The sequence below is a fragment of the Roseateles hydrophilus genome, assembly GCF_026712245.1.
Lineage (GTDB): Bacteria > Pseudomonadota > Gammaproteobacteria > Burkholderiales > Burkholderiaceae_C > Pelomonas > Pelomonas hydrophilus.
In genome coordinates this window covers 282,391-508,260 of sequence record NZ_JAPPUY010000001.1, presented here as the reverse complement: position 1 = coordinate 508,260, position 225,870 = coordinate 282,391, and the positions used below count along the sequence as shown (strand labels likewise).

201 protein-coding genes, 6 tRNA genes and 1 pseudogene (2 of these 208 cut by a window edge) are annotated in these 225,870 nt (G+C 69.3%); 123 read left to right on the top strand and 85 right to left on the bottom strand.

Translation table 11 applies throughout. The annotated features are described in order from the left end of the window. Positions 1-601, bottom strand: partial view of a patatin-like phospholipase family protein gene (locus NYO99_RS02275; protein WP_268165478.1) — the 5' portion only. The gene continues 320 nt to the left of window position 1, outside the view; 601 of the gene's 921 nt are visible here — the first part of the coding sequence; it begins with the start codon at positions 599-601; its stop codon lies beyond the left edge, outside the window. Positions 602-651: 50 nt separating this feature from the next. Next, positions 652-1,077, bottom strand: coding sequence for an Lrp/AsnC family transcriptional regulator (locus NYO99_RS02270; RefSeq protein ID WP_268165477.1), 426 nt, complete (start codon positions 1,075-1,077; stop codon positions 652-654). Positions 1,078-1,202: 125 nt separating this feature from the next. On the opposite strand from NYO99_RS02270, the gene NYO99_RS02265 reads away from it, so the two are divergent. Beyond that, the gene (locus tag NYO99_RS02265) at positions 1,203-2,240 is read left to right on the top strand and encodes an ornithine cyclodeaminase (RefSeq protein WP_268165476.1); all 1,038 of its coding nucleotides are present in this window, start codon (positions 1,203-1,205) and stop codon (positions 2,238-2,240) included. 17 nt (positions 2,241-2,257) lie between these two features. Here NYO99_RS02265 and NYO99_RS02260 read toward each other — a convergent pair whose 3' ends face one another. Then, on the bottom strand, positions 2,258-5,182 hold the full coding sequence (locus NYO99_RS02260) for an HD domain-containing phosphohydrolase (RefSeq protein WP_268165475.1): 2,925 nt from the start codon (positions 5,180-5,182) through the stop codon (positions 2,258-2,260). 149 nt (positions 5,183-5,331) lie between these two features. On the opposite strand from NYO99_RS02260, the gene ybiB reads away from it, so the two are divergent. From ybiB to NYO99_RS02210, 10 genes are all read left to right on the top strand, one after another. Continuing rightward, positions 5,332-6,255: a DNA-binding protein YbiB gene (ybiB, locus tag NYO99_RS02255; RefSeq protein WP_268165474.1), complete on the top strand. Its 924-nt coding sequence runs from the start codon at positions 5,332-5,334 to the stop codon at positions 6,253-6,255. 83 nt (positions 6,256-6,338) lie between these two features. Then, positions 6,339-7,325 (top strand): sulfite exporter TauE/SafE family protein, encoded by a 987-nt coding sequence (locus NYO99_RS02250; protein WP_268165473.1) that lies wholly within the window; start codon positions 6,339-6,341, stop codon positions 7,323-7,325. Positions 7,326-7,337: 12 nt separating this feature from the next. Further along, positions 7,338-9,053 (top strand): nitrite/sulfite reductase, encoded by a 1,716-nt coding sequence (locus NYO99_RS02245; RefSeq protein ID WP_268165472.1) that lies wholly within the window; start codon positions 7,338-7,340, stop codon positions 9,051-9,053. After that, positions 9,050-9,544 (top strand): DUF934 domain-containing protein, encoded by a 495-nt coding sequence (locus NYO99_RS02240; RefSeq protein ID WP_268165471.1) that lies wholly within the window; start codon positions 9,050-9,052, stop codon positions 9,542-9,544. Before NYO99_RS02245 ends, NYO99_RS02240 begins: the two co-directional genes overlap by 4 nt. Beyond that, positions 9,541-10,296, top strand: a complete 756-nt coding sequence (locus tag NYO99_RS02235) for a phosphoadenylyl-sulfate reductase (protein WP_268165470.1) — start codon at positions 9,541-9,543, stop codon at positions 10,294-10,296. Before NYO99_RS02240 ends, NYO99_RS02235 begins: the two co-directional genes overlap by 4 nt. Then, a complete protein-coding gene (gene cysD, locus NYO99_RS02230; protein ID WP_268165469.1) occupies positions 10,293-11,258 on the top strand; it encodes a sulfate adenylyltransferase subunit CysD in 966 nt (321 codons plus the stop codon). Before NYO99_RS02235 ends, cysD begins: the two co-directional genes overlap by 4 nt. Then, a complete protein-coding gene (locus tag NYO99_RS02225) occupies positions 11,258-12,547 on the top strand; it encodes a sulfate adenylyltransferase subunit 1 (protein WP_268165468.1) in 1,290 nt (429 codons plus the stop codon). Before cysD ends, NYO99_RS02225 begins: the two co-directional genes overlap by 1 nt. A 5-nt stretch (positions 12,548-12,552) precedes the next feature. Then, positions 12,553-13,308: a uroporphyrinogen-III C-methyltransferase gene (cobA, locus tag NYO99_RS02220; RefSeq protein WP_268165467.1), complete on the top strand. Its 756-nt coding sequence runs from the start codon at positions 12,553-12,555 to the stop codon at positions 13,306-13,308. After that, positions 13,305-13,628 (top strand): ferredoxin FdxA, encoded by a 324-nt coding sequence (gene fdxA, locus NYO99_RS02215; protein ID WP_268165466.1) that lies wholly within the window; start codon positions 13,305-13,307, stop codon positions 13,626-13,628. The genes cobA and fdxA overlap by 4 nt, the downstream gene beginning before the upstream one ends. Positions 13,629-13,650: 22 nt before the next feature. Then, entirely contained in the window at positions 13,651-14,706 is a 1,056-nt protein-coding gene (locus tag NYO99_RS02210) for an NAD(P)/FAD-dependent oxidoreductase (protein WP_268165465.1), read from the top strand. Positions 14,707-14,734: 28 nt separating this feature from the next. Here the strand turns inward: NYO99_RS02210 and NYO99_RS02205 are convergent, their stop codons facing one another. Continuing rightward, positions 14,735-19,633 (bottom strand): C39 family peptidase, encoded by a 4,899-nt coding sequence (locus NYO99_RS02205; protein ID WP_268165464.1) that lies wholly within the window; start codon positions 19,631-19,633, stop codon positions 14,735-14,737. 307 nt (positions 19,634-19,940) lie between these two features. Here NYO99_RS02205 and NYO99_RS02200 point away from each other — a divergent pair, with 307 nt between their 5' ends. From NYO99_RS02200 to NYO99_RS02185, 4 genes are all read left to right on the top strand, one after another. Beyond that, positions 19,941-22,076: a TonB-dependent siderophore receptor gene (locus NYO99_RS02200; RefSeq protein WP_268165463.1), complete on the top strand. Its 2,136-nt coding sequence runs from the start codon at positions 19,941-19,943 to the stop codon at positions 22,074-22,076. A gap of 36 nt (positions 22,077-22,112) precedes the next feature. Beyond that, a tRNA-Asn gene (locus tag NYO99_RS02195) sits at positions 22,113-22,188 on the top strand. Between the two features lie 65 nt (positions 22,189-22,253). Next, positions 22,254-22,329 (top strand) — tRNA-Asn (locus NYO99_RS02190). 64 nt (positions 22,330-22,393) lie between these two features. Then, a complete protein-coding gene (locus NYO99_RS02185; RefSeq protein WP_268165462.1) occupies positions 22,394-22,735 on the top strand; it encodes a zinc ribbon domain-containing protein YjdM in 342 nt (113 codons plus the stop codon). A gap of 11 nt (positions 22,736-22,746) precedes the next feature. Here NYO99_RS02185 and NYO99_RS02180 read toward each other — a convergent pair whose 3' ends face one another. Further along, positions 22,747-23,565, bottom strand: a complete 819-nt coding sequence (locus tag NYO99_RS02180; RefSeq protein WP_268165461.1) for an HDOD domain-containing protein — start codon at positions 23,563-23,565, stop codon at positions 22,747-22,749. Positions 23,566-23,690: 125 nt separating this feature from the next. Between NYO99_RS02180 and NYO99_RS02175 the strand changes: the two genes are divergently transcribed. The 12 genes and pseudogenes from NYO99_RS02175 (at position 23,691) to NYO99_RS02120 (ending at position 36,771) form a co-directional block, all read left to right on the top strand. Then, positions 23,691-25,007 carry a leucine-rich repeat-containing protein kinase family protein gene (locus tag NYO99_RS02175; protein WP_268165460.1) on the top strand — a complete coding sequence of 439 codons (1,317 nt, stop codon included), beginning with the start codon at positions 23,691-23,693 and terminating at the stop codon, positions 25,005-25,007. Between the two features lie 26 nt (positions 25,008-25,033). Next, positions 25,034-26,200 (top strand): MlaE family ABC transporter permease, encoded by a 1,167-nt coding sequence (locus tag NYO99_RS02170; protein WP_268165459.1) that lies wholly within the window; start codon positions 25,034-25,036, stop codon positions 26,198-26,200. Beyond that, positions 26,197-26,961: pseudogene (locus tag NYO99_RS02165) on the top strand (ABC transporter ATP-binding protein); the annotation flags it as partial. The gene NYO99_RS02170 and the pseudogene NYO99_RS02165, both read left to right, overlap by 4 nt. A 219-nt stretch (positions 26,962-27,180) precedes the next feature. Further along, on the top strand, positions 27,181-28,149 hold the full coding sequence (locus NYO99_RS02160) for an MlaD family protein (protein WP_268165457.1): 969 nt from the start codon (positions 27,181-27,183) through the stop codon (positions 28,147-28,149). After that, the gene (locus NYO99_RS02155) at positions 28,146-28,742 is read left to right on the top strand and encodes an ABC-type transport auxiliary lipoprotein family protein (RefSeq protein ID WP_268165456.1); all 597 of its coding nucleotides are present in this window, start codon (positions 28,146-28,148) and stop codon (positions 28,740-28,742) included. The genes NYO99_RS02160 and NYO99_RS02155 overlap by 4 nt, the downstream gene beginning before the upstream one ends. Before the next feature lie 86 nt (positions 28,743-28,828). Continuing rightward, entirely contained in the window at positions 28,829-29,785 is a 957-nt protein-coding gene (locus NYO99_RS02150) for a sugar kinase (protein ID WP_268165455.1), read from the top strand. Continuing rightward, a complete protein-coding gene (locus NYO99_RS02145; RefSeq protein ID WP_268165454.1) occupies positions 29,785-31,131 on the top strand; it encodes a pectate lyase family protein in 1,347 nt (448 codons plus the stop codon). Before NYO99_RS02150 ends, NYO99_RS02145 begins: the two co-directional genes overlap by 1 nt. Beyond that, complete coding sequence (locus NYO99_RS02140; RefSeq protein WP_268165453.1) at positions 31,128-32,729, top strand: family 43 glycosylhydrolase; 1,602 nt, start codon at positions 31,128-31,130, stop codon at positions 32,727-32,729. The genes NYO99_RS02145 and NYO99_RS02140 overlap by 4 nt, the downstream gene beginning before the upstream one ends. 10 nt (positions 32,730-32,739) lie before the next feature. Continuing rightward, positions 32,740-33,699 (top strand): TRAP transporter substrate-binding protein, encoded by a 960-nt coding sequence (locus NYO99_RS02135; protein ID WP_268165452.1) that lies wholly within the window; start codon positions 32,740-32,742, stop codon positions 33,697-33,699. Continuing rightward, positions 33,699-34,193, top strand: a complete 495-nt coding sequence (locus tag NYO99_RS02130) for a TRAP transporter small permease (RefSeq protein WP_268165451.1) — start codon at positions 33,699-33,701, stop codon at positions 34,191-34,193. The genes NYO99_RS02135 and NYO99_RS02130 overlap by 1 nt, the downstream gene beginning before the upstream one ends. A gap of 188 nt (positions 34,194-34,381) precedes the next feature. Next, a complete protein-coding gene (locus NYO99_RS02125; RefSeq protein WP_268165450.1) occupies positions 34,382-35,686 on the top strand; it encodes a TRAP transporter large permease in 1,305 nt (434 codons plus the stop codon). Next, complete coding sequence (locus NYO99_RS02120; RefSeq protein ID WP_268165449.1) at positions 35,671-36,771, top strand: dienelactone hydrolase family protein; 1,101 nt, start codon at positions 35,671-35,673, stop codon at positions 36,769-36,771. The genes NYO99_RS02125 and NYO99_RS02120 overlap by 16 nt, the downstream gene beginning before the upstream one ends. Here NYO99_RS02120 and NYO99_RS02115 read toward each other — a convergent pair. The 9 genes from NYO99_RS02115 to NYO99_RS02075 all read right to left on the bottom strand — a co-directional run bounded on the left by NYO99_RS02115 (position 36,759) and on the right by NYO99_RS02075 (position 54,343). Continuing rightward, complete coding sequence (locus tag NYO99_RS02115; RefSeq protein WP_268165448.1) at positions 36,759-39,554, bottom strand: PAS domain-containing sensor histidine kinase; 2,796 nt, start codon at positions 39,552-39,554, stop codon at positions 36,759-36,761. The two genes, NYO99_RS02120 and NYO99_RS02115, sit on opposite strands and share 13 nt — an antisense overlap. Further along, positions 39,529-40,632, bottom strand: a complete 1,104-nt coding sequence (locus tag NYO99_RS02110; RefSeq protein ID WP_268165447.1) for an ABC transporter substrate-binding protein — start codon at positions 40,630-40,632, stop codon at positions 39,529-39,531. The genes NYO99_RS02115 and NYO99_RS02110 overlap by 26 nt, the downstream gene beginning before the upstream one ends. Beyond that, positions 40,629-42,866: a putative bifunctional diguanylate cyclase/phosphodiesterase gene (locus NYO99_RS02105; protein ID WP_268165446.1), complete on the bottom strand. Its 2,238-nt coding sequence runs from the start codon at positions 42,864-42,866 to the stop codon at positions 40,629-40,631. Before NYO99_RS02105 ends, NYO99_RS02110 begins: the two co-directional genes overlap by 4 nt. A 97-nt stretch (positions 42,867-42,963) precedes the next feature. Next, positions 42,964-43,728 carry a rhamnogalacturonan acetylesterase gene (locus tag NYO99_RS02100; RefSeq protein WP_268165444.1) on the bottom strand — a complete coding sequence of 255 codons (765 nt, stop codon included), beginning with the start codon at positions 43,726-43,728 and terminating at the stop codon, positions 42,964-42,966. 8 nt (positions 43,729-43,736) lie between these two features. Continuing rightward, complete coding sequence (locus tag NYO99_RS02095) at positions 43,737-45,044, bottom strand: pectate lyase family protein (protein ID WP_268165443.1); 1,308 nt, start codon at positions 45,042-45,044, stop codon at positions 43,737-43,739. Between the two features lie 8 nt (positions 45,045-45,052). After that, the gene (locus NYO99_RS02090) at positions 45,053-47,947 is read right to left on the bottom strand and encodes a TonB-dependent receptor plug domain-containing protein (RefSeq protein ID WP_268165442.1); all 2,895 of its coding nucleotides are present in this window, start codon (positions 47,945-47,947) and stop codon (positions 45,053-45,055) included. 40 nt (positions 47,948-47,987) lie between these two features. Then, positions 47,988-50,789: a pectinesterase family protein gene (locus NYO99_RS02085; protein ID WP_268165441.1), complete on the bottom strand. Its 2,802-nt coding sequence runs from the start codon at positions 50,787-50,789 to the stop codon at positions 47,988-47,990. 37 nt (positions 50,790-50,826) lie between these two features. Further along, positions 50,827-51,396, bottom strand: a complete 570-nt coding sequence (locus NYO99_RS02080; RefSeq protein WP_268165440.1) for a PEP-CTERM sorting domain-containing protein — start codon at positions 51,394-51,396, stop codon at positions 50,827-50,829. Between the two features lie 10 nt (positions 51,397-51,406). Beyond that, the gene (locus tag NYO99_RS02075) at positions 51,407-54,343 is read right to left on the bottom strand and encodes a TonB-dependent receptor (RefSeq protein WP_268165439.1); all 2,937 of its coding nucleotides are present in this window, start codon (positions 54,341-54,343) and stop codon (positions 51,407-51,409) included. A 440-nt stretch (positions 54,344-54,783) separates the two neighbouring features. Between NYO99_RS02075 and kduD the strand changes: the two genes are divergently transcribed. From kduD to NYO99_RS02030, 9 genes are all read left to right on the top strand, one after another. Then, complete coding sequence (gene kduD, locus NYO99_RS02070; protein ID WP_268165438.1) at positions 54,784-55,545, top strand: 2-dehydro-3-deoxy-D-gluconate 5-dehydrogenase KduD; 762 nt, start codon at positions 54,784-54,786, stop codon at positions 55,543-55,545. 170 nt (positions 55,546-55,715) lie between these two features. Beyond that, positions 55,716-56,885 carry an oligogalacturonate lyase family protein gene (locus tag NYO99_RS02065; protein WP_268165437.1) on the top strand — a complete coding sequence of 390 codons (1,170 nt, stop codon included), beginning with the start codon at positions 55,716-55,718 and terminating at the stop codon, positions 56,883-56,885. Beyond that, a complete protein-coding gene (locus NYO99_RS02060; RefSeq protein WP_268165436.1) occupies positions 56,882-57,976 on the top strand; it encodes a pectinesterase family protein in 1,095 nt (364 codons plus the stop codon). The genes NYO99_RS02065 and NYO99_RS02060 overlap by 4 nt, the downstream gene beginning before the upstream one ends. Beyond that, on the top strand, positions 57,973-59,202 hold the full coding sequence (locus NYO99_RS02055; protein WP_268165435.1) for a pectate lyase family protein: 1,230 nt from the start codon (positions 57,973-57,975) through the stop codon (positions 59,200-59,202). The genes NYO99_RS02060 and NYO99_RS02055 overlap by 4 nt, the downstream gene beginning before the upstream one ends. A 51-nt stretch (positions 59,203-59,253) precedes the next feature. Further along, positions 59,254-60,060, top strand: coding sequence for a DNA-binding transcriptional regulator KdgR (gene kdgR, locus NYO99_RS02050; protein WP_268165434.1), 807 nt, complete (start codon positions 59,254-59,256; stop codon positions 60,058-60,060). Between the two features lie 114 nt (positions 60,061-60,174). Then, positions 60,175-61,194 carry an NADP-dependent oxidoreductase gene (locus NYO99_RS02045; protein ID WP_268165433.1) on the top strand — a complete coding sequence of 340 codons (1,020 nt, stop codon included), beginning with the start codon at positions 60,175-60,177 and terminating at the stop codon, positions 61,192-61,194. Then, positions 61,194-61,643 carry a GNAT family N-acetyltransferase gene (locus tag NYO99_RS02040; protein ID WP_326494815.1) on the top strand — a complete coding sequence of 150 codons (450 nt, stop codon included), beginning with the start codon at positions 61,194-61,196 and terminating at the stop codon, positions 61,641-61,643. Before NYO99_RS02045 ends, NYO99_RS02040 begins: the two co-directional genes overlap by 1 nt. Then, a complete protein-coding gene (locus NYO99_RS02035) occupies positions 61,640-62,527 on the top strand; it encodes an SDR family oxidoreductase (protein WP_268165432.1) in 888 nt (295 codons plus the stop codon). The genes NYO99_RS02040 and NYO99_RS02035 overlap by 4 nt, the downstream gene beginning before the upstream one ends. 19 nt (positions 62,528-62,546) lie before the next feature. Further along, positions 62,547-63,797, top strand: a complete 1,251-nt coding sequence (locus NYO99_RS02030; RefSeq protein ID WP_268165431.1) for a TIGR03862 family flavoprotein — start codon at positions 62,547-62,549, stop codon at positions 63,795-63,797. Here NYO99_RS02030 and NYO99_RS02025 read toward each other — a convergent pair. Next, a complete protein-coding gene (locus NYO99_RS02025; RefSeq protein WP_268165430.1) occupies positions 63,788-64,297 on the bottom strand; it encodes a GAF domain-containing protein in 510 nt (169 codons plus the stop codon). The two genes, NYO99_RS02030 and NYO99_RS02025, sit on opposite strands and share 10 nt — an antisense overlap. Positions 64,298-64,417: 120 nt before the next feature. On the opposite strand from NYO99_RS02025, the gene NYO99_RS02020 reads away from it, so the two are divergent. The 13 genes from NYO99_RS02020 to NYO99_RS01960 all read left to right on the top strand — a co-directional run bounded on the left by NYO99_RS02020 (position 64,418) and on the right by NYO99_RS01960 (position 79,081). Next, positions 64,418-66,745 carry a Tex family protein gene (locus tag NYO99_RS02020; RefSeq protein ID WP_268165429.1) on the top strand — a complete coding sequence of 776 codons (2,328 nt, stop codon included), beginning with the start codon at positions 64,418-64,420 and terminating at the stop codon, positions 66,743-66,745. Between the two features lie 151 nt (positions 66,746-66,896). Then, on the top strand, positions 66,897-69,143 hold the full coding sequence (locus tag NYO99_RS02015) for a TonB-dependent receptor plug domain-containing protein (protein ID WP_268165428.1): 2,247 nt from the start codon (positions 66,897-66,899) through the stop codon (positions 69,141-69,143). 61 nt (positions 69,144-69,204) lie between these two features. After that, complete coding sequence (locus NYO99_RS02010) at positions 69,205-70,302, top strand: patatin-like phospholipase family protein (RefSeq protein ID WP_268165427.1); 1,098 nt, start codon at positions 69,205-69,207, stop codon at positions 70,300-70,302. A gap of 179 nt (positions 70,303-70,481) precedes the next feature. Beyond that, positions 70,482-72,389 (top strand): threonine--tRNA ligase, encoded by a 1,908-nt coding sequence (thrS, locus tag NYO99_RS02005; RefSeq protein WP_268165426.1) that lies wholly within the window; start codon positions 70,482-70,484, stop codon positions 72,387-72,389. A gap of 71 nt (positions 72,390-72,460) precedes the next feature. Then, on the top strand, positions 72,461-73,006 hold the full coding sequence (infC, locus tag NYO99_RS02000; RefSeq protein WP_268166444.1) for a translation initiation factor IF-3: 546 nt from the start codon (positions 72,461-72,463) through the stop codon (positions 73,004-73,006). A gap of 119 nt (positions 73,007-73,125) precedes the next feature. Beyond that, positions 73,126-73,329 (top strand): 50S ribosomal protein L35, encoded by a 204-nt coding sequence (gene rpmI, locus NYO99_RS01995; protein WP_028601240.1) that lies wholly within the window; start codon positions 73,126-73,128, stop codon positions 73,327-73,329. Positions 73,330-73,355: 26 nt separating this feature from the next. Further along, on the top strand, positions 73,356-73,712 hold the full coding sequence (gene rplT / locus NYO99_RS01990) for a 50S ribosomal protein L20 (protein WP_025564000.1): 357 nt from the start codon (positions 73,356-73,358) through the stop codon (positions 73,710-73,712). Between the two features lie 87 nt (positions 73,713-73,799). Continuing rightward, a complete protein-coding gene (pheS, locus tag NYO99_RS01985; protein ID WP_268165425.1) occupies positions 73,800-74,843 on the top strand; it encodes a phenylalanine--tRNA ligase subunit alpha in 1,044 nt (347 codons plus the stop codon). Positions 74,844-74,861: 18 nt separating this feature from the next. Continuing rightward, complete coding sequence (gene pheT, locus NYO99_RS01980; RefSeq protein WP_268165424.1) at positions 74,862-77,303, top strand: phenylalanine--tRNA ligase subunit beta; 2,442 nt, start codon at positions 74,862-74,864, stop codon at positions 77,301-77,303. An 11-nt stretch (positions 77,304-77,314) separates the two neighbouring features. Continuing rightward, positions 77,315-77,683 (top strand): integration host factor subunit alpha, encoded by a 369-nt coding sequence (locus NYO99_RS01975; RefSeq protein ID WP_268165423.1) that lies wholly within the window; start codon positions 77,315-77,317, stop codon positions 77,681-77,683. A gap of 35 nt (positions 77,684-77,718) precedes the next feature. Further along, entirely contained in the window at positions 77,719-78,237 is a 519-nt protein-coding gene (locus NYO99_RS01970; RefSeq protein ID WP_268165422.1) for a MerR family transcriptional regulator, read from the top strand. Positions 78,238-78,270: 33 nt separating this feature from the next. Next, positions 78,271-78,347: transfer RNA gene (locus NYO99_RS01965), tRNA-Pro, on the top strand. Positions 78,348-78,928: 581 nt separating this feature from the next. Next, positions 78,929-79,081 (top strand): hypothetical protein, encoded by a 153-nt coding sequence (locus NYO99_RS01960; RefSeq protein ID WP_268165421.1) that lies wholly within the window; start codon positions 78,929-78,931, stop codon positions 79,079-79,081. A gap of 193 nt (positions 79,082-79,274) precedes the next feature. On the opposite strand, the gene NYO99_RS01955 is transcribed toward NYO99_RS01960, so the two are convergent. The 15 genes from NYO99_RS01955 to NYO99_RS01885 form a co-directional block, all read right to left on the bottom strand. Further along, positions 79,275-79,350: transfer RNA gene (locus NYO99_RS01955), tRNA-Lys, on the bottom strand. Positions 79,351-79,420: 70 nt separating this feature from the next. Then, positions 79,421-79,496 (bottom strand) — tRNA-Lys (locus NYO99_RS01950). A 71-nt stretch (positions 79,497-79,567) separates the two neighbouring features. Next, positions 79,568-80,377, bottom strand: a complete 810-nt coding sequence (locus NYO99_RS01945) for a tRNA threonylcarbamoyladenosine dehydratase (protein WP_268165420.1) — start codon at positions 80,375-80,377, stop codon at positions 79,568-79,570. Next, positions 80,374-81,162: a tol-pal system protein YbgF gene (ybgF, locus tag NYO99_RS01940; protein WP_268165419.1), complete on the bottom strand. Its 789-nt coding sequence runs from the start codon at positions 81,160-81,162 to the stop codon at positions 80,374-80,376. Before ybgF ends, NYO99_RS01945 begins: the two co-directional genes overlap by 4 nt. After that, entirely contained in the window at positions 81,162-81,698 is a 537-nt protein-coding gene (gene pal / locus NYO99_RS01935) for a peptidoglycan-associated lipoprotein Pal (protein WP_268165418.1), read from the bottom strand. Before pal ends, ybgF begins: the two co-directional genes overlap by 1 nt. A 97-nt stretch (positions 81,699-81,795) precedes the next feature. Beyond that, positions 81,796-83,073, bottom strand: coding sequence for a Tol-Pal system beta propeller repeat protein TolB (tolB, locus tag NYO99_RS01930; protein WP_268165417.1), 1,278 nt, complete (start codon positions 83,071-83,073; stop codon positions 81,796-81,798). A gap of 68 nt (positions 83,074-83,141) precedes the next feature. Further along, positions 83,142-84,626 carry a ribonuclease G gene (gene rng / locus NYO99_RS01925; RefSeq protein ID WP_268165416.1) on the bottom strand — a complete coding sequence of 495 codons (1,485 nt, stop codon included), beginning with the start codon at positions 84,624-84,626 and terminating at the stop codon, positions 83,142-83,144. A gap of 48 nt (positions 84,627-84,674) precedes the next feature. Beyond that, a complete protein-coding gene (locus tag NYO99_RS01920) occupies positions 84,675-85,280 on the bottom strand; it encodes a Maf family protein (RefSeq protein WP_268165415.1) in 606 nt (201 codons plus the stop codon). Beyond that, on the bottom strand, positions 85,277-85,744 hold the full coding sequence (gene rlmH, locus NYO99_RS01915) for a 23S rRNA (pseudouridine(1915)-N(3))-methyltransferase RlmH (protein ID WP_268165414.1): 468 nt from the start codon (positions 85,742-85,744) through the stop codon (positions 85,277-85,279). The genes NYO99_RS01920 and rlmH overlap by 4 nt, the downstream gene beginning before the upstream one ends. Next, complete coding sequence (gene rsfS, locus NYO99_RS01910; protein WP_268165413.1) at positions 85,744-86,472, bottom strand: ribosome silencing factor; 729 nt, start codon at positions 86,470-86,472, stop codon at positions 85,744-85,746. Before rsfS ends, rlmH begins: the two co-directional genes overlap by 1 nt. Beyond that, positions 86,473-87,060, bottom strand: a complete 588-nt coding sequence (gene nadD, locus NYO99_RS01905) for a nicotinate (nicotinamide) nucleotide adenylyltransferase (protein ID WP_268165412.1) — start codon at positions 87,058-87,060, stop codon at positions 86,473-86,475. Further along, complete coding sequence (hemF, locus tag NYO99_RS01900) at positions 87,057-87,992, bottom strand: oxygen-dependent coproporphyrinogen oxidase (protein WP_268165411.1); 936 nt, start codon at positions 87,990-87,992, stop codon at positions 87,057-87,059. The genes nadD and hemF overlap by 4 nt, the downstream gene beginning before the upstream one ends. After that, the gene (locus NYO99_RS01895) at positions 87,989-88,609 is read right to left on the bottom strand and encodes a 1-acyl-sn-glycerol-3-phosphate acyltransferase (protein ID WP_268165410.1); all 621 of its coding nucleotides are present in this window, start codon (positions 88,607-88,609) and stop codon (positions 87,989-87,991) included. The genes hemF and NYO99_RS01895 overlap by 4 nt, the downstream gene beginning before the upstream one ends. Further along, positions 88,606-89,892, bottom strand: a complete 1,287-nt coding sequence (gene purD, locus NYO99_RS01890) for a phosphoribosylamine--glycine ligase (protein ID WP_268165409.1) — start codon at positions 89,890-89,892, stop codon at positions 88,606-88,608. Before purD ends, NYO99_RS01895 begins: the two co-directional genes overlap by 4 nt. After that, positions 89,892-90,614, bottom strand: coding sequence for a YebC/PmpR family DNA-binding transcriptional regulator (locus NYO99_RS01885; protein ID WP_268165408.1), 723 nt, complete (start codon positions 90,612-90,614; stop codon positions 89,892-89,894). The genes purD and NYO99_RS01885 overlap by 1 nt, the downstream gene beginning before the upstream one ends. 77 nt (positions 90,615-90,691) lie before the next feature. On the opposite strand from NYO99_RS01885, the gene NYO99_RS01880 reads away from it, so the two are divergent. From NYO99_RS01880 to NYO99_RS01865, 4 genes are all read left to right on the top strand, one after another. Then, the gene (locus NYO99_RS01880; RefSeq protein ID WP_268165407.1) at positions 90,692-92,260 is read left to right on the top strand and encodes a helicase HerA-like domain-containing protein; all 1,569 of its coding nucleotides are present in this window, start codon (positions 90,692-90,694) and stop codon (positions 92,258-92,260) included. Between the two features lie 80 nt (positions 92,261-92,340). Continuing rightward, complete coding sequence (locus NYO99_RS01875) at positions 92,341-93,417, top strand: sensor histidine kinase (RefSeq protein ID WP_268165406.1); 1,077 nt, start codon at positions 92,341-92,343, stop codon at positions 93,415-93,417. Then, the gene (locus NYO99_RS01870) at positions 93,414-94,202 is read left to right on the top strand and encodes a LytR/AlgR family response regulator transcription factor (protein WP_268165405.1); all 789 of its coding nucleotides are present in this window, start codon (positions 93,414-93,416) and stop codon (positions 94,200-94,202) included. The genes NYO99_RS01875 and NYO99_RS01870 overlap by 4 nt, the downstream gene beginning before the upstream one ends. Positions 94,203-94,274: 72 nt before the next feature. Continuing rightward, positions 94,275-96,038, top strand: coding sequence for a glutamine--tRNA ligase/YqeY domain fusion protein (locus tag NYO99_RS01865; protein ID WP_268165404.1), 1,764 nt, complete (start codon positions 94,275-94,277; stop codon positions 96,036-96,038). Positions 96,039-96,050: 12 nt separating this feature from the next. Here NYO99_RS01865 and NYO99_RS01860 read toward each other — a convergent pair whose 3' ends face one another. The 3 genes from NYO99_RS01860 to dbpA form a co-directional block, all read right to left on the bottom strand. Beyond that, the gene (locus NYO99_RS01860; RefSeq protein ID WP_268165403.1) at positions 96,051-96,263 is read right to left on the bottom strand and encodes a hypothetical protein; all 213 of its coding nucleotides are present in this window, start codon (positions 96,261-96,263) and stop codon (positions 96,051-96,053) included. Positions 96,264-96,379: 116 nt separating this feature from the next. Then, on the bottom strand, positions 96,380-97,267 hold the full coding sequence (locus tag NYO99_RS01855) for a type 2 periplasmic-binding domain-containing protein (RefSeq protein WP_268165401.1): 888 nt from the start codon (positions 97,265-97,267) through the stop codon (positions 96,380-96,382). A gap of 76 nt (positions 97,268-97,343) precedes the next feature. Beyond that, the gene (gene dbpA / locus NYO99_RS01850; RefSeq protein WP_268165400.1) at positions 97,344-98,744 is read right to left on the bottom strand and encodes an ATP-dependent RNA helicase DbpA; all 1,401 of its coding nucleotides are present in this window, start codon (positions 98,742-98,744) and stop codon (positions 97,344-97,346) included. Positions 98,745-98,873: 129 nt separating this feature from the next. On the opposite strand from dbpA, the gene NYO99_RS01845 reads away from it, so the two are divergent. Continuing rightward, positions 98,874-99,395, top strand: a complete 522-nt coding sequence (locus NYO99_RS01845) for a hypothetical protein (RefSeq protein WP_268165399.1) — start codon at positions 98,874-98,876, stop codon at positions 99,393-99,395. A gap of 9 nt (positions 99,396-99,404) precedes the next feature. On the opposite strand, the gene NYO99_RS01840 is transcribed toward NYO99_RS01845, so the two are convergent. From NYO99_RS01840 to NYO99_RS01825, 4 genes are read right to left on the bottom strand one after another with little or no spacing between them, the layout of a single operon-like run. Beyond that, the gene (locus tag NYO99_RS01840) at positions 99,405-99,749 is read right to left on the bottom strand and encodes a translation initiation factor Sui1 (RefSeq protein ID WP_268165398.1); all 345 of its coding nucleotides are present in this window, start codon (positions 99,747-99,749) and stop codon (positions 99,405-99,407) included. Further along, positions 99,746-101,971: a S9 family peptidase gene (locus NYO99_RS01835; RefSeq protein WP_268165397.1), complete on the bottom strand. Its 2,226-nt coding sequence runs from the start codon at positions 101,969-101,971 to the stop codon at positions 99,746-99,748. The genes NYO99_RS01840 and NYO99_RS01835 overlap by 4 nt, the downstream gene beginning before the upstream one ends. A gap of 10 nt (positions 101,972-101,981) precedes the next feature. Further along, the gene (locus tag NYO99_RS01830) at positions 101,982-102,917 is read right to left on the bottom strand and encodes a tRNA dihydrouridine synthase (RefSeq protein ID WP_268166442.1); all 936 of its coding nucleotides are present in this window, start codon (positions 102,915-102,917) and stop codon (positions 101,982-101,984) included. A 14-nt stretch (positions 102,918-102,931) separates the two neighbouring features. Then, positions 102,932-103,447, bottom strand: a complete 516-nt coding sequence (locus NYO99_RS01825; RefSeq protein ID WP_268165396.1) for a M48 metallopeptidase family protein — start codon at positions 103,445-103,447, stop codon at positions 102,932-102,934. Here NYO99_RS01825 and NYO99_RS01820 point away from each other — a divergent pair. From NYO99_RS01820 to NYO99_RS01810, 3 genes are all read left to right on the top strand, one after another. Further along, positions 103,441-103,722, top strand: a complete 282-nt coding sequence (locus tag NYO99_RS01820; RefSeq protein ID WP_268165395.1) for a 2Fe-2S iron-sulfur cluster-binding protein — start codon at positions 103,441-103,443, stop codon at positions 103,720-103,722. The two genes, NYO99_RS01825 and NYO99_RS01820, sit on opposite strands and share 7 nt — an antisense overlap. 288 nt (positions 103,723-104,010) lie before the next feature. Beyond that, the gene (locus tag NYO99_RS01815; RefSeq protein WP_268165394.1) at positions 104,011-104,601 is read left to right on the top strand and encodes a lysophospholipid acyltransferase family protein; all 591 of its coding nucleotides are present in this window, start codon (positions 104,011-104,013) and stop codon (positions 104,599-104,601) included. Next, entirely contained in the window at positions 104,598-104,843 is a 246-nt protein-coding gene (locus NYO99_RS01810; protein ID WP_268165393.1) for a VF530 family protein, read from the top strand. The genes NYO99_RS01815 and NYO99_RS01810 overlap by 4 nt, the downstream gene beginning before the upstream one ends. Positions 104,844-105,046: 203 nt before the next feature. Here the strand turns inward: NYO99_RS01810 and minE are convergent, their stop codons facing one another. Genes minE through minC form a run of 3 tightly spaced genes read right to left on the bottom strand, consistent with a single transcriptional unit; the run spans position 105,047 to position 106,993 of the window. Further along, complete coding sequence (gene minE, locus NYO99_RS01805; RefSeq protein ID WP_268165392.1) at positions 105,047-105,304, bottom strand: cell division topological specificity factor MinE; 258 nt, start codon at positions 105,302-105,304, stop codon at positions 105,047-105,049. An 11-nt stretch (positions 105,305-105,315) separates the two neighbouring features. Beyond that, positions 105,316-106,134, bottom strand: a complete 819-nt coding sequence (minD, locus tag NYO99_RS01800; protein WP_268165391.1) for a septum site-determining protein MinD — start codon at positions 106,132-106,134, stop codon at positions 105,316-105,318. Between the two features lie 34 nt (positions 106,135-106,168). Then, complete coding sequence (gene minC, locus NYO99_RS01795; protein ID WP_268165390.1) at positions 106,169-106,993, bottom strand: septum site-determining protein MinC; 825 nt, start codon at positions 106,991-106,993, stop codon at positions 106,169-106,171. A gap of 590 nt (positions 106,994-107,583) precedes the next feature. Between minC and NYO99_RS01790 the strand changes: the two genes are divergently transcribed. Genes NYO99_RS01790 through NYO99_RS01770 form a run of 5 tightly spaced genes read left to right on the top strand, consistent with a single transcriptional unit; the run spans position 107,584 to position 111,736 of the window. After that, entirely contained in the window at positions 107,584-107,766 is a 183-nt protein-coding gene (locus NYO99_RS01790; RefSeq protein ID WP_268165389.1) for a hypothetical protein, read from the top strand. A 42-nt stretch (positions 107,767-107,808) separates the two neighbouring features. Further along, positions 107,809-109,854 carry a methionine--tRNA ligase gene (gene metG / locus NYO99_RS01785; protein ID WP_268165388.1) on the top strand — a complete coding sequence of 682 codons (2,046 nt, stop codon included), beginning with the start codon at positions 107,809-107,811 and terminating at the stop codon, positions 109,852-109,854. A 31-nt stretch (positions 109,855-109,885) separates the two neighbouring features. Next, the gene (locus NYO99_RS01780) at positions 109,886-110,620 is read left to right on the top strand and encodes a YoaK family protein (protein WP_268165387.1); all 735 of its coding nucleotides are present in this window, start codon (positions 109,886-109,888) and stop codon (positions 110,618-110,620) included. A gap of 29 nt (positions 110,621-110,649) precedes the next feature. Further along, positions 110,650-110,850, top strand: coding sequence for a DUF3460 family protein (locus tag NYO99_RS01775; RefSeq protein WP_268165386.1), 201 nt, complete (start codon positions 110,650-110,652; stop codon positions 110,848-110,850). A 43-nt stretch (positions 110,851-110,893) separates the two neighbouring features. Then, complete coding sequence (locus NYO99_RS01770; RefSeq protein ID WP_268165385.1) at positions 110,894-111,736, top strand: segregation and condensation protein A; 843 nt, start codon at positions 110,894-110,896, stop codon at positions 111,734-111,736. 10 nt (positions 111,737-111,746) lie between these two features. Here the strand turns inward: NYO99_RS01770 and NYO99_RS01765 are convergent, their stop codons facing one another. Both NYO99_RS01765 and NYO99_RS01760 read right to left on the bottom strand, forming a co-directional pair. Beyond that, entirely contained in the window at positions 111,747-112,652 is a 906-nt protein-coding gene (locus NYO99_RS01765) for a DUF808 domain-containing protein (RefSeq protein WP_268165384.1), read from the bottom strand. 55 nt (positions 112,653-112,707) lie between these two features. Further along, complete coding sequence (locus NYO99_RS01760) at positions 112,708-113,163, bottom strand: MaoC family dehydratase (RefSeq protein ID WP_268165383.1); 456 nt, start codon at positions 113,161-113,163, stop codon at positions 112,708-112,710. A gap of 45 nt (positions 113,164-113,208) precedes the next feature. On the opposite strand from NYO99_RS01760, the gene kefF reads away from it, so the two are divergent. Genes kefF through NYO99_RS01740 form a run of 4 tightly spaced genes read left to right on the top strand, consistent with a single transcriptional unit; the run spans position 113,209 to position 116,977 of the window. Further along, positions 113,209-113,862: a glutathione-regulated potassium-efflux system oxidoreductase KefF gene (kefF, locus tag NYO99_RS01755; RefSeq protein WP_268165382.1), complete on the top strand. Its 654-nt coding sequence runs from the start codon at positions 113,209-113,211 to the stop codon at positions 113,860-113,862. Next, the gene (gene kefC, locus NYO99_RS01750; protein WP_268165381.1) at positions 113,859-115,700 is read left to right on the top strand and encodes a glutathione-regulated potassium-efflux system protein KefC; all 1,842 of its coding nucleotides are present in this window, start codon (positions 113,859-113,861) and stop codon (positions 115,698-115,700) included. The genes kefF and kefC overlap by 4 nt, the downstream gene beginning before the upstream one ends. Then, the gene (locus NYO99_RS01745; protein ID WP_268165380.1) at positions 115,697-116,524 is read left to right on the top strand and encodes an SIR2 family NAD-dependent protein deacylase; all 828 of its coding nucleotides are present in this window, start codon (positions 115,697-115,699) and stop codon (positions 116,522-116,524) included. The genes kefC and NYO99_RS01745 overlap by 4 nt, the downstream gene beginning before the upstream one ends. 21 nt (positions 116,525-116,545) lie before the next feature. Then, the gene (locus NYO99_RS01740; RefSeq protein ID WP_268165379.1) at positions 116,546-116,977 is read left to right on the top strand and encodes a DUF1841 family protein; all 432 of its coding nucleotides are present in this window, start codon (positions 116,546-116,548) and stop codon (positions 116,975-116,977) included. Between the two features lie 48 nt (positions 116,978-117,025). Here NYO99_RS01740 and NYO99_RS01735 read toward each other — a convergent pair whose 3' ends face one another. The 3 genes from NYO99_RS01735 to flgA all read right to left on the bottom strand — a co-directional run bounded on the left by NYO99_RS01735 (position 117,026) and on the right by flgA (position 118,593). After that, positions 117,026-117,415: a hypothetical protein gene (locus NYO99_RS01735; RefSeq protein ID WP_268165378.1), complete on the bottom strand. Its 390-nt coding sequence runs from the start codon at positions 117,413-117,415 to the stop codon at positions 117,026-117,028. 4 nt (positions 117,416-117,419) lie between these two features. Beyond that, positions 117,420-117,755 carry a flagellar biosynthesis anti-sigma factor FlgM gene (gene flgM / locus NYO99_RS01730; RefSeq protein ID WP_268165377.1) on the bottom strand — a complete coding sequence of 112 codons (336 nt, stop codon included), beginning with the start codon at positions 117,753-117,755 and terminating at the stop codon, positions 117,420-117,422. Between the two features lie 139 nt (positions 117,756-117,894). Then, a complete protein-coding gene (gene flgA / locus NYO99_RS01725; protein WP_268165376.1) occupies positions 117,895-118,593 on the bottom strand; it encodes a flagellar basal body P-ring formation chaperone FlgA in 699 nt (232 codons plus the stop codon). Between the two features lie 144 nt (positions 118,594-118,737). Here flgA and flgB point away from each other — a divergent pair, with 144 nt between their 5' ends. The 7 genes from flgB to NYO99_RS01690 are packed head-to-tail and all read left to right on the top strand — an operon-like array spanning position 118,738 to position 123,805. After that, positions 118,738-119,151 carry a flagellar basal body rod protein FlgB gene (gene flgB / locus NYO99_RS01720; protein ID WP_268165375.1) on the top strand — a complete coding sequence of 138 codons (414 nt, stop codon included), beginning with the start codon at positions 118,738-118,740 and terminating at the stop codon, positions 119,149-119,151. A 17-nt stretch (positions 119,152-119,168) separates the two neighbouring features. Then, positions 119,169-119,585 carry a flagellar basal body rod protein FlgC gene (flgC, locus tag NYO99_RS01715; RefSeq protein ID WP_268165374.1) on the top strand — a complete coding sequence of 139 codons (417 nt, stop codon included), beginning with the start codon at positions 119,169-119,171 and terminating at the stop codon, positions 119,583-119,585. A 16-nt stretch (positions 119,586-119,601) separates the two neighbouring features. Beyond that, positions 119,602-120,243 (top strand): flagellar hook assembly protein FlgD, encoded by a 642-nt coding sequence (locus NYO99_RS01710; RefSeq protein WP_268165373.1) that lies wholly within the window; start codon positions 119,602-119,604, stop codon positions 120,241-120,243. Between the two features lie 42 nt (positions 120,244-120,285). Continuing rightward, on the top strand, positions 120,286-121,584 hold the full coding sequence (flgE, locus tag NYO99_RS01705) for a flagellar hook protein FlgE (RefSeq protein WP_268165372.1): 1,299 nt from the start codon (positions 120,286-120,288) through the stop codon (positions 121,582-121,584). Positions 121,585-121,603: 19 nt separating this feature from the next. Next, positions 121,604-122,335, top strand: coding sequence for a flagellar basal-body rod protein FlgF (flgF, locus tag NYO99_RS01700; protein WP_268165371.1), 732 nt, complete (start codon positions 121,604-121,606; stop codon positions 122,333-122,335). Positions 122,336-122,337: 2 nt separating this feature from the next. Next, positions 122,338-123,120, top strand: a complete 783-nt coding sequence (gene flgG, locus NYO99_RS01695; protein ID WP_268165370.1) for a flagellar basal-body rod protein FlgG — start codon at positions 122,338-122,340, stop codon at positions 123,118-123,120. Between the two features lie 10 nt (positions 123,121-123,130). Further along, positions 123,131-123,805, top strand: a complete 675-nt coding sequence (locus NYO99_RS01690; RefSeq protein ID WP_268165369.1) for a flagellar basal body L-ring protein FlgH — start codon at positions 123,131-123,133, stop codon at positions 123,803-123,805. 41 nt (positions 123,806-123,846) lie between these two features. Here NYO99_RS01690 and NYO99_RS01685 read toward each other — a convergent pair whose 3' ends face one another. The 8 genes from NYO99_RS01685 to NYO99_RS01650 form a co-directional block, all read right to left on the bottom strand. Next, positions 123,847-124,875 carry a hypothetical protein gene (locus tag NYO99_RS01685; protein WP_268165368.1) on the bottom strand — a complete coding sequence of 343 codons (1,029 nt, stop codon included), beginning with the start codon at positions 124,873-124,875 and terminating at the stop codon, positions 123,847-123,849. A 41-nt stretch (positions 124,876-124,916) separates the two neighbouring features. Continuing rightward, positions 124,917-125,732, bottom strand: a complete 816-nt coding sequence (locus NYO99_RS01680) for a PEP-CTERM sorting domain-containing protein (protein ID WP_268165367.1) — start codon at positions 125,730-125,732, stop codon at positions 124,917-124,919. 34 nt (positions 125,733-125,766) lie between these two features. Continuing rightward, positions 125,767-127,662, bottom strand: a complete 1,896-nt coding sequence (locus NYO99_RS01675; protein WP_268165366.1) for a bifunctional metallophosphatase/5'-nucleotidase — start codon at positions 127,660-127,662, stop codon at positions 125,767-125,769. 260 nt (positions 127,663-127,922) lie between these two features. Next, positions 127,923-129,179 (bottom strand): amidohydrolase, encoded by a 1,257-nt coding sequence (locus NYO99_RS01670; protein WP_268165365.1) that lies wholly within the window; start codon positions 129,177-129,179, stop codon positions 127,923-127,925. A 36-nt stretch (positions 129,180-129,215) separates the two neighbouring features. After that, entirely contained in the window at positions 129,216-130,550 is a 1,335-nt protein-coding gene (locus NYO99_RS01665; RefSeq protein WP_268165364.1) for a hypothetical protein, read from the bottom strand. A 7-nt stretch (positions 130,551-130,557) separates the two neighbouring features. Then, the gene (locus NYO99_RS01660; protein ID WP_268165363.1) at positions 130,558-131,907 is read right to left on the bottom strand and encodes a hypothetical protein; all 1,350 of its coding nucleotides are present in this window, start codon (positions 131,905-131,907) and stop codon (positions 130,558-130,560) included. Continuing rightward, positions 131,904-132,746: an ABC transporter ATP-binding protein gene (locus tag NYO99_RS01655; protein ID WP_268165362.1), complete on the bottom strand. Its 843-nt coding sequence runs from the start codon at positions 132,744-132,746 to the stop codon at positions 131,904-131,906. The genes NYO99_RS01660 and NYO99_RS01655 overlap by 4 nt, the downstream gene beginning before the upstream one ends. Beyond that, the gene (locus NYO99_RS01650; RefSeq protein WP_268165361.1) at positions 132,743-133,144 is read right to left on the bottom strand and encodes a GntR family transcriptional regulator; all 402 of its coding nucleotides are present in this window, start codon (positions 133,142-133,144) and stop codon (positions 132,743-132,745) included. The genes NYO99_RS01655 and NYO99_RS01650 overlap by 4 nt, the downstream gene beginning before the upstream one ends. A 131-nt stretch (positions 133,145-133,275) precedes the next feature. Between NYO99_RS01650 and NYO99_RS01645 the strand changes: the two genes are divergently transcribed. The 7 genes from NYO99_RS01645 (at position 133,276) to NYO99_RS01615 (ending at position 142,995) form a co-directional block, all read left to right on the top strand. Continuing rightward, entirely contained in the window at positions 133,276-134,376 is a 1,101-nt protein-coding gene (locus NYO99_RS01645; protein ID WP_268165360.1) for a flagellar basal body P-ring protein FlgI, read from the top strand. Then, positions 134,376-135,248, top strand: a complete 873-nt coding sequence (flgJ, locus tag NYO99_RS01640) for a flagellar assembly peptidoglycan hydrolase FlgJ (RefSeq protein ID WP_268165359.1) — start codon at positions 134,376-134,378, stop codon at positions 135,246-135,248. The genes NYO99_RS01645 and flgJ overlap by 1 nt, the downstream gene beginning before the upstream one ends. Positions 135,249-135,261: 13 nt before the next feature. After that, the gene (gene flgK, locus NYO99_RS01635; RefSeq protein ID WP_268165358.1) at positions 135,262-137,244 is read left to right on the top strand and encodes a flagellar hook-associated protein FlgK; all 1,983 of its coding nucleotides are present in this window, start codon (positions 135,262-135,264) and stop codon (positions 137,242-137,244) included. A 13-nt stretch (positions 137,245-137,257) separates the two neighbouring features. Continuing rightward, the gene (flgL, locus tag NYO99_RS01630) at positions 137,258-138,559 is read left to right on the top strand and encodes a flagellar hook-associated protein FlgL (protein ID WP_268165357.1); all 1,302 of its coding nucleotides are present in this window, start codon (positions 137,258-137,260) and stop codon (positions 138,557-138,559) included. A 141-nt stretch (positions 138,560-138,700) separates the two neighbouring features. After that, complete coding sequence (locus NYO99_RS01625) at positions 138,701-139,882, top strand: EAL and HDOD domain-containing protein (protein ID WP_268165356.1); 1,182 nt, start codon at positions 138,701-138,703, stop codon at positions 139,880-139,882. A gap of 44 nt (positions 139,883-139,926) precedes the next feature. Next, positions 139,927-142,368 (top strand): PAS domain-containing sensor histidine kinase, encoded by a 2,442-nt coding sequence (locus NYO99_RS01620; RefSeq protein WP_268165355.1) that lies wholly within the window; start codon positions 139,927-139,929, stop codon positions 142,366-142,368. Positions 142,369-142,377: 9 nt separating this feature from the next. Then, on the top strand, positions 142,378-142,995 hold the full coding sequence (locus tag NYO99_RS01615; protein ID WP_268165354.1) for a response regulator: 618 nt from the start codon (positions 142,378-142,380) through the stop codon (positions 142,993-142,995). 1 nt (position 142,996) lies between these two features. Here the strand turns inward: NYO99_RS01615 and NYO99_RS01610 are convergent, their stop codons facing one another. Next, a complete protein-coding gene (locus NYO99_RS01610; RefSeq protein WP_268165353.1) occupies positions 142,997-144,337 on the bottom strand; it encodes a sensor histidine kinase in 1,341 nt (446 codons plus the stop codon). A gap of 144 nt (positions 144,338-144,481) precedes the next feature. Between NYO99_RS01610 and NYO99_RS01605 the strand changes: the two genes are divergently transcribed. Genes NYO99_RS01605 through NYO99_RS01595 form a run of 3 tightly spaced genes read left to right on the top strand, consistent with a single transcriptional unit; the run spans position 144,482 to position 148,988 of the window. Further along, positions 144,482-144,850, top strand: coding sequence for an Hpt domain-containing protein (locus NYO99_RS01605; RefSeq protein ID WP_268165352.1), 369 nt, complete (start codon positions 144,482-144,484; stop codon positions 144,848-144,850). 7 nt (positions 144,851-144,857) lie between these two features. After that, positions 144,858-147,077 (top strand): putative bifunctional diguanylate cyclase/phosphodiesterase, encoded by a 2,220-nt coding sequence (locus NYO99_RS01600; protein ID WP_268165351.1) that lies wholly within the window; start codon positions 144,858-144,860, stop codon positions 147,075-147,077. Positions 147,078-147,137: 60 nt separating this feature from the next. Next, entirely contained in the window at positions 147,138-148,988 is a 1,851-nt protein-coding gene (locus NYO99_RS01595; RefSeq protein WP_268165350.1) for a GGDEF domain-containing protein, read from the top strand. Positions 148,989-149,023: 35 nt separating this feature from the next. Here the strand turns inward: NYO99_RS01595 and NYO99_RS01590 are convergent, their stop codons facing one another. From NYO99_RS01590 to NYO99_RS01535, 12 genes are all read right to left on the bottom strand, one after another. Then, positions 149,024-150,370: a methyl-accepting chemotaxis protein gene (locus NYO99_RS01590; RefSeq protein ID WP_268165349.1), complete on the bottom strand. Its 1,347-nt coding sequence runs from the start codon at positions 150,368-150,370 to the stop codon at positions 149,024-149,026. A gap of 55 nt (positions 150,371-150,425) precedes the next feature. Then, positions 150,426-151,139: an RNA polymerase sigma factor FliA gene (locus NYO99_RS01585; RefSeq protein WP_268165348.1), complete on the bottom strand. Its 714-nt coding sequence runs from the start codon at positions 151,137-151,139 to the stop codon at positions 150,426-150,428. Between the two features lie 101 nt (positions 151,140-151,240). Beyond that, positions 151,241-152,020: a flagellar biosynthesis protein gene (locus tag NYO99_RS01580; RefSeq protein ID WP_268165347.1), complete on the bottom strand. Its 780-nt coding sequence runs from the start codon at positions 152,018-152,020 to the stop codon at positions 151,241-151,243. 17 nt (positions 152,021-152,037) lie between these two features. Continuing rightward, complete coding sequence (gene flhF, locus NYO99_RS01575) at positions 152,038-153,660, bottom strand: flagellar biosynthesis GTPase FlhF (protein ID WP_268165346.1); 1,623 nt, start codon at positions 153,658-153,660, stop codon at positions 152,038-152,040. A gap of 79 nt (positions 153,661-153,739) precedes the next feature. Then, entirely contained in the window at positions 153,740-155,830 is a 2,091-nt protein-coding gene (flhA, locus tag NYO99_RS01570; protein WP_268165345.1) for a flagellar biosynthesis protein FlhA, read from the bottom strand. 101 nt (positions 155,831-155,931) lie between these two features. Continuing rightward, on the bottom strand, positions 155,932-157,101 hold the full coding sequence (flhB, locus tag NYO99_RS01565; protein ID WP_268165344.1) for a flagellar biosynthesis protein FlhB: 1,170 nt from the start codon (positions 157,099-157,101) through the stop codon (positions 155,932-155,934). Positions 157,102-157,263: 162 nt separating this feature from the next. Then, positions 157,264-157,899, bottom strand: a complete 636-nt coding sequence (locus tag NYO99_RS01560) for a protein phosphatase CheZ (RefSeq protein ID WP_268165343.1) — start codon at positions 157,897-157,899, stop codon at positions 157,264-157,266. Between the two features lie 26 nt (positions 157,900-157,925). After that, the gene (gene cheY, locus NYO99_RS01555) at positions 157,926-158,318 is read right to left on the bottom strand and encodes a chemotaxis response regulator CheY (protein WP_119043331.1); all 393 of its coding nucleotides are present in this window, start codon (positions 158,316-158,318) and stop codon (positions 157,926-157,928) included. A 55-nt stretch (positions 158,319-158,373) separates the two neighbouring features. Beyond that, positions 158,374-159,348: a flagellar motor protein MotB gene (gene motB, locus NYO99_RS01550; RefSeq protein WP_268165342.1), complete on the bottom strand. Its 975-nt coding sequence runs from the start codon at positions 159,346-159,348 to the stop codon at positions 158,374-158,376. Positions 159,349-159,434: 86 nt separating this feature from the next. Beyond that, on the bottom strand, positions 159,435-160,292 hold the full coding sequence (gene motA, locus NYO99_RS01545; protein WP_268165341.1) for a flagellar motor stator protein MotA: 858 nt from the start codon (positions 160,290-160,292) through the stop codon (positions 159,435-159,437). Between the two features lie 89 nt (positions 160,293-160,381). Then, positions 160,382-161,161 (bottom strand): class I SAM-dependent methyltransferase, encoded by a 780-nt coding sequence (locus NYO99_RS01540; RefSeq protein ID WP_268166441.1) that lies wholly within the window; start codon positions 161,159-161,161, stop codon positions 160,382-160,384. After that, positions 161,158-162,216, bottom strand: a complete 1,059-nt coding sequence (locus NYO99_RS01535) for a glycosyltransferase family 2 protein (RefSeq protein WP_268165340.1) — start codon at positions 162,214-162,216, stop codon at positions 161,158-161,160. Before NYO99_RS01535 ends, NYO99_RS01540 begins: the two co-directional genes overlap by 4 nt. A 131-nt stretch (positions 162,217-162,347) precedes the next feature. Between NYO99_RS01535 and NYO99_RS01530 the strand changes: the two genes are divergently transcribed. Genes NYO99_RS01530 through NYO99_RS01520 form a run of 3 tightly spaced genes read left to right on the top strand, consistent with a single transcriptional unit; the run spans position 162,348 to position 165,213 of the window. Beyond that, a complete protein-coding gene (locus NYO99_RS01530; protein ID WP_268165339.1) occupies positions 162,348-162,989 on the top strand; it encodes a glycosyltransferase family 32 protein in 642 nt (213 codons plus the stop codon). Beyond that, positions 162,986-163,657: a class I SAM-dependent methyltransferase gene (locus tag NYO99_RS01525; protein ID WP_268165338.1), complete on the top strand. Its 672-nt coding sequence runs from the start codon at positions 162,986-162,988 to the stop codon at positions 163,655-163,657. Before NYO99_RS01530 ends, NYO99_RS01525 begins: the two co-directional genes overlap by 4 nt. Beyond that, positions 163,654-165,213 carry an O-linked N-acetylglucosamine transferase, SPINDLY family protein gene (locus NYO99_RS01520; protein WP_268165337.1) on the top strand — a complete coding sequence of 520 codons (1,560 nt, stop codon included), beginning with the start codon at positions 163,654-163,656 and terminating at the stop codon, positions 165,211-165,213. Before NYO99_RS01525 ends, NYO99_RS01520 begins: the two co-directional genes overlap by 4 nt. Here the strand turns inward: NYO99_RS01520 and flhC are convergent, their stop codons facing one another. From flhC to NYO99_RS01505, 3 genes are all read right to left on the bottom strand, one after another. Continuing rightward, a complete protein-coding gene (gene flhC / locus NYO99_RS01515) occupies positions 165,214-165,750 on the bottom strand; it encodes a flagellar transcriptional regulator FlhC (RefSeq protein WP_268165336.1) in 537 nt (178 codons plus the stop codon). Positions 165,751-165,826: 76 nt separating this feature from the next. Further along, positions 165,827-166,147: a flagellar transcriptional regulator FlhD gene (gene flhD, locus NYO99_RS01510; protein ID WP_088482043.1), complete on the bottom strand. Its 321-nt coding sequence runs from the start codon at positions 166,145-166,147 to the stop codon at positions 165,827-165,829. Positions 166,148-166,390: 243 nt separating this feature from the next. Beyond that, positions 166,391-166,855, bottom strand: coding sequence for a hypothetical protein (locus NYO99_RS01505; protein WP_268165335.1), 465 nt, complete (start codon positions 166,853-166,855; stop codon positions 166,391-166,393). Positions 166,856-167,292: 437 nt separating this feature from the next. Between NYO99_RS01505 and NYO99_RS01500 the strand changes: the two genes are divergently transcribed. From NYO99_RS01500 to NYO99_RS01455, 10 genes are all read left to right on the top strand, one after another. Continuing rightward, the gene (locus NYO99_RS01500) at positions 167,293-168,159 is read left to right on the top strand and encodes a flagellin N-terminal helical domain-containing protein (protein WP_268165334.1); all 867 of its coding nucleotides are present in this window, start codon (positions 167,293-167,295) and stop codon (positions 168,157-168,159) included. 233 nt (positions 168,160-168,392) lie between these two features. After that, a complete protein-coding gene (locus NYO99_RS01495) occupies positions 168,393-169,265 on the top strand; it encodes a flagellin N-terminal helical domain-containing protein (RefSeq protein WP_268165333.1) in 873 nt (290 codons plus the stop codon). A 245-nt stretch (positions 169,266-169,510) separates the two neighbouring features. Continuing rightward, positions 169,511-170,497 carry a flagellin N-terminal helical domain-containing protein gene (locus NYO99_RS01490; RefSeq protein ID WP_268165332.1) on the top strand — a complete coding sequence of 329 codons (987 nt, stop codon included), beginning with the start codon at positions 169,511-169,513 and terminating at the stop codon, positions 170,495-170,497. Between the two features lie 89 nt (positions 170,498-170,586). Then, on the top strand, positions 170,587-172,023 hold the full coding sequence (fliD, locus tag NYO99_RS01485) for a flagellar filament capping protein FliD (RefSeq protein ID WP_268165331.1): 1,437 nt from the start codon (positions 170,587-170,589) through the stop codon (positions 172,021-172,023). Between the two features lie 172 nt (positions 172,024-172,195). Further along, on the top strand, positions 172,196-172,630 hold the full coding sequence (gene fliS / locus NYO99_RS01480) for a flagellar export chaperone FliS (protein WP_268165330.1): 435 nt from the start codon (positions 172,196-172,198) through the stop codon (positions 172,628-172,630). A 32-nt stretch (positions 172,631-172,662) separates the two neighbouring features. Beyond that, entirely contained in the window at positions 172,663-172,962 is a 300-nt protein-coding gene (locus NYO99_RS01475; RefSeq protein ID WP_268165329.1) for a flagellar protein FliT, read from the top strand. An 84-nt stretch (positions 172,963-173,046) separates the two neighbouring features. Further along, a complete protein-coding gene (locus NYO99_RS01470; protein WP_268165328.1) occupies positions 173,047-173,778 on the top strand; it encodes a flagellar brake protein in 732 nt (243 codons plus the stop codon). Then, positions 173,775-174,284, top strand: coding sequence for a pilus assembly FimT family protein (locus tag NYO99_RS01465; RefSeq protein ID WP_268165327.1), 510 nt, complete (start codon positions 173,775-173,777; stop codon positions 174,282-174,284). The genes NYO99_RS01470 and NYO99_RS01465 overlap by 4 nt, the downstream gene beginning before the upstream one ends. A 62-nt stretch (positions 174,285-174,346) precedes the next feature. Then, positions 174,347-175,585: a hypothetical protein gene (locus NYO99_RS01460; RefSeq protein ID WP_268165326.1), complete on the top strand. Its 1,239-nt coding sequence runs from the start codon at positions 174,347-174,349 to the stop codon at positions 175,583-175,585. A gap of 5 nt (positions 175,586-175,590) precedes the next feature. Next, positions 175,591-176,733: a substrate-binding periplasmic protein gene (locus NYO99_RS01455; RefSeq protein ID WP_268165325.1), complete on the top strand. Its 1,143-nt coding sequence runs from the start codon at positions 175,591-175,593 to the stop codon at positions 176,731-176,733. Positions 176,734-176,750: 17 nt separating this feature from the next. Here NYO99_RS01455 and fliE read toward each other — a convergent pair whose 3' ends face one another. Then, positions 176,751-177,077 carry a flagellar hook-basal body complex protein FliE gene (gene fliE, locus NYO99_RS01450; RefSeq protein WP_268165324.1) on the bottom strand — a complete coding sequence of 109 codons (327 nt, stop codon included), beginning with the start codon at positions 177,075-177,077 and terminating at the stop codon, positions 176,751-176,753. A 153-nt stretch (positions 177,078-177,230) separates the two neighbouring features. Here fliE and fliF point away from each other — a divergent pair, with 153 nt between their 5' ends. From fliF to fliR, 13 genes are all read left to right on the top strand, one after another. Continuing rightward, a complete protein-coding gene (gene fliF, locus NYO99_RS01445) occupies positions 177,231-178,937 on the top strand; it encodes a flagellar basal-body MS-ring/collar protein FliF (RefSeq protein ID WP_268165323.1) in 1,707 nt (568 codons plus the stop codon). Between the two features lie 134 nt (positions 178,938-179,071). Further along, entirely contained in the window at positions 179,072-180,067 is a 996-nt protein-coding gene (fliG, locus tag NYO99_RS01440) for a flagellar motor switch protein FliG (RefSeq protein ID WP_268165322.1), read from the top strand. Positions 180,068-180,235: 168 nt separating this feature from the next. Continuing rightward, on the top strand, positions 180,236-181,012 hold the full coding sequence (locus NYO99_RS01435) for a FliH/SctL family protein (RefSeq protein WP_268165321.1): 777 nt from the start codon (positions 180,236-180,238) through the stop codon (positions 181,010-181,012). Continuing rightward, positions 181,009-182,436, top strand: a complete 1,428-nt coding sequence (fliI, locus tag NYO99_RS01430; RefSeq protein ID WP_268165320.1) for a flagellar protein export ATPase FliI — start codon at positions 181,009-181,011, stop codon at positions 182,434-182,436. Before NYO99_RS01435 ends, fliI begins: the two co-directional genes overlap by 4 nt. A 73-nt stretch (positions 182,437-182,509) precedes the next feature. Next, positions 182,510-182,965: a flagellar export protein FliJ gene (gene fliJ / locus NYO99_RS01425; RefSeq protein WP_268165319.1), complete on the top strand. Its 456-nt coding sequence runs from the start codon at positions 182,510-182,512 to the stop codon at positions 182,963-182,965. A gap of 4 nt (positions 182,966-182,969) precedes the next feature. Continuing rightward, a complete protein-coding gene (locus NYO99_RS01420; RefSeq protein WP_268165318.1) occupies positions 182,970-184,175 on the top strand; it encodes a flagellar hook-length control protein FliK in 1,206 nt (401 codons plus the stop codon). A 156-nt stretch (positions 184,176-184,331) separates the two neighbouring features. After that, positions 184,332-184,931 carry a flagellar basal body-associated FliL family protein gene (locus tag NYO99_RS01415; protein ID WP_268165317.1) on the top strand — a complete coding sequence of 200 codons (600 nt, stop codon included), beginning with the start codon at positions 184,332-184,334 and terminating at the stop codon, positions 184,929-184,931. Between the two features lie 91 nt (positions 184,932-185,022). Beyond that, entirely contained in the window at positions 185,023-186,027 is a 1,005-nt protein-coding gene (gene fliM / locus NYO99_RS01410) for a flagellar motor switch protein FliM (protein WP_268165316.1), read from the top strand. Further along, positions 186,017-186,463, top strand: a complete 447-nt coding sequence (gene fliN / locus NYO99_RS01405; RefSeq protein ID WP_268165315.1) for a flagellar motor switch protein FliN — start codon at positions 186,017-186,019, stop codon at positions 186,461-186,463. Before fliM ends, fliN begins: the two co-directional genes overlap by 11 nt. A 189-nt stretch (positions 186,464-186,652) precedes the next feature. Then, the gene (locus NYO99_RS01400; protein ID WP_268165314.1) at positions 186,653-186,976 is read left to right on the top strand and encodes a FliO/MopB family protein; all 324 of its coding nucleotides are present in this window, start codon (positions 186,653-186,655) and stop codon (positions 186,974-186,976) included. After that, positions 186,966-187,718: a flagellar type III secretion system pore protein FliP gene (gene fliP / locus NYO99_RS01395; protein WP_268165313.1), complete on the top strand. Its 753-nt coding sequence runs from the start codon at positions 186,966-186,968 to the stop codon at positions 187,716-187,718. Before NYO99_RS01400 ends, fliP begins: the two co-directional genes overlap by 11 nt. Before the next feature lie 31 nt (positions 187,719-187,749). Then, complete coding sequence (gene fliQ / locus NYO99_RS01390; protein ID WP_268165312.1) at positions 187,750-188,019, top strand: flagellar biosynthesis protein FliQ; 270 nt, start codon at positions 187,750-187,752, stop codon at positions 188,017-188,019. A 12-nt stretch (positions 188,020-188,031) separates the two neighbouring features. Continuing rightward, positions 188,032-188,796: a flagellar biosynthetic protein FliR gene (gene fliR, locus NYO99_RS01385; protein WP_268165311.1), complete on the top strand. Its 765-nt coding sequence runs from the start codon at positions 188,032-188,034 to the stop codon at positions 188,794-188,796. 27 nt (positions 188,797-188,823) lie between these two features. Here the strand turns inward: fliR and NYO99_RS01380 are convergent, their stop codons facing one another. The 6 genes from NYO99_RS01380 to NYO99_RS01355 all read right to left on the bottom strand — a co-directional run bounded on the left by NYO99_RS01380 (position 188,824) and on the right by NYO99_RS01355 (position 195,205). Beyond that, a complete protein-coding gene (locus NYO99_RS01380; RefSeq protein WP_268165310.1) occupies positions 188,824-190,140 on the bottom strand; it encodes an ABC transporter permease in 1,317 nt (438 codons plus the stop codon). Positions 190,141-190,142: 2 nt separating this feature from the next. Then, on the bottom strand, positions 190,143-191,312 hold the full coding sequence (locus tag NYO99_RS01375) for an ABC transporter permease (protein ID WP_268165309.1): 1,170 nt from the start codon (positions 191,310-191,312) through the stop codon (positions 190,143-190,145). Between the two features lie 15 nt (positions 191,313-191,327). Then, entirely contained in the window at positions 191,328-192,026 is a 699-nt protein-coding gene (locus NYO99_RS01370; RefSeq protein ID WP_268165308.1) for an ABC transporter ATP-binding protein, read from the bottom strand. Then, entirely contained in the window at positions 192,023-193,204 is a 1,182-nt protein-coding gene (locus NYO99_RS01365) for an efflux RND transporter periplasmic adaptor subunit (RefSeq protein WP_268165307.1), read from the bottom strand. Before NYO99_RS01365 ends, NYO99_RS01370 begins: the two co-directional genes overlap by 4 nt. 199 nt (positions 193,205-193,403) lie before the next feature. Beyond that, positions 193,404-194,051, bottom strand: coding sequence for a response regulator (locus tag NYO99_RS01360; RefSeq protein WP_268165306.1), 648 nt, complete (start codon positions 194,049-194,051; stop codon positions 193,404-193,406). Next, positions 194,048-195,205 carry a hybrid sensor histidine kinase/response regulator gene (locus NYO99_RS01355; RefSeq protein ID WP_268165305.1) on the bottom strand — a complete coding sequence of 386 codons (1,158 nt, stop codon included), beginning with the start codon at positions 195,203-195,205 and terminating at the stop codon, positions 194,048-194,050. The genes NYO99_RS01360 and NYO99_RS01355 overlap by 4 nt, the downstream gene beginning before the upstream one ends. Before the next feature lie 196 nt (positions 195,206-195,401). On the opposite strand from NYO99_RS01355, the gene NYO99_RS01350 reads away from it, so the two are divergent. The 5 genes from NYO99_RS01350 (at position 195,402) to NYO99_RS01330 (ending at position 201,229) form a co-directional block, all read left to right on the top strand. Beyond that, on the top strand, positions 195,402-195,869 hold the full coding sequence (locus NYO99_RS01350) for a hypothetical protein (RefSeq protein WP_268165304.1): 468 nt from the start codon (positions 195,402-195,404) through the stop codon (positions 195,867-195,869). A gap of 40 nt (positions 195,870-195,909) precedes the next feature. Continuing rightward, positions 195,910-196,272: a response regulator gene (locus NYO99_RS01345; protein ID WP_268165303.1), complete on the top strand. Its 363-nt coding sequence runs from the start codon at positions 195,910-195,912 to the stop codon at positions 196,270-196,272. 25 nt (positions 196,273-196,297) lie between these two features. Further along, the gene (locus tag NYO99_RS01340; protein ID WP_268165302.1) at positions 196,298-198,445 is read left to right on the top strand and encodes a chemotaxis protein CheA; all 2,148 of its coding nucleotides are present in this window, start codon (positions 196,298-196,300) and stop codon (positions 198,443-198,445) included. A 29-nt stretch (positions 198,446-198,474) separates the two neighbouring features. After that, the gene (locus NYO99_RS01335) at positions 198,475-199,002 is read left to right on the top strand and encodes a chemotaxis protein CheW (RefSeq protein ID WP_268165301.1); all 528 of its coding nucleotides are present in this window, start codon (positions 198,475-198,477) and stop codon (positions 199,000-199,002) included. Between the two features lie 94 nt (positions 199,003-199,096). Then, positions 199,097-201,229: a methyl-accepting chemotaxis protein gene (locus tag NYO99_RS01330; RefSeq protein WP_268165300.1), complete on the top strand. Its 2,133-nt coding sequence runs from the start codon at positions 199,097-199,099 to the stop codon at positions 201,227-201,229. A 75-nt stretch (positions 201,230-201,304) separates the two neighbouring features. On the opposite strand, the gene alaS is transcribed toward NYO99_RS01330, so the two are convergent. Then, positions 201,305-203,929, bottom strand: coding sequence for an alanine--tRNA ligase (alaS, locus tag NYO99_RS01325; RefSeq protein ID WP_268165299.1), 2,625 nt, complete (start codon positions 203,927-203,929; stop codon positions 201,305-201,307). A gap of 107 nt (positions 203,930-204,036) precedes the next feature. On the opposite strand from alaS, the gene NYO99_RS01320 reads away from it, so the two are divergent. Continuing rightward, a complete protein-coding gene (locus tag NYO99_RS01320; RefSeq protein WP_268165298.1) occupies positions 204,037-205,521 on the top strand; it encodes an NAD-dependent succinate-semialdehyde dehydrogenase in 1,485 nt (494 codons plus the stop codon). Positions 205,522-205,623: 102 nt separating this feature from the next. Here NYO99_RS01320 and NYO99_RS01315 read toward each other — a convergent pair whose 3' ends face one another. Beyond that, positions 205,624-208,074: a TonB-dependent receptor gene (locus NYO99_RS01315; protein ID WP_268165296.1), complete on the bottom strand. Its 2,451-nt coding sequence runs from the start codon at positions 208,072-208,074 to the stop codon at positions 205,624-205,626. 407 nt (positions 208,075-208,481) lie between these two features. On the opposite strand from NYO99_RS01315, the gene NYO99_RS01310 reads away from it, so the two are divergent. The 3 genes from NYO99_RS01310 to NYO99_RS01300 all read left to right on the top strand — a co-directional run bounded on the left by NYO99_RS01310 (position 208,482) and on the right by NYO99_RS01300 (position 213,839). Continuing rightward, positions 208,482-210,149, top strand: coding sequence for a bifunctional metallophosphatase/5'-nucleotidase (locus NYO99_RS01310; RefSeq protein WP_268165295.1), 1,668 nt, complete (start codon positions 208,482-208,484; stop codon positions 210,147-210,149). Positions 210,150-210,288: 139 nt separating this feature from the next. After that, a complete protein-coding gene (locus tag NYO99_RS01305; RefSeq protein ID WP_326494814.1) occupies positions 210,289-212,904 on the top strand; it encodes a response regulator in 2,616 nt (871 codons plus the stop codon). Continuing rightward, positions 212,901-213,839 (top strand): diguanylate cyclase, encoded by a 939-nt coding sequence (locus NYO99_RS01300; RefSeq protein ID WP_326494813.1) that lies wholly within the window; start codon positions 212,901-212,903, stop codon positions 213,837-213,839. Before NYO99_RS01305 ends, NYO99_RS01300 begins: the two co-directional genes overlap by 4 nt. Before the next feature lie 69 nt (positions 213,840-213,908). Here the strand turns inward: NYO99_RS01300 and NYO99_RS01295 are convergent. Further along, a tRNA-Gly gene (locus NYO99_RS01295) sits at positions 213,909-213,982 on the bottom strand. 81 nt (positions 213,983-214,063) lie between these two features. Between NYO99_RS01295 and NYO99_RS01290 the strand changes: the two genes are divergently transcribed. From NYO99_RS01290 to rpoH, 4 genes are all read left to right on the top strand, one after another. Continuing rightward, on the top strand, positions 214,064-216,631 hold the full coding sequence (locus NYO99_RS01290) for an ABC transporter permease (RefSeq protein ID WP_268165293.1): 2,568 nt from the start codon (positions 214,064-214,066) through the stop codon (positions 216,629-216,631). Then, on the top strand, positions 216,628-219,774 hold the full coding sequence (locus tag NYO99_RS01285) for a PAS domain S-box protein (RefSeq protein WP_268165292.1): 3,147 nt from the start codon (positions 216,628-216,630) through the stop codon (positions 219,772-219,774). The genes NYO99_RS01290 and NYO99_RS01285 overlap by 4 nt, the downstream gene beginning before the upstream one ends. A 31-nt stretch (positions 219,775-219,805) precedes the next feature. Then, positions 219,806-220,309, top strand: coding sequence for a chemotaxis protein CheW (locus NYO99_RS01280; protein ID WP_268165291.1), 504 nt, complete (start codon positions 219,806-219,808; stop codon positions 220,307-220,309). Between the two features lie 145 nt (positions 220,310-220,454). Then, on the top strand, positions 220,455-221,372 hold the full coding sequence (gene rpoH / locus NYO99_RS01275; RefSeq protein ID WP_268165290.1) for an RNA polymerase sigma factor RpoH: 918 nt from the start codon (positions 220,455-220,457) through the stop codon (positions 221,370-221,372). Between the two features lie 59 nt (positions 221,373-221,431). On the opposite strand, the gene NYO99_RS01270 is transcribed toward rpoH, so the two are convergent. The 5 genes from NYO99_RS01270 to NYO99_RS01250 form a co-directional block, all read right to left on the bottom strand. Then, positions 221,432-222,037: an SCO family protein gene (locus NYO99_RS01270; protein WP_268165289.1), complete on the bottom strand. Its 606-nt coding sequence runs from the start codon at positions 222,035-222,037 to the stop codon at positions 221,432-221,434. After that, entirely contained in the window at positions 222,034-222,939 is a 906-nt protein-coding gene (gene cyoE, locus NYO99_RS01265; protein WP_268165288.1) for a heme o synthase, read from the bottom strand. The genes NYO99_RS01270 and cyoE overlap by 4 nt, the downstream gene beginning before the upstream one ends. Before the next feature lie 3 nt (positions 222,940-222,942). Next, positions 222,943-224,040, bottom strand: a complete 1,098-nt coding sequence (locus NYO99_RS01260; protein ID WP_268165287.1) for a COX15/CtaA family protein — start codon at positions 224,038-224,040, stop codon at positions 222,943-222,945. Continuing rightward, entirely contained in the window at positions 224,037-224,615 is a 579-nt protein-coding gene (locus tag NYO99_RS01255; RefSeq protein WP_268165286.1) for an SCO family protein, read from the bottom strand. The genes NYO99_RS01260 and NYO99_RS01255 overlap by 4 nt, the downstream gene beginning before the upstream one ends. A gap of 70 nt (positions 224,616-224,685) precedes the next feature. Further along, positions 224,686-225,387 carry an SURF1 family protein gene (locus NYO99_RS01250; RefSeq protein ID WP_268166439.1) on the bottom strand — a complete coding sequence of 234 codons (702 nt, stop codon included), beginning with the start codon at positions 225,385-225,387 and terminating at the stop codon, positions 224,686-224,688. Between the two features lie 36 nt (positions 225,388-225,423). On the opposite strand from NYO99_RS01250, the gene NYO99_RS01245 reads away from it, so the two are divergent. After that, complete coding sequence (locus tag NYO99_RS01245; protein WP_268165285.1) at positions 225,424-225,645, top strand: DUF2909 domain-containing protein; 222 nt, start codon at positions 225,424-225,426, stop codon at positions 225,643-225,645. Positions 225,646-225,710: 65 nt separating this feature from the next. Here NYO99_RS01245 and NYO99_RS01240 read toward each other — a convergent pair whose 3' ends face one another. Next, positions 225,711-225,870, bottom strand: the 3' end of a protein-coding gene (locus NYO99_RS01240) for a cytochrome c oxidase subunit 3 (protein ID WP_268165284.1). It continues 725 nt past the right edge of the window; only the last 160 of its 885 coding nucleotides appear in the window; the start codon falls outside the window, past its right edge; it ends in the stop codon at positions 225,711-225,713.

Genomic DNA, 225,870 nt, shown 5'->3' with positions numbered 1-225,870 from the left:
CGTCCACGTACTCACGCTGGCCGATCTTGACCGGCTGGAACACCGCGGGCACGGCACTGGACGCGCGCACCGCGGTGCCCGTGTCGCCGCTGCGAAACAGCACGGCCGAGCCGTCGCCCAGGTCGGTCGCGACGATGCCCAGCGGCAGCGCCATCTGCTCGATGCCCTTGCCGCCGGTCTTGTCACGGATGAAGCGTGCCAGCGCTTCGCCACGGATCAGGCCGCGCAGCGGGAAGGACCAGTCGGTGATGGCGCCCTCGTCCATGCCCTCGGCCAGCGTCTGCATCTCCCTGCCGGTCTTGCCGGACGCATAGAGCGCCGCGACCAGGCTGCCGGCCGACGTGCCGGCCACCAAGTCGACCTTGATGCCGGCCTCCTCGAGCACCTGGATGACACCGATGTGCGCGAAGCCGCGCGCCGCACCGCCGCCCAGCGCCAGGCCCAGGCGGGGCGGCTTGGGCGCGGGCTTGATGACGGGTGGAGGCTCCACGGGGGGTGGCACGACGACCGGCTGCTGCGGTGTCAGCACGGGCACGGAACAGGCGGCAAGCGCCGCGAGCAGGGCCGCGAGGCTGGCGCGGCGGATCAGGACAGGGATCATGGTCAGGACAGCAGAGAGCGGCGGCACGATAACCGAGCTGGGTTTCCAGCTCAGCCGAGCTTGTAGCTCTGCAGATGGATGGAGGTTTCGGTGCCGGCAATGCCCTTGATGAGGCGCACGCGCTCCAGCACGTCGGCCAGCTCCTGCAGGCTGGCGCTGCGGATCTCGGCCAGCAAATCCCAGCGGCCATTGGTGTCGAACAGGCCGGTGATGCCGGGCTCGCCCAGCAGCATCGCGACCACCTCGCGCGTGCGGTTGCCCTCGACGGTGATGCTCATCCACGCGGTGATCTGGTCGGGCACCGAGTCGGGCCGCAGCCGCACCGTGTAGCCGGTGATGACGCCACTGTCCTCCAGCCGCGCGATGCGGTTGGTGACCGTGCCGCGCGACACCTTGAGCTTGGCCGCCAGCGTCGCGACGCTGGCACGGGCATCGGCGCGCAGCAGCGCCAGCAGTTGCTGATCCAGGGCATCCATTTTGTGCAAATCGGCAATTTCTACTGCCATTTTGCCAATAACCAATGCATTCCTTGTCAGGAATTGCGCTTCTGTTTGGCGAGGTGCGTCGGAAGAATCGCCATCAACCACTTCAGGAGACCTCCATGACCACACTGCTGACCACCCAGGACATCGCCCGCATCGTGCAGCGCGTCGGCCTGCCCGATTTACTGCGCCGCCTCGTCGGCTACCTGGAGGCCGACTACCTGCGCTGGGCCGAGTTCGACAAGACGCCCCGCGTCGCTGCCCATTCGGCCGACGGCGTCATCGAGCTGATGCCCATCGCCGATGCCAGCCTGTACACCTTCAAGTACGTCAACGGTCACCCCAAAAACCACCGCGTCGGCCTGCCGACGGTGATGGCTTTCGGCGTGCTCGCTGACGTGGCCACCGGCGCGCCGGTGCTGCTGTCCGAGCTGACGCTGACGACGGCGATGCGCACCGCGGCCACCTCCGTCATGGTGGCCAAGCGCCTGGCCCGGCCCGACAGCCGCGTGATGGCGCTGATCGGCAACGGCGCGCAGAGCGAGTTCCAGGCGCTGGCCTTCCACCACCTGCTGGGCATCCGCGAGCTGCGCCTGTTCGACATCGACACCGCCGCCACCGCGCGCCTGGTGCGCCACCTGCAAGGCACGCCGGGCCTGACGCTGACGGTCTGCGCCTCCACCGCCGAGGCCGTGCGCGGCGCCGACATCGTCACCACCGTGACCGCCGACAAAACCAACGCGACCATCCTGACGCCGGACATGATCGAGCCCGGCATGCACATCAACGGCGTGGGTGGCGACTGCCCCGGCAAGACCGAACTGCACCGCGGCGTGCTGGAGATGGCGCGGGTGATCTGCGAGTTCGAGCCGCAGAGCCGCATCGAGGGCGACATGCAGCAGATGCCGGCCGACTTCCCCGTCACCGAGTTCTGGCGCGTGCTGGCCGGCGACGCACCGGGCCGCGAGGCGCCCGAGCAGGTCACCGTGTTCGACTCGGTGGGCTTCGCGCTGGAGGACTTCTCGGCGCTGCGCCTGCTGCGCGACGTCAGCACCCAGCTGGGGCTGGGCGCGCCGCTGGACCTGATCCCGCAGATGGCCGACCCCAAGAACCTGTTCGGCGAGTTACAGCTGCACGGCCAGCGCCAGGCGGCCTGAGCGCCTGCGCCCGCGCCTCAGGGCAGGTAGGCGCTGACGTCGTCCAGGTCCACCAGCTCGGCAGGCATGAATCGCGCGGCAAACGCCAGGCACACGCCCGAGCGCAGGAACAGCGCGAACAGCTCGCCGTCCAGGTGGCCCTCGGCCACCATCGCACGCATCAGGCCCAGCGCCTCGGACAGGCGCTTGCCGGGCTTGTAGGGGCGGTCATCGGCGGTCAGCGCCTCAAAAACATCGGCGATGGCCATCATGCGCGCCTGCGGGCTCATCGCCGCGCCGGTCAGGCCGCGCGGGTAGCCACGGCCGTCCATGCGCTCGTGGTGGGCACCGGCGATCTCCGGCACGGCTTTCAATGGGCCGGTGAAGGGCAGCGACTCCAGCATGCGGATGGTCTGCATGATGTGCTCGTTGATCTTGTAGCGCTCCTCGTCGCTGAGCGTGCCGCGCGACACCGACAGGTTGTGCAGCTCGCCGCGGTTGTACAGCTGCTCCGGCTGGGCCAGCGTGAAACCCCAGCGGTTGCCGCTGTCCAGCCGCTCGGCCGCCGGACGCGGCACAAGGTGTTCGGGCCGGTCCTGCAGCAGCCGCTCAGACACCGGCAGCGTCGGCCGCGCGCGCGGCAGCCGTGCTGCCTCAGCGATGGACAGGCCCAGGCCATCGTCCAGCGTGCGCTGCCAACGCCGTGCGGCGATCTCGCGCAGCCGCGCCAACGCCTCGGGCGCCAGGCCTTCGCCGCCCTGATTGCAGGCGGCAACAAAGGCGTAGTCGTCATCCAGCGCTGCCTGGGCCGGTGCCGCAGCCGCCTGCGCCCGTGCGCTGCCGGCTTCGCCCAGTTCCGCCTGCAGCCGCTCGATCAGCGCATCACGCTTGAGCACCTCGAAGCGCATGCGCACCTCGTGGATGCGGTTGTAGATGGTCTCCAGCTTGGTGGCCTTGTCGACCACGTACTCCGGCGTCGTGACCTTGCCGCAGTCGTGCAGCCAGGACGCGATGTGCAGCGCCTCCCACTGCCCCTCATCCATCGCGAAGCCCGCAAACGGCCCGTCGGTCGCGTCGCAGGCGGCGCGGGCCAGCATCTTGGTCAGCTCGGGCACGCGCTGGCAATGGGCGCCGGTGTAGGGGCTCTTGGCGTCGATGGCGCCAGCCACCAGTTCGATGAAGCTTTGCAGCAGCACCTTGCGCGAGCGCAGCAGCTGCTGGTTGTCCAGCGCCACGGCTGCGGTGCCCGAAAGCGCCCGCACAAACGCCACGCGCGCGGCGCCCAGCGGCTGCAGCGGCCCGTCGGCGGGCGGGGCGAAGCTCAGCGTCAGCGTGCCGATGGTCTCGTGGCTGCGGTTCTTCAATGGCAGCGACAGCAGCCGCAGGCGCGACACGCCCAGGCTGGCGAACAGGTCGCCGTAGGCCGCCAGGTGGGCGGGGTCGTCCCAGCCCAGGTCCACCTCGACGGCGTCGTCGGCGCGCACCGCCTGCACCGGCGCACCCGGGCTGTCGGCCGCATTCAGCGCCCAGCTGCGGCCGGCGCCCGGGCGCGGCTCACCGCGCAGCCACACCGCCGCCGGCTCCAGTTCGGCGCCATCCTCGCTGAGCAGGTGAACGGCGCCGCCGCTGGCACCCGTCACGGCGATGGTCTCGCGCAGGATGAGGTCCAGCAGCCGGTCGAAGTCGCGCTCCGCGCTCAGCGCACCGCTGATGTCGAGAAAGCGCCGCAGCGAATGCTTCATCGCCGTCATCGCCACGGCCAGCCGGTCCACCTCGCGGATGCGGCTGCGCGCCGGGTCGGGGCCGTCGAAATCAAAGTGCTCGATGGCCTCCGCCTGCCGCGCCAGCAGCCGCAGCGGCCGCGACACGCGATCCGCCAGCAGGTGCACCACCGGCAGCAACAACAGCATCAGCGCCAGCGAGATGTAGAAGCCATGGCGGCGGCTCTCGATCTGGTGGGCCTGCAGCTCATCGCGCGGCGCGGCCATCAGCAGCACCAGCGGCGCGCCCGCCGCCGAGCTGCTGGCCAAGGGCAGCGCATGGCTGACCCACTCGCGGCCGTCCACCGTCTCCACCGCCGCCAGCCGCCCCTGGGCGTCACGCCGCTCCCACAGCGCACGCATCAGCGGCGAGCCGGCCTCCTTCACCTGCGGCAGGCGCCGGCTCTCAGCCAGGCCCGGCCGGTGCCGTGCCTGCGCCAGCACCTCGCCGCCTGGCGTCGCGATGAGCAGCTCGGCCGACGGGCTGATCTGCGGCTTTTCCAGCATCTCGGCCAAGGCCTGCAAGCTGACGTCCGCGCCGATGACCGTGTCCCCCTGCGCCTGCGCCAGCGTGACCCCGGGCTCGCCGGTCGTGAAGAACAGGTAGGGCGCTGACTGCACGACCTGGCCCGCCGGGGCCTGACGTGCCAGCGCAAACCACGGCCGCGTGCGCGGGTCGAAGTCGTACTCCAGCCGTTGCACCGCCTGCAGTTCACGCAGCTGGCCGTCATAGAACCGGTAGTGGCCACGCACGCCGGAGGCCTCACGCAGCACCGTCTGCAGCGCGAACTCGGCCTCGGACGGCGCATCCATGCGCCGGCGCGTGGCCGCGTCACCCAACCGGCGCAACAGCAGGAAGCTGCCCTGCACCGTGCCGGCATAGACGGCCGAGACAGCCGCATTGCCGCGCAGCGCTGCCGCCAGCTCGGGCAACACCTGCGGCAGGTCCGCCTCGGCGCCCGCGCGGCCCAGCGGCCCGGCCGCCAGCAGCGCCACGCTGACCCGCGCCGGGCGCAGCTCGGCCTCCACCACGCCCGCCGCCTCGCGCGCGATGCGTCGCGCTGCCGCGCCGGCCTGCTGCAGCATCAACGCATCGCTGCGCGAGGCCTCGTACAGCATCAGCACGCCATAAACCAACACCACCAGGCCCACCATCAGCGTGCTGAGCGTGATGTAGAGCGTCTTGGGCTTCATCGGCTTCATGGGCCGCGAGTATCGGCGGCCGTGCTAGCGCGTCGAATGAACGGCGTGCGCACTTGATGCGGCGCAAACGCCACGGGAGCGCTTGTCGCACGGCAGCGACGCGCCGGCACGCATAACCCCGGCCCTGGGGCCTTCCTACACTCCAGGCCATGGACTACGCCCCGTTGATCAAGGAAATCGGCCGCGGCTCGCGCGGCGCACGCGACCTGACCCGAGACCAGGCCGAGCAGCTGTTCGGCGCGATGCTGGACGGCCGCGTGCCCGAGCTGGAACTGGGCGCCATCCTCATCGCGATGCGCGTGAAAGGCGAGAGCGCCGACGAGCTGGCGGGCTTCCTGGCGGCGCAGCAGGCCCGCACCGCTGCGATGACAGCACCCCCGGGCCCGCGCACCGTGCTGCTACCCAGCTTCAACGGCGCACGCAAGCAGGCCAACCTGATGCCGCTGGTGGCGCTGCTGCTGGCGCGCGAGGGCGTGCCGGTGTTGATCTTCGGCCGGCATGATTTCGACAGCCGCGTCAGCCCCTTCGAACTGCTGGACGCGCTGGACCTGCCCCCCAGCCCCTCGCTCGGCCATGCCGAAGCCCGCCTGGCCGCCGAGCGACTGGCCGTGCTGCCTTTGCAGCTGCTCAACCCTGGCTTGAACAATTTGATGGCCTTGCGCCCGCGCCTGGGCCTGCGCAACAGCGCGCACAGCCTGGCCAAGCTGCTGGACCCCTTCCCCACCGGCCGCGGCGTGCGGGTGGCCGCCGTCACGCACCCCGAGTACCTGGACAGCATGGCCGCCACGCTGCCCGCGCTGACTGCCGATGGCGGCCGCGCGCTGCTGATGCGCGCCAGCGAGGGCGAGGCCTACGCCCACCTGCGCCGCAAGGCGCACCTGATCGGCTTCCAGGACGGCGCCAGCGCGCCGCTGCACCCGGCCGACACGACCGACCTCGACTGGCCGCTGTCGGCCGCCTGCGCGCCCGCCACCAACGCCGCGCTGATCCGCGCGATGCTCACGGGCACCGAGCCGGTGCCGCCGCGCATCGCCGAGCAGGTCGCCGCACTGAAGCTGCTGGCCACGAACTGAGCTTGCTTATTCAGCCTGGGCATATAGCCCCAAGAAGAATGTCGTTCGCCTGCTGAGCAAGCTTGCCTAGAGTCGCGGCCTCGATGAAAGTCCGCGACCTCGACCTCAGCAACAACCCCATCAACGCCGAGCATGCCGAACTGGGCCTGCCGCCGCTGGAGAACGCCGTCACCCATGCCAACGACCCGGGCCACCCGGTGCTGCGGGTGGCGATGTGGTCGGTCGTCGGCCTGCTGATGGCGCTGTCCATCGCGCTGGCCTCGCGGCTGTTCACGCAGCCGGCCGGCAGCGTGGGCGGCCTGCAACTGGTGGCCAACGCGCTGTCCAGCACCGAGTTCTGGGCCGCCGTCGCCGTGGGCCTGCTGGCCCAGACCGTGGACGGCGCGCTGGGCATGGCCTACGGCATCACCAGCACCTCCTTCCTGCTGGCCACCGGCAGCAGCCCGGCGGTGGCCAGCGCCTCGGTGCACATCGCCGAGGTGTTCACCACCGGCGTGTCCGGCCTGGCGCACCTGAAGCTGGGCAACGTCAACCGCAACCTGTTCCTGCGCCTGCTGGTGCCGGGCATGCTGGGCGCGGCATCGGGGGCATGGGTACTGTCCAGCATCGATGGCTCGGTCATCAAGCCCTTCGTGTCGGCCTACCTGCTGCTGATGGGGCTGTACGTGATCAGCAAGATCTTTCGCAAGATCCGCCCGCGCGGCGGCGAGCCGCGCCACGTGGCCAAACTGGGCCTGTTCGGCGGCTTCGTGGACGCCGTGGGCGGCGGCGGCTGGGGCCCGGTGGTCACCACCACGCTGGTGGGCACGGGCCATGACCCGCGCACCACCATCGGCTCCGTCAACCTCGCCGAGTTCTTCCTGACCTTCATCAGCGCCGGCGTGTTCGCGCTGCTGATTGGCGACGAAAATCCCTGGGTGACCGTGGCCGGCCTGGTGCTGGGCGGCCTGTTCGCCGCCCCGATTGCCGCGCTGCTGACCAAGCGCCTGCACACCAAAGCGCTGCTGGCGCTGGTGGGCAGCACCATCGTGTTGGTCAGCGCCTTCAACATCTACCGTTCCCTGGCGTGAATCTCTGACTCCATGTATCAGTACACCGACTTCGACCGCCGCTTCGTCCGCGCCCGCGCCGCGCAATACCGCGACCAGCTGGAGCGCCACTTCGCCGGCCAACTCAGCGGCGACGATTTCCGCGCGCTGCGCCTGCAAAACGGCTGGTACATCCAGCGCCATGCGCCCATGCTGCGCGTGGCCGTGCCCTACGGCGAGCTGAGCAGCCGCCAGCTGCGCCAGCTGGCGCGCATCGCCCGCGAGTACGACCGCCAGCCCGACGGCCCGTTTGCCGGCCAGGGCGGCTACGGCCACTTCACGACGCGCCAGAACCTGCAATACAACTGGATTCCGCTGGACAAGAGCGCCGACGTGATGGACCTGCTGGCCGAGGTCGACATGCACGGCATCCAGACCAGCGGCAACTGCATCCGCAACATCACCAGCGATGCGCTGGTGGGCATCGCCCAGGACGAAATCGTTGATGCCCGCCCCTATGCCGAAGTGCTGCGCCAGTGGAGCACGCTGCACCCCGAGTTCGCGCACCTGCCGCGCAAGTTCAAGATCGCCGTCTCGGGCGCTGCCGAAGACCGCGCCGCCATCGGCTGGCATGACATCGGCCTGCAGCTGAAGAAGAACGCGGCCGGCGAGGTCGGCTTCCAGGTCTTCGTCGGCGGCGGCATGGGCCGCACGCCCATCCCGGGCGTGGAGATCAACGCCTTCGTGCCGTGGCAGCACATCCTCGTCTACATCGAGGCCATCGTGCGCTGCTACAACCTGGCCGGCCGCCGCGACAACCTCTACAAGGCCCGCATCAAGATCCTCGTCAAGGCCGAGGGGCAGAAGTTCTTCGACGCGGTGAACGCCGAGTACGCGCGCATCCTGGCCGACGACAGCGGCGGCCACGAGCACATCATTCCGCAGGCCGAGCTGGACCGCGTGGCCGCCTGCTTCGTCGACCCGGCCGGCGTCGTCGCCACCGCCGAGCCGACACTGGACACCAGCGACCCGGCCTTCAAGCGCTGGCTGGACCGCAACGTGCAGGGCCACCGCGTGGCCGGCTACCGCGCCGTCACGCTGAGCCTCAAGCGCGTGGGCATCGCCCCGGGCGACACCAGCGCCGACGTGATGGACACGGCGGCCGCGCTGGCCGAGCAGTTCAGCCACGGCGAGCTGCGCGTGTCGCACCGCCAGAACCTGGTGCTGCCCTGGGTCAAGGCCAGCGACCTGCCCGCGCTGTTCCAGGCCGCCCGCGCCGCCGGCTTCGCGACGCCCAACGCCCGCCTGCTGACCGACCAGATCGCCTGCCCCGGCGGCGACTTCTGCGCGCTGGCCAACGCCCGCTCGCTGCCGCTGGCCGCCGAGATCGCCGAGCGTTACCAGGACATCGACGAGCTCGAAGACCTCGGCGAGATCGACCTGCACATCAGCGGCTGCATCAACAGCTGCGGCCACCACCACAGCGGCCACATCGGCATCCTCGGCGTCGACAAGGACGGCACCGAGTGGTACCAGCTGACGCTGGGCGGCGGCGACGGCTCGACGCTGGCCGGCGGGACGGTGGCCGGCAAGGTCATCGGCCCGAGCTTCGCGGCCGACGAGATTGCCGATGCCATCGACGCCGTCATCGAGACCTTCAAGCGCGAACGTTTGGCCGGTGAACACTTCATCGACGCGGTGAAGCGCCTGGGGCTCGACCCGTTCAAGACTGCGGCCAACGCCGTGCGTGTTTCGACTGCAAAAGCATGAAGTTCATCAACGCCTCCACCTGCCCCTGGCAGCACGCCGTCGGCGAAGACGGCCCCAAGCCCGATCCCGATCCGGCGCCCCACCGACTGCTGAGCCTGGAGCAATGGCATGCCGTGCGCGCCCACTGGCCGCACGACGTGCCGGTCGCCATCGAGTTCCCGAACGATGCCGACATCACGCAGCTGCAGCCCGACCTCGGCCGCATCGCGCTGGTGGTGCTGGAGTTCCCGAAGTGGACCGACGGCCGCGCCTACAGCCAGGCCCGCATCCTGCGCAGCCGCTTCAAGTTCCAAGGCGCCATCCGCGCCCGCGGCGAAGTGCTGGTGGACATGATGCAGCTGCTGGCCCGCACCGGCTTTGACGAAGTCATCATGCGTGGCGACCAATCGCAGGCCGCGGCGCAGAAGGCGCTGGACCTGTTCGCGCCGGTCGGCTTCTACCAGGGCGACGTGGCCGAGACGCGCCCGTGGTTCCAGCGGAGCGCGGCGTGAGCGACGTCAGCACCCTGCCCTGGGCCGCCGCGCCCGCGGCGGGCAACGCCATAGGCCTCTACGCCAAGTGGACGCCAGCACTCGACGCCAAGATCGAAGCTGCGCAGAAGCACCTGCGCGACGCCTGCGCCACGCATGGCGACGGCCTCGTGCAGAGCAGCAGCCTGGGCGTGGAAGACATGGTCATCACCGACCTGATCGCCCGCGCCGGCCTCAGCGTGCACATCTCCACGCTGGACACCGGCAAGCTGCATGCCGAGACGCTGGGCCTGCTACCGCAGATCAAGAGCCGGTACGGCTTCGACGTCGAAGTGTTCACGCCTGTCGCCGAGGCCGTCATCCAGTTCGTCACCCGCGAGGGCGACGACGCGATGTACAAGAGCATCGAGCTGCGCAAGGCCTGCTGCGGCGTGCGCAAGATGGAGCCGCTGGGACGCATGCTGAAGGGCCGCACGGCCTGGATCACCGGGCTGCGCCGTGAGCAGTCGGGCGCACGCGGCGATGTCGCCTTCGATGAAGACGACGGCAACAACCGCCGCAAGATCAGCCCCATCGCCGACTGGACCTGGGCCGAGGTCTGGGCCTACGTCGAGAAGTACGCCGTCCCCTACAACCCGCTGCATGACCAGTTCATGCCCAGCATCGGCTGCGCGCCCTGCACGCGCGCCATCGCCGTCGGCGAGGACTTCCGCGCCGGCCGCTGGTGGTGGGAAGACTCATCCAAGGAATGCGGCCTGCACGCCAAATCATGAATGCTGCTGTGAAACCCGAACAACTCATTGCCGACGTCGACCACGCGCACCTGGATGCGCTGGAAGAAGAGGCCATCTTCATCCTGCGCGAGGTGGCTGCGAGCTTCGAGCGCCCCGCCCTGCTGTTCTCCGGCGGCAAGGACAGCTGCGTCGTTCTGCGCCTGGCCGAGAAGGCCTTCAAGATGAAGAACGCCGCGCATCCGAGCGGCTACTCGGGCCAGCTGCCCTTCCCGATGGTGCACATCGACACGGGGCACAACTTCCCCGAGGTCATCACCTTCCGTGACCAGCGCGTCGCCGACATGGGTGAGCGCCTGATCGTCGGCCACCTCGAAGACAGCATGGCCAAGGGCACCATCCGCCTCGCCCACCCGCTGGAAAGCCGCAACGGCCACCAGACGGTGACGCTGCTGGAGACCATCGAGGAGCACAAGTTCGACGCGCTCATCGGCGGCGCCCGCCGCGACGAGGAGAAGGCGCGCGCCAAGGAGCGCATCTTCAGCCACCGCGACAGCTTCGGCCAATGGCAGCCCAAGGAGCAGCGCCCCGAGCTGTGGACGCTGTTCAACACGCGCATCCGCCCGGGCGAGCACTTCCGCTGCTTCCCCATCAGCAACTGGACCGAGCTGGACGTGTGGCTCTACATCGCCCGCGAGAACATCCCGCTGCCGCCGATGTACTACGCGCACGAACGCCAGGTCATCCGCCGCAAGGGCCTGCTGGTGCCGCTGACCGACGTGACGCCGCCCGAGGCCGGCGAGACCGTCGAGACCGTCCAGGTGCGCTTCCGCACCGTGGGCGACATGACCTGCACCTGCCCGGTCGAGAGCCCCGCCGCAAATGCGAGCGAGGTCGTGGCCGAGACGCTGACCGTCACCGTCAGCGAACGCGGCGCCACGCGCATGGACGACCGCACGAGTGAAGCTTCCATGGAGAAGCGCAAGAAGGAAGGGTATTTCTGATGAAGGCCTTGCGATTCCTCACCGCGGGCTCCGTCGACGACGGCAAGTCCACACTGATCGGCCGCCTGCTGTTCGACGGCCAGGCCATCCTGGCCGACCAGCTCGACACACTCGAGCGCCGCGCCGCCGGCCGGCCCATCGACCTGAGCCTGCTGACCGACGGCCTGGAAGCCGAGCGCGAGCAAGGCATCACCATCGACGTGGCCTACCGCTACTTCGCCACCAAGACGCGCAAGTTCATCATTGCCGACGCGCCCGGCCATGAGCAGTACACGCGCAACATGGTCACGGCCGCGGCCGGCAGCGACGCCGCCGTCGTGCTGGTAGACATCACCAAGCTCGACCTGACGCAGGACGACGTGCCGCTGCTGCCGCAGACGCGCCGCCACTCGCTGCTGGCCCAGCTGCTGCGCGTGCCCAGCATCGTGTTCGCCGTCAACAAGATCGATGCATTGGACGACCCGGGCGCCGGCTTCGCCAAGGTCAAGGCCGCGCTGGACAAATTCGCTGCCGCCGCCGGCCTGAACGTGGCGGCCACGGTGCCCGTCAGCGCGCTGCGCGGCGACAACGTGACCCAGCCGCTGGACGCGCCCTGGTGGAACGGCGAGAGCCTGCTGCAGGTGCTGGAGCGCCTGCCCACGCTGAGCGAGCGCGCCGACGCGCCGCTGTCCCTGCCCGTGCAGTACGTGCAGAAGGACGCCTACCAGTCCAATGGCACCGGCGTTCAGCCGCGCGTGCTGTGGGGCCGTATCGCCCACGGCGCCGTGAAGGCGGGCGACACCATCGAGGTGCTGCCGTCCAAGCAGACCGCCGTCGTCGCCGAAGTGCGGCTGGCCGGCGAGACCGTCGCCAGCGCCGAAGCCGGTGACTCCGCCGGCCTGGTGCTGGACCGCCAACTGGACGTGAGCCGCGGCGACTGGATCGTCACGCCCGGCTCGGCCACGCAGACCAAGACCTTCCCGGCCACGCTGGCCTGGCTGGACACCGAAGCCGCAAAGCCCGGCCGCAAGTACTGGGTGCGCCACGGCAACCGCTGGGTGCAGGCGCGCATCTCGGCGATCGACTCCGTGCTGGACATCCACACGTTGACGCCGCAGGACGCGCACGAGCTGCCCGTCAACACCATCGGCCGCGTGCAGATGGAAGTGCAGCACGAGCTGCCCGTCGAGCCCTTCGTGGACAACCGCGTCGGCGGCGCGCTGATCGTCGTCGACCCGGCCAGCCACCGAACCAGCGGCGCGCTGCTCGTGGACGTGCAGCCGGCGGCGGCCGCCGAAGAAGACTGGTGACGGCCGTGAGCGCCGCGACGGGCCGGGTGATCTTCGTCAGTGCCGGCCCCGGCGCGGCGGACCTCATCACGGTGCGCGGCGCTCGTGCGCTGGCCACTGCCGACATCGTGCTGGCTGACGCACTGGCCGATCCGGCACTGCAGGATCTCGCCCCCCACGCGAGCTGGATCGATGTCGGCAAGCGCGGCTTCGAGCACTCGGCCAAGCAGGCCGAGATCAATGCGGTGCTGGTGCAGGCCGCCCGCGAGCACGCTGTCGTCGTGCGCCTCAAGGGCGGCGACGCCAGCGTCTTCGGCCGCCTGGAAGAAGAACTGCAGGCGCTGGCCACGGCCGGCATCGCCAGCGAAGTCATCCCCGGCGTCACCGCCGCCTCGGCCGCAGCCGCGCTGACGCAGCGCCCGCTGACCCGCCGCGGCCGCGGCCGCAATGTCAGCCTCACCACCGCCATGACGGCCGAGGGCGAGCTGCGCGCGGCGCTGTCGGCTGACACCGAGGTCTTCTACATGGCGGGCCGCCAGCTCGACACGTTGGGCCCCAAGCTGCAGGCCGCCGGCTGGCCGGCCGACACGCCTGCGCTGGTGGTCAGCCGGGCCGGCTGCGCCGACGCCTTGAGCAGCGAACACCGGCTGCGCGACCTCGCCGACGCAGCCGCCCTGCACGGCGGCCGCCCCGCCGTTCTCATCGTCGGCACCGGCGCCCTGCCGGCGTCCAATAAAATCGACGTTTCGCCCGAAACACTTACCCCTCTGAGCCGCTCATGACCCACGTCGTCACCGAAGCCTGCATCCGCTGCAAATACACCGACTGCGTCGACGTCTGCCCGGTCGACTGCTTCCGCGAAGGCCCGAACTTCCTGACCATCGACCCGGACGAATGCATCGACTGCGCCGTCTGCATCCCCGAGTGCCCGGTCAACGCGATCATGCCGGAGGAGGATGTGCCGGGAGATCAGGTCCACATGATCAAGCTCAACGCCGACCTGGCCAAGAACTGGCCCAGCATCACCAAGCGCAAGCCCGCCCTGCCCGATGCCGACGAGTGGAAGGACAAGACGGGCAAGCTGGCCGAACTGATCCGCTGACGCCCGGCGTCCACGCCCCGGCATGGCCGCCGCCGACGACACCCGCCCCGTGACCGACACCGACGCCCTCATCATCGGCGCCGGCCCGGTGGGGCTGTTCCAGGTGTTCGAGCTGGGGCTGCTGGGCATCTCGGCCCAGGTGGTGGACGCGCTGCCGCATGTCGGCGGTCAGTGCGCCGAGCTGTACGCCGACAAGCCCATCTACGACGTGCCCGGCCTGCCGGTGTGCAGCGGGCGCGAGCTGGTGGAGCGGCTGCAACAGCAGATCCGCCCCTTCGCGCCCGGCCTGCACCTGGGCCAGGAGGTGTGTGCGCTGCGCCGCGAGCCCGATGGCCGGCTGCGCGCCGAGACCTCGGCCGGCCAGGTGTTCCTGGCCAAGACGGTGTTCATCGCCGCCGGCGTGGGGGCCTTTCAGCCGCGCAGGCTTCGGCTGGAAGGCGCTGACGCGCTGGAGGGGCGGCAGCTGCACTACAGCACCGACACCCTGCCCGACGCGCCCGGCGAGCCGCTGCTCATCCTGGGCGGCGAGGAGCCGGCCGTGCAGGCTGCCGTTGACATGGCCGAAGCACGCCCCGTCACGCTGCTGCATCGCCGTGACGCCTTTAAGGCACCGGCCGCGCTGCTGGCGCGGCTGGCGGCGCTGCGCGAGCAGGGCCGCGTGCGCGTCATCGCCGGCCAGCCGTTGGCACTGCACCTGCAGGGCGACCGGCTCGCCGGCCTGGACGTGCTCGACGCCGACGGCCACACCCAGGCCCTGCCCGCGACGCAGTTGCTGGCCCGGCTGGGCCTGAGCCCGCGCCTGGGGCCCATCGCCGACTGGGGGCTGGCCATGGAACGCAAGCTGCTGACCGTGGACACCGCGCGCTTCGAGACTTCCGAGCCCGGCATCCATGCGGTGGGCGACATCAACACCTACCCCGGCAAGCGCAAACTGCTGCTGTGCGGCTTCCACGAGGCCACGCTGGCCGCCTTCGCGGCGGCCGAGCGCGTGTTCCCGGGGCAGCCCATCCACCTGCAATACACCACCACCAGCCCCAAGCTGCACGAGCGGCTGGGCGTCACGCCCGCCGTCGACTGACGGGCGGGCGGGCGAGCTTCAGGCTCACTCAGGCCAACAGGGTGCCGACCCAGCGCGGCAGGCCCGACGCATGGCGCACCAGCGCCAGCCGCTTCAGCTCCCGGTGCACGGCCTCGGCCTGGCTGGGGCCACCGGCCCGGGCCGCCTGGCGCAACGCGGCCATGCTGTCGCGGCCCTGGGCCAGCGCGAGGTAGGCGCGCAACGTCGCCAGCGGCGCCGCCATCCAGCTGTCGGGTTGCCACTCATGGCAGCGCTTCAACGCGGCGGCCAGGCCTTCCGGCGCCGGCTCGCGCGCCAGCAGCACCAGCTCCCACAGGCGCAGGTCCTCGTTGTACGGCGAGCGCGCCAGGCCGGCGGCCACCACCTCGGCCAGCGCGTCCCAGCGCCGCAGCACGCCCAGCGACCCCGCCAGGTTGCCGATGGCGTACAGCGGCGGCCGCTCGCGCTGACGCCAGTCGCGCAGCCAGTGCGCCACCGCCCCATGCGCCTCCATCGACGCCAGCACATAGCTGGCCTCGCCCCAGGCATCGTCGTCGGCCCGCAGCGCGGGCTCGAAGCGCCAGATCAGCGCACGCACGCAAAAGCGCGAGTCCGTGTCCTTCAGCCAGCGCAGCAGCGCCCGCAGCAGGTGCGGCCCCTGCGCACGCGCTTGCCAGCGCCACCCTTGCTGCAAGGCCCACCAGAAGCTGCGCTGCTCCTGCCGCACCAGCCAGTCCAGCGCCACGCCGACCGGCCCGCCGCCACCAGCCACATGAGGCCGTTGCAGCGCGCGCAGCTCGGCACCCCAACCGGCCTCGTGGCAGGCCGCCAGCGCTTCGCCGCAGCGTTCGATCTCGAACTCCTGCTGCGCGAACAGGCGCTCCAGCCAGACGCGCGCATGGGCCAGGTTGCCGGCACGTGCGGCCAGCTCGATGCCGTCGCACGCCGTGGCCACCGTCGGGCGGTGAGGCCACAGCGTCTGCAGCGCCGGCTCGGCCTGTGCCGGCGCGCCCGCCTCCCGCGCCGCCTGCACCAGCTGGCGCGCCGCGAAGGCATAGCCGGGCGACAGGCTCAGCGCCTGCTGCAGCGGCGCGAGCGCCTCCTGCCAGCGCTCGCTCTTGACGAGCGCATGGCCGACATAGGCATGCGAGCGTGCCGACAGCGGCGCGATCACCAGCAGCTCCTGCGCGGCGCGCAGGTAGCCGGCATGGTCGTCACGGCTGTCCAGCCAGTCAGCCTGCTGCACGCACAGGTCCTCGTCGCGCGGCGCCTCCTCGCGCAGGGCGGCAATCCGGGTCAGCGCCTGGGCGTGGTCACCGCGCTCCCAGGGCAGGCGCGCCTCCCACAGGCGCAGCGACAGCGGCGCAGGTGCCGGCCACGGCAGCTCGCCCAGCGCGGCCTCGATGTCATCCAGCCGCCCCAGCCGCAGCAGGCGCTCGAAACGGGCCTCCCAGACTGCCTCGGCACGCGGCTCCAGCGCCAGCGCCCGCGCGGCGGCCTGCAGGGCCTCCTCGTCGTCGCGTCCCCGCGTGGCCTGCACCGCCCAGGCATCGGCATCGCCCGGCCGGCTGCGCACGACCTCGGCGATCAGCGCGTCGAAGTCGGCGAGCCGCTCGCGCCGCTCGCAGACGCGGCGGGCCAGCGCCCACACCCAGCTGACACGCGGGCTCTGCAGCAGCGATCGACGCGCCAGCGCCAGTGCCTCGTCGTCCTGGCCCATCTGCTCGCGCACCCAGCCCAGCAGCGCGATCAGGTCGGCGTCGTCCCAGCCCGAGGCGTCGCTCAGGGCCTGCTCCAGCACCGTGCACGCGGCGGCCCAGTCACGGCCATGGTCGCCCAGCAGGTCCACCTGCAGACGCACGGCCTGGTTCCAGCCGGGCGACAGCGCCAGCGCCGCCGCACAGGCGGCCTTGGCCTCTGCGGGGCGATGCGCCTGCTGCAACGCGAGCGCATGCTCCAGGTGCACACGCGGCAGCTGTGGGAAGCGCTCGCAGGCCTGCCCCAGCAGCACCAGCGCGGCATCGGTGCGCTGCAGCTGCTGCAGTTGCCGCGCCACCGCGACGGGCGCCTGCCACAGGCCCGGCCATTGGGCCGACAGCGCCTCCAGCAGCGCAAGCATCTCCTCGGCTGACCAGCCCACGCCGGCCTCGCGCTGGAAGCTCAGCAGGCCGTCGCCCAGCAGGGGCTGGCGGCGCAACTCGGCCGCGAGGAAATCCGCCGCCTCGCGGGCCTGCTGCGGGGCGGGCGCGGCCAGCAGCCGCTCCATGGCGATGTCGAACTCCACATCCCGGCGCAGGCAGGCGTGCAGGTGCGGCAAGGCCGCGGCATAGCCGTCGCGCCGCAGGTGGCAATAGGCCAGCACGCTGTGGCTGACCGCCAGCTCCGGCGCCAGCGCGGCGGCCGCCTCGGCCAGGGCCACCGCCTCGTCCAGCCGCTGCTGGCGCGAGGCCTGCACGGCGCGCTCCCGCTGCAGCCAGGCCAGGCCCGGGTGATGGGCATGCATGCGCGCCAGCTGCGCGTTGATGGCGTCGGGCTGGTCGGGCAAGGCGTCGTAGAGCAGGCGCTGCAGGCCCACGTGCGCCGGGTGGGCGTCCGTCAGCGGGCGCCATTCGGCCAGGGCCTGCTCGTGGCCGCGCAGCCGCCGCAGCAGCCGCAGCAGCAGCCGGTGGTGGGCCAGCTGCAGCGGCTCCAGCGCGACGGCCTCGCGCACGGCCGACAGCGCCGCCTCGAATTCGCCGCGCGCCTCCAGCAGCAGCGCGCGCACACGCAGCAAGGCCGGCGCATGGGCCTGCACGCAGCCGTCGAGCAGGGTGGCCACCTCGTCGAGCCGGTGCTGGCGCAGGCGCCGCTCGGCCAGGTGCAGGCGCAGCGCGGTGTCGTCGGGGCGCTGCCGCAGCGCGGCGTCCAGCACCGCGTCGGCTTCGTGGCCGGCCTGCAGCGTGTCGAGCTCCTCGGCGAGCGTGATGGCCGGGCCGCTGGCGCGCTCGCCCCACACGGCCACACGCTCTCGCAGCCAGGCCAGGCCCTGCGCGGCATCGCCAGCGACGCGGCAGCCGCGGGCGTAGGCGCTGGCGGCCCATTCCTGCGTTGGCTGCAGCGTGCTGGCCCAGCGCAGCGGCTGCAGGGCCGCCCCCGCGCCGTCCTGCTGCCAGAGCCGGTCGGCCAGCTCGCTCCAGGCCCGCGCGCTGCAGCCGTCGCGGCGCAGCGCTTGGCGCACCACCGCCAGCGCTTGCGGCAGGCAGCGCGAATCCTGCGCCAGCTGCGCCGCCCAGCGGCACAGCGTCAGCGTGTCGGGCCGCCCCTGCGCCACCAGAGCCTGCAGATGCGCCTGCGCAGCGGCCTGGCCCCGCACCTCGGACAAGCTGGTCAGCCGGCTCAGCTGCAGTCCTGCATCGTCCGGATAGCGCGCCAGCAAGGCCTCGGTGGCCTGCAGGATGCGCGGCTCGTCGCCGTCGTAGATCGCCAGAGAGCGCTGCGCGCGCAGCAGGCAGTCGCCGACGGCATCAACGGTTTGCAGGCGGGCCAGTGCCTGCAGCGCCGCCTCGCGGTCATGCACCTGCAGCGCGGCCTGCACCGCATGGGCCTCGTCCCAGGCTTCGGCTTCGGCCAGCGCGATGCCGGCCAGGCGCGGCAGGGCTTCGGGCGGCAGCAGCAACATGGCCCGCGGGCCGCTGGCCTGCTGGGCATCGAGCAGCTGCTCGGCCTCGTACTCGGCATGCATCGGCAGGCTGGGATCGCGGATCAGCAGCGTGCGGCGCAGGCGGTCATAGCCCACGACCGCCTGCAGGTGGCCGCTGCCCACCGACTGGGTGGCCAGCGAGAACGGCAAGCCGGCGTCCAGCAGGGCGCAGGCGCTGTCCCAGTTCAGCTTGAACTCGCGCGCGATGAAGCCCTGCTCGACGGCCCAGGCCCGCTCCGACGCGGCCGGCGTGCCGTCGTAGCAGATGGCCTGGGCCACCTCGAGATGGTTGGCCTCTCGGCCCCAGAAGTTGGCCAGCGCGGTCAGCGTGGCGGGCGCGCAGGTCATCCAGTGCTGCCTCACCATGGGCACCTGCAGCAGCACCCGGTGCGGCTGCGCGTCGGGCGCGGCCAGGCGCTGCGCCAGCTGCGGGTAGAAGCCAGTGCCCGGCACCTGCAGGGCCTGCTCGCGCGCCTCGGGCAGGCGCCCGAGGTGCAGCAGCGCATCGGCGCGGCGCGCGGCGATCAGCCCGGCCCAGCGCGACCCGGCACGCGGCATGCCGCGTGCCACGGCGTCCAGCAGCGCCAGCGCCTCGGCGTGTCGCTGCTCGTCGGCCGCCATGCCGTGCAACTGCCAGGCCACGCTGCCGTTGCCGGTCTCGGCCAGCGCGGTCTGCAGCAGTGCAAAGGCCTCGTCGCGCCGCTGCATCTGCCACAGCAGCTGCGCCACCTGCTGCAGCGCCGTGCGGTAGCCGGGGCGCAGGCGCAGCGCCTCGCGGCCGGCGTCCAGCGCGGCCTCCGGTCGGTCCAGCCGCGCCAGCATGTAGCTGTGCTCCACCCAGAGCCAGGGGTCACCCGCGTCCAGCGCCAAGGCCTCGCGATGTGCCGCCAGCGCCGCGCTGCTGTCGCGCAGGTCAGCCAGCCACAGCCCGTGCAGCGACAGGCGCTCGGCACGCACGGCGGGCGTGGCCGCTGCCGGCACCGGCCCGGCCTCGGCCGCGCGCCAGTACGCGTAGGCACCACGGTTGCCAAGCACGACGCGCAGCAGCCCGGTCTGGGCTGCCGCATGGGTCGGGTGGCGACGCCCGATGCGCAGCGCCAGCGCATCACCGCCGCGGTCGTCCCCCAGGTGGCGCAGCGCACGCGCCGCGACCAGCTGTGCCGACACGTCGGCGCTGTCGCGCAGCGTGTCCAGCCAGGGGTTCACCTGCAGCGCCATGCCGCGGTCCAGCCAGGCGTCGATGTCTTGTAGACCGGGAGCCGACGCCACGCTCCCCTCCCTGTCTCTTGTCATTGCGAGGCATCGTAGTGGCGGGCCGTTTAAACTGTGGCCCGCTGCGGCTGGAGGAAACCCCAGGCGCGGCTCTCGCTAGGGGTGTTGGCTTCGGCCGACTGAGACAGTCCCTTTGAACCTGACTGGAAGCGCGGCAACGCGCTTCAGGGCCCTCCGGAAACGGGGGCTCGAGGTAATCCTCGCGCAGGGAAGCAGCCGAACTACGGTCCTCCTCCGTTCTCCGTCTCCAGGAGGCGCGGCCGTCTACCGGGTTTGCCGACCTGCCATCGCTTTTTGCATCCCGATGGCACAACCAACATTCTCCCGTCTCGCCGCCGCTGCCGCGCTGCTGAGCTCGCAACTTGCCCTGGCCCAGACGCTGCCCACAGTCAGCGTCAGCGGCCGCGCCACCGAAGCCGCCCCCACGCTCGCCGGCTTCGACACGCCGCCGGCGCGGCTGCCCATGCAGGCGCTGAGCCTGTCGGCCGAACGCCTGGAAGACCTGGGCATCCGCCAGCTGGCCGGCATCACCAAGCTCGACGCCTCGGTGTCCGACGCCTACAACGCCGTGGGCTACTGGTCGCAGCTCAAGGTGCGCGGTTTCGACCTGGACAACCGCTTCAACCTGCGCCGCGACGGCCTGCCCATCAACGGCGAGACCGCGCTGTCGCTGGCCAACAAGGCCGCCGTCGAGGTGCTCAAGGGCAGCTCGGGCATGCAGGCCGGCACCAGCTCGCCGGCCGGCCTGGTCAACCTGGCAGTCAAGCGCCCGCTGGCGGAGGACGCCACCGTGCTGATGCTCGGCGCGATCCAGGGCGGCACCGTGGAAGCCAGCCTGGACCACTCGCAACGCGCCGGTGCCAGCCGCGAGTTCGGCCTGCGACTGAACCTCGCCGCCGCACGCCTGGACCCGCAACTGCGCAACGGCCAGGGACGCTCGCACACCGCGGCGCTGGCCACCGACTGGCGCGTCAGCGCCGACACGCTGGTGGAAGCCGAGATCGAGCTCAACCGCCAAAGCCAGCCCAGCCAGGATGGCTTCAGCCTGCTGGGCAACACGCTGCCCGACGCCGGCCGCATCGACCCCGAGCTCAACCTCAACAACCAGCCGTGGACACTGCCGGTTGTCTTCAGCAACACGCACGCGTCGCTGCGCGTGCAACACAAGCTCGGCCAGGGCTGGCAGGCGCGCGTGCACGCCGGCCTGCAGCGTCTGCGCAGCGACGACCGCAATGCCTTCGCGTTCGGCCTGGACTGCAATGAAACCAGCGACTTTGCCGGCGCCTTCTACTGTGACCGCTTCGGCCCCGACGGCCGCTTCGACCTCTACGACTACCGCAGCGAGAACGAGCGGCGCGACACGAGCGCGCTGGACATCTCCGCCAGCGGCCCGCTGCAGCTGGCCGGCCTGCGGCATGACCTGACCCTGGGCGGGCTGACCAGCCAGTTCAAGAGCCGCTTCCAGCGTCAGGCCTACAACTTCACCGGCGTGGGCAACATCGGCGGCGCCGTGGTGACCGCACCCAAGCCCGAGCTGACCAGCGAAAACACCAACCGCGACGAGCGCAGCACCGAGTTCTACGTGCGAGACCGCGTGGCACTGACGGCCGACACCACGGCCTGGCTGGGCCTGCGCCACACACGGCTGCAGCGCGAGAGCGTGCGCACCGACGGCTCACGCGCGACCGACTACGCGCAGAGCGTCACGACGCCGTGGGTCGCGCTCAGCCACGCCATCGCGGCCGACTGGCTGGTCTATGCCAGCTGGGGCGAGGGCGTGGAGAGCGAGGTCGTCCCCAACCGCAGCCGCTACGTCAAGCCCGGCCAGGCCCTGCCCGCGCTCAAGAGCCGCCAGACCGAGCTGGGCCTGAAGACCGGCACGCAGCGCGTCGAGGGCGCACTGACCGTGTTCGACATCCGCCGCCCGCTGTGGCGCGACATCGGCAGCTGCGACGTCGCACTGAGCTGCGAGCGCCGCTCCGACGGCGCCGCGCGGCACCGCGGCGTCGAAGCCAGCGCCGACCTGAAGTGGCAAGGCGGCGGCGTGTTCGCCAGCGCCACCCGCCTGCGCGCGCGCCGCGAGCACAGCCTCGAGGCCAGCCTCAACGGCCTGGTGCCGCCCAACGTGCCGCAAACCACGCTCAAGGCCCAGCTGCGCCAGGACCTGCTGCCCGGCCTGCAGGCGCACCTGGGACTGCAGCACGAAGGCCAGCGCTTCGCGACGCCCGCCAACGGCATCACCGTGCCGGCCTGGACGGTCGCCGATGCCGGCCTGCGCTACACGCAGCTGCAGGGCAATCAGACCTGGATCTGGCGCGCCGCCGTCGACAACCTGACCAACCGCCGCGCCTGGCGCGAAGCCCCGTGGCAGTTCGACCACAGCTACCTCTACCCGCTCGCGCCACGAACTTTCCGAGCAAGTTTGGAGATCAAGCTCTGAAACTGAAAAAATTCCTGCTATAGTCATGGGCTCTGTTCCTCGATAGCTCAGTCGGTAGAGCGCCGGACTGTTAATCCGTAGGTCCCTGGTTCGAGCCCAGGTCGGGGAGCCACAGAAATCCGTCGAAAGACGACAAGACGCATGACGCAACCGCTTGTCATGCCTACATAGAACTTTTCCTCGATAGCTCAGTCGGTAGAGCGCCGGACTGTTAATCCGTAGGTCCCTGGTTCGAGCCCAGGTCGGGGAGCCAAATCAAAGCCTCACATGCGAAAGCCTGTGGGGCTTTTTCTTTAGCCGCACGTCTGAAAGCCGCCATGAGCACCCTGCCCGTCTGCCCCCAGTGCCAAGCCGACTACACCTACGAGGACGGCGCGATGCTGGTGTGCCCGTCCTGCGGGCATGAGTGGTCGGCGCAGGCCGCCGCGCCCGTGGCCGAGGAAGTGCGCGTCATCAAGGACGCCGTCGGCAACGTGCTGCGGGACGGCGACACCGTCACCGTCATCAAGGACCTGAAGGTCAAGGGCTCGTCGCTGGTGGTGAAGGTCGGCACCAAGGTCAAGAACATCCGCCTGACCGACGGCGATCACGACATCGACTGCAAGATCGACGGCGTCGGCGCCATGGGCCTGAAGTCGGAGTTCGTGAAGAAGGCCTGACGCCGGCCCCGTCAGGAGAAGTCGCGCGCCTCGTCAATCGGCGTCCAGGCAATGATCTGGCCGTCGCACAGGCGCTGCGGATCGGTCAGGCCCACGGCCTGGGCAGCCTCATGCGGGAAGGTGTCCAGCATCGCATCGCCGTCGATGTCCAGTTCATGCGCACGCGCGCTCCAGCTCGACAGGTAGAGCAGGCTGGAGAAGCCGACGTCCTTGCCCCCGGTGGGATCGCATTGATAGCGCAGCGCTTCGACGATCTCGGCCGGGAAGTGCCAGCGGGACGCAAACGCCGAGCCCACCTCCGGATAGGCGTAACCCAGATCTGCCAACTCGGCCTCGTAGCGCCTGTCGTCGCTCGGAAACGCCGGTTGCAGGCAGGGGCGCTCGGGCATCGCCATCTTGAGGATGAGGTCGCCCACGCCGTGCAACAAGCCTGCCGTGAACGCGGCACCGGTGTCGAGCTTGAACTCGGCTGCCAGGGACTGCGCGATCTTGGCGACGTCCAGGCTGTGTCGCCAGAACTCGGCCAGGTCCACGCCGGGCACGCCCTTGAACGCGCCGCCCACCGCCGCCGCCTGCACCAGCTGGCGCGTGGCGCGCAGGCCCAGCAGCGCAGTGGCAGCCTCCACGGTAGCCACCCCGCCACCCGCGCTGTACCGCGCCGAGTTCACCAGCCGCAGGATGCGCACGGTCAGCCCGACCTCGCAGGACATCAGCTCGTTGACGCGCCGCAGATCCGGCTCGTCGCGCTGCAGTTCAGCGAGGATCTGCTGCACCGCTTCGGGCAAGGACGGAATCCAGGCATCGGTCGCAAGAAGTTCGTTCAGTTGCACGGTGCACCTCCTAGCTATGCACGCATGCTAATGGGCTTCTTGCAGCGCAGCCGCACCGCGGGCACCGCAACGGCTAGAGTGCACGACTTTTTGACGGGCGCGGGCCACATCCGCGCCGCCGTGCCATGGACTCCCTCGACCAGCTGCGCGCCGGCGCCCTGAACGGCGCACAACGGCTGACCCTGCGCGCCGGCCTGCGCGAACTGCCCCGCGAGGTCTTCTCGCTGGCCGACTCGCTGGAGGTGTTGGACCTCTCCGGCAATGCGCTGCAAGACCTGCCAGACGACCTGCACCGCCTGCACCGGCTGCGCGTGCTGTTCTGCTCTGACAACCGCTTCACGCGGCTGCCCGAAGCGCTGGGCCGCTGCGAGCAGCTGGAGATGGTGGGCTTCAAGGCCAACCAGATCACCGAGGTGCCAGCCGCCGCACTGCCCGCGCGCCTGCGCTGGCTGACGCTGACCGACAACCGCATCGCCGCGCTGCCCGAGGCGCTGGGCCAGCGGCCGCGGCTGCAGAAGCTGATGCTGGCCGGCAACCGGCTGACGCACCTGCCCGCCAGCCTCGCGGCCTGCGCGCAGCTGGCGTTGCTGCGCATCTCCGCCAACCGGCTGGAGTCCCTGCCCGACGCGCTGCTCACGCTGCCTCGCCTGGCCTGGCTGGCACATGGCGGCAACCCCTTCAGCGCCGCCGCCGAGCAGCAGGCCCGCGATGACGCGGCCCTGCCCCGGGTGCGCTGGCCAGCGCTGCAGCTGCAGGCCCTGCTGGGCGAGGGGGCATCGGGCCACATTCACCGCGCACTACAACCAGACGGCCAGGCCGTGGCGCTCAAGGTGTTCAAGGGCGCGGTCACCAGCGACGGCCTGCCCGCCACCGAACTGGCGGCCTGCCTGCAGGCCGGCGCGCACCCGCAGCTCATCCCGGCGCTGGCCCGTCTGAGCGAACACCCGCAAGGCGCAGACGGCCTGCTGATGCCGCTCATCCCGCCGGTCTTCCGCACGCTGGCCGCGCCGCCGAGCCTGGCCTCCTGCACGCGGGATGTCTACGACACCGCGCTGCGTTTCACACCGGCGGCCGCACTGCGGCTGGCCGCCGGCATGGCCGACGCGCTGGCGCACCTGCATGCCCGCGGCCTGACGCATGGCGACTTCTACGCCCACAACATGCTGCATGACGGCATGGGCGAGGGCCGGCTGGGCGACTTCGGCGCGGCGTCCTTCCTGGCCAGCGTGCCGCCCGCCCAGGCGCAGCGGCTGAAGGCGCTGGACGTGCGCGCCCTGGGCTGCCTGCTGGAGGAACTGGCGGCCTGCTGCGGCGAGCACGGCGCCGTGCGCGACACGCTGGCGGCCTGGGCGGCCGACTGCCTCGCCGCTGACGTCGACCAGCGGCCCGCTGCAGCCGCGGTGGCCCAGGCGCTGCAACACCTGACCCCACCGCCGCACTGAGCGCGCGACGCGCTATCGTTGCAGCCATGCACGATGTCGCTCCGCTGGAACGACCCGACCCGTCCGTCGACGGGCCGGCGGGGGCCATGGATGCCGAGCCGCAGCTGCTGCCCGGCGGCACCCGCGAATGGCAGGTGCGCGGTGACTGGACGCTGATGGCGCTGCGCGGCCGGCATGAGGAGTTCCGCCAACGCATCGCCCACGCGGCAAGAGACAGCGACGGCCCCGTGCTGTGGGACTTGCGTGCGCTGCGCCGGCTCGACACGGCCGGCGCGCTGACGCTGTGGCAGGGTTGGGGCGGCAAGCCGCCGGCCCGGCTGCTGTGGCAGCCCGAGCATGTGACGCTGTTCGCGCAGTTCATGCAGCCCGAGGCGCTCGCCGCGCCGCCGCGGCGCCAGCGCCCGGGCCTGCGCAACGCGCTGCCGGGGCTGCGGGCGCTCTCGGCCCACGCCGTCGACCTGCTCGCGCTGGTGGGGCGGCTGCTGCTGGATGCGGGCCAGCTGCTGCGCCATCCCTTGCGCATCGGCTGGCGGGAGATCTCGGCCAACGTCTACCGCACCGGCGCGCAGGCCCTGCCCATCACGGCGCTGGTGGGCTTCCTCGTCGGCCTCACGCTGTCCTACCTGATCTCGCGCCAGCTCAAGACCTATGGCGCCGACATCTTCGTCGTCAACATCCTCGGCCTGGCCGTGCTGCGCGAGCTGGGGCCGCTGCTGGCGGCCATCATCGTGGCGGGCCGCTCGGGCTCGGCGATGACGGCGCAGATCGGGGTCATGCGTGTCACGCAGGAGCTGGATGCGCTGTCGGTGATGGGCATCTCGCACACGGTGCGGCTGGTGGCGCCCAAGGTGGTGGCGCTGGCGGTGTCGCTGCCGCTGGTGGCGCTGTGGACGAGCGCGCTGATGCTGCTGGGCGGCATGGCGGCAGCGAGTGCGCAGTTGCGGCTGGACCCGGCGCAATTCCTGCACACGCTGCCCGGCGTGGTGGAGCCCGTGAACCTGTGGCTGGGCTGGGTCAAGTCGGTGCTGTTCGGCGGGCTGATCGCGCTGCTGGCCTGCCACTTCGGCCTGCGCGTGAAGCCCAACACCGAGAGCCTGGGGCAGAGCGTCACGCAGTCGGTGGTGACGGCGATCACGATGGTCATCGTCGTGGACGCGATCTTCGCGGTGCTCTTCTCGGACGTGGGCCTGTGAGTGCCGACACCGTCATCGAGGTCGACAACCTGACGACGGCCTTTGCCGGCCACGTCATCCACCGCCACCTCAACCTCACGGTGCACCGCGGCGAGGTGCTGGCGCTGATCGGTGGCTCGGGCTCCGGCAAGACCACGCTGCTGCGCCTGCTGCTGGGGCTGGAGGTGCCGCAGGCGGGCAGCATCCGCATCTTCGGCCACCCGCTGGGCCGCTGCGCCGTGCAGGACCTGGAGCGCGTGCGCCACCGCTGGGGCGTGCTGTTCCAGCATGGCGCGCTGTTCTCGGCGCTCAGCGTGTTCGACAACATCGCGCTGCCGCTGCGCGAGCTCAAGAGCGTGCCGGCCGACATGGTGCGACCACTGGTGATGCTCAAGCTGGCGCAGGTGGGCCTGCGGCCGCAGGACGCGCACAAGGCGCCGTCCGAGCTGTCGGGCGGCATGGTCAAGCGCGCGTCGCTGGCCCGGGCGCTGATCCTGGACCCGCAGCTGCTGTTCCTGGACGAGCCCACCGCCGGGCTGGATCCGGACAGCGCCAAGCAGTTCGTCAAGCTGCTGCGCCGGCTGCGCCAGGAGCTGGGGCTGACCGTCGTCATGGTGACGCACGACGTGGACACGCTGTTCGCCGTGGCCGACCGCGTGGCCGTGCTGGCCGAGCAGCGCATCCTGGCCTGCGGGCCACTGGCCGAGGTCGCGCGTCTGCCCCACCCTTTCGTGCGCAATTTCTTCCTGGGCCATGCCGAGCGCTGCGCCGAGGAAGACGTCAAGCGCTTCCGCCTCAGCCTGGACGACACCAGCGACGATGGCGGCACGGATGGCCAGCCCCTCGCCCAGGCTGGCCCCGCTGAACGCGGGCCCTCCTGGCCGGTCCCCCGGGGGGACGACGCTGCTGGCCGGATCAACCAGCCCGCAGCGCCAGACGGGCCGGCTTGGGAGCGGCCCGGCGCTCGGCCCGAGTCCATGAACGGCTGACTGCAACACACCATGGAAAACAAAGCCCACGCCCTGGCCGCCGGCCTGTTCCTGCTGCTGCTGGGCCTGGCCCTGGCCGCCAGCGTCGCCTGGTTCCAGGGCGACCGCACCGAGCGTACGCACTACACCGTCGTGTCGCGCAGCGGCGTGCCGGGCCTGAACCTGAAGGCGCCCGTCAAGCTGCGCGGCGTGGAGGTGGGCTGGGTGGAGCGCATCGCTTTCGACCCGCGGGACCCGCGTCAGATCCTCGTCGACATTGCAGTGGACGCGGCCGCGCCGGTGTCCGCCACGACACACGCGCAACTGGGGCTGCAGGGCGTGACGGGCCTGTCCTTCATCAGCCTGGACGAGGCCGACGTGCAGGCACCGCTGCGACGCGCCGCGCCCGGCGCGCGCATCGCGCTGCAGCCCACGCTGCTGGACCGGCTGGCCGAGAACGGCCCGGTGCTGCTGGCCGGCTTTGCCGAGACGGCCGCACGGCTCAACCAGCTGCTCAGCGACGACAACCAGGCCCAGCTGCACCGCTCGCTGGCGCAACTGGCCCAGGCCGCGGGCGACACGAGCCGGCTGATGAGCACGCTGCAGCCCGCCGCACGCGAGCTGCCGGGGCTGCTGCGCAACGCCGACACCACGGCCGCGCGCGCCAGCGCCGCGCTGCAGGAGATCGAGCACCTGGCCGCCAGCAGCCGCGCACTCGCGCAAGACCTGCAGGCCCGCGTCGCCACGCTGGACCGGCTGGATGCGGCCGCCCGGCAGGTGCAGGCCACCAGCCGCCACCTGGAGCTGGCGCTGGTGGGCGACACGCCGGTGCGCGACCAGCCCCTGGTGAACGACCTCGCCGCGGCCGGCCGCAGCGTGGCGCGCACCGCGCAGCAGTTAGGCGACCAGCCGCAGAGCCTGCTGTTCGGGCGCGGCACGCCGCCGCCTGGGCCGGGCGAGCCCGGGTTCGCCCCCAAGCCCCAGACCGCGGAGGCCCGATGAAACGCCCTGCCCGGCCGCTGCTGCCGGCCCTGCTCTTTGCGCTGACCGCCGCCGGCTGCGCCTTCACGCCATCGGCCCCGCCGCGCGTGGCCTTCGACCTGGGCCCGGCACCCGCTGCTGCCTCGGCCGGCGGCGGGCCGCTGGCCTGGCGCATCGCGGACGTCACCGCACCGCCCTGGCTGGCCAGCGACGCCATGGTCTACCGGCTGAACTACCTGCAGGCCCAGCAGCCGGCCCACTACCGAGACAGCCATTGGCGCGCGCCACCGCCCGCCCTGCTGGCGCAGCGCCTGCGCCAGCAGCTGGCGCCCGTGCCGCGCTGCGCCGGCCGCCCCGCGGCGCTGTTGAGCGTGCACCTGGACGAGTTCGAGCAGCGCTTCACCAGCCCGATGCACAGCGAGGTGCTGCTGCAGGTGCAGGCCACGCTGTGGCCCGAGGGCAGCGGCACGCCATTGCAGCAGCGCTGGCAGCTGGCCCGCCCGGCAGCCCCCGATGCCCCGGGCGGCGCACGGGCGCTCGCCCAGGCTGTGGACGACTGGCTGCCGCAGCTGCAGGCCTGGCTGGCCGAGGGGGCATGCCGCTCGTCTCCTTGAGCGTTACCCGCCGCCGGGGTAAACCAGAGGGCAGGGAATGAACCGGTTACGCTATCTTATTGAACCGCTGTTTCATTTTCCGAATCGTGAATCTCTTTCCCTCGACCTCGACGCGGCCCGTCTCTCTGGCCGCGCTGGGCGAATGCATGCTGGAGCTGCAGGGCCCCGCCTTCGGCAACCTGCGGCAAACCTTTGGCGGCGACACGCTGAACACCGCCGTCTACCTGGCGCGCTGCGGCGGCGCCAACCTGCGGGTGCACTACGCCACGGCGCTGGGTGACGACTCGCTGAGCGCTGGCATGCTGCAGCGCTGGCAGGCCGAGGGTGTGCTGACCGGCCTGGTGCAGCGGCTGCCGGGCCGCGTGCCGGGGCTGTACCTGATCGAGCTGGACGAGGGCGGCGAGCGCCGCTTTCACTACTGGCGCGGCCAGGCCGCCGCGCGCTCCTTCTTTGACGCCGCCACCACCGCGCTGGAAGAGCAGGCCGATGCGCTGGACGCGCTCTACCTGTCGGGCATCAGCCTGGCCATCCTGCCGCAGGCCGGCCGCGAGCGCGTGCTCGCGCTGATGGCCCACATGCGTGCGGCCGGCAAGCTGGTGGCCTTCGACAACAACTACCGCCCGCGACTGTGGGACTCGGTGGCCGATGCACGCTACTGGTATGGCCGCGCGTTCGCGACAGCATCCGTCGCCCTCATCACCGCCGACGACCACCAGGCCCTGCACGGCCTGCCCGACCTGGCCGCCGCCGTCAGCGCCGCGCAGGCCTTGCCGGTGCCGGAGATCGCCATCAAACGCGGCGGCCTGCCGGCCATCGTGGGCGGCGACGGGCAGTGGCAGGAAGTCGCGACCGAGACGGTGCCGCGCGTGGTCGACACCACGGCGGCCGGCGACTCCTTCGCCGCCGGCTACCTGAGCCGCCGCTTGGCCGGCGCCACGCAGGCAGAGGCTGCCGCCTTCGGCAACCGGCTGGCCGCGCGGGTGATCCAGCATCCGGGCGCGCTGATCCCGCGCGACGTGATGCAAGACCTGATGGCCGGCTGATGCGCGCCGCCCGGACGCTGACGCTGCTGCTGGCGCTGGCCTTGTCCACTGGCCTGTGCCAGGCCCAGGCCCAGGCGCAGGGCACGGCCGCCCTGCACCCGGCCAGCTTCGTGCACACCGGCTGGGCGCAGACCACCGGCGGCCAGGGCGGCAAGATCCTGCGCGTGACCACGCTGGCCGCCGACGGCCCCGGCAGCCTGAAGGCCGCGCTGGACACGCCGGGCCCGCGCATCGTCGTGTTCGAGGTGGGCGGCGTCATCGACATGGGCGGCGCCAGCTACACGCTGCGCGAAGGCCGCGTCACCATCGCCGGCCAGACAGCGCCCGACCCCGGCATCACGCTGGTGCGCGGCGAGCTGAACCTCGCGGCCGCCGACGTCATCCTGCAGCACCTGAGCATCCGCCCCGGCGCCTATGGCCGGCCCAAGCGCAGTGGCCGCGACCACGACGGCATCACCACGTCCGAAGGCGCACGCCGCATCATCGTGGACCACTGCAGCTTCTCATGGGCGACCGACGAGAACCTCTCCGTCGGCGGCCCGCGCTTCAAGGGCGCCACGCCCGACGCCTGGCGAGACACCACCTCGCACGCCATTACCTACAGCCACAACCTCATCTACGAGGGCCTGGGCGAGTCGGTGCACGGCAAGGGCGAGCACAGCAAGGGCACGCTGATCCACGACAACGCCAACCGCATCCTGCTGCTGGGCAACATCTACGCATCCAACCGCGAGCGCAACGCGCTGTTCAAGGGCGGCGCCTGGGGCGCGATGGTCAACAACCTGATCTACAACCCCGGCTCGCGCGCGGTGCACTACAACCTCATCGCGCACGAGTGGCTGGATCAGCCCTACCAGACCGGCCAGCTCACGCTGGTAGGCAACGTCTACCGCGCCGGCCCCGGCACGGCCGAGCGGCTGCCGCTGTTCACGCTGGGCGGCGTGGGCGATGTGCAGCTGTACGAGCAGGACAACCTGGCGCTGGACCGCCAGGGCCAGCCCCTGCCGCTGACCGGCCGCTACACCGCCAGCAGCGCGCAGATCATCGCGGTGCGCGAGCCCTATCTGCCTGCCGGCCTGAGCTGGGTGTCGCCACGCGAGCTGGAGCGGCTGCTGCCGCTGTACGCCGGCTCGCGGCCGTGGGCGCGCGACCCGCTGGACTTCAAGCAGCTGTCCGACATCGCCGAGGACCGCGGCACGCTGATCGACGACGAAACCCAGAACAACCCCGACGGTCTGCCCAAGCGCCGCGCCACGCAGCGCGCCTTCGTCGAGGCCGACTGGCAGCTCGCCGACATGTCGCCCAAGGCCGGCTGGGCCTCGCTGTTCAAGCCGGGGGCGCGATGACGCTGCAGCGCCGTGACTTGCTGGCGCTGCTGGCGGCTTCACCGGGCCTGGCCGCTGCGGACTGCAGCGACGCGCCGGGCCTGCCCTACCTGCCGCCCTGCCAACCCTGGCCGCAAGGTCTGGAGGGTCAACGCAAGGCCGACCTGGGTGACGGCCGCTACCTGAACCCGGTGCTGGCCGGCGACCGGCCCGACCCGTCGGTGCTGAAGGATGGCGACGACTACTACCTCACCCACTCCAGCTTCGAGGCCCTGCCCGGGCTGCTGATCTGGCACTCGCGCGACCTCGTCAACTGGCGCCCCCTCGCGAATGCGCTGCTGGAGCCCGTGGGCAGCGTGTGGGCGCCCGACCTGTGCAAACACAACGGCCGCTACTACCTCTACCTGCCCGTCAAGGCGCAGCCCAACGACATCCTCGTCACCTGGGCGGACCGCATCGAGGGCCCGTGGTCCAGGCCGCAGCCGCTGGGCCTGCACAAGCACATCGATCCCACACATGTGGTGGGCGAGGACGGCCAGCGCTGGCTGTTCCTGAGCGGCGGTGACCGCGTCAAGCTCAGCGCCGACGGCCTGCGCGTGGCGGGCGCCGTCGAGCATGTCTACGACCCCTGGCGCTACCCCGAGGACTGGGACGTCGAGGCCTTCTCGCCCGAGGGCCCCAAGATGCTGTTCCACGGCGGCTGGTGGCACATGGTGCTGGCTGTCGGCGGCACGGCCGGGCCGCCCACCGGGCACATGGTCATCGCCGCGCGCAGCCGCAGCCTGGACGGCCCCTGGGAACAGGCGCCGCACAACCCGCTGATGCGCACGCGTTCGTCGCGCGAGCGCTGGTGGTCGCGCGGCCACGGCAGCCTCGTCCAGGGCCCGCAGGGCGACTGGTGGATGCTGTATCACGGCTACGAGAACAGCTTCCACACACTGGGCCGGCAAACGCTGCTGGCGCCCGCGCGCTTCAGCGCCGACGGCTGGTTCCATGTCGACGCGGACGACGGGCGGCCGCTGGCCAAGCCGCGTGGCGGCCGCGCCGTGCCGCACGGCATGCCGCTGTCGGACGACTTTGCCGGCAGCACGCTCAAGACCCATTGGCAGTTCCTGAGCGGCGGCGCGGGCCAGATGGCGCGCGTGCGCGTGGCCGACGGCCAGCTGCACCTGCGCGCCACCGGCAAGGACCCCGGCGACAGCCCGCCGCTGGGCTTCATCCAGGGCGATCCGGCCTTCGAAGTCGAGCTCGACGCGGACTTCGACGAGGGCGTGCAGATCGGCCTGATGATGTTCTACGGCCCGCGCCTGTATGCCGGCATGGGCGCCCACGCCAAGGGCTACCGGCTGCTGCGCTACGGCCAGGACCTGCGCGCCGCCGCCCGGCCCGCCGGCATCGAGCGCCGCCTGCAGCTGAAGCTGAAGTGCGTGCGCCATGTGCTCACCCTCTACAGCCGTCTCGATGCGAGCCAGCCCTGGGCCAAGTTCCCGGTGCAAATGGACGTGAGCGGCTATCACCACAACGTGGCCGGCGGTTTTGCCAGCCTGCGCCCGGCGCTCTATGCCGCCGGCCAGGGCACCGCCCGTTTTTCGAATCTGCGCTACCGCGCACTCGGCTAAGGAGACAACCATGACCAAGACCCTCACCCTGCTGTCGGCGGCGCTGCTCGCTTCCAGCGCCAGCGCGCTGGAACTGAAATCCGCCGACGTGCACAACAGCGACGACTACCCCACCGTGGCCGCCGTCAAGCACCTGGGCCAGGTGCTGGCCAAGAGCAGCGGCGGCGCGCTGACCGTGAAGGTCTTCAACAAGGGCGCGCTCGGCAGCGAGAAGGAGACCATCGATCAGGTCAAGCTCGGCGCGCTGGCGATGACGCGCGTGAACCTGGGCCCGCTGTCGGCCATGTGCCCCAAGACGCTGGTGCCGGCCCTGCCCTTCCTGTTCCGCGACACGGCCCACATGCGCAAGGCCTACGACGGCGCGCCCGGCGAAGAGATCCTCAAAGCCTGCGAGCACCAGGGCCTGGTGGGCCTGGCGCTGTACGACTCGGGCGCCCGCTCGGTCTATGCGCGCAAGCCCATCAAGACGCTGGCCGACATGAAGGGCCTGAAGATCCGCGTGCAGCAGACCGACCTGTGGGTGGCCGCCATGCAGGCCCTGGGCGCCAACCCGTCGCCCATGCCCATCGGCGAGGTCTACACCGGCCTCAAGACCAACCTCATCGACGCGGCCGAGAACAACATCCCCAGCTACGAGGGCTTCCGTCACTTCGAGGCGGCCAAGTTCTACAGCCGCACCGAGCACTCCATGACGCCCGACGCGCTGTTCATCAGCAAGCGCGTGTGGGACAAGCTCAAGCCCGAACAGCAGGCCCAGCTGCGCGCCGCCGCCAAGGCCTCGGTGCAGGTGCAGCGCGAGAAGTGGGATGCACAGGAAGCCAAGGCGCTGGCCGCCGTGAAGGCTGGCGGCGCGCAGATCGTCGACGCCGAGCGCGAGCCGCTGCGCCAGGCCGTGCAGCCCGTCATCGCCAAGTTCGTCAACACGCCAGACCTGCAGAAGCTCGTCAAGGCGATTCAAGACATCAAGTGATGACGGCGTACACGACGCTCTGCGCGGCGCTGTCGCGCTGGTCGCTGCGCACGGCCGTGCTGGGCCTGGTGCTGCTGGTGGCCTGCGTCCAGTGGCAGGTGCTGGGCCGCTACGTGATGAACGATTCACCCACGTGGACCGAGCCGGTGGCGCTGCTGCTGGTGCTCTACATCACCTCGCTCGCGGTGGCCGTGGGCGTGCGCGATGCGGGCCACCTGGGCATGGAGTCGCTGGTGGCGCTGCTGCCGCGCGGCGCGCAGCGCGTGGCCGAGGCACTGATCCACCTGTGCGTCATCACCTTCGCCGTGCTGATGGCCTCAGCCGGCTGGGAATGGATGACGCTGAAATGGGCCGAGCCCAAGCCGCTGCTGGGCGTGCCCGAGGGGCTGGACTACCTGCCGCTGGTCATTGCCGGCGGGCTCATCGTGCTGTTCTGCATCGAACACCTGATCGCGCTGTGGCGCAACGAAGAAGTGAAAGAGGCGGGGGTCTGAGATGAACCCAGCCCCTCGCCCGGTCTTGCGCCGGCTGAACGCCGGCAAGCCCGGCCGGTCCCCCTGGGGGACGGCGATGCTTGCCGGATTGACCGGCAAGCACATCGCCAGGCGGGCCGGCTTGGGAGCGGCCCGGCGCTCGGCCCGCACGAGTCGCGGGCACTGTGAAAGCGAAATGGACAACTGAGATGGACAACCTAGAACTCTGGGTCATGTGTGGCAGCTTCGTGCTGCTGCTGCTGTTGGGCGTGCCCGTCGCCTTCTCTATCGGGCTGGCCTCCGTCGCCACGGTGCTGGCCGCCGATCTGCCCATGGCCATCGTCTTCCAGAAGATGGTGGGCGGCATGCAGATCTTCTCGTTCCTCGCGATCCCGTTCTTCATCTTCGCGGGCGAGCTCATGCTGCATGGCGGCATCGCCGAGCGCATCGTCACCTTCGCCAACCGGCTGGTGGGCCATGTGCGCGGCGGCCTGGGGATGAGCAATGTGGTGGGCTGCACGCTGTTCGGCGGCGTCGCCGGCTCGCCGCTGGCCGACGTCTCGGCGATGGGCTCGGTGATGATTCCGCTGATGAAGCGCGAGGGCTACGGCGCCGACTACGCGGTCAACGTGACCACGCACTCGGCCCTGGTCGGCGCGCTGATGCCGACCTCGCACAACCTCATCATCTACGTGCTGGCCACGGCCGGCATCGCGGCAGTGAGCGTGTTCAACCTCATCCTGGCCGCGCTGCTGCCGGCGCTGCTGCTCACCATCGCCAACCTCGTGGCCGCCTACACCGTGGCCGTCAAGCGCGGCTACCCGACGCATGGCGCCTTCCCTGGCTGGGCGCTGGTGTTCTCGGCCTTCGTCGCGGCGCTGCCGGGGCTGATGGTCATCGTCATCATCCTGGGCGGCATCCTGAGCGGCGTGTTCACCGCCACCGAGTCGGCCGCCACGGCCGTGTGCTGGGCGCTGATCGTCACCGGCCTGGTCTACCGCACGCTCAGCTGGCAGGGCTTCCTGGCCGCCTGCGCCAAGGCCTGCAAGACCACCGGCGTGGTGCTGCTGCTGATCGGCATCTCGGCCGCGTTCGGCTACTTCCTGGCGCTGTACGAGGTGCCGCAGAAGACCGGCGAGTGGCTGGAGCAGATGAGCGGCAACCAGGCCTGGCTGATCTTCCTGTGGGTCAACGTGCTGCTGTTCCTGCTGGGCACCTTCCTGGACATGGCGGCCACCATCCTGATCTGCACGCCCATCTTCCTGCCCATCTGCATGAAGGCCGGCATGGACCCGACGCAGTTTGGCGTCGTCATGCTGCTGAACTGCGCGCTGGGCCTGAACACGCCGCCCGTGGGCAGCACGCAGTTCGTCGGCTGCGCGATCGGCGGCGTCAGCGTGGGCGAGGTGATGCGCTCCATCGCCCCGTTCTACGGCGCGCTGCTGGTCACGCTGCTGGCGGCCACCTACATCCCGGCGCTGTCGCTGGCGCTGCCGGCATGGGTGGCGGGCTGAGACGTCGCGCGCTGCTGGCAGCCGGCCTGACGCCGGCGCTGGCGCTGGCCGACGGCCTGGACGACACGCTCGCCGCACTGCAGCGGCGCTGGCAGCCGCGCCAGGTGTGGCGGCCCGAGTCGGGCTGGCGGGCCCCGGCGCTGGCCACGGCACGCCGCCTCATGCTGCGGCCCGGCGACGACGGCAGTGGCTTCGCCACCGAGGTGCTGGCCGAACAGGCCCGCGACGGCCACACCGCCCGCCAGCTGACGCTGCGCGGCGCGCTCGGCGACCGCGTGCCGGCGCTGTACCTGCGCCCGGCCGGCCCCGGCCCGCACCCGGCCGTGCTGCTGCTGCACGACCACGGCGCGCGCTTCGACATCGGCAAGGAAAAGCTGATCCGCCCGCTCGGCGACAGCCGCGCGGCCATGCAGTGGGCCGAGCGCTACTTCGGCAGCCAGTTCATCGGCGACACGCTGGTGCAGGCCGGCTTCGCCGTGCTGGCCATCGACGCGCTGGGCTGGGGCGAGCGCAGCCGCCCGGGCTTCAAACGCGACGACCAGCAGGCGCTGGCCAACCACCTGCTGCAGCTGGGCCAGCACTGGGCCGGCGTCATCGCCAGCGACGACCTGCGCGCCCACCGCTGGCTGCGCGAGCAGCCCGAGGTGGACGCACAGCGCGTGGCCGTGCTGGGCTTCTCGATGGGCGCTTTCCGGGCCTGGCAGCTGGCTGCCGTCTGCGACGAGGTGTCCGCCTGCGTCGCCGCGCACTGGATGTGCACCCGTGAGGGCCTGCTGCGGCCGGGCGAGCACACGCTGGTGGGGCAGTCGTCCTTCAGCATGGCCCACCCGGGCCTGGCCGCCGAGCTGGACCACCCGGACGTGGCCGCGCTCATCGCGCCACGCCCGCTGCTGCTGTTCGGCTCACCGCAGGACAAGCTGTTCCCGTGGGATGCCACGCAGGCCGCCTGGGAGCGCCTGGGCCGCGCCTGGCGCGGCAGCGCGGCGTTCAGCACGCACGTGAGCCCCGGCGGCCATCACTTCGGCGTGGACTTGCAGCAGCACAGCGCCCGCTGGCTGCGCGCTGCCGGCACTCAGAGCGGCTGAGGCCGGGTGCTGGGCGGCGCCGGCAGCGGCGCCATGACCGGCAGCGTCAGCGTGAAGCGCGTGCCGCGGCCGGGCACACTGTCCACGTCGATCTGCCCGCCCAGCTGCCCCACCACCAGGCCGTGGACGATGTGCAGGCCCAGGCCGGTGCCACCGCGGCCCATGCGCGTGGTGAAGAAGGGGTCGAAGATGCGGCCCAGCGCGTCGGCCTCGATGCCCACGCCATCGTCCTGCACCCACATGCGCAGCTGCTCCGGCCCCAGGCGCTCGCAGCCTACGACGATGCGCCCCTCGTCGCGCCCCTCGAAGGCATGCAGCAACGCGTTGTTGATCAGGTTGGTCAACACCTGGCCCAGCGGGCCGGGGTAGCTCTCCATCCAGGCCTCGGGGTCGCCCAGCTCGACCTCGATGCGGTAGGGCATGCGGCGCAGCGACGGGGTCAGCGTCAGCACGATCTCGTCCACCAGCTCGCGGACCATGAAGGTGCGGCGCTGTGAGGTGGTCTGGTCCACGGCCACCTGCTTGAAGCTGGTGATCAGCTCGGCCGCGCGCCCCAGGTTGCGGATGCCGATGGCCGAGCCGTGTGCCACCTGGGTCAGGAACTCCTCCAGCGTGGAGCGCCGCAAGCCGGCCGCCATGCCGGCGCGGAAACGCACCACCTGGTCCTGCAGCGTGGACACCGCCATCAGGCCGTTGCCGATGGGCGTGTTCAGCTCATGGGCCACGCCCGCCACCAGGCGGCCCAGCGCCGACAGCTTCTCCGCCTGCACCAGCTGCTGCTGGGTCAGCTGCAGCTCGGCGAGGCGACGCTCCAGCTCGTCGTTCACGCGGCCCAGCTCGGCGGTGCGCTTGGCGACGCGGGCGTCCAGCTCCGCGTTGAGCATGCGGATCTCGTCCGCCGACCGCCGCGCATCCGTGATGTCCTCGGCCGAGATCAACGCCAGGCGCTGCTCGCCGATTTCCAGCACCTGCGCCACGATGTGGATCAGCCGCGTGCGGCCATCGCCGTCCAGCAGCTCCGCCTCCAGGTCGGCACGCCGCTCCGGACTGTTCAGCATGGCGACGAAGCGGTCACGCACCGCCAGGTCCTTCCACAGCCCCACCTCCCGGCCGTTCTTGCCCAGCGCCTGCGCGCGGTCGCGCCGCATGATGACCTCCCAGGCGCGATTGACGGCCAGCAGCGCGAAGTTGTCGTTCATGTCCGACACCGACAGCGCCGCCGGTGACGACTCGAAGATGGCCTCCAGCTTGCGCTCGCTCTCGCGCAGCGCCGTCTCGGCCTCGATGCGCTCGGTCACGTCGATGTCGATGCAGGCGAAGATCTTGCCGCCGTCGTCGGCCGGGATGGCAAACACCACGCAATTGGCCACCACCTCACGGCCGCTCTTGTGGCGCAGCGAGAAGTCTGCCGGCCCGAACGGTTGGCCGGTGCGGTCCACCTCAGCCAGCACATCCAGGAACACGCCCGCCTGCCCCTTGTCCGCAAACATCAGCGAGCGCTCCAGCACGCAGGTGCCCATGGCCTCCTCGCGGCTGAAGCCATAGATGGCCTCGGACGCCGCGTTCCAGTAGACGACGCGTCCATCCACCGAGTACCACTGGATGGCCACCGACGGCACCAGCTCGATGACGGCATTCAAGCGATCCGCCGTGTGCTGCAGCTGCACCTGGCGCTGCTCCAGGCTGAGCGCCATGCGGTCCAGGTCGGACAGCAGCGCGCTGATCTCGCGCACCTGACGCCGCCGCGGCCGGCGTACGCCGAAGTTGCCCTGCGCCAGCTCATGCGCCGTGGCCGCCGCCTCGGCCAGCGGCCTGGCCATGCGCGCCGCCGAGAACGGCGCGACCAGCAGGGCCACGGCCAGCGCCACGCAAAAGCCCGCGAACACCATCCACACCGTGGCCCGGTAGGACTCATGGGCCATGCCGCCGTCGGCAATGGTCTGGATGACCCAGCCCAGCCGCGGCACCTGCACCGCGCCCACCAGCAAGCGCCGCCCGTCTTCGGCCGCGATCGATTCCGGCAGCGGCTGCCGCTGCAGCACCGCCTTGAACACCGCTGACGTGCGGAAATCATCGAAGGCCCAGCCAAAGCCGTCGCGCTGGCTGGCGCCCAGGAAATGCCCCGCACCGTCGACCACCAGCAGGCCGAGATCGGCCTCTGCGCCATCGCCCAGCAGGATGCGCAGCAGGCGCTGCGGTGACAGCTCGAAGATGGCGATGCGGTCGCCGAAGCGCAGGCCCATGGCGACGGCACGGGTGCCACTGAGCACGGAGAGGTACTCGTCCGTCCACACCACGGCCTGCGCGGCAGCGTCGCCTGCGGCGCGCGCCCGCAACGCGCGCACAAAGGCGCTGCGGCCCAGATCCAGGCCCACCAGCGACGAGGCCAGCGCTTCGTTGCCTGAAGGCAGTCCCAAGGCCTCCACGCGGTCGTTGGCGGCCAGCAGGTACACCGCGTCGAACAAGTCGCCCTCGCGGGCGAAGCGGTTGGCCAGCGCGGGCAGCTCCGCCGCCTGCGCCGTTGCGGCGGCGCCCACAAGGTGGCGTGGCGCCAGTTCGACGGCCGTCAGGAAATGGCCCAACTGCAACGACGCCGCCTGCGCGCGCGTCTGCAGCTCAGCGCGCGTGTTGCGTTCGATCTGCGGCAGCCGGTACGCGAGGATGGTGCCGCCCACCAGCACGAAGATGACCGTGACGGTGAGCACCAGCGTGCCTGCCAGCCACGCCCGCACGCCCAGGCCGCGCGCGGCCAGCGCCTCAAGCGACGACTTGAAACCGGCCATGGATCACTTCAGCAACACGCAGCTTGCGCCGGGAGTCACCGTAGGCGTCAAAGCGCCAGGACTCCTGCAAGCCCACATAAGGCCCGCCTTCCAGCAAGGCCCGCTTCAAGGCGGCCGCACCGGCGCCGGCACGGGCCAACGCCTGGGCGACGGCCTGCACCGCGTCGTACGCGCTCACCGATGCATAGCCGGGAGACTCGGAAAAGCGCTCGCGGTAGCGCGACGCGAAAGCCAGGTAGGCCGGGGAGCGATCGTCGCGGTCGAAATACTGCGGCGTGCGCACGCCTTCGACGCTCGCGCCGCCGAGTTGGATCAGTGACTCGGTGCCGCCCCAGCTGGAAGTGCTCCAGCGCACCCCGCTCAGCCCGCCGTTGCGCAGGGCTTGGACCAGGCGCGCGGTGTCCACGGCGCTGCAGACCAGGAGCACATGGTCCGGCCGGGCCGCCAACACCGCCGACGCGGCCTGCAGGTAGCTCGCGTCATCGCCAGCGCGCATCGTCGCCTGGAGCACCACCGTCATGCCCAGGCGGCCAGCCACGTCCGCATAGCGGCGCGCCCAGTCTGCGGAGTAGGCCTGGTTGCTCAGGTCCAGCACGACGGCCACACGCCGCGCGCCACGGCGGTGGTCGTCGCGCACCTGCACGGCCACAAAGTCGCCGATGCTCGGGCACACGCGCAGGAAGAAGTCGTCCTTGCCGCTGAGCAGCGTTGTCGTGGCCGACGGGCTGACAGTGACCAGCGATGCCGCGTTGACGTCGGCCAGGATGGCCTCGGCCATACCGCTGGTGGCAGGCCCGACCAGCGCAACCACACCCTCCCCCACCAGCCGCCGTACGGCTTGGCGTGCGGTATCGGCGTCCTGCACGTCGTCGGCCACATGCAGCGCCAGCGGCCGCCCGGCCACGCCGCCAGCGGCGTTGATGTCGTCCACCGCGAGCCGGGCGCCGTGGTAGGCCGCCGCGCCCAGGTCGGCCGTGCGGCCGGTGATGCCGGCCAGCAAACCGAGCGGCCACGGTGGCGGCGGGCTGCAAGCCGCCAGCCACGGCAACGCCGCGAGCACGGCGTCGCGGCGCCTCATGCGGCCGGTCCGCCGGGCTGGGCTTGCAGCCAGGCCTGCAGCTCGGCGAGCGGCATGGGCCGGGCCCGCAGGTAGCCCTGGCCCTCGTCGCAGCCCAGCAGGGCCAGTGCCTGGGCCTGCTCGGGCGTCTCTATGCCCTCGGCCAGCACGCGCATGTTCAGGTGATGGCCGATGGAGACCATCAGCTCCGCGATGCGGTTGCTGCGGCCATCGCCACGCAGGCCGCGCGTGAACGAGCGGTCGATCTTGACCCGGTCCACCGGCATGCGATCCAGGTAGCTCAGCGACGAGTAGCCCGTGCCGAAGTCATCGATGGCCAGCGACACGCCCAGAGCCTTGAGCGCATGCAGGGTGTCGAGCAGTTGCGCCTCGCCCGTGACGGCGAGCGACTCGGTGATCTCCAGCTCCAGCACCTGTGCCGGCAGGCCGCTGTCGGCCAGCGCCTGGCGCACCGTGCCGACGAAATCACCGGCCTGAAGTTGCAGCACCGACACGTTGACGCCCATGCGCAACTCGCCCCAGCCGGCCTCGCGCAGCGTCAGCAGCGCCTGCAGCGCCGTACGCAACACCCACTCGCCGGTCTCGACGATGAGGCCGGCGCTCTCGATGACCGGGATGAAGCGATCCGGCGGCACCATGGTGCCGCTGGCGTCGCGCCAGCGCAGCAGTGCTTCCACACCGCAGATGCGGCCGCTGGCGATGTCCCATTGCGGCTGGAAGGCCAGCGACAGCTGCTCGCGCGTGGGCGCGTCGGCAAAGGCCTGCAGCAGCTGCATGCGGGCGCGCGCATTGGCTTCGTAATCGGCATCAAACCAGGCCATGCCGCCCCGGCCCTGGTCTTTGGCGCGCTTGAGCGCGAGCGACGCCTGCTGCAGCGCCTGGGCCGGCAGCGTCGCCGCGCCAAAGAGCTGCACCAGACCGATGCCGGCCGTGATGCGCAGCGGCTCCTGCCCGACCTGGAAGGACTCGCGGCACAGCTCGCCCAGATCCGGCCCATCGGCCGGCAGGCCGTCCGTCAGCAGCGCCAGCTGGTCGGGGCCTGTGCGCGCCAGGAAGGCCTGCTCACCCACCAGCGCGCGCACGCGCGCCGCGAAGGCCTGCAGCAGTTGGTCGCCACAATCGTCGCCGAACATGTCGTTGATGCCGGCGAAGCCATCAATATCGAGCAGCGCCAGCACAGCCGCTCTGTCAGGCAGGCGCCGGGCCAGTTCCTCCAGCAGCGCGGTGCGGTTGGGCAGGCCCAGCAGCGGGTCGAAATAGGCCAGCAGCCGCAGGTGCTCGCTGAGCACGACGGTGGACGCGCTGAGATCGAGGTTGCGGCACAGCACCTCCATCAGCTGCAGCGACACATTGGCCACCGGTTTCTGCGCCCGCGCCACCACCACCAGCCCGCGGTCGCCCGGCAGTCCGATCCAGGCGGCCAGCGAATTGGTTTCCATGCAGATGCCACGGCTGGCCGCGCACTGCCACACCCGCGCGGCGCACCAGGCGTCGCCCAGCGTTGCCAACGTGGCCGCTGCGGCTGCCTCGGGCGGGCCGGCCAACAGGCGCAGATCCGCCGGCAGCTCGCCCGGCGGCACCTCGAACACATGGGCCAGCACCGGCACGCCCAGCGGCTGCTCCAGCCCGGCCACCAGGCCGCGCGCGAAGTGCACCAGATCGGGCAGGCTGGACAGCCGGCTCGTCAGGTCCAGCGTGCCCTGCAGGAAGTGGCGCTGCGTCAGGCCCTGGTGCAGCTGGTCGTAGGCGCGGATGGCGGTGAACAGCGCGACGAAGAGCTTGGCACGCGTCAGCTCGCTCTTGGTGCGGTAGTCGTTGATGTCGTAGGCCGCGACCGTGCGCTCGTCGGGCGCGAAGCCGGGTTGTCCGGTGCGCAGGATGATGCGTGTGTCCTGCAGCCCCAGACGGCCACGGATCTCCTCGATGACATCCAGCCCGGCGGACACGGTCTCCATGACCACGTCGAGCAGGATGACCGCCACCTGGGTTTCACGCTGCAGCACGGCCAGCGACTCCGCCGCCGAATACGCATGCAGCAGTCGCAGCGGGCGGCCGAGGATCTCGACGTCGCGCAGTGCGAACGTGGTGCTCTCGTGAACCTCGGGGTCGTCGTCAACGATGAGCACCGTCCACGGCGAGACGGCCCGGCTTTCGCCAGCATCCGACTCCGGCATGAACTCGATCTCCGGCTCATCGCCGGCTGGTGTCGTTTGCAATCCGTCGCCCGAGTGCATGCACCATCGTATCCCGACAAATGACGGCCAAGCTGACGCGGGGATAAGCCGCGCAGTCGCCGGCAGCGTGCGAAATTCCGCACGCGGGCCGAGTCGCTCAGGGCTGCAGTGTGCGGGCGGTGGCCAGCTCGGGCCGCAGCGGCAGCAGGCCGTCCAGCACCTGTCCGGAGAACAGCGTGGCGCCCTTGGGGCCGAGGTGGGTGCGGTCGAACCGCGGCGGTGCCTCGGCCAAGGTATCGGCCGCGGCCTGGCCCATCGCGGCCACGGCGGCGTGGCTGATGGCGTTCAGATCCAGCACCGGCACGCCATGCTCGGCACCCACCTTCAGGATGGCCTCGGCCCAGGGGCGCAGGTCGTTGGGCAGCTCGCCGGCCTTGAAGGTGCGGCGGGTCAACGGCGTCAGCAGCACCACATCGCCGCCGGCAGCCTTCACGTCCTTCACATAGCCGGCCATGTTGGGGCCGAACTCGGTGGCCAGGTCGGTCGAGCGGCCGGGCTTGCCGGGCTGGTCGTTGTGGCCGAACTGGATCAGCACCAAGGTCTTCTGCCGCGCTGCACCAGCAGCCTGGCCTTCGTTCAGCAGGGCCATCACGGTGTTCCACAGCCCCTCGGCGCGGAAGCTCATGCTGGATCGCCCGCCCCGCGCCAGGTTGATGCAGGCCACCTGCTGCAGCCGTGCGCAGAGCGCGTTGCCGTAGCCACTGCGCGGCGCCATCGTGGAGTCGCCGACCAGGATGACGCGCGGGCCGGTGGCGACGTTGGCGGTGGTTTCGGCCGCCTTGGGCGCCGAGGTGGCGGGCGCAGGCTGGGCTGAGGCGGCAGCCGTCAGCAGCGCGAGCAGGGAGGGGAGCAGGAGTTTCATCGCGGGGGTCAGCGTTGGGCGAGACCGGGCCAGCCGGCCTTGGGGCTCATGTCGTCGAGGTTCCAGTCGTCGGGCTTGAACGCACGCCGGGTCGGCGCGTGGCGCGGGTAGCCCAGCGCGTTCTCGACTTCCGAGTCGATCAGCTTGCCGCGGCCCTGGGCCAGATCGGCCAGCAGCTTGGCATCCAGCGGGTCGCGGGCCCAGGGGCGTGCGCCGACCAGGGGCGGCAGCTCGCGCGCCAGGTCGGCCGCCGGGCGGATGGCCAGGCCAGCGGGCAGCTCGGGCTGCGGCAGCACGATGAGCTTGCCCGTCGTCTGCGCGTTGTTGCCCAGCAGCGGCACGGGCCGGCCCTGGGTGTCGTGCGCAAGGTTGTCGGTCATGTGCAGCGCCAGGTCGCCCTGGCCCAGCATCGTGAAGAAGGCCGTGCCGGGCACGGTGCTGGGGCCGTGGCGCAGCGCGTTGCCCACCAGCGTCAGGCGGCCGACCTGCCAGGGCTGGCCGGTCCACTCATGCGCCAGCAGGTTGTAGTGCACTGCGCGGTCGCCCGGGTTGAAGATGAGGTTGTTGACCATCGCGCCCTGCGCACCGCCCTTGAACAGCGCATTGCGCTGGCGGTTGGACGCGTAGACGTTGCCGTACAGCAGCACGCCGCTGGTGTTGTCGTGGATGAGGCTGCCCTTGCTGTGCTCACCCTTCTCGTGCACCGAATGGCCCAGGCCCTCGTACAGCAGGTTGTGGCTGTAGGTGATGCGATGCGAGGTGGCACGGCGCCAGTCCTCGGGCGTGGCGCCCTCGAAGCGCGGACCGCTGGCGGAGAGGTTCTCGTCCGTGGCCCAGGAGAAGCTGCAGTGGTCGACGATGACGTCGCGTGCGCCGCCCAGCGCGGAGATGCCGTCCTGGTCGCCGCCGCCCTTCTTGGGCCGGCCGAACTCGCCCGGGCGGAAGCTCAGGTGCTGGATGACGACATCGTGCGTCGCGATGGTCGTCTCGGCCTTGATGATGTGGATGCCCGGGTCGGGCGCGGTCTGGCCGGCCAGCGTCAGGTAGGGCTGCGTGATCTTCAGGGGCTGGCCGCCCATGTCGATCACGCCGCCCACCTCGAACACGACGATGCGCGGGCCGCTGGCCTCGATGGCGGCCTTCAGGCTGCCCGGGCCGTCGGCGGCTAGCGTCGTCACCTTGATGATGCGGCCGCCTCGGCCGCCCTCGGTCTGCGTCCAGCCCTTGTGGGCAATGCCGGCCGCGTGAACGGGCGGCGCCATCGGGGCCGACAGCGCCAGCACGAGCCCGGCCAGGGCCAGCATCTTGAACGTCATCGCGATCCTCAGAAGAACGTGTACTCGGCCGTGACGCGGTAGGCACGGCCCAGCACGTCGGCATTGCTGGTCAGGTAGCCGTTGTAGCCGGTGTTGGCCGTCAGCACGGGGTTCACGTTGGTGACGTTGTTGACGCCCACGCTCAGCTTCAGGTTCTTGATGCCCGAGTAGCTGGCGCTGAGGTTGTACTGCTTGTAGGCCTTCACATCGGTGTAGGTGGACGTGCCGCGCGGGGTCAGGTCGGTCAGGCCGCTGCTGTAGCGCTGCGAAAGCTGCGTGGACCAGTGGCCCAGGCGCCAGGCCACCGCGCCGGTGTGCTTCCAGCGGTAGACGATCTGCTGTGTGGTCGCCAGGCCGGCGTTGGGGCCCACGTAGCGGGCGTCGCCGGTCAGGATGCCGACGTTGTCCAGCATCACGCCGCCCTTCTCCACCGACAGCGCGTACTTGTCGTAGTAGGTGCCGTCGAGCTTGAAGTTGAACGTGCCCCAGCCGTTGGTGCGCAGCTGGTAGGTGGCGGCGATGTCCAGGCCGCGCATGTTCATGTCACCGCGGTTGGCCTGGCTGGTCAGGATGTAGTTGATGGTGCCGTCGGCCTTGCGAATGATGTTGGCGGCGTACTTGGCCGGCTGCTGCTGCACCTCGGACAAGGTCAGCGCGCCCAGCACATCGCTGAGCTTGATGCTCCAGTAGTCCACCGTCACCAGCAGGCCGCGCACCGGCTCGAACGCGCCGCCGATGGCCCAGCCCTTGGACTTCTCGGGCTTGAGGTGGCTGTTGTCGGGCGACTTGGTCCAGTAGTCGGTCATCACGTCGCAGACCTGGGCGTAGGTGAAGCCCGACACCGGCGTGCCGGAGGCCGAGATCAGCGGCGTGGCGCTGGGGCACAGCGTCGGATCGTCCATGCGCACCTGGCGCACTTCGGGCGTCGGGTTCTGAATGTCCATGATGGACGGCGCCCGGAAGCCCGTGTTCGCCGATGCACGCAGCATCAGCTCGGTCGTCGGCTGGTAGCGCACCGACAGCTTGGGGTTGACCGTGGTGGTCTTGAGGTCACTGTAGGTGTCGGAGCGCACGGCGCCGTTGACGCTCCACTGCTTGGTCAGCGGTGCGTCCAGCTCGATGACGGCGGACTTGATGTCGCGGTGCAGCTTGGCGGCCACGCCGGTCGGGTTCTCACCGACGATGTCGTCCTTGACGACGACGCCAGCACTGCTGATGTTGTAGTTGCCGTTGGCCAGCTTGCCCACGTAGTCCAGCGGCGCGGCGTGCACCTTGGCCTCGTCGCGGCGCAGCTCGCCCGTCACGGCCAGCACCAGCGGGCCACCCTGGAGCTGCATCAGCTCGCGCGTGAACGTCGCATCGACGGCCTTGTTGTAGGCCTCGTTCTTGCGGTAGACGTAGTCGCGCAGCTCGATGCTCTTGAGGTACTCCAGGCCGGCGGCGTCCTGCGGGCCGAAGGGGTTCAGCGTGCCGTTGGTGAAGCCCTCCTGCGCCTTGCTGTACAGGATGTAGCCGCCGCCCGTGGCGGTGTTGCGCTGCGAGTGGCCGTAGTTCAGGCCCACGCGGTAGTCCCAGTTCCACACCGAGCCTTCGGCGCTGAGCACCAGGCGGTCGTTGATCTGCTCGTCATTGCGGTAGGCCGGGCCCAGCTCGCCCGGGCCCCACTGGAAGTAGACCAGCCGGTTGTTCATGTTCAGCGGGCTGACGGTACCGGGCGTCTTGGTCGCATCGATGAACATGGCCGGCGAGTTGCTGCCGGTGTTGCTGCCCACCACGTTGACCAGCGGCGTGATGCCCTTGCCGGGATAGAACTTGCTGGTGGACGGGATGGTGTAGTACGTGAACGGCTCGTTGGACGAGCTGTTGGCCTGCATGCCGCGGTACTTCTCGACCGTGAACGCCGAGTGCAGCAGCTCCAGGCTGACACGGTGGCCCTGGCCCACGTTCAGGCTGGCCTTGCCGAACAGGTTGGTGATCTTGCTGCCGTCGCTGATGGCGGTGAAGAAGTTGGGGTCGCGGTAGCAGCCGGCGTTGCCATAGGTGGCCGGCGTGGCGACGCTGCCGGCGCCCAGCGTGGGCAGCGAGTACGGCGCCACGCAGCCGGTGGCGAAGCTGGAGTTGTAGTTGCTGTTCGCGGTGGCGCTGAAGCCGTAGTTCGCGATCGGGCTCTGGTTCTTGTTGCTGGGCGCCACGAGCAGGCCCAGCTGGTTCAGCGCCGAGCCGTCGTACAGCTCGGGGCGGTCGCCCTGCATCAGGGCCGACTTGGTCTGGTGATCCAGCGAGCCGTAGACGTTCCAGCCGTCGGCGGCCAGGTCGCCAAAGCCGGCAATCGCCGCCACAGACTTGGTCTGGCCCGGGCTGTTGCGCTCGGGGGCGTTGAAGTCCAGCTTCAGCTTGGCGCCCTTGAACGTGTCCTTCATGACGAAGTTCTGCACGCCGCCGATGGCGTCGGAGCCGTAGATGGACGAGGCGCCGTCGCGCAGCGTCTCGGCGCGATCCAGCGCCATGCGCGGGATGACGTTGACCGAGACGTACTGGTCCTGCAGCGGCTCGTTGGCCAGGCGGCGGCCGTTGAGCAGCGTCAGCGTGCGCATCGGGCCCAGGCCGCGCAGGTTCAGCACCGGGCCGGCCGCGCCGGAGTTGAAGCCCAGCGACTGCGACTGCGGCAGCTCCAGCAGCAGGTCCTTGAGCTCGGTGTGGCCGCGTGCCTCCAGCTCCTCGGGCTTGTTGACCGACACCGGCAGCGCCGTCTCACCGGCCAGCCGCTTGATGGACGAGCCGGTCACCTGGATGCGCTCCATGGTGACGGGGGCGGCAGTCTCCTGCGCCTGGGCGGCGCCGGTCAGCGCAAGGGCGGCCGCAGCGCACAGCGTGAGCCGGCTGGGAAGGCGGGCGTGGGTCATGGTTCGGTTCTCCTGGTGTCGTGTTGTTGTGGGGCCCCGTTCAGGGCGCCGGCACCCAGCCGCCGGGCGAGCCGGTGGCGATGGTGGATTTGCGGAAGATGTCGGCCCGGCTGGTCAGGCCGGCCGTGCTGTCCAGCGTCTTGGCCAGCTGCACGGTGGCGGGCACGCCGCCCACGGTGACCGTGGCCAGGCCCAGGCGGGCGCTGGTGTTCAGCGGGTTGCCATCCAGATCGCGGCTGCCCGACTCGCGCCAGCCGGCGGCGTCGGTGGCGCCGCCGTTGGCGGTACCGGCCCAGGGCGGCGGGTTGGAGCTGCAGGCGCCCTGCCCCGTGCCGGTCTTGCTCGTGCCGGTGCCGCTGCACCAGCCGATGGGCAGGATGTGCGGGCCGATGCGGCTGTTGATGAAGGCGATGTTGTCGACGTAGGCGGTGCTGCTGGTGCCGCCGCTGCGTGCCAGGTAGGCCGCGGTGACACCCGGGCCGGCCGTGAGCTGGCTGTTCAGGAACACGAAGCCCGTGTCACCGGCCGTGGCGCGCGCCTGCAGGATGTAGCCGGGCGAGCTGCTGGACGCGTCCAGCACGCTGCGGATCTCGCAGTCCTCGAACAGCGCGGCCATCACGTTGCCCCAGATGAAGTCCACGTTGCCGGCCACCAGCGAGTTGTAGACCCACACATAGCCCTTGAGCTGCAGCGTGTCCTGCTCGGAGATGAAGTTCATCTCGCGCGCCACCATGCGGTGCGCAGCCGCCGTGGTGCTGGTGTTGAAGTAGATCGCCTCGGCCTGGTTGTCGTAGAGGGACGCGCGGGCATGCGGGTTGACGAGCGTGAAGTTGCGCAGCGTGAACAGGTCGGCGTTCTCGACCAGCAGCACCGAGCGCCCGCCGCCGAGCACGCGGTGACCCGCGACGCGGCCGGTGCTCAGCGCCGTGCCGGCCGCAGCGGTGCTGGCGCCGCTGCCGCTGTTCAGCGACTCGAAGTTCAACCGCCCCACCTGCACGCCGTCGCGGCTCTCGCCCACGAGGCTGAGGTTGGCGACGTTGCGCAGCATCAGCAGCTCGGGGTAGAGGCCGTTGCGGATGCTGATGGTCTTGGGCGTGGCCACCGTGTTGCAGCTGCTGGCTGGGCTGCCGGTGGAGCACCAGGCCATGATCCAGTTCAGCGCGCCCTGCACGCTGCGGAAGTCGGCCGTCGTGCCGTCGTCATCCACGGTGACGCTGGTCTTGCTGGCCGGCGCGCTGCGCGTGGTGAAGCTCCAGCTCAGGCCCGCGAACGGCGAGTTGTTGATGCTGCCGCTGAAGGCAGCCGCATCCACGCTGACCGTGTAGGCGGTGTCAAAAGCCAGGCGGTTGCTGCGCAGCCGGATGACGGCCTGATTGCCAAGCACGCTGACCGGCCGGTACCAGACGAAGCGCGCCCGCGCCGCGTTCTCGGGCATGGCGCCCAGCGCCAGCGCGTCGATCTCGAGGTTGGTGCGGGGGATGACGGTCTGGGTGTCGGTGGACGACGGTGCGGTGGACAGGTCCAGCCGGTCCACCACCACGCCGTCGCTCGCGCGGCGCACGGTGATGGCGCCGTTGCCGGTCAGCACGGGTGCGGCATCGAAGGCGATGGCCAGCGGCGTGTCGATGTGCACACCGGTCGCGTTGCGCGCCGGCTCAACGCTACCGGGCACCACGCCCACGCCGCCGGTGCCGCTGATCTGGGTGCTGATCTTGCCGGCACCAGCACGCGCCAGCGCATTGGCCTTGACCAGCGCCGCCGGCCGCGCAGTGAAGGCATAGGGCACGCTCCAGCCCACGTTGGCCGACACGGCGCAGGCGCCCAGGGGCGCACCGTTGAGCGTGGAGCCGGCGTCGGCAAAACTGCTGGCGGCGTCGGGGTTGAGCGTCTGCACGACCGCGGCGCAGCCCGGCGCCGCGCCGGTGATGGCGTGCACGTTGGCATGCGAGATCACGCGCGCACCGGTGCCGATGCCCACGCTGTAGCTGTGCGCATAGACCGGGGCGGTCTTGCTGCCCACGTGGTAGTTGTTCAGCAGGTGCACCTGGCCGTAGCGCACGCGCGGCGCGCGCTGCGCGACGTTGGTGAACACGTTGTTGGCGATGGTGACCTTGAGGCGGCCGATGTCCGCCGTGTAGCTATCGGAGTGGCCGATCAGCATGGTTTTGTCGTGCCGGTCGATGACGTTGTGGCTGACCGTCACGTAGTTGGCACCACGCGTGATATCGATCGCACCGTCGTGGCACTGGCGCGGCTTGCCGTTCTCAATGGGCAACTGGTCGTCGGTGATCGGCGCGTCGGTGATGGTGTTGCGGTCGATCCAGACGCGCTCGGCACCCTGCACCGAGATGGCGTCGTAGGCTGCGTTCCAGCTGCCGGTGCTGCCGTCGGTCGGGTCCCACACGGGCGCCACGTCGCAAGGTGCCATGATGGCCAGGTTGCGCACGATGACGTTGGCCACGCCGATGATTTCGATGCGGCCGTTGGCCAGGCCCGCACCCGGGCCGGCGCCGATCAGCGTTGTGTTGGATGGCAGGCGCACACCGGCGCGCTGGTCCTGGTCGGCGCGGCTGGCAAAGGGCTGGCCTTCGCTCATGTCGATGCGGCCCACGACCTTGACGATCTTGGGCAGCGTGCCGCCGTTGGCCAGCGCGGTCAGCAGTTGCTGGCGGTTGGTGACGGTGTAGATCTGGCTCAGGCTGGCGGTCGAACCGCCGGTGGTGCCGCCGCCCAGGGCGGCAAAGCCATCGGCCGGCGCGACCTCGCGCGCCGGGTCAACCTGGGAAAACGCAGGCAAAGGCAGGGCCAGCAGCGCGCTCAGCGCCGCAAGGTGCAGCTTCATACGGTCTCCTGAAAAAGGAGGGAGAAGACGGGGGTGCTTACCGGTGCGACCGGCGGCGCAGCGCGAGGCCGAGCAGGCCCAGGGCCAGCAGGGCCGCGGGTGCAGGCTCGGGCACGGGCGCCAGGGCCAGCTGGGCATCGACGTAGGCGAAGTTCGTGTCGATGCGGGCATCCGTCAGCGTCAGGCGGACGGACTGCGGGCTCAGCAGCTCGAACTGCAGACTGCCCGACAGCAGCGGCGTGAGCGCGCTGAGGGTGGGCAGCGCCAGGCGCAGCGTGGCGTCGGCGAAGCTGAGCTCGACGGTGTGGGTGCCCAGCAGGCCGGTGCCGGTGTTGTCCCACAGGCGCAGCCGCCCGTCGCTGTTGATGTCCAGCGCGAGGCTGGCATCCGCAGCGATGAACTCCATGCTGTCCAGGCCGTCGACGAGATCGAGCACCGCCGTGGTGTTGCTGCCGGCCTCGGGCTGGTAGCCGAGATCGGCGCCCAGCAGGCCGGCGGCGGCACCGTCCAGCGTGCCGGTGACGGGCGTGCCCGGCACCAGCACGGCGGCAGACGCCGCCGACGCCATCAGCAGCCCGGCTGCCGCAAGCAGTGAAAGGCGCTTCATGGCAGCCCTCTCAGAACTTGTAGCGACCGCCGATGATGAACTCGCGACCGGTGTAGTTGTTCACCACCACGTTGTCCATCGCGCGCGAGATGAACTGGTCGTTGGGCTGGTTGGTCAGGTTGGTGGCCTCGAACGTGACCTCCAGCTGCTTGTTGATCTTGTAGCCCATCGACAGGTCGACGTTGAACGTCTTGTTCTTGCCCGCGACGTCCTGGTTGTTGCCGGCCGGCACGGCCGTCAGGAAAGCCGCACGTGCCGAGGTGGACACGCGGCCGCTGAAGGTGCCGTCGTCGTAGTAGATCGACGCGTTCCAGGAGCGCGGCGACAGGTTGACCAGGTCTTCCGTGACGGTGGAGGCGCCCACCGCGGTGGTCGACAGCACATAGGCCATCTTGGACTTGACCTGCGTGTAGTTGGCCAGCACGCCGAAGTTCTTGCCCCAGCCCGGCAGGAAGCTGAAGGGCTGCTGCACGTTGATCTCGAAGCCGCTGAGCTTCCCGCCCGGGGTGTTGACGGGCGCGCTGAAGCGGAAGACCTCGTCACCCGTGAAGTTGCTGGGCAGCAGCGACATGGGCAGGCCGCTGTCCTTGTAGGGCGCGTCGTAGCCCTTGGTCAGCACGTAGCTCTTGATGTCCTTCTGGAACAGACCCAGGCCGATGAAGGCGTTCTTGGCGTGGTACCACTCGAGGCTGGCGTCCACGGTGGTGGCGCGGAACGGGTCCAGCGCGGGGTTGCCGCCGGTGTAGGTCAGCGTGCCGGTGGTGGACAGCGTGCCGCCGGGGTTCAGGCTCTGCAGCGGCGGGCGCGACATGACCTTGGCCACGGCCGCGCGGGCCACCAGGTCCTTCGCCAGGTTGACCGACACGTTGGCCGAGGGCAGCCAGTCGTTGTACTGGCGCTCGGCCGTCACGAGGCTGCCGCCGCCCGTGGCGAGGTAGCCGTTGGCAACGATGGCCGTCTTGACGTGGCGCACGCCGGCGTTGCCGCGCACGGGCATGCCGGCCAGGCGGGTCTCGAAATCGGCCATGAACCAGGCGCCGGTGTCGGTCTCGGTGATGGCCCGGTTGCCGCCGCGGGCATTGCCGTTGGTGATGGAGGTCAGGCGGTAGTCGCCGGGTCCGCCGGCCGCGCCGGTCTTCAGGCAGTTGCAGTAGATGTCGTACAGCGCGGCGATGGCGTCCAGGTTCGGAATGACCCAGGAGGTGACCGAGCCGGCCGGCAGGTTCTGGCCCTTGCCGAAGCCTTCCACGCGCGTCACCAGCGCGTTGGGCAGCGCGTTGGCGGGCAGCGTGTTCATGGTTTCCACCGTGCGCCGGAAGTCGTAGCTGGTGAAGCTGAAGCGCTTGTAGCTGACGCCGCCCTTGAGCGTCAGGCCATCCATCGCATCCCAGGCCAGGTCGAAGGTGGCGACGTCCTGCTTGTTGGTCACGCCGTTGGGGCGGATGCGCACTTCACTGGGCGTGAAGTTGGTGATGCTGCTGGAGCCCACCGGCACGCCGCGGATCTGCAGTGCGCCGCTCGCGTCGTTGGGGTTCAGGTTGCCGTAGGTGATCAGCGGCGCGCGGTCGTTGCCGCGGGCGTCGAACACATAGCCGTCCACGTTGGGCGCATCCAGCGTCGTCGTGGTCTGGATGGGGTTGTTGAAGCGCGACTGGGCCGTGCCCAGGCGCACGGTGGCCTTGAGCGTGTCGCCGATGTCCTGCTCCACCGTCAGCGTGGGCTGGGTGAACTCGGTGCTGAGCTTGTCAAAGCGCGATTCGGAGCGGATGTCCACGCCATTGAACTTGCCGTAGACCATCTGGCCGGCGGCGTTGTATTCGGCGGCCAGCACGCTGGTCTGCTGCTTGCCACCCGCGGACAGGTTGCGGCTGAAGGAGATGGCCTGCAGGAAGTCTTCCTGGCGCGTCGCATCCAGCTTGGAATACATCATGTCGGCCGTCACCAGCGTGGTGTCCGACAGGCGCACCTGCACCGAGCCGGTCAAGCCCAGGCGGGACTGGTCATGCGTCAGGCGGCCGTAGCGCGGCAGGCGCGGGTGGAAGTTGGTGGCCAGCGAGGCGGCGTTGTAGGCAGCGACGTTCTCGGGCGTGTTGGGCAGGCGGGTGGCCGTGGTGGACGCGCCGCATTGATTGGCAGGCGTGGCCGGCGTGGTCGGGTTCACCGGGCTGGCCGGCGTCACGCCCACCGGCGAGCACCAGCCGCCGCTGGACGGGCCGTTGTCCCAGCGCACCGTGCTGAAGCCCTCTTCGTAGACCTCACGCTTGGAGTAGGCGCCCGAGAACAGCACGCCGATCTTCTTGTCGGCAAAGGTGTTGGAGATCAGGAACGAAGTCTTGGGCGTGGTCTTGCCGCGCAGCTCGTTGTAGGTGCCCTTCACGGACACGGCCGCCACGAAACCCTTCATGTCGAAGGGGCGCGCCGTCTGCAGGTCCACCGTAGCGCCCAGCGAGCCCTCGTCCACATCGGCCGAGCTGCTCTTGCGCACGGTCAGCGAGCTGAACAGGTCGGCCGCGAAGACGTTGAAGTCGAAGGCGCGGGTGCGGTTGGCACCGCCCGAGCTGTCGGTGCCGCCGGTCGTGGCCAGCGCCTCGATGCCGTTGATGCGGGTGCGGGTGAAGTCACCGCCCAGGCCGCGCACCGTGATGTTGCGGCCCTCACCGGCATCGCGGTCGATCACCACGCCGGGGATGCGCTGCAGCGACTCGGCCAGGTTGGTGTCGGGGAACTTGCCCATGTCCTCGGCCTTGACGACATCGACGATGCCCTTCTCCTGCCGCTTGGCGTTCAGCGCGCTCTCCAGCGAGGCGCGGATGCCGGTGACGGTGACGGTTTCCAGCTGCGCGGCGGGCGCGGCCGCCTGCTGCGCCCAGGCGGGCGCGACGACGAAGGCGGCGGCCAGCGCCACAGGGCTGAGGGCCAGACGGCGGGACGGACGGAATGCGGGCATGAGGGTCTCCTGGTGCATGGCCTCCTAGCGCGACAGGCGCTGGCGGCTCGGGGTCTTGAATGGGGGCGCGGGCCCGGGCGCACGCAGGGCACCCGTCGGTTCTGATCGCCGGCTCCGCAGCAGTGCGGGCACCGGTTTTGCCGCAGCCCCAGGGGCCGCAGCGACGCAAACAGGCCGGCTTGATCGCTGGCTTGTGGACGATGATAGGGTGAAGATGTCAAAATCGGAACAGTGGTTCACTAAATAGAAACCATGATTCCGTGGCGCTGCTCCGACGGTCTAAGCTTCGAACGGCAAAAGATCTGGAACTGCGTTTCAATTCCAAATCTCCTTCACGGCACTCGCCGGACAGGTGGCCCGCCCACCACGCCGCAAGGCATGCCCCGGCCCGCCACCCTTCATCGACGCAACTGGTGCCCCGCGCGCCTCGGACAACAACAATGGTTCTTCAACACTTCAACCTGGCCGGCAAGACGGCCATCGTCACCGGCTGCAACACGGGCCTGGGCCAGGGCATGGCCGTCGCGCTCGCGCAGGCGGGCGCCGATGTCGTGGGCGTCAACGTGTCCGAGCCTGACGAAACCAAGGCCGCCGTCGAGGCCCTGGGCCGCAAGTTCCTGGACCTGCGCGCCAACCTGGGCGACATCAGCTGCATCCCCGACCTGGTGGCCCAGGCCAAGGCACTGAACGGCGAGGTGCACATCCTTGTCAACAACGCCGGCATCATCCGCCGCGAGGACGCCATCAAGTTCTCCGAGGCTGACTGGGATGACGTGATGGACCTGAACCTGAAGTCGGTCTTCTTCCTGTCTCAGGCCGTGGCCAAGGTCTTCATCGCCCAGGGCAAGGGCGGCAAGATCATCAACATCGCGTCGATGCTGAGCTTCCAGGGTGGCATCCGCGTGCCGTCCTACACCGCCAGCAAGAGCGGCGTCATGGGCATCACGCGCCTGATGGCCAACGAATGGGCCGCACACGGCATCAACGTGAACGCCATCGCCCCGGGCTACATGGCCACCAACAACACGGCCCAGCTGCGCGCCGACGAGAACCGCAACGCCGCCATCCTGGAGCGCATCCCCGCCGGCCGCTGGGGCAAGCCCGAGGACCTGGCCGGCCCGGTCGTGTTCCTGTCGTCGCCCGCGTCGGACTACGTCAACGGCTACACCATCGCCGTGGACGGTGGTTGGCTCGCACGGTAAAACGCCCCTCGCCTGGTCTCGCGCCGCTGGACGCGGGCGAGCCCAGGCGATCCCCCGAGGGGACGGCGATGCTTGCGGCCTTGAGCCGCTCGCACATCGCCAGACGGGCCGGCTTGGCAGCGGCCCGGCGCTCGGCCCGCGGGCCCTAACGCATCACCGAGGCTCACGACATGAAAGCCACCGAACGCAAGTTTGAATTCCTCACCCGTGTGGACCCCGACACCGGCGCCCGCGTCACGCGGCTGACGCCGCCCGAGGTCACCTGCCATCGCAATTACTTCTATCAGAAGTGCTTCACGAGCGACGGCCGCAAGCTGGTGTTCGGCGGCGAGTTCGGCCCCAACCCCAGCCCCAACTGGAACTACCACCTGCTGGACCTGGACACGCAGCGCTGCATCCAGCTGACCGATGGCGCCGGCGAGAACACCTTCGGCGGCTTCCTGAGCCCCGATGACAAGTCCCTGTACTTCGTGCGCGCCACGCGCCAGTTCATCCGCCTGGACCTGGCCACGCTGAAGGAGGAAGTCCTCTACGTCGTGCCGGACGGCTGGGTGGGCTACGGCACCTGGGTCCCCAACAGCGCCTGCACCAAGATCGTCGGCATCGAGATCGCCGCCAGCGACTGGTTCCCGCTGAGCACCTGGCAGAAGTTCAACGAGATGTTCCACAAGCAGCCGCTGTGCCGGCTGTTCAGTGTGGACCTGGCCACCGGCCAGCGCACCGTCATCCTGGAGCAGCGCGGCTGGCTGGGCCATCCGCAGTACCGCCCGTTCGACGACAACACCGTTGCCTACTGCCACGAAGGCCCGCACGACCTCATCGACGCGCGCATGTGGTTCATCAACGAGGACGGCACCAAGCGCCGCTGCGGCAAGGAGCACCTCGACGGCGAGAGCTGCACCCACGAGTTCTGGGTGCCGGACGGCAGCGCCATGATCTATGTGTCATACAACCACAGCTCGCCCGAGCGCTGGATCTGCAGCCTGGACCCGGTCACGCTGGAGAACAAGGTGCTCACCGCCATGCCTCAGTGCTCTCACCTGATGAGCAACCACGACGGCACGCTCATCGTCGGGGACGGCTGCGGCAAGGTCAGCAACGACAGCACGGCCAGCAACGAGATGCTGACCGGCGACCCCTACCTGCACGTCTTCGACCTCAAGGCCGGCACCACGCGCAAGCTCGCCCGCCACGACAGCGGCTGGGGCGTCTACAAGGACGACCGCCAGGTCACGCACCCCCACCCCAGCTTCACACCCGACGAGAAGCAGGTGCTGTTCAGCTGCGACAAGGAGCGCGAGAACGGCGTGGAGCCGGCGCTCTACCTGGTGGACCTGTGAGGCTGCTGCCCGCCCTGGCCTTCGTCGTGCTGGCCGGCGCCAGCCAGGCGCAGACACGCCCGCAGCTGAGCGCCGAGCAGGCCGCCCAGCACACGGTGGCCGCCTACCTCGGCGACTGGACGCCCGCGCCGCTGGCCGACCTCGGCGCCGCCGCGCCCGACCTCACGGTCCGGCCGGGCGAGTCCGTGCAGGCCGCCATCGACAAAGTACCCGCAGCCGGCCAGGGCACCGGCAAGCGCTGGGTCATCCACATCCAGCCCGGCACCTACCGCGGCCCGCTCTGCATCAAGGACAAGGCCCCGCTCGCGCTGGTCGGCAGCGCGATCGACGCGGCCGCCGTCGTGCTGGTGGACAACCGCTTCTCCGGCAAGCCGAAGGGCGAGACCGAGCCCGCCCACCCCTGCTGGCCCGAGCTCGGCAAAACCACCATCGGCACCAGCGGCAGCACCAGTGTGCTGGTGCAAAGCGATGACGTGCAGCTGCTGCACCTGACCATCGCCAACGACGCCATGGACGGCGTGCGCCGTGGCGAGGCCTACCCGCCCGGCGTGGGCGAGAGCGGCGGCGCGCAGGCCGTCGCGCTGACGCTGATGGGCGACCGCCTGCAGCTCGGCAACGTGCGCCTGCTCGGCCATCAGGACACGCTCTACGTGAAGCGCCGCACGCCGCAGGCGCCGGCCCGTCAGCTGATCCGCCACAGCCTGATCGCGGGCGACGTGGACTTCATCTTCGGCAATGCCACGCTGGTCATCGAGCACAGCACCGTCCTGACCCGCGCCAACCGGCGCACGCCCGGCCACGGCGGCATCATCCTGGCGCCCAGCACCGCCCCAGACGTGACGCAGGGCTTCCTCATCACCCACAGCCGCCTCATCGGCGAACCCGGCATCGCCCCCGGCGCCAGCGCCCTCGGCCGCGCCTGGGATGCCGGCGTCAAGCACGGCACCTGGGTGGCCGGCGTCAGCCCCAACGGCCTGGCCGTCGTGCGCGACAGCGAGATCGGCGCCCATGTGGGCCCGTGGCAGGCCAGCACCTCGCGCCGGCCTTTCGACGCGGCCACCAACCGCCTGTACGAGTACAACAACCGATGACCCGCCTGACCCGCCGCGAACTGCTGGCACTGGCCGCCCTGCCCGGCTGCGCCGCGCTGCCGACAGCCGACGAACGCCCGCTGGGCTGGGCCGCGGTGGGCCACACCACCGGCGGCGCGGGCGCCCGGCCCGAGCACATCCTGGACATCCGCGACCGCGCCGGCCTGGACGCCGCACTGCGCCTGGGCGACACGCCCAAGATCCTGCGCATCCACACGATGATCGACCTGGGCCCCGGCGACGCCGAGCAGTGGCGCGACCCGGCCTTCGACGCCGCCGCCTTCGACCGTGCGTTCGACCCCGCCACCTGGGGCCGCGGTGACCCCGCCGGCCCGCTGGAAGACGCCCGCGCGCGCTCGGCCAAGCGCCAGGCCAAGGCCATCGTCGTGCGCCTGCCGTCCAACACCACGGTGATGGGCGCCGCGCCCGGCGCCGGCTTCCGGCACGGCACGCTGCTGCTGGACAAGGTCAGCAACATCGTGCTGCGCGACCTGCGCCTGCATGACGCCTACGACCACTTCCCCGAGTGGGAGCCGCGCGACAACGGCCATGGCGAGTGGAACTCTGCCTACGACCCCGTCAGCCTGACCGGCGCCGAGCGCGTATGGGTGCACCACTGCCACCTCGACGACGGCGACCGGCCCGACCACCTGGCCGCCACGCGCCTGGGCCGCCCGGTGCAGCACCACGACGGCCTGCTGGACATCACGCTGGGCAGCGACCTCGTCACCGTCTCGTGGTGCCGCTTCCAGAGCCATGACAAGACCATGCTCATCGGCGGCGACGACAAGCACAGCAGCGACGACGGCAAGCTGCGCGTCACGCTGCACCACAACCACTTCCACGGCTGTAAGGAGCGCACGCCGCGTGTGCGCTTCGGCCGCGTGCATGTGGCGGGCAACCTGTTCACGGCCGACCGCGCCGAGGACTTCGGCTACTCGCTGGGCATCGGCCACCAGTCCCGCATCGTGGCCGAGGCCAACAGCTGGCTGCTGCCCGACGGCATCGGCGCCGACCGGCTGATTCGCCGCCTCAAGGGCAGCGCGCTGGCCGACGGCGGCGGCAACCGCCTCAATGGACGGGCGGTGACGCTGGGCGCAGCCGGGCTGTCCACCGACGTCGGCTGGCGCCCTGCGGATGCCTACGACACCAGCGCCTTGGCCTTCCCGGCGCTCGATCGTCTTGTTGAGCAAATCCGCGCCGGTGCCGGCCCACGCCGGGCCTGAGTCAGAATCCGCCCCTCAGTTCCTGGAACAAGCGCCCGAAAGAACCAAAACATGGACGAGGACATTGGTGATTCGAAACAGCCGGAATCGGTTGCCGCCGTACTGAAGGTGTTCGCCATCCTGAACGCCTTGGGCGAACGCAGCGACATCGGCATCACCGACCTGTCCGTTCGCCTGGCCATGCCCAAGGCCACGGTCTACCGTTTCCTGCAGACCATGAAGAGCCTGGGCTATGTGCGCCAGGAGGCCGACAGCGAGCGCTACGGCCTGGCCATGCGCATGTTCGAGATCGGCGCCAAGGCCCTGCCCTCGCCCGACCTCGTGGACCTGGCCAAGCACCCCATGCAGATGCTGGCCGATGCCACCGGCGAGACCGTCCACCTGGGCAGCCTCATTGACAGCGAGATCATCTACATCCACAAGGTGGACTCGCGCCACATGCTGGGCATGTACTCGCGCGTCGGCCGCCGCGCGCCCATCCACTGCACGGCCATCGGCAAGGTGCTGATGGCCTGGGAGCACCCCGAGCGCCGCGATGCCATCCTGGACGGCGCCGAGTTCAAGCGCTTCCGTGACAAGACCATCACCGAGCGCCCAGCCTTCCTGGCCGAGCTCGCCCAGGTCAAGGCCCAGGGCTTCGGCGAAGACCGCGAGGAATTCGACGACCACATCCGCTGCCTGGGCGTGCCCATCTTCGACCGCCTGGGCCAACCCATCGCCGGCATGAGCGTGTCCTTCCCCACCTTCCGCTTCGACGAGGCGCGCGCGCCCGAGGTCGTGAAGATGCTGCAGAAGGCCAGCCGCGACATCTCCGAGAAGCTGGGCTGCACCAACTTCCCGCTCAAGTCGGCCGACTGAGCCCCCAGAAAAGCACGACCGTGCTTTTCTGTCGCCGATGGGACGCGCCGCGTCCCTCGGCCCATGCTTCAATGCCCTCCGCTGGCCGGGACGCCCTCGGCCCTGGAGACCCGCATGAGCACCACCAACCGCCAGATCGTCCTCGCCTCCCGCCCCAAGGGTGAGGTCACGCCCGACAACTTCCGCCTCGTCGAGGCCGCCCTCGCCCCGCTGGCCGACGGCCAGGTGCGCGTGCGCAACCACTTCCTGAGCCTGGACCCGTACATGCGCGGCCGCATGAACGACAGCAAGAGCTATGCGGCGTCGCAGGCGATCGACGAGGTCATGATCGGCGGCACGGTCGGCGAGGTCGTCGAGTCCAAGAACAGCCACTTCGGCGTGGGCGACAAGGTCGTCGGCATGGGCGGCTGGCAGGAGTTCCAGACCGTCGACGCCACGCAGCGCGGCGTGCTGCAGAAGGTGGACACGACGCACATCCCGCTGTCCGCCTACCTCGGCGCCGTCGGCATGCCCGGCGTGACCGCCTGGTACGGCCTCGTGAAGATCATCAACCCAAAGGCCGGCGAGACGGTGGTGGTGAGCGCCGCCAGCGGCGCTGTCGGCTCGGCTGTCGGCCAGCTCGCCAAGGCGCGCGGCGCCCGCGCGGTCGGCATTGCCGGCGGCGCTGACAAGTGCCGCTACGTGGTCGAGGAACTGGGTTTTGATGCCTGCATCGACTACAAGCAGCATGGCGACGTGCGCTCGCTGTCCGCCGCGCTGAAGGCCGAGTGCCCGAACGGCATCGACGGCTACTTCGAGAACGTCGGCGGCTACATCCTGGACGCCGTGCTGCTGCGCGCCAACGCGTTCAGCCGCGTGGCCATGTGCGGCATGATTTCCGGCTACGACGGCCAGCCCATCCCCATGGCCGCGCCGCAGCTCATCCTCGTGAACCGCATGAAGGTCGAGGGCTTCATCGTGTCCGAGCACATGGAGGTGTGGCCCGAGGCGCTGAAGGAGCTGGGCGGCCTGGTCGCCACCGGCAAGCTCAAGTACCGCGAGTCCGTGGCCCAAGGCCTAGAGAACGCGCCCGAGGCCTTCATGGGCCTACTCAAGGGCAAGAACTTCGGCAAGCAGCTCGTCAAGCTGGTCTGATGAACTGGACCTGCGTCCCGTTTGCCGAGCTGACGGTGCAGCAGCTGCACGACGTGCTCCGGCTGCGCGCCGAGGTCTTCGTCGTCGAGCAGCACTGCGTGTTCCTGGAGATCGACGGCCTGGACCCGCTCACCTGGCATCTGCTCGGCGTGGGCGATGACGGCCAGCTGCTGGCCTACACACGGCTGATCCCGCCCGGCGTGAAGGCGCCCGACGCGCTCATCGGCCGCGTCGTCACGTCGCCCGCCGCGCGCGGCGGTGGCAGCGGCCGTGCGCTGATGGCCGAGTCCGTCGCGCGCTGCGAAGCCCTGTGGCCCGGCCACGCCATCACGCTGCACGCCCAGGCCCACCTGGAACGCTTCTATGCCAGCTTCGGCTTCGCGCCCTCGGGCGAGCCCTATGTCGAAGACGGCATCCCCCACATCGAAATGAGAAAGCCCCTGCCATGAGCAAGCAAACCGCAGTCATCACCGGCGCCGGCTCCGGCTTCGGCCTGGAAACCGCCCGCCTCGCCGCCCAGCGCGGCATGAACCTCGTGCTCGTGGATGTGCAGGCCGACGCGCTGGACAAGGCCGTGGCCGAGTTCGCAGGCGTCGAGGTGCTGGCCCGCGTCGTCGACGTGGCCAAGGCCGACCAGATGGAAGCGCTGGCCAAGGCGGTCGAAGCGCGCTTCGGCGCGCCGCACTTCGTCTTCAACAACGCCGGCGTCGGCTCCGGCGGCCTGATCTGGGAGAACGCGCTCAGCGACTGGGAATGGGTGCTGGGCGTGAACCTGATGGGCGTGGTGCACGGCGTGCGGCTGTTCACGCCCATGATGCTGGCCGCGGCGAAGGCCGATCCCGCGTACCGCGGCCACATCGTCAACACCGCCTCCATGGCCGGCATGCTGAACCCGCCCAACATGGGCGTGTACAACGTGTCCAAGCACGCGGTGGTGTCGCTGTCCGAGACGCTCTATCAAGACCTGTCCCTCGTGACCGACCAGGTCCATGCGTCGGTGCTGTGCCCCTTCTTCGTGCCCACCGGCATCAGCCAGAGCCACCGCAACCGGCCTGCCGACCTGCCGATGGCCAAGCCCACCAAGAGCCAGCTCATCTCGCAGGCGCAGACCGACAAGGCCGTGTCCTCGGGCAAGCTGACCGCGGCAGATGTGGCGGCGCTGGTGTTCGACGCCATCGACCACGGCAAGTTCTACATCTTCAGTCACCCCCAGGCGCTGGCCGGCGTGCAGACGCGGCTGGAAGACGTGATGCAGCTGCGCAACCCCACCGACGCCTTCGCCGACAAGCCCGAGATCGGCGCGGCGCTGCGGGCCAAGCTGCGCGCCGAGTGAGGCAGGGACAATCGGGGGCATGAGCTCCCCCGATTCCATCGCCATCATCGGCGGCGGCCCCGCCGGCCTGATGGCCGCCGAGGTGCTGGCCACCGCCGGCCACGCCGTCACCGTCTTTGACGCCAAGCCCAGCGTCGGCCGCAAGTTCCTGCTGGCCGGCAAGGGCGGCCTCAACCTCACGCACGCCGAGCCGTTCGCGCCCTTCCTCGGCCGCTTCGGCGCGCGCGCTGCACACATCGAGCCGCTGCTGCGTGAATTCGATGCCGACGCACTGCGCACCTGGGCCGCAGAGCTGGGCGTGCAAACCTTCGTGGGCACCTCGGGCCGCGTGTTCCCCACCGACCTCAAGGCCGCGCCGCTGCTGCGCGCCTGGCTGCAGCGGCTGCGTGCCGCCGGCGTGAAGTTCGCGATGCGCCACCGCTGGACGGGCTGGGCCGACGACGGCTCGCTGCGCTTCGACACCCCCGACGGCGAACGCCTCGTCGCACCACGCGCCACGCTGCTGGCGCTGGGCGGCGCCTCCTGGCCGCAGCTCGGCTCCGACGGCGCCTGGGCGCCCTGGCTGGCCGCACGCGGCGTGGACGTCGCACCGCTGCAGCCGGCCAACTGTGGCTTCGACGTCGGCCCCACCGCCGCCCACGCCGGCGCCCCCGGCTGGAGCGAGCGCTTCGCGACCGAGTTCGCCGGCCAGCCAGTCAAGCCGGTGGCGCTGGCCACCGCAGGCTTCGACAGCCGACCGGGCGAGTTCGTCATCACGGCCACCGGCATCGAGGGCTCGCTGGTCTACGCCGCCAGCGCCGCGCTGCGCGAGCAGATCGCCCGCGACGGCCGCGCCACGCTGACACTGGACCTGCTGCCGCAACTGACGCCCGAACGCGTGCTGGCCGAGGTGCGCCACCCGCGCGGCAGCCGCTCGCTGTCGTCGCACCTGAAGAGCCGGCTGAACCTGAGCCCGCTGAAGCTGGGCCTGCTGCATGAGCTGTTGACGCGCGAACAGATGCTGGACCCCGCGACGCTGGCCGCCGCACTGAAGACCCTGCCACTGACACTGCACGCGCCCCGTCCCGTGGCCGAGGCCATCAGCACCGCGGGCGGCGTGCGCTTCGAGGCGCTGACCAGCGGGCTGATGCTGCAGGCCGTGCCCGGCGTGTTCGTCGCCGGCGAGATGCTGGACTGGGAAGCCCCGACGGGCGGCTACCTGCTGACCGCCAGCATGGCCAGCGGCCGCACGGCGGCCACCGGCCTGCTGGGCTGGCTGGCTCAGCCCTGAGCCTTCTTCAGCGCAAAGCCCAGCAAGGCGCCGACCTGGCGCAGGTACTCGACGTGCTGGTCGCTCCAGGTCAGCACGTCATGCGTGTTCTCGCAGCAGAACAGGCCCCAGGGCTGGCCGCCGATGTTGATGCCGACATCCAGCAGCGAATAGATGCCCAGCGGTTCGAAGTAGGCGCTGGTGAAGCAGTCCGTCGTCGGGTGGCTGCGCGCCTCGCTGGCGACGATGAGGTTGTCGCGCCGCATCGCAGCGAAATATGGGCCGAAGTCCGCCTCGCGCAGTTCGGCGCCCTGGCTCCAGCTGTCCTGGTCGCGGTCGTACAGCCGCAGGCACTGGATGCGGTCGCGTGCCACGGGGTCGGGATAGACCCACAGACTCGCGCGGCTGCTGCCCATCTGCTCGGCCAGCAGCAGGGTCAGCTCGTTGTAGAACTCGTCGGCATCGACGACGCCATCCATCAATCGCTTGGACAACGCCAGCACGCGGGGTTTGTCGAACATGCGCCTCTCCGTCGGGGTTGAGCGAGCCAGTGTCCATGCCGGCAGCGGGCCGGACAAGCCCGGTCGCCCGCGGGGCCACATGGCAAAATCGCCGGCTTTTTTCGCGCTTCCGAGAGCCTCGTGGACCATTTGATCGTTGCCCAGATTGCCGCCGAACTGAAGGTTCGCCCCGCCCAGGTGCAAGCCGCCGTGGAGCTGCTGGACGGCGGGGCCACCGTGCCCTTCATCGCCCGTTACCGCAAGGAAGCCACCGACGGCCTGGACGACACCCAACTGCGCGAGCTGGACGCCCGCCTGGCCTATCTGCGCGAGCTGGCCGACCGCCGCGAGGCCGTGCTGAAGAGCATTGCCGAGCAGGGCAAGCTGACGCCCGAGCTGGAAGCGGCAATCAAGGCCGCGCCCACCAAGCAGGAGCTGGAAGACCTCTACCTGCCCTACAAGGTCAAGCGCCGCACCAAGGGCCTGATCGCCCGCGAGGCCGGCCTGGAGCCGCTGGCCGACGCGCTGTTCGCTGACCCCACGCTCGACCCGCAGGCCGAGGCCGCCAAGTTCCTGAACGCCGACGCCGGCTTTGCCGACAGCTTCGCCGTGCTGGACGGCGTGCGCGACCTGCTCAGCGAGCGCTGGGCCGAGGACGCCGTGCTGGTGGGCAAGCTGCGCGAGTGGCTGTGGGAGGAAGGCCTGTTCCAGAGCAAGCTGATGGACGGCAAGAACGGCGAACTGCCCGACAACGCCAAGTTCCGCGACTACTTCGACTACGCCGAACCCATCAAGACCGTGCCTTCGCACCGCGCGCTGGCCGTGTTCCGCGGCCGCACGCAGGAGTTGCTGGACGCCAAGCTGGTGCTGGACGAAGAGCCCGTCGCTGGACAACCCGGCCTGGCCGAAGGCCGCATCGCCTCCCACCTGGGCTGGCGCCACGCCAACCGCCCCAGCGACGCGCTGATCCGCAAGACCATCGCGTGGACCTGGAAGGTCAAGCTGTCCCTGAGCCTGGAGCGCGACCTGTTCGCCCGGCTGCGTGAGGCCGCCGAGGCGACCGCCATCAAGGTCTTCGCCGAGAACCTGCGCGACCTGCTGCTGGCCGCGCCCGCCGGCAAGCGCGTCGTCATGGGGCTGGACCCGGGCATCCGCACCGGCGTGAAGGTGGCCATCGTGTCGGACACCGGCCGCGTGCTGGACACCGCCACCGTCTACCCGCACGAGCCGCGCCGCGACTGGGACGGCAGCCTGCACACGCTGGCCAAGCTGTGCGCGACGCATGGCGTCAACCTGATCGCCATCGGCAACGGCACCGCCAGCCGCGAGACCGACAAGCTCGCCGGCGAGCTGATCAAGAAGCTGCAGGCGCTGGATGCCAACGTCAAGATCGAGCGGGTCGTCGTCAGCGAAGCCGGCGCCTCGGTCTACTCGGCCAGCGAGTTCGCGTCCAAGGAGCTGCCCGACCTCGACGTGTCGCTGCGCGGCGCCGTCTCCATCGCCCGGCGCCTGCAGGACCCGCTGGCCGAGCTGGTCAAGATCGACCCCAAGAGCATCGGCGTCGGCCAGTACCAGCACGATGTCAACCAGAGCGAAATGGCGCGCGCGCTGGACGCCGTGGTCGAGGACTGTGTCAACAAGGTGGGCGTGGACCTGAACACCGCCTCGCAGGCGCTGCTGGCCCGCGTGTCGGGCCTGTCGGCCTCGGTGGCCAGCAGCATCGTGCGCTGGCGCGATGCGAACGGTGCCTTCCGCAACCGCCAGCAGCTGCTGGATGTGACGGGGCTGGGCCCCAAGACCTTCGAGCAGGCAGCCGGCTTTTTGCGCATCCGCGGCGGCGACAACCCGCTGGACGTCTCCGGCGTCCACCCCGAGACCTACCCGCTGGTCGAGAAAGCCATGGCGCTGTTGAAGCGCTCCGCCGATGAGATCGTCGGCCGCAGCGAGGTGCTGCGCACGCTCAAGCCCGAACTGCTGGCCAACGAGAAGTTCGGCCTCATCACCGTCAAGGACGTGCTCGCCGAGCTGGAAAAGCCCGGCCGCGACCCGCGCCCCGACTTCAAGGTCGCCCGCTTCAACGACGGCGTCGAGGACGTGAAGGACCTGCAGCCCGGCATGCTGCTCGAAGGCACGGTCAGCAACGTCGCGCAGTTCGGCGCATTCGTGGACCTGGGCGTGCACCAGGACGGCCTGATCCACGTCAGCCAGCTGAGCAACAAGTTCGTAAACGATGCCCGCGAGGTGGTCAAGACCGGCGACATCGTCAAGGTCAAGGTGCTGGAGGTGGACCTGGCCCGCCAGCGCATCTCGCTGACGATGAAGCTGGATGCGCAGGCGCCGCGCGGGCCCAAGACGGACAACGCCTTCCGGCCGGCTGCGCGCCACGAGCGTGCCGGCGGCGGCGCACGCGACGCGCAGCCGGCCGGCGGCAACGCGATGGCGGCCGCTTTCGCCAAGCTCAAACGCTGACCTTCGGCACGGACACGAAGGGCTGTCAAGATGCGGCCCGCGCCACGGGTCGTCGACTGACACCCGCCAATCGGCAATCGGTCGCAGCGCGGCTGCAGCCGGCTGGCGGGCCCGCTATGGTGCGCACCTTCCCGAATCCACGGAGTCCTGCTTGAAAACCCCTGCCCTCGCCCTGCTGCTCCTGCTCAGTCCCGCCCTGGTTCTGGCTCAGCAGGAAGTCGACCGCGCGAACAACACGTCGCCGACACCCGGCAACCAGCAACTGGAGCGCGTGTCTGTCTCGCGCACGCAGACCGACACCGACCTGCGCCGCCGCGAGCCCGTGGCCAAGCAGCTGTACGGCCGCGAGGAGCTGGACAAGTACGGCGACACGCAGCTTTCCGATGTGCTCAAGCGCCTGCCGGGCATCAACGTCTCCGGCGGCCAGCTGCGCATGCGCGGCCTGGGCGGCGCCTACACGCAGATCCTTGTCAACGGCGAGCCGGCGCCTCCGGGCTTCAGCCTGGACAACCTGAACCCGGCGCAGGTCGAGCGCCTGGAAGTCACCAAGGCGCCCACGGCGGACCAGAGCGCCCAGGCCATCGCCGGCACGCTGAACATCATCCTGAAGGACGCGCCGCGCGTCGTGCAGAAGGATCTGCGCCTGGGCCTGGCCTACGCGAGCGAGAAGCCGGTCATCAATGCCGGCTTCACCTACGGCGATCGCGTCGTCGGCGGCGTGGGCTTCGTGCTGCCGATCTCGGTCTACCAGTGGAACTTCGTCAACGAGACCGAAGGCGACCGCGTGCGCGACAAGGGCGTGACCGGCATGAGCAATGTCGGGCGCGACCGCGCCTTCGGTCGCGGCTTCAACATCTCGCCGCGCCTGAACTGGAAGCTCGACGACGACGAGACGCTGACGCTGCAAGGCTTCTTCGTGCAGAACCGCTTCCGCAACGAGGGCGAGAACACCACCACCGTGCTGTTCTCGGGCGCCAGCAGCGTGCTGCCGCAGAGCCTGGTGGACACCACGCGCAACCGCGGCACCTTCTCGGCCAACCGCGTCAACCTGCAATACAACAACCGTTTCGGTGAGGACCGTCGCATCGAACTGCGCGCCGGCACCGGCAGCGGCGGCGCGAACTTCGACTTCGACTTCTTCGGCCGCAACAAGGACGGCTCGCAAGCCATCGACCGCTTCACGTCGGGCGACAACAGCAACCGCAACACCAGCCTGTCCGGCAAGTACAGCCAGTACGCAGGTGACGCCCACACCATCACGACCGGCGCCGAGTTGGAGCGCCGCACCCGCGACGAACGCCGCCGCACGCAGCAGATCGACTACCGCAAGACCAACCCGCAGTTGGAAGACCTGCTGACGGGCGTCGAAGGCCAGCCCTTCAACGCGACCATCACCCGCTCGGCCTTCTACCTGCAGGACGAGTGGGAGATCAACAAGCAGTGGTCCGCCTACGCCGGCGTGCGCCACGAGCAGATCAAGATGGCCAGCGAGGGGGATGGCAGCCAGTTCACCAGCACCAGCAAGGTCACGACACCGCTGCTGCACCTGAACTTCAAGCCCGACCCCAAGGGCCGCGACCTCGTGCGCGCCAGCCTGACCCGCAGCTACAAGGCGGCGGACATCCAGCAGCTGATTGCCCGCCCAACCATCAACACCGACTATGAAGTGCGCGGCCCGAATGCGCGCATCAACACCGAGCTCGCCCCGGACCGCATGGGCAATCCGCTGCTGAAGCCGGAGCTGGCCACCGGCCTGGACGTGGCCTTTGAGAAATACCTGCCGGCAGGCGGCCTGGTGTCGGTGGGCGTGTTCCACCGCCGCATCACCAATCTGATCCGCACCGACAAGCCCCGCCTGATGACGGTGCCCTATGCCGACACGCAGCGCTACGTCATCACGCAGATCAACCTCAGCAAGGCCACGACGCAAGGCCTGGAGCTGGAGGTCAAGGGCCGCGCCGCCGAGCTGTTCCCGAGCCTGTTCGAGCCCAGCACCGCGCTGAACCTGCGCGCCTCGCTGAACCTGTACCGATCCTCCGTCGGCGACATCCCCGGCCCCGACAACCGCCTGGAGGGCCAGCAGCCCTGGCAGTTCAACTTCGGCGCCGACTACCGGCTCAAGAGCCTGCCGATCAACATGGGCTTCAGCGCCCAGATCGCACCCGAGTTTGACGTGCGCCAGAGCGTGCTGCAAAGCCAGACCTCGCTGGCCTCGCGCTCGCTGGACGCCTTCGCCGCCATGCAGGTCAGCAAGCAGGACAGCGTGCGCGTCAGCGTCAACGGCCTGTTCCAGCCCAAGCAGGGCACGCGCGTCGTCATCGTCGGCACGCCGGACTACAACCTGAACCAGCGCGAGCCGGTGCCTTGGTGGTCGGTGAACTGGGAACACAAGTTCTGACGCAACTCGCCGTCCCGGCCGCGTCACGCCGCGCGGCCGGTGTCGGCTATCTTGTCGGGCGATGACTGTTCCTGCCCTCCAAGTATTTGCCGGTCGCACCGCCCGCACGCGGCTGGCCGAGCGTGGCCTGCGTCCTGACGACATCGGCCTGATCCCGGCTGCCGCCGGTGGCCCCAAGGGTCTGATCCTCAACGGCCTGGATCGCTTCATCTTCGGCGACTGGCTGCCGCAAAGCCGCCAGCCCGTGCACCTGGTCGGCGCCAGCATCGGCGCTTGGCGCATGGCCACCGCAGCCCTCGCCCACCGCGACGTGGCCGATGCGTTCAACACGATGGCCGAGGCCTACGTGACGCAGCAGTACGACGTACTGCCGGGGGAGAAGCGACCGCGCCCCGAGGGTGTCAGCCGGCGCTTCGGCGAGATCCTGGCCGACATCTTCGAAGGCCGCGAGGCCGAGGTGCTGGCCCATCCACGCTATCGGCTGCACATCGTCACGTCGCGCGGCCAGAACAAGGGCCTGGGCCTGCTGGCGCGAGAAGGTCGAGTGCGCACGCCGCTGGGCTACCTGGGCGCATTTGCGGCCAATGCGGTGTCACGTCCGCTGCTGGGGCGCTTCCTGGAGCGCGTCATCTTCTCCGACGCCCGCGACCGCCTGCCGCTGAAGCTCAACGACTTCACGACGCGCGAGGTGCACCTGTCGCGCACCAACCTGCGTGGCGCGCTGCTGGCGAGCTGCTCCATCCCGTTCTGGCTGCAGGCCCAGCACGACCTGCCCGGCGCACCGCGCGGCGCCTACTGGGACGGCGGCATCACCGACTACCACCTGCACCTCGACTACCGCGCCCTGCAGTCCAGCGGCGCGCCCCTGGTGCTCTACCCGCACTTCCAGCGCCAGGTGGTGCCCGGCTGGCTGGACAAGGCACTCAAGCACCGCCATCGCGCCACCGCCTTCCTGGACAACGTCGTGCTGCTGTGCCCGTCGCCCGAGTGGATCGCCAGCCTGCCCGGCGGCAAGCTGCCGGACCGCAACGACTTCATCCACCTGGACGCCGACGAACGCCGCCGGCGCTGGCGCGAGGCCGTGGCGTCCAGCCACCGCCTGGCCGAAGAATTCGCCGCGCTCACGCGCCAAGGCAACGTCCAGGCCATGAGCCTTTAGAATTTGGATTCCCTCCCCTCACAAGAGCGAGAAAGGCACCCTGGTTATGACACCGCGAACTACGACCACCTTCACCGGTACCTAGTCGGCCGCGGCTCGTCACGCCTGCCTTCGGGCAAGAAACCAAGCGCGGCAAGTGGCCGCGCTTTTTCATTTCTGCCCCACGAACGGAGCACCCCATGATCTCGATTCAACTCCCCGACGGCTCTCGCCGTGAGTACCCCGCCGCGCTGACGGTGGGCGATGTGGCCGCCAGCATCGGCGCCGGCCTGGCCAAGGCCGCGCTAGGCGGCAAGGTCGACGGCAAGGTCGTTGACCTGAGCCACGTCATCGACCGCGACGTTCAGCTGTCCATCGTCACCGACAAGGACGAAGACGGCCTGGAACTCATCCGCCACTCCACAGCCCACCTACTGGCCTACGCCGTCAAGGAGCTCTACCCCGACGCCCAGGTCACCATCGGCCCGGTCATCGAGCACGGCTTTTACTACGACTTCTCGTACAAACGCCCCTTCACGCCGGACGACCTGGCCGCCATCGAGTCCAAGATGACCGAACTGGCCAAGAAGGACGAGAAGGTCGTGCGCCGCGTGCTGCCGCGCGACGAAGCCGTGGCCCACTTCAAGGCCCTGGGCGAGAACTACAAGGCCGAGATCATCGGCAGCATCCCGGCCGACCAGGATGTGTCGCTGTACGCCGAAGGCAAGTTCGAAGACCTCTGCCGCGGCCCGCACGTGCCCAGCACGGGCAAGCTCAAGCACTTCAAGCTGATGAAGGTCGCCGGTGCCTACTGGCGCGGCGACCACCGCAACGAGATGCTGCAGCGCGTCTACGGCACAGCCTGGGCGACGAAGGACGACCTGCAGAAGTACCTGACGATGCTGGAGGAAGCCGAGAAGCGCGACCACCGCAAGCTCGGCAAGGAGCTGGACCTCTTCCACATCGACGAGCACGCCCCCGGCGTCGTGTTCTGGCACCCCAAGGGCTGGACGGTGTGGCAGGAGGTCGAGCAGTACATGCGCCGCGTCTACCGCGACAACGGCTACCAGGAGGTCAAGGGCCCGCAGCTGCTCGACAAGACGCTGTGGGAAGCCACGGGCCACTGGGACAAGTACCGCGACAACATGTTCACGACCGAGTCGGAAAAGCGCGACTACGCGCTCAAGCCGATGAACTGCCCCGGTCACATCCTGATCTTCAAGCACGGCGTGAAGAGCTACCGCGACCTGCCGCTGCGCTTCGGCGAGTTCGGCCAGTGCCACCGCAACGAGCCCACCGGCGGCCTGCACGGCATCATGCGCGTGCGCGGCTTCACGCAAGACGACGGCCACATCTTCTGCACGGAAGATCAGATCCTGCCCGAGTGCGTGGCCTACACGGCGCTGCTGCAGAAGGTCTACCAAGACTTCGGCTTCACGGACATCATCTACAAGGTCGCCACGCGGCCGGATGCCCGCATCGGCTCCGACGAGATCTGGGACAAGGCCGAGCACGCGCTGATGGAAAGCCTGCGCGCCTCGGGCGTGGACTTCGTCATCGCCCCGGGCGACGGCGCCTTCTACGGCCCCAAGATCGAGTACACGCTGAAAGACGCGCTGGGCCGCCAGTGGCAGTGCGGCACGATGCAGGTCGACTTCTCCATGCCCGGCCGCCTCGGCGCCGAGTTCGTGGATGAAGACGGCCAGCACAAGAACCCCGTGATGCTGCACCGCGCCATCGTCGGCAGCCTGGAGCGATTCATCGGCATCCTGATCGAACAACACGCCGGCGCACTGCCCACGTGGCTGGCGCCGACGCAGGTTGTCGTCGCCAACATTACGGATGCGCAGGCCGATTACGTCGCGGAAATTGTGAAATCGCTGCAAAAACAAGGGCTTAGGGCCTCAGCCGATTTGCGCAACGAGAAGATCACCTATAAAATCCGCCAGCATTCCATGCAAAAGCTGCCGTACATCCTCGTCGTGGGTGACAAGGAAAAGGCGAATGGCAGCGTTGCGGTACGCGCCCGTGGCAACCAGGATCTCGGCGTGATGCCCCTGCAGGACTTCCTCGACAGGATCTCCGCAGACATCACCAACAAGGTCTGAAAGAGCCGTCCGGGCGCGCTTTGTTTTGTTTGAGGCCCCTCGCCTTGGGGCCTTGTTGAAAGGTCCACACCATCGCTACGTTTGCCGACCGTCGCGCGATTCCGGAGCGCAAGCACCGCCTGAACCGCGAAATCATGGCTCCCGAAGTCCGTCTGAACGGCCCCGAGAATGAACCCATCGGGATCGTCAGCATCCAGGAAGCCCTGCGCATGGCGGGCGACCTGGACGTGGACCTGGTCGAGATCTCTGCCACCGCCAATCCGCCGGTCTGCCGGCTGATGGACTACGGCAAGTTCAAGTACCAGGAACAAAAGCGCGCCGCTGAAGCCAAGGCCAAGCAAAAGATCATCGAGATCAAGGAAGTCAAGTTCCGCCCGGGCACGGACGAAGGTGACTACCAGATCAAGATGCGCAACTTGCGCCGCTTCATCGCTGAAGACGGTGACAAGGGCAAGGTCACGCTGCGCTACCGGGGCCGCGAAATCACGCACCAGGACATCGGCATGCGCCTGCTGGAGCGGATTCGCGACGAGCTGGCTGATGTGGCGGTGGTCGAGAACATGCCGAAGCTCGAAGGTCGGCAGATGATCATGGTCCTGGCGCCCAAGAAGCGCTGAGATCGACAGAGTTCAACCGGCAGGTTTGGTCGCCTGCCGGTTCACAAGTCTCCTGAGGCCAACAAGCATGTCGGGTTCACCGGCATCGCCCCAGGGACACACTTAAAAGGAGCATTCACATGCCCAAGATGAAGACCAAGAGCAGCGCGAAGAAGCGTTTTCGCGTTCGTCCGGGTGGCACCGTCAAGCGCGGTCAGGCGTTCAAGCGCCACATCCTGACCAAGAAGACCACGAAGAACAAGCGTCAGCTGCGCGGCGCTGTGAACGTGCACGAAACCAACATGGGCCACATGGCTCAAATGTTGCCTTTCGCCGGCCTGTAATCCACCAAGACTAGAAGGAGAAACATATGCCTCGCGTCAAACGTGGTGTTACCGCTCGCGCCCGTCACAAGAAGGTCCTGGCCCTGGCCAAGGGCTTCCGCGGTCGTCGTAAGAACGTTTTCCGCATCGCCAAGCAGGCGGTGATGAAGGCGGGCCAATACGCCTACCGTGACCGCCGCACCAAGAAGCGCGTCTTCCGTCAGCTGTGGATCGCCCGTATCAACGCCGCCTCGCGTGGCCTGGGCCTGTCCTACAGCAAGTTCGTGGCGGGTCTGAAGAAGGCCCAGATCGAGATCGACCGCAAGGTCCTCGCCGATCTGGCCGTCAACGACCCGGCTGGTTTCGCCAGCATCTTCGCCAAGGTGAAGGCCGCGCTCGCCTGATTGCGAACTGCTCCGGCGCGAGCTGGAGCCCGCAACTTTTGAGGGCCGGCCCACCAGGGTCGGCCCTTTCTCATTCCGAATTCCCGAATGTCTGATCTCGACGCTTTGCTGCAAGCGGCACAGGCCGACTTTGCCGCCGCCCCCACGCCCGCCGAACTGGAGAACGCCAAGGCGCGCTACCTGGGCAAGTCCGGCCGTGTGACCGAACTGATGAAGGGCCTGGGCGCCCTGAGCATCGAGGAAAAGAAGACCCGCGGCGCCGAGATCAACCAGACCAAGGTCGCCATCGAGGCCGCCCTCACCGCCCGTCGTGACGCGCTGGCCGCTGCCGAGTTGGAGAAGCAACTCAAGGCCGAAGCCCTGGACGTCACCCTGCCCGGCCGCCAGCGCGGCACCGGCGGCCTGCACCCCATCACCCGCGCCATGGAGCGCATCGAAGCCATCTTCTCGTCGATGGGTTTCGACGTGGCCGACGGCCCCGAGATCGAGACCGACTGGTACAGCTTCTCGGCGCTCAACAACCCCGAGAACCACCCAGCCCGCTCGATGCAGGACACGTTCTACGTCGACATGAAAGACGAGAACGGCAGCTGGCTCAACCTGCGCCCGCACACCAGCCCGATGCAGATCCGCTACGCGCAGGCCCATGCCAAGCGCTACGCCGGCCAGGACACCATGCCCGAGATCCGCGTCATCGCGCCGGGCCGCACCTACCGCGTGGACAGCGACGCCACGCACTCGCCCATGTTCCACCAGGTCGAAGGCCTGTGGGTGGGCGAGAACATCTCGTTCAAGGACCTGAAGGCGGTCTACCTGAACTTCATCACTGCCTTCTTCGAGACCGATCAGCTGCAGCTGCGCTTCCGCCCCAGCTACTTCCCGTTCACCGAGCCCAGCGCCGAGATCGACATCATGTTCGAGAGCGGCCCGCTGAAGGGCCGCTGGCTGGAAGTGTCTGGCTCGGGTCAGGTGCACCCGCAAGTCATCCGCAACATGGGCCTGGACCCCGAGCGCTACATCGGCTTCGCGTTCGGTTCCGGCATCGACCGCCTGGCCATGCTGCGCTACGGCGTCAACGACCTGCGCGCCTTCTTCGACGGCGACCTGCGTTTCCTCGCCCAGTTCAAGTAATTCGACAAGAACAAGACCATGCAATTCCCCGAGTCCTGGCTGCGCGAGTTCTGCAATCCGCCGCTGTCCACCGCCCAACTGGCCGAACTGCTGACCATGTCCGGCATGGAAGTGGAAGAGCTGCGCCCCGTCGCCCCGCCCTTCCACGGCATCGTCGTGGCCGAAATCCTGGAGGCCGAGCAGCACCCCAACGCCGACAAGCTGCGCGTTTGCAAGGTCAACGCCGGCGCTGCGTTCAACAACGGCGAGCCGCTGCAGATCGTCTGCGGCGCGCCCAACGCCCGCGTGGGCATCAAGGTGCCGCTGGCCACGGTCGGCGCCGAGCTGCCGCCGGGTGCGGACGGCAAGCCGTTCAAGATCGGCGTGGGCAAGCTGCGCGGCGTGGAGAGCTTCGGCATGCTGTGCTCGGCGCGCGAGCTCAAGCTCAGCGAAGACCACGGCGGCCTGCTGGAGCTGGCCGCTGACGCCACTGTCGGCGAAGACATCCGCAAGCATCTGGCTCTCGACGACACGCTGTTCACCCTCAAGCTCACGCCCAACCTGGGCCACGGCCTGAGCGTGTTCGGTGTGGCACGCGAAGTGGCCGCGCTCACCGGTTCGCCGCTGCTGAAGGCCGAGTTCCCGGCCGTCCCGCCGACGCTGGATGCCAAGCTGCCCGTGCGCATCGAAGCCACCGACCTCTGCGGCCGTTTCTCCGGTCGCATCGTCAAGGGCATCAACACGACCGCGAAGACGCCCGCCTGGATGGTCCAGCGCCTGGAGCGCTGCGGCCAGCGCTCGGTCACGGCGCTGGTCGACATCTCGAACTACGTCATGTTCGAGTACGGCCGCCCGTCGCACATCTTCGACCTGGACAAGATCAGCGGTGAGCTCATCGTGCGCTGGGGCCAGGCCGGCGAACAACTCAAGCTGCTGAACGGCAACACCATCACCGTGGACGAAAAGGTCGGCGTCATTGCCGACGCGCGCGAGGTCGAGTCCCTCGCCGGCATCATGGGCGGCGACCACACGGCCGTGTCCGACGACACCAAGAACGTCTACGTCGAAGCCGCCTTCTGGTGGCCCGAGGCCGTCATGGGCCGCGGCCGCCGCTACAACTTCTCGACCGACGCCGGCCACCGCTTCGAGCGCGGCGTGGACCCGTCCCACACCGTCGAGCACATTGAGCGCATCACGCAGCTCATCCTCGACATCTGCGGCACCCCCGACACGCAAGTCGGCCCGATGGACGACCAGTCGCCCAACGTGCCAGTGCGCCAACCCGTGGCGCTGCGCGTTGCACGCGCCGCCAAGGTCATCGGCATGCCGGTCACGCAAGCCGACTGCGAACAGGTGTTCACGCGCCTGGGCCTGCCGTTCACCGCGGCGGACGGCGTGATCACCGTGACCCCGCCGAGCTGGCGCTTTGACCTCCTCATCGAGGAAGACCTCATCGAGGAAGTCATCCGCGTGATGGGCTACCCCACGCTGCCCTCCACGGCCCCGCTGGCGCCCATCGTGGGCCGCACCGGCTCGGAGTCGCGCCAAGCCAAGCACGCGCTGCGCCGCGCCGTAGCCGCACGCGACTACTTCGAGACCATCAACTTCAGCTTCGTCGAAGAACGCTGGGAGCGCGAGCTGGCCGGCGTCACCGACCCGATCCAGCTGCTCAACCCCATCGCCGCCCCGCTGTCGGTGATGCGCACCAGCCTGATCGGCAGCCTGGTGCAGGTGCTGCGCCACAATCAGGCCCGCCGTGCGACGCGCGTGCGCGTGTTCGAACTGGGCCGCGTCTTCAAGCGCGACGCTGCGGTGGCCAACGGCCCGCTGGCCGTCGCCGGCATCGAGCAGCCGCTGCGTCTGGGTGGTCTGGCCTGGGGCCCGGCCGATCAGCAGCAGTGGAGCCAGAAGGACCGCGCCGTCGACTTCTTCGACGTGAAGGGCGATCTGGAATCCCTGTTCGCGCCGCAGGCGCTGACCTTCGAAGCCGCCGAGCACCCAGCCCTGCACCCAGGCCGCAGCGCCCTCGTGAGCCTGAACGGCCAGGCCGTCGGCTTCGTCGGTGAACTGCACCCGCGCTGGCGGCAGGGCTACGACATCAGCGGCAGTGCGCCGGTGGTGTTCGAGCTGGATCTGGACGCCGCGCTGACCCGCACGCTGCCGCAAGGCCAGCCGCTGCCGCGCCAGCAAGCCGTGCAACGCGACCTGGCCCTGGTGGTCAAGGACAGCACCCCGCACGACGCGCTGATGGCCACTATCCAGTCTGCCGGCGGCGCCCTGCTGCGCTCGGCCCGACTGTTCGATGTCTTCAAACCCGCGGCCGGTGCCACCACCGACCTGCAGGCCGACGAGCGCAGCCTGGCCGTGCGCCTGGAACTGCTGGACGACGACGCCACGCTCACCGACGAGCGCATCGATGCAGCCGTCGCGGCCATCGTCGCTGCCACGACCCAGCAGCTTGGCGCGCGCCTGCGCGGCTGATCGGAGGATTCATGGACGCTCACCACGACAAAAAGGACCCGGTTGCCGTTGTCATTGGCAGCCTTGAGACGCCCACGCTGACCAAGGCGGAGCTTGCCGAGTTGCTCTTCGACAAGTTGGGCCTGAACAAGCGCGAGTCCAAGGACATGGTCGAGGCCTTCTTCGACATCCTGCACGACAGCCTCGTCAAGGGCCAGGACGTGAAGCTCTCTGGCTTTGGCAACTTCAACATCCGTCGCAAGGCGCCCCGCCCAGGCCGTAACCCGCGCACCGGCGAGTCCATCCCGATCAAGGCGCGCAACGTGGTGACCTTTCACGCCAGCCACAAACTCAAGGGCCAGGTGCAAGGCGACGCGCCCGGCTCGGAAGACTTCGAGTAGAGTCTGCTTCCCTTTCGCGAACTTATTGATTTGCAATGGAAAAGGCGCTTCCCGCCATCCCCGCCAAACGCTACTTCACCATCGGTGAGGTGAGCGAGCTGTGCGGCGTGAAGCCCTACGTGCTTCGCTATTGGGAGCAGGAGTTCAACCAACTCAAACCCATGAAGCGACGCGGTAATCGGCGCTATTACCAGCACCACGAAGTGCTGCTGATCCGCCGCATCCGTGACCTGCTCTACGACCAAGGGTTCACGATCAGTGGCGCACGCAACCAGCTCAGCGAAGGTCTGCCAGCGGCCACGGTGCAGAGCTTCCGTGAAGAAGCTGAGGCCGCTCGACAGCACGACGACGAGATGCTCGATGAGCTCGATGCTGACGATGCAGGCGCCGCGCTGATCGCAGCGGCCGCTGCTCGACCATTGGCGCCCGCCACCCGTCCGCTGAAAGCAGCTGAGGCCACACTGACGCTACCCATTGAGCCGGTCGCTCCCCTGACTTCGCTGGAGCAAGTTCGGGCAGAGCTTTTGGCGATTCGCACGGCATTGTTGATCTGACGGCGAAATTTACGTTATACTTATTGGCTCAGTCGGGGCGTAGCGCAGCCTGGTAGCGCACTTGCATGGGGTGCAAGGGGTCGCGAGTTCGAATCCCGCCGTCCCGACCATTTTTATTGAAGTAGATCAACGGGTTAGCAGCTCAGGCCGCTAACCCGTTTTTCCTTTCCGGCTCGACTTGCTGTTGCTGGCAACAGAATTCTGCTGCCTAGAACCGCACATCAAAGCTTCAGCCCCAGCGCCATGGCATGTCGGTGCATGTAGGAACTTAGCGCCACCTCCCGCGCTTCTTCGCAGTCCAAGATGGCACCGATGATTCGCCTGTAGGTCGTGCTACGCATACCCTTCGGTCGCTGCCAGCTCTGAATCGCCCCGGGTTTCTTAGACACCCGTGAGCCGTTGGGAACGGCGTCGTTCGAGCTCGACCGGCGAAGCGTCGCCTGCGGTGCCACTTCTATCGAGCACACCGTCAAGTCTGCTTTGCTCGCAACTCAGGCGCCCGGTTCACAGCAAATGAGAGGCGTCGCTCAACCAAACGTTGATTGGCCCGTACCGCATACACGGACATAGTCCGCTGCGTTGTCACGGCGGATGCCATTGCCTCAATGGCGGGCACGCACCTGCAGCTTTGTGCAGCACGCCTGCCTCGCCGTGGCGGCAGCCTGACTAAACGTATCGGATCGCCACCACCATGCCCTCCACGCTGATGCTCATCGTCCTCGCAGCCACGCTCGCCGTGGTTACGCTGCAAGCCTGGCGGCTCGGGAACGAGCGGCGCGACGTTGTCCTGCTCGGTACGTTCAGCGCAACGCTGGGTTTGGGTGCAGTGGCGACGGCCGTCTAGCGAGCCGCAGAGCCCGCCGCGACGACGCCCATGCCGGATCTTGCGGCGCGGGCAGGCGCTCGCTCGACTTGGGATGAGCGGCTGGGCAAAGCTCAGACAATGCCCCCCCTCGCCGGCGCGAGCGCAATAAAAAAACCCCTAGAGCGCTTGTTCTCTAGGGGTTTTGGGCTTGTCGCTGAGCGACAAGCAAATTTGGTGGGCCCTGTAGGATTCGAACCTACGACCAACGGATTAAGAGTCCGCTGCTCTACCAACTGAGCTAAGAGCCCTGAATCAGCCTAACTAGTGTTTTGCTGAGCCTGCTATTGTAGCATGATTTTTGTCACGCCAACTAAATTTTGGTGGGATGTGCAGGATTCGAACCTGCGACCAACGGATTAAAAGTCCGCTGCTCTACCGACTGAGCTAACATCCCGTGTCAAGCAGAGCCTAGCATTCTAGCCAGCTTTCTGCCTGGTTTGCAAGCCGTTTCAGAAACTTTTTTGCTCAGGCCCTCGGCTGACTCGCACGTGCGATGTGAAGCCGCTGCAGTTCGGCAGCAGCGCACAAGCCAAACGTCGCCGTGACCGTCACGCTTGAACCGTAGCCGTGGCAATTCAAGCTGCCGTCCACCTCGCAGGCCTCACCTTCCGCCCGCTGCGGCAAATGCACTGATTCCTTTGAGTACACGCAAGCGACGCCCATGGTGCCCAGGCGCGGCGCGCCATGCTGCTTGCGCAGGCGTTGACGCAACGAGGCCAGCAGCGGGTCGTGGGTGGTGGCGCTGAGATCATCCAGCTGCACGCGGTGCGGCTCGCGCTTGCCACCCGCCGCGCCGACGGTCACGAAGGGCAGTTCCTGCTGTCGCGCCCAGTCCGCCAACACAGCCTTGGCGCGCACTTGGTCGCAGCAATCAATGAGGCCGTCGACCGCAGCGCCTCCCAGCAGCGTCGGCCAGTTGTCCGCATCGACGAACTCCTCGATCACGTGCACGGAACAGCCTGGGTGGATATCCGCGATACGCAAACGCAGCGCCTCGGCCTTGGCCATACCGACCGTCGACCCCAAGGCCTGGATCTGGCGGTTGATGTTGGATTCGGAGACCTGATCCAGATCAATCAGGATCAGCTCGGCGACACCGCTGCGGGCCAGCGCCTCCACGGCCCAGGACCCGACGCCGCCCAGCCCGACGACGGCGAACCTTGCCGTACGCAGGCTGCCGTAGGCGGCATCACCGTGAAGGCGGCGCAGGCCGCCGAAGCGACGCTCCAGATCGGCGTCGTCAGCGGCGACGACCGCCCGATCCTGCGCGTTCACTTCAGCGTCGCCAGGCGTTCCTTGCCCGCCTGCGCGGCCTCGGTGCCCGGATAGGCCTTGATGAGGTCCTCCAGGCTGCGGCGTGCCGCCTTGACCTCTTTCAGCTCGATCTGGCAGTTGGCCAGAGCAAGCAGCGCCTCGGCCGCACGCGGGTGGTCGGCGTTGCCAGCGATGAAGGCGCGGAAGGTCGCGATTGCGTCCTTGTAATCGCGCTTGCCGTACTGCGCATTGCCGAGCCAGAAGCGCACGGAATCCGTGTAACCGCTGGCGGTGTAGCGCTTGAGGAATGAACTCAGCGCCGACACGGCCTCGGCGAAGTCACCACGTCGCACAAGACCGATGGCGGCGTCGTACTGGCCACGCTCCTCGGGACTGACCTGGAACTCGCGGCCGTCGAGGTTGACCTTCTGCGGCTCCAGCGGCTTCAGGCGCGCATCGACGGCCTGTGACTGATCGGTCAGCTTGCGCTGGGTGTCCGCCAAGTCGCGGGCCAGGCGCTCATTGGCACCACGCAGTGTGGCCACCTCGGCGCGCAGCGCGTCGAGTTGGCTGTTCAGGTCCAGCATGCTGCGGCGCAGCGGCTGCAGTTGCTCCTGCACCAGCGCATTCAGCTGCTCGGCACGCTGCTTGGCGGCGTCCTCGTTGGCCTGGATCTTGGTGCGCAGTTCGAGGATGGCCTTGCGGGCTTCGTCATCCTCGAACAAGCCGGCCTGGGCCGGCTGCATGAAGGCCGCGCCCGCGGCCAGAGCGAGAAGCGTCGGGCGCAACAGGCGCGAAAGACGCATCACTTGTCCTTGAGCTCGACGCGACGGTTCTTGCCCCAGGCTTCTTCACCGCTGCCTTGCACGGCCGGGCGCTCCTTGCCGAAGCTGACCGCCTCGACCTGGGTGCCACCCACGCCCAGCAGCGTCAGCGACTTGGCAACGGCTTCAGCACGGCGCTGACCCAGAGCCAGGTTGTACTCACGGCCGCCGCGCTCGTCGGTGTGGCCTTCCAGCGTCAGCGCCAGCTTCTTGTTGTTGTTCAGGCGCTTGGCGTGCAGGTCGACCAGCGGGCGGTACTCTTCCTTGACGACGTCGCTGTCGAAGTCGAAGTAGACGACGCGCTTGCCCTGAACTTGCTGCGTCAGCTGCTCGTCCAGCGTCAGGGTCTTGACCTGGGACTGGGGCACCGGGGCGACATTGCCTTGCGGGGCAGGCGTGGGGGCAGGCGTCGGCGCAACGTCCTTGACCGGCGCCGGCTCATCCAGCTTGACGGTCGATTGGCAGCCAGCAAGGGCAGCAGCGGCAATCAGGGTGAGCGCGTAACGGGTCAGCTTCATTCGAGTGGTCTCCACAACAGACAGGGGGCAGGGTGAAACAGCAAAGCCGACAACGTTGCCGGCGCGATATTGTCCAACAAAGGTGCGGGTGGTCCGGCTACTGGGCCGCAAAAGAGCCCCAGCTGGGCTCACGCACCTCCGCCAGCGACACCAGCAGCGGCGTCTTGATCTTGCCGTCCAGCGTCGTTGTCATCAGCACCTCCTTGCCGCCGGCGCGGCTGGCGTAGACGATGAGCTTGCTGTTGGGAGCGAAGGACGGGCTTTCATCGTCATTCGCATCGCTGATCTGCTGCGACTGGCCGGTGGCCAGGTCCATCACGCAGAGGCGGAACGCACCGCCGGCACGCGTGATGTAGGCCATCGTGCGGCCATCGGGGCTGATGGCCGGGCTGATGTTGTAGTTGCCGTTGAAGGTGACGCGCTCCGCGGCGCCGCCGCCCGCCGGCATGCGGTAGATCTGCGGGCCGCCGCCGCGGTCGCTGACGAAGTAGATCTTGCTGCCGTCGGGCGCAAAGCAGGCCTCGGTGTCGATGGCGCTGCTCTGGGCGATGCGGCGCAGGCCCGAGCCGTCACGGTTGATGACGAACAGCTGCGTGCCGCCCTCGCGCGACAGGCTCAGCACCAGCTGGTTGCCGTCCGGCGACCAGGCCGGCGCACTGTTCGTGCCCTTGAAGTCGGCCAGCACACGGCGGGTACCGGTTTGCACGTCCTGGATGCGTACCGTGGCCTTGCCGCTTTCGAACGACACATAGGCGAGCTCGCGGCCATTGGGCGCCCAGGTGGGCGAGATGATGGCCTCGGGGCTGCTCAGCGCAGCCTTGGCGCCCTCACCGTCGGCGTCGGCAATGACCAGGCTGTAGCGGCGCCCGGCCTTCGTGACATAGGCCATGCGCGTGGCGAACACACCCTTTTCGCCCGTCAGCTTCTCGTACACGACATCGGCAATGCGGTGCGCCGCCAGGCGCGCATCGTCGGGCAGCACCGCCTGGGCCTGGCCGATGATCTCGGCGCCCTTGACCACATCCCAGAGCTTGAAGCGGATGTCCAGCCGGCCATCGGCGAGGCGGGTGACGGAGCCGGCGACCAGCGCGTCGGCCTGGCGGGCCTTCCATTCGGCATAGGCGGGCACGCTGGTCTCGCTCAACGCCCCGGGCGCGTCGACGCTGCGGAACAGGCCGCTGCGCTCCAGATCGGCACGGATGATGGCCGCGATGGGCTGCGGCGAGCGGGACTCATCGCGGAAGTCAGCGATGGCGACCGGGATGCGCGTGCCGCCGACGCCGGCGATGTCGATGCGGACTTGGGCGAGCACCGGGCTGGCGGCCAGCGCGGCGAGGGCCGCGAGACCGCGGCGACGGGAAACTGTTGCGAGCATGGCGCCGGATTTTGCCGCAGACGCCAGCGCCCACACCGTCAGACAAGGCCGCAGGCGCGGCCTGGTTTTCACAGCAGCACGATGTCGTAGTGCTCGGTCTGGTTGGTGGGCTCGGCGGTCAGCGAAATGGGCTTGCCGATGAAGTCGGACAGGCCGGCCAGGTGGGCACTTTCTTCGTCCAGCATCATCTCGACGACGTTGGCCGCTGCGACAACACGGAACTCGCGCGGCGAGAACTGCCGCGCCTCGCGCAGGATCTCGCGCAGGATGTCGTAGCAGACCGAGCGCGCCGTCTTCACCTGGCCACGGCCTTCGCAGGTCGGGCAGGGTTCGCACAGCATGCGCGCCAGCGACTCGCGCGTGCGCTTGCGCGTCATCTCCACCAGTCCCAGCTGCGTGAAGCCGCCGACCGTGACCTTGGTGCGGTCCCGGCCCAGCTGTTTCCTGAACTCGGCCAGCACGGCCGTGCGGTGCTCCTCGCGTGCCATGTCGATGAAGTCGACGATGATGATGCCGCCCAGGTTGCGCAGGCGCAGCTGGCGGGCGATGGCACCGGCCGCCTCGAGGTTGGTCTTGAAGATGGTGTCGTCGAAGTTCTTGGCGCCGACGAAGCCCCCGGTGTTGACGTCGATGGTCGTCATCGCCTCGGTCTGGTCGAACACCAGCGAGCCGCCGGACTTGAGCTCCACCTTGCGCGCCAGTGCCCGGGCAATCTCGGCGTCGACATTGCACAGGTCGAAGATGGGCCGCTCGCCGCGGTAATGCTCCAGCTTGGCCGTCGCCGCGGGCATGAAGGTCTCACCGAAGGCACGCAGCACCTCGTACTGCATGCGCGAGTCGATGCGGATGTGCCCGGTGCGCTCGGTGGTCAGGTCGCGCAGCACGCGCTCGACGAGGCTGAGGTCCTGGTGCAACAGGTTGGCCGGCGCAGTGTTGAGTGCCTTCTCGCGGATCTGCTGCCAGGTCTTGCGCAAGTAGGCGATGTCGGCGGCCAGTTCCTCGTCAGACGCATCTTCCGCGTTGGTGCGCAGGATGAAGCCGCCCCCACCGCCCGCCTCCTTGCTACCGACCAGCGCCAGCATGCGGGCGCGCAGGGCTTCGCGGGCTTCCGGCGAGCCGATCTTCTGACTGATGCCGATGTGCTCGTCCTGCGGCAGGAACACCAGCATGCGACCGGCGATGCTGATCTGGCTCGACAGGCGCGCACCTTTGGTGCCGATCGGGTCCTTGATGACCTGCACGGTCAGTGGCTGGCCCTCGAACACGAGGCGCTCGATGGGCGTCGGTGGCGCGTCGGCGTTCTGGTGCCGGCCGTGGCCGAACTGCGAGGCGCTGTGCAGGTCGGCCACGTGCAGGAAGGCCGCACGCTCCAGTCCGATGTCGATGAAGGCGCTCTGCATGCCCGGCAGCACGCGCACGACCTTGCCGAGATAGACGTTGCCGACCAGGCCCCGCTCCAACGTGCGCTCGATGTGCAGCTCCTGCACCGCGCCGTTCTCGACCACCGCCACCCGCGTTTCCTGCGGGGACCAGTTGATCAGGATGTCTTCCATCTCTCATCCTTGAATGCTGACGGTTGCGCGCGGGCATGCGCGCAGGCGTCAGAACTCGAAACCGAATTTCTCCAAGAGGGAAGCGGTCTCAAAGAGGGGCAACCCCATGATGCCTGAGTAGCTGCCGGCAATGTTCACGATCCAGGCCGCCGCCTGGCTCTGGATGGCATAGGCGCCGGCCTTGCCGAAGGGTTCGCGGCTGGCGACGTAGCGGGCGATCTGCGCAGCGGTCAGCGGCGCGAACTCGACGCGCGACACGTTCAGCATCGCCGCACGCTGCGTGCCATCCGCCACGGCAACCGCCGTGATGACGCGGTGCCCCCGGCCGGACAGCAGCGCCAGCATGCGGCACGCGTCGGCCTCGTCCTCGGGCTTGCCGAGGATGAGGCCGTCGACGGCCACCGTCGTGTCGGCGCACAAGATGGGCGCCGGCGGCAGTCCGCGCGCGACGCGGCGCGCCAGCGCGGCGTCCAGCTTCGCCCCGGTCACGCGGGCGCAGTAGGCCTCGGGCTGCTCGCCGGGCTGCACCGCTTCCAACGCCTCGGCGTCCTCGTCGGCACCGGGCAGCAGCAGTTCATGCCGCACGCCCAGCTGATCCAGCAGCTGGCGGCGGCGCGGGCTTTGCGAGGCGAGGTAGAGCAGCGGTGCGGTCATTCGCGGTGGTAGGGATGGCCGGTCGTCACGGTCCAGGCTCGGTACAGGCCCTCGGCCAGCAGCACGCGGGCGAACGCATGCGGCAGCGTCAGATCGGACAGGCGCAGCGTCTCGTCAGCCGTGGCCTTCAAGTCGGGATGCAGGCCGTCCGGGCCGCCGATGATGAGGGCAGCGTCACGGCCCTCGCCCATCCACAGCTTCAAACGCTCAGCCAGTTGGACGGAGGTGCGGCGCTCGCCGCGCTCGTCCAGGATGATGCGGCGCACACCTTTGGGCAACGCGGCCTCGATGCGCGCCGCCTCGGCCGCCATCAGCTGCTCGGCCGTTTTGCTGCCGCGCGTCTCGGCCTTGACGGCCTTGAGCTCCAGCCGGAGCTCGGGCGGGAAGCGCTTGGCGAAGTCCTCGTAGGCGCTGTCTGCCCAGGCCGGCTGGCGCTGGCCCACGGCGACAAGAAAGAGCCGCATCAGCCCTTCTTGGCCGGCGCCTTCTTGGCGGCCACCTTCTTGGCCGGCGCGGCCTTGGCGGTGGTCTTGACGGCCGCCTTGGCTGCCGTCTTGGCCGGCGCGGCCTTCTTCACGCCCACAGTCGTCTTCACCGCGGCCTTCTTGGCGACGGTTTTCTTGGCGGCAGGCTTGGCGGCACCGACCTTGATGGTCTTGGCGGCCGGCGTCTTGGCGTCGACAACGCGGGCCGGCGTCTTCTTCGCGGGCGCCTTCTTGGCAACGGTCTTGGCGGCCGGTGCGGCCTTCTTGGCCGGAGCGGCTGCCTTCTTGGCGGGCGCCTTTTTTGCAGCAGTCTTGGCAGCCGGTGCGACCTCCTCTGAGGCCTTCACGAGCTTGGTCTCGCCGCTGGCGACCTTGAGCTTGACCGGCTTGCCGCCCCAGATTTCCTCCAGGCGGTAGTAGTCGCGGATGGCCGGTTGCATCACGTGCACGACGGCGGCGCCGCAGTCCACGATGATCCATTCACCGTTGTCCTCGCCCTCGGTGCGCATGACCTGCATGCCACCGCCCTTGACCGCTTCACGCACGCTGGAGGCGAGCGCCTTGGTCTGGCGGTTGCTGGTGCCGGAGGCAATGATGACGCGCTCGAACAGCGGCGAGAGGTGCTCAGTGTTGAACACGACGATGTTCTGAGCCTTGACGTCTTCGAGACCATCGACGATGGCCCGTTGCAGCTTGCGGATGTCCATTCAGGGCTTCTTCCCGTAGAGACGGTGCGAGTCAATATAGCTCGCCACGTCGGCGCCCACCAAGGGGCAGATGTCGTCGCCACGCACGATCGCGTCGCGCACGGCGGTGGATGAAATTGGGGTGTCGGGCAGGTACAGCACCTGCAGACGATGCGGCGGCATGCCGGGCGGCGTCACGACGGCCTCGCCCGCCCGCGGCACGACGACCAGCGTGGCGAGTTGCGCCACCGCCTCGGCACGGTACCAGGTGGGCAGGCGGGCGTACTGGTCCTGGCCGATGAGGAACATCAGCTCGGCGTCCGGTGCCTCCGCCTTGAACTCGCCCAGCGTGTCGGCCGTGAAGCTCGGGCCGCGCCGGTGCAGCTCGCGGTCGTCAACGACAAAGCGAGGCTCGCCCGCCATCAGCAGCCGCAGCATCTGCACGCGGTGCGCGCCAGCGGCCATGACCTGGTCGGGCTTCTGCCACTGCCGGCCAGCAGGCAGCCACAGCAACCGCTGCGGCGCCAGGGCTTCCAGCGCGAAGCGAGCAAAGGCCAGGTGGCCCAGGTGAGGCGGGTCGAAACTGCCGCCGAACAGCGCGAGCCTCATAGCCACAGCGCCGTGGGCGTCTCGTCCGCCCAGTCACGGGGACGCAGAAAGTCCGTGTACAGCCGCGCCTCGGGCGTGCCCGGCTCGGGCGCCCAGTCATAGCGCCAGCTCACCTGCGGCGGCATGGACATCAGGATGGACTCGGTGCGCCCGCCGGACTGCAGGCCGAACAGCGTCCCGCGGTCCCACACGAGGTTGAACTCGACGTAGCGACCGCGCCGGTAGGCCTGGAAGTCGCGCTCGCGCTCGCCATAGGCATAGCCCTGGCGACGCTCGACGATGGGCACATAGGCCGCCAGGAAGGCGTCGCCCACCGAGCGGATCAGCGCAAAGCCTTGATCGAAGCCACCGTCGGCGAAGTCATCAAAGAAGATGCCGCCCACGCCGCGCGGTTCGTTGCGGTGCTTCAGGAAAAAGTACTCGTCGCACCAGGCCTTGAACTTCGGGTGCAGGCCCTCGCCGTGGGCGCTGAGCGCATCGCGGCAGACGCGGTGGAAGTGCTGCGCGTCGCGCTCGTAGCCGTAGTAGGGCGTCAGGTCCATGCCACCGCCGAACCAGGTGACGGCCGGCCCGTTCGCCGGCAGTGCCGCGAACATGCGCACATTCATGTGCACCGTCGGCACGAAGGGGTTGTGCGGGTGCAGCACCAGCGACACGCCCATGGCCTCGAACGGCGCCCCGGCCAGCTCGGGCCGGTGCTGCGTGGCCGAGGGCGGCAAGACCCGACCCTTCACATGCGAGAAGTTGACGCCGCCGCGTTCGAACACCGCACCACCTTCGATGAGGCGCGACAGACCGTCACCCTCCAACCGGCCGCCAGGCTCGCGCGTCCAGCCATCGCTCAGGAAGGCGTTGCCGTCAACGCCCTCGAGCGTGTCGACGATGCGTTGCTGCAGGCCCAGCAGGTAGTCGCGAACGGCTTGTGAGTTCATGTTCTGGGGCGGATGGGGCTGGCCAGCGCGGGGCGCTTGCCGACACGTGGGCCAAGGTACTCGGCAAAGGCGGCGAAGTCGGCGTCGACATCGCCCGTCAGCGTGACAAAGCGGGTCAGGCACACGACCCGCTGCTGGAAATCGAAATAGCACAGGCCCACCGGCACGCCAGCCTGCACGGCGACCTGGTAAGCGCCCGTGCGCCAGCCGGTGGCCAGCGAGCGCGTGCCCTCCGGCGCGGCCGCCAGCCAGAAGCGCTCACCGCGTCCGGCCGCCTCGCGCATCTGGCGCACGGTGTCGCCAACCAGCCCATGCGGGCTGCTGCGGTCCACCGCCACGCCGCCGATCCAGCGCGCCCACTGGCCCAGCAGCGGCACCTTGAACAGGCTGTCCTTGCCCCAGAAGCGCAGCTGCAGGCCCAGCGCCCATTTGGCGAGCACACCGATGACGAAGTCCCAATTGGACGTGTGCGGATAGACCAGGATCACGCCCTGCTCGCCCGGCAGGCCGGGCACGTCCACCGTCCAGCCGAACAGCCCCAGCACCGCACGCGCCAGCCGGCTGTGGCAGCCGGTCGGCAGCCACGGCCCGGCAAGGACGGCGGGATGACGCGTCAACGCTTGATGGCGCGGTGGCCGATGTCGGAACGGTACTGCCGGCCCGCGAACTGGATGCCAGCCGCCACCTCGTAGGCTGCCTGCGCCGCCGTGCGGGCCGATTCACCCAGCGCCGTCACGCACAGCACGCGGCCACCGCTGGTCACCAGCTTGCCGTCCTGCTCCGCCGTGCCGGCATGGAAGACCATGGCCTCCGCCTGATCGGCCGGCAGGCCGGTGATGGCATCGCCCTTGCGCGGGTCCAGCGGATAGCCCTGGGCCGCGAGCACCACGCCCAGCGCCACGCGGCGGTCCCATTGCAGCTCGACCTGGTCCAGCGTGCCGTCGGTGGCGTGCATCAGCAGCTCGAACAGGTCGCTCTTGAGCCGCATCATGATGGGCTGCGTCTCGGGGTCGCCCATGCGGGTGTTGAACTCCACCGTGCGCGGCTGGCCGTGCTCGTCGATCATCAGGCCGGCATACAAGAAGCCGGTGAACGGATGCCCGTCCTTGGCCATGCCGGCGATGGTCGGCTGGATGATCTCGTGCATGACCTTGGCATGCACGTTGGGCGTGACGACCGGCGCGGGCGAGTAGGCGCCCATGCCGCCGGTATTGGGGCCGGCGTCGCCGTCCAGCAGGCGCTTGTGATCCTGGCTGGTGGCCAGCGACACCACATGCTTGCCGTCGCAGACGACGATGAAGCTGGCCTCCTCGCCGGCCAGGAAGTCCTCGATGACGACGCGCGCGCCACCGGCGTTGTGCGTGACGCCGAGCTTGTTGTCTTCCAGGATCCAGCTGATGGCCTCGTGCGCCTCGGCCAGCGTCATCGCGACGACGACGCCCTTGCCCGCCGCCAGGCCGTCGGCCTTGATGACGATGGGCGCGCCGCGGCCGTCGACGTAGGCGTGCGCGGCGGCGGCATCCGAGAAGGTCTCGTAGGCCGCCGTCGGGATGCCGTGACGCTTCATGAAGTCCTTGGCGAAGGCCTTGGAGCTCTCCAGCTGCGCGGCCGCCTGCGTGGGGCCGAAGATGCGCAGGCCGCGCGCCCGGAACTCGTCGACGACACCCACCGCCAGCGCGGCCTCGGGGCCGACGACGGTCAGCGCGATCTTCTGCTCCACGGCGAAGTCGGCCAGCGCCTTGACGTCGGTGGGCGCAATGGCCACGTTGTGCAAGCGCGCGTCGCGAGCCGTGCCGCCATTGCCCGGCGCCACGAACACCTGGCTGACGCGCTCGCCCTGCAACAGCTTCCAGGCCAGGGCGTGCTCACGGCCGCCGTTGCCGATGACAAGGACTTTCATCAGCCGAGTTCCGCGTTGTGATAGACCGCCTGGGTGTCGTCGAGATCCTCGATGACGTCCAGCAGTTTTTGCATGCGCTCGGCGTCTTCGCCGGTCAGCGCAATCGTGTTCTCTGGGCGCATCGTCACTTCAGCCAGCTCGGGCGTCAGGCCCGCCGCTTCCAGCGCGGCCTTGACGACTTCGTATTCGGCGGGCGAGGTCAGCACCTCGATGGCGCCATCGTCACCGGTGATCACGTCCTCGGCGCCGGCATCCAGCGCCACTTCCATGACCTTGTCTTCCGACGTGCCGGGCGCGAACAGCAGCTGGCCGACATGCTTGAACTGGAAGGCCACCGAGCCGTCCGTGCCCATGTTGCCGCCGTACTTGCTGAAGGCATGGCGCACCTCGGCCACGGTGCGGACGCGGTTGTCCGTCATCGTGTCGATCATGATGGCCGCGCCGGCGATGCCATAGCCCTCGTAGCGGATTTCCTCGTACGTCAGGCCATCGATGTTGCCGCTGGCCTTGTCGATGTTGTATTTGATGCGGTCGGCCGGCATGTTGGCCGCCTTCGCCTTGTCGACAGCGAGCCGCAGGCGAGGGTTGTCCTTGATGTCGGGGCCGCCCTGGCGCGCCGCCACCGTGATCTCACGGATGATGCGCGTCCAGATCTTGCCGCGCTTCTCGTCCTGGCGGCCTTTGCGGTGTTGGATGTTGGCCCATTTGGAATGACCAGCCATAAGTTCGGCTCCCGGCCGTCTGACAGTGCAGCGGCCTGATTTATCGTTAGCAGAAACGTGATTTTAGAGGAGCGTCCATGACCGACCCGATCCTGCTGGCCCGCCATGGCGACATCGAGTGCCTGCTGCTGCCCGCGCTGGCCAATCGCCACGGCCTCATCACCGGCGCCACGGGCACCGGCAAGACCATCAGCCTGCAGACCCTGGCCGAGAACTTTTCCAGGATCGGCGTGCCCGTCTTCATGGCCGACGTGAAGGGTGACCTCACCGGCATCAGTCAGGCCGGCAACCCCAGCGAGAAGCTGCTCGCCGTGCTGAAGGAGCGCGGCATTGCGCCGCCCGACAAGATCGCCTGCCCCACGACGCTGTGGGACGTGTTCGGCGAACAGGGGCACCCGGTGCGGGCCACGGTGTCGGACATGGGCCCACTGCTCTTGAGCCGCATGCTGGCGCTGAACGAGACCCAGGCCGGCGTGCTGCAGATGGTGTTCAAGATCGCCGACGACCACGGCCTGCTGCTGCTGGACCTGAAGGACCTGCGCGCCATGCTGCAGCACGTGGGCGACAACGCCAGCCAGTTCACGACGCAGTACGGCAACGTGTCGGCCGCCAGCGTGGGCGCCATCCAGCGCGGCCTGCTGCAGATCGAGGCCCAGGGCGGGGACAAGTTCTTCGGCGAGCCCATGCTCAACATCGCCGACTTCATGCAAACCGAGTCGGGCCTGGGCGTCATCAACGTGCTGGCCGCCGACAAGCTGATGAATGCGCCGCGGCTGTACGCGACCTTCCTGCTGTGGATGCTGTCCGAGCTGTTCGAGACGCTGCCCGAGGTGGGCGACCTGGACAAGCCGAAGCTGGTGTTCTTCTTCGACGAGGCCCACCTGCTGTTCAAGGACGCGCCGGATGCGCTGGTGGAGCGCATCGAGCTGGTGGTGCGGCTGGTGCGCTCCAAGGGCGTGGGCGTGTACTTCGTGACGCAGAACCCGCTGGACATCCCCGACGCCGTGCTGGGCCAGTTGGGCAACCGCGTGCAGCACGCGCTGCGCGCCTTCACGCCGCGCGACCAGAAGGCCGTCAAGAGCGCGGCCGAGACCATGCGCGCCAAGCCGGGGCTGGACATCGCAGCCGCCATCACCGAGCTGGGCGTGGGCGAGGCGCTCGTAAGCCTGCTGGACGACAAGGGCCGCCCGAGCGTCACCGAGCGCGTGTACGTGCTGCCGCCGGGCAGCCAGATCGGCCCCATCACGCCGCAACAACGGCAGGCCCTGATCGCCAACTCTCTGGTGGCCGGGGTCTACGAGAAGCCGCTGGACCGCGAGTCGGCCTACGAGAAGCTCACCGGCAAGGCCGCGGCGCCGGCCGGCGGCGGCATGGCGGCGGAAGCTGGTGCCGTCTTCAAGGGCACCGGCACCGGCAGCCACGGCAACGCCCAGCCCCCGGCGCCAGCTGAGGCCGACGGCGGCGGCCTGATGGGTGGACTCAAGGATGTGCTGTTCGGCAGCACCGGCCCGCGCGGTGGACGGCGCCCGGGGCTGGCCGAGGCGGCGGCGCAGTCCGCCATGCGCAGCATCGGCACGGCGGTGGGGCGCGAGATCATCCGTGGCGTGCTGGGCAGCATCCTGGGCGGCGGTGGCCGCCGGCGCTGAGTGCAGCCCGTTCGCGGCGCGGGGCGCCCGGCCGTCGCAGGCCTGCGGCGCCTGCCACGCGCTTGCGCGATGCTGAGGGCATGAGCACGACGCCCTCACCCCAGCGCCACGACTGGGCCATCCACATCGGCGGCACGGTGGCCATCTGCGTCATCGTCGGCCTGCTGAACTACCTGATCCGTGGCGGCCAGTTCGCCATGAGCATGCTGTACTCGTTCTCGATCGGCGTGCAGATCTCGGCCTGCATCGCGCTGCTGCTGCAGGGCGTGGAGTGGCTGCTGCAACGCTGGCACGGCGCGCCGACCGCGCCGCGCAAGGTGTGGGTGGGCTGGGTCTGGATGATGCCCTGCGTGCTGCTGGGCTCGGTGATGGGCTTCACCGGCGGCCAGTGGCTGGCCGACACGCTGAGCGGCAATCGCTCGACCCTGCCCTGGGACCTGACGGACCGGCGCTTCGCGTTGTCGCTGGCGTTCACGCTGCTGGTGTCGCTGCTGTCGTCGATGTTCTTCTTCGCCGTCTACAAGCTCAACGCCGCCCGGCTGCAGCAGGCCCAGGCCGAGCGCCAGGCGGCCGAGGCACAGCTGACGCTGCTGCAAAGCCAGCTGGAGCCGCACATGCTGTTCAACACGCTGGCCCATCTGCGCGTGCTCATCAAGCTGCGGCCCGACGAGGCCCAGCAGATGCTGGACCGCCTGATCGACTACCTGCGCGCCACGCTGCTGGCCAGCCGCAGCACCGAGCACACGCTGGCCGAGGAGTTCGAGCGCCTGTCGGACTACCTCGCGCTGATGCAGCTGCGCATGGGCGCGCGGCTGCGCGTGAGGCTGGACCTGCCGGCCGCGCTGGCCGGCCTGGGCGTGCCGCCGCTGCTGCTGCAGCCGCTGGTGGAGAACGCCATCCAGCACGGCCTGGAGCCGCATGTGGACGGTGGCGAGCTGCGCGTGTCCGCCGCGCTGCGGGGCCGGCGGCTGACACTGGAGGTGGCCGACAACGGCGCCGGGCTGGCCACGCAAGCACCGGTGGCCGGCACCGGCACGGGTTTCGGCCTCACGCAGGTGCGCGAGCGCCTGGCCCAGCGCTACGGCGACGCCGCCCGCTTCGAGCTGACCCCGCAGGCCGGCGGCGGCAGCCTGGCCCGCATCGAGCTGCCTGCATGACCGACACCATCACAACCGCCCTGATCGCCGAAGACGAGCCGCTGCTGGCCGACAACCTGCGCGCCGAGCTCGCCAGCGCCTGGCCGGCGCTGCGCGTCATCGCCCAGGCCGGCAGCGGCACGGCAGCCGTCGAGCTGGCGCTGCAGCACCGACCGCGCGTGTGCTTCCTGGACATCCGCATGCCCGGCATGACCGGCCTCGAGGCCGCACAGGCCATCACCGAGGACTGGCCGGCAGACGGTGGCGCCCTGCCCTTGTTCGTGTTCGTGACGGCCTACGACCAGTACGCGCTGCAGGCCTTTGACGCGGCAGCGGCGGACTACCTGCTCAAGCCCGTCACGCCCGAGCGTCTCGCCCGTTGTGCCGAGCGCCTGCAGGCACGGCTGGCCGAGCCCGAGCACGGTGCTGCGACGCTGGCCTCGCTGCACCAGCTGCTCAGCCAGGCCGTCGCCCCCGCGCCGCGCATGCGCCACCTGCAGGCCGCCGTGGGCGACGCGGTTGAGCTGGTGCCGGTGGAGGACATCGTCTACCTGGAGGCCGCCGACAAGTACGTGCGCGCCGTGACCGCGCAGCGCGACTACTGGGTGCGCCTGTCGCTGCGCGAGCTGCTGCCGCAGCTGGACGCCGGGCGCTTCTGGCAGGTCCACCGCTCCACCGTGGTCCACATCGACGCCGTGGCCCGCGCCCAGCGCCAGGACAACGGCACGGTGCTGCTGACGCTGCGCAACCGGCCGGAGACGCTGACGGTCAGCCGCGTGCACGCGAGCCGTTTCAAGCCGCAGTAGCCGGCACTCCTTAAAATCGCCGCCATCATTGCGGGCCGCCACGCGGCCCGCGTCCGTTTCCAGAGCCCGCCGATGAGCCAGACCCCTGCCGCACCCGCCACCAACTTCCTGCGCCAGCGCATCGAGAGCGATCTCGAGACCGGCGCCTTCGATGGCCGCCGCTTCAGCGGCACGCCGGGCGATGCGGCCCACCACGCGGCCGCGCCGCTGGATGCGGCGCGCATCCGCACCCGCTTCCCGCCCGAGCCCAACGGCTACCTGCACATCGGCCACGCCAAGAGCATCTGCCTGAACTTCGGCCTCGCGCGCGACTACGGCGGCGCCTGCCACCTGCGCTTCGACGACACCAACCCCGAGAAGGAGGAGCTGGAGTACGTCAACGCCATCAAGGAGATGGTGCAGTGGCTGGGCTGGAGCTGGGGCGACCACCTCTTCGAGGCCAGCAGCTACTTCGACTTCATGTACGCCGCCGCCGAGGCGCTGGTGAATGCCGGCCTGGCCTATGTGGACGAGCAGAGCGCCGAGGACATGCGCGCCAACCGCGGTGACTTCAGCCGCCCGGGCGTGGACAGCCCCTTCCGCAACCGCACGCCGGCAGAGAACCTGGCCCGCCTGCGCGAGATGCGCGACGGCCAGCACGCGGACGGCGCCATGGTGCTGCGGGCCAAGATCGACATGGCCTCGCCCAACATCAACCTGCGCGACCCGACGCTGTACCGCATCAAGCACGCCGAGCACCACGCGACCGGCAACACCTGGTGCATCTACCCGATGTACACCTTCGCGCACCCCATCGAGGATGCGCTGGAGCGCATCACGCACAGCATCTGCACGCTGGAGTTCGAGGACCAGCGCCCCTTCTACGACTGGCTGCTGAACCAGCTCGCCGACCTGGGCCTGCTGGCCCGGCCGTTGCCGCAGCAGATCGAGTTCGGCCGCCTGAACCTGAACTACGTCGTCACCAGCAAGCGCAAGCTGCGCCAACTGGTCGAGGACAAGCACGTCAGCGGCTGGGACGACCCGCGCATGCCCACGCTCGTCGGCCTGCGCCGCCGCGGCTTCACGCCCGCGAGCATCCGCGCGATGGTGGAAGCAACCGGCGCCAGCAAGCAGAACGCCTGGATCGACGACACCGTGCTCGACCAGGCCCTGCGTGCTGACCTGGAGCCGCAGGCGCCCCGCGCCTTCGCCGTGCTGCAGCCGCTCAAGCTCAAGCTGACGAACTACGCCGAGGTGTTCGGCAGCGCCGAGCACCGCGAGCCCTGCGAGGTGGCCGCCCATCCGCACAAGCCGGAGCTGGGCCTGCGCAAGTTCTCGCTGGGCCCCGAGCTGTGGATCGAGGCCGAGGACTTCATGGAAACGCCGGTGAAGGGCTACTTCCGGCTGTTCCCCGGCAACAAGGTGCGCCTGAAGGCCGGCTATGTCATCGAGTGCACCGGCGCCGAGAAGGACGCCGACGGCCAGGTCACTGCCGTGCTCGCCACGGTGATTCCCGACACCAAGAGCGGCACGCCCGGGGCGGATTCGGTCAAGGTCAAGGGCGTCATCGGCTGGGTGGGCGCGCATGAGGCCGTGGCGGCCGAGGTGCGGCTGTACGAGCGCCTGTTCACCGAGCCGCAGCCCGACGCCGGTGGCCGCGACTTCCTGGCCTTCGTGAACCCGCACTCGCTGCGCGTGGTGCAGGGCTTTGTCGAGCCCTCGCTGGCTGGCGCCGCCGCCGACCAGCGCTGGCAATTCGAACGCCACGGCTACTTCGTGACTGACCGCGTGGACCACCGTGCCGACAAGCCGGTGTTCAACAAGATCACCGGCTTGAAGGACAGCTTCGCGAAGTGAGTCGGCGCCGGCTCAACGCCGGCGCAGCACGATGGGCGTGGCGTAGTCCCGCCCCACCACGGCCCGGGCGAACAGGTAGTTCTGGCGCGCCTGCTCGCTGAGCGCATCCAGCAGCACGCCGCCCTGCGCATCGCACGGAAAGGCCAGCGCGCGCCCGGCCTGGAACAGCGATTCAAAGCGCAGCTCGTAGTGCTCGAGCATCAACGGCATGGGGCGTGAGTTCATGGGGCACCTCGTCTTGCCTCCAGACTAGGTGCGCTCATCGCGACTTGCGCGTGCAAAGGTCGCAGGCCGCCGCCCTCACCCCCGCGTCTGGCGGGGCGCGCGCCGGATGTCACGGATCAGCGCGAGACCGGGCGCAACAGGTCGAGCTGAAAGGGCCGATCGTCCATCTCCGCCACGGACGGCGACGGCAGCGTCAGCGCCAGCTGCCGCCGCTGCCCGAGGTTCAGCAGGGCCAGTGACGGCTGCAGGTGCTGGCGCAGCAGGGCTTGCAGCGACCCATCGGCATGGGCCAGCCGCAGGCCACGCGAAAGCCGCTCGATGACCGCCTGATTGCCCGGGTGGGTGTAGAGGTACTGCGGCAGGTCGTAGACCAGCATCAGCCCGTCATCCAACGCCAGCCCGCGCAGCCCGGCGCGGGCCTGCCACTCCTGGCCCACCTCCAGCACGCTGCGGCAGAACAGGTCCGCACGGCCCAACGCCACCATCTGGAACAGGGCCTCGTAGGTGTTGACCTCTTCGACCGTGAAGCCATTGGCGCGCAGGATGTCCACGTCCGCCCAGCCCCGGCCCTGCACATGGCGCAGCCGCGCCACCTCGGCCAGCGTGTCGGCCTCGCGCACCCGGGCCTGGCGCGCCGCGTGCACGAAGCAGACGCGGTAACGGTTCACGCCCAGGTGGATGGGGAACAGCACCGGCACCAGGCCGGCCGCGCGGCCCGCCTCCGGGCCCGTGGCGATGAGGAAATTCGGCGCCGCCTGCTGCGCCGCCTCCAGCAGCGCACGCCGCTTGTTCATCTGCCGGGACAGCTGCAGCCGGTACGGCCCGTCGGTGGCCAGCGTCTTGTCCAGCGCCAGCTGCACCGCGTCGCGGACGTAGGCGTTGCGCAGGTCGGTGGGGCTGTCGGGCGCGCGCAGCGTGATGGTCAATGCCTGCGCGCGAGCCGGCACGGCCGCCCCGAGCAGCAGCCCACCCAGTCCCAGCAGCCAACAGCGTCGATGCGGCATGGTTCAGCCTCGCTTGGCAGCCACTGTAGCCCGCCACGGGGGTGCTGTCTTGCGCGCCGGCCGCTCGAACAGGCCGTCAGTCCTGCAGGTCGGCCAGGCGCCGCACCTTGACCTTGCGGCCCTTGAGCTTGCCGGCGGACAGGCGGCGCACCGCTTCAGCGGCGATGCTGCGCTGCACGGCCACGTAACTGTGGAAGTCGGTGACGTTGATCTTGCCGATCTGCGCCGCCGTGAAGCCCGCCTCACCGGTCAGCGCCCCCAGGATGTCGCCGGGGCGGATCTTCTCCTTGCGGCCGCCGAGAATCTGCAGCGTGTCCATGGCCGGCAGCAGCGGGGCGCCGGGTGCGTCCTGCACGCCGTCCAGCGGCTGCCATTTGAACTCGGCGCCCTGCAGCTGCTCGATGCGGCCGACCCGGCCCATCTCGTCCAGGCTGGCCAGGCTCAGCGCCAGCCCCTCAGCGCCTACGCGGCCGGTGCGGCCGATGCGGTGCACGTGCTGCTCCACATCGGCGCTGATGTCCACGTTGATGACGCAGGCCAGGTTGGCGATGTCCAGGCCCCGGGCGGCCACGTCGGTAGCCACGAGCACGGAGGCGCTGCGGTTGGCGAACTGGATCAGCACCTGGTCGCGGTCGCGCTGCTCCAGGTCGCCATGCAGCGCCAGCGCGATGAAGCCCTGCGCGGCCAGCACCTGCTCCAGGTCGCGGCACTGCTGCTTGGTGTTGCAGAAGGCAATCGTCGACTCGGGCCGGAAGGCGCGCAGCAGGCGCGGCACGGCGTCCAGGCGCTGGGCCTCGGTCACCTCGTAGGCGATCTGGCGGATGGTGGACGCGGCGGCGCTGGTGGCGCCGGCCACCTGCACCGTCTGCGGATCGCGCATGAACTTCTGCGCGATGTCCTTCACGCCGTCGGGGAAGGTGGCCGAGAACAGCAGCGTCTGGCGGTTGGCCGGTGCGCGCTTGGCGATGGCCTTGATGTCGTCCAGGAACCCCATGTCCAGCATGCGGTCGGCCTCGTCCAGCACCAGCGTGTTCAGCGCCGACAGGTCCAGCGTGCCGCGCTCCAGGTGGTCGATGAGGCGGCCGGGCGTGCCAACGGCAATGTGGGCGCCGAAGGACAGGCTCTCGATCTGCGGCTTCATGGGGCTGCCGCCGCACAGGCTCAGCACCTTGATGTTGTCGGCCGCGCGCGCCAGACGGCGGATCTCCTGCGTGACCTGGTCGGCCAGCTCGCGCGTGGGTGCCAGCACCAGCGCCTGCACGCGCGGCAGGTCGGCCTTCAGGCGGTGCAGCAGCGCGAGCGCGAAGGCCGCCGTCTTGCCGGAGCCGGTCTGCGCCTCGCCGATGACGTCGCGTCCCGCGAGGGCCAGCGGCAGGCTGGCGGCCTGGATGGGCGTCATCTGCGCGTAGCCCAGCTGGTCGAGGTTGGCCAGCATGGCAGGGCTCAGCGGCAATGTGGAGAAGGCAATGTCGTTCATCGCCGGATTGTCGAGGCTGTGACTTCTTCCGCACAGGAGGCCCGCGCGTTCAGGACGCTTGCAATTGGTCACTGCTGCCGAAAAACCGCCTGCCTAGCATTTGTTGCGGCGCACCATCTGGCTCCGAGCATGCCCACCGTCACGCAGTCCTTCCCGCCCACCCAAGCCATCGATCCCCCCACCTCGGCCCGCGCCCGCGTGCTGGAGGGCGGCACGCTGACCGGTACTCCCGCGTCCGCCAGCCCGGCGCCCAAGGCGGGTGTGCCCATCGCGGCGGCGCGCCCCCGGCCGGCCTCGGGACCGCGCGCTCAAGGGGCGCCGACCGCGCAGGACGGCCTGCCCGGCTGGGCCAAGGGGGTGGTCATCGGCGGGCTGCTGCTGGCCATCGCCATGCCGGCCACCGTGCTGTTGTCGCGGTCCATGCTGGTGCAGGACGCGCTGGCGGCCCAGAGCAACTCCAAGGCGGCCCTGCTGTGCACGGGCGGCGAAGGCCGGGCGCTGGACGACAGCAGCCTGCTGAGCTGGCTGTTCGGCGGCTCCTACTTCGCCTGTGGCGAGTGGGAGACGCGCGACGCCCGCGTGCAGCGCGAGCGCGACCGCGACCAGGCCAACTTCCTCGCCCGCGAACGCGCCAGGCAGCAGCCGCGCTGAGCAGCGACTTCAGCCGCCCGCGCGCTTGACGGTCCAGCCCTCGGGCCGGGCCTGCAGCCAGGCGACGACCTTCTCCAGGTGATCGCCCTGGATCTCGATGACGCCATCCTTGGCCGTGCCGCCGCTGCCGCACAGCGCCTTGAGCTGCTTGGCCAGCGCCGTCAGCGCCGCGTCGTCCAGCGGCAGCCCCAGCACGGCAGTCACGCCCTTGCCCTTGCGGCCGGCCGTCTCGCGGCGCACGCGCACGATGCCATCGCCCGCCGGCCGTGCCTTGGCCTTGCAAGCGCACTGCGCCACGGGCTGGCCGCAGCCGGGGCAGGCCCGGCCGAAGTCGGTCGAATAGACCAGGCTCACCGCGCAGGCGCCAGGTGGCGCTGGAAGAAGGCGTCCATCGTGCGATAGAGGTGCAGGCGAGCCGCTCGCCCGGCGATGCCGTGCGCCTTGCCGGGGTAGATCTGCAGGTCGAAGGTCTTGCCGGCGTTCTGCAGCGCCTCGACGAGTTGCAGCGTGTGGTCGAACAGCACGTTGTCGTCAGCCGTGCCATGCACCAGCAGCAAGGGCTTGGCCAGCAGCGCGGCGCGCGACGGCAGGTGGGCGCTGGCATAGGGCTCGGCCTTGCCACCGTCCGGCATGCCGAGATAACGCTCGGTGTAGGCGGTGTCGTAGAGCGTCCAGTCGGTCACCGGCGCCACGGCCACGGCGGCGGCGAACGGCGTGTCCGCATCCAGCATGGCCCGTGCGCCCAGGAAGCCGCCGTAGCTCCAGCCGAAGAAGCCGATGCGCTCGGCGTCCACGCCCGGCACGCGGCCCGGCAGCTGGCGCACGGCCGCGAACAGGTCGGCCAGCTCGGTCTTGCCGAAGGCACGGTGATGGGCGCGGGTGAAGTCGCGGTCACGGTGCTGCATGCCGCGGGTGTCCAGCGTCATGACGCCGTAGCCGCGCTGCTGCCAGTAGGCGATCAGCGGCATGTCGCGGCCCCAGCCCCAGTTCACCGTGGCGGCACCGGGGCCGCCGTAAGCCATCACGATGACGGGGTGCTTGCCGGGCCGACCATCCTGCGCCGGGAAGAAGAAGGCGTTCAGCGGCGTGCGGCCGTCGGCAGCGGTGAGGTCCAGCGCCAGCGGCAGGTTGGTGTAGTCGCGCAGCTGCGGCGACGGCGCATCGCCCCGCAGCGCGATGGCATCGGCGCTGCCCAGCGTGCGCAGCTCCAGCCGGGGCGGCTCGCCCCAGGCCGAGCGCATCACCAGCAGCTGTTTGCACGCGGCATCGGCCTTGGCATCGCGCCACTGGCGGTTGCCGGCGCCGGCCAGCGGCTGCGGGCGGCCGCCGGCCAGCGGCAGGCTGTAGAGCTCCTGCGCGCGGCCGCGGTCGCCAGCAGCCGCAAACACCACCGTGTCGGCGCTGGCACACACGGCATGGTCCACCGGCTCGGTCATCTGCGTGAGCGGCGTGCGTGCGCCACTGGCGCGGTCGAGCAGCAGTAGCTGGCGCCGGCCCGAAGCCTCGCTGGACCACAACAGCCCGCGCGGCGTCTCGATGAGGTCGTCGTGCACCTCGACCCAGGCGGGGTCGATCTCGGCGGTGATGTCGCGTGGGGCCATTGCACCACCGGCTGCCGGCTTGAACTCGGTCAGCGTGAGGCGGGTCTGGTCGCGCGTGAACCATTGCAGCCAGGGCGTGCCGTCGGCAAACCAGCCGGCGCGCGCGATGTACTCGGCCTGCGCAGGCAGCGGCAGCGCACGCTGCCGGCCGGTGGCCGCGTCGATGACGAAGGCGCGGACCTGGGCATTGGCCGCACCGGCCGCCGGGTAGCGCTGCTCGGTCATGGCAGTGCGGTCGGCAAAGATCTGTGCCCGCGTCTTGAGCGCCACGCCGGCTTCGTCCACGCGCAGCGCCAGCAGCGACTTGCCGTCCTTGCTCCACCAATAACCGCGCTGGCGTGACAGCTCCTCGGCCGCGATGAAGTCGGCCAGGCCCCAGGAGAGCGTGGCGCTGCCGTCGCGCGTCAGCTGGCGCGGCGCGCTGCCGGCAGCCAGCGACACGGTGAACAGGTTGCCGCCCTGCACATAGGCCAGGCGCTGGCCGTCGGCCGCGCAGCGGGCATCCTGCTTGGGCGCACCGGCCGGCAGCGCGAGCTTGTGGGCCTGCGGGCCGCCCGCTGTGAGACGCACCAGGTAAAGGTCACCCGACAGCGGAAACAGCAGCGCGCTGTCGTCACCACCGCACCACTGGTAGCCGGTGATGCCGCGCTGCGTGATGCGCTTGCGCTCCAGCGCCATCTTCTCGGCCTCGGAGAGCTTCTGCTCGGCGCCGCCCAACAGGTCTGCGGCGGCCACCAGCTTGCGGGGCTCACCGCCAGCAGCCGGCTGCGCCCACAGCTCCAGCACCTCGCTGTCGGCCTGCGACGGGCGCAGAAAGCTGACCCACTGGCCACCGGGCGAGATCTCCGCCTGACGCGGCAGGCGGCCGGCCAGCGGTGGGTCGGCAGTGAGACGTTCGAGAGTGAGGGCGGGGGTCTGGGCCAGGGCGGCGCTCGTGGCGCAGGCCGCGGCCAGCAAGGACATGAGGATCTTCATGGCCCGCATGCTAAGCGGGCTGGAGGGGCGCGGCGGCCGCACCGAACAGCCGCAGCGCCAGTTCGTCGGCCGCGTTGACGGTGCGCAATTCGGCATAGGCCGCCTCGGCCTCCGGGTAGGCGCGCCGCAGGTAATGCAGCCACTGCTTGAGGCGCCCGCCCTGGTGGCGCGGGGCGACGGTGGCACGCACCTGCGCGAAGAAGTCCTGCATCAGCGGCAGCAGCTCGGCCCAGGGCACCGCGGCGTGCCGCGCGCCGCTGACGCGCAGCGCCAACCCGGGGTCGGCCACCATGCCGCGGCCCAGCATCAGGTGCTCGCAGCCGCTGCGCTCGCGCGCCAGTTCGGCGTGCTCCACGGTCCAGATCTCGCCGTTGGCGATGACGGTGAGCGGCACGGCCTCGCGCACGGCGGCGATGCGCTCCCAGTAGGCGGGCGGTTTGTAGCCATCGGCCTTGGTACGGGCATGCACGACGATCTCGCTGCCACCGGCGGCATGGATGGCACGGGCCACGTCCAGCGTGCGGCTGTCGTCCATATAGCCCAGGCGCATCTTGGCCGACACCATGATGTCGGCCGGCACCGCACGGCGCACGGCCGCGACGATGTCGTGGATGAGCTCGGGTTCGTCCAGCAGCACGGCGCCGCCCCGGTGGCGGTTCACGCACTTGGCCGGGCAGCCGAAGTTGAGGTCGATGCCGTCGGGCTTGAGCTCGGCCAGGCGCGCGGCGTTCTCGGCCAGGCAGTGCACGTCGGAGCCCAGCAGCTGCGGATGCACCGGCACGCCGGCCGCCGTGCGCCCGCCGCGCTTCAGCTCCGGCACGATGCGCGTGAACACGCGGGCAGGCAGCAGCTGGTCGGTCACGCGGATGAACTCGGACACGCAGCGGTCCACGCCACCGACACGCGTCAGCACGTCGCGCAGGATGTGGTCGAGCAGCCCCTCCATGGGCGCCAACAGGATCAAGACAGATTCTCCAGGTTCATGAGGTACAGCCGCAGGTCGAACTCGAGCTGGAAGTAATCCGGCTCCATGTGCCGGCACAGCTGGTAGAAGGCCTTGTTGTGATCCAGCTCGCGCAGGTGGGCCAGCTCGTGCACGACGATCATGCGCAGCAGCGCGGCCGGCGCGTCCTTGAACAGCGTGGCCACGCGGATCTCGCGGCGCATCTTCAGCTTGGCGCCCTGCACCTGCGTGCGGCGCGTGTGCGTGCCCAACGCGTGCTGCAGCACACGCAGCTTGGCGTCATAGCCAACGAAGTTCAGCGGCTCGGCATTGCGCAGGTGGCGGGCCTTCAGCTCGTTCACGTAGGCATACAAGGCGCCGTCGCTGCGCACCTCGTGGCGCTCCGGAAAGCGCCGCTGCAGGTAGTCCGCCAGGCGGCCCTCGGTACGCAGGGCCTCGGCCTGGGCGATCAGCTCGGGCGGGTAGCCCGCCAGGTAACGGGTAGCGGGGCTGGCAAGATGGGGCGATGTCATCGGAGAAATTCAGCGTGCGGATAGCGCCGCAAGACCTCATTTTCGACTGTGCGCCAGATCAGCCCGTGCTGCTGGCCGCGCTGGCCGCCGGTGTCACCCTGCCCTGGTCCTGCCGCAACGGCACCTGCCGCAGCTGCATCTCGCTGCTCACGGCGGGTCGCGTCGAGCACCGCATCCCGTGGCCGGGCCTGTCGGCCGAGGAAAAGGCCGAAGGCTGGGTGCTGCCCTGCGTGGCCGAGCCCCGCAGCGATGTGACGCTGCAGGTCGGAGCCTGAGGCAGGCAGCGGTACACGCACAGCAGCCGCATCGGCAATCCACAGCGCCTGTGGACAAACCCGTGTACACCCTGCGGGCGAACGCGCCAAGTGATTGATGGCACTGTGGTTTTGCTGCTCTGCCTCGAATTGAGGCAGTTGCGTGACACGCGCCGCCGCCCCATCCACAGCGCCTGTGGACAACCCCGTGCACACCCTGCGGGCGGAGGCGCCAAGTGCTTGGCAGCACACGGGTTTTCTTGTGCTGCCTCAGTTTGAGGCAGTGGCGTGACACGGGACAATCGCGCCATGCATCGCACCATCTTCACCACGCCCGTCGTCAGCACCGTGCTGCGCGGGCTCTCTGTCGCCTGGCTCCGGCTGGCCGGCTGGACTGTCCAGGGCCAACTGCCGCCCGAGGCGCGCAAGAGCGTCTTCATCGCGGCGCCGCACACCAGCAACTGGGACCTGCCCTACACGCTGTTCGCGTCGTTCGCGTTGCGCCTGACGCCGTACTGGATGGGCAAGGCCTCCATCTTCAAGTTCCCGTTCGGCGGGCTGATGCGCTGGCTGGGCGGCATCCCGGTGGACCGCAGCAAGTCCAACAACCTCGTGGCCGCCTCGGCCGAGGCACTGGTGGCCGCCGACGGCCCGGTGCAACTGATCGTGCCGCCCGAGGGCACGCGCAGCAAGACGGTGTACTGGAAGACGGGGTTCTACTGGATCGCCGTCACGGCCAAGCTGCCCATCGTCATGGCGCACATGGACTACTCGCGCAAGCTGGTGGGGCTGGGACCGCTGTTCACGCCCACGGGCGACGTGGAAGCCGACATGGCAGCCATCAAGCAGTATTACGCCCAGTTCAAGGGCAAGAACTCCGACCAGTTCACCCACGAATGAACACCACGCCCCCGAGGTCCAAGGACCCACTGCACGGCATGACGCTGGAAGCCATCGTGACGGCGCTGGTCGAGCATTTCGGCTGGGCCGAACTGGGCCAGCGCATCGAGATCAAGTGCTTTCGCATCGATCCCAGCGTCGCGTCCAGCCTCAAGTTCCTACGCAAGACACCCTGGGCGCGCGCGAAGGTGGAGAGCCTTTATCTCTTCATGCTGCGCGAGCAGGCCCGCGCTGCGCGCTGAGCATTTGGGGCCGAGCGCCGGGCCGCCCCAAGCCGGCCCGTTGGGCGATGTGCGAACAGATTGATGCCATGAGCATCGCCGCCGCCCTCGGGGGCTGAGGCCAGACACATGGCACCAGGTGAGCGACATGCGTCTGCCGCGGCGCGGTCTGCAAGAGCGACCAGACTTGCCGGCGTTTCGCCAGGCAAGGCTGGGCGAGGGACCTACTTCGCCTCAGGCAGTTCGATCTTCACCTCGAGCACTTCCAGGTCGCCCTGACGCTCCATGTGAACCTTGATGTCGCCCGGATTGATGGACACGTACTTGCTGATGACGGCCACGAGCTCGCGCTGCAGCTGCGGCAGGTAGTCGGGGCTGGCGCTGCGGCCATTGCGCTCGTGCGCGAGGATGAGCTGCAGCCGCTCCTTGGCGACGCTGGCCGAGCTCTTTTTCTCGCCGAGAAAGAAGTTCAGGAATCCCATGTCAGGCCTCCTTACTTGCCGCCGAAGACGCGCTTGAACCAGCTCTGCTTCACGGCCTCGGTGAAGCGCATGGGTTTCTCTTCACCCAGGAAGCGCGCGACGACGTCCTTGTAGGCCTCGGCCACGTCGGTGCCCTGCAGGTGGATGGCCGGCGTGCCCTGGTTGGACGCCTGCAGCACGCTTTCGCTCTCCGGGATCACGCCGATCAGCGGCGTGCGCAGGATCTCGTGGATGTCGTCCAGGCTCAGCATCTGGCCGCCTTCGACGCGGTTGGGGTTGTAGCGCGTGATGAGCAGGTGCTCCTTCACGGGCTCGCCGCCCTCGATGGCACGCTTGGTCTTGCTGCTCAGCATGCCCAGGATGCGGTCGCTGTCGCGCACCGACGAAACCTCGGGGTTGGTCACCACCAGCGCCTCATCGGCGTAGTGCATGGCCATCAGCGCTCCGGTTTCGATGCCGGCTGGCGAGTCGCAGACGATGTAGTCGAACTCCATCGCCTTCAGCTCTTCCAGCACGCGCTCCACGCCTTCCTGCTTCAGCGCGTCCTTGTCGCGCGTCTGCGAGGCCGCCAGGATGTAGAGCTTGTCCAGCTGCTTGTCCTTGATGAGCGCCTGGGTCAGCTTGATCTCGTCGTTGACCACGTTGATGAGGTCGTACACGACGCGGCGCTCGACGCCCATGATGAGGTCGAGGTTGCGCAGGCCCACGTCGAAGTCGATGACGCAGGTCTTGAAGCCGCGCATGGCGAGGCCGGTGGCAAAGCTCGCGCTGGTGGTGGTCTTGCCGACCCCGCCCTTGCCGGAGGTGACGACGACGATCTTGGTGGTCATCTGGGGCTTTCCTGTTGGTTCAGTTGGATTCGGTTCAGAAGGTCAGCGGCTGCATCAGCAGCTTCTCGCCATCGAGCAAGACCTGCGCCGGCTTGCCCGCCACGTCGGCCGGCAAGGGGTTCTCCGCGGTGCGATAGATGCCGGCGATGGACAGCAGCTCCGCCTCCAGGCTGTGGGCGTAGATGCGCGCAGCCGAGTCGCCGCGCGCACCGGCGATGGCCTTGCCGCGCAGCGGTGCGTACACATGCACGCTGCCATCAGCAATCACTTCGGCGCCGTGATTCACGAGCGCCAGCACGACGAGGTCACCGCCCTTGGCGTACACGCGCTGGCCGGAGCGCAGCGGCTTGTCGACCACCATCGTGGGAGCGGGGGCGGCGGGCTTTTCGACGATCTTCTCGACGGTGATCTCGCGCACCACCTCGCGCACGACTTCGCGCACCTCAGCCGGCGCAATGGCAGCCACCGGCTCGTCCGCCGCATCAGCCAGGCCCAGCTCATGCGCCAGCGCCAGCTCCTGCGGCGTCGCACCGGCGACGGCCACCGGTTGCAGCTGGCTGGCACGCAGCAAGTCGACGATGGCCCGCAGGTCCACCGGCGCCGGACCGTCCAGCGCCAGCGCAGCCTGGCCCTCGCTTGCCGCCGCCGGCCGTTCAAGCGTGCTGAGGTCGATGACCACGGGCTCATGCTCGAAGCCGCCCTGGCCGGCACGCTCGGCCCAGTCGGCAGCGAGCTCGGCCATGTCGGCGCTGTGCAGCACCAGGCCCAGCAGGCTCAGGCGGCGCGACTTCAGCTCGAAACTCCCGGCGCGTGCGGCGCTCTTGCCGCGCCCGCCGCTCTCCCTCGTGATCTCCGCCATGCCCCGCTGCCGCCCGTTCAAAAGGCCGCGAGTTTAGCCGCCACCACCAGGCCGACCGTTTGGGGACTCACCCCAGGACTGCGGATGACAGCGCCTCAAAAACGGGCAGCCCAGGCCGGCGTGTGGCCGATCAAGCACTTAGCGTCGCTGTCGTCAGCCCACCCACAGACTTGTCCACAGAAGGCGGGGACAAAAGCCGCGCAAACGCCCGCACAACTCGTGAACTCCGCCCACCGGACGCCGACTTATCCCCACTTCCGGCAATCGTCAAGCTTTTTGACGCCACGTCACGCCGTCTGGACGCCACACCCCAATATCGACGCTAAGTGATTGATTCATATAGAGCGACCGCGCCTGCTCAAAAAATGAGCAACCTAAGCGAACCCGCATCACACAAGGGATTTCCGGCCGCGAAAGGCGGTTTTCCACAAAGTTTTCCACAGACTCGGTGGATAGCCAGAAGAAACATTACGAATCAGTGACTTAACGATGATCCTTGAGGCTGCTTGGAGGTTTCGACTGCAACTTGGAACCACGGTCCGCGCCCACGCAAGCTACATTGGGGCGGCCACACCCCGAAGGAGAGCCCGTTGGCCACACCGAACTACAGCTACGAGAAGCGCCAGCGTGAGCTGGCCAAGAAGCGCAAGGCCGAGGAGAAGCGCCAGCGCAAGCTCAACGGCAAGCCCGAGGAGTCTGGCAGCGCCGATGAGCCACAGGCCGATGGCGAGCTCGCCGCCACACCTGCCGATCCCGCCGAGCCACAAACCTAAAATCGCCGGTTTTCTTCGTTCCGCCCAGCCGCCCCCGCGCCCATGCCCCGCCAGCTCTTCGTCACCACCGCCCTGCCCTACGCCAACGCCGGTTTCCACATCGGCCACATCATGGAGTACACCCAGGCCGACACCTGGGTGCGCTTCCAGCGCATGGCGGGCCACGAGGTGCACTTCGTCTGCGCGGACGACGCCCACGGCGCGCCCATCATGATCTCGGCAGAGAAGGCCGGGAAGACGCCGCAGGAGTTCGTCGCTGGCATCGCCGCCGGCCGCAAGCAGTACCTGGACGGCTTTCACATCAGCTTCGACAACTGGCACTCGACCGACGGGCCGGAGAACCACGAGCTGTCCAAGGCCGTCTACCTCTCGCTGCGCCACAACGAGCTGATCTCGACCAAGACCATCGAGCAGTTCTTCGACCCGGCGAAGTCCATGTTCCTGCCGGACCGCTTCATCAAGGGCGAGTGCCCCAAGTGCGGCGCGAAGGACCAGTACGGCGACTCCTGCGAGGTCTGCGGCGCCGTCTATGCACCGACCGAGTTGAAGAACCCCTACTCGGTGCTGTCGGGTGCCACGCCGGTGCTCAAGAGCAGCGAGCACTACTTTTTCAAGCTCAGCGACCCGCGCTGCGTGGACTTCCTGACCGAATGGACGCAGACGCCTGGCCGCCTGCAGCCCGAGGTGCTGAACAAGATCCGCGAGTGGTTCGAGACCGACGAGGACGGCAACAACAAGCTGTCGGACTGGGACATCAGCCGCGACGCGCCCTACTTCGGCATCGAGATCCCGGACGCGCCGGGCAAGTACTTCTACGTCTGGCTGGATGCGCCCATCGGCTACCTCGCCTCGCTGAAGAACTACTTCGCCAAGACCGACCGCGACTTCGACGCCTTCGTGAACGATCCCGCCACCGAGCAGATCCACTTCATCGGCAAGGACATCACGTACTTCCACACGCTGTTCTGGCCGGCGATGCTGCACTTCAGCGGCCGGAAGACGCCCAACCACGTCTTCGTGCACGGCTTCATGACCGTCAACGGCGGCGAGAAGATGAGCAAGAGCCGCGGCACCGGGCTGGACCCGCTGAAATACCTGAGCCTGGGCCTGAACGCCGAGTGGCTGCGCTACTACATCGCGGCCAAGCTCAATGCCCGCGTCGAGGACATCGACTTCAACCCCGAGGACTTTGCCGCCCGCATCAACAGCGACCTGGTCGGCAAGTACATCAACATCGCATCGCGCGCCGCTGGCTTCCTGACCAAGCGCTTTGACGGCCGGCTGAGCGCCGACCTTGGCGTGGAAGGCCGCGCGCTGCTGGACGCGCTGCGCGCACAGAGAGGCGCGATCGCCGAGCTCTACGAGACGCGCGAGTTCGGCAAGGCGCTGCGCGAGACCATGGCGCTGGCCGACAAGGTCAACGAGTTCGTCGACGCCCACAAGCCCTGGGAGCTGGCCAAGCAAGAGGGCATGGACGCCGCACTGCACGACGTCTGCAGCGTCTGCATCGAGGCCTTCCGGCTGCTGACGATCTACCTCAAGCCCGTGCTGCCGGCCCTGGCCGCACAGGTGGAAGCCTTCCTGAAGGTCGAGCCGCTGCAGTGGAGCGACAGCGCCCGCGCGCTCGGCGCCCACCAGATCGGCGCCTATCAGCACCTGATGCAGCGCGTGGACGTGGCCAAGGTCGAACAGCTGTTCGAAGCGCCCGCGGCGCCCAAGGTTGTGCCCGGCGGCGAGGACATCGCCCCCGAGATCAAGATCGACGACTTCGCCAAGGTCGACCTGCGCATCGCCAAGATCGTGAAGGCCGAACTGGTGGAAGGCTCCGACAAGCTGCTGCGCCTGACGCTGGACGCTGGGGAGGGTCGCACACGCAACGTCTTCAGCGGCATCCGCAGCGCCTACAAGCCGGAAGACCTCGAAGGCAAGCTCACCGTGCTGGTGGCCAACCTGGCGCCGCGCAAGATGAAGTTCGGCATCAGCGAGGGCATGGTCCTTGCTGCCAGCCATGCCGATGAGAAATCCACACCCGGCATCTTCGTCCTCGAACCCCACGACGGCGCCCAGCCCGGCATGCGGGTCCGCTGACCGCCCGCGGGGTCCTGGCAACCCGCTCGCCATGCACGTTGCCTACGCCCGCCGCCTGCTCGCCGTGGAGCGCACGGCCGAGGGCAACGCCCACCTGGGCTGGCTGCTGGCCTTTGTGGCCGGCGCCACCAATGCAGGCGGTTTCCTGGCCGTGCACCACTACACGTCACACATGACCGGTTTGGTGTCGGCCGCGGCCGATGCGCTGGTGCTGGGGCAGCACCAGGTGTGGGTCACGGCGGTCGGCGCGCTGCTGTTCTTCCTGGCCGGCGCCGCGACGACGGCCGTGCTCGTCAACTTCGGCCGACAGCGGCTGGCCCACAGCATCTACGCACTGCCCTTGCTGCTGGAGGCTGCCTGCCTGCTGGCCTTCGGCCTCATGGGCGCCTGGCTGGCCAGCCTGCAAGGCCTGCTGGTGCCGGCCACGGTGTCCATGCTGTGCTTCACGATGGGGCTGCAGAACGCGCTGATCACCAAGGTCTCGCGCGCTGAAATCCGCACCACGCATGTCACCGGCATCGTCACCGACCTGGGCATCGAGCTGGGCCGTGCGCTCTACGGCATGGGCGGCACGCCCATGCCCGCCAACACCGCCCGGCTGCGGCTGCTGGGCGGCCTGCTGCTGGCCTTTGCGGTGGGCGGCGTGGTGGGCGCCTGGGCCTTCAAGGCCATCGGCTACGCGGCCACACTGCCGCTGGCGGGCGCGCTGGCCTTCCTGGGCGCCGTGCCGGCGCTGGACGACCTGACCCGCGCGCGCGGCCGATAAAATGCCGTGATTCGTTTGAAAGCTCCGCCATGCCGCTGTTCTGGAAACCCTACAAGTCCGACGTCACGTCCTTCATCGAGCAGCTGAAGGCCCAGCGCCCCACGCTGGAAGCCGAACAGCGCGCCGGCCGCGCCCTGCTGTGGGACAAGGCGCAGGATCGCGCCGCCCAGGCCGACTTCAACGAAGCCCGCGTGCCGCAGCAGCCCTACGTCTACCAGACCAAGGCATAAGGTCCCTCACGCCCCACCCTTGGGGCGCTGAAACGGCCCGCCGATGACCACGGTCACCACGGACGACACCCCCGAGATTTCATCGGATCTACCGGAAGCCGTAGATACCGTGGCCGTCGCGCGCCTGTACGGCGAGCCGCTGTTCCAGATGCCACTGGACCTCTACATCCCGCCGGATGCACTGGAGGTCTTCCTGGAGGCATTCCAGGGCCCGCTGGACCTGCTGCTGTACCTGATCCGCAAGCAGAACTTCAACATCCTCGACATCCCGCTGGCCGACGTGACGCGCCAGTACCTGAGCTATGTCGAGCAGATCCGCGTGCACAACCTCGAGCTGGCCAGCGAATACCTGCTGATGGCCGCGATGCTCATCGAGATCAAGTCGCGCATGCTGCTGCCGCCCAAGAAGAGCGAGGACGGCAAGGAAGTGGAAGACCCGCGCGCCGAGCTGGTGCGCCGACTGCTGGAGTACGAGCAGATGAAACTGGCCGCCGCCCGGCTGGATCGCCTGCCTCAACTGGGGCGCGATTTCCTGCGCGCGCAGGTTCATATCGAGCAATCGCTGACGCCGGTGTTCCCGGACGTGAATGCCGACGACCTGCGCGAAGCGTGGCTGGACATCCTCAAGCGCGCCAAGCTCAACCAGCACCACAAGATCAGCCGCGAGCAGCTGTCGGTGCGTGAACACATGAGCATCGTGCTGCGCCGGCTGCAGGGCCAGCGCTTCGTCGAGTTCGAGCACCTGTTCGACGTCTCACGCGGCCAGGCTGTGCTCGTCGTCACCTTCATCGCGATGCTGGAGCTGGCGCGCGAGCGCCTGCTGGAGATCACGCAGGCCGAGGCGTTCGCGCCCATCTACGTCAGGCTGGCCTACACGCCCGCCTGACGGGCGCGCCTCACTTGCCGCGCAGCTTCTGCACGGCCATCACGACGCCCAGCACCACCGCGCCGGCGACGATGCCGGTCAGGCCGTTGCTGCCGTTCTCGATCAGCGCCGCCACGCCCCAGGACTGGCCGGCGACCCAGTGCTCCACGACGTGGTGCAGCGCCGGGATGCCATGCACCAGGATGCCGCCGCCGACGAGGAACATCGCCGCCGTACCCACCACCGACAAGGTCTTCATCAGCCAAGGCGCCGCCACCAGCAGGCCCCGGCCGAGTGCACGCGCTGCGGCGCCGGCCTGGCGCGACAGCCACAGCCCGGCATCGTCCAGCTTCACGATGCCGGCCACCAGGCCGTAGACCCCCACCGTCATCGCCAACGAGATGGCCACGAGCACGGCCAACTGCGACATGAAGGGCTTGTCGGCCACCGTGCCCAGCGAGATGACGATGATCTCGGCCGACAGGATGAAGTCGGTGCGCACCGCGCCCTTGATCTTGTCCTTCTCGAACTGGACCATGTCCACCTGCGGGTTGGCCACGGCCTGCTGCAATGCCGCGTGATGCGCGTCATCCTCGGCCGCGCTGTGCAGGAACTTGTGGGCCAGCTTCTCAAAGCCCTCGAAGCACAGGAAGGCGCCGCCCAGCATCAGCAGCGGCGTGATGGCCCAGGGCGCAAACGTGGCGATGGCCAACGCGGCCGGCACCAGGATGGCCTTGTTGAGCAGCGACCCCAGCGCGACGGCCCACACCACCGGCAGCTCGCGGTCGGCGTTGACGCCGGTGACCTGCTGCGCGTTCAGTGCAAGATCGTCGCCCAGCACGCCGGCCGTCTTCTTGGCGGCCACCTTGGTCATGACCGCCACGTCGTCGAGGATGGTGGCGATGTCGTCGAGCAGTACGAACAGGCTGGAGGCCATGGCGGAAGCAGTGCGGTCGTGGAAACGGCCGCGATGCTATCCGCTCAGCACGAACTCAGCGGTAGTGTCTTGCCAGGCTTTCTGCGATGCAGACCGGCTTGGCCACGCCCTCGGCCTCGATGGCCACTTCCACGGTCAGCTGCATCGCGCCGCCCGCCACCTCGTCCATGGCCAGCAGCCGGAAGGCTGCGCGCAGCCGGCTGCCCACGGGCACGGGCGCCGTGAAGCGCACCTTGTTCAGCCCGTAGTTGACGACCATGCGCGTCTCGCGCACGGCGAAGCCGGTCTCGAAGAAGTACGGGATCAGCGACAACGTCAGAAAGCCATGCGCGATCGGACCGCCGAACGGGCCGGCCTTGGCGCGCTCGGGGTCGACGTGGATCCACTGCCGGTCCTCGGTGGCCTCGGCGAAGCCGTTGACGCGCGGCTGGTCGACGCTGATCCAGTCGCTGTGGCCCAGGGGCTGGCCGATGAGGGCCTGCAGGTCGGCCAGGGTGTCGAAGATGCGCATGGGAGTGAAGAGGCTGTCGTGCCGGAGAAGTTACCCTAGCCGGCCATGGCCGACCGACCCTTACGCGACATCCTCGTCCTCGCCGCCCACCCCGACCTGGCGCGCTCCCACGTCACGCGCACGCTGCTGCAGGCGCTGCGCGCGTCGCCCGCGGCTGACCGCGTCGAGCTGCGCGACCTCTACCGCCTCTACCCGGACTTCCACATCGACGTCCCCGCCGAGCAGCAGTCCCTGCAGGCCGCGCGGCTGGTGGTGATGCTGCACCCGATCTACTGGTACAGCATGCCGGCGCTGCAGAAGCTATGGCTGGACGAGGTGCCGCGCCTGGGCTGGGCCTATGGCCCTGGCGGCACCGCGCTGCACGGCAAGGACTTCTGGCTGGTGACCTCCACCGGCGGCGGCGCCGAAGCCTACGCGCCCGGCGGCCACAACCATCACCCCATCGAAGACTTCCTGCTGCCCTATCGCCAGTCGGTCCACACCTGCGGCATGACCTGGCTGCCCCCGCAGGTCCTGCATGCCGCGCACCGTGCGACGCCGGCGCAGGTCCAGGCCCATGCCGACCTGTTCGTGCAGCGGCTGCAGCGATTCCCGGACTGGTGCGAGCGCGTGACCGATCCGGGCGCGGGCGACGAGGAGGCCGTTGCACTGGACGAACGCCCGCCGCTGTTCTCATCCCTGGACGGAGGCACGGCATGAACCACCACGGCGCCTGGCTGCAACTGCCGCTGGTCTTTCTGGCCGCCGCCGTTCTGGCCGTGCCGCTGGCGCGCTGGCTACGGCTCGGGTCCATCCTGGGCTACTTGGTCGCGGGCCTGCTGATCGGCCCGCAGGTGCTGGGCCTGGTGCCCAACGCCAGCGCCATCCCCGAAGTAGCCGAACTGGGCGTGGTGCTGATGCTGTTCCTCGTCGGTCTGGAGCTGGAACCCAAGCGGCTGTGGGCCATGCGGCGGCCCATCTTTGGCTGGGGCAGCGTACAGCTGCTGGGCTGCGCGGCAGCGCTGACCGCCGTGGGCCTGGCGCTGGGTTACCCGTGGCGACTGACCGTGGTGGTCAGCCTGGGGCTGGCCATGTCGTCCACGGCCGTGGCGCTGGCGGTGCTGGCCGAGCGCAACCTGGGCCGCACGACGGCGGGCGAGAGCATCCTGTCCGTCGCGCTGCTGCAGGACATTGCTGCGATTCCCGTGCTGGCGCTGGTGCCCATCCTGGCCGTGGGCGGCGCTGCGGACGATGGCGACGGTCAGACCTGGCTCGCCGCCGCCAAGGCTGTGGGCGCCATCGTCGTCATCATCTTCGGCGGCCGGCTGTTGCTGCGCCCGGCGCTGCGCTGGATCGCGCACAGCAAGACGCCCGAGATCTTCACGGCCGCCGCGCTGCTGCTGGTCATGGGCACGGCCGCGCTGATGCTGGCGGTCGGGCTGTCGATGGCGCTGGGCGCCTTCCTGGCCGGCGTGCTGCTGGCAGAAAGCGAATACCGCCGCGAGCTGGAGACCGACCTGGAGCCCTTCAAGGGCCTGCTGCTGGGCCTGTTCTTCATCGCCGTCGGCATGGGGCTGGACCTGAAGGCCGTCGCGGCCCAGCCGGGCGTCGTCGCGGCGCTGGTGGCCGCCCTGCTGGCCTGCAAGATCGTCGTGCTCGCGCTGATGGCCAAGGCCATGAAGATCCCGCTGGTGGAGCGCCCGGCCTTCGTCATCCTGCTGGCCCAGGGCGGGGAGTTCGGCTTCGTCGTGTTCCAGCTCGCGCGCGGCGAAGGCATGATCGACGCGGCCCAGAACTCCGCGCTGGTGGCGGCCGTGGCGCTGTCGCTGGCGTTGACGCCGCTGCTGCTGACGGGCGGCGACCGGCTGATGTCCCAGAAGCTCGCGCGCCGCGGCCTGAAAGGCGCCCGCGCCGAAACGCCACCACCGCCCTCGCCCATCATCATTGCCGGCAGTGGCCGCTACGGTCAGGTCGTGGCCCGCATGTTGCGCGCCAGCGGCCTGGAGGCCACGGTACTGGACCACGACTCCGAGGCCATCGAGAGCCTGCGCCGCTTCGGCTGGACGGTGTACTACGGTGACGCGACGCGCCTGGACATGCTGCGCACGGCGGGTGCGGCGAGCGCGCGCATCCTCGTCATCGCCATCGACGACATCGCCCAGAGCGTCGCCATCGCCGAGCTGGCGCGCGAGCATTTCCCGCAACTGACCGTGGTGGCGCGCGCCCGCAATGTGCAGCACTACCACCAGCTGCAGGCCGCTGGCGTGGGCCACATCGAGCGCGAGACCTTCGATGCCGCACTGATGAGCGCCCGCAGCGTGCTGGAGCTGACGGGCATGGAGCCACACGCCGCACGGCGCCAGGCGATGCGCTTTCGCCGCCACAACATCGAGGTGCTGCACCGCATGCTGCCGCTGCAGGGAGACGAGAACGCGCTGATCGCTGCCGCCAAGCTGGGCCGCCAGCAGTTCGAGCAGCAGATGGCCGCCGAACGCGAGGCCGACGAAGCCCACCGCCAGGCGCAGCGCGGCGGCTGGGACGCCGGCACGCCCCCATGAACGACGCCGACCTGGACCACGCCGCTGACCTGATCGCGCAGGCCGACGCCCTCGTCGTGGCCGCCGGCGCCGGCATGGGTGTGGACTCCGGCTTGCCGGACTTCCGCGGCAACGAGGGCTTCTGGCGAGCCTACCCCGCGCTGGGCCGCGCGGGGCTGGACTTCATGAGCATGGCCTCGCCGCGCAGCTTCATGCGCGACCCGCACCTGGCCTGGGGCTTCTACGGGCACCGCCTGGCGCTGTACCGGCGCACGGTGCCGCACGCCGGCTTCGGGCTGCTGCAGCGCTGGGCCGCGCAGACGCTGCTTGGCGGCGCCGTGTTCACCAGCAATGTCGACGGCCAGTTCCAGCGCGCCGGCTTCAGCGACCAGCTGCTGCACGAATGCCACGGCTCGCTGCACTGGCTGCAGTGCCTGCATGGCTGCGGCCAGTCGCCCTGGCCGGCGGACGCGCTGGCGCCCGACATCGACGAAGACGCCTGCCGCTGGCGCGGCGACCTGCCCACCTGCCCCGGCTGCGGCGCACTGGCGCGACCCAACGTGCTGATGTTCGGCGACGACGGCTGGCTGCCGGACCGGCACGAGGCCCAGGCCCGGCGGCTGTCGGACTGGCTGGGTCGCGTGAACCGCCCGGTCATCGTCGAGATCGGCGCCGGCACGGCAGTGCCGTCGGTGCGGCACTTCAGCCAGTTGCTGGTCGCCGCGCATGGCGGGCAGATCGTGCGCATCAACCTGCGCGAGCCGGCAGTGGCGCCGGCCTTTGGCGTGGGCCTGGCCGGCGGCGCACTGCAGGCCCTGCAAGCCCTGGCGCGGCGGCTGGATTGAGGCGGCGGCGACAATCGCTGCATGTTTGCCCCGTCCCAGCTCGAAGTCCGCCGATTCTTCTGCGCCACCTACCGCAAGTGGCGCGATAGCCTGCCGCTGATCCCGATGGAAGCGCTGGCGGCCGACTGGATCGCCGAGCACCCCGAGTACCACGACGAGCTCGCGGACGAAGCCGCCGCGCTGGAGAAGGTCTACACGGTGGAGGAAGGCCGTACCAACCCCTTCCTGCACCTGTCCATGCACCTGACCATCACGGAGCAGCACGCCATCGACCAGCCCTCCGGCATCCGCCAGGCCATCGACCTGCTGAGCGCCAAGCGCAACTCGCGCCATGAGGCGCACCACGTGGCGATGGACGCACTGGGCGAGATGATCTGGGCCTCGCAGCGCAGCGGCCTGCCCCCGGACGGCCACGCCTACCTGGACAAGGTGCGGCAGGCTGCGACGCGCTAGGAACGACAAAGCCACCCGAAGGTGGCTTTGCAGCGGGCGCGGAAGGCGTCAGGCGGTGTAGCTGCCACCCAGGCTGCGGCGCTCCGCCTTGCCGCCCGCGCCATACAGGCCCGTGGGCTCGCTGGGAATCAGCACGTCCAGCGCACGGTCGAGCGACGCGTTGCCGCGCGCCAGGCTCTCGCGCTGCGCGGCCAGCAAGCCGCCGGCGCGCACCAGCCGGTTGCGCAGCGCCGCCGGCACACCGCCGCTGCGTGCGGCTTCGCTGAAGCTCTGCACGGCACGGGCCAGGTGCTGGTGCAACTCGGCCGCATGCTGCTCGATGGCAGCCGCATCGCGGCGGGCCAGCGCGTCGCCCAGCTGGTTCAGCGCGGACTCGACGGCCAGCAGCGGCGCTTCCAGCTCGGCGCTGAGGGGGGTGGGCGAGGCGATGGCGGTCATGGGTTCAGTGCTTGTTGGCGCGGCTGTCCAGCAATTCTTGCGCATTCGAGACTAGTTTGTCCGCGATGGCCTGGGCATTGATCGTGAACTTGCCCTCGGTAATGGCCTGGGCGATGCGCTGCACCTTGGCGGCGTCGAAACTGCCGTCCTCGGTGCTGGTGCTGGCACTGGCGGCCAACTTGGCCGCGCTGGAGATGGCGACCTGTGTGCTGGGCGCCGGTGCGCTGGCGGCCGGGCGAGCGCCTTCCGTCGTCCCGGTGGCCTCCGGCTTGCGCGCAGCAGACCGCTGCTCGGCCTTGGCCGGAGCAACACTGCCTTCGGGGCTGTTACCGATCTTCATGGGCTTCTCCAGGTCGCGAGGCGGGCCTCGCCGCGGGGCAATACGAGTGAGTTTCCACCTGTATCGGCACTTCGCGCTGCGACTTGAGCGGGAACTGTCAGGTTTTTAGGGCCTTTTCGGGCCGTTCGTGGCGCAATGCTCACAGCGGCAACTCCACCTGGCGGTCGCCCACCGCGCGCCCGCTGGCCACCCGGCCGCTCTCAAAGCGCACCCGCACGTCCTGCCCTTCGATGCCGGCCGACAGCGCCTGCGCCTCGCTGGCCACGGCAAAGCCTGGCCCCAGCGCCAGCACCTTGACGGTCTCGCCCGCCGCAAACCACTGACGGGCCTTGAGCGTCGGGGCGCGCACCGCCTCGGCCGCAGCCAGCGGACGGGCCAGCGTGCGCCCAAGCAGCTGCGCCGGGTCGGTGAACACGGCGCCAGGCTCGGCTGCGACGTCGATATCGGCCAGCGCCAGATGTTCTTGAGTCAGCACGACACCTGCCGGCAGCGCGGCGCCGGCCACGACGGCGCGCCCATAGACGGCCACGCGAACCGGCAGCGTCACGTTCCAGCGGGCCGTGCCGTCGGTGCAGCGCAGGCCGATGCGGCTGCGCCCCCAGGCGGCCACGCCGGCCGGCAGGTAGGGCTGCACCTGCCGGCAGGGCGCCAGGCGCAGCCGGGCATCCAGCTGGCCGGTTTCCACCACCACGCGGGTGCCGGGCGGCGCCGTGGCGCGGGCGGCCGTCTCGGCCAGATGGCGCACCCGCTCGACCAGGGCCGGGTCGAGCACGGCCTGGGCCTGGGCATTCAGCCCGGCCAGCAAGAGGCACGACAGGGACGCCATGAGACGCAGCATGGCCGCCACTCTAGGCAGCGCAGCCGCCGCCACGAGGCCGGAATTGAGCGGCTTTGCCCCCGTTAATCCCGCTCATGTTTTCGGGGCCGGTTCAGACAATTTGCGCCAAGGGCCATGCCGGCCCGCCCTCGGACGAGGCTCCCGATGTTGAACCGACTGACCGACACGCTGAATTTCCAGACCCAGGCGCTCACGCTGCGGGCGGAGCGGCAGCGCCTGCTCGCCAGCAACATCGCCAACGCCGACACGCCGGGCTACCAGGCTCGAGAGATCGACTTCGCCAAGGCTTTGCGCGAAGCCACTGGGGAGATCGCCACGGCGGGCGCACTGGCCACGACGCAGCGCGGCCACATCGCGCCGCTGGCCGGCGCCCGGGGCGAGAGCGGCAAGGAGTACGCGCTGCAGTCGCAAACCAGCCTAGACAGCAACGGCGTGGACATGGACCGCGAGCGTGCCAGCTTTGCCGACAACGCCGTGAAGTACGAGGCGACGCTGCGCTTCATCAACGGCTCGGTGCGCACGACGCTGGACTCGATGAAGTCCCACACCCAAGGTTGACCGAGGAGTAGGCCGCCATGTCGATGTTCCAGATCTTCAACGTCTCCGGCAGCGCGGTCAGCGCGCAAAGCCAGCGGCTCAACGTCGTGGCCAGCAACCTGGCCAACGCCGACACCGTGGCGGGCCCGGACGGCCAGGCCTACAAGGCGCGCCAGGTGGTGTTCCAGACGGCGCTGATGGGCGCTGGCAACGACAGCGGCAGCGCCGGTGTGCGCGTGACCAACATCACCGAGGACCAGACGCCGGGCCGCCGCGTGCTGGACCCCAAGCACCCACAGGCCGACGCCGAGGGCTACGTGACCTACTCCAACGTGAACCCGGTGGAAGAGATGGTCAACATGATCTCGGCGTCGCGCTCGTACCAGAACAACATCGAAGTCATGAGCACGGCCAAGAGCCTGCTGCTCAAGACGCTGCAGCTCGGCCAGTCCTGAGCACTGAGGAATCGCCATGGACATCACCGCCCTCAACGGCAGCGGCACGCAGACCACGTCGACCTCGGCCAAGAACGCTGCCGACACGCAGGACCGCTTCCTGAAGCTGCTGGTCGCGCAGATGAACAACCAGGACCCGCTGAACCCGATGGACAACGCGCAGGTGACGAGCCAGATGGCACAGATCCAGCAGGTCACCAGCCTGTCCACGCTGGACACCAGCATCAAGAGCCTGGGCTCGCAGCTGGGCCAGATGCAGGCGCTGCAGTCCATCTCGCTGGTGGGCCGCGAGGTCAGCGTGCCCAGCGACAAGATCCAGGTGGTCAGCGGCGCGGCCGAGGGCAGCTACGAGCTGGATGGCGCGGCCAAGAACGTGAAGCTGGAGATCCTCAACGGGGCCGGCGCCGTCATCGACACGGTGCAGCTGGGCGCGCAGGGCTCGGGCCGCCAGACCTTCTCGTGGGCCGCCGGCACCAAGGTGGCCGAAGGCAGCGAGGTGAAGTACCGCATCACCGCCACCAACGGCACGGCCGCCGTGACCGCCACCACCTACGCCTACGACAAGGTCAATGCCGTCTACAGCGAGGGCGGCAGCCTCAAGCTCAACCTCGATCGCCTCGGCCCGGTGGACTACGCGTCCGTCTCGGCCGTGAACTGACCGCCCCCTTCACGCCCACCGCACGACAGCAAGGACTCCCCCATGAGCTTCCAGCAAGGCCTCTCCGGGCTCAACGCCGCCTCCAAGAACCTGGACGTCATCGGCAACAACATCGCCAACTCCGGCACCTATGGCTCCAAGGGTTCTCGCGCGGAGTTCGCCGATGTGTATGCCGCCGCGCTGAACGGCGCGGGCCAGAACCAGATCGGCATCGGCACCACGCTGTCCACGGTCGCCCAGCAGTTCACGCAGGGCAACATCTCGACCACCGAGAACCCGATGGACCTGGCCATCAACGGCGGCGGCTTCTTCCAGGTGACTGATGAGGTGAACCCGACGCGCTACACCCGCAACGGGCAGTTCAAGGTCAGCAAGGACGGCTACATCGTCAACAACGATGGCCTCAAGCTGATGGGCTATCCCGCCAATGGCGCCGGCGTCATCCAGCCGGGCACGGCCACGCCGCTGCAGCTGCCCACCGGCGGCATCCCGCCGGCGGTGACCTCCGAGGTCGACATGGAGTTCAACCTGGATTCCCGGCTGGCCATCACCGCCCCGGCCAGCGGCGCAGGCATGGACCTGACCGACAGCACCACCTACAACAACGCGACGTCGATGACGGTGTACGACGCCAAGGGCCAGGACGTCGCCATCACGTTCTACTTCCAGAAGGCGTCCACCGCCGCCGACGGCAGCGACACCTGGAACGTCTACGCAACGGCCAACGGCACACCCTTCGCCGAAACTGCCCCTGATGCGAACAACCCGAATCTGCTGACGGCGCCGTTCACCACCATCACCTTCCCGCCCACCGGCGGCTCGCCCACCAGCCCGGCGGCGCCCATCACGATGAACGTGCCGGCCGGCTTCAGCGCCCGCGGCAACGCGACGCTGGCCATCGACGGCATCCAGCTCGACCTGACCGGCGCCACCGAGAACGGCAGCAGCTTCGCCGTGACCAACCTGACGCAGGACGGCTACGCGCCGGGCCAGCTGACCGGCATCACGGTCGCCAACAACGGTGTCGTGCTGGCGCGCTATTCCAACGGCCAGAGCAAGCCGGCCGGCCAGGTGGAGCTGGCCTCCTTCCGCAACCCACAAGGCCTGCAGACCATGGGCGGCAACGTGTGGATCCGCACCGTGGACTCCGGCGACGCCGTGGTGGGCGTGCCGGGCGACGGCAACATGGGCTCGCTGCAGTCCGGCGCGCTGGAGGAGAGCAACGTGGACATCACGGCCGAGCTGGTCAACATGGTCACGGCGCAGCGCGCCTACCAGGCCAGCGCGCAGACCATCAAGACGCAGGACCAGGTTCTGCAGACCATCGTCAATCTCCGCTGAGCGCGGGCGAGGCTGAAGCATGGATCGGATGATTTACCTGTCGATGGCCGGCGCCAAAGCCGCCATGCAGCGGCAGGACGTGCTGTCGCACAACCTCGCCAACGTCACGACGAACGGCTTTCGCGCCGAGCTACAGGCGTTTCGCGCCGTGCCGGTGCGTGGCGATGGCGCGTCCACGCGCGCCTTCGCACTGGAAACCACCATCGGCTACAACGACGCCCCCGGCGCGCTGACGCCCACCGGCCGCAATCTCGACGTGGCCATGCAGGGCCGCGCCTGGCTGGCCGTGCAGGGGCTGGACGGCACCGAGGCCTACACCCGCGCCGGCTCACTGGACGTCAACGCCGAAGGCCTGCTGGTGATGCGCAACGGCCTGCAGGTGCTGGGCGATGGCGGCCCCATCAACGTGCCGCAGAACAGCGAGGTGTCCATCGGCAGCGACGGCACCATCAGCGCCAAGCAGCCCGGCCAGCGGCCCACGACCGTGGGCCGGCTCAAGCTGGTCACGCCTGAGACCACGGCCCAACTCACGCGCGGCGACGACGGCCTGTTCCGCGCCGCCGATGGCGACCTGCCCGCCGACCCCGCCGCGCGGCTGCAGGACGGTGCACTGGAAGGCTCCAACGTCAGCGCCGTCGAAACCATGGTGGCGATGATCGCCGCCGGCCGCCAGTTCGAGCAGCAGATGAAGCTGATGCAGATCGCCCAGACCCAGGGCCAGCAGTCGGCCAAACTTTTGGGGAGTACCTGACCATGATGCGCTCGCTCTGGATTGCCAAGACCGGCATGGAGGCCCAGCAGACCCAGCTGGACAACATCTCCCACAACCTCGCCAACGTCGCCACCAACGGCTACAAGCGCTCGCACGCGGTGTTCGAGGACCTGATCTACCAGAACATGCGCCAGGCCGGCGCCAACAGCACCGAGCAGACCACGCTGCCCACCGGCCTGCAGGTGGGCCTGGGCGTGCGCCCCGTGGCCACCGCCCGCATCTACACGCAGGGCAACCTGCAGCAGACCAGCAACAACCTGGATCTGGCCATCAAGGGCGATGGCTTCTTCCAGATCCAGATGCCCGACGGCACCACCGCCTACACGCGCGACGGCGCCTTCCAGCTCAATGCCAACGGCCAGATGGTCACCAGCAACGGCTACACCGTGTTGCCCGGCATCACGATCCCGCAGAACGCACAGACGCTCACCATCGGCAACGACGGCACCGTCAGCGTCACGCTGCCCGGCCAGGCCGCGCCGCAGACGGTGGGACAGCTGCAGTTGGCCAACTTCGTGAACCCCGCCGGCCTGGACCCCAAGGGGCAGAACCTGTTCACCGAGACCGCCTCCAGTGGCACGCCCAACACCGGCGCCCCCAACAACAACGGCCTGGGCGCGCTGCAGCAGGGTTTCGTCGAGACGTCCAACGTCAACGTCGTCGAGGAGCTGGTGCAGATGATCCAGACGCAACGCGCCTATGAGCTGAACTCCAAGGCCGTGCAGACCTCGGACCAGATGCTGCAGAAGCTTGCGCAGATTTGAGGCCATCGCCATGAAGCACGCCGTCACCCCGCTGCTCCTCGCCGCCGCCCTGCTCACCGGCTGCGCCACGCCCTACCCCACGCCGCAGGTGGAGCTCAGCCACACGCCGGTCGTCAACCTGCCGCACCTGCCGCAGCCGGCCGCCGCCAACGGCGCCATCTACCAGGCCGCCGCCTACCGGCCACTGTTCGAGGACCACCGCGCGCGGCTGGTGGGCGACACGCTGACCATCAACATCACCGAGCGCGTGTCGGCCTCGCAGACCAGCACCAGCGAGCTCAGCAAGAGCGGCACGTTGGCGGCCGGCGTCACCGCGCTGCCGCTGGTGGCCGGCAACTCCTTCGGCCGCGCCTCGGCCGAGGCCACCTCGGCCAACGACAACAAGGGCAAGGGCAGCAACCAGAACACCAATGAATTCACCGGTGCCATCACGGCCATCGTGACCGGCGTGCTGCCCAACGGCCACCTGATGATCAGCGGCGAGAAGCAGATCGGCGTCAACCGCAATGTGGACGTGCTGCGCTTCTCCGGCCAGGTGGACCCGCGCTCCATCGGACAGGGGAACGCCGTGTCGTCCACGGCCGTGGCCAACGTGCGCATCGAGCAGCGCGGCCGCGGCGCGACGGCCGACGCCCATGCCATCGGCTGGCTGTCGCGCTTCTTCCTGAACATTGCGCCGAGCTGACAGCCCGCGCGGCAAGCCTGGCCTGCGCTCGGCGCACCGGGTCAGCGTGGCACGACGTTGCCGGGCACGATGCGTGGCACGACGCTGAACACGTTGGGGTCGCGCGCGTCGACAAACACCTCCACCCAGTGGACGTTGGGCGAGCCGAAGTTTTCCACCCGCGTGAGGTTCTCCAGCGACACACCGGCGTTCACCAGCGGCTTGTCGACCCGGAAGTAGTGGCTGTCGCCATGAGCCAGCAGCACCGGCTTGCCGAAGGCGATGCTGCGCGCCGTGATCTTGGCGATCACCTCATCGAAGCCCAGCCGCGCGCTGCTGCCCGCCGCCGCCTCGAGTGCCGGGTTGGCCTGCATGGCGATCATCACACCAGCACTCTGCGACGCCGACGCCCGGTTGAACACCTCGTCGATCCAGGCCAGGCTGGCCGCCAAGCGGGCGTTGAATTCTGCCTGGCGCTCGCCCGGGCGGTCGCCGCCGGGCAACTGGTTCCAGGGCGCCAGGTTGTTGGCGCTGCCCACCACATGCACGGTAGCCATGGTGGCGCCGGCGAACTGCCACAGGGTGTTCTCGACGTAGGGGCTGTGGGCCGCATGACCCGGGGCCGCCGCCTGCGACAGCAGGCTGATCGGCTGCTTGCCTGTGCTGCGGCCGATGGCGGGGTAGAAGATCTCGCGGAACTTGGCCAGCCGCTCGGTGGGCAGGTAGCCGCCATTGTTCGTGCGATGACAGTCGGTCCAGTCGTTGTCGCCGGGCGTCACGATGAAGGCGTCGTCGAACTTCTGGTACTGGTTGAAGCGCTTGATGAAAACGGCATCGTCACAACGCTCACTCCCCTGCTTCACATCGCCGGTGTGCAGCACGAAGCGCACATTGCGGGAGGCGTTGATGTCGGCGATGACGCGGTCGAACTTCGGCTCTTCGCTCACGCCATAAGGCACATCACCCAGCAGCGCAAAGGACACGCCGGCGCGGAAGTACGGGGCTGCCGCAGGGGCTTGGGCGGGGCTGTGGGCGCTCAGCGCCAGCAGGGCAACGGCCAGGGCCGCGCGCAGGGCTTGGGGTTTCAGCATGGTCTGCACTCCTTGGTTGGTTGACAGAGGGCGAGCCGTGGTCAGCGACGGCGGCGCGCCACAGCGCCCACCACGCCCAGGCCAGCCAGCAGCAGGGCCAGGCTGTGCGGCTCCGGCACGGCGGTGACCGTCAGGGAGCCCTGCAGCAGCGCGCTGGACTCAGCGCTGTTGGGCAGGCCAAGAACACCTGGCGCCACGTCCAGCACATTCGCGTAGCTCAGCGAAAACGACAGCGTCTGCCCGACCGCGCTGCTGAAGCTGAGGTCCAGCGTGTCACGGCCGTTCAGCGTCAGGCCGTTGTAGCTGGCCAGCGGCGTGTTCGCGGCATCCAGCACGAGCAGGTTGAAGGTGGGCGTGTCGGTCGACCCCGCCACCGTCGCAGAGAACAGCGACTCGGCGCTCAGTTGCAGCCGCACCGTGACGGCGGTGCCGACGGCCTCGCCGTCGGACGCCACCAGCAGGTCGGCGCTCAGGCCGATGTCAGCGGATTCGGTGAGGCCGCCCAGGTCCAGCGGGCCGTAGACGTTCAGCGCCGAGCTGCCCGTGGCCTGGAAACGCGTGACCGCGCCGCTCGCGTCCAGTGTGGCCATGCGGAACCATTCGTTGCTGATGCCCGCACCGTTGACCGGGGCGGGCGACCCGGCAAAGTTGCCGGCACCAAAGGCCAGCACCTCGGTCAGCCCCGACAAGTCGTCCGCGTTGCCGGTGAAGACGATGCTCTCGCCGGCCTGGGTGCTCACCACGGTCTGGTTGCTGCCTGAGGTCGACGCGCTGAGCAGTTGCAGGTTCGCGGCCTGCGCGCCGGCGGCGGACAGAGCCAGCAGGGCAGCGCCCAGCAGAGGCTTGAGGATGTGCATGGAAGAGCTCCGGAATTGAGAGAAACGCGGGGGGTCAGTTGGTGCGGGTGATGCGGTTCATCGGGCCCGGGGCGACGCCGCTGGGGTTGGCCTGCAGGTACTTCTCGAAGGCGTCCGTGTCCACCTCGCCGCCCAGGCGCTGGCTGCCTTGGGTCAACACGGCGAAGGCGTCCCCGCCATCGGCCAGGAAGCTGTTGACGGTGATGCGGTAGCTGGCCAGCGGGTCGACCGGCATGCCGTTGATCGCAATGTTGCTGACCTTGGCGCCACAGGCGGCACTGGCGCTCCAGCTGTAGCTGAAGCCGGCCGAGACCTGCAGGATGCGGTCGAAGCCAGTCTGGCCGAGGCAGTTGGCGAACTGGCTCTCCAGCAGCGTCTTGATCTGAGCGCCTGAGACCGTCATGGTCACCAGACTGTTGCCGAAGGGCTGGACGGTGAAGGCGTTGCCGTAGGTCACCAGCCCGCCCGCGTTGAACGGCAGGTCGGCGCGGATGCCGCCCGGGTTCATGAACGCCACCACGGCCTGGCCGGTGCTGGCCGAGCGCGTTGCAGCCAGCTGGGCATCGGCAATGACATCACCGAGGGCCGATTCGCCGGCCGCGTTGCTGCTGCGGCTGATGGCCGCCGTGATCTTGCCGATCACGCGAGACGCCGGGCCCACCGACAGGTTGCTGTAGTGGGCCACCAGGTCGGTCAACGCGGGATCCTCGGCGGTGCTGGTGGTGCCCGTGTTCAGGATGGTGGCGCTGGTGCTCACCACGTCCTTGGTGCTGGTGTTGAGGGTGAGATCGATGTCACCCAGGTTGCGCGCGTACTGGCCCGAGGACGTCACCCGAACGAGGCTGCCGTCGCGCTTGGCGACCATGCAGTTGTAGGCCTGGTGCGTGTGGCCGGAGATGACCAGATCAACCCGCGGGTCCAGGCGGTTGACGATGCCGACGATGGCCCCCGAGATGCTGGGGCAGCCACCGGTGCCGTTGACGGCCGATCCGCCCTCGTGGATCAGCACCACGACGCTCTTGATGCCCTCGGCCTCCAGCTGCGGGATCAGCGCGTTGACGGTGTCCGCCTCGTCCGCAAAGCTCAGGCCGGCCACACCGGCAGGGGACACGATGCTGGGCGTGCCCTCCAGCGTCATGCCGACGAACGCCACCTTGGTGCCGAGAAAGTCCTTCACGCCGTACGCCGGGAACAGCGTCCGGCCCGTGGCGGCATCGGTCACATTGGCGGCGAGAAAGTCGAACTTGGCGCCCGCAAACTGACCATCGGCGCGCTTGTCCACCGGCAGGCCCAGGCCAGAGTACGGATCGCTGGGGTGATTGCCGCCGTGCTTCATGCGCAGCAGCTCGGCGCGCCCCTCATCGAACTCGTGGTTGCCGACCGCATTGAAATCGATGCCGATGCGGTTCATCGCCTCGATGGTGGGCTCGTCCTTGAACAGCGCCGAGGTCAGCGGGCTGGCACCGATCAGGTCACCGGCGGAGACCACCGCGTGCAGTGGGTTGGCCGCCTTCAGCGCCTTGATGCGCGTGGCCAGGCGCGCCACGCCGGGGTTGCTGCTGCTGCCCTCGAAGGGCTTGATGTTGCCGTGGAAGTCGTTGATGGCGATCAGCTTGACGGTCAGCTGCGCCCCGATATTGCTGCTGCGCGCCGCGGTGAGCAGGCGCACTCGTTCGGCCGCGCTCAACGCGCCCTGCTGCTGCAGCGCCAGCGTCACGCTGGACACATGGGCCAGGAAGGCTGCCTGGCTGCCCCAGGCCTGCTCATCGGCGATGCGACCATCCACCGTGCTGCAATCGGCCAGCACGCGGTCAGGCACGGTGGTGGCGGTGTTGCCGAGCGTGACCGTGCCGCTGCCGCCGCCAGGCACGCAAGCCGCTGACGCTCCCAGCGAGAGCAGGCTGGCAGCAGCCAGGGCGGTCAATTTCAAGGCCATCGTGGTCATGGGGGCGTGCTCCGTCGGAGAGGCAATGGGGCGCGGACTTCGAAGGGCCGGGTGGCCCTGACGCAAGTCCGGAGAGGCGCTGCCATCGTCGCGGCGCGGCGTGACTGGCTGAAGGCGGCATCCCGCCGCACCGTGGCTCTTTCAGCTCAGGCCGCCGCCTTGCATCCCCGCGCGAGCGCCAAAAGGCGCGTCAACGCTCCCGCGCCGCGCGCAGGCGCAGCCGGTGACTCACCGGGGGTGCCCGCTCAGCCTGCGCGCTGCGCCAAGTAATCCACCGCCAGGTGCGCCAGCGCCCGCACGCCCACCTCCAGCCCGCGCTCATCGACGATGAAGCGCGGCGAGTGGTTGGCGTGCGCCTGGCGCGGGTCGATCTCCGGGGGCGTGACGCCGACGAAGAAGAACAGCCCCGGGATCAGCCGCTGGAAGAAGGAGAAGTCCTCCGCCCCCGTCACCTTGGGCACCAGCTCGATACCCATGGGCCGCGGGCCGCTGTGGGCCACGCGCGTGAGCGTGGGCAGCATGGCCTCGGTCAGCGCCGGGTCGTTGCGCGTGACGGGGTAGTTCTTGGTGATGCACACCTGACAACTCGCCCGCGACGCCGCCGCGATGCCCTCGGCCAGCTCCGTGACGCGCGCGTGGATATCGTCCCGCATGCCCTCGTCGAAGCTGCGGATGGTGCCGCGCATCTCCACCGTCTCCGGGATGATGTTCTCGCGCACACCGCCATTGATGGCGCCGATGGTCACCACCGCCGGCTCGCGGTTGAGGTCCAGCGTGCGGCTGACGACGGTCTGCAGGCCCAGCACAATCTGCGCCGACGTGACGATGGGGTCCACCCCCAGCCAGGGCGCCGCCCCGTGCGTCTGCTTGCCCTGCACGGTGATCTTGAGCTTGTCGGAGCTGGCCATCGTGGGCCCTGGCCGGTAACCAATGACGCCGGCCGGCTGCCGGGACGTCACGTGCAGGCCGAAGATGGCGCTCGGCGTGGGCTTCTCCAGCGCGCCCTCCTGGATCATCAGCGCCGCCCCGCCCTCCTCGCCCTCCGGCGGCATCTCCTCGGCGGGCTGGAAGATGAACTTCACGCTGCCGGCGATCTGCTCGCGCAGCCCCGCCAGGATGCTGGCCACGCCCATCAGGATGGCCACGTGGCAGTCATGCCCGCAGGCATGCATGACGCCCACCTCCTCGCCGTTCCACACCGCACGCGCCTTGGACGCGAATGGCAGGTCCACCGCCTCGGTGACGGGCAGGCCGTCCATGTCGGCCCGCAGTGCCACCACCCCGCCGGGCAGGCCGCCCTTGAGCAGCCCGACCACGCCCGTGTGCGCCACGCCCGTACGCACCTCGTCAAAGCCCAGGCTGCGCAGGTGCTCGGCCACCAGCGCCGCCGTGCGGAACTCGCGGTTGCCCAGCTCGGGGTGCTGGTGCAAGTCACGGCGCCAGGCGATCACCTGGTCTTGCAGGGCCGCAGCGGCGGCATCGATGGCGGTGGTCAGGGACATCTGCGAGCCTCCGAGGCGGATGAGGGCAGTATGGCCTCAGAGCCCGTTGCGAGCGGCCCACCGCCGCACTGACGCCGCGCCCAGCACGGCGGCGAGTGCCAGTTCCACGGCGAGCCAGCCGGCCCCGCGCACCAGCGGCAGGCCGATGGCGGCTGCAGCCGTCGTGAGCATGAACACAGCGCCGAACATCAGGACAACGGCGAGCAACAAGCCGACAAAGTCGTTGCGCCGCGCGCGCACCCAGGCCACCAGCGTGAAGGCCAGGCACAGGTCGCCCAACACCGTGGCCCCGGTGCCCAGCACGGCCCAGCGCCCCTGGACGGACGTACTGAACGCCGCCACGCCCACCAACACCGCCAGCGCCAACAGGCCGCCGGCCAGGCTGCGCAGCACCATGCGCCGGGCCCACTGCAGCGGCGTGAGCCCACCGGGCGCCAGCCGGCGCCGCCAGTGCGCGGCCGGATGGACCAGCGCGCAACCAGCCAGCCCCGTCAGCATGGCCATCCAGCCGGCGTAGGTCGCCAGGCCGACACCCTGCACCTGGCTCTCCCAAGCCTGGTGCCGCCACGCCGTCACAGCCAAAACCCAAAGTAGAAACAGGACCAACCGGCGCCAAGCAGGCATCTCGGAAAAACGCCCGCCCTGGCCCTGCGCCTCCTCGCCATCGAAAGGCAAGGGCTGCCAGACCTGCGCCGGCTGGAATGCGGCCTTGGCCGCACCGGTCGCCGGCACACCGGCCCAGCGCTGGCGGTGCTGCACCAGCCGCTGCCTCAGCACCCACCAGCCCAGCGACAGCAGCAGCAAGGTCAGCATCGACAACGCCGGCCAGGCCAGCAGCCACTCCCGCAAAGCCCGCTGCGCGCTCAAGGCCAGCACCAGCGCGACCCAGCCGAGCAGCACCCAGCGGCCCGCCCTGCCACGCCAGGCCAGCCCGCACCAGCCGCCCAGCGCCTGCGCCGCCAGCAGCAAGGCCAGCACGGCCAGCAGCATCTGCGGCATGCGGGCGAGCGAATACGACGTGGACACCTCGGCATGGAAGGCCAGTGCCAGCGGACCGCACACGCCGAGGCCAGCGCTGACGGCCAACTGCCGCCACAGCCGTTGCCGCACATGCACCACTGCGCGCGTTGGCGCCACGCGGCCCTGCCAGTTCGCGGTCCACATCGTCGCCGCGGACGTCAACATGGCGGCAGCCAGCGCCAGCAGCGTGGCCTGCAGCCCGACGAAGGCGCTCAACACCGTCTGATGAACACCGGAAGCCATCAAGGCCGTGCCCAGGGCCAGCAGGCTGATGAGGCCCGGCCCGAGCAGGCCGATGGCGGTGGGGCCGTCCTCGAAGAACAGGCCGCGTCTCAGGGTCAGGGACGGCACCATAGGTTCAGGCCACCTGGTTGAGATCGCGCCGGCCCCATGCGCGCACGGCCGCCAGTGTCATCGGCACGGTCAGCGCAAGTTGCAGCGCCAGCCACAGGGCGCCGCGCTGCGGCGTGACGCCCAGCCAGAGCAGGCCATACAGCAGCAGCGCCGGCAGCACCGGCACCGCCAGCACTGCGAGGCTGCGCGCCCACACCGTGGAGCGCCGGCCCAGCTGCCAGCGCAGAAAGCTGCTGCCAAGCAGCGCGTCGCCCATCAGCGACAGCCAGGTGCCGGCACTCAAGTGCGCACTGCCGCTGGCACGGAACAGCACGACCAATGCCAGCGCCACCGTGAACAGCACCAGCGTGGCTGCCATGGAGCCCAGCACCATGCGCCGTGCCCAGCGCTGCGGGCTCATGCCGCCCGGCGCCAGCCGCAGGCGCCAGTGCAGCGGCGGCGCCACGTAGCAACTGGCTGCGGCAGTGGTGATCAGCAGCATGCACCCGCCGTAGATGGCGCCACCGTAAGCGCCGTCAAATGCATGACCCCAGCTGAACCAGCGCAGGCGCTCGGCCTGACCCATCAGCTGCGGCAGCCACAGCAGCGGCAGCAACATCATCCAGAAGCGATATCCGTGGCTGCCCTGACGCACCGGCGCTATCGACTCCGGGCCGATGCTCATGCGCCAGCCCTGGTAGGCCGTGGTTCGGCGCAGCCAGGCGATGGGCCGGGGCCATGGCAGCTGCGGCGCCAGCGCGGCAAGCGCCCGAGGCGAACTCAACCAGCGCCACAGCAGCGCAGCAGTAGCAGCCACAGGGGCCAGCTCCCAGCCGCTGCCGAGCGCGCCTTCATGCGGCAACGCCCCCAACAGCCCGAGCAGCAACAACCCCGCCGGCGCCAGCAGCACGCGCGGCGCACGACCATGCCAGCTCAGCGCGACGGCCAGGCCGATGAACAGACATGCGACGAGCACCGTCAACGCGCTGAACACCGCCGCCCAGCCGTCGCCCCGCCAGGCCAGCACGAGGGCCAGGGCCAACGGCCCGGCTGCCGCGATGGCGCCCATGCGCCAGACATCGCCCAGCAGGCCGACGCGCACACGGTCGCGCGCCGCCAGCGGTGCAGCCCGGCTCTCCCAGTGGGACAGGCAATCGTGCGCCGCCACGGCCAGCAGGCCCGCACCCAGGGCCAGCAGCGTGCCCTGCACGATCAGTAGCGGCAGCAGCATGCTCGCGGCGCCGTGGAATTGCAGCGCCAGCGAGGCCGGCAGCAACGCCACGGCACTGACTAGGCCGGGCAGCAGGCGGGTCAGCAGCGGCAGCCCGAAGGCCTGCGGTTCGCCGCCTGGCGTGGTGGTGGCAAGGGCGATCATGTGTTCAACACCTCCAACAGATCTTCCATGCCCAGGCCGGCCAGCCCCGCAGCCTGCGGATGCTGCCGCACATCCACCAGCAACTGCCCGCCCTGCGCCGCGCTCCAGTGCAGGCCGGCGGAGTCGGGCTCGCGCGCCGGGATGCAGCGCAGATGCTCGACGGCCTCGTCCCACTCGATGAACAGCTGCACCCGCCCTTCGCGCAGAAACAGCACATGGCTGACGACCCGCTCCAGGTCGCTCAGCAGATGGCTGGACACCAGCACCGTGCGCGGCGCAGGCTTGCGGCGCAGCGCGAACAGCGCGCGCATGAAATCACGGCGCGAGATCGGGTCCAGGCTGGCCACCGGCTCATCCAGGAACAGCAGGTCCGGGTCATGCGCCAGCGCCAGCACGACGGCCAGCTTCTGCTGGTCGCCCAGCGACAGCGCATCGGCCCGCCGGCCCAGCGGCAGGTCCAGCCGCACCGCCAGCGCCAGCGCGTCGGGCAGGTGCACGCCGGGGTAGACAGCGGCCATCTCCGCCAGGTGCTCGTGGCCCGTCAGGCGCGGGAACAGGTCGGGCGTCTGGGCGGCGTAGCCCAGGCGCTCGCGCACCGCGTCGGTCAGCGCCAGGCTGGGCTCCCCCAGCAAGCGGGACTCGCCTTCATCGGGTGTCTGCAAGCCCAGCAGGCAACGCATCAATGTGCTCTTGCCAGCGCCGTTGCGCCCCACCACGCCAACCACCGCGCCTTCGGGCACCGACAGGTCCAGCGGACCGAGCAGCCGCGGGCGTGCCGCGCTCCAGCCGTCGTCCTTTGCGCGCACGCCGAGTTGCCGCGCGTCGATTGAGAAAGTCATGCGTTGTCCTGGTCGTTGGAGTGGAAAGCCTGCGCCAGCGCGTCCAGCGCCTGGTCGGGCGTGATGCCCAGTTGCCGGGCCTGCCGCGCCAGCGCCAGCAGGGCAGGCTGCAACAGGGCCATGCGGTCGTCACCCGCAGGCCGCACCCCCTCGGCCACCACCATGCCCACGCCGCGGCGCCGCGCCAGCAGGCCCTCGGCCTCCAGCAGGCTGTAGGCCTTGCTGACGGTCATCGGGTTGATGGCATGGCGCTCAGCCACGGCGCGCACGCTGGGCAGGTCATCGCCCGGCTTGAGCTGGCCGCCCGCCACCAGCCGCTGCACCTGCTCCACCACCTGGCGATAGATGGGCGTGGCCAGCTGGGGCTGGATGTCGAAACTGAACGGGGCGTCCGGCATGCGTATTAGTGTATTACTTAAACAATACACAACACAAGACACCCGGGCCGCGCTGGCCGGCGCGAAATTGGCGGGCGTCAGCAGCCTTATTCAACGGCTTCGCGGGCTCAAGCCTGCTCAGAATTCGCCGAGTGAAGACCCTGAACATCCTCCTCGTCTGCCTCAGCCTCGTGCTGACGCCCTTCTCGCATGCCGCGCGCATCAAGGAGGTGGCGTCGGTGGCCGGGGTGCGCTCCAACCCGTTGACGGGCTATGGGCTGGTGGTGGGGCTGGACGGCACGGGCGACCAGACCACGCAGGCGCCGTTCACGGGCCAGAGCCTGACGGCCATGCTGCAGCAGTTCGGTGTGCTGCTGCCCCAGGGCGTGACCATGCAGCCGCGCAACATCGCCGCCGTGCTGGTGACCACGTCGCTGCCGGCGTTCGCACAGCCAGGCCAGCCGCTGGACATCAATGTCTCCTCCATCGGCAACGCCAAGAGCCTGCGCGGCGGCACGCTGATCGCCACGCCACTGCGCGGTGCGGACGGTCAGGTCTACGCCATTGCCCAGGGCAACCTGGTGGTGGGCGGCGCGGGTGCATCGGCGGGCGGCTCCAAGGTGCAGATCAACCACCTCAGCGCCGGCCGCATCCCGGGCGGTGCGCTGGTGGAGCGCTCGGTGCCCTCGCCGCTGTCCCAGGGCGACTACATCCAGTTCGACCTCAACAGCAGCGACTTCGCCACCGCCCGTGCCGTGGCCCAGGCCATCAACAAGCTCAAGGGCGCCGGCGTGGCGCAGGCGCTGGACGGCCGCGTCGTGCGCGTGAAGGCGCCCACCGCGCCGGACGAGCGCGTGGCCTTTCTGGCCGATGTGGAGAACCTGCCGGTGGACACGGCGCCGGCCGCCGCTCGCGTGGTGATCAACGCCCGCACCGGCTCCATCGTCATGAACCAGGCCGTCACGCTGTCAGCTTGCGCCGTTGCGCACGGCAGCCTGTCGGTCACCATCAGCTCCACACCCGTCATCAGCCAACCCAACGCCTTGTCGGGCGGGCAGACCGTGGTGGCCGAGAAGGCCGACATCGCCATCCGCCAGGAACCCGGCAGCCTGATCCAGCTGCCCGCCAGTGCGCGGCTGTCGGACGTCGTCAAAGCACTGAGCGCGCTGGGCGCGACCCCGCAGGATCTGGTCGCCATCCTGCAGGCCATGAAGAGCGCAGGCGCCCTCAATGCGGAGCTCGAGGTGATCTGATGGCTTCTCCGTCGTTCCAGTCCATCGCCGGCCAGGGTCTGGACGGCCTCAACAGCCTGAAGGCCCAGGCCTCGCGCGACCCCAAGGCCAGCATCCGCGAGACCGCGCGGCAGTTCGAGTCGCTGTTCATGCAGGAGGTGATGAAAAGCATGCGTGCCTCCACGCTGGCCAGCGGCATGCTGGACAACAGCGCCACGCAGCTGGGCACCGAGATGCTGGACACGCAGTTCGCCGGCAAGATGAGCGGCCTGCCGGGCGGGCTGTCCGACGCCATCACCCGCCAGCTGCAGCGCCAGATGGGCGTGCAAGACCTCAGCCCCGAGGCCGTGCGCCGCGCCAGCCAGACGACGCTGGCCCAGGCGCTGCCTGCGCTGGCCACCAAGGGCATTCCCAATCACGTGCAGAGCTTCATCCAGCAGCACGACGCCTCGGCCCGCGCCGCCTCGGCCGCCACGGGCATCCCGGCCAGCTTCATGGTGGCGCAGGCGGCCCACGAGAGCGGCTGGGGCCGGCGCGAGATCACCGGCGCCGACGGCAGCAAGAGCCACAACATCTTCGGCATCAAGGCAACGCCAGGCTGGACGGGCAAGACCGTGGACGTGAAGACCACCGAGGTCATCAACGGCCAGGCCGTCAAGGTGACGGCCAAGTTCCGCGCCTACGGCAGCTACGACGAGGCCTTCAAGGACTACGCCCGCCTGCTCAGCAGCAACGACCGCTACGCCAAGGTGGTGGCGCAGGCACAGAACGGCAATGCCGCCGGCTTTGCCCGCGGCCTGCAGCAGGCCGGCTACGCGACCGACCCGGCTTACGCCGAGAAGATCGCCCGCACCATCCAGACCACCCAACGCGTGCAGAGCACCCTCGCCTAAGGACTAGCACGACATGGCAGGCCTGCTCACCCTCGGCGCCCGCGCGATGTTCGCCAACCAGGCGGCATTGCAGACGGTCGGCCAGAACATCGCCAACGCGAACACGGCGGGCTACTCGCGCCAGTCGGTGGTGTTGACGACATCGGAAGGCCAGTACACCGGCGCCGGCTTCTTCGGCCGCGGCGTGGACATCGACACCGTCGAGCGCGCCCACAACCAGTTCCTGACCCGCGAGGCCGCCAGCGCCAAAGCCACCGCCTCTGCCGACGCGACCCGTGCCGAGCAGCTGTCGCGCATGGAGAAGGTGTTCCCCCCCGGCACCGAAGGCCTGGGCTACGCGGCCAGCCAGTTCCTCAACGCCATGGTGGACGTGGCCAGCCGCCCCAGCGACCCCTCGGCCCGCCAGGTCGCGCTGGGACGGGCCAGCGAGCTGGCCACGCGCTTCTCCAACGCCGGCCAGCAGCTGACGGACCTGCAGGCCGGTGTCGTCAGCGACCTGCGCGCCTCGGTCACGGTGGTCAACGGCCTGGCGCAGCAAATCGCGGCGGTCAACGACCAGATCGCCAAGCTCAAGGGCGTGGGCCACGAGCCCAACGACCTGCTGGACAAGCGCGACCAGCTGGTGTCGCAGATCAGCGAGTACATGGCCGTCAGCACGCTGCCCGCCGATGACGGCACGCTGGGCGTCTTCATCGGCGGTGGCCAGCGGCTGGTGCTGGGCAGCCAGGCGGCGACGCTGCAGATCACCGGCGACAGCTACGACACGTCCCGCGCGCAGATCTCGCTGAAGGAAGGCAACATCGCCCGCCCGCTGGACGAGAGCGTGCTGACTGGCGGCTCCATGACGGCGCTGCTGGCCTTCCAGAACCGCGACCTGCAGGACGCGCGCAACCTGCTGGGCCAGCTGGCGGCCACGATAGGCACGCGCATCAATGCACAGAACGCGCTCGGGCTGGACCTGTCCAACCCGCCGGGCGCCGGTGCCGCGATCTTCAAGGTCGCCGACCCGCGCGTGCTGCCCGCCGCCTCCAACGCGCGCGACGCGAACGGCGCCTTCTTCAGCGGCGTGCAGGCCAGCATCGTCAATGCCGGGCAGCTGCAGGCCAGCAGCTACAAGCTCACGTCCAGCACGCCGGGTGTGTACGAGCTGACGCGGCTGTCCGACGGCCTGAAGCGCACCGTCAACGATGGCGACACCATCGACGGCTTCCAGCTGACCTTCACGCCCGGCGCGCCCTCGCCCGGCGAGAGCTTCCTGATCGAGCCGGTCGGCGAGGCCGCTGTCGAGATGCGCCGCGTGCTGGACAGCCCCAACGGCATTGCGGCCGCCTCGCCGCTGACCGCGTCGACCTCCGTCAACAACAAGGGCACGCTGACCGTGGACAGCATCTACGCCGTCAACGGCAACTTCGACGCCAGCCGCGCCCCCATGACGGTGGTCTTCGGCGGTGCCGACCCGGCGGACGCGAGCGCCGTCACCTACACGCTCACGCTGGCCGACGGCAGCGTGCTCAACGGCAGCTGGAAGTCCGGCCAACCCATCGGCACGCCGCCCAGCCTGCCCGCCGACCTCGGCTTCGAGCTGCGCACCAACGGCGTCCCCCGCGAGTTCGACACGCTCAGCATCGCGCCCACGGTCTACACGTCCACCAACAACGGCAACGCCAAGGCCTTCCTGAACATCCAGTCCGAGGCCTACATCGGGCGCCAGCTGCTGCCCGACGGCAGCATCACCGCCGGCAGCACCATCAACGACGCCTACGCCGCCGCGATGAGCGAGGTCGGCGCCCGTGTGCAGAGCGCCACCTACCTGTCAGGTGTGTCCACCAGCGTGGCCACGGACGCCGAGACCACGCGCGCCGGCCAGGCCGGCGTCAACCTCGACGAGGAGGCCGCGCGGCTGATGCAGTTCCAACAGGGCTACCAGGCCGCCGCCAAGGTGCTGCAGACGGCCCAGGCGCTGTTTGACGAGCTGATGCGCGTCGCCCAACGATGACTAGGAGCCCGTCATGAGAATCGCCACTGCCAACTTCTTTGATGGCTCCATCGCCAACCTGCAGCGCCGCCAGAACGCGCTGCAGGACCAGCAACAGCAGCTCACCTCCGGCAAGCGCATCGCGCTGGCCAGCGACGACCCCACCGGCGCCGCCCGCGCCGAACGGGCCTTGGCCTCCATCGGCCGCGTGGAAGCCAACCAGCGCGCGCTGGAGGCCAGCCGCAACAGCATGACACTGGCCGAGTCCGCCATGGGCGACGCCAACGAACTGCTGCAGCAGGCGCGCGAGACCCTGGTTGCAGCCGGCAACGCCAGCTACTCCGACGCCGAGCGCGAAGGCCTGGCCAACAAACTGCAGGGCCTGCGCGACCAGCTGCTCACCATCGCCAACCGTGGCGACGGCAGCGGCGGCTACATCTTCTCGGGCCAGGGCTCGGCCAGCCCACCCTTCCTGGACCAGCCCGGCGGCGTGTCCTACGTGGGCGTGGCCGGCACCGTGCAGACCGGCAACATCGACAACTTCCAGCTCAGCGTCGACGGCCGCGGCGCCTGGGAGCAGGCCGCCAGCGGCAACGGCAGCTTCGAGACCGCGCCCCGCGCCATCGTCACCGACCCCGCCACCGGCGCCGCGCGTGTGCAGCTCATCGACCCCGGCGCCACTGCAGCCAATGGCGGCGTGCCCGTGCCGTTGGTCAACGGCATCACCGGCGCGGCGGCGTCGGGCTGGATCGACATCGGCCGCGTTGTCGACCCGTCCCTGCTGACCGGCCACAACTACCGCGTCGACATCGCCGGCAACTCGCCCAGCCAGACCTACACGCTGGTCGACCAGGACCTGGGCAGCGTCGTCGCCAGTGGCGCCTTCAAGCCCGGCCAGGCCATCGTCGCGGACGGCATGGCGCTGACCATCACCGGTACGCCGGTCGATGGCGACGCCTTCGCCGTCGCCGGCTCACGCAACGGGCTGAAGCTGTTCGACGCCATCGACAAGGCCATCATCGACCTCAAGACCACCCTCCGCACCCCCGTGCAGATCACCCAGGCCAATGCCGCCGCCCTGCGCGACGTTGACGCGGTGATGGCCAACCTGCAGAGCGTGCGCAGCCAGGTCGGCGAGCGGTTGAACAACCTGGACGGCACCGAAGGCCGGCTCGCCGCGCTGAAGCAATACAGCAGCGAGGAGCGCAGCGCCGCCGAAGACCTGGACATGGTGCAGGGCATCTCCGAGTTCCAGAACCAGCAGACCGGCTACGACACGGCGCTCAAGACCTACGCGATGGTGCAGCGCATGTCGCTGTTCCAATACCTGACCTGACACCCAGGCGCACAGAAGGCGCCCAGCGCCAGCGCTGCGCCCAGCCGCCAGCGGCGCGGATCGTGAAGCCGTCACACGCGGCCGCCATGCGGGGCGGCATGGCGTGGCAGACTGCCGCATCCCCGCAGTCCCCGCGCCACCATGCCCGACAACACCCCCGCCGCTCTTGACCACGCCCTCCTGCCGGGCGTCGCACTGGGTTACTCACCGGTCATCGACCGCCAGCGCGCCATCGCCGGCACGCGGCTGACGCTGGTGCCGCTGCGGCCCGATGCGAAGGTGGACCACGCAGAGCTGCTGGCGGCCCTGGCGGCCGCGTTTCCAGCCGGCGGCCTTGTGATCAGCCCGCAGGGCGAGGCACTGCTGGGCGCGCTGCTGCAACAGCCCCCGACCCAGCCCGCACAGATCGAGGTGCCCGCTTTCATCGCCGCCGATGAGGCCCACGCGCCGGCCATCGCGGCCCTCAAGGGCGCCGGCCACAGCGGCCTGCTCAAGGGCCTGCCCAGCGCAGCCCTGCCCGCGCCGGTGGCCGCCGCGTTCAAGGGCATCGTGCTCGAACCCGGCCAGGCGGCGCCGGCCGGCACGTCGTTGGTGTGCGCCGGTGTGCGCGGTGCACTGGCCGTGGACGCAGCCTTCGAGGCCGGCGCGCAGCATGTCATCGGCTGGCCGATGGACGGCAACTACGAGGCCGAGCCCGGCGCCAAGACCGAGGTGGCCGCCGACCTGCAGGTCATCGTCGAGCTGATGTCGCGCGTGGACGAGGGCGAGGACGTCGAGCGCCTGGAGCAAACCCTCAAGCGCGACCCGAGCCTGGCCTTCAAGCTGCTGCGCTACATGAACTCGGCCGCCTTCGGCCTGCCGGTGGAGGTGTCCAGCTTCCGCCACGCCATCATGCTGCTGGGCTATGCCCGCCTGAAGCGCTGGCTGGCCCTGCTGCTGACGACGGCCAGCAAGGATCACAGCATGCGGCCCATCATGTATGGCGCCGTGCGCCGCGGCCTCATCATGGAAGAGCTGGCCGCCGGCATGGACGACCGCGAGCAGCGCGACGAGATGTTCATCTGCGGGCTGTTCTCGCTGCTGGACCACATGCTCAAGGCGCCGTTCGACAAGCTGCTGCAGAGCATCCCGGTGCCCGAGCGCGTGCGCCAGGCGCTGGTGGACGAGACCGGCCCCTTCATGCCCTACCTGGAGCTGGTGCGGGCCATCGAGGCGGAAAGCGTGTTCGACTACCGCGAGCGCATCGACGCGCTGATGATCGGCGCCGGCGAGGTCAACGCCTGCGTGCTGCGCGCGCTGCACAAGGCCGCCCAGCTCGAATGACCGGCTCGCCTGCGCGCCGCGCGGCCCGCCACCGCGGCTGACCCATGCTCGGCCAAGCCCCTTCCGCGGCATTGCTGGAACTCCTCAGCGACCCGGTGCTGACGCTGCGCGCCGACCTGTCCACGCTGCGCGCCAACCCTGCGGCGCGCGACTGGCTGGGTGGCGACGCAAGCGAGGGCTGGCGATTGCTGCGCCAGGCCGCGGGCAGCCGCCTGGAAACCTGGCTGCGCGAGGCCACCCGCGCCATCGACGCCGGCCGCACGCCGCCCCCTGCGCCGCCCCTGAAGCTCGCCGGAGGCCAGCGCGCCGTGCTGCACCTGCTGCGCGACCGGCCCAACTGGCTGCTGCACGCCCGCCTCAGCGCGGCTGACGGTGACGAGCCGCCGCTGGCCGAGTGGCTGGCGCTGTCACCCCAACCCGCCGCGCTGGCCGACGCCGGCAACGGCGCGCTGCTGCGCCGCAGCGGCGCCTTCGACGTGCTGTGCCCCGGCGCACCCCGCCACCTCAACGAGCTGCCCGACCTGCTGCAAGCCCTGCTCGGCTGGAGCCAGGACGCCGTGCTGCCCGCGCTGGCCGCGCAACGGCCGCAGGACCCGCCGCTGCTGACCGAGGCCGAGTTCGTCGACGCGCAAGGCCGGCACCGCTGGCTGCAGGCCCGGCTGCGCCTGTGGCGCCAGCCCGGCCGCACGCTGCTGCTGGCGCTGCTGGAGGACCACAGCGTCCAGCACGAACGCGATCTCGCCCACCAGCAGCTGGACGCGCTGATGGACACCGCTGCCGTCGGCCTAGCCACGTTCCAGCCTGAGGCCGGCTGGCTCAAGGCCCACCGCAAGGGCTCGCCGTTCAAGGCTGGCGCCAAACAGCCGGCGGCCTCGCTGCAGGGCATCAGCCGCGAGCTGGTCGAGCCGGCCTCGCTGCCCGAGTTCGAGCGCCTGCAGCGGGCGCTCAAGAAGGGCGACGCCATTGAAGTGCGCTACGCCGTGCGCCACCCCGAGCTGGGCAGGCGCTGGCTGCTGACGCGCGTCGCGCCAGGCGTGCTGGCCGGCGGGCGGCGCTCCACATCGGTCGTCACGCTGGACGTCACGGCCCAGGCCCAAGCCGAGAACGCACTGCTGCTGCGTGCCGAAAGCGAGCGCACGGTGCTGGACTCCGTGCTGGTGGGCATCGTCACCGTGGGACACGACGGCATCGAGTGGATGAACCGGTCCGCGCGGCGCATGTTCAGTTGCGAGCTGGAGGACGTGCTGGGCCAGCCCATGGGCGTGCTGGCGCCGGACGACGAGGGCCACGTGTTCCATGGCGAGCCGGGCAGCGAGGTCTTCGAGTGCCGCCTGCGCGGCCGCGACGGGCGCGAGTTCTGGGTCATCGGCAACGCCGTGCAGACACCGCGCGAGGACGGCGGAATGCGCCTGACCTACGCGCTGCTGGATATCGACCGGCGCCGCCAGGCCGAGGCGCAGAGCCGGCTGGCCCAGGCCTCGCTGGCCCGCATCATCGAGGGCGCGCCGTTGGCCATCACGCTGCACGAGGCGCAGAGCCTGCGGATCGTCAAGCTCAACCAGGCCGCGGCCACGCTGGCCGGGCGCCCGGAAGCTGGCCTGCTCGGCGGCACACCGGCTCAGCTGTTCGGCGACGAACTGGGCGCTCGCGTGGCCGCCGACATGCGCGAGGCGCTGGCCTCGCAGGCCGTCGTGCAGCGTGAGTACGCCGTCACGCAGGGCGCGCTCAGCCGCGTCTGGGACACGCGGTTGCTGCACCTGGCCGGCAGCGAGGACACGCCCGAGCTGCTGCTGCTCGTCGCCAGCGACGTGACCGAACAACGCGCCGCCGAACAGGCCCGGCTGCAGGCCGCGATCGCCCAGCGCGAGCTGCTGGTGCGCGAGGTGCACCACCGCATCAAGAACAACCTGCAGGGCGTCGCCGGCCTGCTGCAACAGATCGCCCAGCGCCGCCCGGAAGTGGCACCCGTGCTGAAGGAGGCCGTGGGCCAGGTGCAGGCCATCGCGCAGGTCTACGGGCTGCAGGTGGGCGCCAGCGGGCCGCTGCTGCTCAAGCGCGTGTTCGACGCCATCGTCGGCTCGGTGCAGCGCACGCAGGGCCGCATCATCACGACCGCGGCCGAGGGCGGCGCGCTGCTGGACGACTGGTGTCTGCCGGAGGCCGAAGCCATTCCCATCGCGCTCAGCCTCAACGAGCTGCTGGGCAACGCGCTGCGCCACAGCGACGGCGCCCAGGTGCGCTGCCAGCTCATCTGCGACGCCTGCGGCGTGACCGTCGAGATCGCCAACCCGGGCCAGCTGCCGGACGGCTTCCTGCTGCAGAACGTGCGCAGCGGCGTGTCGGGCCTGGGCCTGGTGCGCGCGCTGCTGCCGCGGCGCAGCGCCATCCTGAGCTTGGAACAGCAAGGCGGCGACGTCGTCTGCCGCCTGGAGCTGATCCCGCCCAGCGTGGTTCACAATCCGGCCACAAAACCAAGTTCTGGGTAGAGGGGCGCGGTGAGCAAGGGCAAGATCCTGGTCGTCGATGACGACCGACTGGTGTTGGCGACGTTGAGCTACGGGCTGACACAGGCGGGCTTCGAGGTCATCGACGCCGACAACGGCGACGACGCCATCCTGCTCGCCCGCGAACACCGGCCCGAGCTGGCGCTGCTGGACATCCGCATGGAGGGGCTCACGGGCTTCGACGTGGCGGCCTATCTTCGCGAATACCTGCAGACGCCGTTCATGTTCCTGTCCGCCTTTGCCGACGACGCCACCGTCGCCAAGGTCAAGGAGCTGGGCGCGGTGGCCTACCTCATCAAGCCGCTGGACATCTCGCAGATCGTGCCGGCCGTGGAGGCCGCGTTCGCCCGCACCAGCGCGGCCCCGGCCGCAGCGGCACCCACGCTGCCGGCCGCCCCACTGCGGCAGCCACCGTCCGAGCTGCCGCTGACGCTGGACCCCACGGCGCTGGCCGTGGGCGTGCTGATGCACCGCTACTCGCTGCCGCGTGACGAGGCCCTGGCCCGGCTGATGAGCCTGGCCGCCGCCGACGACCACAGCCTGCCCGAGCAGGCGCGGCGCATCGTCGACGCGGTGGAACTGCTGGCCCGCCCCGGGCAGAAGCTCTGAGTCAGTTCAAGGTGAAGTAGAACCGGGCGCCCTCGCCCACGGCGGACTCGGCCCAGATGTCGCCGCCGTGGCGGCGCACGATGCGGCGCACCAGCGCCAGCCCCACGCCGGTGCCCTGGAAATCGCTGGCGCTGTGCAGGCGCTGGAACACACCGAACAGCCGTTCGGCAAAGCGCATGTCGAAGCCCGCGCCGTTGTCGGACACGACAAAGACACGCCGCCCGTCCTGCATCGCGCTGCCGAAACCGATCTCGGCCCGATCGACCTTGGCGCTGTACTTCCAGGCATTGCCCAGCAGGTTCTCCAGCACCATGCGCAGCAGCGTCGGGTCGCCCTGCACGGTCAGGTCAGGCTCGATGGCCAGCGCCAGTTCGCGCTGCGGCGCAGCGCGGCGCAATTCCTCCACCACATAGCCGGCCAGCTGCGACAGGTTGACCGGCTGGCAGGCCAGCGGGCGCGTGGACAGCTGGCTCAGCGACAGCAGCGCGTCGATCATGCTGTTCATGCGCGCCGCGGCGCTCATGACGCGGTCCAGGTGGTCGTTGCCCACGCGGTCCAGCCGGCTGCCGTAGTCCTCCTTCAGGATGCGTGCAAAGCCCTCCACCACGCGCAAGGGCGCACGCAGGTCGTGCGACACCGTGTAGCTGAAGGACTCCTGCTCCGCCGCCGGATCGGGCTGTGCGGCTGGCGCGGGCGCCTGAGCGGCGACCGGGGCCACCGCGTCCTCCGGCCGCGCCGTGCCCACGTAGCCGGCGAAGTGCCCCTGGGCATCGATGCAGGGCAGCCCGCGCAGCCGCCAGCGCGCGGCGCCGTCTGGCGCAGCCATGACGAGATCGCCGAACGCCTGGTGGGCCTGCACCCGTTCGCGCAGTTCGCTGCCGGCGTCTGACGCCGCAAAGCGTTCCCACAACAGCTGGGTGCGGAGGCCCGCGCCGGCCCAGCTGGACGCCGGCCCGCCCTGCGGCGCCTGCCAGCGCACCAGGTGGTGACTGGCGTCGGTCGCCCACTGCCAGTCACGTTGCAACTGGGCCTGCATCAGCAGTTGCTGGCGCGCCTCGCGCAGCGGCTCGGCCAGGCGCTGGCGAGTCAGCCGCACGCCGGCATGCCAGCCCAGCGCTGCCGCCGCCAGCACCAGGACGCCGGTGAAGAATGCCGTCAGCACCAGCGCCACGTGCACCAGCCCGACCTCGTTGCCCCACGCGCGCACCAGCGCCAGCACCACCAGGGTTCCCAGCGCCAGAATCAGCAGCCCCGCGACCGCCACGCCCGCCATCACCAGCCGCATCGGCAGGCGCCGTTGCGGGCGGCGCGATGGCGCGCTGTCGTCGCTGAGACTGTTCATGCGCGGGATTGTAGGCAGCGCCAGGCACCGCCCAGGTGCAGATGCACCTGCCTGCCGGGCCTGCGGAAACTGTGCATTTCTTCGCGGCGCCCCCCCCTGCGGCCCAGGCTACATTTCTGCAGTACCCGCGCCCTCCCGCACGCCATGTCCACCCCCCCGCCCGCAACCCTGCTTGACCCCCAGGCCGTTCAACGCCTGCGCGAGCTCGACCCCAGCGGTGGCAACAAGCTGCTGGAGCGCGTGGTGGGCGCGTTTTCCACCTCTCTGGACCGCCTGCTGCCCGAGCTGGCGCGCGCCCGCCAGGACGGCAAGCTGGACTTCACCGCCATCCGCCACGTCAGCCACACGCTGAAGTCGTCGTCGGCCAGCTTGGGCGCCATCGCGCTGTCTGCGCGCTGTGCCGACATTGAATCCATGGCACGCGACGAGCGCGCCGACGGCCTGCCTGAACAACTGGACGCTATGCTGCAGGACATCCAACAGGTGCGCGCGGCCTTGGCCGCGCTGCTGTAAGCCCTCCATGCAGCCCATCGGTCAAGACCTCGACGATCTGCCGCCGCGTCCGCGTGTGCTGCTGGTTGACGACGACGAGGTCAACCTGATCCTCACGGCAGCAGCGCTGCGCGAGCGCGGCTTCGAGGTGACCGAGGCATCCAGCGGCAGTGCGGCGTTGGCGCAGCTGTCCATCCGGCCGCCCGATGTCGTCGTGCTCGATGCGCTGATGCCCGAGCTGGACGGCTTCGAGACCTGCTCGTTGCTGCGGGCCACGCCGGGTTTCGAATCCCTGCCCGTGCTGATGCTGACCGGCTTGGACGACGAGGCGTCCATCAACCGCGCTTACCAGGCCGGCGCGACAGACTTCTTCGTCAAGTCGCCGCAATGGAGCCTGCTGGACGGGCGACTGCGCTACCTGCTGCGCAGCTCCCGCACCCGCATGGAGCTGGAGCGCAGCAAGGCCAAGTTGGCCCGCGCCCAGGATCTGGCGCGCATGGGCAGCTTCGAGTGGCGCCGCGACGTGCCGGGCAGCTTCACGATCTCGGCCGAAGGCCTGCGCGTCTTCGGCCGCGGCCCGCAGGACCGGCTGGACTTCCTCAGCGTGCTGCGCATGGTGCCGGCGGACGACCGCCACATGTTCCTGCGGCTGCTGCGCGACGTCATCGCCCACACCTCCGTCCTCATCACCGACCTGCCCCTCACGCTGCCCGACGGCCGCCAGCGCGTCGTGCACATCGAAGCCGAGCCCGAGTTCAGCGACCAGGGCAGCGCCAGCGGCTACACGGGCATCCTGCAGGACGTGACCGACCGCCGCCAGGCCGAGGACCGCATCCGCCAGTTGGCGCACTTCGACGCCCTCACCGGCCTGCCCAATCGCCGCCAGCTGATCTGGCGCGTGGAGCGCGCCATCGAGAGCGCACGCCGCGGCGGCCATGAGGTAGGCCTGCTGCTGATCGACCTGGACCGCTTCAAGGTCATCAACGACACGCTGGGCCATGCGGCCGGCGACGAACTGCTCGTCGAGGTCGGCCGGCGCCTGCGCGGCTGCGTGCGCCACTCCGACCAGATCATGGAAGGCGTGCTCGAAGGCCTGGGCGGCCGTAGCCACCGTGGCCTGGAGGCCGTCGGGCGGCTGGGTGGCGACGAATTCGTCGCGCTGCTGCCCGAGGTCACGGACGAGCGCGACGCCGAGCGCGTCGCGCAGCGCGTGCTGGACGCGCTGCGCGAGCCCATCTTCGTCGGCGGCCAGGAGTGTTTCGTCACGGCCAGCGTCGGCATCGCCATCTACCCGCGCGACGGCCAGACCATGGCCGACCTGCTGCGCAACTCCGACGTCGCCATGTACGCGGTCAAGAGCCAGGGCCGCAATGCGTCGGCCGTGTACTCGCCGCAGCTCGCCGGCCACGGCAAGCAGAAGCTGGAACTGGAGAGTGCGCTGCACAAGGCGCTGGAGCGCAACGAGATCGTGCTGCACTACCAGCCCAAGATCGACGTCCGCGCTGCCCGCATGGTGGGCGCCGAGGCGCTGATGCGCTGGCAGCGCGGCAACGTGCTCGTGCCGCCGGCCGACTTCATCCCGCTGGCCGAAGAAACCGGCCTCATCGTGCCGCTGTCCGAATGGGCGCTGAAGGAAGCCGCCCGCCAGGCCAAGCTGTGGCAGCTGCAGTTCGGCTTCTCCGACTCCATCGCCGTCAACCTGCCCAGCCGGCTGTTCGAACGCACCGATCTCGTTGAGCACATCCACCAATGCGTCAGCGCTTACGGCGTGCCGCACCGGTCCATCCAGCTCGAGATCACCGAGAACAACCTGATGAAGGACTTGCAGAACGTCATCCCGTCTCTGCACCGGCTCAACGAAGTGGGCGTCGAGATCTCCATCGACGACTTCGGCACCGGCTACTCGTCCCTCGCCTACCTGACCACGCTGCCCATCTCCGAGGTCAAGATCGACCGCACCTTCGTGCGCGACCTGGGCATCACGCCGCAGAGCTCGGCCGTCGTCACGGCCATCATCGCGCTGGCGCGCGCCCTGGGCCTGCGCGTCATCGCCGAGGGCGTGGAGACACTGCGCCAGATGGAGGTGCTGCACCGCCTGGGCTGCTCGCTGATGCAGGGCTTCCTGTTCAGCAAACCGCTGCCGCCAGACGAACTCGAGCGCTGGATTGCCCAGACCGTGCTGCCGCGCAAGGCTCCCTGGATCACGCAGGCCGACGGCAGCACCGATCTGGCCCGCGGGCAACGATGAAGCCGCCGCACGCTCGGGTGCGGCCTGCAGAATGCCGCCAACACGGCACGGACCACTGAGATGCGATCGACCCTTCCGCCGGCCCAACTCGCCAAGGCTGCTTTGCAGCGCCTGGCCCAGGCAAGACTGGAACCCACGCCCGAGAACTACGCGCGCGCCTACGCGATCGAGTCCGGCGGGGAGACCGCCGCCACCGGCGGCGGCGCCGTCACTGAGCGCGTGCAGCAGCTGCTGTCGCGCCTTATCAGCCTGGCCCTGCCCTCCGGCACCACGCGCCAGGAGTTGCAGACCTCGTTGCGCGAGCAGCGGCTGGACGAGTTGCAACGCCAGGTGGACAAGCTGCTGGATGTGGCCGGCCCTGCAGCGCAGGCGGAGGCGCTGGCCCAGGCCATCGAGCGCCTGGTGCGCGGGCTGGAGCGCGGCGGCCGGCAATGGACGCTGGCGCGCAAGAAGGAAGGCATCCAGCGCGCGCTGGAACTGGGCCGCACCGACAGCGGCAAGCTGGTCAAGCGCCTGCTGCAGTTGGTGGCCAGCTGGGACAAGGACGGCGACGGCAGCGAGGTCGAGACCGACGCCGGACTTGACGATTCGGGCGGCACCCCCAGCCAGCTGTTCGCCGACAGTGACTTTGCCGCCTCCGAATTCCGCGACAGCGGCGGCCTGGACGAGCCGCTGCGCCTGGACCTGCCGACGCCCGCCGTGGACCTCGCGCCGTGGCGCGACGTGAGCCGCGAGCTCGGCGGCACGGTCACTCACGCGCTGCGCTCACCGCAGACCGAGGCCACACCGGCCGAAGCGCTGATGCTGGAACTGGATGCCGCCCTGGCCGAGCTGCAGGCCGGTGGCGCGACGCCGGAGCGTGCGGCCCAGATGGCGGCGCTGTGTCTGCGCGCCCGCCACCTGCTGGACCACCGGCGCCACCTGTTCGACGAGCTGGGCGGCCTGTGCCGCGAACTCAGCGGCAGCCTGGTGGACCTGGCCGAGGACGATTCCTGGGCCCGAGGCCAGGCGGAGGCCATGAACAACACGCTCGCGCAGGGCCTGTCCGGCCGCGGCGTGCGCGTGGTGTCCGAACTGCTGAGCGGCACCCGCGAGCGTCAGCGCGCACTGCGCGACGAGCGCTCCAAGGCGCGCGACGCGCTGAAGGGCCTGATCCAGCGCATGCTGGCCGAGCTGGGCGAACTGGGCCAGCACACCGACCGCTTCCAGAACAGCGTGGGCCGCTACGCCGATGCCATCGAGCAGGCCGACTCGCTGGAAAGCCTGGCGGGCACGGTGCGCGAGATGGTGGAGGAAAGCCGCAGCGTGCAGGGCCTGGTGGCCCAGACACAGGCACGGCTGACGCTGGAACACGACCGCGCGAGCGCGCTGACCCAGCGCGTGGAAGAACTGGAAGGCGAGCTGCGCCGCCTCTCCAACGAGGTGCACACCGACCAGCTGACGCAGGTGGCCAACCGCCGCGGCCTGATCCAGGCCTTCGGCATCGAACAGGCGCGCGCCGAGCGCGAGCAGACGCGGGTGGCGCTGGCGCTGCTGGACATCGACAACTTCAAGAAGCTCAACGACACGCTGGGCCACCATGCGGGCGACATCGCGCTGAAGTCCCTGGCCGAACGCGCCCAGGCCTCGCTGCGGCCGGGCGACATGGTGGCGCGCTACGGTGGCGAGGAGTTCGTGCTGATGCTGCCCGACACGCCGCTGGACGAGGCGCAAGCCGTGCTGGTGCGCCTGCAGCGCTCGCTGTCCTCGGCGCTGTTCAACCACGAGGGCAAGGATGTGTTCGTCACCTTCTCGGCCGGCGTCACGCTGTACCGGGCCGGCGAGACGCTGGAAGCTGCGCTGGACCGTGCCGACGTCGCGCTCTACGAGGCCAAGCACACGGGCAAGAACCGCGCGTGCATTGCGGAGTGAGCTGCCGCCGCGTGTGAGCGGCAAGCAGCACCGCGTCAGAAGTTGAACGCCAGCCGCAGGCCGCCCCAATGGCGGCCATTGACGGTGATGGGCGCGGCCACTTCCTTCAGCACCACAAAGCGGCCACCGCCCATGTCGCGGCGATAGGTCTGCAGCAGGAAGGGCCGCGTGTTGCGCGCCGAGGCGAGCCCGGTGCGGTCGTTGAAGATGCGGCGATAGCGGCTGTTGGCCGCATTCCAGACCGGGTCGCCCGGCCGTTGCGGCTGGCAGTACTTGCGGTTGTGCGTTGCGATGTAGCCGTTGCGGTCGGCCGCGATGCAGAACACGACCTTGTCGCTGCAGCCCAGGGTGCGCTCCTGCACCGCTGGCAGCAGCTCGTCGGTCAGCCGGCAGAAGCGCGCCGTGTGCTGCTGCGGATTGGTATCGGCCAGCGGGCTGTAGTGCTCGTCGAACAGGTCGGCCTGGCTGATGCGGCCGTCACGCAGCGCGCCCTCCAGCAGGGCGCTGATCTCGGCCGCAGCGGCTTGCGCGGCCCGGATGAAGGGCATGTCGTCGACCTCGACACCGCTGCTGGCCATGCGGTCCACCAGTTCCTCCGACATGCGCAGGAAACGGTCGCTGCCATCGAAGGCCACCTTGAGGTTGTGAGAGGCCTCCGACACCTCGCGCTCCAGCGCCCGAGCCCGCTCGTTGAGCACGCCCATCTGCTGGCCACTCTCGGCGGCCGATGCTGCGATGCGCTGCACGTCCTCATCCACGGCCTGGAACGCTGCGTGGATCTGGCTGGGCCGCGCGGCGTTCTCGCTGAGCTCGGCGCTGAAGCGGTCGATGCGGTCCTGCAGCGTCGCAATCGCGGAGACGATGGCCTTGGAGGAGGACTCGACCTGGCCGGCCAGCGCCTTCACCGCCTCGGCAACGACGGCAAAGCCCCGCCCTGCCTCACCCGCATGCTTGGCCTCCACCGCCGCGTTGAAGGCCACCAGCCGGGTCTGCAGCGACACCTTGGTGATCTCGGCCGCCGCGTTGGACACCTGAGCAAGCGTGCCGGCCATGTCCACCACCTCGCTGCCAACCACGCCAAGCGCGCCGCGCGCACGCTGCACCGCCTGCGCGCTTTGCGCGGTGGCGGTGGTGATGGCCACCTGGGCCTGGCCGATCTGTTGAAGCTGCTGGGCCAGGGCCTGCATCGCCTGGCCCTGAGCCTGCATGACGCGCTGGGTGTCCTCCAGCGCGCCGCGCACCTCGGCGGCATCCTTGCCCACGGTGGAGATGGAGCGCGCCAAGCTGCGCACCACATCGAGCGCGGCGCTGTCGTCGCTGCGAACTGCCTCCGGGCGAGGCGCGTCAACCGTCGACCCGCCGGTCTTCTTCCATCCGAACATGCGCTTGTCCCCGAAGTTATTTTTTCGGGGTCGCCACCGGTGGCCGCCCCGTGTACTACCAGTCGCGCAGCTTAACGCGCAACCTGGCGATGGACTGGCTGTGCAGCTGGCACACGCGGGACTCGGTGACCTTGAGCACGGCCGCAATCTCCTTGAGATTCATGTCGTGCTCGTAGTACATGCTCATCACAAACTGCTCGCGCTCGGGCAGGTTCTTGATGGCGGCCACCAGCGCCTCGCGCATGCGGTGGTCCTGCAACTGCAGCATGGGATTGCCGGCCTCGTCGGCAACGTGGCGATCGAGGTAGTCCTCGTCGCCATCGTCGCCAGACATGTCCTCCAGGTAGATCAGCTGCGTGCCGCGCACCTTGGACAGCAAGTCCTGGTACTCCTGCAACGCCAGTCCCATCTCGGCGGCGATCTCGGACTCGTTGGGCGCGCGGCCCAGGCGCTGTTCGACCTTGTGCACGGCCGCCTCGATCTCGCGCTGCTGGCGGCGCGTGCCGCGGCTCATCCAGTCGCCGCCGCGCAGCTCGTCGAGCATGGCGCCACGGATGCGCTGGGTCGCAAAGGTCTCGAACTGCACGCCCTGCTCGGCGTCAAAGCGCGACAGTGCGTCGGTCAGGCCGATGAGGCCCACCTGGATCAGATCGTCCACCTCCACGTTGGCCGGCAGCTTGGCAATCATCTGATGCGCCAAGCGTCGCACCAGCGGGCTGTACTGCTTGATCAGCGTGCTGTTGTCGAGACGGCCTTTGGGCGTGTACATGTCAGCTCCGCACGGCCGCCCGAAGGCGCTGAGGCGCCCCCTCGGGGGGCAGAGAACGCAGTGAACGTGGGGGCACCTTCATGTCAGCTCCGACGTGGGGGTCAGTGCGCGGCGAGCGGGGCGTGGGCGGGGCTGCGCAGCGGGCGCAGCGGGGTCGCATCAGACGAGGCACCGATGGCGGCACCCGGTGGCGCGGCCAGCAGCAGTTCGCGGGCGAGGTGGCGCAGTTCGGGCGACAGCGGTGCGTGCTGCGAGGCGCGCGGGTCCAGGCAAGCCCAGTCCCGCAGCACCGCGCCGAGGAAGCCGTCGGCGCAGGAATGCAGTTGTTGCGCGATGCGGGTGGCCACGCGCAATTGGGGGTGGCAGGCCATCAACAGACTGTAGACCATGAGCCCGGCGCGCTGCGTGAGCCATTTCATGCCCGCATAGGCTTCGGTGACGCTGCGCGGGTCGGTATCGGCCAGCAGCAGCGGGCGCACTTCGCGCAGCGCGACCACACGGGCCAGCTCGGCCGCCGGTGCGTGCAGCAGGATGACGTCGGCCTCGGGCGCCGCTGCGGCCAGTGCCTCCAGGAAGGATGCTGCCGAGCCCTGAGCGTTGATGTAGCGCATCGGCAGGCCGCGCGCGGCTAGGTAGGAGACGCGGGGCGACAGGCGCTCGATGCAGTTGGACAACTCGACCTGCGCGAGCTCGGACGGCGCGGGCGACGACTCGCCCGCATCCACCACCAGCGTCTGCAGGTTCAACTCGGCAAAGGCGGCGCACAAGCCTTCCAGCAGCACACCGGCGCCGACGACGGCGGGGTTGCTGACGACGGGCACGAAGCGCGTCTTGCTGGCGGCGAACAGCCGGCGCAGACCGTGGGCTTGATCCTGGAGCATGCTCGGGCCTCGGGACATCAGTGCAGGGCCTGCGGGCCGAGATCGCTCAGCGGCGCGCCGGCGAAGATGAGGTTCACATCGGTGTTGTCCATGCGCCAAGCACCGGCGGCAGGGCTCTTGAGCGCCTTCTGCACCAGGGCCACGCTGGGCAGGCGGTGCCAGTCCTCCGGCACGCGCTGGCCGTTGGCCACGCCCAGCACCTTGAGCTTGTGGCGGATCAGCGTGTCCAGCGCCGGGGCCAGCTTGACGGCCTCGTCGATCTTGCTGAGCACGACGCCTTCGCAGGCCGCCGCCTTCCAGGCGTTGACGACATCTTCGATCGTCTCGCCCTGCTGCGCGGCATTGATGACCAGCAGCTTCTTGATGCTGGGGTGGGCCAGCATCTCCAGCAGCTCCTGCGTGCGGCTGTCGCGCTGGGCCATGCCGGCGGTGTCGATGAGCACCAGCTTCTTGCTGGCGAGCAGGTCCAGCAGGTCGTCCAGCGATGCGCGGTCGTGGGCGGTGTGCACCGGCACGCCGAGGATGCGGCCGTAGGCGCGCAGCTGCTCGTGGGCGCCGACGCGGTAGGCGTCCAGCGTGATCAGGCCCAGCTGGCCGGCGCCGTACTTGGTGGCGAAATGGGCGGCCAGCTTCGCGGTCGTCGTGGTCTTGCCGACACCGGTGGAGCCGATCAGCGCGAACACGCCGCCGCGGTCCTCGATGGCCGGCGCGGCCTCGTCGGTCTGCAGGTTGCGCGACAGCACATGGGCGGCCCAGGCGGTCTCGTCGGCGGCGTCGTGCGCGGCACCGGCCTTGAACTCGGACGGGCAGCTCTCGGCCAGCTTGCGCACCAGGGCGGGCGAGAAGCCCAGCTCCAGCAGCTTCTGCGTCAGGCGCGCCTGCACGGGCTGGCGCTGCAGCTTCTCCATGAAGGCCAGCGACGAGAAGCGCTCCTCGATCAAGCCGCGCATCTGCCGCAGCTCGGCGGCCATGTCCATCTGGCTGCGTTGCGTGGCCGTGGGCTGACCGGGCAGCGGCTGGGGCTCGGCCGTCGCGATGTCGCTGAGCAGCGGCACCGGGCGCGCGGGCGCGGCCGGCGGGATGCGGATCTCGTCGCGCAGCACCGGCGGCATGTTGCGCGGCGCGGGCGCGGCGGCGCGGCGCGGTGCCAGCGCGGCCATGGCCTCGGCGGCACGGCGTTCGCGCTGGGCACGCACGGCGTCCAGCGACACCGCCGGCGGCTGCTGCGGCGCCGGCGCTGCCATGACCGGGTCGGGCTGGCCGGCCAGTTCGGCCTGGCGGCGGCGCAGCACGCGCTCACGCACGTAGTCCTGGAAGCTCAGCGTGCTCATGGCCAGCTGCTCGACATCCTGGCGCACCTCGGGTGCGCCAAAGCTCGGCTCCTGGCGGGCACGCTCGGCGAAGCTGGCGCGCTGCGGAGGCTGGGCGGCCACCGGCTGCGCCGCCGGGCGCGCCACGGTGCGCGGTGCAGTCTGGGCGATCTGCTCGATCTGCCCCATGCCCTCGGGCGCCATGGCCAGCACTTCCACGCCTTCCGGCACGTTCTTGTTGGACAGCACGACCGCGTCGGGGCCGAAGGCCTGCTTGACGAGGGCGAGGGCTTCGCGGGAAGTCCTCGCGGTGAATTTGCGGACGTTCATGGAGCCTCCTGCCGAGCCGCCTCAAAGGAGGCGAGCGCCCCCTCGGGGGGCAGCGAATGAATATGAGCGTGGGGGCACATCAAGCAGCACCTCCGATGATGGAGCCGATGCGGATGGTGTGGGTCTCAGGAATCTCGCTGTGGCCCAGCACCTTGAGGCGCGGCGCGGCGCGCTTGAGCAGGCGGGCCATGGGCGCGCGAATCAGGTCGGGCACCAGCAGCGTGGCGGGCACGCCGCGGTCTTCCTGCTTCTGGGCCGTCTCGGCGGCACTGCGGGCCAGCGTGTCGGCCACGCCGGGGTCCAGCGCGGCGCCGTGCGGCGAGTTCAGGGCCTGCGTGACGAGACGCTCCAGCTCGGGCTCCAGCGCGATGACGTCGAGCTCCTTCACGCTGCCGTAGATCTGCTGCACGATGGCCGGCGCGATGTGGGTGCGGATGCGGCGGGCCAGCTCCTGCGGGTCCGTCACGGTGGCCGAGGTTTCGGCCAGGCATTCGACGATGGAGCGCATGTCACGCACGTGCACGCCCTCTTCCAGCAGCAGCTGGAGAACGCGTTGCAGGGTGGCGATGCTGACCATCTTGGGAATCACGTCTTCGATCAATTGCGGCGCCTGCTTGGTGAGGTGCTCCACCAGGGCCTGGGTCTCCACGCGGCCCAGCAGCTTGGCCGCATGCACTTGCATCAAGTGTGAAAGGTGGGTGGCCACGACAGTCGAGCAATCAACCACCGTAAACCCGCTCATTTGGGCCATCTCCTTTTGCCGCTCCTCGATCCACACGGCCGGCAGGCCGAAGGCGGGGTCGGTGGTCTGGGTGCCGATGAGCTTCTGCGTCGCATGGCCCGGGTTGATGGCCAGCCACATGCCGGGGAAGGCCTCGGCCTCGCCAACGACGGCGCCACGCAGCGAGATGCGGTACTGGCTGGGGCGCAGCTCCAGGTTGTCGCGGATGTGCACCGGCGGCGGCAGGAAGCCGACCTCCTGCGCGAACTTGCGGCGCACGCCCTTGATGCGACTCAGCAGGTCGCCCTCGCGGGTCTTGTCGACCAGCGTGATCAGGCGATAGCCCACCTCCAGGCCCAGCGTGTCCACGGGCACCAGGTCCTCCCAGCTGGCCTCGCCGTTGCTTTCAGTCGGGGGCGCGACCGGCTTGATGGCCTTGGCCACCTCGGCCGCCTGCTCCTTGCTGCGCAGCCACCAGGCCAGGTAGCCCAGCCCCGAGGCGATCAGCAGGAACACGACATGCGGCATGCCCGGGATCAGCCCCAGCGCGCCAATGACCCCGGCCGTGATGGCGATGCTCTTGGCCGAGCCGAACACCTGCTTGCCGATCTGGCTGCCGATGGCCTTGTCCGTGCCCACGCGCGACACCACCATCGCGGCCGCCACCGAAATCAGCAGCGCCGGGATCTGCGCGACGAGCGCGTCACCCACGGCTAGCAGCACGTAGGTGTTGGCGGCCTGGCCGGCCGACAGGCCGTGCTGCGCCACGCCGATGATGAAGCCGCCGACGATGTTGATCGCCAGGATCAGCATGCCCGCGATGGCATCGCCGCGCACGAACTTGCTGGCACCGTCCATGGAGCCGAAGAAGTCCGCTTCGTCCGACAACTCGGCGCGGCGGCGCTTGGCCTCGGCCTCGTTGATGAGGCCGGCGTTCAGGTCGGCATCCACCGCCATCTGCTTGCCGGGCATCGCATCCAACGTGAAGCGCGCGCCGACCTCGGCGATGCGCTCCGCACCCTTGGTCACCACGATGAAGTTGATGACCACGAGGATGGCGAACACGATCAGGCCGACCGCGAAGTTGCCGCCGATCAGGAAGTGCCCGAAGGCCTCGATGACCTTGCCGGCCGCGCCCGTGCCGGTGTGGCCCTCCAGCAGCACCACGCGCGTGGACGCGACGTTCAGCGACAGGCGCATCAGCGTCGTCAGCAGCAGCACGGTCGGAAAGGCCGCGAAGTCCAGCGGGCGGATCATGTTGGCCGCCACCATGGTCACCATCACCGCCATCGCGATGTTGAAGGTGAACAGCAGGTCCAGCGCGAAGGGCGGCAGCGGCAGCACCATCATCGCCAGCACCAGCAGCACGGCCACCGGCGCGCCCAAAGCGGCGATGACGCCGGCACGCGGGCCGAACAGGGCTTGGAGTTTGGCGGTGAGCTGGTTCATGGGGCGACAGAGGTCTCACCCGCATTTTTCGCGGCAGCCCGCCAAACTTGAGCCGGAGAAGCGGCGGGAAAACCGCGCTGTTCCGCGGCCCGCCGCGGCGCCTAGTCGGCGAGGTCCTCGTCAGGCACCCAGCCTGGCTGGTTGTGCGGGTCCAGCTCGGGCGGCACATGCGGCTTGGGCATGTCGGGCCGGGCCACATGACGCGAGGCCAATGCAGCGCGCAGCTGGTAGACGTAGGCCAGCACCTGCGCCACGGCGCCGAACAGCGCGGCGGGGATTTCCTGATCCAGCTTGGCGTGGGCATACAGCGCACGCGCCAGCACCGGCTGCTGCAACACGGGCACCTTGCTCTCCTTGGCCAAGTCGCGGATCTTCAGCGCCAGCAGGTCCGCGCCCTTGGCAATCACCTTGGGCGCGGCCATCTTGCCTTCCTCGTACTTGAGGGCCACGGCATAGTGGGTCGGGTTCATGACCACGAGGTCGGCCTGCGGCACGGCGGCCAGCATGCGGCGCTTGGCCATCTCGCGCATCTTGGTGCGGATGCGGGCCTTGACCTCCATGTTGCCTTCCAACTCCTTGAGTTCCTGCTTGGCCTCCTCGCGGCTCATGCGCAGGCGCCGCAGCCACAGCTGGCGCTGCAGCGGCACGTCGATGGCCGCGAACACCGCCAGCGCCACGGCCAGCAGCGCCAGCCCACCCATGAGCTGCTGGCCCGCGTAGGCCAGCGCCGACGGCAGCGGCACGGACATGATGCTCACGTAGGCCGCGAGGCGATCCTTCAGCACCAGCGCCCCCACAATGCCCAGCACCAGCGCCAGCAGCACGGCCTTCAGCGCCGTACCCAGGCCCTGGCCGGTGAACAGCCGCTTGAGGCCGGCGATCGGGTCCAGGTGGCTGAACTTGGGCGCCAGCGGCTTCATCGTCCAGTTCCAGCCCCCGCTGGCCAAGTTGCTGGCGATGGCCGCCAGCATCAGCAGCAGCCCCAGCGGCAGCGCGACGAGCGCGAAGGCCAACGACATCTCGACCAGTCGCTCGGCCATGAAACCAGGCCGCGCCAGCAGGCTGGCGTCGAAGTGCAGGCCGGTGCGCAGCATGCTGCGCAGCTCATCGATGATGAGCGGCCCACCCGCCATCAACGCAGCACCGCCCGCAGCCATCATCGCGAAGTGCGGCAGGTCGCGCGACCGCGGCAACTGCCCCTCGGCCCGAGATTTCTGGATCTTCTTGGGCGAGGCGGGTAGGTTGCGGTCTTGTGCGTCTTGGTCGGCCATGGCGGTGGGTCAGCGCTGGCCGGATTGTTCCGAGCCTGCCCTGCCCGCTTGGGCAGAAATAGCGCCGCACAAACCACCCTGTTTCGAGCGCAGGCGCCACAGGGCAGCAGAAAAGCAAAAGGCCGGCGATGGCCGGCCTTTGTCAGCAGGAGGCGATGCGGCTCAGAAGCCCAGGCTCGCCAGCAGGTCGTCGACCTCGCCCTGGTTGGTGACGACGTCCGTGCGGCCCTCGGCATTGACCACGGGCCCCTGCAGGATGGTCGGGTCGACCTTCTCGCGCTGCTCAGGCGGCACCACCTGCACCAGCAGCTTAACGAGGCTGTCTTCCAGGTCGTTGGCCAGGTTCACGACCTTGGCCACCACCTGGCCGGTCAGGTCGTGGAAGTCCTGCGCCAGCATGATGTCGGTCAGGTGGTTGTCGATGTTCTGCGTGCGGCTCTCGACGTCCTTGACGAAGTTCATGACCGCGCCGCTGGCCACCGCCCGCACCGGGTCGGCCACGATGGCAGCGGCCAGTTCCTTGGTGGCTTGGCTGATGCCGGCGTGCTCGGCCTTGGCCTGGTCGACCGAGTTCAGCACCTTCTCGGCGGCGGCAGCCGTCTTGGTGGCGATGTAGCTCAGGCGGCTGCGCGCATCGGGCAGGCCATCGGTCGCCACCTGCAGCTTGGGCATCACGCCCAGGCGCTGCATGGTGTCATGCAACGTGCGCGTGATGGTGCCGAGTTGCTGGAAGACCTCGGGCGATACCAGCAACGGCTCCTGCGCCTTGCCCAGCTGATCCAACTGATCGATCGACATGGCTGTCCCCTCTCGTGTTGTGATGCTCAGGCTGCTGCAGCCAGCTTCTGCATGATCTTGAGGACTTTTTCTTCCAGCGTCGCCTTGGTGAAGGGCTTGACGATGTAGCCGGCCGCGCCGGACTGCGCCGCCAGCACGATGTCTTCCTTGCGGGCCTCGGCCGTCACCATCAGCACCGGCAGGTGCTTGAGGTTGGGATCTTCCTTGATGGCCTTCAGCAGCTCGAAGCCCGTCATGTTGGGCATGTTGATGTCGCTGACGACGAAGTCGAACTTGGCGCCCTTGAGCATGTTGAGTGCCTCAACGCCGTCTTCCGCTTCTTCGCAGTTGTTGTAGCCAATCTCCTTGAGCAGGCCGCGAACGATGCGGCGCATGGTGGAGAAGTCGTCAACGACCAGGAATTTCATGTCAGCGCTCATGGCGGTCCTCTATCTGGGGCGGGAGGTATGTCAGTGTCAGGCCTCAGTCTAGTTTCTAGCGGCCCGACCCCGGCGGCTGAGTTTGCGGCATTTTGCCGATAGCCGGCACTTGCGTGGCCTCCTGCGGCGCAGGCGCCGCATCGGCTTCCGGTTCGTCCGGCAGGTTCTTCAGCACGGCATCCTCCGCATCACGGTTCATGACGATGATGCTGATGCGGCGATTCAGTGCACCGTTGGGATCCTTGGCGTCCAGCAGCTTGCTGGCGGCCAGTCCCTGCACGCGCAGCATGCGCGCCTCCTGCAGCCCGCCCGCCACCAGCTCGCGGCGAGACGCGTTCGCCCGGTCAGCCGATAACTCCCAGTTGCTGTAGCCCTTGTCGCCTGCGGAGAAGGGCTGGGCGTCCGTGTGCCCTTCCACCGTCAGGCGGTTGGGCACTTCGGTCAGCACGCTGCCCAACTCCTGCAGCAGCTCGCGCATGTAGGGCTTCACGACGGCACTGCCGCTGTCGAACATGGGCCGGTTGCCCTCATCGACGATCTGGATGCGCAAGCCTTCCTTGGTCATGTCGAGCCGGATCTGACCGCCGAGAGCGGCCAACTTGGGGTTCTCGGCCAACACCTCTTCGACCTTGGTTTTGAGCTGCTCCAAGCGCGCGCGCTCGGCCTTGCGCTGCTCTTCCTTGAGCGCACGCAGCGTGTAGCTGGACTTCTTGGCGTCGCTCTGGCCTTCCTTGACCTGCCCCGTCTCGCGTGACAGGTCCTTGCCGCCACCACGCACGACGCTGGACGAATCGCCCGAGCCCGAGCCACCCAACATGGCCACGCGCAATGGCGACTGGAAGTACTCGGCGATGCCCTTCTTGTCGCCCTCGGTGGTGGAGCCCAGCAGCCACATCAGCAGGAAGAAGGCCATCATGGCCGTCACGAAGTCGGCGTACGCAATCTTCCACGCGCCGCCATGCGCCGCGTGACCGCCCTTCTTCACCTTCTTGATGATGATGGGCTGCAGCTTCTTGGCGTCTCCCGCCATTTAGCTCTCCCGCGAAGCGCTTGCGGCCCCGCCATTCACCTGACGAGGCCGGTTCGACAGCGACCAGCGGTTCAAGGCGATGGCTGTCATTTCTTCTTGACGTGAGCTTCCAGCTCGCTGAAGGACGGCCGATCGCCCGAGAACAGCACCTTGCGGCCGAACTCGATGGCCACCTGCGGCGCGTAGCCCTGCATGCTGGCCAGCAGCGTGGTCTTGATGCACTGGAACTCCTTGCCAGCGTCTTCCACCTTCTGCTCAAGCAGGCCGCCCAGCGGCTCCACGAAGCCGTAGGCCAGCAGAATGCCCAGGAAGGTACCCACCAGTGCCGAACCGATCATGCCGCCCAGCACGGCAGGCGGCTGGCCCACCGAACCCATGGTGTTCACCACGCCCAGCACGGCGGCCACGATGCCGAAGGCCGGCAGGCCGCCGGCCAAGCGGCCAAGCGCGGCCACGGCCGCATGCTCTTCCTGGTGGTGGGTCTCGATCTCGCTGTCCATCAGCGACTCGATCTCGTGCGCGTTCAGGTTGCCCGACACCATCATGCGCAGGTAGTCGGTGATGAACTCGGTGACGTGGTGATCATTGCCCACCACCGGATATTTCTGGAACAGCGGCGAGCTGTGCGGGTCCTCGACGTCCTTTTCAATGGACATCAGGCCCTCCTTGCGCGCCTTCTGCAGGATGTCATACATCAGCGCCAGCAGCTCCATGTAGCGCGCCTTGCTGTACTTGCTGCCCTTGAAGCACAGACCCAGGCCCGCGATGGTGGCCTTGACGACCTTCATCTGGTTGTTGGCCAGGAAGGCGCCGATGGCCGCGCCGAAGATGGTCGTCATCTCGAAAGGCAGCGCCTTCAGGATCACGCCCATGTTCCCGCCGTGCACGATGTAGACGCCGAAGATGCAGGCCAGGGCGAGGAGCCAGCCGATGATGACGAACATGCTTGGTCGAGGTGGAGGTGGTCAACCCTCAACGGCCCGCTGCCGGGAGGTTCACAAAGTATGCCGCGCCGGGCGCAGCCCTGAACGCATCATTTGGCGGGCTTTGACGCAACATTACGCGCCACCCGGTAGACCCGGACGAACTGGCCGTTCGGCAACTGCCACTCCGCGGCGGGCGCCACCTCGGGCACCGCGAAGTCCAGGCTGACCAGCCAGGCGCCAGGCGCCATCTCGGCGCAGGCCTTGGCCCAGACCCGCGGCATGGACTCGGGCCGCTGGAACACATAGACCAGCGCAAACGGCGCCCAGTCGTCGGCCCACAGGTCGCCCCGCCGCACACGCGCGCTGCGCGCCCGCCAGCGGGCCAGCCAGGCGAGCGGCCGGCTCCACTCCACGCCTTCGACATCCGCCTGCGGATAGGCCGCCCGCAGCTCGCGCAGGCCGTCGCCCGTGCCGCAGCCGGCGTCCAGTACCCGCGCGCCGGGCGCCAGCGGCGCCGCCTCGGCCAGGCCGGCCAGCGCGCCACGCGGCGTCGGAAACAGCGGCGCCTCGCTCCAGCTGCGCCGCGGGTACAGCCACCACAGCAGCGCCAGCGGCAGCAGCCACAGGAGCGCGGGCGCCCCACCCTGCCAGCCCAGCATCAGCGTCGACAGCGGGAAACCCAGGGCCGCGATCAGGCGCCGCCAGCGTGCCGCGTAGAGCAGCGCCAGCGCACCGCCGAGCCCGGCGCCCGCGATGAGCGCGACCTCCGGCCCCAGGCCCAGCCGCAGCAGCAGCGCCTGGGCGAGCCAGGCAGCCAGCCACACCAGCAGGGCCGACAAGGGCCAGACCGTGACCAGCCGACGCAGGCCGGCGCTCACGGTGGTCATGGCCACGGGTGCGCCGCGCGCAGTTCCGCAGCCTCGGCCGCGCGACCCGTACCTTCCAGCACCAGCGCCAGGTTGTGCGCCGCGAGGAAGCTGCCGCGGCCGGCCACCGCGCCGGGCTGCTCCGGGCGCTCGCCCAGCGCCAGGCAGCGCTGCCAGGCCGCCTCGATCATGGGCAGCAGCTCGCCCGCCTGCGCCGGCTGCTCGGCTGCCAGGTCCAGCAGCACATCGCCAATGGCGAAGAAGAAATCGGGCGAGTCGGCCGCGGCATCCAGCTGCGTGTTCGCGAAGTCCATCGCATCGGCATGGCGCCCCAGGCATTTCAGCGCAAACAGACGGCGCGGCAGCAGGTCGGGCCACCAGGGGGCAGCGCCCACGGCGGGCAGCGCGCAGGCGCGGGCGAAGGCCGCTTCGGCATCGTCGTGCTCGTCGTAGACCGCGCAATCCTTGCCGAGCTGATACCAGAGGTAGGCGTCGTCCGGCGCCTCGGCAAGCGCCTGCTGCAGCAGCTGCCGGTTGCGGCCGCGCTTGTGGGCCAGCCGCTCGGCCACGTAGCCGTCATGCCCCACCACCAGCGGTAGCCGGCACACCGGCAGCGCGTGCTGAGGCTGCTCGTGCACCCGGCCGGCGTAGCGCACCGGGCCGGGCAGCACACGGCTCAGCCAGGCGACAGCCTCGGCCTGGCGCTCGGGCGCGAGGTCGAAGCGGTCCCGCAGCTGCAACGCACCAACGAACGACGGCGGTGTGTCGCGCAGCGCCTGCAGCGCCTCGCCGCCCTCGATCAGCCACTCGTCGGCATCCAGCACCAGATGCCAGTCCGCGCCGGCCAGCGCCAGCGCCTCGTTGCGGGCAGCCGAGAAGTCGTCGCACCACGCAAAGCGGGCCACGCGCGCGCCGTGCGAGCGGGCGACCTGCACCGTGTCGTCACGCGAGCCGGTGTCCAGCACCAGCATCTCGTCCACCCACGGCCGCACGCTATCCAGCAGCCGGCCGATGCGCGCGGCCTCGTCGCGGGCGATCACGACGAGGGCCAGGCGGCAGCGCACAACAACGGTCATGCCGGCATTGTGGTCACGCGCAAGGCCCCGCTCGGCGACTTCAAGGGCGGATTTCCCCCTCTTCACCGCGTACCGCGCCGGCGGCAGGCGGCCTAGAGTCACGCCATTTCCACCGTCCGCGAGGCTCTCTCATGATCCCCCGCACCCTGCACGTGATCTGGGTGGGCGACGAATCCAAGCGCCCCGACAACTGCATAGACACCTGGCGCCAGCACAACCCCGACTGGACGGTGCGCGTCTGGGGCAACGACGAGCTGGCGAACTACGGCTGGATCAACGCCGGCCACATGCGCGAGATGGCCAAGCGCGAGCTCAACGGCGTGGCCGACCTGATGCGCTGGGAGATCCTGTATCACGAGGGCGGCTTCGTCGTGGATGCCGACAGCATCTGCAAGCGCCCGCTGGAGCCCTGGCTGTTCGAGGGCGAGGCCTGCGCCTGCTGGGAGAACGAGCTCATCCGCCCCGGCCTGATCGCCGCCGGCTATGTGGCCTCCGTGCCCGAGAACCCCTTCTTCGGCCAGATCATCCTGGACCTGCAGAAGGAAATCACCGTGGTCGACCGCATGGCCTGGCAGAGCGTCGGGCCGCTGCTGCTGACCGAGCAGGTGCGCATGCAGCGCTATGCCAACCTGACCATCTGGCCCAGCCACTTCTTCATCCCGCGTCACTTCACCGGCCTGGAGTACACCGGCGGCGGCCCGGTGTTTGCCGCGCAGGAATGGGGCAGCACGCTGGGCAAGTACGACGAACTGCACAAGAGGAAAGTCGCATGAGCGCCGTCCTCGCCACGGAGCGCAAGACCATGGATGAGTTGCCCGTCTCCCCGCTGGAATACGCGCATCAGAAGTACTTCGTGCAGAAGGTCAAGGTCGGCGAGGACTTCGTCGGCGTGCCGCGGCTGGACGCCTTCGTCGCGCTGTGCGCGGACAAGCGCGTGCTGCACGTCGGCTGCGTGGACTGGCCCATCACCGACCTGCAACGCTCGCTGCACCTGCAGCTGGACGCACACTGCCAGCTCGACGGCTTCGACATCCACGGCGAGGTCTTCCCGGTGATGCAGCCCCACCTGAAGGGCCGGCTCTTCAGCGACTGGGCCGACGTGACCGACCGCTACGACACCGTGCTGGTGCCCGAGGTGCTGGAGCATGTGCCCGACGTGGGCGGCTTCCTGAAGCAGCTGGATGCCGTGGGCGCCGAGCAATACATCATCACCGTGCCCGATGCCTACTCCTGCTTTCGCCGGCACTTCGACTACAACAGTGGCGCGCAGACCTTCGTCGAGGTCGTGCACCCGGACCACAACTGCTGGTACACGCCGTACACACTGGCCAACGTGATCCGCAAGTACACGCCCTGGCAGCTGGACGGCATGTTCTTCTTCAACGGCATGTCGCTGCTGGCCGTGGCCAGCCGCACGGCAGCACCCGCGGCTGCCGAGTGACGCCGGCCACCCTGCGCACCGAGGCCGAGGCGCTGCGCCATGCCGGCCGCGCCGTCGACGCCATCGACCTGCTGATGCAGGCCCTGGCGCTGGCGCCCACCGACACCGCCACCTACCTGCAGCTGGGCTTTGCCTTGCAGGCCCTGGGCCTGCATGACCAGGCGGCCGAGGCCTTTCGCACGCCCGCGCTGCTGGAGCCCGGCAGCGTGATGGCCCAGGGCTATCTGGTGCACGCCACACAGAAGGCGGCCGACTGGTCCCAACTGGACGCCGACCTCGCCGCGCTGCGCGCCGCACTCGCTGCCAAGCCCGACACGGCCGACGATGAGTTCGGCATGCCGTTCGCGCTGGTGGGCCTGGCACACGCGCGCGCCGAGCTGCTGAAGTCCGCCGCGCTGGCGAGCCGCCACCTGGCGCGCGGCCTGCAGCCGCTGCCCGCCCGCACGCCCACGCCGCGTGAGCGCCTGCGCGTGGGCTACCTGTCGGCCGACTTCCAAGCCCATGCCACGGCCGCGCTGATCGTGGACCTGCTGGAAAGCCACGACCGCGAGCGCTTCGACATCCGGCTGTACTCGCACGGGCCTGACGACGGCTCGGCGCTGCGGCAGCGCATCGCAGCCAGCGGGGCCCTGGTCGAGGTGGGCGACCTGGATCTGGCGGCGCTGGCCCGACGCATCCGTGCCGACGAGATCGACATCCTCGTGGACCTGAAGGGCCACACCGCCGGCAGCCGCATGGCCGCCCTCGCCTGCCGGCCGGCGCCCGTGCAGGTGAGCTGGCTGGGCTTTCCCGGCACCAGCGGCGCCAGCTTCATCGACTATGTGATCGGCGACCCGGTCGTCACGCCGCTGGCCCACGCCGCCGACTACCGCGAGTGCATCGCCCAGCTGCCGCACTGCTACCAGCCGCAGGACCGCCAGCGCACGCCCGGCCCGGCACCGACGCGCGCCGCCCTGGGGCTGCGGGACGACGCGCTGGTGCTGCTGGCGGCGAATGCGCCCTACAAGGTCACGCCGCCGCTGTGGGCGGCGTGGATGGACGTACTGCGCCGCCTGCCCGAGGCCCAGCTCTGGCAGCTCAGCGGCGGCGAGCAGGCCGACGCGCGGCTGCGCGAGGCGGCGGGCGACCTGGCCGGCCGCCTGGTGTTTGCGCCGCCGGTGGGCATGGACAAGCACCTGGCGCGCCTGCAGGTCGCCGACCTGGCGCTGGACAGCTGGCCCTGCAACGGCCACACGACCACCAGCGATGCGCTGGCGGCCGGCGTGCCGGTGGTGACGCTGATGAACGACAGCTTCCCCGGCCGCGTGGCGGCCAGCATCCTGACCGCCGCCGGGTTGGAGAACTGCATCACGCAAAGCGCCGCTGACTACGTGCAGCGCATCGACGCGCTGGGGCGGGATGCCGCAGCGCGCCAGGCTTTGCGTGAACAGATCCGGTCGCGTCCTGCAGCGCTGTACGACACGACGCGCTTCGCGCGCGACCTGGAGGCGCTCTACGAGCGCATGTGGGCGCGTGCGCTGGCGGGGCTGCCGCCGCAGGCCCTGCCCGCAGCCTGATCAGTGCATCTGGATGGAGCCCTGCGCACGGCCCTTGCCGGCGCGGGCGGGCGGGTTGCACAGGCCGCAGATGAAGTGGCGCGCCACCTCGTGCGGGTGGGTGACGAACTGGCCGTTGCACTTGGAGCACTTGGTCAGCGTCAACATGCCGTTGTCGACGAACTTCACCAGGCGCCACGCACGGGTCACGGACAGCATGGCCTCCAGACCCTGCGCCTGCGTCTGCTCCTGGTAGAGCTGGTAGGCCTTGATGACGGTGTCGATCTCGTCCATCTCAGCCGCCTTGTTCAGGTACTCGTGGATGTTGAGAAACAGGCTGGCGTGGATGTTGGGCTGCCAGGTCATGAACCAGTCGGTCGAAAACGGCAGCTGGCCCTTGGACGGCGACTTGCCGCTCACTTCCTTATAGAGACGCAGCAGGCGCTCGTAGGACAGGTCGGTCTCGGACTCCAGCACCTGCAGGCGCGCACCGAGGTGGATCAGCTGAACGGCACGTTCGATCTGCTTGGCTTCGGTGAGGATGCTCTTGACGCGCATGGTGGGCTCCTGGAATCGGGATGAGTTCGGTATTCGGTCTTGCGGGCAAGCGCGGCGCCTGCCGGCGATCAACAGGTCAGGCGTGTTCGTGGCGACCCGCCATCAGGATGGACGCATGCAGGCGGCTGACGCTTTCGTTGGCGCCCGGCTTGCTGTGGTTGGTCAGCAGACCCCACACCAGGTCGTCGCTCATGCGGAAGGCGCACAGCAGCGTGTTGCCGGCGGCGATCTTCATGATCTGTGCGGGGCTGAGCGTGCTGATGAGGGTCGCCGTCTCCTCGCTGATGCCCAGGCGGTAGAGCGCCTGCTCACGGTCTGCACGGATAAGGCTCTGGGCCAGCATCAGGTAGGACAGGTTGGCTTCACGGATCTCAGCGAGCATTTGGTCAGCGTTCATGGCGGGGCTCCGTTTCAGAGTTGGGTGGGCGTTGCGGATCAGTGAAACGGATTGTGTTGAAGCCTCTTTTCCACTGATATCAGGCGTAGTCGGTGCCCCGCGTCACCCTGGCAGGAAGTGCTTGTCAGGCAAATTCCTACACGCGCGTCGGGCCTGAAAACACCGAGGCCCCGCAGCTTTCGCTGCGGGGCCTCGGCGGTGTGTGGCGCGGTGTCAGGTGAATCGCGCGCGTGAGAGGGAATGTCAGCGCGCCCGGCGCAGGCGCTCCAGCTCGATCATGGCCACCGGCACCAGCTCCGGCGCCTCGGCCTGCAGGCTGTCCCGGCCAGCGCCGTGCTGCAGTTCGGTCAGCACGCCGATCGCGCGATCCACCTCGCCCCGGCCCGACAGCGAGAACGCCAGCGTGTAGAGGCTGGGGCCGTGCAGCGGGCAGGCTTGCAGCGCGCGCTCGGCGTAGGCCGCCGCGTGCTCCAGCTTGCCGGCCGCGAGAAGCAGCGCCGCCATGTCGGCCAGCAGGTCGTGGCTCATGGGCTCGTCCTGCAGCGCGTTGTAGAGCAGGCCCAGACCGCCGCCCAGGTTGCCCTTGGCTGCCTCGGCGAACGCGGCGTTGCGCGCGCGGGCCAGCAGCAGCTTGGGGTCGTTGCTGGGCGCCGCGACCGGGCGGTGGACGTTCTTGCTCTTGCGGGTGGAGGCAGAGGGGGCTCGCATGGCGGGACTCCAGGCCGGCGCAGGGGTTCGGCCGGGTTGAGCCGCACTTTAGGAACCGAACGGCGCGCCGATCTCATGAAAAGCCGTGCTTTTGGGGCGCGCTTCCCGCGCCGACCGCCCATCCGAAGAACAAGCCGTTGCACGCCCTTTTATTCAAAAGATCACGCTCTTGACAAATCGACCTAAAGAAACATCCACCCCGCACCGATAGCCAAAGCAACGGCGCTGAAAACAGTTCCGTGGTCCGGCTGGAACGCCGGAGGAAGCGGGGTCTCTCTCGGGGGGCGACGCGTCCTCCTGGCCAACAGCGTCGGGCGTCGCCGTCAGGGGCGGCCGCAAGGTCGTCTCAGGCGGACAGCACGGGTGCCGCACCCGGGCACCTGGGTCTTCGTCCGGCGCTGTTGCCGGGTTCTCTGTCACCGAAAAGGAAGCGCATCATGGCCTCGGTCATCAATACCAATCTGCTGTCGCTCAATGCGCAGCGCAATCTGAATACGTCACAGTCTTCGCTGTCGACGTCTCTGCAGCGCCTGTCCTCCGGCCTGCGCGTCAACTCCGCCAAGGACGACGCCGCCGGTCTGGCCATCTCTGAACGTCTGAACGCGCAGGTGCGCGGCTCCAACGTCGCCATCCGCAACGCCAACGACGGCATCTCGCTGGCGCAGACGGCCGAAGGCGCGCTGGCCAAGGTGGGCGACTCGCTGCAGCGCATGCGTGAACTGGCGGTGCAGTCCCGCAACGCCACCAACACCAGCGCTGACCGCGAATCGCTGGACAAGGAATTCGGCGAACTGGCCAAGGAAATCCAGCGCGTGCTGGGCGGCACGACCTTCAACGGCCGCGCCGTGCTGGCGGGCGACTCGGGCACGCAGACCTTCCAGGTCGGCGCCAACGTGACCAGCAACGACCGCATCGATGTGGCCACGACCAACATGACCACCGAGTCCACGCTCACCGCCGTGGCCGGCACGGACAACACCGGCGCCAGCCGTGCTGTCATCACCGCCGCCGCAGGCTCGGAGTCGGCCATCGACACCGTGATCACCAACATCGACACGGCCATCGACAAGGTCAACGGCGAGCGCGCCACGCTGGGTGCTTCGCAGAACCGGCTGGACCAGGTCATCTCCAACCTGCAGATCTCGGTGGAGAACCAGAGCGCTGCGAAGAGCCGCATCACCGATGCTGACTTCGCGCAGGAAACCGCCAACCTCTCTCGAGCCAACATCCTGCAGCAGGCGGGCAACGCGATGATCGCCCAGGCGAATCAGATTCCATCGCAAGTCCTGTCCTTGCTTCGATGACGCCGGGCCAGCTCCGCTGGCCCTGAGTGAAACGTCCACGCTGAAGACGGAAGTCCTCACGCCACCAGCACAAGCTCCTTGAACGCCGCTCCGCCCCACAGCGGGCGGCGCTTTTAGGGCCGCGTGCAAAAAGGATTCAAGTCAATCCATCGTCAAGACGATAAGCATCTCAACGGGTTCGCGATTCAGTCGAGGACTACGTAGCAGACGCCTCGTCAACGAAAGGATTGAACATGCCCCAAGTCATCAATACCAACCTGGCCTCGCTGAATGCACAGCGCAACACGGCCATGTCGCAGTCGTCCCTGGCCGTGTCCATGCAGCGCCTGTCTTCGGGCATGCGTGTCAATTCGGCCAAGGACGATGCGGCCGGCCTGGCCATCGCCGAGCGCATGAATGCGCAGGTGCGCGGCTCGCAGGTTGCCATCCGCAATGCCAACGACGGCATCTCGCTGGCGCAGACGGCCGAAGGCGCGCTGTCCAAGGTCGGCGACTCGCTGCAGCGCATGCGTGAACTCGCCGTGCAGGCCCGCAACGCCACCAACACCAGCGCCGACCGCGAATCGCTGGACAAGGAATTCGGCGAGCTGGCCAAGGAAATCCAGCGCGTGCTGGGCGGCACCACCTTCAACGGCAAGGCCGTGCTGGCCACCGCCGATGCGGGCACGCAGACCTTCCAGGTCGGCGCGAACGTGACGGCCAATGACCGCATCGACATCGTCACGACCGACATGACGACGGACGCGGTAATCACCGTTGTGGCCGGCACCGACAACACCGGCCAGGGTCGCGCCGTGATCACGGCAGCCGCCGGCACGGAAGCCTCCATCGACACCGTCATCACCAACATCGACCTGGCGCTGGACAAGGTCAACGGCGAGCGCGCCACGCTGGGCGCGTCGCAGAACCGGTTCGATGCGGTGATCTCCAACCTGCAGGTGGCCGTGGAGAACCAGAGCGCGTCGCGCAGCCGCATCATGGATGCCGACTTCGCGCAGGAAACGGCCAACCTGAGCCGCGCACAGATCCTGCAGCAGGCCGGCAACACCATGGTGGCCCAGGCCAACCAGTTGCCGCAGCAGGTGCTGGCCCTGCTGCGAGGCTAAGCAGGCATCCCGGGCGGCAACGCCCTTTCGACGAGGCGACTGCCACCGCCGCCGGGCCGCCCGGCGCGGTGGCAGACACCCCCTCCCGCACCCCGACACCCCGTCCCCGCGCGGACAGGCAGAGGTCTTGATTGGCCGTGGTTTGACCCGTTGATCGGGCTTTTGCCACCGGCATGCACTTCCAGAATTCAGCCCATCGGATCGACGTTCCATTCGGTCCGGATTGAATTCCGAGGAGTGCTTCAATGCCCCAGACCATCAACACCAACATCGTCTCGCTGAACGCCCAGCGGAACCTGAACGCCTCGCAGTCGTCGCTGTCGACGTCCATGCAGCGGCTGTCTTCCGGCCTGCGCGTCAATTCGGCCAAGGACGATGCTGCCGGCCTGGCCATCGCCGAGCGCATGAACACCCAGGTTCGCGGCATGAACGTCGCGGTGCGCAACGCCAACGACGGCATCTCGCTGGCGCAGACGGCTGAAGGCTCGCTCGGCAAAGTCGGCGACATGCTGCAGCGCATGCGTGAGCTGGCGGTGCAGGCGGCCAACGGCACCAACAACACCCAGGACCGCGCGGCGCTGAACAACGAGTTCACGCAGCTGCAGACGGAAATCGGCCGGCTGGTGCGCAACACCAACTTCAACGGCTCGCCCATCCTGAGCGGCTTCACCGGCGGCACGAGTGCCTCGTTCAGCTTCCAGGTCGGCGCCAACGCGACGGCCGACGACCAGATCGTCATCACGCAGAGCGACATCCTCGACACGACGGCCGGCACCACCGGCACGCCCACCGGCAACAACGGCGCGCTGGAATCCGCCGTCAACACGGCCAAGATCAACATCCTCGGCGCCGCGGGCAGTGGCACCGCCGGCGCGCCCCCTACTGCTGCCGTCGACTTCGCTGCGGCGGGCGGCCCTCCGGCCCTGACCGGCGCCGCCGGCGACGAGGGTGACCCGCTCGTCGCCGTGCAGTTCATCGACTTCGCGCTGGCGCAGGTCAACCTGGCCCGCTCCACCTTCGGTGCGACACAGAACCGCTTCGACGCCGTCATCTCCAACCTGCAGGTGGCCGTGGAGAATCAGACCTCGGCGCGCTCCCGCATCATGGACGCTGACTTCGCGCAGGAAACCTCCAACATGAGCCGCGCGCAGATCCTGCAACAGGCCGGCAATGCCATGGTGGCGCAGGCGAATCAGTTGCCCCAGCAGGTGCTGTCGCTGCTGCAACGCTGATCGACTGAAAAAATTCCACCCGGGGCCTAAAGTTCCGGAAAATCCGGCCGATAGCCCTTTGGCATATCGGCCTTTTCACATCTAGCAGCATGGCAACCATCAGCTCCGCCGGCATCGGCAGCGGCCTCGACATCGAGTCGCTGGTGAGCAAGCTCGTCGCTGCCGAGCGCACCCCCATCACCCAGCTCAACACGCGGATCGACGGCCTGAAAACCGAGCTGTCGTCCTACGGCAAGGTGCAAAGCGCCCTGTCGACGTTGCGCGACGCAGCCTCGCGGCTCACCACGCCGGCCAGTTGGTCCGGCTCGTTGGCCACATCCAGCGACCCGACGCTGGTGTCGGTCACGGCTGGCTCCAGCGCGGCCATCGGCACCGTGTCGGTCAAGGTCGACGCGCTCGCGCAATCGCAGACCTTGGTCAGCAGCAATGCAGTGGCCAGCGCCACCACCACCGTGGGCCAGGGCAGCCTGACCATCACGCTGGGCAAGTGGACGACGGACGGTGGCGATCCTCCGACCTACACCGGCTTCACCGACAAGGCCGGTGCCACGCCCATCACCGTCAACGTCGGCGCCGGCCAGGACACGCTCGCCGGTATCCGCGACGCCATCAATGCCGCCGGCGCAGGCGTTACCGCGTCCATCGTCAACGACGCCAGTGGCGCGCGACTGACGCTGCGCTCCAGCACCAGTGGCGAAACCAACGCCTTCCGCATCGAGGCCACGGGCGGCCTGACCGACCTGGGCTACGACCCGCGCGTCGGCGTCACCTCGCTGATCCAGACGCTGCCCGCCCAAAACGCCCGCGCGCTGATCAACGGCATCGAAATCAGCTCCGAGACCAACTCGCTGCGAGAAGCCATCGACGGCCTCAACATCACGCTGCTCAAGACGTCCACCATTCCCGCCAGTGTCGCGGTGAGCCAGGACAAGGACTCCATCAAGAAGCTCATCACCGACTTCACCGCCGCCTACAACGCAGTCAACGCGCTGCTGCGCGAGCAGACGAAGTACGACGCCAGCAGCAAAACCTCCGGCCCGCTGCAGGGCGACGCCACTGCCGTGGGCCTGCAGAACCAGCTTCGCAACATCATCGGCGGCACCACGTCGCTGGCGGGCAGCATTGGCCGCCTGGCACAAATCGGCCTGGAGGCGGGCAGCGACGGCAACCTCAAGACCACGGATGCCAAGCTCAACACCGCGCTGAGCGACCTGGACAGCCTCAAGAAGCTGTTCATGGGCCTGGACGGCACCAACAGCAGCAACGACGGCTTCGCGCAGCGCATCCGCAGCTACGTGGATGGCGCCTTGAGCGCCGACGGCCGGGTCACCTCGCGCCAAGCGGGGCTGCAAAAACTCATCGACAACAGCAACAAGAGCATCGACAAGCTCGAGGACCGCGTAGCCTCCACCGAGGCCCGGCTGCGGGCGCGCTACTCGTTGCTGGACACGCAGATGAGCAAGCTCAACAGCCTGTCGGCCTACGTCACGCAGCAGATGGCCAACCTCAGCAGCAGCAGCGAGTGAGCGGGGCTCGCGAATGAAAACGGCGACCAAGGGTCGCCGTTTTTCATGGTGCCCCGGGAATTGACCGCGCAGACCGGTGGAGTTCGCACGAAAGCCGGCTCAAGTTCAGCCGGGCAGCGGCCGAAAAACAGTCAACGCGACGACTCTTCCCCCCGACACCATGTACGGCAACATGTCCTCCCCCTTCTCGGCCCGCAACCAGCGCGCCACCCTCTATGCCAAGGTGGGCCTGGAGACCGACGTGCAGGCCGCGAGCCCGCACCGCCTGGTGGCCATGCTGTTCGACGGCGTGTTCGACGCGATGGCCCAGGCCACGCAAGCCATCCAGATGGGCAATGTCGAGCTCAAGGGCCGCGCACTGTCGCGCGCCGTGCGCATCCTCGACGAGGGCTTGCGTGCCGGGCTGGACATGTCGGCCGGCCAACTCGCCACCGACCTGCGCGACCTGTACGGCTACGTCTGCACGCGGCTGACCCAGGCCAACCTGCGCAGCGACATCAGCGCCATTGAGGAGTGCCAGCGCCTGCTGAGCCCCGTGCGTGAAGCCTGGACCGCCATCGGCCAGAGCCCCGCCGCCACCGGTGCCCCGACGGCCCGCGCCGCCTGAGCGTCTCCTCCACAGAACCTCCGGTACCTGCCATGAACTCCGAACTGCTGAACTACTACGAGGCCATCGAGCAGGCCAGCGCCGACATGCTCACCGCGGCCCGCACCGGCAACTGGGACGAGGTCGTCAAGCTGGAAGGCGCCTGCGTGCTGCTGATCTCGCAGCTCAAGGCGGCGGCCCATCACAACCAGCTCAATGCCGGCGAGTCCCAGCTCAAGACGCGCATCATGCAGCGCATCCTGCTCAATGACGCCGAGATCCGCCACCTCGCCGAGCCCTGGCTCGAGGATCTGGATCACGTGCTCAAAGGCAACAGCCGCATGGTGCACTGAGCCCAGGCTCGGACAAGCCAAGCCGCCCGCCCCGCGCGCCGCCACTCGTCCCGCATGCGCGGCGGCGGCACTACCATCTCGCGCATGAGCGCCCCAGAAGCTGCCCCAGAAGAATTCCGCGTCGCCGCGCCGGCCGAGATCACGGCCTACCTGAGTCAATTGCAGCGCGAGACCGCCACCGTGCTGCTGAGCGGCCCGCCGAGCCAGAGCCTGGCCAGCCGCATCACGACGCTGGACGCCGCCGTCGGCATGCTAGCTCTGGAGATCGGCGCCGACCCCGAGGGCATCAGCCAGGCGCTGGTGGCTGGTGGAGAAATCACCGCCGTCGCGTACCTGGGTGCAGTCAAGCTCCAGTTCGAACTTGATGAGGCCGTGCTCGTCAGCGGCGCGCACGGCGCCGTGCTGCGCGCTGCACTGCCCACCCGCCTTTACCGTTTCCAGCGCCGACAGGCCTTCCGCGTGCAACCGGCCGGCAGCGTCTACCCGCGCGTCGTGCTGCCCGGCGGCGACGCGCCGGGCCGCGCGCTGCGGGTGCTGGACCTCAGCATCGGCGGCCTCGCTCTCGCCGTGCCGCCGGGGGAGCCGCCGCTGCCGCTGGGCCACACCGCCACCGGCCTGGTGCTGGAGTTGGATCGCCTCACCGGGCTGCGCGTGGCAGTTGTGCCCCACCATGCCAGCGCCATCGCGGGTGACGCCAGCGGCACTCAACAGATGGGCTGCGCCTTCGTCGACCTTGACGCCGCCGCGACGCGCGCGCTGCAGGTCTACGTCGACCAGACACAAAAGCGCCGCCGGCTGCTGAAGCTCGACGCATGAGCCCGCGCCGCCGCCAACGCTGTGCCACGCCGCGCGGCTTCACGCTCCTCGAGGTGGTCGCCACGATGGTGGTGCTGGCCATCCTGCTGGCCGCCGCCGTGCCGAGCTACACGTCCCATCTGGCGCGGCAGAAGCTGCGCCACGTGGCCGAATTGCTGGAGATGGACCTGCGCCGTGCCCGCGAGCTCAGCGTCACCGAGAACCGCAACCTGGTTGTCAGCTTCCAGAGCGGCCCGCAGTGGTGCTGGGGCGTCAGCCGCGACCTGCCCTGTGACTGCGCCACCGGCGCACCGCGCTGCGAGCTGGGCGGCGTGTCCTGGCACGATCACAAGGCCACCCTGCTGCAGTCCGGCAAGAGCGTCATCTTCCAGGCCGGGATGGGACGCGCCTTGGACTGGACGCGCATCGGCATCTCCAACGACCGCAACCAGCAGCTGCACATCGACCTGAACCCGCTGGGCCGCCCAGCCATCTGCGGTACGGACGCACGCAAGGCCGGCTGCTGACGGCCTGCTGCCTAGAATCAGTTGGCGCGTCACTTCACCACGGGCGTTGACGGAGACACGGCTTGAATCTCTTGTCGGGACTTGGACTGGCCGTCGGACTCAGCACGGCGCTGGCATCAGCCCACGCCGTCGAACTTCCTCCGGTGGAGGTGGCCGGTTTCGGCAGCATGGCGGCCTACCAGGGCGACGACCCGGTGGCGGCGGTGGCGCCGGGCACGCGCAACCCGCGCCATTCACGGGACGGCCACTGGCGCGCCGACGGCGACAGCGTGCTCGGCCTGCAGGTGCGCCTGCCGGCCAGCGACAGCACCGAGGCCGTCTGGCAGGTGCAGGCCAGCGACGAGTTGGGCCGGCGCTTCCGCCCGGCCACCCACTGGCTCTACGTCGGCTGGCAGCTGAGCCCGGATTGGCGGCTGCGCGTTGGCCGACAGCCCTTGCCGCTGCTGCTCGCGTCCGAGAACACCAAGGTTGGCTATGCGCACACGGCGCTGCGCCCCATGCCCGCCGTGTACAGCCTCAACGCCAGCAACCCGACCGATGCGCTGACGCTGACCTGGGCCGGCCATGCCTGGGGCGGCAATCTGCTGCTGGACCTGGCCAGCGGCCGCAACCACATCACGCTCAGCCGCGGCCGCATTGATGTGCGGGCCTCCTACATGGCGGCGCTGCGCTGGCAGCGCGGCGCGCTGGCGCTGCGAGCCGGCGCCGCCAGCTTTCGCTTCAACATCGAGGATGCCACGCTCGCGCGCGACTTCGCGGCGCTGACGCAGCCCGACAGTGGCTGCAGCAACTGTGCGGAGCGCCTGGGCGCGCGCGCGGCCACACACGGCGTGCGCGGCGGGCTGGCGACGCTGGCGCTGGTCTGGACACCGGGGGCCTACAACGTCACCGCCGAACTGACGCGGCGCGGCGGCAACTCGGTGTTCTCCCCCGAGGCCACCGGCTGGTATGTGCAGCTCGCCAAGCGGCATGGCGACTGGACGCCCTATGCCGCCGTCGGCGAAACCCGCTTCCACGAGAAGCCGCTGCAACTGCAGGCCACCGCCGGCGCGGCGGCCACGCTGCAGCCTCGCCTGGACCTGCTGGACCGCAGCCTGCAATCGCCGTTCGATCGCCGCATCCTGCTGGCGGGGCTGCGCTGGGACCTGTTTGACGGCGTGGCGCTGAAGGCCCAGGCCGAACACTGGCAGGCACTGCGGGACCGCAGCACGCCGCGCGGCGGTGACATCGAACTCGGCCCCGGCCTCGCCTGGGACGGGCGGGTGCGCATGCTCAGCCTCAGTCTGGACTTCGTGTTCTGAACGCCATGAGACCGCATCACCTGGCTCCCTGGCTGCGCCGCTCGCCCGGCGCTCGTTCACTGGCTGCGCTGCTGACGCTGGCGGCCTGGGTCGGCGGCGTGAGTGCGGCCGAGCCCGCAAGCCCGCCGCCGCTGCGCGTCGTGGTGTCGCAGTCCTTGTCGGCGCCCTTTGTCATCTGGCGCGACGGCGTGCCCGTGGAGGGCCTGGACCTGGCGCTCGTGCGCGCGCTCGCTGAGCAGTTGCGCACACGGGTCGAGCTGCAGGCGCTGCCGCGCGCGCGCATCGAGGCCGCGCTGGAGCACGGCGAGGCCGATCTCGCCTGCAACCTGCAGCCCAGCCCCCGTGCAGAAAGCAGCCTGCGCTGGAGTGCGCCGCTGTTCGAGCTCAACCTGATGCTGGTCGGCCATGTCCAGGCTGCGCCGGTGGATGCCGCGGCACAGCTGCCTGCCGGCACGGTGGTGGGCACGCTGCAGGGCCAGACCTATGCACCGCTGGACCCCCTGTTCAGCGAAGGCCACCTGCGCCGCGATGACGCACTCAGCGAGGACCGACTGCTGCGCAAGCTCAGCCTCAACCGCCACCCCTACGGGCTGCTGAGCCGCCAAACCCTGAGCTGGCACGCCGAGGCCGAGGCACTCGCCGCGGTCGACCCGTGGCGGCTGGCGGTGGGCAACATCGCCTACCGCTGCGCGGTTTCCGCACGCGCACGCCTCGACCCGCGGCTGGTGCTGGAGGCGCTGGAGCAGCTGCAACAGCGCGGTCGCATCGAGCAATTGCTGACCGCCCACACCCAGCCACCGCTCGCCGTCGTGGTGTCCACGCAAAGCAGCCTGCGGCGCATCACGCGCCAGCAGTTGAGCGAGCTCTACACCGGCCAACGCGTGCAACTGGAGCCCGGCCAGCCGGCGGCGCCGCTGATGACGGGTGGCCCGCAGCGCCAGCAGTTCCTGCAAGCCGTGCTGCAGATCAGCGCCGGTCAGTACCGCAGCAGCTGGGCCGGCCAGCAGTTCGGCGGTCGCCGCACGCCGCCGCTGGAGCTGCGCGACGCCGAATCCCTGAAAAGCCACCTGCTGCGCCACACCAACAGCATCGGCTTCCTGCCGCTGAGCCAGGTGGACGCCAGCCTGCGGGTGATCTACATGCCCTGAGCCCGGCGACGCGGCGGTCAGATCTGCATGTTCATGATCTCGGAGTAGGCCGAGACGAGCCGGTTGCGCACCTGCAGCGTGGCCTGGAAGCCGATCTGCGCCTTCTGCATGGCCACCATGGTCTCTTCGAGGCTGACAGTGGGGTTGTCCAGCTGCACCTCGCGCTGCAGCCGGCTGGCCTCGCGCTGCTGGGCACTGACGTTCTTCAGCGCCTGCGTCATCGCGTCGCCGAAGCTGGCGCCGGTTGTCGCGGCCGGCTTGGGCGCCAGCGGCGTGCCGTTGACCGCCAGGCCCGCGCGGGCGGCGGCCTGGGCAAAGTCAAAGGGGCGCAGCTTCATGTCCATGGAGCGGCACTGTGGCAGCAAGCCGGCGGTGCGAAGCGCGGAGATGCGCGGGCGTGGTCGGCTACTTCGGCGCTTTCTTGAGGGGGGCGGCCTCAAATAATTTGCGCCATCGCCGGGCCTCCCGGCCTGCCCTCTTCTTCCGCCCTGCCTCCGATGGACAACGCCCTGAGCGCCCCCGCAGCCACCGCCCCGGCCCTGATCGCGCCGGTCGAGCCGCCCAGCTTCGTGCAGCGGCTGGGCGGGCTGCCGCTGCGCAGCAAGCTGACGATGGGCGCCGGCCTGGTGGCCCTGGCGGGCGCGGTGCTGGCCATCACGCTGTGGTCGGCCCAAGGCGACTACCGCCCGCTGTTCACCGGGCTGACCGACAAGGACGGCGGCGCCGTCATCACGCAGCTGTCGGCCATGAACGTGCCCTACAAGCACGAGGCCGGCGGCACCATCCTCGTGCCGGCCGGCCAGGTGTATGAGCTGCGCATGAAGCTGGCCGCGCAAGGCCTGCCCAAGGGCGGGGCCGGTGGTGCCAGTGGCAGCGCGCCGGGCTTCGAGCTGATGGACAAGTCCTCCATCGGCCAGACCCAGTTCGCCGAGCGGCTGAACTTTCAGCGCGGCCTGGAGGGCGAGCTGGCCCACTCCATCAAGACCACCAACGACGTGGCCGATGCCCGCGTGCACCTGGCCATGCCGCAGCAGAACGGCTTCTTCCGCGAGCAGCAAAAGCCCAGCGCCTCGGTCGTGCTGACGCTGCGCGGCGGCCGCGCGCTGGATCGCAGCCAGGTGGCCGGCATCGTGCATCTGGTGTCCAGCGCCGTGCCCGAGCTCAGCCCCAAGGCCGTCAGCGTGCTCGACCAGACCGGCGCGCTCATCTCGCAGACCGGCGCTGACCCCGCCTCGGGCCTGGACACGCAGCAACTGCTCTACAAGCAGCAGGTCGAGGCCGGCTTCAACAAGCGCATCTTCGAACTGCTGGAGCCCGTGGTGGGCCGCGACAACCTGCGCGCCACGGTGACCGCCGATGTGGACTTCTCGCAGACCGAGGCCACCGCCGAGGAGTACCGGCCCAACCAGGGACCCAATGCACAGGCCGCCGTGCGCTCCAACCAGAACAGCGAAAGCACCAACGCCAATGCCGCCCCGCCCACGGGCGTGCCGGGCGCGGCCACCAACCAGCCGCCGGTGCCGGCCACAGCGCCCGTCAACGGCGCCAGCGCACCGCTGCAGGCGGCCCAGGGCGGCGGGGGGCTGAACAGCAGCCGCAAGGAACAGGTCACCAACTACGAGCTGGACAAGACCGTGCGCGTCACGCGCGGCGCGGTGGGTAACGTGAAGCGGCTGAACGCGGCCATCGTCGTCAACCACCGCTCGGTGACCGACGCCAAAGGCAAGACGACCACGCAGCCGGTGCCGGCCGAGGAAATCACGCGACTGACCGATCTCGTCAAGGAGGCCATGGGCTTCAACGCGGACCGCGGCGACTCGGTCAAGGTCATCAGCGCGCCCTTCATCGTCGACAAGACCGAGCCGGTGGAAGTGCCGCTGTGGCAGCAGCCGTGGGTGCTCGACATCGCCCGCAGCGCCATCGTGCCGCTGGCCGTCGTGGCCGTCGCGCTGATCGCGGTGTTCGGCATGATCCGCCCGGCCATCAAGGCGGCCGCGCCCATCCCGGTGCCCGAGGAGCCCAAGCCGGAAACCGTCGACGAGGTCGTCGACGAGCCGGGCCTGCTGCCCGGCGTCGAGGGCATGCCTCAGCTGGAAGCACCGCTGCACAACGACAAACTCGACCGCGCCCGGGCGCTGGCGCGCGACAATCCGCTGGCGGTCGCGAACATCATGCGCGACTGGATGGACGGGCAGGCAGCGTGAGCATGAGCCCCTCGTCCACTCTTGCCCTGCTGAACGCGGGCAAGCCTGGCCGGCCCCCCGAGGGGGCGGCGATGCGCGCGGGGCGTGCCCCGCTCGCACATCGCCATGGCGCTTGGCGTGTTTGAGGTTTGATCATGGACGACAAAGGCCTGGAAAACGCTGCAATCCTGTTGATGTCGCTGGGCGAGGAAGAAGCCAGCGAGGTCTTCAAGCACCTGTCGCCCAAGGAGGTGCAGGCGCTGGGCGAGACCATCGCCAAGCTCAAGGTCATCAAGCGCGCCCAGGTCGAGGAGGTGCTCGACAAGTTCGACTCGGTGGCCGATCAGCACAGCACGCTGGTCACCGACACCGACGAGTACGTGCGCGCCGTGCTGCGCAAGGCGTTGGGCGAGGACAAGGCCAACTTGCTGCTGGATCGCATCCTGCAAGGCAGCGACGTGTCCTCCATCGAGAGCCTGAAGTGGATGGACGCGGCCTCCGTGGCCGAGCTGCTGCGCAACGAGCACCCGCAGATCATCGCGGCCATCCTGGCCCACCTGGACTTCGACCAGACCAGCTCCGTGCTCAAGCTGTTCACCGAGCGCGGCCGCAACGAGGTGCTGATCCGCATCGCCACGCTGGACGGCATCCAGCCCACCGCGCTGAAGGACCTCAACGAGGTCATGAGCCAGATCCTGGCCGGCGGTGAGCGCATGAAGAAGAGCTCGCTGGGCGGCGCCAAGACGGCGGCCGAGATCATCAACATGATGGGCTCCAGCGTGGAGGCCTCGGTGCTGGACTACATCCGCGAAGCCGACGCCGACCTGGCCCAGAAGATCATGGACAACATGTTCACGTTCGACGACGTGAACAAGATCGACGACAAGGGCATCCAGGCCATGCTCAAGGAAGTGCAGAGCGAGAGCCTCGTCGTGGCCCTCAAGGGCGCCAGCGCCGACCTGCGCGAGAAGATCTTCCGCAACATGTCCAGCCGCGCGGCCGAAACGCTGCGCGAGGATCTGGAGAGCCGCGGCCCCGTGCGGCTGTCCGAGGTGGAGGCCGAGCAGAAGGAAATGCTCAAGATCGTGCGCCGGCTGGTGGACGAGGGCCAGATCGTGCTGGCGGGCGGCGGCGACGACCAGTTCGTTTGAACATGAAGCCCCTCGTCCAGTCTCGCGCCGCTGAACGCGGGCGTTCCTGGCCGGTCCCCCGAGGGGACGGCGATGCGCGCGGCATCGAGCCGCACGCACATCGCCATGGCGGGCCGGCTTGGGAGCGGCCCGGCGCTCGGCCCGAATTGCATCGCAAGAACGATTGACATGGCCACGCGACAACCTCCCCGCCAAGTGCCCCCGCCCGACCGCCGCGAAGGCGAGCGCCGGGGCAGCTACGCCCGCTTCATTCCCGGCGAGGAGATCCAGGGCGCCAAGGCCTGGAACCTGGACAACCTGGGCAGCCCGCCGGCCTCGCCGTTCGCGCCCATGCGCCCGGGCGCCGCACAGCCGCCCGCCCCCAGCGCTGCAGCACCCGTGGAACCGCCGCCGCCCCCCGAGCCCAGCCTGCACGAGCAGCTGCATGCCGCCCGCCAGAGCGGCTACCAGGACGGCTACCGCGACGGCATGGCCGCGCTGGAGGCCTTCAAGCAAAGCTTTGCCAAGCAGATGAGCCAGCAGCTCGGCGCGCTGGTGCAGGGCTTCGACGCGGAGATGCAGGCGCTGGAGGGCGACATGGCCCAGTCCGTCGCCCGCATTGCCGTGGAGCTCGCCCGCCAGGTGGTGCGCAGCGAGCTGGCGCAGCGGCCCGAGCTGATCGCCCGCGTCGCCCATGACGCGGTCGAGGCCTTGCAGCTGAGTGCGCGCCACGTGCGCGTGCGCGTGCACCCCGACGACTTCCCGCTGGTGCAGGACGGCGCCGGCCAGGAGCTGCAAGCCCGCGAGGCCCAGCTGGTGCCTGACGCCGATGTGGCGCGCGGCGGCGTCAAGGTGGACGCCGACATCGCCAGCGTCGACGCCACCATCGCCGCCCGGTGGCAGCAGGCCGTCTCCGCCATCGGCCAGCAGTCCATCTGGGAAGACCGCCGGGCGGAGCACGAATGACGTCCGCGCGCACCGAGCGCTGGCAGCGCTACCTGGCCGACCTCGAAACCCTGGCCGGCAATGCCGCGCCGCTGGAGTCCCAGGGCAAGCTGGTGCGTGTGGCCGGCCTGGTGCTGGAGGCCACGGGCATCAAGGTGCCGCTGGGTTCGGTGTGCCGCATCCAGATGCCCAGCAGCGGCAACACGCCGCGCCGCGGCCTGGCGCCGGTGAACGCCGAGGTCGTCGGCTTCTCCGGTGACCGCGCCTACCTGATGCCCACCGACGAGGTGCAGGGCCTGTCCAGCGGCGCCACGGTCGTGCCGCGCCACCTGCCGCCGCTGGCGCCCCAGCTGGGCCAGCCGCTGCACCCGTGGCGCCGCGGCGAGGACCGCGGCCTGCACCTGCCCATGGGCCCCGGCCTGCTGGGCCGCGTGGTGGACCCGCATGGCCACCCGCTGGACCGCGGCGGCGAGCTGACGGACATCCACAACGAGCCCATGATCCGCCGCCCCATCAATGCGATGGATCGCGACCCGGTGCGCCGCCCGCTGGACACCGGCGTGCGCGCCATCAACGCGATGCTGACCGTCGGGCGCGGCCAGCGCCTGGGCCTGTTCGCCGGCACGGGCGTGGGCAAATCGGTGCTGCTGGGCATGATGGCCCGCTACACGCAGGCCGACGTCATCGTCGTCGGCCTGATCGGCGAGCGCGGCCGCGAGGTGAAGGAGTTCATCGAGGACATCCTCGGCGAGCAGGGGCTCAAGCGCAGCGTCGTCGTCGCCGCGCCGGCCGACGCCCCGCCGCTGATGCGCATGCAGGGCGCGCACTACGCGACGGCCATCGCCGAGTACTTCCGCGACCAGGGCCAGCACGTGCTGCTGCTGATGGACAGCCTGACCCGCTACGCGATGGCCCAGCGCGAGATTGCGCTGGCCATCGGCGAGCCCCCCGCCACCAAGGGCTACCCGCCGAGCTGCTTCGCCAAGCTGCCGCAGCTGGTGGAGCGCAGCGGCAACGGCCTTCCGGGCGAGGGCTCCATCACGGCCTTCTACACCGTGCTGACCGAGGGCGACGACCCGCAAGACCCGATTGCCGACGCGGCACGCGGCATCCTGGACGGGCACATCGTGCTGAGCCGCGAGCTGGCCGAGGCCGGGCACTACCCCGCCATCGACATCGAGCGCTCCATCTCGCGGGTGATGACCAGTGTTGCACCCCAAAACCAGGTCGATTCCGCCCGTCGCTTCCGCCAACTTCTGGCGAAATACAACAAGGCCCGCGACCTGATCCAGCTCGGTGCCTACGCCCCGGGCGCAGACCCCGAGCTGGACCTGGCCGTGCGCCTGCATGCCGACATGACGCGGCTGCTGCAGCAGGACATGCACAGCCCGGCACTTCTTCACGCCAGCGTCAGCCAGTTGCAGGCCGTGGTCCAGGGCGCCTAAACCTTGGGGCGGCGCCTGCCGATAACGATTGAGCGTCTGGCCGTCCGGGCCGGGCGCCGGGCTGGAGTCCTAGATGAGTGCAACCGCGACCGACACGCTGAGCCTGCTGCTGGAGCAGGCCGAAGGCGAGCGCGACGCCGCCGCCCGCGCCCTGCATGCCGCCGGGCTGCAGGCCCAGGCCGCGCGCGACCAGCATGGCCAACTGGCCGGCTACCGCGAGGAGTACCGCCAACGCTGGACGCAGACCTTCGCCCAAGGCACCACGATGAGCCTGGTCGGCTGCTACCAGAACTTCGGCCAGCGCCTGAACCAGGCGGTGGACACGCAGGGCCACGTGGCCGCCCACGCCGACCAACGCCAGGTGCGTGCCCGCGAGGCGCTGCGCCAGGCCGAACTGCGCGTCGCGGCGCTGCGCCAGCTCATCGCGCGGCGCCAGGCCGAAGCGGCCAAGCTGGCCCAGCGCCGCGAGCAGCGCGCCAGCGACGAGTTCGCCGCCCGCGCCCATCTGCGCCGCAACGCCCACGCGTGACGCCATGATCACCACCGCCCAAGCCCTGCCGCCCAAGCCCGCCGCACCGCCTGCGGCCGCCCCGGCCCCCGCCGCCCAGCCCGCGACGGCTGGTGTGCCCAGCTTTGCGCAGTTCCTGACCGTGCAGGCCGCCCCGCCCGAGGCCACGACGGACGCGACCGCGGCGCCCGAGTCATCGGCCGAGTCAGCACCCGAGACGGACCGAAGCGCCCAGGCCACGGCAACCCGCCGCCCGACCCAGCCCGCCCGGCCGGCAACGCCAAGCCGCAGCGCGGAACCCGCCAAGGCCGACGCCCGCACCGAGGCCGTCACCGAGCCCTCGACGACGGACACCGTGGCCACGGACGAAGACTCCCTGCCGGACACGCCCGAGCTGAAGGAGTTCACCCAGCTGCTGGGCCTGAACACCCAGCCTGCCGACGCCCTGCCCCGGCCCGCCACGCCGCGCGGCCGCGTCGCTGCCAGCGCAGATGAGGACACGGCCAGCCGCAGCACGGCGCGGGGCGCCGCGATCGGCAGCGATGCACGCACCCCAGCGGGTACCGAGCCGGCCGATGTGCGCAGCAACCCGCGTGCCGCTCAGGCGCGGCCCGACACCACGACCGATACCGCGCTGCCCGCAGCCAGCATGACCGCGGCCCCGCTGGGCACCGAGACGGCCGCAGCCACGCCACTGACGGCGGGCACCCCCACCACGGGCTTCGCCGCGATGCTGGCCCAGGCCCTGCCCTCCCCCGCGCTGGCGGCCGAGGTGGCGGCAGCGCCCGTGCAGGCTGGGGTGCAAGCCCCGCTGCATGGCGCGGCCTTCGCGCCGGAGCTGGGCGCGCGGGTCAGCCTGCTGGCGGTTGACGGCGTGCAGCGCGCCGAACTGCAGCTCAACCCGGCGGAGATGGGCCCGGTATCCGTACAGATCACGGTGGACGGCAGCCAGGCGCTGGTGTCCTTCCACGCAGCCCAGGCGGAAACGCGGGCCGTGCTGGAGCAGAGCCTGCCCGAGCTGGCGGCGGCGCTGCAGGGTCAGGGCTTGACGCTGTCCGGCGGCGGCGTGTTCCAGCAGTCCTCGGGCGACGGGTCAGCCGGCCAGGCGCGCGGTGAAGCGGGCACGATGGGCGAAACGCGCGGCGCGGGCCCCGGCGGCGCGGCCGGCGAGCCGGCGTCTGCCGCAGCGCCGGCCCGACGCACGACCGGCCTGCTCGACACCTTCGCCTGAGCCCACGGCGCCGAGGCGGCTGTGAACGGTGCCTCGGAACCCGGAATAACAACGCATCGCTTGAGCTAATCCATGCTTGGCCACAGGGGGCGACGTCAATAATCCGACGCAGAGTGGCCGCAACTTCGCGGCAAGCATCTGTTCCAAGGAGTTCTCATGGCGAATGCGCCGGCTGCCGAAGAGGCCGCGCCCAAAGGGGGCGGCAGCAAAAAGCTGATCATCATCCTGGCTGCAGTGCTGGTTCTCGTGCTGGTCGGGGGCGGTGCGGCATTCATGCTGCTGAAGAAGAAGCCCGCCGCCGAGGGCGAGGAAGGCGCCGAGCACGCCGAACCCGCGGCGCCCAAGGCCGTGGCGGCCAAGCCCAAGAGCGACAAGCCGCCGACCTTCGTGCCGCTGGACCCGTTCACCGTCAACCTGGCCGACAAGGACGTGGACCGCTTCGCGCAGATCGGCGTGACGCTGGAGGTGGACGACCCCAAGTTCGCTGAGCAGCTCAAGGCCTACATGCCGGCCATCCGCAGCAACATCCTGATGGTGCTGTCGCACAAGACCGCCACCGAACTGCTGACGCGCGAGGGCAAGGAAAAGCTGGCGCGCGACATCATGCGCGAGTCCGTGCGCCCGATGGGCATCGAGCTGGACGACGAGGACGAGGAAGAAGAGGCCGACGCGCCCAAGAAGAAAAAGAAGAAGCGCCGCGCCGCCGTCGTCAGCCCGATCAACCAGGTGTTGTTCTCCAACTTCATCGTGCAGTGATGCCTGCCACCGCACCCACCGTCCACCACGCCCTGCCCGGGGGCGTGTGCGCCCACGCGCCGCAGCGTGACGGTGTGGCGGGAGATCCGTCATGAACCAGCAGATCCTTTCCCAGGACGAAGTCGATGCCCTGCTGCAGGGCATCACCGGCGAGAGCCAGAAGCTCGAGCAGGAGGAGGAGCAGGTTGGCGGCATACGCGAGTACAACCTCGCCAGCCAGGAACGCATCGTCCGTGGGCGCATGCCCACGATGGAGATCATCAACGAGCGGTTCGCGCGCAACATCCGCGTCGGGCTGTTCAACTTCATCCGCAAGAGCCCGGAAGTCGCCATCGGCGGCATCAAGGTGCAGAAGTACAGCGCCTTCCTGCGCGAGATCGTCGTCCCGACCAACTTCAACATCGTGTCGGTGAAGCCGCTGCGCGGCAGCGGGCTGATCGTCTGCGACCCGACGCTGGTGTTCGCCGTCATCGACAGCCTGTTCGGCGGCATCGGCAAGTTCCACGCGCGCATCGAGGGCCGCGACTTCTCGCCCACCGAGCAGCGCGTGATCACGCGCATCGTCGAGGTCATCCTCGCCGAGTACCACAAGGCCTGGAAGGGCATCTATCCGCTGGAGCTGGAATACCAGCGCTCGGAGATGCAGCCCCAGTTCGCCAACATCGCCACGCCCAGCGAGATCGTCGTGTCGACCTCGTTCACGCTGGAGATCGGCGAGACCAGCGGCACCATCTACTTCTGCATCCCGTACTCCACGCTGGAGCCCATCCGCGACGTGCTGTACTCGACGACGGTCGGCGACTCCGCCGAGCCCGACCGCCGCTGGATCAACCTGATGAAGAACCAGATCCAGGCCGCCGAGGTGGAGCTGGTGGCCGAGCTGGGCACGGCGCCGGCCACGGTGGAGCAGTTGCTGGCCTTCAAGCCCGGCGACTTCATCGAGTTGGACCTGGAGCCCGTGATCCAGACCAAGGTGGACGGCGTGCCGATCTTCCAGTGCCACTACGGCACCTCCAACGGTCGCTACGCCCTCAAGATCGACAAGATGCTGACCAGCTCGCAGGAGAGTTGGTTGGGAGCCAAACATGAGCCCTGATTCCCCCAGCCAAGAAGAACAGGACGCGATGGCGGCCGAATGGGCGGCGGCGCTGGCCGAGGCCTCGTCCGCGGCGCCGGCCGCCACCCAGGTGGCCGAGGTGGCGCCGGAGCAGGTGTCCACGCCCAGCTTCGCCAACTTCGCCCCCACCTCGGCGGCGGGCCCGGCGGGCGACATCAACATGATCCTGGACATCCCCGTCCAGCTGACCGTGGAACTGGGCCGCACGCGCATCCCGATCAAGAACATCCTGCAACTGGCGCAGGGCTCCGTCGTCGAGCTGGACGCGCTAGCCGGCGAGCCCATGGACGTGCTGGTCAACGGCTACCTGATCGCCCAGGGCGAGGTGGTCGTCGTGAACGACAAGTTCGGCATCCGTCTGACGGACATCGTCACACCGTCCGAGCGCATGCGCCGCCTCAGCAAGGCGGCATAGCAAGCCCACCCCCTACCGGCTTCGCCCGCCCCTTCAAAGGGGCGCCACTGGCAGCCGGGCAAGGCCCGATCCGCTGCAGCCGCTGGATGTCGCCGCACCTGACGGCGGCGGCGGTCGTTGGACTACGGGGCAATTGCCCGTCTATTTGACGGCTTCGCCCCCTCAAGTCGCTCCGCAGAATGCCGAGGCATGAATGCTTCCGGCCTGCTTCCGTTTCTGTGGTTCCTCGGCATCGTTGCCCTGATCCCCGTGGCGCTGTGGCTGCTCAAGCGCACGCCCATGGGCGGCGCGGCGGCGGTCGGCGTGCTGCGGCTGGTCGCGCAGCTGCCGATGTCACCCAGCCAGCGGCTGATGGTGGTGGAAGTCGGCCAGGGCGATGACCGCCGCTGGCTGGTGCTGGGCGCCACGGCCCAGAGCATCACGACACTGCATGTCATGCCGCCGCAGGCGGAGCCGGTCCAGCCCGCCAGCTTCGCCAAGCTGCTGAAGAAGGAACGCGGCGATGCAGCGTAAATCCCTGATCGGCCTCGCACTGCTGGCGGCTGCCGGCACGGTCTTCGCTCAACAAGGCCAGACCCCACCGGCCACGCTGCCCCTGCTGGTGGGCCAGGGCGGTGGCGGCAGCAGCTACTCGGTACCCATCCAGACGCTGCTGTTCTTCACGGCGCTGGGCTTCCTGCCCGCCGTGCTGCTGATGATGACGGCCTTCACCCGCATCGCCATCGTGCTGAGCCTGATGCGCCAGGCGCTGGGCACGCAGGCTGCGCCGCCCAACCAGGTCATCGTGGGCCTGAGCCTGTTCCTGACCTTCTTCGTCATGAGCCCGACGCTGGACAAGGTCTACGCCGATGCCTGGCAGCCCTACAGCGCCGGGCAGATCCAGTTCGACGAGGCGCTCAAGCGGGCCGAGGTGCCGATGCGCGGCTTCATGCTGAAGCAGACGCGCCAGGCCGATGTGGCGCTGTTCTCGCGCCTGGCCAAGCTGGACAGCAGCATCAAACCCGAGGACGTGCCCTTCAAGGTGCTGGTGCCCGCCTTCGTGACCAGCGAGCTCAAGAGCGCCTTCCAGATCGCCTTCCTCGTGTTCATCCCCTTCCTCGTCATCGACATGATCGTGGCGAGCGTGCTGATGAGCCTGGGCATGATGATGCTGTCGCCCGTGCTCGTCGCCCTGCCCTTCAAGCTGATGCTGTTCGTGCTGGCCGACGGCTGGAACCTGTTGCTCGGGTCCCTCGCCGCCAGCTTCGCCACCTGAACACCTGACTCCCGCCAGGAGACCCCACGCCATGGACGCCCAACAAGTCTTCACCTTCGGCCAGCAAGGCCTGTACATGCTGATGCTGGTGGCCGCGCCGGTGCTGATCGTCGTGCTGCTGGTGGGCGTCGTGATCAGCGTGATCCAGGCAGCCACGCAGATCAACGAGTCCACGCTGTCCTTCGTGCCCAAGGTCGTGGCTGCCGTGCTGACGCTGGCCGCCGCCGGGCCGTGGATGATGACGACGCTGGTGGAGTACATCCAGCGCACCTTGATGACGATTCCCAACGTCGTGGGATAAGCGCACGGCGCCATGTTCACCGTCACCGAAGCTCAGCTGCTGGCGTGGCTGAACCCGCTGTTGTGGCCCTTCATCCGCACGCTGGCGCTGTTCGCCGGCATGCCCACGTTCAGCCAGCGCAACGTGCCGCTGCGCTTGCGCATCGGCCTGGCGCTGTTCATCTCGGTGGCGGCTCAGCCCTCGCTGCCGGCCATGCCGGTCACGCCGCTGGACTCCCTGCCCGGCCTCACGCTGCTGATCGCACAGCAACTGCTGATCGGCCTGGCGATGGGCTTTGCGGTCCGCATCGTGTTCGCGGCGCTGGAGTTCGCCGGTGAGCTGATCGGCCTGCAGATGGGCCTGAACTTCGCGGGCTTCTTCGACCCCTCCACCGGCGCCCAGGGCACGGCCAGCGCACGCTTCTTCGGCAGCATGGTGGCCTTCCTGTTCATCGCCATCAACGGCCACCTGCTACTCATCAACGCGCTGGTGCAAAGCTTCCACGCCTTCCCCGTGGGCGACGAGCCCTTCGCCTTCCTGCGCGCAGCCCAGCCCCAGCGCTGGGGGGCCGAGATCTTCAGCATCGGGCTGTGGATCGCGCTGCCGCTGATCACGATGCTGATGTTCGTCAACCTCGTGCTGGGAGTGATCTCGCGGGTGGCGCCGCAGATCGGCGTGTTCTCGGTCGGCTTCCCGCTGACCGTCAGCGTAGGCCTGATCGGCATGGTGGCCACGCTGCCGCTGATGCAGACGCCCTTCACCGTGGCGTTGGAGCGGCTGCTGGCGGTGTTCAGCTAGCCGCAGCGCGCCCACCGCACGGTGCCGTCAGGCCTCCCGCAAGGCCGTCGTCACCGGCAGGCTGGCCGCCCGCACCGCCGGAAACAGACCGCCGACAAAGCCGATGGCCAGCGCCCACTTGATGCCCTCCCACAGCAGGCCGGGCGACACGGCGAGGTTGAAGCTCAGCTTGCCCACCGAGCCAGCCGACATCGTGGACGCCTCAAAGCCGTTGAACAGCAGCCAGGCCACGCCGCCGCCGATGAGGCCGCCGAGCAGCGCCAGCAGCGTGGTTTCCAGCATCACGGCCACGACGACCGGCAGGCCGCGGAAGCCGATGGCGCGCAGCGTTGCGATCTCGCGCGCACGGCTGGCGACGGCGGCAAACATGGTGTTGAGCGCACCGAACACCGCGCCCACGGCCATGATGGCGCCGACCGTGATGCCGATGATGCGCAGCACCTTGGCCATCTGCTCGCCCTGCTTGGAGAAGAACGCCAGCGTCGTCATCGCCTTGACCTTGAGCTGCGGGTTGCCCTCCAGCGCGGCACTGAAGGCCTGGATGGCCTCGGGCCGCTCCAGCTTCACGGTGGCCGAGTTGCGGCCGCTGCCGCGCTTGTAGGCGTCGTTGACGACCTTGGCGTCGGCCCACAGCTCGGACTCCATCGCATCACCCGACGCGAAGATGCCGACGATGGTCCACGGCTGGTTGCCCAGCTTCAGCGTCGCGCCGACCTGCAGACCCTCGAACTGCCGCACCGCGCCCTTGCCGACGATGAGTTCGCGCAGGCCGGGCTGGAAGGTCCGGCCTTCGACGATCTTGGCGTTGGGCCGCACGACGAACGCCGCCTCGCTGATGCCGCGCACCTGGGCGCTGCCTTCATCGCGCGTCTTGCTGCCGCGGATCGGCAGGTTGGCGGCCACCACCGTCTCGGCCGACACGATGGGTTCGCCCTTGGCGTTCTTCGCAACGCCAGGCGCCTGCTCGATCTGCACGAGGTCGTCGCGGCTCAGCGACGAGGACACCTCGTTGGCCGACGCGCCGCGCAGCACGATCGCGGTATCCAGGCTGCCGGCGTTGCGCTGTGTGCGCGTGTAGCCCTCGGCCATGGCCAGCAGCGCCACGAGCACACCGACGACGCCGGCAATGCCCACGACGATGACCGCCGACGAGCCGAGCCGCTGCGTCAGCGTGCTGATGCCCACCGAGGCCACCGAGCGCGCCTGCGCGCCGGTGCGGAACAAGGCCATCCACAGCACCAGCAACACGGCCAGCGCCAGCACACCCCACCAGGGCATCATCACCCAGCCAACCAGCATGAGCACGGTCAGCAACACCAGGCCCAGGTTCTTCAGGAACTTCATGGTCAGGCCCTCCCCGCCAGTGCATCGGTGATGTTGACGCGCATTGCGCGCAAGGCGGGCAGCGCGCCCACCAGCAGGCCGAACAGCAGGGCCAGGCCCGCGCCGATCACCCAGCTCGTCAGGCCGGCGGCCGGCAGGTTCAGCGCGCCGCCGCTGCCTGCGCTGACAGCCGGGCCGATGACGCTGGCCAGCGCCAGGCCCACGACACCACCGATCAGCAGCAGCAGCACCGACTCGGCCAGCACCATGCTCAGCACGCTGCCGCCCGAGAAGCCCAGCGTCTTCAGCACCGCGATCTCGCCGGTGCGCTCGCGCACGGCCTGCATCATGGTGTTGCCGGCCAGCAGCAGCAGCGTGAAGAACACGGCGCCCATGATGGAGGTGACGATGAGGTTGATGTCGGCCAGCTGCCGCATCCAGGCCGACATCGCGGCCTGCTCGGTCAGCGTGCGGGTCTCGTGGTCAGAGTTGGCGGACAGTTCGTCGATGGCCTTGAGCACGCGGTCGGCCTGGTTCACGTCCTTCACGCGCGTCACGTACCAGCCCACCTGGCCCTGGTTCCACGGCGTGGTGTCGTCAAAGTACTTCCAGTTCAGCAGGAACATCTGGTCGTAGAACGCGCCCGACTTCTTGTCGGGCACCTGGATGATGCCGACGATCTTGAACGGCCAGTTCTGGCTGCCGTTGCGGTCCGGGAAGATGGTGGACTGCATGGGGACCTGGTCGCCCACCTTCCAGCCGAACTTCTTGGCCAGCCCCTCGCCGACGATGGCGCCGTCCTTGGTGTCGGCGAATGCCTTGCGGTGCTCGGCCGACACCTTCATCTCCGGGTAGATGTCGATGTAGTTGGGCGACACGGCGAAGCTGAAGACCTGGTTCTCGGGCTTCTGGTAGGCACCGCCGAACCAGTTGGCGTAGGCCACATCCTTGACGCCGTCGATCTGCGCGATGCGCGCGCCCAGCGACATGGGCAGCAGCTGGATGAAGCTGATCTTGGCGCCCGTCTGCAGGCGCTGGGCGCCGTTGGCGCTGCGACCGGCCTGGTCAAAACCCACGCGCACCGCGTCCAGCAGGCCGAACAGCAGAAACGCCGTGACGATGGACACCAGCGTCAGCAAGGTGCGGCCCTTGCGCCTGAACAGCGCGGCCCAGATGAGGTGGAGGTATTTCATGGTGACCTCCGGCGCTCAGGCCGCGGCCTCGGCAGCCGACACCAGCGTGCCCTTGTCCAGGTGCAGCGTGCGGCTGGCGCGGGCGGCCGCGCGCGGGTCGTGCGTGACCATGACGATGGTCTTGCCATGCTCGCGGTTGAGCGCCTGCAGCAGCGTCAGCACGTCCTCGGCGCTCTGCCGGTCCAGGTCGCCGGTGGGTTCGTCGCAGACCAGCAGCGTGGGGTCGGACACGATTGCCCGCGCGATGGACACGCGCTGCTGCTGGCCGCCCGACAGCTCGGTGGGCTTGTGCGAGGCCCGGTCGGCCAGGCCAACGAGTTGCAGCGCGATGGCGGCGCGCTTCCTGCGCTCCCCCGCCGAGAGCTTGGTCAGCAGCAGCGGCAGCTCCACGTTCTTCTGCGCCGACAGCGTGGGCATCAGGTTGTAGAACTGGAACACGAAGCCCACCTTGGACGCTCGCCACTTAGCCAGCGCGCTGCCGCCCAGCTGGTCGATGCGCTCGCCGCCCACGCTGATGGCGCCACCGCTGGGCGCATCCAGCCCGCCCATCAGGTTGAGCAGCGTCGTCTTGCCCGAACCCGACGGCCCCATCAGCGCAAGGAAGTCGCCCTGCTGCACATCGAGGTCGATGTTGTGCAACACCTCCACCTGCTGCTTGCCGCGCGTGTAGACCTTGGACAGGTCCCGGACTTGGATCAGTGCGCTCATGCTCATTCCTTGTTCACGATGTTGGAACCGTCTTTCAACCCTGCCGGTGGCGAGACGATCACCGTCTCACCCGACTTCACGCCCTCCGTGGCCAAGCGGAATTTGCCGACCTCGTCGCCCAGCTTGACCACGCGTCGCTGGGCCTTGCCATCGGCAGCCACGTAGACCACCGCATTGCCCTTGGCGGGCTCGAGGCCGTCCTCCACGCGAATGGCCCCAGGCGGCAGCAGCACGCCCGGCACCGGCTTGGCCTGCGGCGCGGGCTTGGCCGCGAGGAAGCTCACGCGCACGCCCATGTCGGGCACGACGCGCTCGTCCTTCTGCTCCAGCGCCACGCGCACCTTGACGGTCGCCTTGCCGCGGTCCGCACTCGGGATGACGGCCACCACGTGCGCCGGGATGCGCCAGTCCGGGTAGGCGTCCAGCACGGCCTCACAAGGCATGTCGGGCTTGACCTGCGCGATGTAGGACTCGTTGACGTCGACATTCACCTCCAGCGAGTCCATGTCAACGATGGTGCCCACGCCGGTTCGGGTGAAGCCGCCCCCGGCAGACAACGGCGAGATGATTTCACCCACCTGCGCCGCACGGGCCGTGACAACACCGTCGAACGGTGCCCGCACCGTCGCGTACTCGAAGTTGACCTGCGTCTGGCGCGCCTGCGCCTGCGCGGCCTCGACCTGCCGACGGGCCGCCTCCAACTGCGCCGCATACGACTTGACGGCGGTTGCAGCCTGCTCGCGCGATTGATGCGTCGTCATGCCGCTGGCGGCCAGTTCGACCTGACGACGCTCATTTGCCTGCGCCTGCTCCAGTTGCGCCTGCAACTGGCCGAGGTTGGCCTCGGCCGTGCGCACCTGCGCCTGCGCGGCCGCCATGCTGGCCTTGAGCCCCGTGTCATCCAGCCGAGCCAGCACCTGGCCCTTCTTGACCTTGAAGCCCTCGTCGATGAGCACCTCCACCAGCGTGCCGGTCATCTGGGCAGACACGGTGGCCATGCGCCGCGCCGTCACGTAGCCGGTGGCCTGCAACACCGCATCGCTGCGCGCGCCCTGACCATTGGCCCGCACGGCGACGGTCTCCACCGCCACGGGCCGCTGGGTCGCCAGCAGCCACCAGGCGCCGCCGCCCGCCAGCGACAGCACAGCAGCCCCCGCCGCCACACCCCACACCCAACGCGGCATGCCGCCGCCGTGGTCCTCACGCTGCGCGCTGTCGATGCGCAGGTCCTTCAGCAGTCCGGTGTCGATGACGCGCTCCCGAAAGTTTCCGCCCCGGTTTGGAACGAGGCGGATTCTGCACAGACGGGGTGGTCAGCGTCTGCGGGCTTTCGACGAACGGCGACTGGCGCGGCTGAACAGCCGCCAGGCGGGGTGAATGGCGTCAGCTGGCCACCAGGCCATTGCGGATGGCGTAGACGGTGAGTTCAGAGTTGTTGCCCAAGCCCAGCTTCTCCAGCACGCGGGCGCGGTAGACGCTGACGGTCTTGGGGCTGAGCATCAGCTCCTCCGCGATGTCCGACAGGCGCTTGCCTGACGCGATCATCACCAGCGTCTGCAACTCGCGATCGGACAGCTTCTGGTGCGCCTGCTCGGTGACAGGCGCCGTCAGGCTCTCCACCAGCATCTGGGCGATCTCAGGCGTCACGTACTTGCGGCCCTGAGCCACGGTGCGCACGGCCTGCACCAGCGTCGCCGGGTCGCCGCCCTTGTTGACGTAGCCATAGGCGCCCGCCTTCAGCGCGCGGATGGCGTACTGGTCCTCCGGGTACATGGACACGATCAGCGCGCGCAGCGGCGAGCCCTCGTCCTTGAGCACGTGCAGCACATCCAGGCCCGAGCGGCCGGGCATGTTGATGTCCAGCACCAGCACATCACAGCTGTCCTCGCTGCCCAGCTTGTGCAGCAGGCCGCGCAGCTCGGTGTAGTCGCCAGCCTCGCCGACGACCTGGATGTCGTCCGCATCGGCCAGCGTATCGCGGATGCCGCGGCGGATGAGGCCGTGGTCGTCGCAAAGGATGACGCGGATCATGCCCGGCTCCAGATGGAGTGGGCGGGTTCGACGCCGAAGTCGGTCGCGTCATCCAGCGCGTCGATGGCCTCGGGGTCCAGCGGCACGGTCAGGATGAGGCTGGTGCCCTGCCCCGGCGTGCTGGACAGGTCCACCCAACCGCCCACCGTCGCCGCGCGCTCGTGCAGGCCGCGGATGCCGAAAGAGCGCTCCTTGGCCAGATCAGCCTCGGCCACGCCACGGCCGTTGTCGCGGATTTCCAGCGTCAGCACGCCGGAGTCCAGGCTCAACTCCAGGTCCACACGCGTGGCACCGGAATGCTTGGAGACATTGGTCAGCGCCTCCTGGGCCGTGCGGTAGGCCACCAGCGGCACGCCCGGCGGCAAGGCCAGGCGCTCCTCGCCGATGCGCAGACCGGCCTCGATGCCGGTGCGGCGCTCGAAGCGCGCCGTCATCCACTGCAGCGCAGCCACCAGGCCCTGCTCCAGGATGGCGGGCCGCAGGTTATGCATGATGCGCTGGCTGGCGTCGATGGCCGCACTGACCGTCTCCAGCGCTGCCGCCACGCGGGCGCGCACTTCGGGTGACTGCGCGTGTCGGTCTATCCATGCCAGATCGAACTTGATCGCGGTCAGCGAGCCGCCCACGTCGTCGTGGATCTCGCGAGCGATCGCCGCACGCTCGAGCTCCACACTGGTCTGCAGGTGGCCGGCCAACTGGTGCAGTCGCTGCTTGGAGCGCACCAGCTCTTCCTCCGACGCCCGCCGCGCCAGCTCGCTGTCAGCCGCATCCACGGCATGCAGCAACGCGGGCGCCAACCGCGCCAGATTGTTCTTCAGCAGATAGTCGGACGCACCGTTGCGCATCGCACCCACGGCGGCGTCCTCACCGATCTCACCCGACACCAGCAGAAACGGCGTCAGCAGCTGGCGATCCTTCACCGCCTCCAGCACCTGCAGGCCCGTGAAGCCCGGCAGGTTGTAGTCGGAGACGATGGCATCCCAGGGCTGCTCCAGCGCCGCGAGCACGGCCGGCAGTGCGTCCAGGCGCTGCATCTCGACAGGCACGCCCGCACGGATCAACTGGGTCAGGATCAGCTGGTGGTCGAGGTCCGAGTCCTCGACATGCAACACCCGCAGAATCCGGCCCGTCTGCCCCACACCAGAAGTCGTCATGGCCTGCAGTATGCCGTGACGTTGATGGGCGTCAGGCGAGTCCGTTTTACGCGTGCCAGACCGGTAATACCGCGCGTTCTCACGACATCTGCCGGTCGACACCTGCCGAAAATGGCGTGAACATGCAATGATTGATTCGCCCTGATTGATCCGCAGGGTCATCTGACAAGAAGCAGCATCCCCTCGCGGAGAAACGATGCAGACAGACAACTTCACCGCAGCCAACTTCGACGACGCCATGACAGCCATGCCGCTGCTGGCCGCTGCAGAGCTGCAGGATCACCTGATGACGGTGACAAACGACCTGGAACGGCTGCAGCGCCTGCTCGACGACGCGGGCGAGGCCTTGTCCACCCACTTCTTCAGCGCGTCCAATCAAACGATGGCGCTGCTCAGCAACACCGATGGCGGCCCGGCCGCCGAGGGGCTGAAGCAGATCATGCAGGACATCGCCGGCGCGGTCACCGCGCTTCAATTCCAGGACATGGCCACGCAGCTGATCGCCCACACCAGCCAGCGTCTGCGTAACTGCGCTGACCAGCTTGCCCGCGACACTTTCGGCATGGATGACGAGGACGGCGCCGCCGTTGTCGAGATCGCGCCGCTGCGGCCCAATCCGGTCACCCAAGACGAGATGGACGCTGGCTCCATCGAACTTTTCTGAACCCCACCCCCAGGCAAACGTTCTCTCGGAGAAAACTCAAATGCACTCAATCCTCGCTGTCGACGACTCGGCCTCGATGCGCCAGATGGTGGCCTTCACGCTCAAGAACGCCGGCTTCAATGTGGTGGAAGCAGTGGACGGGCAGGATGCCTGGGAAAAGTCCGGCCAGCGCGATTTCGACCTCGTGTTGACCGACCAGAACATGCCCCGCATGGACGGCATCAGCCTGACCAAGAAGCTGCGCGAGAACCCGAAGTTCAAGACCACCCCCATCCTGATCCTGACCACCGAGTCCAGCGACACGATGAAGCAGGCTGGTCGTGCCGCGGGCGCCACGGGCTGGCTGGTCAAGCCCTTCGACCCGGCCAAGCTGATCGAGGTGATCGGCAAGGTCATCCGCTGATTCCGGTTCCAGGGGAGCACCAGCCATGGGTGACATGACCACCGAAGGCGCCAGCATCAGCGCTGGCATCGATCTCAGCCAGTTCTACCAGGTCTTCTTCGAGGAAGCCGGTGAGAACCTCGACAACATGGAGCAGTTGCTGCTCAACGTGAATGTCGAGGCCGCCGACGATGAAGAGCTGAACGCCATCTTCCGCTGCGCGCACTCCATCAAGGGCGGCGCGGCGACGTTCGGCTTCAGCGATGTGGCCGAACTGACGCACCAGATGGAAACGCTGCTGGACAAGCTGCGCCGCCACGAACTGCAGCCCAACGCTGCCATGGTGGACGTGCTGCTGCAGTCCGGCGACGCGCTGCGCGCGCAGTTGGGCCGCCACCAGGGCTCCGGCGCCGATCCGGTGGACACGACCGACCTGCTGGCCAACATCAAGGCCTTTGTCGAAGGTGGCGCCGCGCCCGCAGCGGCTGCGCCCAAAGCGGCCGCACCGGCGCCGGCTCCTGCACCGGCTCCCGTGCAAGCCGCCGCGCCGGCACCGACAGTCGCTGCGCAGGCGGGAACGCGCCTGCTGGAACTGCAGGTCGGGCCGCTGGCCGACCCCAGCGTCGCCGACAACCTCGTCGAGCTCTTCAAGGAAATCACTGACCTCGGCACCATTGAGCCGCTGGACGCCGGCCAGAGCTCTGACGGCATGCGTCGCTTCAAGGTGCTGACCAGTTCCACCGACAACGACCTGCTGGATCTGTTCACCTTCCATGTCGCCCGCGAACAGGTCAAGCTGACCCCGCTGGGCCCGGGCTTCGGCTTCTACGAGGGCGCACCCGGCGCACCGCCGGCCGAGGCCCCGGCAACGGACCCCGGCTATGGCTTCTTCGACGACGCGCCCGGCGTGCCCTCGGGCGCTGCACCGGAGGCGCCCGCCGCCGCACCCGTGGCCACGGCCGCCATCGTGCCTGCACGGCCGGCCGCAACCCCTGCCAAGACCGAGGCCAAGCCGGCCGCTGGCGGCATGGACCAGACCACGCTGCGCGTGTCCATCGAGAAGGTCGACCAGCTCATCAACCTGGTGGGCGAGCTCGTCATCACGCAAGCCATGCTGGCCCAGAACAGCCGCGAGCTCGACCCCGCGCTGTATCAACAGCTGACGTCCGGTCTTGCCGACCTGGAGCGCAACACGCGCGACCTGCAGGAATCGGTCATGTCGATCCGGATGATTCCGATGTCGACGGTGTTCAACCGCTTCCCTCGCATGCTGCGCGACCTGGCCGCCAAGTTGGGCAAGAAGGTCGAGCTGGTCACGCAGGGCGAAGCCACCGAGCTGGACAAGAGCCTGGTCGAAAAAATCACCGACCCGCTGACCCACCTGGTGCGCAACAGCTGCGATCACGGCATCGAGATGCCCGCCGACCGCCTGGCCAAAGGCAAGCCCGACCAGGGCACGATCACGCTCGTGGCCTCTCACCAGGGCGGCAGCATCGTCATCGAGGTGCGCGACGACGGCCGCGGCCTGAACCGCGAGAAGCTCATCAAGAAGGCCCGCGAGAAGGGCATCGACGCGCCGGACACCATGACCGACGCCGAATGCTGGAACCTCATCTTCGCGCCGGGCTTCTCGACGGCCGAACAGGTGACCGACGTGTCCGGCCGCGGCGTGGGCATGGACGTGGTCAAGAAGAACATCACGTCGCTGGGCGGCACGGTCGAGATCGACTCCGCCGAGGGCTACGGCATGAAGGTGTCTGTGCGCCTGCCGCTCACACTCGCCATCATGGACGGCATGAGCGTTGGCGTGGGCGATGAGTGCTACATCCTGCCGCTGAGCAGCGTGGTCGAGTCCTTCCAGGTGCAGTCCGACACCATCAAGACCGTCGCCGGCTCCGGCCGCGTCGTCGAGGTGCGTGACGAGTACATGCCCGTCATCGAACTGGAGAAGGTTTTCGATGTGCCGCGCTTCGACTTCGAGCATGTCAGCTCCATCATGGTCGTCGTGGAAGCCGAAGGCGGCCGCGTCGCGCTCCTGGTGGACGAATTGCTCGGCCAGCAGCAGGTGGTCGTGAAGAACCTGGAAGCCAACTACCGCAAGGTCAACGACGTGTCCGGCGCCACCATCATGGGTGACGGCCGCGTGGCCCTGATTTTGGACGTCGGCAGCCTGGTGCGCCGCTCGCGCCACTGATAACAACCCCAGCACAAAGAGAGGTCCACATGGAAGCCGTCAGCAACGTCCCCGCCCTGCGCCAGCAAGGCGCCGTCACCGCAAAGTCCGTTGGCCCCAAGAGTGGTGAGTACCTGACCTTCCGCCTCGGGTCGGAGGAGTACGGGATCGACATCCTGAAGGTGCAGGAGATCCGTTCGTACGAGCAACCCACCCGCATCGCCAACGCCCCGGATTTCATCAAGGGCGTCGTCAACCTGCGCGGGGTCATCGTCCCCATCGTTGACCTGCGCCTGAAGCTCGGCTGCCCCAGTGCCGAGTACAACAGCTTCACGGTCGTCATCGTGCTGAACGTGAAGAACCGCGTCGTCGGTGCCGTGGTGGACTCGGTGTCGGATGTGCTGGAACTGAACCGTGACGCGATCCGCCCCGCGCCGGAGCTGAACGCCGCCTCGGTGGACACCAGCTTCATCACCGGCATCGGCGCCGTCGGCGAGCGCATGCTGATCCTGATGGACATCGAAGGCCTGATGAGCAGTGCCGACATGGGCCTGATGGACGCGGCCATCGCGGCCTGACGCCCGCCGGGCTCGCCTCGCCCGCAGTCACAACGCCGCCATGCACGCATGAGCGGCGGAGGCAATTCATGTCAACGTCGGCCAGGAGTTGCTCATGAGTCAACCCGTGCGCTCTGTCGCCCGGCAGGTGTCCATCTCGGGCGCTACCGCCGTGGCTATCGTGCTGCTCATCGTCAGCCTGATCGTGGGCGCCATGCTGCGCCGCGCCTCGGACGAGCAGGTACACACCTGGGTGGGCGACAAAGCCGCCTCGCTGGTCGACGCCATGGAGGCCATGGACGACGTGGCCGCCAAACAGACGCAGCGCAGCTTCGGGTCGTTCCGCCAGGAGTTCGGCCCGAGCTTTACGCTTGACGAGTCCACCGGAGACCTGCGCGACTGGGGCCCGAAACTCAACGGCAACTTCACCCAGGTCGACAAGTTCGCCGCGGCGAGCGGCGGCGTGGCGACGGTATTCGCCGCCAAGGGCGCTGACTTTGAGCGCATCACCACGTCGCTGAAGAACGAAAAGGGCGAGCGCGCGATGGGCACGATGCTCGACCGGCAGAGCAAGGCCTATGCGGCCATCACGGCCGGCAAGCCCTACACGGGCCGCGCGGTGCTCTTCGGGCGCGCCTACATGACGCACTACGAGCCCATCAAGAACGACGCCGGCAAGCTGGTCGGCATCCTGTTCATCGGCTACGACCTCGGTGCGTTCGAGGCGGCCATGGACCGCATGGCGCTCAGCGCCCGCTTCTTCGAGCATGGCGGCACCTACATCGTCAACATGCCCAAGGACCCCGCCAAGGCGACGCTGGCCAGCCACCCCAGCGCCAAGGGCAAGCTGCTGGCGGAGGTTGCGCCGGGTCTGGCGCAGAGGCTCGCAGAGCAGAAGGAAAGCGCGGTCATCCTCGACGACGCTCCCGATGTGCTGGGCAACGGCCGCAGCGACAACTTCGCGGTGGCGCGCAGGAGTGACAAGACCGGCTATTGGGTCGTCTCCCAGGTCGCACGCAGCGAAGCCCGGGCGGCAGGACGCGCCACGCTCTGGTTCTTCTGGGGTGCACTGGCCTTGACCGCTTTCGGTCTGGGGCTGGGTCTGTTGTGGCTGATGCGTCGCTGGGTGGCGCAGCCGCTGGCGTTGTTGCAACGGGCCGTCGGCGCCATCGCTGACGGCGACCTGAGCCAACCGGTCTCCACGACACGCAACGACGAAATCGGCGTGCTGATCCAGGACGCCGAGCGCATGCGCCAGCAACTCGCCAACACCATCGGCACCGTGCGTCATTCCGTCGACAGCATCGGCACGGCCAGCACCGAAATCGCCAGTGGCAACCTCGACCTGAGTCAGCGCACCGAGCAAACGGCAAGCAACCTGCAGAACGCTGCATCGTCGATGAACCAGCTCACGGGCACGGTCCGCCAGACGGCCGAGTCCGCACGCACGGCCAACCAGTTGGTGCAATCAGCCGCATCGGCCGCCACACGGGGCGGCGACGTGGTGAGCCAGGTCGTGACGACCATGGACGAGATCAACACGGCCAGCAAGCGCATCGCGGACATCATCAGCACCATCGACGGCATCGCCTTCCAGACCAACATCCTCGCGCTGAATGCTGCGGTCGAGGCGGCCCGCGCGGGCGAGCAAGGCCGTGGATTCGCCGTGGTCGCCGGTGAGGTGCGCCTGTTGGCCGGCCGCAGCGCCGAGGCGGCCAAGGAGATCAAGACACTGATCGGCAACAGCGTCGAGCGGGTCGAGAACGGCAGCCGGTTGGTCGAGGCTGCGGGCAGCACCATGGGCGAAATCGTCGCCAGCGTGCAGCGGGTGCAGGACATCATTGGCGAAATCAGCTCCGCGGCCACCGAGCAAAGCGATGGCATTGCCACGGTCAACACCTCCGTCGTGCAGCTGGACCAGATGACGCAACAGAACGCCGCGCTCGTGGAAGAGTCGGCTGCTGCCGCCGAAAGCCTCAAGGAGCAGGCCCAGCGCCTGATCGAGGCCGTGTCGGTGTTCCGCGTGAGCGGGCATGAATCCCAGCCGATCACCGCGCGGCGCGCCCCGCCCGCGCCGGTCGTGCGCCCCCCTGCCCCTTCGCCCGCAGCAAGCCGCGCCGCCAAGTCACCGGCCGCCCGCCCCGCGCCAGCAAGGCCCGCCGCTGTGACGCAAGCGCGGCCTGCGCCACCAGCACCAGCGGCGCCAACAGCGCCCGCCGCCGACAACGGCGACTGGGAAACGTTCTGATCCCACCAACGACAAGGCCCGCCATGGGCGGGCCTTGTTTTTTGCAGCAGTGCCCGCCTGAGGGCGGGCTGCGCGTCAGACGCGCTCGGACACCCAGGCCGCCACGCTCTGCAGCGCCGCCGGCACGCCGGCCGGTTGCGTGCCACCGGCCATGGCCAGATCGGGCTTGCCGCCGCCCTTGCCACCCACCTGCTGGGCGACGAAGTTGACCAGCTCGCCGGCCTTGACCTTGCCGATGCTGTCAGCCGTCACGCCCGCTGCGATCTGCACCTTGTCGCCATCGACCGCCGCCAGCACGATGGCGGCCGTCTTGAGCTTGTCCTTGAGCTTGTCCATGGTCTCGCGCAGCGTCTTGGCGTCGGCGCCTTCGAGCTTGGCGGCCAGCACCTTCAGGCCGTTGACGTCCACCGCCTGAGCCAGCAGTTCGTCGCCCTGGGCGGAGGCCAGCTTGCTCTTGGCGGCGGTCAGCTCCTTCTCCAGCTGGCGCACCTGCTCCAGCACCGCATGCAGGCGCGAACCCAGCTCGTGCGGCGTGGTCTTGAGCGTCATGGCGGCGCCCTGCACCGTGGTCTCGAGCATCTGCAGATAGGTCAGCGCGTTCTCGCCGGTGACGGCCTCGACGCGGCGAATGCCGGCGGCCACGCCCGACTCGGCCACGATCTTGAACAAGCCGATGTCACCGGTCGCCTTCACGTGCGTGCCGCCACAGAGCTCCTTGGACGAGCCGATGGAGAGCACGCGCACGGTCTCGCCGTACTTCTCGCCGAACAGCATCATCGCGCCCGACTTCTGCGCGTCCTCCAGCGCCATGACCTGCGCGGTGGCACCGGCGTTGGCCAGGATCTCGGCATTCACCAGCGCCTCGACCTCGCGGATCTCCTCGGCCGTCATCGGCGCGTTGTGGGCGAAGTCGAAGCGGGTGCGCTCGGCGTTGACCAGCGAGCCCTTCTGCTGCACGTGCGCGCCCAGCACCTCGCGCAGGGCCTTGTGCATCAGATGGGTGGCGCTGTGGTTGCGCACGGTCTTGGCGCGGCGCTCGGCGTCGACCTTGGCGGTGAAGGTGTCGCCCACCTTGACCGTGCCTTCGACGACCTGGCCGTGGTGGCCGAACACGTCGGCCTGGATCTTCAGCGTGTCGGCCACCACCACACGGGTCGTGCCGTTGCGCAGTTCGCCCGCATCGCCCACCTGGCCGCCGCTTTCGGCGTAGAACGGGGTGTGGTCGAGCACGATGACGGCGTCGTCACCGGCCTGGGCCTCGTTCACCTGGGCGCCATCGATGTAGATGGCCGTGACCTTGCTCGTCTCGCAGACCAGGTGCTCATAGCCGTGGAAGGTGGTGGCTGCGCCGCTGTAGGCCAGGCCTTGCGCCATCTTGAACTTGCCGGCAGCGCGGGCGCGGTTCTTCTGCTCTTCCAGCAGTTCGTGGAAGCGGGCCTCGTCCACCGTCACGCCGCGCTCGCGGCAGACGTCGGCGGTCAGGTCGACCGGGAAGCCATAGGTGTCGTGCAGCTTGAAGGCGGTGTCGCCGTCCACGTTGCCGCCCTGGGCCAGCGCGCCTTCCAGGATTTCCATGCCGGTGGCGATGGTCTGGAAGAAGCGCTCCTCCTCCTGCTTCAGCACGTCGGTCACGCGCTTCTCGGCCTGGCGCAGCTCGGGGTAGGCGTCGCCCATCTCCGCGGCCAGCGCATGCACCAGCTTGTGGAAGAAGGGCGTACGCGCGCCGAGCTTGTAGCCGTGGCGGATGGCGCGGCGCGCAATGCGGCGCAGCACGTAGCCGCGGCCGGCGTTGCCGGGAATGACGCCGTCCACCACCGTGAACGAGCAGGCACGGATGTGGTCGGCAATGACCTTCAGCGACGGGCTGATGGCATCGCAGTCACCGCCGCCGGCTTCGTCGACGGCCTTCTTGGCCGCGGCCAGCAGGTTCACGAAGGTGTCGATCTCGTAGTTGCTGTGCACATGTTGCAGCACGGCCGCCAGACGCTCCAGGCCCATGCCGGTGTCCACGCTGGGCTTGGGCAGCTTGTGCATCACGCCGTCTTCAGTCCGGTTGAACTGCATGAAGACGTTGTTCCAGATCTCGATGTAGCGGTCGCCGTCCTGCTCGGCCGACCCCGGGGGGCCGCCGGCCACATCGGGGCCGTGGTCGTAAAAGATCTCGGTGCAGGGGCCGCAGGGGCCCGTATCGCCCATCATCCAGAAGTTGTCGGACATGTAGCGCGCGCCCTTGTTGTCGCCGATGCGCACGATGCGCTCGGCGGGCACGCCCACGGTCTTGTTCCAGATCTCGTAGGCCTCGTCGTCTTCCTCGTAGACGGTGACCCAGAGCTTCTCCGCCGGCAGCTTGAAGTGGACGGTCAACAGCTCCCAGGCGTAGGAGATGGCGTCGTGCTTGAAGTAGTCGCCGAAGCTGAAGTTGCCCAGCATCTCGAAGAAGGTGTGATGGCGCGCGGTGTAGCCGACGTTGTCCAGGTCGTTGTGCTTGCCGCCAGCGCGAATGCACTTCTGGCTGGTGGTGGCGCGCGTGTAGGCACGCTTGTCGAAGCCCAGGAACACGTCCTTGAACTGGTTCATGCCCGCGTTGGTGAACAGCAGCGTCGGGTCGTCACCAGGCACCACGGGGCTGGAGGCGACGATCTGGTGGCCTTTCGACTCGAAGAACTTCAGAAAGGTCTGGCGGATCTCGGCGGCTTTCATTCAGCGGCTTCCTGTGGAAATGGGCGGTGACAAAGAGGGCTGATTGTAGAGAGGGGGCCTCGCCTGCCGCGGTTAGAGTGGTCGCCAAATCGACTGGAGAAGCCCCGATGGACGCGAATTCCCCTCTGGACGCACTGGAGAACCCTGGCCTGCTGCGCACGCAAGCCTTGATCAATGGCGAATGGGTAAGCGCTACCGACACCTTTGCCGTGACCGACCCGGCCACCGGCCGCGAGCTGGCGCAGGTGCCCAACCTGGGCCGCGCCGAGGTCGAGACGGCCATTGCCGCCGCGGCCAACGCGCTGGCCGCGTGGCGCGCCAAGCCCGCCCGGGAGCGCGCCGCGGTGCTGGTGCGCTGGCAGCAGCTGCTGGTCAAGCACGCCGACGACCTGGCCCGGCTGATGACGGCCGAGCAGGGCAAGCCGCTGGCCGAAGCGCGTGGGGAGGTGGTCTACGGCGCCAGCTTCCTGGATTGGTTCGCCGAAGAAGCCAAGCGCGTCTACGGCGAGACCATCCCGACCACCGACCCCACCAAGCGCTACCTTGTCATCAAGCAGGCCGTGGGCGTCTGCGCGGCCATCACCCCGTGGAACTTCCCGCTGGCGATGATCACGCGCAAGGTCGCACCGGCGCTGGCCGCGGGCTGCACCGTCATCATCAAGCCCGCCGAGGCCACACCGCTGACTGCGCTGGCCGCCGCCGAGCTGGCGCAGCGCGCCGGCATGCCGGCCGGCGTGCTGAACGTGCTGACGGCGGACGCGCAGCAGTCCATTGAGGTGGGCAAGCTGCTGTGCGAGAGCGACGTGGTGCGCCACCTGTCGTTCACCGGCAGCACCGAGGTGGGCCGCATCCTGATGGCGCAGTGCGCGCCGACCATCAAGAAGCTCAGCCTGGAGCTGGGCGGCAACGCACCCTTCATCGTGTTCGACGACGCCGACCTCGACTCGGCCGTGGAAGGCGCCATCGCCAGCAAGTACCGCAATGCCGGCCAGACCTGCGTCTGCGCCAACCGCCTCTATGTGCAGGCCGGCGTGTACGACAGCTTCCTGGAGAAGTTAGCCGCGCGCGTGGCCCAGCTCAAGACCGGCAACGGCTTCGAAGCCGGCGTCCATGTCGGGCCGCTCATCGACGAGGCCGCGCTGCAGAAGGTCGAGACGCACGTGGCCGACGCCATCGCACTGGGTGCCAAGGTGCTGGCCGGCGGCAAGCGGGTCGAGTCGGCAAGTGGCAGCTTCTTCGAGCCCACGCTGCTGGCCGACGCGACGCCGCAGATGCTGTGCTCGCGCGAGGAGACCTTCGGCCCGGTCGCGCCGGTGTTCAAGTTCCAGACCGAGGCGGACGCCCTCGCGCTGGCCAACGCCACCGAGTTCGGCCTCGCCAGCTACTTCTACAGCCGCGACATCGGCCGCATCTTCCGCGTCAGCGAGGCGCTGGAGTACGGCATGGTGGGCGTGAACACCGGGCTGATCTCGACGGCCGAGGTGCCGTTCGGCGGCGTGAAGCAATCGGGCCTGGGCCGCGAGGGCGCGCGCCAGGGGCTGGAAGACTATGTCGAGGTGAAGTACATCTGCCTGGGTGACCTGCACCGCTGACACACAGGCAAGAAAAAACCGCGCGGAAGCTTTTGGCTGCACGCGCGGTTGCCGACGCGACTGACCGGGCGGGGTGCGCCCGGCAGCCTTGGTGCTTACGGCTTACTCGAAGTCGACGCTGAAAGTCAGCGAGGTCAGGCGCGGAGCCAGCAGGTAGTAGAACGCCGTGTTCGCCGACTGAGTGCCGGTGCCGATCAGCGGCGTCGCCACGGTGTTGGACACGATGGACGACACGCCAGCGCGGGCCTGCGTGTTGCCCAGGTTGGAGACGTTCAGGCGCAGCTTCGGGTTCTTCAGCATGCCCCAGTTCGAGAACTTGTAGCCTGCGTCGAGGTCAAACACCGAGTGGCCCGGCATCGCCTGCTGGTTCATCAGGTCGGCGTACTGAGACGCGGTGTACTTGCCCTTCAGGCGCAGGTAAACCGGGCCCTGTTCATACTGCACCGACATCGAGCCCATCAGTTCCGGCGTCTTCGCGAACTGCTTGCCCGCGGTCGGCAGCGCGCCCGTCGCGGTCAATTGCAGGTTCTGCTTCATACGGCTCTTTTGCAGCGTCACCGAGCCATAGGCCGAGAAGCCGCTGTACACACCGCTGCCCACTTCCAGTTCCATGCCGCGGTTCTTCACGCCACCGGCGTTCAGATACGTGCTGAGCTTGGACTCCTCGTCGACCACTTGAACCTGACGGTCCTTGAAGTCGGAGTTGAAGAACGTCGCCGTGAACGACAGGTCACGCGACTGGTAACGGTAGCCCGCGTCGAGCATCACCGTCGTTTCCGAGTCGATTTCCTTGATCGGCTGAACGGCGCCGCCGTTGATGGACGCGACGTAAACGCCGCTGGAGCTCACCATGTAGGCGTAGTTCGGCGGCGCACGGAAGTTCTTCGACACGTTGGCGAAGACATGTGCGCGGCTGCCGACCTTGAAGCGCGCGCCCAGTTGCGGCAGCACTTCGCGGAACGTGCGCTTGATGTTGAAGTCCTTGTCATACACGCGAGCACCGGCGACGTAGCTGCCCGGCGAGCCGGTGTACGTGGGATAGCCCGTCTCGTTGGCGAGGTTGGTCACGTCGCGGACGACGGTCGGCAGCTTCAGACCGAAGTTGATGAACGCCCGGTCATCAAACAGGCTGATCTGGTCATTCACATACAGCTGATAGACCGTGCTGATCGTCTTGGTGTTGCGAGCCGAGTAGCAGTCGCCGGTCGCACGCTTGATGCAGTTCTCCTGCAGCCAGATGTCGGTCGGCACGCCATCGGCGCCGATCTTCACGGCCGGCTGGGTCTGGCGGTGATCAGCGCGCTCGTACCACAGGCCCACCTTCAGGAAGTGGTTGCCATACGTCGTGTTGACCTCGGCGGTGACGCCCGGACGCATCGTCTTGGTGACGCTGGCACGGCCCACGGCCACGCGGTCGAGCGTGTCGCCGTCGCCATTGATGTCCACCGCGCCGCCGATCGGCATCGTGCCTTCCTGCAGCAGCGTCTGCGACCAGCCGCCATTGCCGAAGCCGTACCACATGTAGGGCTGGACCTTCAGATACGTGTCGTTGGCCAGCTTGAAGGAGCCAGACACCGAGGCGATGACGTTCTTGAACGGATTCAGCGACATGCCGTAGTAGATCGGCGACTGCGCCACATCCGTCTGGGCGCCGGGGCCCGGCGTCTTCAACGGCGTGAAGGTGGGCGACGTGAAGTCGTAGAAGTAGCCCTGGGCCGGGTTGTTGAGCTGCGCCAGGCTGACGTTCGAGATGTTGTTGTTGACCATCCGGTTGTACAGGATGGAACCCAGGATCTTGTTGTCCTCGTTCAGGTCCAGCGAGAAGCCGGCGTCAATGTGGTCCTTGCGGGCGGAGCCCAGGCCCTTCCACTTGTCCACCTCGGCGTGGGAGTAGCTCAGGAACACCTTGGCCTTGTTGTCCAGGAAGCGGCCCGAGTCCAGACGGACGAAGGTGCGCTTCAGGTTCAGGCCGCCAACGGTCTGCGTGAAGCGGGCGCGACGCTTGTCAGTCGGGTCGCAGGTGATCATGCTGACCGCGCCGCCGGTGGCGCCGCTGTTGGGCGACTCCAGCTCCGGGGAACCCTGGGCCACCGAAGCGGTGCAGACGTTCTCCTTGTCGATCATTTCCTGGGCGTAGAAGGCATAGCCGCCCGAATCGTTGACCGGCACGCCGTTCACGGTGAAGCCGATCTGGTCGGAGGCGAAACCGCGGATGGCCACGTCACCGCCGAACAGGCCGGTGGCGTCGTAGTTGTAGGTGCTCACGCCAGGCAGCAGCGCAATGCTCTGCAGCACGTTGCCCGTGCCCAGTTCCTTTTCCATCGCGGCCTGCGTGACGGTGCTGCGGCCCTTGACGGAGTCATCCTGCAGCATCATGCCGGTGCCGAGCTTGGCGCTCGAGCCCACCACCGTGATCGTGCCCAGACGAACCGAGTCTTCCTTGGCGCGCGGGGCAGCTTCTTCCTTCGCTGCTTCCTGCGCATACACGGTGCCGGTGGCCAGCAAGGACACGGCCAGCGCCGTGGCCGTCTTGCAGAAAAGTCCGCTCTTCATTCCTATCACTCCTGATGTGCGCGGCACGCCGCGCGGGGCTTTACAGATTCGGTGGGCGATCCGGTCCATGCAACCGTCTTGCGCCAGACTCAGAATTGTCATGACTTTCTGTGACAGAACTTTACGGGTAAGTCAGAAGTGGGCCTTTTTAGAGCTCCCACTCCGCTGAAGAGCACCAGCCCAGTGCGCCGGCCGGCCGGCGCGGGCCGCCGCAACGACGCTGCTTCCGCGCCGATTTCCCGGGGAAGCGGCCACCAAGCTGCAGCTTCTGAGCACCACATTGGGCGCCCAAGCCCCCAAAGGTAGCGCCCGCAAGCAGCCGCACGAACTGTCGTGAAACCGCGACAAACAACAGCAACAGTCGCACTCCTAAGATCGCCGCCTTCCTCTGAACCTGGCTCCCACCCATGCAACTCCGCCTCAGCGCCGTCGTCATCGCCGGCCTCCTGCTCGCCGGCTGCGCCGCCCAACCGCCCGCACGCACGACCGAGCTGACGCTGCTGTCCATCAACGACTTCCACGGCAACATCCAGCCCGCCAAGCCCACGCCACTGATGCCCCGGCTGCCCGACCCCGCCACGGGCGAGGTCAAGGCCCAGCCGGCCGGCGGTGTGGCCCACCTGGCCACGGCGATGGCGCAACTCAAGGCCAAGAACCCCGACGCGGTCATCGTCGCTGGCGGCGACCTGATCGGCGCGTCGCCGCAGATCTCCAACCTGCTGCGCGACGAGCCCACGCTCGCCGCACTGGGACAGCTGGGCATCAGCGCCAGCGCCCTGGGCAACCACGAGCTGGACGCCGGCCTGCCCGAGCTGCTGCGCCAGGCGCGCGGCGAGTGCGCGCCCGCCGGCTGCCTGTGGCCGGGCTACAAGGGCCCGGGCTTCCCCTTCCTGGGCGCCAACGTGCTGGACGCCGCCACGGGCAAGCCGCTGCTGCCCACCCACGTCATGCGCCAGGCCGGCACGCTCAAGGTCGCCATTGCCGGCGTCGCCACCAAGGACACGCCACAGGTCATCGTCGCCAAGGCCATCCAGGGTCTGCGCTTCGCCGACGAGGCGGACACGCTGAACGCGCTGGTGCCCCAGCTCAAGGCCGAAGGGGCGCAGGTGCTGGTCGCCGTGATGCATGAGGGTGGCGTGCAGGGTCGCGATGGCGCAGCCAACGACCCGACCTACGCCTGCCCCACGCTGACCGGCCGTGTGCACGACATCGCCAAGCGCCTGGACCCGGCCTACGCCATCATCATCGGCGGCCACACCCACCAGGCCTACACCTGCAAGATCAACGGCCGGCTCGTCGTGCAGGCCGGCAGCTACGGTGGCTGGATCACCGAAAGCAAGCTCACGCTCGACGCCAGCGGCCACGTGCTGGCCGCCAGCGCCGTGAACCACCCGGTGCTGCAGTCCGTCTACGCACCCAACCCGGCCCTGGCCGACCTCGTCGCCCGCGCCGCAGCGCTCACCGAGGCTGCTCGCATGAAGCCCGTGGCGACCCTGTCGCGTGGCGCCGTGCGCAGCAGCAAGCCGCCGCATGGCGACACCCCGCTGGGCAACCTCATCGCCGACAGCCAGCTGGCCTTCGCCCGCAAGCACGGCCCGGCCGACATCGCCTTCATGAACCCGGGCGGCATCCGCGCCGACCTGGTGGTCGAGCCCGGCAAGCCCACGACCATGAGCGACCTGCTGGCCATCCAGCCCTTTGGCAACGAGATCGTCGTGCTGACCATGACCGGCCAACAGCTGTGGGACGTGCTGCAGCGCCAGCTTCCCAAGGGCGACGCCGCCCCACGCCTGCTGCAGCCGTCCTGGACGCTGCGCTACCGCTGGCGCACCGGCCCCGACGGCGTGGCGCAGCTGGGCGACATCCTCATCGACGGCCAACCGCTGGAGCGCACCCGCGAGTACCGCATCGTCGTCAACAACTTCCTGGCCGAAGGCGGTGATGCACAGGCCGGCTTCCGGCATGGCCGCGACCGGGCCGTGCTGGGCACCGACATCGACGCACTCGTCGCCCTGCTGTCCAGCCAGCCGCAGGCCGTGGACCGCATCGAACCCGGGCGCATCGTGCGCGAGTAAGCCCGCAGCGCCAAGCCGCGGCGTGGCCTAGGGGAAACACGTCGCCTCTTGCAGCGACGCCCGCCAAGACACCCGCGGCCGCCACCCCTAGACTCAGGCGACCGGCACCATTGGCCGGGGCCAGCGGTTCGGGGGAGCGATGGCGGCATGGGACATGCAAGCACGCGCAGGTGCCGGCCGCCGGCACGCGCCAGCGTCCGCGCACGCCGCGCCGCCGCCGGATGTCGTCCTGGCTCATCTCCCCTGCGCGCTGGCGGTGCTTGACAGCCAAGCGCGCCTGCTGACCCACAACGCCGCGTTCCAGCAGCTGTTCAGCCTGCCGCCGCTGGCGCCGGGCGCCCCGCCGCCCCACCTGGACGATCTCGTCAACACGCTGCACGCGCGTGGCGATTTCGGCCACGGCGAACCTGCGCGCAGCTGCGCAGCCGCGCTGCGCGCGCTGGGCCGCGAGGCCGGGCCTGGCCGTCTGGAGATCCCTTGCGCCGGCGCCCGCCTTGTCGAGGTCCGCACCGCACCACTGCCGGACGGCGGCCTGGTGATGACTTGCGCCGACCTGAGTGCACAGGCACAGGCCCGCTTGGCTGCGGAGCAGGCCTCGCAGGCCAAGACGCGCGTGCTGGCCCACATGAGCCACGAGATCCGCACGCCCATCAGCGCCGTGCTGGGCATGCTGCGGCTGCTGCAGAAGACGCCACTGGATGCCCGCCAGCGGGACTATGCGGTCAAGAGCGAAGGGGCAGCGCGCGGCCTGCTGGGCCTGCTCAACGACGTGCTGGACTTCTCCAAGATCGAGGCCGGCCACCTGACGCTGGACCCGCACCCCACGCGGCTCGACGAACTGCTGCACGACCTCTCCGTCATCCTGGCCGCCCATGTGGACCGGCGCGACATCGAGGTGCTGTTCGACCTCGACCCCGCGCTGCCGCCAGTGATCCATGCCGACGCACTGCGCCTGCAGCAGGTGCTGGTCAACCTCGCGGGCAACGCCATCAAGTTCACGACGGCCGGCGAGGTCGTGCTGACCGTGCGCTGCGAGCAGCGGCAGACTGGCCACGCCACGCTGCACTTCAGCGTGCGCGACACCGGCATCGGCATCGCCCCAGAGCAGCAGCAGCGCGTCTTCGACGGCTACACGCAGGCCGAGGCTTCCACGGCGCGCCGCTTCGGCGGCACCGGGCTGGGCCTGGCCATCAGCCGCCGCCTCGTGCAGCTGATGGGCGGCGACATCCACCTGCACAGCCAGCCGGGCATCGGCAGCCGGTTCAGCTTCTCGCTGGCCTTCGCGCTGCCCGACGACGCGCCCCAGCCCGCGGCCGGCACACCGCTGCAGGCCCTGGTCATCGACGACCACGCCGAGGCGCGCCGCACCATCGGCGCGCTGGCCCGCTCGCTGGGCTGGCAGGTCAGGCTGGCCGACAGCGGCGCACAGGCGCTGGCGCTGGCCGCCCAGGCCGCGCCCGATGTGGTGCTGCTGGACTGGGTCATGCCGGGCATGGACGGCTGGCAGGCCACCATGCAGCTGCGCCACCAGCTCGGGCGCGGGCCGTTGATCCTGATGGTCACCAGCCATGACCGCGAGCGCCTGGCCCGGCGCAGCGCGGCCGAGCAGGCGCTGCTGGACGGCTTCCTCGTCAAGCCCATCACCGCGGCCATGCTGAGCCAGGCCGTCGACGCCGCCCGCCTGGCGCGCAGCGCACCGGGCGCTCCCCCCGAGCCCGCGCCCCAGCGGCTTGCGGGCCTGCGGCTGCTGGTGGTGGAGGACAACCCTGCCGGCCAGCAGGTCTCGCGCGAGCTGCTGACCCTGGAAGGCGCCCACGTCACGCTGGCTGGCGACGGCCAGCAGGCACTGACGCTGCTGGCACGCAGCCGCGGCCGGCCGGCGTTCGACGCCGTGCTGATGGATGTGCAGATGCCCGTGATGGACGGCACCACGGCCACGCGGCTCATCCGCCGCCAGCTCGGCCTGGCGCTGCCCGTGATCGCCATGACCGCCAGCGCGCTGGCGAGCGAGCGCCAGGCCTGCCTGGACGCCGGCATGGACGAGCACATCGTCAAGCCCTTCGACCCCGACACCGTCGTCGCCGTGCTGCGCCGGCGCTGCGGCGACCTCGCGCCGGCCCCCACCTCGGCCCCGACAGCGCCCTCACCACCCGCGTCGGCGACACCCGCCCTGCCCCCGGACCTGCTCGACGACGCCGCCCGATCGGGCATCGCGCTAGCGGAAGCGCTGGCGCGCATGTCGGGCCGTGTCGAACTTTTCGAGCGCACGCTGGCCGCCCTGCACGATCAGGATCGCCAGCTCAGCACGGCCTTGGCCACCGGCGGCACCGTGGCGACGCGCAGCTTGCACGGCTACCGCGGCTTGGCCGCCATGCTCGGCGCCCAACGGCTGGCCGCGCTCGCCGCCGAGGGCGAACACGCGCAGCCCCTGAGCAAGGACTGGCACGCCCGCTTCCAGGCCTGCCGCCAGACCGACATCGCCGCACTGGACCGCCTCGCTGCACGGCTTCAGCCGCCTGAGCCCGCAAGCATCGCCCAAGCGGGCGATGCCAGCGCGCTGACGCCGCGGCTGGCCGCCCTGGCCGAGCTGCTGGCCGGCTCCGACCTGGCCGCTCTTGACGCCCACCAGGCCCTGCGCACCGACCTGCCATCGTCGGCACGCCCGGCCCTGGACGCCGCGATGGCCGCCCTGGACTTCAACACCGCCCTGGCGCTGTGCCACGACCTCATGACCCTGCCGGAGCCCCACCCATGATGCAGCTCTCGCTGCCCCAGCTCAGCCCGCTGCCGGCGGGCCCGACCACGCCCGGGCGGCGCCCGCGCTTGCTCATCGTTGACGACCAGCCTGTCAACATCCAGACACTGCACCGCGTCTTCGCCGCCGACTGTCAGGTACTCATGGCCACGGGTGGCGCCCAGGCGCTCAAGCTCTGCCGGGAGCGCCAGCCCGACCTCGTGCTGCTGGATGTGCAGATGCCCGGCATGGACGGCCACCAGCTGTGCGCCGAGCTCAAGGCCGATCCGCTGCTGCGCACCATCCCGGTCGTCTTCGTCACGGCGCAGGACCACCCGGACGACGAAACCCGCGGCCTGGACGCCGGTGCGGCCGACTTCATCACCAAGCCTTTCAACCCCGCCGTCGTGCGCGCCCGGGTGCGCACGCAGCTCACGCTCAAGGCCCAGGCCGACCTGCTGCGCGAACTGGCCTTCATCGACGGCCTCACCGGCATGCACAACCGGCGTCACTTCGACGAGCGCTTTGCCGCCGAAGCCGGCCGCGCCCAGCGCGCGCGCGCAACCCTGGCCGTGGCGCTGGTGGATGTGGACCACTTCAAGCGCTACAACGACGCGCTGGGCCACCTGGCCGGCGACGACTGCCTGCGCCGCATCGCCACCGCACTGCGCGCCTGCCTTCGGCGCCCCACCGACCTGCTGGCCCGCTACGGCGGCGAGGAGTTCGTCTGCCTGCTGCCCGATACCGACCTGCCCGGCGCCATCGGCGTGGCGCAGTTGCTGGAAGCCACCGTGCGCGGGCTGGCGCTGCCGCACCCGGGCCAAGCGGGCTGCGTGACCGTCAGCGTCGGCGTGGCGGCCGGCACCAAGACGGCCGACCTGCTGGACAACGCCGACAAGGCGCTCTACCTCGCCAAGGCCGCCGGCCGTGGGCGCGTCAGCTGGCTGGGCGGTTGAGACCGGTGCACGCGGCGCCACCCCAAACGACAACGCCCCCTGACCTCACGGCCAGGGGGCGTCTGCATGTGGAGCGGGTGATGGGAATCGAACCCACGTATCGAGCTTGGGAAGCTAGCGTTCTACCATTGAACTACACCCGCAGCGACGCGGATTATGGCGCGTCTTTGGGGCTGCCGCGCTGACGAAACGCAGGGGCCTGTCGCAACGCTACAGTCAGCCGCATGATGTCTGCCGCCGCCTCTGCTCCGCGTTCGCCCGCCGTTGTCCTGCTTGCCTGGCGACAGTTGCTGAGGGACTGGCGGGCTGGCGAACTGCGGCTGCTGATGCTGGCCGTGACGCTGGCCGTCGCGGCGCTGTGTGCCGTGGCCTTTCTGTCAGATCGGCTGGACCAGGGCCTGCGCCGCGATGCCGCCCAGCTGATCGGCGGCGATGCCGTCGTTGCCAGCGACCAGCCCACGCCGCCGGCCATCGTCGAGCTGGCCCAGGCCCTGAAGCTGACCGCCGTGCGCAGCGCCGTCTTCCCGAGCATGGCGCGCGCCGAGGACGCCCAGGGCGGCGAGAGCCGGCTGGCGTCGGTCAAGGCGGTCAGCGATGGCTACCCGCTGCGCGGCCGGCTGCAACTGCGCGAGGCTCTGCCCGGCCGCAGCGGCGCGCCTGCCGCGGGGGAGGTCTGGGTCGACCCCGCGCTGGCCGATGCGCTCAATCTCAAGCTTGGCGACATGCTGCTGCTGGGCGAGAGCCGGCTGCGACTCGCCGCGCTGATCGAGACCGAGCCGGACCGGGGCGGCGGCTTCATCAACTTCGCGCCGCGCGTGCTGCTCAACGAGGTGGACCTGGCGGCCACGCAGCTGGTGCAGCCGGCCAGCCGCCTGACCTACCGCCTCGCGGTCGTGCCCGGCCCCGGCGCGCCTGCGGATGCCATCAAGCGCTTCACGCGCGACGCCGAGCAATTGCTGGAGCAGCAGAAGCTGCGCGGCGTGCGGCTGGAGTCGATGGAAGCCGGGCGCCCCGAGATGCGCCAGACGCTGGATCGCGCAGGGCGCTTCCTGCGGCTGGTGGCCATGCTGTCGGCGCTGTTGGCCGCCGTGGCCGTGGCGCTGGCCGCACGCGACTTCGCGGTGCGCCACCTGGACGCCTGCGCAATGCTGCGCGTGCTGGGCCAGCCGCAGCGCCGCATTGCCTGGGCCTACGGGCTGGAGTTCCTGATGGCCGGCCTGGCCGCCAGCGCGGTGGGCGTGCTGCTCGGGCTGGCCTTGCACCAGGTGTTCGTGTCGCTGTTGTCGGGCTTGATCGACGTGGCCCTGCCGGCGCCCAGCCTGTGGCCGGCGCTGCTGGGGCTGGGGCTGGGGTTGTCGCTGCTGATGGGCTTCGGGCTGCCGCCCGTGCTGCAGCTGGCGGCGGTGCCACCGCTGCGGGTGATCCGGCGTGACCTGGGGGCGCCCAAGGCGGGCTCGCTGCTGGTGCTGGGCGCTGGCGTGGCTGGCCTGGCGGGCATCCTGCTCGTGCTGGCGGGCGACCTGGCGCTGGGCGCCATCGCGGCGGGTGGCTTCGCCGGCGCGGTGCTGGTGTTCGCGGCGCTGGCCTGGCTGGCGGTCAAGATGCTGCGGCGCATCGTGCCAGCCAACGTCAGCAACGCCACCGTGCCGCGCTGGCTGCTGCTGGCCACGCGCCAGGTGGCCGCACGGCCCGGCTTCGCGGTGATGCAGGTGTCATCGCTGGCCGTGGGCCTGCTCGCGCTGGCGCTGCTGGTGTTGTTGCGCACCGAACTCATCGACAGCTGGCGTGCGGCAACCCCGGCCTCGGTGCCGGACCGCTTCGTCATCAACATCCAGCCCGATCAGGCCGAGGCCTTCCAGCGCACGCTGGCCAATGCAGGCGTCACCGGCTACGACTGGTATCCGATGTTCCGCGGCCGGCTCACGGGGCTCAAAGGCGAGCCCGTGCAGGCCAAGCGCTTCAGCGATGACCGGGCACAGCGCCTGGCCGAGCGCGAGTTCAACCTCAGCCACGCGGCGGCCATGCCCGAGCACAACACCCTGGTGCAGGGCCGCTGGGGCAGCGCTGCCCCGGGCGAGATGGGCCTGAGCGTGGAGGCCGGCCTGGCCGACACGCTGGGCGTGAAGCTGGGCGACACGATGAGCTTCGACATCGCCGGGCAGACGGTGCAGGGCCGCATCACCAGCCTGCGCAAGGTGGATTGGTCGTCGATGCGCGTGAACTTCTTCGTGCTGTTCGAGCAGGCCTCGCTGCCTGACCTGCCCACCACGCAGATCGCCGCCTACCGCACGCCGGCCGCCGGCAAGCTAGACCGCGAGCTGGCACGACAGTTCCCCAACCTGACGGTCATCGACGTGTCGGCGCAGATCCAGCAGGTGCAGCGCGTGCTCGATCAAGTGATCCAGGCCGTGCAATTCCTGTTCGGCTTCACGCTGGCCTCGGGCCTGGTGGTGCTGATCGCCGCGGTCAGCAGCACGCGCGAGGCACGCGCCCGCGAGTTCGGGCTGATGCGGGCGCTGGGCGCTGCATCGTCGCTGCTCGCCAAGGTGCAGCGGGCCGAGCTGCTGGGTGTCGGCGCACTGGCCGGCTTCCTGGCTGGCGCGGTGGCGCTGCTGCTGACGGGGCTGATGGTGCACTTCGTGTTCGAGTTCCCGTGGCAGATCAATGCCTGGGTGCCCGCAGCCAGCGCGGCGAGCGGTGCCCTGCTGGCGTGGGGCGCGGGTTGGTGGAGCCTGCGCGGCGTGCTGCAGCGCCCCGTGGTGCAAACGCTGCGCGAGGCCCAGGCCGAATGAGCGTGCCAGTCCGCAGCCTCGGCCGGTATGTGGCCCTGTCTGCGGGCATCACGCTCGTCTATTACCTGCTGGGCCGGCTGGGCCTGCTGATGGTGCTGCCGCCCTACCAGGTGGCGCCGCTGTACCCGGCCGCCGGCTGGGGCCTGGCCATGCTGCTGGTGCTGGGGCTGCGCTATCTGCCAGCCGTGGCGCTGGGCTCGTTTGTCGTGCAGGCCACGACCATGGGCGGCGCGGGCGAGACCGTGCTGCCGCTGGCCGCCGGCATCGCCTGCGGCGCCGCGGCCCAGGCCGCGCTCGGCGCCCTGCTGATGCATCGCTGGTGCGGTCGCCCGCTGGTGCTGGCATCGCCGCGCGAGATCGTGGCCTACCTGGCGGCCGCCGCCGTAGCCGGCGTCGTCAGCCCCAGTTGCGCCACCCTGCTGCTGAGCAGCACCGGGGTGATCGCCTCGGCGCAGATGGGCCTGGTGTGGACGACCTGGTGGACGGGCGACCTGATGGGCGTGCTGATCGCAACACCCATCACGCTGGCGCTGCTGGGCCGGCCGCACGCGGCCTGGGGCGCACGGCGCTTCAGCGTGGGCCTGCCGCTGCTGCTGACCACGGTGGTCGTCGGGCTCGGCGTGGCGACGACGGTGGCCTGGGACGAGCAGAGCCAGCGCACCGAGTTCGCGCGCGAGGCCAACGCCGCCGCGCAGACGCTGGACAGCCGACTGCGCGAGCCGCTGCTGGCACTGCAGGGCCTGCATGCGGTGCTGAAAGTGCAGCCGCACCTGACGCGGGACGCCTTTGCGAACGCCACCAGCGGCCTGCTCGGCGAAGACAGTGCGCTGATCGCCCTGGGCCTGGCGCGGCGCGTGCCGCGGGCGGAGCTGCCCGCTTTCAATGCAGCGGCGGCGGGTGACGGCTTCCCCGGTGGCTACGCGGTGCGCGACCGCAGCCGCGCTGGCGACGTCAGCACGACGCTGGACGAGGACGTGGTGGCCATCCGGCTGATCGAGCCGCTGTCACGCAACGCCGGTGCGCTGGGCGTCAACATCCGTGGCATCCCGAGCGCACGGGAAGCCATCGCGCAGGCTGATCAGTTGGGGCGTTCCGTGGCGTCGGCGGGTTTCCAGCTGTCGCAGGACCGGGATGGCGGCGTGGGTGTGGTGGTCTACCAGCCCCTGCCGGGCGGCTATGCCTTCGCCACGCTGCGGCCTGACCTGCTGCTTTCCCGCTTGTCTGCCGACTGGCCCACGCACATGGGCGCCTGCCTCGTGGACCTGACGGCGGACGCGCCCCACCGCCGCTTGGGGGGCCGGCTGGGCTGCGAAGCCATCCAGCGCGCGCACGACGCGCCGCTGCCGCTGGTCACCGTGCCCATCTCGTTTGGCGGGCGGCACTGGGAGGCACGCTTCTACGACCTCCCCGGCCACCTGTCGCCGCCCGGGCGCAGCTGGGCGTTTGCACTGGCCGGCCTGCTGACGACTGCCATGGTCGGCGCCTTGTTGCTGCTGATGTCGGGACGCACCCGCCATGTCGAGACGCTCATCAAAGAGCGCACGGCCGAACTGCAGCGCGAGATCGCCAGCCGGGCCGAGGGCGAACAGGCCCTGCGCCTGAGCGAGCAGCGCTTTCGCAGCATCTTCGAGACGGCGCCGGTGGGTATCGTCTTCACCGACCTCAACGGTGGCTTCCAGGAGGTCAACGCGCACTTCTGCCAGTTGGTAGGGCATGCCGCAGAAGCACTGGTGGGGCAGCGCAGCATCGATGTGACCCACCTCGATGACCGCCGCGAGGATGTTCGCCTGGCTCGCCGCCTGATGCGCGGCGAACTGCCTTTCTACCGTCGACTGAAGCGCTACCTGAGGCCGGACGGCAGCGTGGTGCACGCCCGCGTGCTCGTCAGCCTGCTGCGCGGCGACGACGGCCGGCCACACCGGTTGGTGGGCGTGGTCGAGGACATCACCGACCAGTTGCGCATCGAGGAACTGGGCCGCGCCCGCGAAGCTGCGGAGGCTGCCAATCTGGCCAAGAACGAGTTCCTGTCGCGCATGAGCCATGAGCTGCGCACGCCCATGAACGCCATCCTGGGCTTCACCCAGTTGATGCAGATGGATGCGCGCGAACCCTTGCCGCCGGGGCAGCGTGCCCGCGCCCAGCAGATCGCGCAGGCCGGCTGGCACCTGTTGGAGATGATCAACGACACGCTGGACCTGTCGCGCATCGAGACGGGTTCCCTGCGGCTGGACCTGGTGCCGGTGGATCTGCCCGCGCTGCTCACCCGCGCGCTGGCCCTGGTGCAACAGAACGCGGCCGAGATGGGCCTGTCCATCAACCAGCACCTGGCTGCGGGTGATCTGCGCGCCGTCGGGGACCCGACACGCATCACCCAGGTGCTGACCAACCTGCTCAGCAACGCCGTCAAATACAACCGCCCGGGCGGCAGCATCGCCATCGAGGTCAGCAGCCCGCAACCGGGCTGGGTAGAGGCCGCCGTGCGCGACACCGGGCTGGGCCTGACCGATGCACAGCGCGCCGCGCTCTTCCAACCGTTCAACCGGCTGGGTCGCGAAGGCAGCGGCCTGCCCGGCACCGGCATCGGCCTGGTCATCAGCCAACGGCTCGCCGAGATGATGGGCGGCAGCCTGCGTGCCGAGGCCGTCGACGGACCCGGCGCCTGCTTCGTGCTGCGACTGCCCGCGGCCACCGCGACGTCGGCCGACACGGCTGACACAGGCCTCCAGGAGCCCAGCCTGCCCACGGCCGCCAAGCACCGACGCGTGCTCTACGTCGAGGACAACCCGCTGAACGCCGAGGTCATGCGCGGCATCCTGGCGCAGCGCCCCGGGCTGGAACTCGAAGTCGCCCCGACGCTGGAGGCCGGCTGGCAGGCCCTGATCGAACGGCCGCCCGCACTGCTGCTGCTGGACTGGCAGTTGCCTGACGGCGACGGCTTGAGCCTGCTCAAGCGACTGCAACAACCCGGCATGCCCGCCCCAGAGACCATCGTCGTGTCAGCGAACGCGCAGCCGGACCAGATCGCCCTCGCCCGGCAGGCCGGCGCGCGTCACTACGTCACCAAGCCGTTGGATGTGCGTGAACTGCTGGCCCTGGTTGATGCCTTGTTGCAGCAGGCAGACCGCCAGGAGCGGGCAGAATGAGGCGTCAATATTCACACTCCGCCCTGTTCCGATGAGCTCCACCGACCTCGTTCCCGCCACCACCGGCGCCCAGGCCGTGCAGACCGTGACCCGCACCGACGCCGCCCAGTTCCTGACCTTCCGCATCGGCGGCGAGGAATACGGCCTGGACATCCTGCGCGTGCAGGAGATCCGCTCCTATGAGGCGCCCACACGCGTGGCCAACGCACCGTCCTTCGTCAAGGGCGTCGTCAACCTGCGCGGCGTCATCGTGCCCATCCTGGATCTGCGCATCCGGCTGGGCCAGCCCAGCGAGTACAACGCCTTCACCGTCGTGGTCGTGCTGAACGTGGCCAGCCGCGTGGTGGGCATCGTGGTGGACTCGGTGTCCGACGTGCTGGAACTCGGCGTCGACGAGATCAAGCCACGGCCCGAAGTGCCCGCCGCCATGGACGCGCGCTTCATCACCGGCCTGGGCAAGATCGGCGAGCGCATGCTCATCCTGCTGGACATCGAGGCCATGATCAAAAGCCCGGATTTCGGCCTGGTCGACTGATCCAAGTCAGTGCCCGCCCACTGTTTCAGTGGCGCCAACACTGCATTCCAACCAGGGCAGCAGCAAGCTTAGCACTCGCGGCGATGGAGTGCTAATATTCCTCCACCGCTGCAGTTCACGCGGCGGTTAGCCAGGAATCAAGACGATGTCTGCTGCTTCTGCCATTGCCGTCCGCGACCCCTGGGCCCTGGTGCCCTCGCTGGGCAATCTCGACGCCTACATCTCTGCCGTCAACCGCCTGCCGCTGCTGACGACCGAGGAAGAGTCCTCCGCCGCGCGCAGCCTGCGCGACAAGGGCGACCTGGAGGCTGCCGGCCGGCTGGTGCTGTCGCACCTGCGCCTGGTGGTGTCCATCTCCCGCCAGTACGTGGGTTACGGCCTGCCCCAGGGCGACCTGATCCAGGAAGGCAACGTGGGCCTGATGAAGGCCGTCAAGCGCTTCGACCCCGACCAGGGCGTGCGCCTGGTGAGCTACGCGATGCACTGGATCAAGGCCGAGATCCATGAGTACATCCTGAAGAACTGGCGCATGGTCAAGGTCGCGACGACCAAGGCCCAGCGCAAGCTGTTCTTCAACCTGCGCTCCATGAAGCACCAGCTCAAGGCGGGTCAGGCGGACGACGCCACGCACCGCGCCACGCTGACGGAGGCCGAGGTCGCCCATGTGGCCCGCGAGCTGAACGTCAAGCGAGAGGAAGTGCTGGAGATGGAGACCCGCCTGTCCGGCGGCGACGTGGCGCTGGAGCCGCAGACCGACGACGACGGCGAGAGCTTCGCCCCCATCGCCTACCTGGCCGACGACAGCCAGGAGCCCACGCGCGTCATCGAGGCCCGTTCGCGCGACAGCCTGGCCGGCGACGGCATCCAGCGCGCGCTGGAGGTGCTGGATCCGCGCAGCCGCCGCATCGTCGAGGAGCGCTGGCTGAAGGTGAACGACGACACTTCCGGCGGCATGACGCTGCACGAACTGGCGGCCGAATACGGCGTGTCGGCCGAACGCATCCGCCAGATCGAGGTGGCCGCGATGAAGAAGATGAAGAAGGCGTTGACCGAAGCGGCGTGACGCCCGCGCCCGGACAAGCAAAAGGCCCCTTGACGGGGCCTTTTTTCATGGCTGGCGTGTCATTTCTGCCCGGCCTCCGCCAGGAGCAGCTTGATGTCATGCGCCAGCGGCTCGGCACCGGCGCCGTAGCGCACGTAGACGCGTACGCGGCCTTCGGTGTCGAAGACGAAGCTGGCGGCCGTGTGGTCGACCATGTAGCTCTCCGGCGTCTTGCCGGGCACCTTGGCGTAGAAGGCCTTGAACTCCTTGACGGCGGCCTTGGTCTGCTCCTCGCTGCCACGCAGCGCGACGAAGCTGGGGTCGAAGGCGGTGATGTAGGCCTTCAGCAGTTGGGTGGTGTCTCGGTCCGGGTCGACGGTGACGAAGACGCCCTGCACCTTGTCGCCGTCCGCACCCAGCGAGCGCTTGACCTCGGCCACCTCGGCCATCGTCGTCGGACAGACATCGGGGCATTGCGTGTAGCCAAAGAACACGACGACGACCTTGCCTTTGAAGTCCGCCAGCGAACGGGCGCGGCCGTCCTGGTCGGTCAGGTTGAGCTGGCGGGCGTACTCGGCGCCCGTGAGGTCGATGCCCTTGAAGCCGGGCTTGGCCGGCTCGGACTTCTGGCAGCCCGCAAGGGCCAGCGCGCTCAGCGCGGCGAGAACGATACGGCGGGTGTTCATGGCAGGTAGTGATCGATCAACAAGGCCGCGAACAGCAGCGACAGGTGCCAGATGGAGAACCAGAAGGTCCGCCGTGCCAGCAGCTCCGAATACCCACGCCACAGCCGGAAGCCATAGGCGCAAAAGCCCAGGCCCAGCGCGATGGCACTGAGCAGGTAGAACCAGCCGCTCATGCCCGTCAGGAAGGGCAGCAGCGTGGCCGCGAACAGGACCCAGGTGTAGAGCAGGATCTGCAGCCGCGTGTAGTCATTGCCATGCGTGACGGGCAGCATGGGCAAGCCGGCACGGGCATAGTCTTCAGCGCGGTACAGCGCCAGCGCCCAGAAGTGCGGCGGCGTCCACAGGAAGATGATGAGGCACAGCAACCAGGCTTCGAAGCCCACCTCGCCGCGCATGGCCGCCCAGCCCAGCACCGGCGGCATGGCGCCCGAGGCGCCGCCGATGACGATGTTCTGCGGCGTCATCGGCTTCAGGATGACGGTGTAGACCACCGCATAGCCCACGAAGGTGGCAAACGTCAGCCACATCGTCAGCACGTTCACGTACAGCCCCAACAACGCCATGCCGGCCGCGCACAGCAGGGCCGAGAACATCAGCGTTTGCGGGCGGCTCAGCTCGCCCTTGGCCGTGGCACGCCAGGCGGTGCGCTTCATGCGCGCGTCGATGCCGTCCTCGATCAGACAGTTGAACGCGGCCGCCGCCCCGGCCACCAGCCAGATGCCGGCGATCGCCGCGAGCATGGTGACGGCCTGTGCGCGATCGGGCAGACCCGGCACGGCAAGCGCCATGCCGATGGCGGCGCAGAAGACGATGAGCTGGACAACGCGCGGTTTGGTCAGCTGGTAGAACTGCCGCCAGCGCGGGGTGCGCGCGGACAAGCCGGCGGTGGACGTGAGAGCCATGATTCAGACGGGGCGCGCCCGCAGGCGCGCAAGCAAGGTGGTGAGCAGGCCCAGCAACACAGCGGCGCCGCCCGTGTGGGCCAGGGCCGCGACGATGGGCCAGTCGAGCACGACGTTGGACAGACCGGTGGCCAGCTGCCAACCCGCCCCGGCCAGCAGCGCTCGCGACCAGCCGGGCGCCCCACGGCGCAAGGCCCAGGCCAACGCCAGGATGGCGGTGAACACGGCCGCCGCGCCAAGCCGGTGAACCATGTGGATGGCCGTCAACGCGTCGAAGCTCAGCAGGCTGCCGTCGGCGCGTTCGCCGAGTTCGCGCCAGAGCTGAAAGCCCTGGGCAAAGTCCATGCGGGGCCACCATTCATCGTTGTGGCAGGTCGGGAACTGGTCGCACGCCAGCACGGCGTAGTTGGTGCTGACCCAGCCACCCAGTGCCACCTGGCACAGCGTCAGCAGCAGGACGAAACCCACCGCCAGCCGCATGGCTCGCGGTGCAGCCAACGGCCGGGGCTCGTAGGCCTCGCGCTGCCAGGCCAGCAGCATCAGCAGGCCCATCGCGAGCAACAGATGGCCCGTCACGATGGCCGGGAACAGCTTCATCGTGACCGTCAATGCGCCGAAGGCGCCAACAACGCAGACCCACACCAACGACAGCGTGGGCCACCACGGCGATGGCGCTGGCTCACCGCTCTGGCGCGCCTGACGACGCAGACGCCAACTCATCGCGCACAGCACCAGGATGAGCAGGCCCACGCCGCTGGCCAGATAGCGGTGCAGCATCTCGATCCAGGCCTTGGTGTGCGTCACCGGGCCTGTGGGCATGGCCGTCTCGGCCGCCTCGATGTGGTGGCGCGCGCCCAGCGGCGTGGCCGAGGCGTAGCAGCCGGGCCAGTCCGGGCAGCCCAGCCCCGAGTCGGTCAGCCGCGTGAAGGCACCGAAGAGGATGAGGTCGAAGGTCAGGAACAGCGTCAGCAGTGTCAGCGCGCGCAGTCGGCCAACCGGCGTCTGTGAACGCGAACGCTGACGCCACCACAGCAGCGGGCCCAACGCGACGGCGCCGCCGATGGCGGCCACCTGGCCCAGGGGAAGCAGGATGTCGCTCATCGCCCGGCGTTGTCCCAGCCCGCACTGGCCTTGAGCAGCTTGTCGAAGTCGCCCTTGAGTTTCTTGGGCTCCGGGTCAGCCGGGGCGCGCATCATCCAGCGACCCATCGGGTCGACGAGAAAGAAATGGTCAGTCAGCGCCTTGCCTGCTTCCGGCTTCAGCCACGCCTGCAGGCGCGCGCCGGGCACGCGCAGCACGGTGACCTCGACACCCTTTTGGCTCAGCGCGGACAGCAGCTCAGGCCGGGGCATGCCGCCGTCGTCGGGAATCAACCAGAGCTTATCGACGCGATCGCGGTTCTTGCCCAGCATCTCGCGCAGCTGCCGCTGCACATAGAGCTGGCGTTCGCACGCCTCCGGGCAGGCGGCGGGCTGCACGACCGTCAGCAGCCACTGGTTCTTCAACGATTCAGCGGCGACGGCGCGCCCTTGCAGATCGGTCAACGGCAGATCGGCCGGTAGGTCGACGGTCGGCGTGATCAATTCACCGTAGGCCGAGCCGCTGGGCTTGATCACGTAGAACGTGAAGTACGACGCCACGACCGGCGCCGCGCACAGCGCGAGCAGCGACAGCATCTTCAGACGCCCGGCGCGCTGTGCCGTCGCGCCCGGACGCGGGAGGCTGTGGACCGCGAAGCTCACTGGCTCAGGCGGGCTGCCTGCGGAACCGGGGACGGAGGAGTTGGAACCAGACATAGAGACCGACGATCAGCGCGCAGAGCGCGAACCATTGAAAGGCGTAGCCGTAGTGCTTGTGAAGACCGAGGTCGGGTGCCGGCCAGTGGCGCAGCAGGCCATCGTCGGCGCCGGCGGGCGCGGTCTGCACAACGGTGAGCGGCAACAGCGCCAAACCCGACTCGGCAGCAAACGCCGTTGGATCGAGATTTTGCCGGATCGCACCGCCCCCGCCCTCACCCAGCTCATAAAGCCGCGATGGCGCAGCGGTCAGCCGGCCCGTGATCTCGACCTCATCCGCGGGCGTTGCCAGCGGCGGCACGCGGCTGCGGTCGGTCGGATCGCGGGGCGCCCAGCCGCGCTGCACGAGCACGGCATCGGCACGGCCCGTCAGCCGCAGCGGGGTGACGGCGTAGAAGCCTGCACGGCCATCCATCGGCCGGTTGTCCAGCCACACGGTGCGCTCCGCCACCCAGTGGCCTCGCAGCACGACGCCACGGTGCAGCGCAGCATCCGCCAAATCGGTGTTGCGCAGTGCGGGACGCGCGCCCTCGGCGTCCACGGCCGCTTGCAATGCCAGCTTTTGCGCCGCGCGGTCGAGTTGCCAGACGCCTAGGCGCGCCGTCAGCGCGGCGGCCAGCAATGCTGCGATGAGCACAAGCCCATGACGCATCGTCATGCCGCCACCTCGGGCAGATAATCGCTCGCCATGAATGTCGTGTTCCTCATTGCCTTCATCGCCATCCTCGGCGCCTTGGCCGCCGCCGGCTTCTTCATGCTGCGCAGCGGCCAGAAGGGTGACAAGCGCGGCGCCAACATGGCGCGCGCGTTGACCGTACGCATCGCGGTGTCGGTCGCGCTGTTCGCGATCATTCTGCTGTGCTGGGCCATGGGCTGGATAGAACCCAAGGGTGTACCCATGGGCCGCTGAGCCCGACGAACGCCGCAAAAAAAGCGCCGCTTCCGCGGCGCTTTGTTTTTTGTGGCGAGCTCGCCTTACATCCAGTAGACGACGACGTACAGGCCCAGCCAGACCACGTCGACGAAGTGCCAGTACCAGGCCGAGCCTTCGAAGCCGAAGTGGCGCTCGGACGTGAAATGACCCTTGTGCAGGCGGATGGTGATGAACAGCAGCATCAGCATGCCCACGAACACG

What these genes read in the sequence shown, in the direction of transcription:
- NYO99_RS02270 (WP_268165477.1), bottom strand. Translation starts at nt 1,077, where the DNA reads ATGGATGCCCTGGATCAGCAACTGCTGGCGCTGCTGCGCGCCGATGCC.
- NYO99_RS02265 (WP_268165476.1), top strand. Translation starts at nt 1,203, where the DNA reads ATGACCACACTGCTGACCACCCAGGACATCGCCCGCATCGTGCAGCGC.
- NYO99_RS02260 (WP_268165475.1), bottom strand. Translation starts at nt 5,182, where the DNA reads ATGAAGCCGATGAAGCCCAAGACGCTCTACATCACGCTCAGCACGCTG.
- ybiB (WP_268165474.1), top strand. Translation starts at nt 5,332, where the DNA reads ATGGACTACGCCCCGTTGATCAAGGAAATCGGCCGCGGCTCGCGCGGC.
- NYO99_RS02250 (WP_268165473.1), top strand. Translation starts at nt 6,339, where the DNA reads ATGAAAGTCCGCGACCTCGACCTCAGCAACAACCCCATCAACGCCGAG.
- NYO99_RS02245 (WP_268165472.1), top strand. Translation starts at nt 7,338, where the DNA reads ATGTATCAGTACACCGACTTCGACCGCCGCTTCGTCCGCGCCCGCGCC.
- NYO99_RS02240 (WP_268165471.1), top strand. Translation starts at nt 9,050, where the DNA reads ATGAAGTTCATCAACGCCTCCACCTGCCCCTGGCAGCACGCCGTCGGC.
- cysD (WP_268165469.1), top strand. Translation starts at nt 10,293, where the DNA reads ATGAATGCTGCTGTGAAACCCGAACAACTCATTGCCGACGTCGACCAC.
- NYO99_RS02225 (WP_268165468.1), top strand. Translation starts at nt 11,258, where the DNA reads ATGAAGGCCTTGCGATTCCTCACCGCGGGCTCCGTCGACGACGGCAAG.
- fdxA (WP_268165466.1), top strand. Translation starts at nt 13,305, where the DNA reads ATGACCCACGTCGTCACCGAAGCCTGCATCCGCTGCAAATACACCGAC.
- NYO99_RS02210 (WP_268165465.1), top strand. Translation starts at nt 13,651, where the DNA reads ATGGCCGCCGCCGACGACACCCGCCCCGTGACCGACACCGACGCCCTC.
- NYO99_RS02200 (WP_268165463.1), top strand. Translation starts at nt 19,941, where the DNA reads ATGGCACAACCAACATTCTCCCGTCTCGCCGCCGCTGCCGCGCTGCTG.
- NYO99_RS02185 (WP_268165462.1), top strand. Translation starts at nt 22,394, where the DNA reads ATGAGCACCCTGCCCGTCTGCCCCCAGTGCCAAGCCGACTACACCTAC.
- NYO99_RS02175 (WP_268165460.1), top strand. Translation starts at nt 23,691, where the DNA reads ATGGACTCCCTCGACCAGCTGCGCGCCGGCGCCCTGAACGGCGCACAA.
- NYO99_RS02170 (WP_268165459.1), top strand. Translation starts at nt 25,034, where the DNA reads ATGCACGATGTCGCTCCGCTGGAACGACCCGACCCGTCCGTCGACGGG.
- NYO99_RS02160 (WP_268165457.1), top strand. Translation starts at nt 27,181, where the DNA reads ATGGAAAACAAAGCCCACGCCCTGGCCGCCGGCCTGTTCCTGCTGCTG.
- NYO99_RS02155 (WP_268165456.1), top strand. Translation starts at nt 28,146, where the DNA reads ATGAAACGCCCTGCCCGGCCGCTGCTGCCGGCCCTGCTCTTTGCGCTG.
- NYO99_RS02145 (WP_268165454.1), top strand. Translation starts at nt 29,785, where the DNA reads ATGCGCGCCGCCCGGACGCTGACGCTGCTGCTGGCGCTGGCCTTGTCC.
- NYO99_RS02140 (WP_268165453.1), top strand. Translation starts at nt 31,128, where the DNA reads ATGACGCTGCAGCGCCGTGACTTGCTGGCGCTGCTGGCGGCTTCACCG.
- NYO99_RS02135 (WP_268165452.1), top strand. Translation starts at nt 32,740, where the DNA reads ATGACCAAGACCCTCACCCTGCTGTCGGCGGCGCTGCTCGCTTCCAGC.
- NYO99_RS02130 (WP_268165451.1), top strand. Translation starts at nt 33,699, where the DNA reads ATGACGGCGTACACGACGCTCTGCGCGGCGCTGTCGCGCTGGTCGCTG.
- NYO99_RS02125 (WP_268165450.1), top strand. Translation starts at nt 34,382, where the DNA reads ATGGACAACCTAGAACTCTGGGTCATGTGTGGCAGCTTCGTGCTGCTG.
- NYO99_RS02120 (WP_268165449.1), top strand. Translation starts at nt 35,671, where the DNA reads ATGGGTGGCGGGCTGAGACGTCGCGCGCTGCTGGCAGCCGGCCTGACG.
- NYO99_RS02115 (WP_268165448.1), bottom strand. Translation starts at nt 39,554, where the DNA reads ATGGCCGGTTTCAAGTCGTCGCTTGAGGCGCTGGCCGCGCGCGGCCTG.
- NYO99_RS02110 (WP_268165447.1), bottom strand. Translation starts at nt 40,632, where the DNA reads ATGAGGCGCCGCGACGCCGTGCTCGCGGCGTTGCCGTGGCTGGCGGCT.
- NYO99_RS02105 (WP_268165446.1), bottom strand. Translation starts at nt 42,866, where the DNA reads ATGCACTCGGGCGACGGATTGCAAACGACACCAGCCGGCGATGAGCCG.
- NYO99_RS02100 (WP_268165444.1), bottom strand. Translation starts at nt 43,728, where the DNA reads ATGAAACTCCTGCTCCCCTCCCTGCTCGCGCTGCTGACGGCTGCCGCC.
- NYO99_RS02095 (WP_268165443.1), bottom strand. Translation starts at nt 45,044, where the DNA reads ATGACGTTCAAGATGCTGGCCCTGGCCGGGCTCGTGCTGGCGCTGTCG.
- NYO99_RS02090 (WP_268165442.1), bottom strand. Translation starts at nt 47,947, where the DNA reads ATGACCCACGCCCGCCTTCCCAGCCGGCTCACGCTGTGCGCTGCGGCC.
- NYO99_RS02085 (WP_268165441.1), bottom strand. Translation starts at nt 50,789, where the DNA reads ATGAAGCTGCACCTTGCGGCGCTGAGCGCGCTGCTGGCCCTGCCTTTG.
- NYO99_RS02080 (WP_268165440.1), bottom strand. Translation starts at nt 51,396, where the DNA reads ATGAAGCGCCTTTCACTGCTTGCGGCAGCCGGGCTGCTGATGGCGTCG.
- NYO99_RS02075 (WP_268165439.1), bottom strand. Translation starts at nt 54,343, where the DNA reads ATGCCCGCATTCCGTCCGTCCCGCCGTCTGGCCCTCAGCCCTGTGGCG.
- kduD (WP_268165438.1), top strand. Translation starts at nt 54,784, where the DNA reads ATGGTTCTTCAACACTTCAACCTGGCCGGCAAGACGGCCATCGTCACC.
- NYO99_RS02065 (WP_268165437.1), top strand. Translation starts at nt 55,716, where the DNA reads ATGAAAGCCACCGAACGCAAGTTTGAATTCCTCACCCGTGTGGACCCC.
- NYO99_RS02055 (WP_268165435.1), top strand. Translation starts at nt 57,973, where the DNA reads ATGACCCGCCTGACCCGCCGCGAACTGCTGGCACTGGCCGCCCTGCCC.
- kdgR (WP_268165434.1), top strand. Translation starts at nt 59,254, where the DNA reads ATGGACGAGGACATTGGTGATTCGAAACAGCCGGAATCGGTTGCCGCC.
- NYO99_RS02045 (WP_268165433.1), top strand. Translation starts at nt 60,175, where the DNA reads ATGAGCACCACCAACCGCCAGATCGTCCTCGCCTCCCGCCCCAAGGGT.
- NYO99_RS02040 (WP_326494815.1), top strand. Translation starts at nt 61,194, where the DNA reads ATGAACTGGACCTGCGTCCCGTTTGCCGAGCTGACGGTGCAGCAGCTG.
- NYO99_RS02035 (WP_268165432.1), top strand. Translation starts at nt 61,640, where the DNA reads ATGAGCAAGCAAACCGCAGTCATCACCGGCGCCGGCTCCGGCTTCGGC.
- NYO99_RS02030 (WP_268165431.1), top strand. Translation starts at nt 62,547, where the DNA reads ATGAGCTCCCCCGATTCCATCGCCATCATCGGCGGCGGCCCCGCCGGC.
- NYO99_RS02025 (WP_268165430.1), bottom strand. Translation starts at nt 64,297, where the DNA reads ATGTTCGACAAACCCCGCGTGCTGGCGTTGTCCAAGCGATTGATGGAT.
- NYO99_RS02010 (WP_268165427.1), top strand. Translation starts at nt 69,205, where the DNA reads ATGACTGTTCCTGCCCTCCAAGTATTTGCCGGTCGCACCGCCCGCACG.
- thrS (WP_268165426.1), top strand. Translation starts at nt 70,482, where the DNA reads ATGATCTCGATTCAACTCCCCGACGGCTCTCGCCGTGAGTACCCCGCC.
- rpmI (WP_028601240.1), top strand. Translation starts at nt 73,126, where the DNA reads ATGCCCAAGATGAAGACCAAGAGCAGCGCGAAGAAGCGTTTTCGCGTT.
- rplT (WP_025564000.1), top strand. Translation starts at nt 73,356, where the DNA reads ATGCCTCGCGTCAAACGTGGTGTTACCGCTCGCGCCCGTCACAAGAAG.
- pheS (WP_268165425.1), top strand. Translation starts at nt 73,800, where the DNA reads ATGTCTGATCTCGACGCTTTGCTGCAAGCGGCACAGGCCGACTTTGCC.
- pheT (WP_268165424.1), top strand. Translation starts at nt 74,862, where the DNA reads ATGCAATTCCCCGAGTCCTGGCTGCGCGAGTTCTGCAATCCGCCGCTG.
- NYO99_RS01975 (WP_268165423.1), top strand. Translation starts at nt 77,315, where the DNA reads ATGGACGCTCACCACGACAAAAAGGACCCGGTTGCCGTTGTCATTGGC.
- NYO99_RS01970 (WP_268165422.1), top strand. Translation starts at nt 77,719, where the DNA reads ATGGAAAAGGCGCTTCCCGCCATCCCCGCCAAACGCTACTTCACCATC.
- NYO99_RS01960 (WP_268165421.1), top strand. Translation starts at nt 78,929, where the DNA reads ATGCCCTCCACGCTGATGCTCATCGTCCTCGCAGCCACGCTCGCCGTG.
- ybgF (WP_268165419.1), bottom strand. Translation starts at nt 81,162, where the DNA reads ATGCGTCTTTCGCGCCTGTTGCGCCCGACGCTTCTCGCTCTGGCCGCG.
- pal (WP_268165418.1), bottom strand. Translation starts at nt 81,698, where the DNA reads ATGAAGCTGACCCGTTACGCGCTCACCCTGATTGCCGCTGCTGCCCTT.
- tolB (WP_268165417.1), bottom strand. Translation starts at nt 83,073, where the DNA reads ATGCTCGCAACAGTTTCCCGTCGCCGCGGTCTCGCGGCCCTCGCCGCG.
- rng (WP_268165416.1), bottom strand. Translation starts at nt 84,626, where the DNA reads ATGGAAGACATCCTGATCAACTGGTCCCCGCAGGAAACGCGGGTGGCG.
- NYO99_RS01920 (WP_268165415.1), bottom strand. Translation starts at nt 85,280, where the DNA reads ATGACCGCACCGCTGCTCTACCTCGCCTCGCAAAGCCCGCGCCGCCGC.
- rlmH (WP_268165414.1), bottom strand. Translation starts at nt 85,744, where the DNA reads ATGCGGCTCTTTCTTGTCGCCGTGGGCCAGCGCCAGCCGGCCTGGGCA.
- rsfS (WP_268165413.1), bottom strand. Translation starts at nt 86,472, where the DNA reads ATGGACATCCGCAAGCTGCAACGGGCCATCGTCGATGGTCTCGAAGAC.
- nadD (WP_268165412.1), bottom strand. Translation starts at nt 87,060, where the DNA reads ATGAGGCTCGCGCTGTTCGGCGGCAGTTTCGACCCGCCTCACCTGGGC.
- hemF (WP_268165411.1), bottom strand. Translation starts at nt 87,992, where the DNA reads ATGAACTCACAAGCCGTTCGCGACTACCTGCTGGGCCTGCAGCAACGC.
- purD (WP_268165409.1), bottom strand. Translation starts at nt 89,892, where the DNA reads ATGAAAGTCCTTGTCATCGGCAACGGCGGCCGTGAGCACGCCCTGGCC.
- NYO99_RS01885 (WP_268165408.1), bottom strand. Translation starts at nt 90,614, where the DNA reads ATGGCTGGTCATTCCAAATGGGCCAACATCCAACACCGCAAAGGCCGC.
- NYO99_RS01880 (WP_268165407.1), top strand. Translation starts at nt 90,692, where the DNA reads ATGACCGACCCGATCCTGCTGGCCCGCCATGGCGACATCGAGTGCCTG.
- NYO99_RS01875 (WP_268165406.1), top strand. Translation starts at nt 92,341, where the DNA reads ATGAGCACGACGCCCTCACCCCAGCGCCACGACTGGGCCATCCACATC.
- NYO99_RS01870 (WP_268165405.1), top strand. Translation starts at nt 93,414, where the DNA reads ATGACCGACACCATCACAACCGCCCTGATCGCCGAAGACGAGCCGCTG.
- NYO99_RS01865 (WP_268165404.1), top strand. Translation starts at nt 94,275, where the DNA reads ATGAGCCAGACCCCTGCCGCACCCGCCACCAACTTCCTGCGCCAGCGC.
- NYO99_RS01860 (WP_268165403.1), bottom strand. Translation starts at nt 96,263, where the DNA reads ATGAACTCACGCCCCATGCCGTTGATGCTCGAGCACTACGAGCTGCGC.
- NYO99_RS01855 (WP_268165401.1), bottom strand. Translation starts at nt 97,267, where the DNA reads ATGCCGCATCGACGCTGTTGGCTGCTGGGACTGGGTGGGCTGCTGCTC.
- dbpA (WP_268165400.1), bottom strand. Translation starts at nt 98,744, where the DNA reads ATGAACGACATTGCCTTCTCCACATTGCCGCTGAGCCCTGCCATGCTG.
- NYO99_RS01845 (WP_268165399.1), top strand. Translation starts at nt 98,874, where the DNA reads ATGCCCACCGTCACGCAGTCCTTCCCGCCCACCCAAGCCATCGATCCC.
- NYO99_RS01835 (WP_268165397.1), bottom strand. Translation starts at nt 101,971, where the DNA reads ATGAAGATCCTCATGTCCTTGCTGGCCGCGGCCTGCGCCACGAGCGCC.
- NYO99_RS01830 (WP_268166442.1), bottom strand. Translation starts at nt 102,917, where the DNA reads ATGGAGGGGCTGCTCGACCACATCCTGCGCGACGTGCTGACGCGTGTC.
- NYO99_RS01820 (WP_268165395.1), top strand. Translation starts at nt 103,441, where the DNA reads ATGTCATCGGAGAAATTCAGCGTGCGGATAGCGCCGCAAGACCTCATT.
- NYO99_RS01825 (WP_268165396.1), bottom strand. Translation starts at nt 103,447, where the DNA reads ATGACATCGCCCCATCTTGCCAGCCCCGCTACCCGTTACCTGGCGGGC.
- NYO99_RS01815 (WP_268165394.1), top strand. Translation starts at nt 104,011, where the DNA reads ATGCATCGCACCATCTTCACCACGCCCGTCGTCAGCACCGTGCTGCGC.
- NYO99_RS01810 (WP_268165393.1), top strand. Translation starts at nt 104,598, where the DNA reads ATGAACACCACGCCCCCGAGGTCCAAGGACCCACTGCACGGCATGACG.
- minE (WP_268165392.1), bottom strand. Translation starts at nt 105,304, where the DNA reads ATGGGATTCCTGAACTTCTTTCTCGGCGAGAAAAAGAGCTCGGCCAGC.
- minD (WP_268165391.1), bottom strand. Translation starts at nt 106,134, where the DNA reads ATGACCACCAAGATCGTCGTCGTCACCTCCGGCAAGGGCGGGGTCGGC.
- minC (WP_268165390.1), bottom strand. Translation starts at nt 106,993, where the DNA reads ATGGCGGAGATCACGAGGGAGAGCGGCGGGCGCGGCAAGAGCGCCGCA.
- metG (WP_268165388.1), top strand. Translation starts at nt 107,809, where the DNA reads ATGCCCCGCCAGCTCTTCGTCACCACCGCCCTGCCCTACGCCAACGCC.
- NYO99_RS01780 (WP_268165387.1), top strand. Translation starts at nt 109,886, where the DNA reads ATGCACGTTGCCTACGCCCGCCGCCTGCTCGCCGTGGAGCGCACGGCC.
- NYO99_RS01775 (WP_268165386.1), top strand. Translation starts at nt 110,650, where the DNA reads ATGCCGCTGTTCTGGAAACCCTACAAGTCCGACGTCACGTCCTTCATC.
- NYO99_RS01770 (WP_268165385.1), top strand. Translation starts at nt 110,894, where the DNA reads ATGACCACGGTCACCACGGACGACACCCCCGAGATTTCATCGGATCTA.
- NYO99_RS01765 (WP_268165384.1), bottom strand. Translation starts at nt 112,652, where the DNA reads ATGGCCTCCAGCCTGTTCGTACTGCTCGACGACATCGCCACCATCCTC.
- NYO99_RS01760 (WP_268165383.1), bottom strand. Translation starts at nt 113,163, where the DNA reads ATGCGCATCTTCGACACCCTGGCCGACCTGCAGGCCCTCATCGGCCAG.
- kefF (WP_268165382.1), top strand. Translation starts at nt 113,209, where the DNA reads ATGGCCGACCGACCCTTACGCGACATCCTCGTCCTCGCCGCCCACCCC.
- kefC (WP_268165381.1), top strand. Translation starts at nt 113,859, where the DNA reads ATGAACCACCACGGCGCCTGGCTGCAACTGCCGCTGGTCTTTCTGGCC.
- NYO99_RS01745 (WP_268165380.1), top strand. Translation starts at nt 115,697, where the DNA reads ATGAACGACGCCGACCTGGACCACGCCGCTGACCTGATCGCGCAGGCC.
- NYO99_RS01740 (WP_268165379.1), top strand. Translation starts at nt 116,546, where the DNA reads ATGTTTGCCCCGTCCCAGCTCGAAGTCCGCCGATTCTTCTGCGCCACC.
- NYO99_RS01735 (WP_268165378.1), bottom strand. Translation starts at nt 117,415, where the DNA reads ATGACCGCCATCGCCTCGCCCACCCCCCTCAGCGCCGAGCTGGAAGCG.
- flgM (WP_268165377.1), bottom strand. Translation starts at nt 117,755, where the DNA reads ATGAAGATCGGTAACAGCCCCGAAGGCAGTGTTGCTCCGGCCAAGGCC.
- flgA (WP_268165376.1), bottom strand. Translation starts at nt 118,593, where the DNA reads ATGCTGCGTCTCATGGCGTCCCTGTCGTGCCTCTTGCTGGCCGGGCTG.
- flgB (WP_268165375.1), top strand. Translation starts at nt 118,738, where the DNA reads ATGTTGAACCGACTGACCGACACGCTGAATTTCCAGACCCAGGCGCTC.
- flgC (WP_268165374.1), top strand. Translation starts at nt 119,169, where the DNA reads ATGTCGATGTTCCAGATCTTCAACGTCTCCGGCAGCGCGGTCAGCGCG.
- NYO99_RS01710 (WP_268165373.1), top strand. Translation starts at nt 119,602, where the DNA reads ATGGACATCACCGCCCTCAACGGCAGCGGCACGCAGACCACGTCGACC.
- flgE (WP_268165372.1), top strand. Translation starts at nt 120,286, where the DNA reads ATGAGCTTCCAGCAAGGCCTCTCCGGGCTCAACGCCGCCTCCAAGAAC.
- flgF (WP_268165371.1), top strand. Translation starts at nt 121,604, where the DNA reads ATGGATCGGATGATTTACCTGTCGATGGCCGGCGCCAAAGCCGCCATG.
- flgG (WP_268165370.1), top strand. Translation starts at nt 122,338, where the DNA reads ATGATGCGCTCGCTCTGGATTGCCAAGACCGGCATGGAGGCCCAGCAG.
- NYO99_RS01690 (WP_268165369.1), top strand. Translation starts at nt 123,131, where the DNA reads ATGAAGCACGCCGTCACCCCGCTGCTCCTCGCCGCCGCCCTGCTCACC.
- NYO99_RS01685 (WP_268165368.1), bottom strand. Translation starts at nt 124,875, where the DNA reads ATGCTGAAACCCCAAGCCCTGCGCGCGGCCCTGGCCGTTGCCCTGCTG.
- NYO99_RS01680 (WP_268165367.1), bottom strand. Translation starts at nt 125,732, where the DNA reads ATGCACATCCTCAAGCCTCTGCTGGGCGCTGCCCTGCTGGCTCTGTCC.
- NYO99_RS01670 (WP_268165365.1), bottom strand. Translation starts at nt 129,179, where the DNA reads ATGTCCCTGACCACCGCCATCGATGCCGCCGCTGCGGCCCTGCAAGAC.
- NYO99_RS01660 (WP_268165363.1), bottom strand. Translation starts at nt 131,907, where the DNA reads ATGATCGCCCTTGCCACCACCACGCCAGGCGGCGAACCGCAGGCCTTC.
- NYO99_RS01655 (WP_268165362.1), bottom strand. Translation starts at nt 132,746, where the DNA reads ATGACTTTCTCAATCGACGCGCGGCAACTCGGCGTGCGCGCAAAGGAC.
- NYO99_RS01650 (WP_268165361.1), bottom strand. Translation starts at nt 133,144, where the DNA reads ATGCCGGACGCCCCGTTCAGTTTCGACATCCAGCCCCAGCTGGCCACG.
- flgJ (WP_268165359.1), top strand. Translation starts at nt 134,376, where the DNA reads ATGGCTTCTCCGTCGTTCCAGTCCATCGCCGGCCAGGGTCTGGACGGC.
- flgK (WP_268165358.1), top strand. Translation starts at nt 135,262, where the DNA reads ATGGCAGGCCTGCTCACCCTCGGCGCCCGCGCGATGTTCGCCAACCAG.
- flgL (WP_268165357.1), top strand. Translation starts at nt 137,258, where the DNA reads ATGAGAATCGCCACTGCCAACTTCTTTGATGGCTCCATCGCCAACCTG.
- NYO99_RS01625 (WP_268165356.1), top strand. Translation starts at nt 138,701, where the DNA reads ATGCCCGACAACACCCCCGCCGCTCTTGACCACGCCCTCCTGCCGGGC.
- NYO99_RS01620 (WP_268165355.1), top strand. Translation starts at nt 139,927, where the DNA reads ATGCTCGGCCAAGCCCCTTCCGCGGCATTGCTGGAACTCCTCAGCGAC.
- NYO99_RS01610 (WP_268165353.1), bottom strand. Translation starts at nt 144,337, where the DNA reads ATGAACAGTCTCAGCGACGACAGCGCGCCATCGCGCCGCCCGCAACGG.
- NYO99_RS01605 (WP_268165352.1), top strand. Translation starts at nt 144,482, where the DNA reads ATGTCCACCCCCCCGCCCGCAACCCTGCTTGACCCCCAGGCCGTTCAA.
- NYO99_RS01600 (WP_268165351.1), top strand. Translation starts at nt 144,858, where the DNA reads ATGCAGCCCATCGGTCAAGACCTCGACGATCTGCCGCCGCGTCCGCGT.
- NYO99_RS01595 (WP_268165350.1), top strand. Translation starts at nt 147,138, where the DNA reads ATGCGATCGACCCTTCCGCCGGCCCAACTCGCCAAGGCTGCTTTGCAG.
- NYO99_RS01590 (WP_268165349.1), bottom strand. Translation starts at nt 150,370, where the DNA reads ATGTTCGGATGGAAGAAGACCGGCGGGTCGACGGTTGACGCGCCTCGC.
- NYO99_RS01585 (WP_268165348.1), bottom strand. Translation starts at nt 151,139, where the DNA reads ATGTACACGCCCAAAGGCCGTCTCGACAACAGCACGCTGATCAAGCAG.
- NYO99_RS01580 (WP_268165347.1), bottom strand. Translation starts at nt 152,020, where the DNA reads ATGCTCCAGGATCAAGCCCACGGTCTGCGCCGGCTGTTCGCCGCCAGC.
- flhF (WP_268165346.1), bottom strand. Translation starts at nt 153,660, where the DNA reads ATGAACGTCCGCAAATTCACCGCGAGGACTTCCCGCGAAGCCCTCGCC.
- flhA (WP_268165345.1), bottom strand. Translation starts at nt 155,830, where the DNA reads ATGAACCAGCTCACCGCCAAACTCCAAGCCCTGTTCGGCCCGCGTGCC.
- flhB (WP_268165344.1), bottom strand. Translation starts at nt 157,101, where the DNA reads ATGGCCGACCAAGACGCACAAGACCGCAACCTACCCGCCTCGCCCAAG.
- NYO99_RS01560 (WP_268165343.1), bottom strand. Translation starts at nt 157,899, where the DNA reads ATGTCGATCGATCAGTTGGATCAGCTGGGCAAGGCGCAGGAGCCGTTG.
- cheY (WP_119043331.1), bottom strand. Translation starts at nt 158,318, where the DNA reads ATGAGCGCTGACATGAAATTCCTGGTCGTTGACGACTTCTCCACCATG.
- motB (WP_268165342.1), bottom strand. Translation starts at nt 159,348, where the DNA reads ATGGCGGGAGACGCCAAGAAGCTGCAGCCCATCATCATCAAGAAGGTG.
- motA (WP_268165341.1), bottom strand. Translation starts at nt 160,292, where the DNA reads ATGTTCGTCATCATCGGCTGGCTCCTCGCCCTGGCCTGCATCTTCGGC.
- NYO99_RS01540 (WP_268166441.1), bottom strand. Translation starts at nt 161,161, where the DNA reads ATGACCACCGTGAGCGCCGGCCTGCGTCGGCTGGTCACGGTCTGGCCC.
- NYO99_RS01535 (WP_268165340.1), bottom strand. Translation starts at nt 162,216, where the DNA reads ATGACCGTTGTTGTGCGCTGCCGCCTGGCCCTCGTCGTGATCGCCCGC.
- NYO99_RS01530 (WP_268165339.1), top strand. Translation starts at nt 162,348, where the DNA reads ATGATCCCCCGCACCCTGCACGTGATCTGGGTGGGCGACGAATCCAAG.
- NYO99_RS01525 (WP_268165338.1), top strand. Translation starts at nt 162,986, where the DNA reads ATGAGCGCCGTCCTCGCCACGGAGCGCAAGACCATGGATGAGTTGCCC.
- flhC (WP_268165336.1), bottom strand. Translation starts at nt 165,750, where the DNA reads ATGCGCGTCAAGAGCATCCTCACCGAAGCCAAGCAGATCGAACGTGCC.
- flhD (WP_088482043.1), bottom strand. Translation starts at nt 166,147, where the DNA reads ATGAACGCTGACCAAATGCTCGCTGAGATCCGTGAAGCCAACCTGTCC.
- NYO99_RS01505 (WP_268165335.1), bottom strand. Translation starts at nt 166,855, where the DNA reads ATGCGAGCCCCCTCTGCCTCCACCCGCAAGAGCAAGAACGTCCACCGC.
- NYO99_RS01500 (WP_268165334.1), top strand. Translation starts at nt 167,293, where the DNA reads ATGGCCTCGGTCATCAATACCAATCTGCTGTCGCTCAATGCGCAGCGC.
- NYO99_RS01495 (WP_268165333.1), top strand. Translation starts at nt 168,393, where the DNA reads ATGCCCCAAGTCATCAATACCAACCTGGCCTCGCTGAATGCACAGCGC.
- NYO99_RS01490 (WP_268165332.1), top strand. Translation starts at nt 169,511, where the DNA reads ATGCCCCAGACCATCAACACCAACATCGTCTCGCTGAACGCCCAGCGG.
- fliD (WP_268165331.1), top strand. Translation starts at nt 170,587, where the DNA reads ATGGCAACCATCAGCTCCGCCGGCATCGGCAGCGGCCTCGACATCGAG.
- fliS (WP_268165330.1), top strand. Translation starts at nt 172,196, where the DNA reads ATGTCCTCCCCCTTCTCGGCCCGCAACCAGCGCGCCACCCTCTATGCC.
- NYO99_RS01475 (WP_268165329.1), top strand. Translation starts at nt 172,663, where the DNA reads ATGAACTCCGAACTGCTGAACTACTACGAGGCCATCGAGCAGGCCAGC.
- NYO99_RS01470 (WP_268165328.1), top strand. Translation starts at nt 173,047, where the DNA reads ATGAGCGCCCCAGAAGCTGCCCCAGAAGAATTCCGCGTCGCCGCGCCG.
- NYO99_RS01465 (WP_268165327.1), top strand. Translation starts at nt 173,775, where the DNA reads ATGAGCCCGCGCCGCCGCCAACGCTGTGCCACGCCGCGCGGCTTCACG.
- NYO99_RS01455 (WP_268165325.1), top strand. Translation starts at nt 175,591, where the DNA reads ATGAGACCGCATCACCTGGCTCCCTGGCTGCGCCGCTCGCCCGGCGCT.
- fliE (WP_268165324.1), bottom strand. Translation starts at nt 177,077, where the DNA reads ATGGACATGAAGCTGCGCCCCTTTGACTTTGCCCAGGCCGCCGCCCGC.
- fliF (WP_268165323.1), top strand. Translation starts at nt 177,231, where the DNA reads ATGGACAACGCCCTGAGCGCCCCCGCAGCCACCGCCCCGGCCCTGATC.
- fliG (WP_268165322.1), top strand. Translation starts at nt 179,072, where the DNA reads ATGGACGACAAAGGCCTGGAAAACGCTGCAATCCTGTTGATGTCGCTG.
- NYO99_RS01435 (WP_268165321.1), top strand. Translation starts at nt 180,236, where the DNA reads ATGGCCACGCGACAACCTCCCCGCCAAGTGCCCCCGCCCGACCGCCGC.
- fliI (WP_268165320.1), top strand. Translation starts at nt 181,009, where the DNA reads ATGACGTCCGCGCGCACCGAGCGCTGGCAGCGCTACCTGGCCGACCTC.
- fliJ (WP_268165319.1), top strand. Translation starts at nt 182,510, where the DNA reads ATGAGTGCAACCGCGACCGACACGCTGAGCCTGCTGCTGGAGCAGGCC.
- NYO99_RS01420 (WP_268165318.1), top strand. Translation starts at nt 182,970, where the DNA reads ATGATCACCACCGCCCAAGCCCTGCCGCCCAAGCCCGCCGCACCGCCT.
- NYO99_RS01415 (WP_268165317.1), top strand. Translation starts at nt 184,332, where the DNA reads ATGGCGAATGCGCCGGCTGCCGAAGAGGCCGCGCCCAAAGGGGGCGGC.
- fliM (WP_268165316.1), top strand. Translation starts at nt 185,023, where the DNA reads ATGAACCAGCAGATCCTTTCCCAGGACGAAGTCGATGCCCTGCTGCAG.
- fliN (WP_268165315.1), top strand. Translation starts at nt 186,017, where the DNA reads ATGAGCCCTGATTCCCCCAGCCAAGAAGAACAGGACGCGATGGCGGCC.
- NYO99_RS01400 (WP_268165314.1), top strand. Translation starts at nt 186,653, where the DNA reads ATGAATGCTTCCGGCCTGCTTCCGTTTCTGTGGTTCCTCGGCATCGTT.
- fliP (WP_268165313.1), top strand. Translation starts at nt 186,966, where the DNA reads ATGCAGCGTAAATCCCTGATCGGCCTCGCACTGCTGGCGGCTGCCGGC.
- fliQ (WP_268165312.1), top strand. Translation starts at nt 187,750, where the DNA reads ATGGACGCCCAACAAGTCTTCACCTTCGGCCAGCAAGGCCTGTACATG.
- fliR (WP_268165311.1), top strand. Translation starts at nt 188,032, where the DNA reads ATGTTCACCGTCACCGAAGCTCAGCTGCTGGCGTGGCTGAACCCGCTG.
- NYO99_RS01380 (WP_268165310.1), bottom strand. Translation starts at nt 190,140, where the DNA reads ATGAAGTTCCTGAAGAACCTGGGCCTGGTGTTGCTGACCGTGCTCATG.
- NYO99_RS01375 (WP_268165309.1), bottom strand. Translation starts at nt 191,312, where the DNA reads ATGAAATACCTCCACCTCATCTGGGCCGCGCTGTTCAGGCGCAAGGGC.
- NYO99_RS01370 (WP_268165308.1), bottom strand. Translation starts at nt 192,026, where the DNA reads ATGAGCATGAGCGCACTGATCCAAGTCCGGGACCTGTCCAAGGTCTAC.
- NYO99_RS01365 (WP_268165307.1), bottom strand. Translation starts at nt 193,204, where the DNA reads ATGCCGCGTTGGGTGTGGGGTGTGGCGGCGGGGGCTGCTGTGCTGTCG.
- NYO99_RS01360 (WP_268165306.1), bottom strand. Translation starts at nt 194,051, where the DNA reads ATGATCCGCGTCATCCTTTGCGACGACCACGGCCTCATCCGCCGCGGC.
- NYO99_RS01355 (WP_268165305.1), bottom strand. Translation starts at nt 195,205, where the DNA reads ATGACGACTTCTGGTGTGGGGCAGACGGGCCGGATTCTGCGGGTGTTG.
- NYO99_RS01350 (WP_268165304.1), top strand. Translation starts at nt 195,402, where the DNA reads ATGCAGACAGACAACTTCACCGCAGCCAACTTCGACGACGCCATGACA.
- NYO99_RS01345 (WP_268165303.1), top strand. Translation starts at nt 195,910, where the DNA reads ATGCACTCAATCCTCGCTGTCGACGACTCGGCCTCGATGCGCCAGATG.
- NYO99_RS01340 (WP_268165302.1), top strand. Translation starts at nt 196,298, where the DNA reads ATGGGTGACATGACCACCGAAGGCGCCAGCATCAGCGCTGGCATCGAT.
- NYO99_RS01335 (WP_268165301.1), top strand. Translation starts at nt 198,475, where the DNA reads ATGGAAGCCGTCAGCAACGTCCCCGCCCTGCGCCAGCAAGGCGCCGTC.
- NYO99_RS01330 (WP_268165300.1), top strand. Translation starts at nt 199,097, where the DNA reads ATGAGTCAACCCGTGCGCTCTGTCGCCCGGCAGGTGTCCATCTCGGGC.
- alaS (WP_268165299.1), bottom strand. Translation starts at nt 203,929, where the DNA reads ATGAAAGCCGCCGAGATCCGCCAGACCTTTCTGAAGTTCTTCGAGTCG.
- NYO99_RS01320 (WP_268165298.1), top strand. Translation starts at nt 204,037, where the DNA reads ATGGACGCGAATTCCCCTCTGGACGCACTGGAGAACCCTGGCCTGCTG.
- NYO99_RS01315 (WP_268165296.1), bottom strand. Translation starts at nt 208,074, where the DNA reads ATGAAGAGCGGACTTTTCTGCAAGACGGCCACGGCGCTGGCCGTGTCC.
- NYO99_RS01310 (WP_268165295.1), top strand. Translation starts at nt 208,482, where the DNA reads ATGCAACTCCGCCTCAGCGCCGTCGTCATCGCCGGCCTCCTGCTCGCC.
- NYO99_RS01305 (WP_326494814.1), top strand. Translation starts at nt 210,289, where the DNA reads ATGGCGGCATGGGACATGCAAGCACGCGCAGGTGCCGGCCGCCGGCAC.
- NYO99_RS01300 (WP_326494813.1), top strand. Translation starts at nt 212,901, where the DNA reads ATGATGCAGCTCTCGCTGCCCCAGCTCAGCCCGCTGCCGGCGGGCCCG.
- NYO99_RS01290 (WP_268165293.1), top strand. Translation starts at nt 214,064, where the DNA reads ATGATGTCTGCCGCCGCCTCTGCTCCGCGTTCGCCCGCCGTTGTCCTG.
- NYO99_RS01285 (WP_268165292.1), top strand. Translation starts at nt 216,628, where the DNA reads ATGAGCGTGCCAGTCCGCAGCCTCGGCCGGTATGTGGCCCTGTCTGCG.
- NYO99_RS01280 (WP_268165291.1), top strand. Translation starts at nt 219,806, where the DNA reads ATGAGCTCCACCGACCTCGTTCCCGCCACCACCGGCGCCCAGGCCGTG.
- rpoH (WP_268165290.1), top strand. Translation starts at nt 220,455, where the DNA reads ATGTCTGCTGCTTCTGCCATTGCCGTCCGCGACCCCTGGGCCCTGGTG.
- NYO99_RS01270 (WP_268165289.1), bottom strand. Translation starts at nt 222,037, where the DNA reads ATGAACACCCGCCGTATCGTTCTCGCCGCGCTGAGCGCGCTGGCCCTT.
- cyoE (WP_268165288.1), bottom strand. Translation starts at nt 222,939, where the DNA reads ATGGCTCTCACGTCCACCGCCGGCTTGTCCGCGCGCACCCCGCGCTGG.
- NYO99_RS01260 (WP_268165287.1), bottom strand. Translation starts at nt 224,040, where the DNA reads ATGAGCGACATCCTGCTTCCCCTGGGCCAGGTGGCCGCCATCGGCGGC.
- NYO99_RS01255 (WP_268165286.1), bottom strand. Translation starts at nt 224,615, where the DNA reads ATGCTGTCGCTGCTCGCGCTGTGCGCGGCGCCGGTCGTGGCGTCGTAC.
- NYO99_RS01250 (WP_268166439.1), bottom strand. Translation starts at nt 225,387, where the DNA reads ATGCGTCATGGGCTTGTGCTCATCGCAGCATTGCTGGCCGCCGCGCTG.
- NYO99_RS01245 (WP_268165285.1), top strand. Translation starts at nt 225,424, where the DNA reads ATGAATGTCGTGTTCCTCATTGCCTTCATCGCCATCCTCGGCGCCTTG.